At 66.7% G+C, this 223,355-nt stretch carries 195 protein-coding genes and 4 pseudogenes; 96 read left to right on the top strand and 103 right to left on the bottom strand.

Annotated features, from left to right (window positions below):
* Positions 1 to 165: 165 nt before the first annotated feature.
* The 8 genes from J2W36_RS16950 to J2W36_RS16915 form a co-directional block, all read right to left on the bottom strand.
* Positions 166 to 318: a hypothetical protein gene (locus tag J2W36_RS16950; RefSeq protein ID WP_307690932.1), complete on the bottom strand. Its 153-nt coding sequence runs from the start codon at positions 316 to 318 to the stop codon at positions 166 to 168.
* Between the two features lie 11 nt (positions 319 to 329).
* Positions 330 to 1,094: a malonate transporter subunit MadM gene (madM, locus tag J2W36_RS16945; RefSeq protein WP_307690931.1), complete on the bottom strand. Its 765-nt coding sequence runs from the start codon at positions 1,092 to 1,094 to the stop codon at positions 330 to 332.
* Between the two features lie 5 nt (positions 1,095 to 1,099).
* The gene (gene madL, locus J2W36_RS16940; RefSeq protein WP_307690930.1) at positions 1,100 to 1,516 is read right to left on the bottom strand and encodes a malonate transporter subunit MadL; all 417 of its coding nucleotides are present in this window, start codon (positions 1,514 to 1,516) and stop codon (positions 1,100 to 1,102) included.
* 524 nt (positions 1,517 to 2,040) lie between these two features.
* On the bottom strand, positions 2,041 to 3,450 hold the full coding sequence (locus J2W36_RS16935) for a M20 family metallopeptidase (RefSeq protein ID WP_307690929.1): 1,410 nt from the start codon (positions 3,448 to 3,450) through the stop codon (positions 2,041 to 2,043).
* Between the two features lie 21 nt (positions 3,451 to 3,471).
* Positions 3,472 to 4,455 carry a Bug family tripartite tricarboxylate transporter substrate binding protein gene (locus J2W36_RS16930; RefSeq protein ID WP_307690928.1) on the bottom strand — a complete coding sequence of 328 codons (984 nt, stop codon included), beginning with the start codon at positions 4,453 to 4,455 and terminating at the stop codon, positions 3,472 to 3,474.
* Positions 4,456 to 4,671: 216 nt separating this feature from the next.
* Positions 4,672 to 5,559 carry an NAD(P)-dependent oxidoreductase gene (locus J2W36_RS16925; RefSeq protein WP_307690927.1) on the bottom strand — a complete coding sequence of 296 codons (888 nt, stop codon included), beginning with the start codon at positions 5,557 to 5,559 and terminating at the stop codon, positions 4,672 to 4,674.
* A 26-nt stretch (positions 5,560 to 5,585) separates the two neighbouring features.
* Positions 5,586 to 7,076, bottom strand: coding sequence for an aldehyde dehydrogenase family protein (locus tag J2W36_RS16920; RefSeq protein WP_307690926.1), 1,491 nt, complete (start codon positions 7,074 to 7,076; stop codon positions 5,586 to 5,588).
* Positions 7,077 to 7,097: 21 nt separating this feature from the next.
* Positions 7,098 to 7,490: a carboxymuconolactone decarboxylase family protein gene (locus J2W36_RS16915; protein WP_307690925.1), complete on the bottom strand. Its 393-nt coding sequence runs from the start codon at positions 7,488 to 7,490 to the stop codon at positions 7,098 to 7,100.
* A gap of 127 nt (positions 7,491 to 7,617) precedes the next feature.
* Between J2W36_RS16915 and J2W36_RS16910 the strand changes: the two genes are divergently transcribed.
* Positions 7,618 to 8,541, top strand: a complete 924-nt coding sequence (locus J2W36_RS16910) for a LysR substrate-binding domain-containing protein (RefSeq protein WP_307690924.1) — start codon at positions 7,618 to 7,620, stop codon at positions 8,539 to 8,541.
* A gap of 231 nt (positions 8,542 to 8,772) precedes the next feature.
* On the opposite strand, the gene J2W36_RS16905 is transcribed toward J2W36_RS16910, so the two are convergent.
* The gene (locus J2W36_RS16905; RefSeq protein ID WP_307690923.1) at positions 8,773 to 9,705 is read right to left on the bottom strand and encodes a LysR family transcriptional regulator; all 933 of its coding nucleotides are present in this window, start codon (positions 9,703 to 9,705) and stop codon (positions 8,773 to 8,775) included.
* A gap of 106 nt (positions 9,706 to 9,811) precedes the next feature.
* On the opposite strand from J2W36_RS16905, the gene mdlC reads away from it, so the two are divergent.
* The 9 genes from mdlC to J2W36_RS16860 all read left to right on the top strand — a co-directional run bounded on the left by mdlC (position 9,812) and on the right by J2W36_RS16860 (position 19,233).
* Positions 9,812 to 11,434, top strand: coding sequence for a benzoylformate decarboxylase (gene mdlC, locus J2W36_RS16900; protein WP_307690922.1), 1,623 nt, complete (start codon positions 9,812 to 9,814; stop codon positions 11,432 to 11,434).
* A gap of 35 nt (positions 11,435 to 11,469) precedes the next feature.
* Complete coding sequence (locus tag J2W36_RS16895) at positions 11,470 to 12,921, top strand: aldehyde dehydrogenase (RefSeq protein ID WP_307690921.1); 1,452 nt, start codon at positions 11,470 to 11,472, stop codon at positions 12,919 to 12,921.
* A gap of 20 nt (positions 12,922 to 12,941) precedes the next feature.
* On the top strand, positions 12,942 to 13,907 hold the full coding sequence (locus tag J2W36_RS16890; RefSeq protein WP_307690920.1) for a Bug family tripartite tricarboxylate transporter substrate binding protein: 966 nt from the start codon (positions 12,942 to 12,944) through the stop codon (positions 13,905 to 13,907).
* A 77-nt stretch (positions 13,908 to 13,984) separates the two neighbouring features.
* The gene (locus J2W36_RS16885; RefSeq protein WP_307690919.1) at positions 13,985 to 15,682 is read left to right on the top strand and encodes an FAD-dependent oxidoreductase; all 1,698 of its coding nucleotides are present in this window, start codon (positions 13,985 to 13,987) and stop codon (positions 15,680 to 15,682) included.
* On the top strand, positions 15,679 to 16,644 hold the full coding sequence (locus J2W36_RS16880) for a Bug family tripartite tricarboxylate transporter substrate binding protein (protein WP_307690918.1): 966 nt from the start codon (positions 15,679 to 15,681) through the stop codon (positions 16,642 to 16,644). The genes J2W36_RS16885 and J2W36_RS16880 overlap by 4 nt, the downstream gene beginning before the upstream one ends.
* A gap of 16 nt (positions 16,645 to 16,660) precedes the next feature.
* On the top strand, positions 16,661 to 17,536 hold the full coding sequence (locus J2W36_RS16875; RefSeq protein WP_307690917.1) for an intradiol ring-cleavage dioxygenase: 876 nt from the start codon (positions 16,661 to 16,663) through the stop codon (positions 17,534 to 17,536).
* Positions 17,533 to 17,850 carry a Dabb family protein gene (locus J2W36_RS16870; RefSeq protein ID WP_307690916.1) on the top strand — a complete coding sequence of 106 codons (318 nt, stop codon included), beginning with the start codon at positions 17,533 to 17,535 and terminating at the stop codon, positions 17,848 to 17,850. The genes J2W36_RS16875 and J2W36_RS16870 overlap by 4 nt, the downstream gene beginning before the upstream one ends.
* Complete coding sequence (locus J2W36_RS16865; RefSeq protein ID WP_307690915.1) at positions 17,847 to 18,923, top strand: maleylacetate reductase; 1,077 nt, start codon at positions 17,847 to 17,849, stop codon at positions 18,921 to 18,923. The genes J2W36_RS16870 and J2W36_RS16865 overlap by 4 nt, the downstream gene beginning before the upstream one ends.
* A gap of 13 nt (positions 18,924 to 18,936) precedes the next feature.
* Entirely contained in the window at positions 18,937 to 19,233 is a 297-nt protein-coding gene (locus tag J2W36_RS16860; RefSeq protein ID WP_307690914.1) for a hypothetical protein, read from the top strand.
* A gap of 79 nt (positions 19,234 to 19,312) precedes the next feature.
* On the opposite strand, the gene J2W36_RS16855 is transcribed toward J2W36_RS16860, so the two are convergent.
* Positions 19,313 to 20,275: a LysR family transcriptional regulator gene (locus tag J2W36_RS16855; protein ID WP_307690913.1), complete on the bottom strand. Its 963-nt coding sequence runs from the start codon at positions 20,273 to 20,275 to the stop codon at positions 19,313 to 19,315.
* A gap of 306 nt (positions 20,276 to 20,581) precedes the next feature.
* Here J2W36_RS16855 and J2W36_RS16850 point away from each other — a divergent pair, with 306 nt between their 5' ends.
* The 12 genes from J2W36_RS16850 to J2W36_RS16795 all read left to right on the top strand — a co-directional run bounded on the left by J2W36_RS16850 (position 20,582) and on the right by J2W36_RS16795 (position 32,578).
* Positions 20,582 to 21,493: a SphA family protein gene (locus J2W36_RS16850; protein WP_307690912.1), complete on the top strand. Its 912-nt coding sequence runs from the start codon at positions 20,582 to 20,584 to the stop codon at positions 21,491 to 21,493.
* 20 nt (positions 21,494 to 21,513) lie between these two features.
* Complete coding sequence (locus J2W36_RS16845; RefSeq protein ID WP_307690911.1) at positions 21,514 to 22,002, top strand: nuclear transport factor 2-like protein; 489 nt, start codon at positions 21,514 to 21,516, stop codon at positions 22,000 to 22,002.
* 11 nt (positions 22,003 to 22,013) lie between these two features.
* Positions 22,014 to 23,171: an alpha/beta hydrolase family protein gene (locus tag J2W36_RS16840; RefSeq protein ID WP_307690910.1), complete on the top strand. Its 1,158-nt coding sequence runs from the start codon at positions 22,014 to 22,016 to the stop codon at positions 23,169 to 23,171.
* Positions 23,172 to 23,209: 38 nt separating this feature from the next.
* Positions 23,210 to 24,181 carry a VOC family protein gene (locus tag J2W36_RS16835; protein WP_307690935.1) on the top strand — a complete coding sequence of 324 codons (972 nt, stop codon included), beginning with the start codon at positions 23,210 to 23,212 and terminating at the stop codon, positions 24,179 to 24,181.
* Positions 24,159 to 24,509: a Rieske (2Fe-2S) protein gene (locus J2W36_RS16830; RefSeq protein ID WP_307690909.1), complete on the top strand. Its 351-nt coding sequence runs from the start codon at positions 24,159 to 24,161 to the stop codon at positions 24,507 to 24,509. Before J2W36_RS16835 ends, J2W36_RS16830 begins: the two co-directional genes overlap by 23 nt.
* On the top strand, positions 24,506 to 25,636 hold the full coding sequence (locus J2W36_RS16825) for an FAD-dependent oxidoreductase (RefSeq protein WP_307690908.1): 1,131 nt from the start codon (positions 24,506 to 24,508) through the stop codon (positions 25,634 to 25,636). Before J2W36_RS16830 ends, J2W36_RS16825 begins: the two co-directional genes overlap by 4 nt.
* A 12-nt stretch (positions 25,637 to 25,648) precedes the next feature.
* Entirely contained in the window at positions 25,649 to 26,833 is a 1,185-nt protein-coding gene (locus J2W36_RS16820; protein ID WP_307690907.1) for an MFS transporter, read from the top strand.
* 177 nt (positions 26,834 to 27,010) lie between these two features.
* Positions 27,011 to 27,925, top strand: coding sequence for a LysR family transcriptional regulator (locus J2W36_RS16815; RefSeq protein WP_307690906.1), 915 nt, complete (start codon positions 27,011 to 27,013; stop codon positions 27,923 to 27,925).
* 100 nt (positions 27,926 to 28,025) lie between these two features.
* Positions 28,026 to 29,042: an ornithine cyclodeaminase family protein gene (locus tag J2W36_RS16810; protein WP_307690905.1), complete on the top strand. Its 1,017-nt coding sequence runs from the start codon at positions 28,026 to 28,028 to the stop codon at positions 29,040 to 29,042.
* A gap of 20 nt (positions 29,043 to 29,062) precedes the next feature.
* Positions 29,063 to 30,082 carry a dihydrodipicolinate synthase family protein gene (locus J2W36_RS16805; protein ID WP_307690904.1) on the top strand — a complete coding sequence of 340 codons (1,020 nt, stop codon included), beginning with the start codon at positions 29,063 to 29,065 and terminating at the stop codon, positions 30,080 to 30,082.
* 11 nt (positions 30,083 to 30,093) lie between these two features.
* On the top strand, positions 30,094 to 31,566 hold the full coding sequence (locus J2W36_RS16800) for an NAD-dependent succinate-semialdehyde dehydrogenase (RefSeq protein ID WP_307690903.1): 1,473 nt from the start codon (positions 30,094 to 30,096) through the stop codon (positions 31,564 to 31,566).
* A gap of 46 nt (positions 31,567 to 31,612) precedes the next feature.
* Positions 31,613 to 32,578, top strand: coding sequence for a Bug family tripartite tricarboxylate transporter substrate binding protein (locus J2W36_RS16795; RefSeq protein ID WP_307690902.1), 966 nt, complete (start codon positions 31,613 to 31,615; stop codon positions 32,576 to 32,578).
* Between the two features lie 28 nt (positions 32,579 to 32,606).
* Here J2W36_RS16795 and J2W36_RS16790 read toward each other — a convergent pair whose 3' ends face one another.
* The 9 genes from J2W36_RS16790 to J2W36_RS16750 all read right to left on the bottom strand — a co-directional run bounded on the left by J2W36_RS16790 (position 32,607) and on the right by J2W36_RS16750 (position 41,523).
* Positions 32,607 to 33,584, bottom strand: a complete 978-nt coding sequence (locus J2W36_RS16790) for a Bug family tripartite tricarboxylate transporter substrate binding protein (RefSeq protein ID WP_307690901.1) — start codon at positions 33,582 to 33,584, stop codon at positions 32,607 to 32,609.
* A gap of 57 nt (positions 33,585 to 33,641) precedes the next feature.
* Positions 33,642 to 34,628 carry a Bug family tripartite tricarboxylate transporter substrate binding protein gene (locus J2W36_RS16785; protein WP_307690900.1) on the bottom strand — a complete coding sequence of 329 codons (987 nt, stop codon included), beginning with the start codon at positions 34,626 to 34,628 and terminating at the stop codon, positions 33,642 to 33,644.
* Positions 34,625 to 35,812: an alpha/beta hydrolase family protein gene (locus J2W36_RS16780; RefSeq protein WP_307690899.1), complete on the bottom strand. Its 1,188-nt coding sequence runs from the start codon at positions 35,810 to 35,812 to the stop codon at positions 34,625 to 34,627. The genes J2W36_RS16785 and J2W36_RS16780 overlap by 4 nt, the downstream gene beginning before the upstream one ends.
* Positions 35,813 to 35,839: 27 nt before the next feature.
* Positions 35,840 to 36,616 (bottom strand): SDR family NAD(P)-dependent oxidoreductase, encoded by a 777-nt coding sequence (locus J2W36_RS16775; protein WP_307690898.1) that lies wholly within the window; start codon positions 36,614 to 36,616, stop codon positions 35,840 to 35,842.
* Positions 36,617 to 36,620: 4 nt separating this feature from the next.
* Positions 36,621 to 37,619: a Bug family tripartite tricarboxylate transporter substrate binding protein gene (locus J2W36_RS16770; RefSeq protein ID WP_307690897.1), complete on the bottom strand. Its 999-nt coding sequence runs from the start codon at positions 37,617 to 37,619 to the stop codon at positions 36,621 to 36,623.
* A gap of 62 nt (positions 37,620 to 37,681) precedes the next feature.
* Positions 37,682 to 38,677, bottom strand: a complete 996-nt coding sequence (locus J2W36_RS16765; protein ID WP_307690896.1) for an NAD-dependent epimerase/dehydratase family protein — start codon at positions 38,675 to 38,677, stop codon at positions 37,682 to 37,684.
* 5 nt (positions 38,678 to 38,682) lie between these two features.
* On the bottom strand, positions 38,683 to 39,468 hold the full coding sequence (locus J2W36_RS16760) for a cyclase family protein (RefSeq protein ID WP_307690895.1): 786 nt from the start codon (positions 39,466 to 39,468) through the stop codon (positions 38,683 to 38,685).
* Between the two features lies 1 nt (position 39,469).
* Positions 39,470 to 40,480, bottom strand: coding sequence for a fumarylacetoacetate hydrolase family protein (locus J2W36_RS16755; RefSeq protein WP_307690894.1), 1,011 nt, complete (start codon positions 40,478 to 40,480; stop codon positions 39,470 to 39,472).
* Positions 40,477 to 41,523 carry an SMP-30/gluconolactonase/LRE family protein gene (locus J2W36_RS16750; RefSeq protein WP_307690893.1) on the bottom strand — a complete coding sequence of 349 codons (1,047 nt, stop codon included), beginning with the start codon at positions 41,521 to 41,523 and terminating at the stop codon, positions 40,477 to 40,479. Before J2W36_RS16750 ends, J2W36_RS16755 begins: the two co-directional genes overlap by 4 nt.
* Positions 41,524 to 41,673: 150 nt before the next feature.
* Here J2W36_RS16750 and J2W36_RS16745 point away from each other — a divergent pair, with 150 nt between their 5' ends.
* The 3 genes from J2W36_RS16745 to J2W36_RS16735 all read left to right on the top strand — a co-directional run bounded on the left by J2W36_RS16745 (position 41,674) and on the right by J2W36_RS16735 (position 44,615).
* On the top strand, positions 41,674 to 42,609 hold the full coding sequence (locus tag J2W36_RS16745; RefSeq protein WP_307690892.1) for a LysR family transcriptional regulator: 936 nt from the start codon (positions 41,674 to 41,676) through the stop codon (positions 42,607 to 42,609).
* 214 nt (positions 42,610 to 42,823) lie between these two features.
* Positions 42,824 to 43,399, top strand: coding sequence for a TetR/AcrR family transcriptional regulator (locus J2W36_RS16740; protein ID WP_307690891.1), 576 nt, complete (start codon positions 42,824 to 42,826; stop codon positions 43,397 to 43,399).
* Positions 43,400 to 43,481: 82 nt separating this feature from the next.
* The gene (locus tag J2W36_RS16735; protein WP_307690890.1) at positions 43,482 to 44,615 is read left to right on the top strand and encodes a thiolase family protein; all 1,134 of its coding nucleotides are present in this window, start codon (positions 43,482 to 43,484) and stop codon (positions 44,613 to 44,615) included.
* A gap of 532 nt (positions 44,616 to 45,147) precedes the next feature.
* Here the strand turns inward: J2W36_RS16735 and J2W36_RS16730 are convergent.
* Positions 45,148 to 46,854: a methyl-accepting chemotaxis protein gene (locus tag J2W36_RS16730; RefSeq protein WP_307690889.1), complete on the bottom strand. Its 1,707-nt coding sequence runs from the start codon at positions 46,852 to 46,854 to the stop codon at positions 45,148 to 45,150.
* Between the two features lie 229 nt (positions 46,855 to 47,083).
* Positions 47,084 to 48,013: a LysR family transcriptional regulator gene (locus J2W36_RS16725; RefSeq protein WP_307690888.1), complete on the bottom strand. Its 930-nt coding sequence runs from the start codon at positions 48,011 to 48,013 to the stop codon at positions 47,084 to 47,086.
* A gap of 139 nt (positions 48,014 to 48,152) precedes the next feature.
* Here J2W36_RS16725 and J2W36_RS16720 point away from each other — a divergent pair, with 139 nt between their 5' ends.
* From J2W36_RS16720 to J2W36_RS16710, 3 genes are all read left to right on the top strand, one after another.
* A complete protein-coding gene (locus tag J2W36_RS16720; RefSeq protein WP_307690887.1) occupies positions 48,153 to 49,625 on the top strand; it encodes an amidase in 1,473 nt (490 codons plus the stop codon).
* A 76-nt stretch (positions 49,626 to 49,701) separates the two neighbouring features.
* Entirely contained in the window at positions 49,702 to 50,691 is a 990-nt protein-coding gene (locus J2W36_RS16715; protein ID WP_307690886.1) for a Bug family tripartite tricarboxylate transporter substrate binding protein, read from the top strand.
* Between the two features lie 214 nt (positions 50,692 to 50,905).
* On the top strand, positions 50,906 to 52,327 hold the full coding sequence (locus J2W36_RS16710; protein WP_307690885.1) for a serine hydrolase: 1,422 nt from the start codon (positions 50,906 to 50,908) through the stop codon (positions 52,325 to 52,327).
* A 232-nt stretch (positions 52,328 to 52,559) separates the two neighbouring features.
* On the opposite strand, the gene J2W36_RS16705 is transcribed toward J2W36_RS16710, so the two are convergent.
* The gene (locus tag J2W36_RS16705) at positions 52,560 to 53,138 is read right to left on the bottom strand and encodes a hypothetical protein (protein WP_307690884.1); all 579 of its coding nucleotides are present in this window, start codon (positions 53,136 to 53,138) and stop codon (positions 52,560 to 52,562) included.
* Between the two features lie 89 nt (positions 53,139 to 53,227).
* Complete coding sequence (locus J2W36_RS16700) at positions 53,228 to 54,082, bottom strand: hypothetical protein (protein WP_307690883.1); 855 nt, start codon at positions 54,080 to 54,082, stop codon at positions 53,228 to 53,230.
* Between the two features lie 658 nt (positions 54,083 to 54,740).
* Between J2W36_RS16700 and J2W36_RS16695 the strand changes: the two genes are divergently transcribed.
* Complete coding sequence (locus tag J2W36_RS16695; RefSeq protein WP_307690882.1) at positions 54,741 to 55,088, top strand: site-specific integrase; 348 nt, start codon at positions 54,741 to 54,743, stop codon at positions 55,086 to 55,088.
* A 36-nt stretch (positions 55,089 to 55,124) separates the two neighbouring features.
* Here J2W36_RS16695 and J2W36_RS16690 read toward each other — a convergent pair whose 3' ends face one another.
* A complete protein-coding gene (locus J2W36_RS16690) occupies positions 55,125 to 56,174 on the bottom strand; it encodes an asparaginase (RefSeq protein WP_307690881.1) in 1,050 nt (349 codons plus the stop codon).
* A gap of 445 nt (positions 56,175 to 56,619) precedes the next feature.
* On the opposite strand from J2W36_RS16690, the pseudogene J2W36_RS16685 reads away from it, so the two are divergent.
* Together J2W36_RS16685 and J2W36_RS26580 are read left to right on the top strand one after the other, a co-directional pair.
* Positions 56,620 to 56,760 (top strand): annotated as a pseudogene (locus J2W36_RS16685) (IS66 family transposase); the annotation flags it as partial.
* A gap of 5 nt (positions 56,761 to 56,765) precedes the next feature.
* Entirely contained in the window at positions 56,766 to 57,026 is a 261-nt protein-coding gene (locus J2W36_RS26580) for an IS66 family transposase (RefSeq protein WP_370869337.1), read from the top strand.
* A gap of 55 nt (positions 57,027 to 57,081) precedes the next feature.
* Here the strand turns inward: J2W36_RS26580 and J2W36_RS16680 are convergent, their stop codons facing one another.
* Complete coding sequence (locus J2W36_RS16680) at positions 57,082 to 57,573, bottom strand: DoxX family protein (protein ID WP_307690880.1); 492 nt, start codon at positions 57,571 to 57,573, stop codon at positions 57,082 to 57,084.
* A gap of 738 nt (positions 57,574 to 58,311) precedes the next feature.
* On the opposite strand from J2W36_RS16680, the gene J2W36_RS16675 reads away from it, so the two are divergent.
* Positions 58,312 to 58,734: an EamA family transporter gene (locus J2W36_RS16675; RefSeq protein WP_307690879.1), complete on the top strand. Its 423-nt coding sequence runs from the start codon at positions 58,312 to 58,314 to the stop codon at positions 58,732 to 58,734.
* 53 nt (positions 58,735 to 58,787) lie between these two features.
* On the opposite strand, the pseudogene J2W36_RS16670 reads toward J2W36_RS16675, so the two are convergent.
* Together J2W36_RS16670 and J2W36_RS16665 are read right to left on the bottom strand one after the other, a co-directional pair.
* A pseudogene (locus J2W36_RS16670) lies at positions 58,788 to 59,051 on the bottom strand (transposase domain-containing protein); the annotation flags it as partial.
* 53 nt (positions 59,052 to 59,104) lie between these two features.
* Entirely contained in the window at positions 59,105 to 59,458 is a 354-nt protein-coding gene (locus tag J2W36_RS16665; protein WP_307690878.1) for a LysR substrate-binding domain-containing protein, read from the bottom strand.
* A gap of 10 nt (positions 59,459 to 59,468) precedes the next feature.
* Between J2W36_RS16665 and J2W36_RS16660 the strand changes: the two are divergent.
* Positions 59,469 to 60,415 (top strand): annotated as a pseudogene (locus tag J2W36_RS16660) (transposase); the annotation flags it as partial.
* 380 nt (positions 60,416 to 60,795) lie between these two features.
* Here J2W36_RS16660 and J2W36_RS16655 read toward each other — a convergent pair.
* Together J2W36_RS16655 and J2W36_RS16650 are read right to left on the bottom strand one after the other, a co-directional pair.
* Complete coding sequence (locus J2W36_RS16655; protein ID WP_307690877.1) at positions 60,796 to 61,674, bottom strand: intradiol ring-cleavage dioxygenase; 879 nt, start codon at positions 61,672 to 61,674, stop codon at positions 60,796 to 60,798.
* A gap of 43 nt (positions 61,675 to 61,717) precedes the next feature.
* Complete coding sequence (locus J2W36_RS16650; protein WP_307690876.1) at positions 61,718 to 62,383, bottom strand: TetR/AcrR family transcriptional regulator; 666 nt, start codon at positions 62,381 to 62,383, stop codon at positions 61,718 to 61,720.
* Positions 62,384 to 62,502: 119 nt separating this feature from the next.
* On the opposite strand from J2W36_RS16650, the gene J2W36_RS16645 reads away from it, so the two are divergent.
* On the top strand, positions 62,503 to 63,054 hold the full coding sequence (locus tag J2W36_RS16645; RefSeq protein ID WP_307690875.1) for an SCO family protein: 552 nt from the start codon (positions 62,503 to 62,505) through the stop codon (positions 63,052 to 63,054).
* 34 nt (positions 63,055 to 63,088) lie between these two features.
* The gene (locus tag J2W36_RS16640; protein WP_307690874.1) at positions 63,089 to 64,630 is read left to right on the top strand and encodes a linalool dehydratase/isomerase domain-containing protein; all 1,542 of its coding nucleotides are present in this window, start codon (positions 63,089 to 63,091) and stop codon (positions 64,628 to 64,630) included.
* Positions 64,631 to 64,675: 45 nt separating this feature from the next.
* On the opposite strand, the gene J2W36_RS16635 is transcribed toward J2W36_RS16640, so the two are convergent.
* Complete coding sequence (locus J2W36_RS16635) at positions 64,676 to 65,122, bottom strand: DUF2214 family protein (RefSeq protein WP_307690873.1); 447 nt, start codon at positions 65,120 to 65,122, stop codon at positions 64,676 to 64,678.
* Positions 65,119 to 65,643, bottom strand: coding sequence for a DoxX family protein (locus J2W36_RS16630; RefSeq protein ID WP_307690872.1), 525 nt, complete (start codon positions 65,641 to 65,643; stop codon positions 65,119 to 65,121). Before J2W36_RS16630 ends, J2W36_RS16635 begins: the two co-directional genes overlap by 4 nt.
* Between J2W36_RS16630 and J2W36_RS16625 the strand changes: the two genes are divergently transcribed.
* Positions 65,630 to 66,337, top strand: a complete 708-nt coding sequence (locus J2W36_RS16625; protein WP_307690871.1) for a TetR/AcrR family transcriptional regulator — start codon at positions 65,630 to 65,632, stop codon at positions 66,335 to 66,337. The genes J2W36_RS16630 and J2W36_RS16625 overlap by 14 nt on opposite strands.
* An 18-nt stretch (positions 66,338 to 66,355) precedes the next feature.
* Here the strand turns inward: J2W36_RS16625 and J2W36_RS16620 are convergent, their stop codons facing one another.
* On the bottom strand, positions 66,356 to 68,068 hold the full coding sequence (locus tag J2W36_RS16620; protein ID WP_370869339.1) for a methyl-accepting chemotaxis protein: 1,713 nt from the start codon (positions 68,066 to 68,068) through the stop codon (positions 66,356 to 66,358).
* 326 nt (positions 68,069 to 68,394) lie between these two features.
* Between J2W36_RS16620 and J2W36_RS16615 the strand changes: the two genes are divergently transcribed.
* Genes J2W36_RS16615 through J2W36_RS16595 form a run of 5 tightly spaced genes read left to right on the top strand, consistent with a single transcriptional unit; the run spans position 68,395 to position 74,792 of the window.
* Positions 68,395 to 69,519 (top strand): CaiB/BaiF CoA transferase family protein, encoded by a 1,125-nt coding sequence (locus J2W36_RS16615; RefSeq protein WP_307690869.1) that lies wholly within the window; start codon positions 68,395 to 68,397, stop codon positions 69,517 to 69,519.
* Positions 69,516 to 71,078 carry a long-chain-fatty-acid--CoA ligase gene (locus J2W36_RS16610; RefSeq protein WP_307690868.1) on the top strand — a complete coding sequence of 521 codons (1,563 nt, stop codon included), beginning with the start codon at positions 69,516 to 69,518 and terminating at the stop codon, positions 71,076 to 71,078. The genes J2W36_RS16615 and J2W36_RS16610 overlap by 4 nt, the downstream gene beginning before the upstream one ends.
* Before the next feature lie 17 nt (positions 71,079 to 71,095).
* Positions 71,096 to 72,655, top strand: coding sequence for a long-chain-fatty-acid--CoA ligase (locus tag J2W36_RS16605; protein WP_307690867.1), 1,560 nt, complete (start codon positions 71,096 to 71,098; stop codon positions 72,653 to 72,655).
* A 37-nt stretch (positions 72,656 to 72,692) separates the two neighbouring features.
* Positions 72,693 to 73,841, top strand: coding sequence for an acyl-CoA dehydrogenase family protein (locus J2W36_RS16600; RefSeq protein ID WP_307690866.1), 1,149 nt, complete (start codon positions 72,693 to 72,695; stop codon positions 73,839 to 73,841).
* Between the two features lie 60 nt (positions 73,842 to 73,901).
* Positions 73,902 to 74,792, top strand: coding sequence for an SDR family oxidoreductase (locus J2W36_RS16595; RefSeq protein ID WP_307690865.1), 891 nt, complete (start codon positions 73,902 to 73,904; stop codon positions 74,790 to 74,792).
* 32 nt (positions 74,793 to 74,824) lie between these two features.
* Here J2W36_RS16595 and J2W36_RS16590 read toward each other — a convergent pair whose 3' ends face one another.
* On the bottom strand, positions 74,825 to 77,488 hold the full coding sequence (locus J2W36_RS16590) for a winged helix-turn-helix domain-containing protein (protein WP_307690864.1): 2,664 nt from the start codon (positions 77,486 to 77,488) through the stop codon (positions 74,825 to 74,827).
* A gap of 239 nt (positions 77,489 to 77,727) precedes the next feature.
* Between J2W36_RS16590 and J2W36_RS16585 the strand changes: the two genes are divergently transcribed.
* Positions 77,728 to 78,510: an SDR family NAD(P)-dependent oxidoreductase gene (locus tag J2W36_RS16585; protein WP_307690863.1), complete on the top strand. Its 783-nt coding sequence runs from the start codon at positions 77,728 to 77,730 to the stop codon at positions 78,508 to 78,510.
* Positions 78,511 to 78,549: 39 nt separating this feature from the next.
* Here the strand turns inward: J2W36_RS16585 and J2W36_RS16580 are convergent, their stop codons facing one another.
* Positions 78,550 to 79,752 carry an ABC transporter substrate-binding protein gene (locus J2W36_RS16580; protein ID WP_307690862.1) on the bottom strand — a complete coding sequence of 401 codons (1,203 nt, stop codon included), beginning with the start codon at positions 79,750 to 79,752 and terminating at the stop codon, positions 78,550 to 78,552.
* A gap of 232 nt (positions 79,753 to 79,984) precedes the next feature.
* On the opposite strand from J2W36_RS16580, the gene J2W36_RS16575 reads away from it, so the two are divergent.
* Genes J2W36_RS16575 through J2W36_RS16545 form a run of 7 tightly spaced genes read left to right on the top strand, consistent with a single transcriptional unit; the run spans position 79,985 to position 86,521 of the window.
* Positions 79,985 to 81,163, top strand: coding sequence for an acetyl-CoA C-acetyltransferase (locus tag J2W36_RS16575; protein WP_307690861.1), 1,179 nt, complete (start codon positions 79,985 to 79,987; stop codon positions 81,161 to 81,163).
* 14 nt (positions 81,164 to 81,177) lie between these two features.
* The gene (locus J2W36_RS16570; protein ID WP_307690860.1) at positions 81,178 to 81,981 is read left to right on the top strand and encodes an ABC transporter ATP-binding protein; all 804 of its coding nucleotides are present in this window, start codon (positions 81,178 to 81,180) and stop codon (positions 81,979 to 81,981) included.
* Positions 81,978 to 82,694: an ABC transporter ATP-binding protein gene (locus J2W36_RS16565; protein ID WP_307690859.1), complete on the top strand. Its 717-nt coding sequence runs from the start codon at positions 81,978 to 81,980 to the stop codon at positions 82,692 to 82,694. The genes J2W36_RS16570 and J2W36_RS16565 overlap by 4 nt, the downstream gene beginning before the upstream one ends.
* Before the next feature lie 3 nt (positions 82,695 to 82,697).
* Positions 82,698 to 83,570 carry a branched-chain amino acid ABC transporter permease gene (locus J2W36_RS16560; RefSeq protein WP_307690858.1) on the top strand — a complete coding sequence of 291 codons (873 nt, stop codon included), beginning with the start codon at positions 82,698 to 82,700 and terminating at the stop codon, positions 83,568 to 83,570.
* A 17-nt stretch (positions 83,571 to 83,587) separates the two neighbouring features.
* Positions 83,588 to 84,625: a branched-chain amino acid ABC transporter permease gene (locus J2W36_RS16555; protein WP_307690857.1), complete on the top strand. Its 1,038-nt coding sequence runs from the start codon at positions 83,588 to 83,590 to the stop codon at positions 84,623 to 84,625.
* A gap of 51 nt (positions 84,626 to 84,676) precedes the next feature.
* A complete protein-coding gene (locus tag J2W36_RS16550; RefSeq protein ID WP_307690856.1) occupies positions 84,677 to 85,489 on the top strand; it encodes an enoyl-CoA hydratase-related protein in 813 nt (270 codons plus the stop codon).
* Between the two features lie 3 nt (positions 85,490 to 85,492).
* Positions 85,493 to 86,521, top strand: coding sequence for a phosphotransferase family protein (locus J2W36_RS16545; RefSeq protein WP_307690855.1), 1,029 nt, complete (start codon positions 85,493 to 85,495; stop codon positions 86,519 to 86,521).
* Positions 86,522 to 86,614: 93 nt separating this feature from the next.
* Here the strand turns inward: J2W36_RS16545 and J2W36_RS16540 are convergent, their stop codons facing one another.
* On the bottom strand, positions 86,615 to 87,286 hold the full coding sequence (locus J2W36_RS16540) for a nitroreductase (protein ID WP_307690854.1): 672 nt from the start codon (positions 87,284 to 87,286) through the stop codon (positions 86,615 to 86,617).
* Between the two features lie 184 nt (positions 87,287 to 87,470).
* Between J2W36_RS16540 and J2W36_RS16535 the strand changes: the two genes are divergently transcribed.
* A complete protein-coding gene (locus tag J2W36_RS16535) occupies positions 87,471 to 88,697 on the top strand; it encodes an ABC transporter substrate-binding protein (protein ID WP_307690853.1) in 1,227 nt (408 codons plus the stop codon).
* A 28-nt stretch (positions 88,698 to 88,725) separates the two neighbouring features.
* The gene (locus J2W36_RS16530; protein WP_307690852.1) at positions 88,726 to 90,399 is read left to right on the top strand and encodes a long-chain-fatty-acid--CoA ligase; all 1,674 of its coding nucleotides are present in this window, start codon (positions 88,726 to 88,728) and stop codon (positions 90,397 to 90,399) included.
* On the opposite strand, the gene J2W36_RS16525 is transcribed toward J2W36_RS16530, so the two are convergent.
* Genes J2W36_RS16525 through J2W36_RS16515 form a run of 3 tightly spaced genes read right to left on the bottom strand, consistent with a single transcriptional unit; the run spans position 90,335 to position 95,966 of the window.
* Positions 90,335 to 93,406: an efflux RND transporter permease subunit gene (locus J2W36_RS16525; RefSeq protein ID WP_307690851.1), complete on the bottom strand. Its 3,072-nt coding sequence runs from the start codon at positions 93,404 to 93,406 to the stop codon at positions 90,335 to 90,337. The genes J2W36_RS16530 and J2W36_RS16525 overlap by 65 nt on opposite strands.
* Positions 93,403 to 94,509, bottom strand: coding sequence for an efflux RND transporter periplasmic adaptor subunit (locus J2W36_RS16520; protein ID WP_307690850.1), 1,107 nt, complete (start codon positions 94,507 to 94,509; stop codon positions 93,403 to 93,405). Before J2W36_RS16520 ends, J2W36_RS16525 begins: the two co-directional genes overlap by 4 nt.
* An 8-nt stretch (positions 94,510 to 94,517) precedes the next feature.
* The gene (locus J2W36_RS16515) at positions 94,518 to 95,966 is read right to left on the bottom strand and encodes an efflux transporter outer membrane subunit (protein ID WP_307690849.1); all 1,449 of its coding nucleotides are present in this window, start codon (positions 95,964 to 95,966) and stop codon (positions 94,518 to 94,520) included.
* A 124-nt stretch (positions 95,967 to 96,090) separates the two neighbouring features.
* Here J2W36_RS16515 and J2W36_RS16510 point away from each other — a divergent pair, with 124 nt between their 5' ends.
* The 3 genes from J2W36_RS16510 to J2W36_RS16500 all read left to right on the top strand — a co-directional run bounded on the left by J2W36_RS16510 (position 96,091) and on the right by J2W36_RS16500 (position 98,103).
* Positions 96,091 to 96,786, top strand: a complete 696-nt coding sequence (locus tag J2W36_RS16510; RefSeq protein ID WP_307690848.1) for a response regulator transcription factor — start codon at positions 96,091 to 96,093, stop codon at positions 96,784 to 96,786.
* Between the two features lie 5 nt (positions 96,787 to 96,791).
* Complete coding sequence (locus J2W36_RS16505; RefSeq protein WP_307690847.1) at positions 96,792 to 97,844, top strand: HAMP domain-containing sensor histidine kinase; 1,053 nt, start codon at positions 96,792 to 96,794, stop codon at positions 97,842 to 97,844.
* Positions 97,845 to 97,932: 88 nt separating this feature from the next.
* Complete coding sequence (locus J2W36_RS16500; protein ID WP_307690846.1) at positions 97,933 to 98,103, top strand: hypothetical protein; 171 nt, start codon at positions 97,933 to 97,935, stop codon at positions 98,101 to 98,103.
* Between the two features lie 32 nt (positions 98,104 to 98,135).
* Here J2W36_RS16500 and J2W36_RS16495 read toward each other — a convergent pair whose 3' ends face one another.
* The 8 genes from J2W36_RS16495 to J2W36_RS16460 form a co-directional block, all read right to left on the bottom strand.
* Positions 98,136 to 98,777 (bottom strand): Rossmann-fold NAD(P)-binding domain-containing protein, encoded by a 642-nt coding sequence (locus tag J2W36_RS16495; protein WP_307690845.1) that lies wholly within the window; start codon positions 98,775 to 98,777, stop codon positions 98,136 to 98,138.
* A gap of 301 nt (positions 98,778 to 99,078) precedes the next feature.
* Positions 99,079 to 99,216, bottom strand: coding sequence for a hypothetical protein (locus J2W36_RS16490; protein WP_307690844.1), 138 nt, complete (start codon positions 99,214 to 99,216; stop codon positions 99,079 to 99,081).
* Positions 99,216 to 100,307 (bottom strand): MBOAT family O-acyltransferase, encoded by a 1,092-nt coding sequence (locus J2W36_RS16485; RefSeq protein WP_307690843.1) that lies wholly within the window; start codon positions 100,305 to 100,307, stop codon positions 99,216 to 99,218. Before J2W36_RS16485 ends, J2W36_RS16490 begins: the two co-directional genes overlap by 1 nt.
* Before the next feature lie 37 nt (positions 100,308 to 100,344).
* On the bottom strand, positions 100,345 to 101,199 hold the full coding sequence (locus J2W36_RS16480; RefSeq protein WP_307690842.1) for a hypothetical protein: 855 nt from the start codon (positions 101,197 to 101,199) through the stop codon (positions 100,345 to 100,347).
* On the bottom strand, positions 101,196 to 103,049 hold the full coding sequence (locus tag J2W36_RS16475) for an AMP-binding protein (protein ID WP_307690841.1): 1,854 nt from the start codon (positions 103,047 to 103,049) through the stop codon (positions 101,196 to 101,198). Before J2W36_RS16475 ends, J2W36_RS16480 begins: the two co-directional genes overlap by 4 nt.
* A 43-nt stretch (positions 103,050 to 103,092) precedes the next feature.
* Complete coding sequence (locus tag J2W36_RS16470; protein WP_307690840.1) at positions 103,093 to 105,810, bottom strand: AMP-binding protein; 2,718 nt, start codon at positions 105,808 to 105,810, stop codon at positions 103,093 to 103,095.
* Between the two features lie 339 nt (positions 105,811 to 106,149).
* A complete protein-coding gene (locus tag J2W36_RS16465; protein ID WP_370869338.1) occupies positions 106,150 to 107,964 on the bottom strand; it encodes a sensor histidine kinase in 1,815 nt (604 codons plus the stop codon).
* A 91-nt stretch (positions 107,965 to 108,055) separates the two neighbouring features.
* Positions 108,056 to 108,733 (bottom strand): response regulator, encoded by a 678-nt coding sequence (locus tag J2W36_RS16460; protein WP_307690838.1) that lies wholly within the window; start codon positions 108,731 to 108,733, stop codon positions 108,056 to 108,058.
* 184 nt (positions 108,734 to 108,917) lie between these two features.
* Here J2W36_RS16460 and J2W36_RS26575 point away from each other — a divergent pair, with 184 nt between their 5' ends.
* From J2W36_RS26575 to J2W36_RS16325, 28 genes are all read left to right on the top strand, one after another.
* Positions 108,918 to 109,046 (top strand): ESPR-type extended signal peptide-containing protein, encoded by a 129-nt coding sequence (locus J2W36_RS26575; protein ID WP_370869336.1) that lies wholly within the window; start codon positions 108,918 to 108,920, stop codon positions 109,044 to 109,046.
* The gene (gene tssA / locus J2W36_RS16455) at positions 109,039 to 110,067 is read left to right on the top strand and encodes a type VI secretion system protein TssA (protein WP_307690837.1); all 1,029 of its coding nucleotides are present in this window, start codon (positions 109,039 to 109,041) and stop codon (positions 110,065 to 110,067) included. The genes J2W36_RS26575 and tssA overlap by 8 nt, the downstream gene beginning before the upstream one ends.
* Positions 110,068 to 110,132: 65 nt before the next feature.
* On the top strand, positions 110,133 to 110,633 hold the full coding sequence (gene tssB / locus J2W36_RS16450) for a type VI secretion system contractile sheath small subunit (protein ID WP_307690836.1): 501 nt from the start codon (positions 110,133 to 110,135) through the stop codon (positions 110,631 to 110,633).
* An 18-nt stretch (positions 110,634 to 110,651) separates the two neighbouring features.
* Positions 110,652 to 112,145, top strand: coding sequence for a type VI secretion system contractile sheath large subunit (tssC, locus tag J2W36_RS16445; protein WP_307690835.1), 1,494 nt, complete (start codon positions 110,652 to 110,654; stop codon positions 112,143 to 112,145).
* Positions 112,146 to 112,198: 53 nt separating this feature from the next.
* A complete protein-coding gene (locus J2W36_RS16440; protein ID WP_307690834.1) occupies positions 112,199 to 112,774 on the top strand; it encodes an Hcp family type VI secretion system effector in 576 nt (191 codons plus the stop codon).
* A gap of 57 nt (positions 112,775 to 112,831) precedes the next feature.
* Positions 112,832 to 113,365, top strand: a complete 534-nt coding sequence (locus J2W36_RS16435) for a type VI secretion system tube protein Hcp (RefSeq protein WP_307690833.1) — start codon at positions 112,832 to 112,834, stop codon at positions 113,363 to 113,365.
* A 39-nt stretch (positions 113,366 to 113,404) separates the two neighbouring features.
* A complete protein-coding gene (locus tag J2W36_RS16430) occupies positions 113,405 to 113,920 on the top strand; it encodes a type VI secretion system tube protein Hcp (RefSeq protein ID WP_307690832.1) in 516 nt (171 codons plus the stop codon).
* Positions 113,921 to 113,926: 6 nt separating this feature from the next.
* Positions 113,927 to 114,523: a type VI secretion system tube protein Hcp gene (locus tag J2W36_RS16425; RefSeq protein ID WP_307690831.1), complete on the top strand. Its 597-nt coding sequence runs from the start codon at positions 113,927 to 113,929 to the stop codon at positions 114,521 to 114,523.
* Positions 114,524 to 114,567: 44 nt separating this feature from the next.
* Positions 114,568 to 115,389, top strand: coding sequence for a type VI secretion system accessory protein TagJ (locus J2W36_RS16420; RefSeq protein ID WP_307690830.1), 822 nt, complete (start codon positions 114,568 to 114,570; stop codon positions 115,387 to 115,389).
* The gene (tssE, locus tag J2W36_RS16415; RefSeq protein WP_307690829.1) at positions 115,382 to 115,909 is read left to right on the top strand and encodes a type VI secretion system baseplate subunit TssE; all 528 of its coding nucleotides are present in this window, start codon (positions 115,382 to 115,384) and stop codon (positions 115,907 to 115,909) included. The genes J2W36_RS16420 and tssE overlap by 8 nt, the downstream gene beginning before the upstream one ends.
* 16 nt (positions 115,910 to 115,925) lie before the next feature.
* Positions 115,926 to 117,806 carry a type VI secretion system baseplate subunit TssF gene (gene tssF, locus J2W36_RS16410; protein ID WP_307690828.1) on the top strand — a complete coding sequence of 627 codons (1,881 nt, stop codon included), beginning with the start codon at positions 115,926 to 115,928 and terminating at the stop codon, positions 117,804 to 117,806.
* On the top strand, positions 117,803 to 118,873 hold the full coding sequence (gene tssG, locus J2W36_RS16405) for a type VI secretion system baseplate subunit TssG (RefSeq protein WP_307690827.1): 1,071 nt from the start codon (positions 117,803 to 117,805) through the stop codon (positions 118,871 to 118,873). The genes tssF and tssG overlap by 4 nt, the downstream gene beginning before the upstream one ends.
* On the top strand, positions 118,870 to 121,542 hold the full coding sequence (gene tssH / locus J2W36_RS16400; RefSeq protein WP_307690826.1) for a type VI secretion system ATPase TssH: 2,673 nt from the start codon (positions 118,870 to 118,872) through the stop codon (positions 121,540 to 121,542). The genes tssG and tssH overlap by 4 nt, the downstream gene beginning before the upstream one ends.
* A gap of 17 nt (positions 121,543 to 121,559) precedes the next feature.
* On the top strand, positions 121,560 to 123,653 hold the full coding sequence (locus J2W36_RS16395; protein WP_307690825.1) for a type VI secretion system Vgr family protein: 2,094 nt from the start codon (positions 121,560 to 121,562) through the stop codon (positions 123,651 to 123,653).
* Positions 123,650 to 124,225, top strand: coding sequence for a DUF4123 domain-containing protein (locus tag J2W36_RS16390; RefSeq protein ID WP_307690824.1), 576 nt, complete (start codon positions 123,650 to 123,652; stop codon positions 124,223 to 124,225). Before J2W36_RS16395 ends, J2W36_RS16390 begins: the two co-directional genes overlap by 4 nt.
* 16 nt (positions 124,226 to 124,241) lie before the next feature.
* Positions 124,242 to 126,053 (top strand): hypothetical protein, encoded by a 1,812-nt coding sequence (locus tag J2W36_RS16385; protein ID WP_307690823.1) that lies wholly within the window; start codon positions 124,242 to 124,244, stop codon positions 126,051 to 126,053.
* Complete coding sequence (locus J2W36_RS16380) at positions 126,053 to 126,865, top strand: hypothetical protein (protein ID WP_307690822.1); 813 nt, start codon at positions 126,053 to 126,055, stop codon at positions 126,863 to 126,865. Before J2W36_RS16385 ends, J2W36_RS16380 begins: the two co-directional genes overlap by 1 nt.
* Positions 126,866 to 126,901: 36 nt before the next feature.
* Positions 126,902 to 128,599: a type VI secretion system-associated FHA domain protein TagH gene (gene tagH / locus J2W36_RS16375; protein WP_307690821.1), complete on the top strand. Its 1,698-nt coding sequence runs from the start codon at positions 126,902 to 126,904 to the stop codon at positions 128,597 to 128,599.
* Positions 128,596 to 129,381: a PP2C family protein-serine/threonine phosphatase gene (locus J2W36_RS16370; RefSeq protein WP_307690820.1), complete on the top strand. Its 786-nt coding sequence runs from the start codon at positions 128,596 to 128,598 to the stop codon at positions 129,379 to 129,381. The genes tagH and J2W36_RS16370 overlap by 4 nt, the downstream gene beginning before the upstream one ends.
* Before the next feature lie 15 nt (positions 129,382 to 129,396).
* Positions 129,397 to 129,783, top strand: a complete 387-nt coding sequence (locus J2W36_RS16365; RefSeq protein WP_307690819.1) for a DUF4280 domain-containing protein — start codon at positions 129,397 to 129,399, stop codon at positions 129,781 to 129,783.
* An 18-nt stretch (positions 129,784 to 129,801) separates the two neighbouring features.
* Positions 129,802 to 131,139, top strand: a complete 1,338-nt coding sequence (gene tssK / locus J2W36_RS16360) for a type VI secretion system baseplate subunit TssK (protein ID WP_307690818.1) — start codon at positions 129,802 to 129,804, stop codon at positions 131,137 to 131,139.
* 43 nt (positions 131,140 to 131,182) lie between these two features.
* Complete coding sequence (locus J2W36_RS16355; RefSeq protein ID WP_307690817.1) at positions 131,183 to 132,535, top strand: DotU family type VI secretion system protein; 1,353 nt, start codon at positions 131,183 to 131,185, stop codon at positions 132,533 to 132,535.
* 36 nt (positions 132,536 to 132,571) lie between these two features.
* The gene (tssM, locus tag J2W36_RS16350) at positions 132,572 to 136,156 is read left to right on the top strand and encodes a type VI secretion system membrane subunit TssM (protein ID WP_307690816.1); all 3,585 of its coding nucleotides are present in this window, start codon (positions 132,572 to 132,574) and stop codon (positions 136,154 to 136,156) included.
* Positions 136,157 to 136,177: 21 nt separating this feature from the next.
* On the top strand, positions 136,178 to 136,912 hold the full coding sequence (gene tagF / locus J2W36_RS16345; RefSeq protein ID WP_307690815.1) for a type VI secretion system-associated protein TagF: 735 nt from the start codon (positions 136,178 to 136,180) through the stop codon (positions 136,910 to 136,912).
* On the top strand, positions 136,902 to 138,449 hold the full coding sequence (locus J2W36_RS16340) for a type VI secretion system contractile sheath domain-containing protein (RefSeq protein ID WP_307690814.1): 1,548 nt from the start codon (positions 136,902 to 136,904) through the stop codon (positions 138,447 to 138,449). Before tagF ends, J2W36_RS16340 begins: the two co-directional genes overlap by 11 nt.
* Positions 138,449 to 139,333, top strand: coding sequence for a FecR family protein (locus tag J2W36_RS16335; RefSeq protein ID WP_307690813.1), 885 nt, complete (start codon positions 138,449 to 138,451; stop codon positions 139,331 to 139,333). Before J2W36_RS16340 ends, J2W36_RS16335 begins: the two co-directional genes overlap by 1 nt.
* A gap of 22 nt (positions 139,334 to 139,355) precedes the next feature.
* Positions 139,356 to 140,225 (top strand): c-type heme family protein, encoded by an 870-nt coding sequence (locus tag J2W36_RS16330; RefSeq protein ID WP_307690812.1) that lies wholly within the window; start codon positions 139,356 to 139,358, stop codon positions 140,223 to 140,225.
* 28 nt (positions 140,226 to 140,253) lie between these two features.
* On the top strand, positions 140,254 to 141,744 hold the full coding sequence (locus tag J2W36_RS16325) for a serine/threonine-protein kinase (protein ID WP_307690811.1): 1,491 nt from the start codon (positions 140,254 to 140,256) through the stop codon (positions 141,742 to 141,744).
* A 247-nt stretch (positions 141,745 to 141,991) separates the two neighbouring features.
* On the opposite strand, the gene J2W36_RS16320 is transcribed toward J2W36_RS16325, so the two are convergent.
* The 6 genes from J2W36_RS16320 to J2W36_RS16295 all read right to left on the bottom strand — a co-directional run bounded on the left by J2W36_RS16320 (position 141,992) and on the right by J2W36_RS16295 (position 148,709).
* Positions 141,992 to 142,297, bottom strand: a complete 306-nt coding sequence (locus tag J2W36_RS16320; RefSeq protein ID WP_307690810.1) for a hypothetical protein — start codon at positions 142,295 to 142,297, stop codon at positions 141,992 to 141,994.
* A 92-nt stretch (positions 142,298 to 142,389) separates the two neighbouring features.
* Positions 142,390 to 144,615: a 3-hydroxyacyl-CoA dehydrogenase NAD-binding domain-containing protein gene (locus J2W36_RS16315; RefSeq protein ID WP_307690809.1), complete on the bottom strand. Its 2,226-nt coding sequence runs from the start codon at positions 144,613 to 144,615 to the stop codon at positions 142,390 to 142,392.
* A 34-nt stretch (positions 144,616 to 144,649) separates the two neighbouring features.
* The gene (locus J2W36_RS16310) at positions 144,650 to 145,858 is read right to left on the bottom strand and encodes an acetyl-CoA C-acetyltransferase (protein ID WP_307690808.1); all 1,209 of its coding nucleotides are present in this window, start codon (positions 145,856 to 145,858) and stop codon (positions 144,650 to 144,652) included.
* A 138-nt stretch (positions 145,859 to 145,996) separates the two neighbouring features.
* Positions 145,997 to 146,161 (bottom strand): rubredoxin, encoded by a 165-nt coding sequence (locus J2W36_RS16305; protein ID WP_307690807.1) that lies wholly within the window; start codon positions 146,159 to 146,161, stop codon positions 145,997 to 145,999.
* Positions 146,158 to 147,069: a fatty acid desaturase gene (locus tag J2W36_RS16300; protein ID WP_307690806.1), complete on the bottom strand. Its 912-nt coding sequence runs from the start codon at positions 147,067 to 147,069 to the stop codon at positions 146,158 to 146,160. Before J2W36_RS16300 ends, J2W36_RS16305 begins: the two co-directional genes overlap by 4 nt.
* 50 nt (positions 147,070 to 147,119) lie before the next feature.
* A complete protein-coding gene (locus tag J2W36_RS16295) occupies positions 147,120 to 148,709 on the bottom strand; it encodes a GMC family oxidoreductase (protein ID WP_307690805.1) in 1,590 nt (529 codons plus the stop codon).
* A gap of 228 nt (positions 148,710 to 148,937) precedes the next feature.
* Here J2W36_RS16295 and J2W36_RS16290 point away from each other — a divergent pair, with 228 nt between their 5' ends.
* The 4 genes from J2W36_RS16290 to J2W36_RS16275 all read left to right on the top strand — a co-directional run bounded on the left by J2W36_RS16290 (position 148,938) and on the right by J2W36_RS16275 (position 155,475).
* Entirely contained in the window at positions 148,938 to 151,628 is a 2,691-nt protein-coding gene (locus J2W36_RS16290) for a winged helix-turn-helix domain-containing protein (RefSeq protein WP_307690804.1), read from the top strand.
* 148 nt (positions 151,629 to 151,776) lie between these two features.
* Positions 151,777 to 152,439, top strand: coding sequence for an OmpW/AlkL family protein (locus J2W36_RS16285; RefSeq protein ID WP_307690803.1), 663 nt, complete (start codon positions 151,777 to 151,779; stop codon positions 152,437 to 152,439).
* A 5-nt stretch (positions 152,440 to 152,444) separates the two neighbouring features.
* Positions 152,445 to 153,926 carry a coniferyl aldehyde dehydrogenase gene (locus J2W36_RS16280; protein ID WP_307690802.1) on the top strand — a complete coding sequence of 494 codons (1,482 nt, stop codon included), beginning with the start codon at positions 152,445 to 152,447 and terminating at the stop codon, positions 153,924 to 153,926.
* On the top strand, positions 153,913 to 155,475 hold the full coding sequence (locus J2W36_RS16275) for an AMP-binding protein (RefSeq protein WP_307690801.1): 1,563 nt from the start codon (positions 153,913 to 153,915) through the stop codon (positions 155,473 to 155,475). The genes J2W36_RS16280 and J2W36_RS16275 overlap by 14 nt, the downstream gene beginning before the upstream one ends.
* A gap of 3 nt (positions 155,476 to 155,478) precedes the next feature.
* On the opposite strand, the gene J2W36_RS16270 is transcribed toward J2W36_RS16275, so the two are convergent.
* The 13 genes from J2W36_RS16270 to J2W36_RS16210 all read right to left on the bottom strand — a co-directional run bounded on the left by J2W36_RS16270 (position 155,479) and on the right by J2W36_RS16210 (position 169,028).
* Positions 155,479 to 156,288, bottom strand: a complete 810-nt coding sequence (locus J2W36_RS16270) for an enoyl-CoA hydratase-related protein (protein WP_307690800.1) — start codon at positions 156,286 to 156,288, stop codon at positions 155,479 to 155,481.
* Positions 156,289 to 156,329: 41 nt separating this feature from the next.
* A complete protein-coding gene (locus J2W36_RS16265) occupies positions 156,330 to 157,466 on the bottom strand; it encodes an acyl-CoA dehydrogenase family protein (protein WP_307690799.1) in 1,137 nt (378 codons plus the stop codon).
* Positions 157,467 to 157,507: 41 nt separating this feature from the next.
* Entirely contained in the window at positions 157,508 to 158,461 is a 954-nt protein-coding gene (locus tag J2W36_RS16260; protein ID WP_307690798.1) for an NAD(P)H-dependent flavin oxidoreductase, read from the bottom strand.
* Positions 158,462 to 158,483: 22 nt separating this feature from the next.
* Positions 158,484 to 158,858: a DUF6285 domain-containing protein gene (locus J2W36_RS16255; protein ID WP_307690797.1), complete on the bottom strand. Its 375-nt coding sequence runs from the start codon at positions 158,856 to 158,858 to the stop codon at positions 158,484 to 158,486.
* Positions 158,855 to 159,859: a phosphotransferase family protein gene (locus J2W36_RS16250; protein ID WP_307690796.1), complete on the bottom strand. Its 1,005-nt coding sequence runs from the start codon at positions 159,857 to 159,859 to the stop codon at positions 158,855 to 158,857. Before J2W36_RS16250 ends, J2W36_RS16255 begins: the two co-directional genes overlap by 4 nt.
* 4 nt (positions 159,860 to 159,863) lie before the next feature.
* The gene (locus tag J2W36_RS16245; RefSeq protein WP_307690795.1) at positions 159,864 to 160,907 is read right to left on the bottom strand and encodes a DUF7064 domain-containing protein; all 1,044 of its coding nucleotides are present in this window, start codon (positions 160,905 to 160,907) and stop codon (positions 159,864 to 159,866) included.
* Between the two features lie 7 nt (positions 160,908 to 160,914).
* Positions 160,915 to 161,472, bottom strand: coding sequence for a DUF2889 domain-containing protein (locus J2W36_RS16240; RefSeq protein ID WP_307690794.1), 558 nt, complete (start codon positions 161,470 to 161,472; stop codon positions 160,915 to 160,917).
* Between the two features lies 1 nt (position 161,473).
* Complete coding sequence (locus J2W36_RS16235) at positions 161,474 to 162,646, bottom strand: CaiB/BaiF CoA transferase family protein (RefSeq protein ID WP_307690793.1); 1,173 nt, start codon at positions 162,644 to 162,646, stop codon at positions 161,474 to 161,476.
* A 92-nt stretch (positions 162,647 to 162,738) separates the two neighbouring features.
* A complete protein-coding gene (locus J2W36_RS16230; protein ID WP_307690792.1) occupies positions 162,739 to 164,865 on the bottom strand; it encodes a 3-hydroxyacyl-CoA dehydrogenase NAD-binding domain-containing protein in 2,127 nt (708 codons plus the stop codon).
* Positions 164,866 to 164,912: 47 nt separating this feature from the next.
* Complete coding sequence (locus J2W36_RS16225) at positions 164,913 to 166,121, bottom strand: acetyl-CoA C-acetyltransferase (protein ID WP_307690791.1); 1,209 nt, start codon at positions 166,119 to 166,121, stop codon at positions 164,913 to 164,915.
* A 39-nt stretch (positions 166,122 to 166,160) separates the two neighbouring features.
* Positions 166,161 to 166,964 (bottom strand): enoyl-CoA hydratase/isomerase family protein, encoded by an 804-nt coding sequence (locus J2W36_RS16220; RefSeq protein ID WP_307690790.1) that lies wholly within the window; start codon positions 166,962 to 166,964, stop codon positions 166,161 to 166,163.
* Between the two features lie 56 nt (positions 166,965 to 167,020).
* Positions 167,021 to 167,815: an enoyl-CoA hydratase gene (locus tag J2W36_RS16215; protein ID WP_307690789.1), complete on the bottom strand. Its 795-nt coding sequence runs from the start codon at positions 167,813 to 167,815 to the stop codon at positions 167,021 to 167,023.
* 52 nt (positions 167,816 to 167,867) lie between these two features.
* Complete coding sequence (locus tag J2W36_RS16210; RefSeq protein ID WP_307690788.1) at positions 167,868 to 169,028, bottom strand: acyl-CoA dehydrogenase family protein; 1,161 nt, start codon at positions 169,026 to 169,028, stop codon at positions 167,868 to 167,870.
* Between the two features lie 164 nt (positions 169,029 to 169,192).
* Here J2W36_RS16210 and J2W36_RS16205 point away from each other — a divergent pair, with 164 nt between their 5' ends.
* Entirely contained in the window at positions 169,193 to 169,786 is a 594-nt protein-coding gene (locus J2W36_RS16205) for a TetR/AcrR family transcriptional regulator (protein WP_307690787.1), read from the top strand.
* Between the two features lie 25 nt (positions 169,787 to 169,811).
* On the opposite strand, the gene J2W36_RS16200 is transcribed toward J2W36_RS16205, so the two are convergent.
* Positions 169,812 to 171,368 (bottom strand): class I adenylate-forming enzyme family protein, encoded by a 1,557-nt coding sequence (locus J2W36_RS16200; protein WP_307690786.1) that lies wholly within the window; start codon positions 171,366 to 171,368, stop codon positions 169,812 to 169,814.
* 148 nt (positions 171,369 to 171,516) lie between these two features.
* Here J2W36_RS16200 and J2W36_RS16195 point away from each other — a divergent pair, with 148 nt between their 5' ends.
* Entirely contained in the window at positions 171,517 to 171,969 is a 453-nt protein-coding gene (locus J2W36_RS16195; RefSeq protein WP_307690785.1) for an ester cyclase, read from the top strand.
* Between the two features lie 10 nt (positions 171,970 to 171,979).
* On the opposite strand, the gene J2W36_RS16190 is transcribed toward J2W36_RS16195, so the two are convergent.
* The 16 genes from J2W36_RS16190 to J2W36_RS16115 form a co-directional block, all read right to left on the bottom strand.
* On the bottom strand, positions 171,980 to 173,767 hold the full coding sequence (locus J2W36_RS16190) for an acyl-CoA dehydrogenase C-terminal domain-containing protein (RefSeq protein WP_307690784.1): 1,788 nt from the start codon (positions 173,765 to 173,767) through the stop codon (positions 171,980 to 171,982).
* Between the two features lie 141 nt (positions 173,768 to 173,908).
* Positions 173,909 to 176,683 (bottom strand): winged helix-turn-helix domain-containing protein, encoded by a 2,775-nt coding sequence (locus J2W36_RS16185; RefSeq protein WP_307690783.1) that lies wholly within the window; start codon positions 176,681 to 176,683, stop codon positions 173,909 to 173,911.
* Between the two features lie 46 nt (positions 176,684 to 176,729).
* Positions 176,730 to 177,914: a lipid-transfer protein gene (locus J2W36_RS16180; protein WP_307690782.1), complete on the bottom strand. Its 1,185-nt coding sequence runs from the start codon at positions 177,912 to 177,914 to the stop codon at positions 176,730 to 176,732.
* Complete coding sequence (locus tag J2W36_RS16175) at positions 177,911 to 179,089, bottom strand: ABC transporter substrate-binding protein (protein ID WP_307690781.1); 1,179 nt, start codon at positions 179,087 to 179,089, stop codon at positions 177,911 to 177,913. Before J2W36_RS16175 ends, J2W36_RS16180 begins: the two co-directional genes overlap by 4 nt.
* 32 nt (positions 179,090 to 179,121) lie before the next feature.
* Positions 179,122 to 180,978 carry an AMP-dependent synthetase/ligase gene (locus J2W36_RS16170; RefSeq protein WP_307690780.1) on the bottom strand — a complete coding sequence of 619 codons (1,857 nt, stop codon included), beginning with the start codon at positions 180,976 to 180,978 and terminating at the stop codon, positions 179,122 to 179,124.
* A 2-nt stretch (positions 180,979 to 180,980) separates the two neighbouring features.
* Positions 180,981 to 181,754 (bottom strand): ABC transporter ATP-binding protein, encoded by a 774-nt coding sequence (locus J2W36_RS16165; RefSeq protein ID WP_307690779.1) that lies wholly within the window; start codon positions 181,752 to 181,754, stop codon positions 180,981 to 180,983.
* Positions 181,755 to 181,815: 61 nt separating this feature from the next.
* Positions 181,816 to 182,619 carry an ABC transporter ATP-binding protein gene (locus tag J2W36_RS16160; RefSeq protein WP_307690778.1) on the bottom strand — a complete coding sequence of 268 codons (804 nt, stop codon included), beginning with the start codon at positions 182,617 to 182,619 and terminating at the stop codon, positions 181,816 to 181,818.
* Positions 182,620 to 182,731: 112 nt separating this feature from the next.
* Positions 182,732 to 183,808, bottom strand: a complete 1,077-nt coding sequence (locus tag J2W36_RS16155) for a branched-chain amino acid ABC transporter permease (RefSeq protein WP_307690777.1) — start codon at positions 183,806 to 183,808, stop codon at positions 182,732 to 182,734.
* A gap of 1 nt (position 183,809) precedes the next feature.
* On the bottom strand, positions 183,810 to 184,682 hold the full coding sequence (locus tag J2W36_RS16150) for a branched-chain amino acid ABC transporter permease (protein WP_307690776.1): 873 nt from the start codon (positions 184,680 to 184,682) through the stop codon (positions 183,810 to 183,812).
* A gap of 262 nt (positions 184,683 to 184,944) precedes the next feature.
* Positions 184,945 to 186,108 (bottom strand): ABC transporter substrate-binding protein, encoded by a 1,164-nt coding sequence (locus J2W36_RS16145; protein ID WP_307690775.1) that lies wholly within the window; start codon positions 186,106 to 186,108, stop codon positions 184,945 to 184,947.
* Positions 186,109 to 186,144: 36 nt separating this feature from the next.
* Positions 186,145 to 187,191: a branched-chain amino acid ABC transporter permease gene (locus J2W36_RS16140; protein WP_307690774.1), complete on the bottom strand. Its 1,047-nt coding sequence runs from the start codon at positions 187,189 to 187,191 to the stop codon at positions 186,145 to 186,147.
* Positions 187,191 to 188,063: a branched-chain amino acid ABC transporter permease gene (locus J2W36_RS16135; RefSeq protein ID WP_307690773.1), complete on the bottom strand. Its 873-nt coding sequence runs from the start codon at positions 188,061 to 188,063 to the stop codon at positions 187,191 to 187,193. Before J2W36_RS16135 ends, J2W36_RS16140 begins: the two co-directional genes overlap by 1 nt.
* Positions 188,063 to 189,937 carry an AMP-dependent synthetase/ligase gene (locus J2W36_RS16130; RefSeq protein ID WP_307690772.1) on the bottom strand — a complete coding sequence of 625 codons (1,875 nt, stop codon included), beginning with the start codon at positions 189,935 to 189,937 and terminating at the stop codon, positions 188,063 to 188,065. Before J2W36_RS16130 ends, J2W36_RS16135 begins: the two co-directional genes overlap by 1 nt.
* Positions 189,930 to 190,712 (bottom strand): ABC transporter ATP-binding protein, encoded by a 783-nt coding sequence (locus tag J2W36_RS16125; protein ID WP_307690771.1) that lies wholly within the window; start codon positions 190,710 to 190,712, stop codon positions 189,930 to 189,932. The genes J2W36_RS16130 and J2W36_RS16125 overlap by 8 nt, the downstream gene beginning before the upstream one ends.
* Entirely contained in the window at positions 190,709 to 191,578 is an 870-nt protein-coding gene (locus tag J2W36_RS16120; RefSeq protein ID WP_370869335.1) for an ABC transporter ATP-binding protein, read from the bottom strand. The genes J2W36_RS16125 and J2W36_RS16120 overlap by 4 nt, the downstream gene beginning before the upstream one ends.
* A gap of 189 nt (positions 191,579 to 191,767) precedes the next feature.
* Positions 191,768 to 193,024, bottom strand: a complete 1,257-nt coding sequence (locus J2W36_RS16115; protein ID WP_307690770.1) for an NAD(P)/FAD-dependent oxidoreductase — start codon at positions 193,022 to 193,024, stop codon at positions 191,768 to 191,770.
* 163 nt (positions 193,025 to 193,187) lie between these two features.
* On the opposite strand from J2W36_RS16115, the gene J2W36_RS16110 reads away from it, so the two are divergent.
* Complete coding sequence (locus J2W36_RS16110) at positions 193,188 to 193,799, top strand: TetR/AcrR family transcriptional regulator (RefSeq protein WP_307690769.1); 612 nt, start codon at positions 193,188 to 193,190, stop codon at positions 193,797 to 193,799.
* A gap of 21 nt (positions 193,800 to 193,820) precedes the next feature.
* On the opposite strand, the gene J2W36_RS16105 is transcribed toward J2W36_RS16110, so the two are convergent.
* The 9 genes from J2W36_RS16105 to J2W36_RS16065 are packed head-to-tail and all read right to left on the bottom strand — an operon-like array spanning position 193,821 to position 205,558.
* Complete coding sequence (locus J2W36_RS16105) at positions 193,821 to 195,041, bottom strand: CoA transferase (RefSeq protein ID WP_307690768.1); 1,221 nt, start codon at positions 195,039 to 195,041, stop codon at positions 193,821 to 193,823.
* 11 nt (positions 195,042 to 195,052) lie between these two features.
* Positions 195,053 to 196,735 carry an acyl-CoA dehydrogenase family protein gene (locus J2W36_RS16100; protein WP_307690767.1) on the bottom strand — a complete coding sequence of 561 codons (1,683 nt, stop codon included), beginning with the start codon at positions 196,733 to 196,735 and terminating at the stop codon, positions 195,053 to 195,055.
* Between the two features lie 7 nt (positions 196,736 to 196,742).
* Entirely contained in the window at positions 196,743 to 198,077 is a 1,335-nt protein-coding gene (locus tag J2W36_RS16095; protein WP_307690766.1) for a phytoene desaturase family protein, read from the bottom strand.
* 45 nt (positions 198,078 to 198,122) lie between these two features.
* Entirely contained in the window at positions 198,123 to 199,640 is a 1,518-nt protein-coding gene (locus J2W36_RS16090) for a 3-hydroxyacyl-CoA dehydrogenase (protein WP_307690765.1), read from the bottom strand.
* Between the two features lie 22 nt (positions 199,641 to 199,662).
* A complete protein-coding gene (locus tag J2W36_RS16085; RefSeq protein ID WP_307690764.1) occupies positions 199,663 to 200,469 on the bottom strand; it encodes an enoyl-CoA hydratase-related protein in 807 nt (268 codons plus the stop codon).
* Entirely contained in the window at positions 200,466 to 201,275 is an 810-nt protein-coding gene (locus tag J2W36_RS16080) for an enoyl-CoA hydratase/isomerase family protein (RefSeq protein WP_307690763.1), read from the bottom strand. Before J2W36_RS16080 ends, J2W36_RS16085 begins: the two co-directional genes overlap by 4 nt.
* A complete protein-coding gene (locus J2W36_RS16075) occupies positions 201,272 to 202,825 on the bottom strand; it encodes a long-chain-fatty-acid--CoA ligase (RefSeq protein WP_307690933.1) in 1,554 nt (517 codons plus the stop codon). The genes J2W36_RS16080 and J2W36_RS16075 overlap by 4 nt, the downstream gene beginning before the upstream one ends.
* A gap of 43 nt (positions 202,826 to 202,868) precedes the next feature.
* A complete protein-coding gene (locus J2W36_RS16070) occupies positions 202,869 to 204,071 on the bottom strand; it encodes an acetyl-CoA acetyltransferase (RefSeq protein WP_307690762.1) in 1,203 nt (400 codons plus the stop codon).
* Positions 204,072 to 204,073: 2 nt separating this feature from the next.
* Complete coding sequence (locus tag J2W36_RS16065; protein ID WP_307690761.1) at positions 204,074 to 205,558, bottom strand: 3-oxoacyl-[acyl-carrier-protein] synthase III C-terminal domain-containing protein; 1,485 nt, start codon at positions 205,556 to 205,558, stop codon at positions 204,074 to 204,076.
* Positions 205,559 to 205,882: 324 nt separating this feature from the next.
* On the opposite strand from J2W36_RS16065, the gene J2W36_RS16060 reads away from it, so the two are divergent.
* Positions 205,883 to 206,917, top strand: coding sequence for an AraC family transcriptional regulator (locus tag J2W36_RS16060; RefSeq protein WP_307690760.1), 1,035 nt, complete (start codon positions 205,883 to 205,885; stop codon positions 206,915 to 206,917).
* Positions 206,918 to 206,950: 33 nt separating this feature from the next.
* Here the strand turns inward: J2W36_RS16060 and J2W36_RS16055 are convergent, their stop codons facing one another.
* From J2W36_RS16055 to J2W36_RS16035, 5 genes are all read right to left on the bottom strand, one after another.
* Positions 206,951 to 207,874, bottom strand: a complete 924-nt coding sequence (locus tag J2W36_RS16055) for an alpha/beta hydrolase (RefSeq protein ID WP_307690759.1) — start codon at positions 207,872 to 207,874, stop codon at positions 206,951 to 206,953.
* Positions 207,871 to 208,626 carry an SDR family NAD(P)-dependent oxidoreductase gene (locus J2W36_RS16050; protein WP_307690758.1) on the bottom strand — a complete coding sequence of 252 codons (756 nt, stop codon included), beginning with the start codon at positions 208,624 to 208,626 and terminating at the stop codon, positions 207,871 to 207,873. The genes J2W36_RS16055 and J2W36_RS16050 overlap by 4 nt, the downstream gene beginning before the upstream one ends.
* A 15-nt stretch (positions 208,627 to 208,641) precedes the next feature.
* Entirely contained in the window at positions 208,642 to 209,481 is an 840-nt protein-coding gene (locus tag J2W36_RS16045; protein WP_307690757.1) for an enoyl-CoA hydratase/isomerase family protein, read from the bottom strand.
* 71 nt (positions 209,482 to 209,552) lie between these two features.
* On the bottom strand, positions 209,553 to 210,044 hold the full coding sequence (locus J2W36_RS16040) for an aromatic-ring-hydroxylating dioxygenase subunit beta (protein WP_307690756.1): 492 nt from the start codon (positions 210,042 to 210,044) through the stop codon (positions 209,553 to 209,555).
* Complete coding sequence (locus J2W36_RS16035) at positions 210,041 to 211,330, bottom strand: aromatic ring-hydroxylating oxygenase subunit alpha (protein ID WP_307690755.1); 1,290 nt, start codon at positions 211,328 to 211,330, stop codon at positions 210,041 to 210,043. Before J2W36_RS16035 ends, J2W36_RS16040 begins: the two co-directional genes overlap by 4 nt.
* Positions 211,331 to 211,497: 167 nt before the next feature.
* On the opposite strand from J2W36_RS16035, the gene J2W36_RS16030 reads away from it, so the two are divergent.
* Entirely contained in the window at positions 211,498 to 211,818 is a 321-nt protein-coding gene (locus tag J2W36_RS16030) for a 2Fe-2S iron-sulfur cluster-binding protein (RefSeq protein WP_307690754.1), read from the top strand.
* A 12-nt stretch (positions 211,819 to 211,830) separates the two neighbouring features.
* Here the strand turns inward: J2W36_RS16030 and J2W36_RS16025 are convergent, their stop codons facing one another.
* The 5 genes from J2W36_RS16025 to kdgD form a co-directional block, all read right to left on the bottom strand.
* Positions 211,831 to 212,712, bottom strand: a complete 882-nt coding sequence (locus J2W36_RS16025) for an acyl-CoA thioesterase (RefSeq protein ID WP_307690753.1) — start codon at positions 212,710 to 212,712, stop codon at positions 211,831 to 211,833.
* Positions 212,702 to 213,928, bottom strand: a complete 1,227-nt coding sequence (locus J2W36_RS16020; RefSeq protein WP_307690752.1) for an enoyl-CoA hydratase-related protein — start codon at positions 213,926 to 213,928, stop codon at positions 212,702 to 212,704. Before J2W36_RS16020 ends, J2W36_RS16025 begins: the two co-directional genes overlap by 11 nt.
* Before the next feature lie 140 nt (positions 213,929 to 214,068).
* Positions 214,069 to 215,442 carry a glucarate dehydratase gene (gudD, locus tag J2W36_RS16015; protein ID WP_307690751.1) on the bottom strand — a complete coding sequence of 458 codons (1,374 nt, stop codon included), beginning with the start codon at positions 215,440 to 215,442 and terminating at the stop codon, positions 214,069 to 214,071.
* A 45-nt stretch (positions 215,443 to 215,487) separates the two neighbouring features.
* Positions 215,488 to 216,450 carry a Bug family tripartite tricarboxylate transporter substrate binding protein gene (locus tag J2W36_RS16010; protein ID WP_307690750.1) on the bottom strand — a complete coding sequence of 321 codons (963 nt, stop codon included), beginning with the start codon at positions 216,448 to 216,450 and terminating at the stop codon, positions 215,488 to 215,490.
* A 27-nt stretch (positions 216,451 to 216,477) separates the two neighbouring features.
* Positions 216,478 to 217,389, bottom strand: a complete 912-nt coding sequence (gene kdgD, locus J2W36_RS16005) for a 5-dehydro-4-deoxyglucarate dehydratase (RefSeq protein WP_307689694.1) — start codon at positions 217,387 to 217,389, stop codon at positions 216,478 to 216,480.
* 309 nt (positions 217,390 to 217,698) lie between these two features.
* Between kdgD and J2W36_RS16000 the strand changes: the two genes are divergently transcribed.
* From J2W36_RS16000 to J2W36_RS15980, 5 genes are all read left to right on the top strand, one after another.
* A complete protein-coding gene (locus tag J2W36_RS16000; RefSeq protein ID WP_307690749.1) occupies positions 217,699 to 218,016 on the top strand; it encodes a hypothetical protein in 318 nt (105 codons plus the stop codon).
* A gap of 91 nt (positions 218,017 to 218,107) precedes the next feature.
* The gene (locus J2W36_RS15995; RefSeq protein WP_307690748.1) at positions 218,108 to 218,383 is read left to right on the top strand and encodes a DnaJ domain-containing protein; all 276 of its coding nucleotides are present in this window, start codon (positions 218,108 to 218,110) and stop codon (positions 218,381 to 218,383) included.
* Between the two features lie 6 nt (positions 218,384 to 218,389).
* Positions 218,390 to 218,959, top strand: coding sequence for a hypothetical protein (locus J2W36_RS15990; protein WP_307690747.1), 570 nt, complete (start codon positions 218,390 to 218,392; stop codon positions 218,957 to 218,959).
* A 29-nt stretch (positions 218,960 to 218,988) separates the two neighbouring features.
* On the top strand, positions 218,989 to 219,735 hold the full coding sequence (locus J2W36_RS15985) for a hypothetical protein (RefSeq protein ID WP_307690746.1): 747 nt from the start codon (positions 218,989 to 218,991) through the stop codon (positions 219,733 to 219,735).
* A gap of 38 nt (positions 219,736 to 219,773) precedes the next feature.
* Positions 219,774 to 221,027, top strand: coding sequence for a hypothetical protein (locus tag J2W36_RS15980; protein ID WP_307690745.1), 1,254 nt, complete (start codon positions 219,774 to 219,776; stop codon positions 221,025 to 221,027).
* Between the two features lie 130 nt (positions 221,028 to 221,157).
* Here the strand turns inward: J2W36_RS15980 and J2W36_RS15975 are convergent, their stop codons facing one another.
* Together J2W36_RS15975 and J2W36_RS15970 are read right to left on the bottom strand one after the other, a co-directional pair.
* On the bottom strand, positions 221,158 to 222,207 hold the full coding sequence (locus tag J2W36_RS15975) for an ArdC family protein (RefSeq protein WP_307690744.1): 1,050 nt from the start codon (positions 222,205 to 222,207) through the stop codon (positions 221,158 to 221,160).
* 521 nt (positions 222,208 to 222,728) lie between these two features.
* Positions 222,729 to 223,121, bottom strand: a pseudogene (locus tag J2W36_RS15970) (DDE-type integrase/transposase/recombinase); the annotation flags it as partial.
* Between the last annotated feature and the right edge of the window lie 234 nt (positions 223,122 to 223,355).

The following is a 223,355-nucleotide window of genomic DNA, read 5'->3' as shown; positions in this document are numbered from 1 at the left end:
GTCTGCAGGCAGCGGGATGACTAGAAAAGGGGCGAAAGGCAGCCCTTGCGCGGTCCGAATCACCCTGTAAATGCGTCTTCGGGCTCCCCGCTCGAGTTGAGTGCTCGAAATCATGTTCCCAGCAAGGCAGAGATGCGTGTCGGCGCCGAGTATTTCAGCAGCCTGCTAGTCGCCGGATTCGCGCACTGCGTCCAGCAGCGCGCCGATCGCATCAGTGGCCATGAGCTTACCTGTGAGCCGTGCGCCCAGCGCAGTGGCGGCGCGAGACCTTCGCGCTGCACGGTTGTTGGACTTGGTGCTCAAGTTGATTGGGTCCATGGCATGAGGTCTCAATGCACGACGGCTTTGACTGCGAAGAAGAGAATTGATGGGCCCAGCAGGCAACCGAGTCCGGTGTGGAAGGTCGCGACGAGGGCCCCGTAGGGGACCAGCTTGCGGTCCGTGGCGGCGAGCCCTGCAGACACGCCGCTCACCGTTCCGGCCAGGCCACCAAAGACCATGGCGGAGCGCGGCGTCTTCAAGGCAAGGAAGCGAGCGGCGAGCGGCGTGCCGACCATCACGATGATGGCCTTGACCAAGCCCGTGGCGATGCTCAGGGCCATCACGTCGGGCGTCGCGCCGATGGCCGCGCCCGTCACCGGGCCGACGATGTAAGTGACGGCACCCGCGCCGATCGTCGTCATGCTTACCGGATCGGAATAGCCGAAGCACTTGGCGATGGCAGCGCCTACGATGAACGGCAGCACCGTGCCCAGCAGCAGCGCCACAACGCCGATCAGGCCGGCCTTGCGCGCTTCGGTCGCCTGGACTTCGAAGGCGGTGGCGACGATTGCGAAATCACGCAGCATCGCGCCGCCCATGAGACCAATACCGCCGAACAGCGACATGTCAGCCAGGCCTTTGTGCCCGCCGGTCTGCTTGCCGCCCCAGTAAGCCAGCGTCAGTCCAATCAAGATGGCGATGGCGGACCCGTGGACCCGACCGAACGTCAGGCGCTTCGAGATCTGGCCCGATATCAGAATGATGAACCCGACGATGGCGAAGGCGGTGACCAGCCCATTGGCTGCCGCTGCTTTTTCGAGGATTTCGAGCATGGTGATCACTCCGAATCTGCGAGCAGCGGGTTGTCATGATGGTGGGGCACCAGCTCCGCGATGACCTCGGGCTTCTCGGTGCGGTTGATGATGGCGATCACGACTGCGCAAACGCCCACGGCGGCGATGGCCGACAGCAGCGCGACCGGGCCACCCCGCAGCGCCGCGACCATGTCCTGCTGTGCGGCCATGGCCACCACAACAGGGATGTACATCGCGCCCCAGTACTCGACGCCGAGTTCGGTCAGCTTCGGAAGCCGGTCCGTCTTCTGCATGTACAGCCTCACAGCGATAAGCAGCAACATCGCGATACCGACGCCGCCGACGTTGGTCTTGACGCCGAGCGCCTGCCCGAGCAGGTCGCCGATGAAGATGCCTAGCAGGTGGCAGACGGCCAGCAGCGCAGTGCCATAGATGATCATGGGAATTGTCTCCGGGGTGTTGCCACACGAAATGCGCGGTCTTGAAACCCTGGGGTTAAAGGTACCGGCGACGCCCGCCGACATCAATTAAGGGGAGTGAGCGATGCTTACACGCATCGAAACAATCAAGGGTTTACCCGAAATACCTGGCACTTCAGTCCTGTTCGCCATTGACCAGCCGGCACGCCGTCAGCAATGTCGGCACGTTGGGTTGAGCTCGCACGCGCGCAAGAAATTGAGCGCGCTCGACGGATGCATCGAGAACCTTGCATGCAGTGGGGTCAATTGGATGTTCTGCGGCAGCACTCCACACACGCATCCCGGCGGCAGCGTGTAGCCCAAGCCGCCATTCACCAGGTTTCTCGGCGAGAAGATTCGTCGGTCTTCATCACCACGTTTGGCGCGAAGCCGGCAACGCGGAACGCTTCCATGAATCCTTAGTAGGTGACGAACCTTCGCTCAGGCGGATGAAACGCGTCCTCGATCTGCGATTGTCGAATTGAATACTCACGCAGACCGCCATGTCAGGCGCAAGTTTTTTTCTGCTCGAAGAAGGCGCCACCAGGCTCCCCCAAATCCCAAAACAGGCCTGCCATGATCTGAAGGCCTTCCCGCGCAATGGAGCCCAGGATGTGCTCGTTGGGCGCATGCTGGGAGCAGGCAGGATAAGAGTGCGGCACCCAAACGGTCGGCAGCCCAAGCACTTCGGAAAATGCATCATTGGGGATGGTGCCACCCAGATTGGGAAGAATGGCTGGCTTCGTCCCAGTTGTGGTCTGGATGGACCTGGCAGCCTGAATCACCGAAGGATGCTCAGGATCAAGTCGCGTCGCAGCCATGGCAATAGATGCGTTTACCTTCACCCAGGGAAGACCGGCGTTGATGAAATGCTGCTGCAGTTTAGCTTCGATGTCGTCGAGATCGGTTCCGACCACATAGCGCAACTGAAGCACGGCCTTCGCCGTCGGAGGAATGGCACCAATGGCCTTGCGGACGTTGCCGCATTCCATGCCGAGCACCTCCAGGGTGTTCCATGCGAAGACCCGCTCCGCGGCGGATAAGCCAGGCTCACCCCAGTCGGCATCGACAATCGGATCGCCCGGATTGCCTCCGATGGGAAGCGCACTGATGCTCTCGCGGACTGAAGCGGGAATGGAGGATGGTCGCAACAGGGGCGTCTTGATGACGCCTTGTGCGTCCACCAAGGTGGAGATGGCAGACGCAAGCACAGTACCTGGATTTCGCAGGAGCCCACCCCAGTTGCCTGAGTGGTGTGCACCCTCGCGGAGGGTCAAAGTGAGCTCGAAATTCTGAATGCCGCGGGAGCCCAGGAAGAGCGTCGGCGTCTGGGCGTTGAGCCGCGGGCCATCCGACGCAATGAACAGGTCGGCTTTTAGCTCATTCGCATGAACGGCGCAGAACGTGTTCAGGCCTGGAGAGCCACGCTCCTCGGCTGTCTCGACGATGATGCGTGTGTTGAATCCCAGCTTGTTCTGGCGTGCCTCCATGGCAGCCCGAAGGGCGCCCAGGTTCACAGTGAGCTGGCCCTTGTTGTCGGCCGTTCCTCGACCGTAGATCTTGTCGCCCACGACCTTTAGTTCCCAGGGAGACAGGCCGGGCTGCCAAGAGGCGTCCTGCCCCTGAATGACATCGCCATGCCCATAGAGGAGCACCGTGGGGAGCGCCTCGTTCTCGATCCGTTCGGCAATGAGATACGGACCGCAACCCGCCACAGGGTTCGCAAACGCCCGGACCTCGAAGCCCAGGGACGCGAGTTCCGGCCGCAGCTCCTGTTCCAGGAAGTCGCTGAGCACGCCAACGCTGTCCTCCGCTTCGCTCGCGGTTCGGAATGTCACCCTGCGCCCTAGGTCTCGGACGAACCCGCCATTATCGAAATAGGCGCTTGCTGTCTGAATGGCAATGTCTCTTGTCACCGTGGTGTCCTGTGCGCAGCGTCAGTTGGTTGCAGTGATATTGCTTGCCTTCGCAATGGGAGCGAGGATGGCGGTGTCCGCCTTCACCATTTCCGAGTATTTGCTGCTGGCTGACCACTGCGGGTCAAAGCCTACGTCTTGCAGCCGCTTGACCAAGGCCGGATCGGCAATGGCCGCCTGCAGCGCTTTTTCGAGGCGGTCGCGAACGGCGACAGGAAGATTCTTGGGGGCTACGATACCGAACCAGGATGTCATCTTGAAGCCGGGATATCCCGATTCAGCAATCGTCGGTACCGAAGGCAGCAGCGGGGAGCGCTTTTCGCCAGTGACCGCGAGGATTTTAATTCGATTTCCCTTGGCAGCTGACGAGGCTGCGGGGATTGCGTCAAAGGCAAGAGGGATTTGGCCTCCCAACAGATCGGTGATCGCTGGCGCACTTCCTTTATACGGAATATGAACCACGCCGTGGAGCTTTGCGGCAGACCAGAGCATTTCAGCGGCGAAGTGGACCGTAGAACCATTCCCGTGCGAGCCGTACGCAAATGAATCGGGCTTGGCGCGTATTTCCGAGATCAGTTCCTGCACGGTATTCGCTTTGACGTTCGAATTTGCCAGCAGGGCCAACCCGCTGCTCCCGATCACGCCAATGGGCTCGAAGCTCTTTGTGGAGTCGTACGGAATCTTCGGATAAATGATCGGATTAACCACGAAGGTCGTGGATGTCCCGATGAGGAGTGTGTAGCCGTCCGGCGCGGCTTTCTGAACATAGTCGGCCGCAATGATGGTGGCGGCACCAGCACGGTTGTCGATGATGATAGGTTGGCCGAGTTGCTGGCCCAACTTTTCAGAAACCGTCCGCGCGACGATGTCTACCGTGCCTCCTGGAGAGAAAGGCACCACCAGCGTAATGGGTCGGGTGGGAAAATCGCCCTGCGCGAAGGCTCCGCAGGAGGCTCCGGTCAATGCTGCAACGGCAGTAATTTGAAGAAGTGTGCGTCGGTTCATCTTAGCTCCTTTAAAAAATGGATGTTTCCTGTATTGCAGTATTCATGCCTGCAAAATTGGCTAAAACTACTCCATCTTTACTTCAATTCGGTGCATTTTTGCTCCATTGAAGTGCGCAATAATAATGCCGCACAAAATGGTGATCTAGGTTATTCCGGGTGCGTCTATTCCTGTGCAATTAAGCACAATAAGTCAAAAATAATGAATTGGAGATGCCTACGCGGAGGCTTTGACAATTCTCTCGAAATTGACTATGCGGTTGAAATCGTCAGTATCTTTGAGCGATTCCGCGCTGGTATTCCAGACCTCGCCCACCTGCCCGGTTACTGGCAAGGAAAGCCCCAGCGAGCTTTGAAGCGCCATGGCCAGGTTGACGTCTTTGCGCATGAGTTGCACCGTGAATCCCGAGTCGAAGCCGTTGTTCAAGATGCGGCTGGGATAGTTGTAGAGCGTCACGCCGCTGCGCCCCGAGCCGGCGTTGATCGCCTCGATGAGTTGCTCGGTTCGCACTCCGGCCGCATTGGCCATTCGAAATGCTTCGCCAGCCGTCAGCAGATGGGAAGCGACGAGCAGGTTGTTCACGATCTTGGCGATGTCTCCGGCTCCCACATCGCCGATGTGGAAGCGCTTGTCACCCAGTGCGCTCAGCACGGGCTCAGCATCGGACACGTCCACTTGCGAGCCGCCGATGAACATCGTCAAAGTGCCTTTGCGGGCGCCGGTGGCACCACCGCTGACCGGCGCGTCGATGAAACGTGCGCCAGACGCCTGCAGGCGGCCGGCGAGCTCGCGAGTTGCCTGTGGATCGCCCGAAGTGGTATCGATGACCAGGAGACCGGGCTTTGCGCCTGCCATCAATCCATCTTTGCCCTCCAGGACTGCACTCACCACGCTGGTGGTCGGCAGAGACAACACCACCGCGTCGCAGTCGCCGAGCGCCTGGAGGTTCATGCCGACGGGCACGCCTTCAGCAGCAGATGCTTCGCAGGCCTTCTTCGACGCGTCGTAGGCGACCACGTCAAAGCCTGCACGCGCCAACGACAGCGCCATACCCCGACCCATATTTCCCAGGCCGACGACGCCGACCTTTTTGTATTCGCTCATAACTTGCCCTGGTGGATTTGGTAACGTTAGGCGCCGACCTGTGTCGGGACCCACACGCTCTTGGTCTGCGTGTATTCGTAGAGAGATTCGATGCCGCTTGAGCGGCCGTAGCCACTGCTGTCATAGCCGCCGAACGGCGTGGCGACATGCATGTCGCGGTACATGTTGATCCAGAAGATGCCGGCGCGAACCTTCTTCGCCACGCGATGACCCCGTGCGATATCGCGTGTCCACACCGCGCCCGCGAGTCCGAACTCGCTGTCGTTCGCAATAGCGATAGCTTCGTCCTCGGTATCGAATGGGATCGCCACGACGACGGGGCCGAACACTTCCTCCTGCGCGATGCGCATGCGGTTGTGGACGTCGCGAAGCACCGTCGGACGCACGAAAAAGCCGTTCTGCCCACTCGGCGGCTCCTGGCCATAGGCCATCGTCGCCCCTTCGTCGAGGGCCATCTGAACCATATCCCCGATTCGCTTGAACTGGGCGCGGTTGTTGATTGGACCTCCTTCCGTCGATTCATCGAGCGGCATGCCGATGCGGTATTCCGATGCTGCCTTCGCGACCGCGTCGACGAAGCGATCGTAGACGGAGCGATGCACAAGAAGTCGCGAGCCTGCCGCACAGTTCTGGCCCGTATTGGCGAAGCCGGCCACGATGGCTGCCTTTACTGCGGCTGTCAGATCGGCATCCTCGAACACGATATTGGCCGACTTGCCGCCAAGCTCCAGGAGGCAGCCGATCGGACGCTTCGCTGCGGCTGCGTTCACGCGGCGGCCTGTCTGAACGGAGCCGACAAACACGACCTTTTTGGTGATGCAATTGGCGATCGCGAGATCGCCCACAGACTGTCCCAGGCCGTTGATGACGTTCAGCACGCCAGGCGGGAATCCCGCTTCGATCGCCAGTTTGGCAAGCGCGAGAGAAGTCAGCGGTGTGAGTTCCGACGGTTTCAGCAACACCGCATTCCCCATGGCCAAGGCCGGCGCGATGTTCCAGGCGGCAAGATAGACCGGCGAATTCCAGGGCATGATGGCCAGCACAACGCCGAGCGGCTCGCGCAGGGTGTAGTTCAGCTGGCCGCCTGGTACAGGAATGACGTTGCCACCGAACTTGTCTGTCCAACCGGCGTAGTAGCGGAAGATCTCCACTACCGACTGCAGTTGCGCGCGGCTGGCGGTGATGCCTTTGCCGCTGGTAAGGCTTTCCAGTTGTGCAAGCGGCTCCGCGTTTTCGGCAACGAGCGTGCTGAGTGCGTGCAGGGCAATGCCGCGCTTTTGCGCGGATAGCTCTGCCCAGACCTGCTGGCCTGCTTGGCAGGACTCGAGCGCAGATAGAACATGATTGGGCGTGACGTCGTTGAAACGGAGCCATTCCGTATCGGAGGCCGGATCGACGAGCGCGATCGGCGCGCCTCCCCCCGGCGCAAGGCGGCCGTCAAAGAACGAGCCGATTTGGTCCAATGGACCGACCAGGCGCTCGACAAGCGAGTGGAACAGAGCGTTGATTTCGGACATGGATGCGGTGGCGACCAGCGTTTAGGAGAGCTTTTGCTCGGCGTCGATCTCTGCGAATGTCTGCTTTGCCACACGAGTGGCATCGCTGCCCGTCGGCACCCCCGCATAGAGCGCGACTTGCAGGAAGATCTCCGCGATTTCTTCCCGCTTTACGCCGTTGTTTAATGCAGCGCGCACATGAATTTTGAGTTCATTTGGACGGTTCGCTGCGGCAAGGAGCGCCAGATTGACGATGCTGCGCGCGCGTCGATCGAGACCGGGACGGGCCCAGACATCACCCCACAGGTTGCGCACTGCGAAGGTCCGCATCGGCTCACTGAACGCATCCGTGGCGGCAATGGAATTCTTCACATAGGCTTCACCCAGGACCTCACGGCGGATCTGTTCGCCACGTTCGTAGAGTTCGTCAGACATGCATACCTTTCAAGTAGAGATGGTGGAAATAGATTTCCTTAGAGGGCAGTCTAGGGAGCGGGGCGCAATTCGCGAAGATGCGATGCTTGTTATCATGAGAACATCGTCATATCCCCCCTATACCTAGATGACGCTCGAACAGTTGCGAGCCTTCGTGGCAATCGTCGAACACGGAAGCATCCGGGCCGGGGCGCGTGCGCTCGGGATGGCTCAGAGCGGACTCACGCAGCAAGTGCAGCGGCTGGAAGCCGCAGTGGGGGCAACGCTCTTCGCAAGGTCGGCCAGCGGAATTTCGATGACTCCCCACGGCACGGCCCTGCTCGCACGCGCCAGGGTGGTGCTGAGCGAATGTGCGCATGCCGAAGAGGATTTCCGGCATCTGAGCGGGGAGCTCACGGGTAGCGTGCGGGTGGGTATGTCGGTCGAGGCATTCGCCCGGCTTGCGCCGCCTGTCATCGAGCAGTTGCGTGTCGATCATCCCAAGATCACCGTGCACATTGCCAGTGGGCCCGCCTCAACGCTGTTGACGAGCATCCGTGAAGGTCGGCTCGATTTCGCCATCACGCTGGTGTCCCACGGCATCGACATGAGCGATTTTTCGTGGAAGGTGCTGGATCGCTCCGACCCCTGCATTCTGTGTCGCAGAGATCATTCGGCTCTGGGAGTGCGCAGCGTCAAGTCGCTGGCATCCGCAACATGGGTCAACACGCGCCCGCTCGGTGCGGTGGGGACGCCCTCCAACCGTCTGGCCGACTGGTTCTCGATGCATGCGATGGCGCCTCCGAATGTCGTGGCCACGCTGGATTCGCTTTTCGAAACCCTGCACTTGGTGTCGTTGACCGACTATCTCTTCCTGGGCCCGCGCGTGGCCTTGAAAGTCGCGGGGTTCAGCTACTTGCTGGCCGAGGTGCCGGTGGAAGAGGCATTGCCGGGAGCCGATATGTGTCTGGTCCAACCGAAACAGGTGCCGCTCTCGCCGGCGGCCAAGCAGCTCGCCGCGATGCTGACTTCCTATGCGAATATGGTTCGGCGGTCGTCGACAGGGCATTGATAGCAGCAAACTGTTGAATACCCACCGCTTGCCGTATCAATTCTCGCCATCTTGGTGGTCGCGGTTCGCCATCGTTGGTGAAGCGGGGCAAACAGTGTGCCGAACTGCGCCATGTTCTTCGCCAAGCCGCGATCACGCGCTGTCGGGAATCCGACTTGCTGCTTGATTGTTCGCTCGGTCGGATGCCAAGCTTTGGTTTGAAGTTGGCCTTCGTGTGCGCCGCGCACTTGGCTAGGAATCGCGGCTCGATTGTTGACCTAGCCCTTGCAGGTCTGCATTGATGTGCGGGATTGCAAACAGCGTCTTGAAGAGATCGCGCAACCACCGATGCGCCGGGTCTTTTTCGAATCGGCGGCTCCAGTGCAGTGACACGTTGAAGCTGCTGCGCGGCAGCGGCTCGGGCAGGACGGCATAGCGATTCGGGTCCATGAACCCGAGAGCGATTGCCCGCGGCATGACGACCGCCAGATCGGTGCGCGCGATGATGGCCGGTAAAGCGAGAAAGTGCGCGGAACTCAGTACCAGACGATCCTCCAGGCCGAGCTGCTTGAGGATGCGGATGGTCTCGGCGTGCGACCGCACGGCGACGTACTGCAGCTTGCGCAATCGCTCCGTCGTCGCCTTTGCATTCTCGGCGGTGGTCAGGAGCGGATGGCCCGCACGAACCACGACGGCATAGCTGTCGTTCAACAGCTCCATGCGCTCGATCCCGGTCACCGACGGCAGGAAGCCCAGGGCGAAATGGATGGCGCCGGTCTCCAGCGCGTCGGCGATCTCGTGGTGCTGCAGAGGGTGGGTTTGCACGCGCATGCCAGGCGCCTTGTGGTGCAGCGCCTCCATCAACTCGGGCAACAGCCGCGCCTCGCCGATGTCGCTCAAGTGGAGCCGAAGCGTCATGCGGGAGTTGGGCGGGTCGAAGCGGTCGTCTTCCCTGAGCACTTCGTGGATCGCGCCGAGCGCCGGCAGCACCACGGCAGCCAAGCGTTCGGCGCGCAGCGTGGGCCGCATGCGGCCGGCGGCGCGCACGAACAGCGCGTCGTGCAGGGCGAGCCGCAGCCGGGTCAGCCCCTGACTGGCAGCAGGCTGCGAAAGGCCCAGCGCCTCCGCCGCATGGCTGACGCTGCCGAGCCGATACACCGCCTCGAACAGCCGGAGCAGGTTCATGTCGATCTCAGGAGTATTCATTGGGCTTATTTGGATCTAGTATTTTTATTGTATTGATGGATCCGGCTGAGCTCGACACACTTTGGCCCTTCCCTAAGGAGCGTCCATGCAGCAGCAAGTCGTCGATACAAGGAACGACACAGTCACAGAGACCGTCACCGTCCGAGAAGCCGTGTTCCGCTTGCTGCGTGAATTCGGCATGACGTCCGTGTTCGGCAACCCCGGTTCGACCGAGTTACCGATGTTCATGGACTTCCCGGAGGACTTTCGGTACGTCCTCGGGCTTCAGGAGTGCGTCGTCGTCGCAATGGCCGACGGGCATGCGCAAGCCACGCACAACGCCGCGTTCATCAACCTGCATTCGGCTGCCGGTGTGGGCCATGCGATGGGCAACATCTTCACCGCCTATCGCAACCAGACGCCGCTGGTCATCACGGCAGGTCAGCAGGCCCGGTCCATCCTGCCCTTCGAGCCGTTTCTGGGCTCTACCCAGGCCGCGGAGTTACCCAGGCCGTACGTGAAGTGGAGTGTCGAGCCGGCACGCGCCGAAGACGTGCCGCTGGCCATTGCACGCGCTTACTACATCGCGATGACGCCGCCGCGCGGCCCGGTGCTGGTGTCGATCCCGTCGGACGACTGGGCGGTTCGCACGCTGCCCGTCGCCGCCCGGCAGGTCAGCCGCGCACTGCGTCCCGATCCGGAAACGCTGGCCGCCATCGCCAATGCGCTCGACGCAGCGCGTGCGCCCGCCATCGTGGTGGGCGCCGCGGTCGATCGCGACGGTGCGTGGGCCGAAGCGGTCGAACTCGCCGAACGGCACCAGGCTCGCGTCTATGTGGCGCCGATGTCGGGCCGCTGCAGCTTCCCGGAAGATCATCCGCTCTGGGCAGGCTTCCTGCCTGCCATGCGGGAACGCATCGTCGAGCGCCTGGCGGGACACGACCTCGTGTTTGCCTTGGGTGCCCCGGCCTTCACCTACCACGTCGAGGGAAACGGGCCGCACCTGCCCGAGGGCGCGGCATTGGTGCAGATGACCGACGATCCACAGGTTGCGGCCTGGGCGCCCACCGGCACCGCCGCCATCTGCAGCATCCGCCTTGGTCTGGTGGACCTCCTGGCGCAGAGCGCACCACCACAGCGTCCGGCGCCACCGACGCATGTGCGGCCCGGGCGCGTGGCTGAGCCGCCTGCTGGCGAGCGCCTGTCCGTGGACTGGGTGCTACAGACCCTCAGCGATGTGCGCCCACGCGACAGCATCGTCGTCGAGGAGGCGCCGAGCGCGCGTTCGACGATGCACGGCCATCTGCCGATTTTCGCCTCCGAGACCTTCTACACAATGGCCAGTGGTGGCCTCGGCTGGAGCCTGCCCGCCGCGGTCGGCGTGGCGCTCGGCAAGCCCGGAACGCGCGTCATCGCGCTGATCGGCGACGGCTCCGCGATGTATGCGATCCAGGCGCTCTGGAGCGCGGTCCGGCTCGGGCTGCCGATCATGGTCGTGATCCTGAACAACCGGCGTTATGCGGCCCTGCATGAATTCGCACGCATCTTCGGTTACCGGCACGACGATCCGGTGCCCGGGACCGACCTGCCGGACCTCGACTTCGTGGGCCTCGCTGCCGCGCAAGGCATGCGGGGACTGCGCGTCGACAGGGCCGAGGCGTTGCGGCCGGCCTTGATGGAGGGCCTGCAATCGAGCGGTCCCTTGCTGATCGAAGTCGAAGTGCGCTGACTTCCCGAATGACGAACATGAACCAGGAGACAACCATGCAAAAGATATCGATGCTGATCAATGGCGAGGCCCGACAGGCCACGGGCGGTGCCACGTTCGAAAGGCGCAATCCACTGGACGGCACAGTGGCGACGATGGCGCCGGCGGCGACGGCTGCCGACGCGGCTGCGGCGGTCGATGCCGCCGCAGCGGCCTTCGAGACCTGGTCGCGCACCGGCCCCGGCGAGCGGCGGGCACTGCTGCTCAAGGCAGCGCATGCGCTCGAAACGAAGGGGTCGACGCTTATCGCGTCGATGGCTGCTGAGACCGGTGCGGGCGCGTCGTGGGGCGGCTTCAACGTGCACCTGGCCGTCGGGATGCTGCAGGAGGCTGCCGGCCTCACCACGCAGATCAGCGGTGAGGTCATTCCTTCCGACGTGCCCGGCAGTCTGGCGCTGGCCGTGCGGCGCCCGGCCGGCGTGGTGCTCGGCATCGCACCCTGGAATGCACCCGTGATCCTGGGGGTGCGCGCGATCGCGACGCCGCTGGCCTGCGGCAACACCGTCGTGTTCAAGGGTTCCGAATTGAGCCCTGCCACGCACGGGCTGATCGTCGAGTGTTTCAAGGATGCGGGCTTTCCGCCCGGTGTCGTCAACTTCGTCACCAATGCGCCGGCCGATGCCGCAGCCGTGGTCGAAGCCATCATCAGCCACCCGGCACTGCGGCGCGTCAATTTCACCGGCTCGACGCGCGTGGGCCGGCTCATCGCGCAAACCTGTGCGAAATACCTCAAGCCCGCCGTGCTCGAACTCGGCGGCAAGGCGCCGATGGTGGTGCTGGACGATGCAGACCTGGATGCTGCAGTCAACGGTGCGGCCTTCGGTGCCTTCGCCAACAGCGGGCAGATCTGCATGAGCACCGAACGCATTGTCGTGGACAACAAGATCGCCGATGCCTTCGTCGAACGGCTAGCTGCCAAGGCCACGAAGCTGCCGCTGGGTGATCCGCGCAAGGGCCCGGTGGTGCTGGGCTCCGTCGTCGACGCGAGCACCGTCGAGCGCTGCAATGCGCTGATCGACGACGCGCTGGCGAAGGGCGCCAAACTGGTCTGTGGCGGCAAGGCCGAGAACACGCTCATGCCCGCAACGCTGCTCGACCACGTGACGCCCGCAATGCGCATCTACCACGACGAGAGCTTCGGGCCAGTGAAACCCATCGTGCGTGTCGACGGCCTCGAAGAGGCCGTGCGGGTCGCCAACGACAACCCCTATGGACTGTCTGCCGCCGTGTTCGGGCGCGACATCGCGCGTGCATGGCAGGTGGCCAACCGCATCGATTCGGGCATCTGCCACGTCAACGGCCCCACCGTGCACGACGAAGCGCAGATGCCTTTCGGGGGCGTCAAGGACTCGGGCTATGGCCGCTTCGGCGGTCGTGCCGGCATCGATTCGTTCACCGAGCTGCGGTGGATCACGGTGCAGACGACCGACCGGCACTACCCATTCTGACGACACAAGGCACATCCCCAATGAAAACATTGCTGAGTGCCGCCGTGCTGGCGGCGAGCCTGATGTCGGCCACCTTCGCGCAAGCCCAGGACTGGCCGACAAAGCCGGTCCGGATCATCGTCAACTTTGCGCCCGGAGGCGCAGCCGACCAGCTGGCGCGACTCATCGGCCCATCCTTGCACGAGGCGCTCGGCCAGCCGGTGCTGATCGAGAACAAGGGCGGCGCCGGCGGCAACCTTGGCGCCGAGTTCGTGGCCAAGTCGCCGGCCGACGGCTACACGCTGCTGATGGCGTCGGGTGGCACGGTCTCGATCAATCCGCACCTTTACCCGAAAATGACCTTCAACCCGGCCAAGGACCTGGTGCCGGTCGCGTCTGTCGCACGCGTGCCCTTCTACCTGGTGGTGCGCGCCGACAGCCCGGTGAAGGACTTCAAGGGACTGCTCGCCGACCTGAAGGCCCACCCCGGGCAGCTCTCGTTCGGCTCGCCCGGCAACGGCAGCTCGCCACATCTGGCCGCAGAGATGATGAAAAGCGAGACGGGCACCTTCGCCGTGCATGTGCCGTACCGCGGCGCGGCACCAGCGCTGACGGACCTGCTGGGCGGGCAGATCAACTTCCTGTTCGATCCCGGCATCGCGCTGCAGCACGTGAAGAGCGGCAAGCTGCGCATGCTGGCCGTGGCCAGCCCGCACCGCGCGCCGCAGGTGCCCGATGTGCCCACCCTGGACGAACTGGGGCTCAAGGGTTTCGATGCCGATGCCGTCTTCGGCCTCTACGCGCCGGCGGGCACGCCGCAAGCCGTCATTGACCGTGTCAACACCGAAGTCAACCGCATCCTGAACATGCCCACGACGAAGGACCGGATCATCACCATCGGGAACGTCGCATTGCCGATGACGCCGGCGGAGTTCGGCCGCAAGGGCTCGGATGACTTCAAGCGCTTCGGGAAGCTGATCCGCGAACGGGGAATCCAAGGCGAGTGACAGCAGCAGGGGTCGGCGTGTTCGACCGCAGGCGGTCACTGCCGGCCCCGATCGATAGACCAGAAAGACGACACCTGATGCCAACCCAACCTTTCCCCGCCATGCGCGAGACCGATGTTCTGATCGCCGGCGGCGGCCCTTGCGGCCTGATGCTGGCCAACGAGCTGGGCCGCCGAGGCGTGCGCTGCCTCGTCGTGGACGCCAAGGCCGACACGGCGTTCAACCCGCAGGCCAACGCCACCCAGGCCCGCACGATGGAGCACTTCCGCCGCCTGGGCTTTGCCCACGAGATCCGTGCGCTCGGGCTGCCGGCGGACCACCCCACCGACATCGCGTATTTCACCCGTTACACACAGCACGAGCTCTCGCGCATCAGCCTTCCAACTGCGGCCGAAGCGCTCGTCAAGATCAAGTCGATGACGGGGTCGTGGAGCGCGGCAGAACTGCCGCACCGCGTGTCCCAGAAGTTCGTTGAACAGGCCTTGCGTCGCCATGCCCAAGCCTGGCCCTCGGTCGAGGTGCGCTACGGCTGGACGCTGGAGCGCTTCGCCGACGACGGCGGCTCGGTGAGCGCGACGGTCCGTCCCACCGAGGGCGCCGCAGCGCAGAAGGTGAGGGCGCAGTTCCTGGTCGGGGCCGACGGCGCCCGCAGCCTGGTGCGCCGCACGCTGGGAATCGAGTGGGGTGGCGTCACCGGCATCCAGCGCGAATTCATGGGCGGGAAAATGTTCGCCATCTACCTGCGCGCACCGGCCTTTCTTTCGCTGCTGCCGCATGCCAAGGCCTGGATGTATGTCGCGGTGAACCACCAGCGACGTGCCTTCATGGCCTCGGTGGACGGCGTCTCCGAATATGCGTTCCACGCGGCGATCCGTCCCGGTGAGGACGCCGACAGCTGGACCGAAGAAGATGCGCGTCGTGTCTTCGCCGAGGCGGTGGGCGTAGAGATTCCGATCGAGATCCTGTCGATGGGTACCTGGCTCGCCGGCCACGCACTCGTTGCCCAGAAGTTCCAGCGCGGGCGGGTGTTCATCGCTGGAGATGCAGCGCATCTGTTCACCCCGACCGGCGGCCTGGGCTACAACACGGCCGTGGAGGACGCGGTCAACCTCGGCTGGAAACTGGCCAGCGTGATTCAAGGCCGTGCACCCGCCGCACTGCTCGACAGCTACGAAGCCGAGCGCAAGCCGCTGGCCGAACGCAACACAGCCTACGCCCGTCGCTTCGCCGACTCGGTGGGGCTGTTCTCGGCGAAGCCCGAGCTGGAGGACGCCTCGGCACAGGGAGAAGCCGAGCGCGAGCGCGCCGCGCGGCACTTCAACGAACACGCCAGGCTCGAGTTCAACATTCCGGGCGTGACCTTCGGCGGCCGCTACGACGCCTCACCCGTCATCGTCGGCGATGGCGCAACGCTGCCACCCGACGAGCCAAACGCCTACACCCCGACGGCCAGCCCGGGCGGGCGACCGCCGCATGCGTGGCTGGACGATGGGAGCTCGCTCTACGACCACTTTTACAGCGAATGGACCCTGCTCACCCTGGGCCCGGAGGCGTCCGACACGTCGGCTTTTGAAAGCGCGGCGAAGGCGCTCTCGATGGACTTGCGCGTCGTGCGAATGGCGCAGCCATCGCTGCGCGAACTCTACGAAGCTCCGCTGGCGCTGATCCGACCGGACCAGATCGTCGCCTGGCGCGGCGAGCCCGCAGCGGACGCGCAGAGCGTGCTGATGCGCGTCATCGGAAGCATGACCCCACCGACAAGGACAATCCAATGAAAGCCGCAGTTCTTCGATGCATGCAGTGGTCGACCATGGCCCTGGCGCTCACGGCATTGGCGCCGTTGCACGCGCAGACCTGGCCCACCAAGCCGGTTCGGCTGGTGGCGTCCTTTCCACCGGGCACGCCGGGCGATGTGATCGCCAGGCTGATCCAGCCGGCCCTGCAGGCGGCCTGGAAGCAACCGGTCATCGTCGAGAACAAGCCAGGCGCCGGCGGCAATATCGCTGCGGTGGATGTCGCACAGGCCAAGGACGACCACACCCTGCTGGTGGGCCCCGACACGGTGCTCACGATCAACCCGCACCTCTACAAGAAACTCGGCATCGATCTGCGCCAGTCGCTCAAGCCGGTCACCTATTTCGCAAGCTTCAACCAGATGCTGGTCTGCAATCCGGCGTCGGGCGTCACGACGCTCGCGAAGTTCGTGCAGCTTCCCGCGGCGAAGACCTACGCCTCGGGCGGGCCCGGCTCTCCCAGCCACATGGCGATGGAAATGCTGCTCGCGGCCACGGGGTCCAAGCTGACCCACGTGCCTTATCGCGGACCCGGACCGGCCGCGCAGGACATCATCGCGGGCCATGTCGATTGCGGCTTCATCGTCGCGTCCATCGTGCTGCCGCACGTGCAGGCCGGCCGGCTGCAGGCGGTTGCCGTCTCCAGCAAGGCGCGCTCCGTTCTGCTTCCCGCCGTGCCGACGGTGGCCGAGAGCGGCTATGCCGGATTCGACGCCACCTTCTTCGAAACCTTGATGGCACCGGCAAGCCTGCCCGCCTCGGTGGTGGAACAGATCCAGCACGAAGTCCGCGCAGCACTCACCACGTCAGCGATGACGGCGCGGCTTGCGGAAATGGACCTGCGGGTCGAGGCGAACACGCCGCAGGAGGCCGAGCGGCGCGGTCGGGAAGACTTCATCAAATGGGGCGCGGTGGCGCGGCAGACACAGCTTCAGCTCGACTAGACACAGGAAAGCCCACGTGAGAAATCTCGACCAGAACACCATCACCCAGGCCGTACTCGCGCGCCATGCCGAGGCAGCGGACCCGCGCTTCAAGCAGATCATGACCAGTCTGGTGAACCACCTTCACGACTTCGCGCGCGAGGTCAGACTCACCGAGGCCGAATGGGCAAAAGGCATCGAGTTCCTCACGCGTTGCGGGCACATCACCGATGACAAGCGCCAGGAATTCATCCTGCTGTCGGACGTGCTGGGCCTGTCGATGCTGACGGTGGCGATGAACAATGACAAGCCCGAGGGCTGCACAGAAGCCACGGTGTTCGGCCCGTTCCATGTCGAGGGCGCGCCGCACTATGAACTGGGCGCCGATATCGCCAACGGGGCCCAGGGCGTCCCGTGCATCGTCCGTGGCACGGTGCGCGGCGCGAACGGCAAGCCCGTGCCGGGCGCACACATCGATGTCTGGCAGTCCGACGAGGACGGGCTGTACGACGTACAGCATGGTGAGATCGATCATGCGCAGGCGCGCGGCATTCTGACGGCGGACGCCGAAGGCGGCTATCGCTTTCGTTCGATCCTGGCGGTTCCGTATGCGATCCCGCATGACGGGCCGGTGGGCGATCTGCTGAAGACTGCCGCGCGCCATCCCTGGCGGCCGGCCCATCTGCACTTCATGATCAAGGCGAACGGCTACGAGACGCTCATCACGCACGTCTTCCGCAGCGACGATGCTTACCTCGACTCGGACGCGGTCTTCGGCGTGCGTCAGTCGCTGATTGCCGACTGGAACCGGCAATCCGATGGCAGCTACCTCGTCGAATACGACTTCGTCTTGAATCCTCTGGGCGACACACAGTCCACGAGCCTGCGCGGCGATTCCGGGGTCGATCGATGATCCGCCACATCGTGATGTGGGACATCGCAGGGAATACGCCCGAGGACAAGCGAGTCAACATCGACCTCGTGCGCCGCAGCTTTGAGGGCCTGAGCGGTCTCATCCCCGGGCTGCGCCACTTGGAGGTAGGGGTCGACAGCAGTGCTGTCGACTACGCATGCGATGTCGTGCTCTTCAGCGATTTCGAATCGAGAGCCGCATTGGATGCGTACGCCCACCATCCAGAGCATCTGCGCGTCCGGGACGCGCTGGCCGGCATTCGCATCCGGCGGCACCAAGTGGACTACGAGGTGGCGGAAAGAGTACAGGCATGAACGAATTCGTCTACAACGGCCAGGCTAGCCGCGTCGTGTTCGGTGTCGGTTCTCTTGGGTATCTCGAGCGCGAGATCGAACTGTTGAGTGCACGACGGGCGCTGGTGCTTTCGACGCCGGAACAAAAGGCCCAGGCGCAGATGGTCGCGGATCGGTTGGGCAGCAAGGCTGCCGGCGTGTTCCCGAAGGCCGCAATGCATGTGCCGATCGAAACGGCGAGAGAAGCCCGCGATGAAGCCCGACGCCTCGGCGCAGACTGTGCCGTCGCGATCGGCGGTGGATCCACCACCGGGCTGGGCAAGGCCATCGCCATGGAGTCCGGACTGCCCATCCTCGCCATTCCGACGACCTACGCGGGCAGCGAGATGACGCCCATCTACGGCATCACGGAAGATGGCCTCAAGAAGACCGGCAAGGACTTGCGCGTGTTGCCGCGCACCGTGATCTACGACCCGGAGCTGTCGGTGGGGCTGCCTGTGGGGCTGAGCATTACGAGCGGCATGAATGCCATCGCCCATGCGGCCGAAGGTCTGTACGCGCAGGACGGCAACCCGATCATGAGCTTGATGGCCGAAGAGGGCATACGTGCGCTGGCCAGGGCCCTGCCGGCCATCCGCAGACGCAGCGATGACATCGATGCGCGCAGTGACGCCCTTTACGGCGCCTGGCTCTGCGGCACCGTGCTCGGCAACGTGGGGATGGCTCTGCACCATAAACTCTGCCACACGCTGGGAGGGTCGTTCGGTCTCCCGCATGCCGAGGTGCATACGGTGGTTTTGCCGCAGGCGATCCGCTTCAACGCCGATGCAGTGCCTGAGGCCATGGAGCGAATCGAACGCGGACTTGGAACCGAAGGCGGCATCAGTGCTGCAGCTGGCCTTTTCGATCTCGCGCGAATGAACGGTGCGCCGGTCAGCTTGCGCGACATTGGCATGAAAGCGTCAGATCTGGATCGCGCCACCGAGATCGCGGTGAGCAAACCGTATTGGAATCCGCGCGAGGTCGATGTCCGAGCGCGCGCCGCGATCCGGCAGCTTCTTCAAGACGCTTTCGAAGGTACGCGGCCGCCATGAGCAAGCATTCGCAATGGCTCGACTGCCTGATTTGCCCCCTCCCAGCCATACCAGCGAAATGGCGGCGAAGTCCGTCAAGGATCTGTGCCGCAGAGGCGGCTTCAGCGATGCGACCTTCGACGAACGGCGCACCAAGTACGGTGTCGGCCTTGCCGTTGGTCTGCGGCCGATAGGCCCGGGTGAACTTCTGGGTGATGCCCGTTCCGGGCAGGACGCGCTGAACAACGCAGATCGCAAGGCCATACCGTCGCTCGGCACTCGCTGGATAGGCACACGACGACCATGCGTCGACGGTCGAGGCGGCGCATGAATTCCTCAAGACGGTGTCGGTGGCGGCATGGTGGTGGGCGAAGGGACGCTGGAGGACAGCGCAGCGAACCCGCGGAGTTTCACGAGGAAGTAACTGAAGCGACTGCCGGGGATGGGCGAGGACCGGTTCCATCGCCGTTACGATCCATTTCCACGGCGGCTTCTTTCAGAATCGCTCGCAGCCACACGAGGCCGGGATCTGCCGTTCGGTATTGATGCCATTGAACGACCTGTTCCATCTTGGGAATGGGCACGGGCAGATCGCGCACCGTGACAGGCAGGAAGGGCGCCGCCAGCTTCGCCAGTCTGGCATGCATGGTGGCAATGCGATGGGTACCCACCACGAGGTGGGCCTGCGACAGGAAGCTGAAGGTGCTGGTCTCCACCTGGCGCGTGACGCCGGACTGCTGCATGAACCAGTCCGAGAGCGCCATGCCGTCGCTGGGCTGAACCACGACGTGGCCCGCCGCCATATAGCGCTCCCTGGTCATTTCGCCGGAGGCCAAGTGACTTTCGCTCCAAAGGACGCAACAGTAGCGTTCTTCGAACAGCTTTTCCGAAGGGTGGCTGGTCGAACAGAAATCCCTCGGGATGATCAACAGATCCGCTTCGCCGCGCTCCAGCGCGCGCTGCGGCTGGGCAGCCTGGGGTCGCAAGTCGAATTGCACGCCGGGTGCCCTCTTGTACGCGAGCCGCTGTACGTACGGCATCAGCACCATTAGCGTGAAGTCGGAGATGAGCAGCCGAAACAGCCGGGTCGATCGAGCGGGCACGAACTGCGGCTGTGTATCGACGCTGGCCTCGATGCGCACGAGGATGTCGCGCACGGGGTCTTTCAGAGACTCGGCGCGTGAAGTCGGCTCCATCTTTCGCCCGACCTGCACCAGCAATTCGTCTTTGAAGTAGTCGCGCAACCTTGCAAGGGCATTGCTCATCGCCGACTGGCTCAAATGAGTCTTCTCGGCAGCACGGCTGATGCTTTGTTCCGTCAGCAACGCATCGAGTGCGACCAGCAGGTTCAGATCAAGCTTGTTAAAGCGCATTGGCACTGTCTCCGTTGGGGCTTCTCGCCCCGATTGCCTGTGTCCACGCCGGTTGGCGACGGACGATGGAGATCAGGGTTTCTACTTGATCTATTCACATAGTCCATAGGACGAATGGAATCAATCCATTTGATGGATGGACGCTCAAATCTTAGTCTAGGACCCGTTCCAGCACACGTCGTCCCCATGCGGCCGGCTGGACGAGCGTGTTGACGTGCGCTGCCATTTCGGCGGCGTGACGCCCACACGACAAGGTAAAAGAAGCGCCCTCGCAGAGCGGGAGGCGTGATCAACAAGGAGACAAATATGCGTAGAAAATTCCTGTCTGCCGGCCCCGCGGCGAGCTGCATGGCGCTCGCCCTGTGCGGCGCCCAGAGTGCGCACGCCTTCGAAGGCGGCACTTCTCCATTCCCGGTCGGCTCTACCGGAGAGTATGTCGCCGGCATGCCGCCCGTGCCCGGCCTGTTTGCGTTGGAGCAGTTGCAGTACACCTCGTCCAACGGGCTGTATGACAACCAGGGAAACAAGCGGCCGATTCCCTTCAAGTTGGGCGCGTTCTCGGCCACCACGCGCATTCTTGCGGCCTATCCCACCACGGTGCTGGGTGCCAGTCTGTACTCACAGCTGGTGATTCCGGCGGTGTCGCTGCACACTGACATTGCGGGTCACAGCGAGCGGCACAACGGTGTAGCCAACATCACCGTCTCGCCGGTGATCCTGCGCTGGAGTCTGGCGCCCTACACCAACCTGATTGCCGGGCTGGACGTGGCCTTGTCCAACGGTTCGTACAACCCCAACCGATCGAGCGTGTCGACGGGGTACACATCCTTCCAGCCAGTGCTCGGGTTCCGTCACAACGACCCCAACGGACTGGACGTGGGCCTGATCAACCGTCTGTTGATCAACCAGGAGAACGACAGCACCAACTACCGCTCGGGCCGGGGCTATGTCGCAGAGTTCACCGCCGGCTGGAACGCTGGTCCCTGGAAGATGGGTGTGGTCGGCTCTTATCTCAACCAGTTCAGCGACGACCAGCAGAACGGCGCCGTCATACCGGGCAACCGAGCACGCAGCTTTGCCCTCGGACCCTCGCTTAACTACAACGCCGGGCCTTTCAGCGTGAGCCTGAGCTACCAGCGCGGCATCTACGCGGCCAACATGTCCAGGAACAACATCCTGGGCATCGGCTTGGCGATCCCCTTGTGGATCAAATCCTGACCCAACCGACGAGGCTACCCATGAATGCGAAACATCTTCTCGCCCCCGCCCTGTGGGCCGCTTCCGCGCTGGCTGGCGCCGCACAGCCGCCGGGCCCCCGCGCCGTGTTCACACGCTACGTGCAGGCCGTGCATTCGGCGGACATGCCGGCTGTGCGCGCGCTCATCGCCCCGGACGTGGAACGCTCCGACTTCATCGGCTGCTCGCCCGAGATGGACAACCCCACCTGCCTGGCGTTCTACATTGAGCAGACCGTGGTCAAGCCAGGCGCGCGCATCGACATCGTGTCGGTCGACGTGTGGGGCGATGTGCTCGACGCCAGGCTCGAAGTGCACAGCCCGTTCTACCGGCAGGCCGGTGTGGAGCGCGTCATCGGCAACGACGTGCTGCGCATCGTCAACGGGCAGATCCATGCGTTTCGCTTCGTGCCCGACTTCCAGGACGCCCCCACGGCCACCTTCTTCGGCACGCTCGGCATCGGCCCGAAGGCCGGCAACAAGCTTCCCTGACAGCAGGCCCCATGTTCAAGTATTTCCCCACCAACTACGTCTGGAACCTCTCCGTCGATCTGGCCATCGAGATGGGCGCACGCATCGGCGAAATCGAGGAGATGTGCGCGCCCTTGCAGGAGGCCGCCAAGGCACCGGACGCCGCAGGCACCCAGGCGTTTCGTGAAACCTGGGTGCACATGGCCGACAAACTCTGTGCGCTGGCCGAGGACGACCTTGCCCGGGGACGCAAGTTGTCGGCGGGCGAGAAGCTCGGTCGCGCGGCCAGCTACCTCCTCACCGCCGAGCGCCTGCAGGCCCACGGGTCCGCCGGGCGTGCGGCGCTGTACGGGCGCGTGATCGATCTCTTCGCGCAGGGCGTGCATCTGGCGGGTGAGAACTGCGAGCGGGTCGAGATTCCCTACGAGGACACGCACCTGTCTGCCTTGTACGTGCGCGCCGAGGGCGTGCACGGGCCGGCACCCTTGCTGGTGCAGGTCAACGGCCTGGATTCGACCAAGGAAATGAAATACCGCGTGGGCCTGCCCGCGTGGCTGGCCAGGCGCGGCGTGTCGTCGCTGGTCGTGGACCAACCGGGCACCGGCGAGGCCTTGCGCCTGCACGGCCTGACCGCCCGCTACGACAGCGAGCACTGGGCCAGCCGCGTCGTGGACTGGATCGAGACTCGCCCCGACGTGGATGCCAGTCGCATTGGCATGGAAGGGGTTTCGCTGGGTGGCTACTACTGCCCGCGTGCCGTGGCCTTCGAGCCACGCTTCGCCTGCGGCGTGGTCTGGGGCGCCAACCACGACTGGCGCGACGTGCAGAAGCGCCGCCTGGAGAAGGAGGGCAGTTTCCCCGTGCCGCACTACTGGTCGCATGTGCAATGGGTCTGGGGTGCCAAGGACATGGATGAATTCATGCAGATCGCAGAGAAGGTGCATCTCGATGGCGTGGTCGAGAAGATCCGCGTGCCCTTTCTCGTGACCCATGGCGAGAAGGACTCCCAGATCCCGCTGAAGTGGGCGCATCGCACGTACGAGCAATTGGTCAACAGCCCGCAGCGGGAGCTGAAGGTCTTCACCGAGCGCGAGGGCGGCGTGCAGCACAGCAGCTTCGACAACAGCATCAATGCGGGGCACTACATCGCCGATTGGGTGGCCGAGACGTTGGGCGGACGCACCGCATGAACACACAGACAAAACTGGAACAACTCAAGGACATGAAGATGAAAATCATCGGGCTCGATACCCTGGTCTTCGGCGTGGACGACGTCGCGGCCTGTTCGCAATACCTGACGGACTACGGCCTGACGCCTGTGGCCGTGACGGCGCAAGGCGGCCGCTTCGAAGCGCTCGACGGCACGGCGGTGGAAATTCGCGCGAAAGACGATCCCGCCTTGCCGGCCGGGCTCGGCACCGCCAGCATGCTGCGCGAGACGGTGTATGGCGTGGCCGACGAAGCCACGCTCGACGCCATCGAGGCCGAGCTGGCAACCGACCGGACCGTGGTGCGCCAGGGCGGTGTGCTGCGCGCCAGCGACGACCTGGGCTTTGCGCTGGCATTTCAGGTCACGGTACGAAAGCCCCTGGCGCTGCCGGCCGAAGCAGTGAACGCGCCGGGCGCCGAGCCGAACCGGCGCCCCAACGCGCTGGGTCTGCCGCCCGACATGCCGGCCAGCCCACGATCGCTGTCGCACGTCGTTTACTTCGTCCCCGACACAGCCAAGGCCGAAGCGTTCTATCAACGCCTGGGCTTTGTCTGTACCGACCGCTTCATTGGTGTCGGCCCCTTCCTTCGCCCGGCAGGCACTCAGGACCACCACACCCTGTTCATGATCCAGACCCCGCCGTTCATGAAGGGTTGCGAGCACTTCACCTTCCATATGGGCGGCCCCACCGAAGTGCTGCTGGCCGGCACCCGCTTCGTCGAGAAGGGCTACCAGAGCTTCTGGGGCCCGGGGCGCCACAGGTTTGGCAGCAACTGGTTCTGGTACTTCAATTCTCCGCTGGGCTGCCATGTCGAATACGACGCCGACATGGACCTGCACGACGAGACATGGGCTGCGCGCGAGGCACCGATGAGTGCGGACGCATCGCAGCTGTTCCTGTTCCAGCATCGCGAGAAGTGGGCACCTTCGGGTCCGCCGCCGGCAGGCGCTCCATTGAGGCCGGTCCATGAAACTGTGCCATCGACGTGACCTGCCCGACGGCGCCGCCCGCGGCTTCGACCCTGAAGGCCGTGGTCAGGACACGGTGTTCATCGTGCGGCAGGGAGACCGGCTCTATGCCTACGCTGATGCCTGCCCGCACCATGGCACGCCGATGGCATGGCGCAAGGACCACTACCTCAATGCGGCACGAGACCGTATCGTCTGCGCCGCCCACGGTGCCCTGTTCGACATCACGACCGGTCGGTGCACGCTCGGTCCCTGCCTGGGAGATTGCCTGACCAATCTGCCCCTGACCCTGCAAGCGAATGGCGACATCCATCTTGCTGAAGCCCCCCATAAGGAGACACAACAATGAAACTTTCTTCCCAACGCATCCTCATCATCGGCGGCGGCTTTTCCGGCATGGCCGCCGCCATCGAACTGCGCAAGCAGGGCGCCCAAGTGGACCTGGTCGAGATCGACCCCGGCTGGCGCAGCTATGGCGCGGGCATCAGCCTGGGCGCCGCCACGCTCAGGGCATTCGGGCGCCTGGGCATCCTGGACGCCTTCCTCGCGCAGGGCCATGGTGCCGACGGCGTGAACCTGCATCTGCCCACCGGCGAGCTGATCGCCACACTGCCCACGCCCCGCCTGGCCCGTGCCGACGTTCCCGGAGAGGGAGCCATCATGCGTCCCGTCCTGGCACGCATCCTGGCCGATGCCACCCGTGCGGCGGGTGCCCATGTCCGGCTGGGCTGCACCTTCACGGCCATCGAGCAGGAGGCCGATGGCGTGCAGGTCAGCTTCACCGATGGTCAGCGCCTGCGCTACGACCTCGTGGTCGGCGCCGACGGGCTCTATTCCAAGGTGCGTGCGGCGGTCTTCGAAGACGCTCCCAAGCCGCGCTACAGCGGTCAGGCGGTCTGGCGCGCGGTGCTGCCGTGCCCGCCGGAAATCACGCGCGCCACGATGTGGCTGGGGCCACAGATCAAGCCCGGCGTGAATCCAGTCTCCAAGACAGAGATGTACCTCTTCGTCACCGAGCCGCGCGCCACCAACGACTACGTCGATCCGTCGACATTCGCAGACCGGTTGCGTGGCTTGCTGGATGGCTTCTCCGCGCCCACGCTGCGGGGCATCCGCGACCAGATCGGCGCGGACTCGCAGATCGTCTTCCGCCCGCTCGAGGGTCTGCTCATGCCACGCCCTTGGTCGCGTGGCCGTGTGGTGCTGATCGGCGACACGGTCCATGCCACCACGCCCCACCTGGCATCAGGCGCGTGCATCGGCATCGAAGATGCACTGGTGCTGGCGGATGAGCTGGGCCGTGTGGCCGATGTGCCCGCAGCACTGGCGGCGTTCGAAGCCCGCCGCTGGGACCGTTGCCGCATGGTGGTCGAAAACTCCGCCCGCTTGGGCGTGATCGAGATCGACGGCGGCGACAAGGAAGAGCACTCACGGATCATGCGCGAGTCCCTCATGGCATTGGCCCAGCCCATCTGAAGCGAGGTTGCCATGATCACAACCAATTCGCTGCGCGGCCGCATCGCGTTGATGACAGGCCACTGCGCAGGCATGGTGGATCTGGTTGCGTTGCCCGTGTGGGTCGGCACGCTGATGTCGGCCTACCGCTTCGACCCGCAGCAGGCGGGCCTGCTCGCGACCTTGTTTCTGGTGGGCGCCGTGGTCTCCAGCCTCGTGTTGGCGCCCTTCTTTCAGCGTCTGCACGGCCGCACGGTGGCCACCATGGGCTTCAGCTGCGCGGCCGTGGGATTCGCCGCGGCCGCCACCACCACCGACTTCGACATGCTGGCCTTGCTGCACCTGGGATCCGGCCTTGCCGCGGGTGCGGCGTTGAGCGTGACGCACGGCACCATCGCCCGCAGTCCCAACCCGCACCGCCTTTTTGCGTGGGTCGGCATTGCGCTGGGCTTCTTTGCCATCGCCTTCCTCGGCGTGGCCCCGAGCCTGGTGGCAATCCGGGGTGGGCCCGTGCTGTTCCAGGTGTTCGCAGGCGTCATGGCCGTGGGGGCTCTGGCTGCGTTGCTGGCTTTCCCCGTGCCCGACTTGCCAGACAGTGCACGAGCGAAGGGTGCCCCTGCAGCCCCCTTGCCTGTAGCCATCTGGTGGGGGGTTCTCGGAATTGCGGGCATGGGCCTGGTGCAGTCCATGACGTTCAGCTTTCTTGAACGGGTCGGCAGCGACCGCGGCTTCGGCATGGAGGCTGTCATGGGCGTGCTGATCGCGCTCGGCGTGGTCAACCTGTTTCCGGCCGCCTTGGCGGCTGTGTTGGAAAAGCGCTGGCCGGCCCGCAAGGTTCTGGTGGTGGGCCCCGCCGTGCAAGCTCTCTTGGTCGTCGTGATGATGAACTCACCGGTGTTTGCGCCCTACGCGGTGGCGGCTGCGGTCTTCGCGGCAGTGATGATCTTCACCCATACCTTCGCCTTTGGCGTGCTGGCCCGATTGGACCCCAGCGGCCGCGCCTTGGCCGCGACGCCGGCCATGCTCATGTTCGGCGCTGCTATCGGCCCCATCCTCGGGGGCACGCTCGTCAAGGGTTGGGGGTATGGCAGCATTGGTGTTGCTGCACTTGTGATCGATGGCCTCGCTGTCTCAGCGTTTGCCTGCGTCCATCGTGCCCGTCGTGCGCCAAGAGCGGTGGGGGCAGTGCACGGTCCGAGTGCGTCCGATCTGCCCTGACCACGGCGCGGTGGCGGCCCGCCGGCGGTGCTTGCGCATGTGACTCAGGCGTGGGTCGGGGTGGCCATCTCTGGGTTCGAGCCAGAATAGATTCCGCGATGCGACCCGTTGTACGTGAGCCTTGATTCCACCCTTGCATCCACAGGCGTTCGTCACGCACCGTCCAAGAAGATAACTGTGCTCAACATCCTTGACCCCAAGTGGCAGCTGTTCGTGAAAGTCGCGGACGCAGGCAGCGTGACGGCGGCCGCGTTGGCGCTGGACATGCAGCAGTCGGTGGTAAGCCGCCATATCGCACGCCTGGAGGAGGAGTCCGGCACGCGCCTGTTCCGGCGGACCGGCCGCGGCGTCGTGCTGACCGAATTCGGCGAGCAGGTCTACCCGCGCGTCATGGCGCTGATCCGGGACGCCGAGCAGCTCGCGGACGACATGCGCACGAGCAAGGACACGCCCATCGGCGATGTGCGGGTCGGACTCTTGCCGTCGGCCGTCGCGGTTCTGGCAGGCCCCTTGTTCTCCGCGGTGCAGAAGGCCTGGCCGCAGGTCCGGCTCCATCTGACCGAAGGCTCGAGCGCGCAACTCGAGGAACTGCTGCTCCAGGGCCGGCTGGACCTTGCCCTGTTGCTCAGGGAGGAAGACACGGCGACGCCTGACGAGACCGTGCTGACCCGGCTGTCGCTCTACCTCATCGTGCCCGCGAAGGATCCGCTGGCGAAACGCCGGACGATCGACTTCGAGGAGGTGGCGACGCTGCCACTCGTGCTGCCGAGCGAACCGCATCCCCTGCGGGGGCGGCTGGCGCGGCTGGTCCGGCAGAAGGGGCTTGCGCTCACACAGGTGCTGGAGGCCGACTCGATCCGTCTCCAGCACGAGATCGCCGCCATCGGCGGCGGTTATGCCATCACTGCCGGTACGCTGACGGCCGGTGAGTCGCGCCGCCTGGCCGCGGTGCGCATCGTACGGCCTGTGCTGGCGCGGTCGATCGTGCTCGGTGTCACCGCGCACCGGGCGCACACGCGGGCGACACGCGAAGTGATGCGCCTGCTCAAACGCATGGCGCCGGACATTCTGAAACCGACGACTCAGACCTGACCGGATATTCCAAAAAGGGAAAGCTGGTTTGGCGATCCACGGGTCGTCGCAACGAGGTCGGCTGCCTACGATCGTCTCCCTATCAGCAGGAGACATCGCCTTGGGCATTCCGATTTCTGCGGCCACCGCTGGTGTGCCGCCCACCCTTTTCCTCACCGACGCCGACGTCGCGCTGCTGGCCGATTGGCGCGCCGCGTTCGATGCCTTGCGCGCCGCGTATGCCGACACCGTCCCGGCCGCCATGGTTCCACCCCGCACCATGGCGCGGGGGGATGGCATGTGGCTGCGGAGTCTTTCCGCGGTATCGCCCAGCGGCGGCCACATGGGGTGCAAGCTGATCTCGGCGAGCATGAAGCTGCGCCGCGCCAGCTACCTGGTGTCACTCTTCGACCAGGAGAGCATGTCGCTGGCTGCGCTGATCGACGGCAACCGGGTCACCGGCATCCGTACCGCAGCCACCGCCGCCGTGGCGATCGATGCCGCGGCACCGGCCAGGCCGCTGCGGGTCGGTGTCATCGGCTCGGGCTTCGAGGCGCAGGGCCTGCTGTCGGCGCTGGCGGCGGTGCGAGACATCGCGCATGTCCGGGTCTTCAGCCCCACGCCGGCGAGCCGCGAGAAGTTCGTGGTGATCTTCCGCGACGCGCTCAAAGGGCACATCGAGCCCTCCGTGTCGGCGCGCGAGGCGGTCGAGGGGGCGGACGTCGTGCTCTGCGCGGCCCGCAGCCGCGACGAGACCCCGGTGATCCGCGGCGAGTGGCTCGCGCCCGGCATGACCGTCGTGTCGATCGGTTCCACCCTGCCGGAGCAGCGCGAAGTCGACGAAGAGACCATCGCCCGCGCCTCGCTCATCGTGGCGGACATGCCCGAGGAGGTCGCGCACGACACCGGCGACATGCTGGCGGCCACGCGCGCCGGCATCGCCTTCGCCGAGCGACTGGTACCGCTGTCCGAACTCGTGAGCGGCCGCGTGCGGCGCGGACCGGACGACATCGTTCTCTACAAGTCCGTCGGCTCCGCGCTGCAGGACGTGATCACCGCCGAGATGCTGCTGGGCCGTGCGCGCGCCTTGCATGTCGGCACCGAGATGGCCCACAGCATCGTGCCCGTCGCCAAGTAAACCCAACCTCAAGGACCTTCATGCCTCGCTATCAACGCAAAGACGCCCGCGCCTGGGCGCGCGAACACCTCGCCGGCTGCTCCGGTGTCACCATTCCCAGCTACTCGGCCGACCTGACGCGCCTGAACGAAAAGGGCATCCGCCACGACATCGCGCTGCAGAAGGAACTTGGCTACGCCTACACCTTGCTGTGCACCGAGGTGGCGATCACGCCGGAAGAGAACGCGCAGTTCACGGCGTGGGCGCGCGACACCGTTGGTGACGGCCTGGGGCTGTTCTTCCACGCCGCCTTCGGCACGCTGGCCGAGAACATTCAGGCGGTGAAGCTGGCGGAGAAGGCCGGCGCCGACATCGTGCTGCTGTCCTATCCGCCGCAGTTCTGGCCCACCTCGGAGCAGGAGATCTACGACTACACGAAACAGTTCTGCGACGCGACCGATCTCGCTGTGATGCTGTTCCCAATCCCGCTGTGGGGCTTCGAGCGTGTGCATCCGGCAGGCATGTCCGTCGAGCTGGTGCGCCGGTTGCTCAAGGACTGCCCCAACATCGCCGCCATCAAGTCGGAGCAGGGTTTCCCGCTCCCGGCCGGCCTGTGCGAGATGTACCACCACTTTCGCGACGACGTCGTGATCAGCTGCCCGATCGAGGGCGACGCGATTCCGTTGATGAGCGTGATGGACATCCCGTTCTCCGGCACCAGCAACACGCAGTGGATGAGCCATTACTACCCACGTGCCTTCGAACTCGCGCGAAAGGGCGAGTGGGAAGCCGCGATGCAGCTTTACTGGAAGGTCAACCCTGCGCGCAATGCCAACGGCGCTGCAGCCCAGAGCTACGCCGGCGGCACCGGCGTGCTGAACCGGACCCTCTGGAAGTACCAGGACTGGCTTGCCGGCTTCAACGGCGGCCCGCTGCGTGCGCCGGCGATGCGCGCGCCGGACCGCTTCATGAAGATGCTGCGCCAGGGTCTCGTGGCCTCTGGCCTCCCGGTCACGTCGGACCCGGACAGCGCGTACATGGTCGGCCGCCACCCATGCTGAAGGAGCGCACCGTGACTCGTGACTTGCTCAAGGACCCCGGGCTCTTCCGCGCGGCCGCACAGGTCGGCGGCGAATGGATCGCGTCCACGCCCCATGGCTGCTACACGCTGCGCAACCCGGCGGACGATTCGGCGCTGGTCGAACTGCCGCGCTTCAAGGAGGCGGAGACCGACGCCGCCATCGAGGTGGCGCACGCCGCCTTCCTGTCTTGGCGCAAGGTGACGGCCAAGGAACGGTCCGAGGTGCTGCGCCGCTGGTACGAAATGGTGCTCGCGCATCGCGACGACCTGGCCACTCTGATCACGCTGGAAGAAGGCAAGCCGCTGGCCGAGGCGAAGGTCGAGGTCGACTATGCGGCGTCCTTCCTGCAATGGTTCTCGGAGGAGGCCAAGCGCGTGCGCGGCGACGTGATCCCCGCGCCGAAGGACGGGCAGCGCATCGTGGTGCTGAAGGAGCCCATCGGCGTCTGCGCGGCGATCACGCCCTGGAACTTCCCCGCGGCCATGATCACGCGCAAGGCCGGCCCGGCGCTGGCTGCCGGATGCAGCATGGTCGTGAAGCCGGCCAGCCAGACGCCGCTCACCGCCCTGGCGCTGGCCGAGCTGGCCTTGCGCGCGGGCGTGCCGCCTGGTGTGTTCAACGTGGTGACGGGCAACGACACGCGCGCCATCGGCAACCGCTTGACGGGCCATCCGCTGGTGCGCAAGCTCACCTTCACCGGCTCCACCGAGGTCGGCCGCCTGCTGCTCGCCCAGGCGTCGGCAACGATCAAGAAGTGCTCGATGGAACTGGGTGGAAACGCGCCCTTCATCGTCTTCGACGATGCGGACCTCGATGCCGCCGCCGATGGCGTGGTGGCCGCCAAGTTCCGCAACACCGGGCAGGCCTGCATCAGCGCGAACCGCATCCTGGTCCAGTCGGGCGTGCACGACGCCTTCGCAGCCAAGCTGGTGGAGCGCGTCGCGCGGCTGCGCGTGGGCAACGGGCTGGAGCCCGACGTGCAGTTGGGGCCGCTGATCGACGACGCGGCCGTCGCCAAGGTCGAGGAGCACATCGCGAACGCCGTGGTTGCAGGTGCCAGGGTGCTCCATGGCGGTGGACGCCATGTGCTGGGCGGCCGCTTCTTCGAGCCGACCGTGCTTGCCGGCGCCACGTCCGGGATGGCCTTGGCGCGCGAGGAAACCTTTGGCCCCCTGGCGCCGCTGTTCCGGTTCGAGCGCGAGGAGGACGCCATCGCACTGGCCAATGCCACCGAATTCGGTCTGGCGGCCTACCTGTACAGCCGGGACGCCGCCCGCATCTGGCGCGTTGCCGCAGCCCTCGAGACCGGCATGCTCGGCATCAATTCGGGCCTGATCTCCAACGAGGTCGCGCCGTTCGGCGGCGTCAAGCAGAGCGGGCTGGGCCGGGAGGGCTCGCACCATGGGATCGACGAGTTCCTCGAGATCAAGTACCTGTGCTGGGGTGGCCTCTCGGACACCTAGCGCCTCTTCACGACGAAGATCGAAATCAAAACAACGGAGACACATCATGTTCATCGCACGCCGCCGGATCGCTCTCGGCATCGGCTTGCTGGCCCTGGCCTCGATCGCCTCGGCCCAGGTCAACCCAGGCAATGTCGTCAAGGTCATCGTTCCGTTCTCCGCGGGCGGCATTTCCGACTCGATCGCGCGGGGCGTGACCGAGCGGATGTCGCGCGAGCTCGGCCAGACCATGGTGATCGAGAACCGGCCGGGCGCCGGCTCGCGCATCGGCACGGAAGCCGTTGTGCGCGCACCCGGAGATGGCCTGACGATCCTGTTCACCAACACGACCTACAGCATCCTGCCCATCATCGACGCGAGCGCCACCTACGACCCGTTGAAGGCGCTGCGACCCGTGTCGATCGTCGGAACCTACGGGCTGCCGATCGTCGTCGCTGCCAAGCTGCCGGTCGCCACCCTCCCGGAATTCATCGCCTATGCGCGGAAGAATCCCGGCCAGCTCAGCTATGGCAGCGCTGGCATCGGCAGCGGGTCGCACTTTGCGGGGGAGTACTTCAAGGTGCTGACCAACACGCGCATGGAGCACATCCCCTACAAGTCGACGACCGGCGCCACGGCGGACGTGGCGGCCGGGCTGGTCGACCTGAGCTTCGACGCCACGGCCAAGCCTTACGCCGATGCGGGCAAGGTCCGGATCGTGGCCGTGACCGGCGCCACGCGCGACCCACGCATGCCGAACGTGCCCACCGCGGCGGAGGCTGGGCTGAAGGACTTCGTGCTCGACTCCTGGGTCGGCATGCTGGTGCCGTCGGGCACGCCGCCTTCGGTGGTGGAGCGGCTCAGTCGTGCGGCGAATGCCGCGGTGGCGGATCCGGCGCTGCGAAAGCTGATGGCCGACCTGGGCGTCAATCCCGTGAGCGGCTCGCCGGCCGCCATGACCGCGGACATACAGCGTGACATGACGCTCTACAGCCGCATCGCGAAGGAGGCGCACATCAAGGCGCAGCCTTGATGGTTTGGACGGCGTCGTCGCGGCGCGGTCACTCAGCCATGATGCCGTTGTCCTGGACGACCTTGGCCCAGGCGCGTGCGTCCTCATCGAGAAAGCGGCGGAAGTCGTCGGCCCCGCCGCCCACGGGTGTGAGTCCGTAGGCGAGCAAGGCGGCGCGGAAGTCCGCTTCGTCGACGATGCGCTGCGAGTACCCGAGCAGCGTGGCGATCACCGGTGCGGCCGTGCCCTTGGGCGCGAAGATGCCGTGCCACGAATCGCCGACGAAGCCGGGGTAGGACTCCGCGATCGCCGGCACGTCGGGCATCAGGGGGATGCGGCGCGCGCTCGACACGCCGAGCGCGCGCACCTTGCCGCCCTTCACCTGCGGGATCGCGCCGGTGCTGGCGTCGAACGCGACATCGATGCGCTGCGCAATGACGTCGGGCACGAAGGCTTCCTTGTAGGGGACGTGGATCATCGAAACGCCCGCCTGGTTCAGCAGCCTGGCCATCACCACGTGGGTGCCCTGCCCAATGCCTGCGCTGGCATAGGTCATCTCGCCGGGTCGGGCCTTGGCTTCGCGCACCAGGTCGGCCAGCGTGCGGATCCGGGATTCGGCCGAGGTGACCAGCACGTACGGGACCGACAGGATGCGCGTGACAGGCGTGAAGTTCTCGGCCTTGTAGGGCAGCTTGCGGTAGACGAAGGGGTTGATGGAGAACGTGTTGTTCACGGTCCAGAGCAGCGTGTAGCCATCCGCCGGTGCGCTGGCGACGACCTGCGCACCGATGATGGTGCTCGCCCCCGCGCGGTTCTCCACGACCACCGGCTGGCCGGTGAGCCGGGTGAAGCGGTCGCCCCACAGGCGCGCCGTCACGTCGGGCGAGGTGCCCGCCGGGAATGGCACCACGAGCCGCACGGGGCGGGACGGGTAGGCAGGCTGGGCGTGCAAGGCGCTCGCCGTGCCGGCCAGAAGTGCACCGGTGAGGGCCAGCGCGCGGCGGCGCGAGATGTTGCTTGAAGTCATTCGGTCTCCTTTATTTATCTTGTCTCGCTTGCGGTACTACGGCCTTGGCCGTGCGGCTCAGCTCTTGAGGTCCAGCCGCTGCACCAGCGCAGGGAAATCGTCCATGTCCTGCCGGATGGTGGCTTCCAGCGCTTTCGGTCCGCCACCGACGAGCTCCCAACCGTTGACCTGTGCGCGCGCCTTCATCTGCGTCTCGGCCAGGGCGACGTCCAGTGCCTTGCTCAGGCGCTCGATCACCGGTGCGGGTGTGGCGCGCGGCACCGCCAGGCCGATCCAGAAGGACGGGTCGAACCGTGGAAAGCCGCTCTCCGCCAAGGTGGGGACGTCTGCCATCGATGGCAGACGGTGCGAGGCGGAGTGCGCCAGGGCGCGGATGCTGCCGCTCTGGAGGGCCGATTGCGCCGAGGAAAAATCCAGCAGCGCGAGCTGTACCTCGCCGGCCATCAGCCCCGTGATCAGCGGACCCGATCCCTTGTAGGGTACGTGCACCAGGTCGATGCCGGCCAGCGACTTGAGCTGCTCGATGGCGATGTGGTTGGTGGAGCCGATGCCGGCGCTGCCGTAGAAGAGCTTGCCCGGCTGCGCCTTGGCCTGGGCAAGGAAGTCGCGCATGCTGCGCCAGGGTGACTTGCCCGGCGTCGCCATGACGCCGATGGCCCGCAGCGCCAGCCCGACGGGTGCCAGGTCGCGCTGGGGATTCGCCTGCGCGCCTTGCTGCACCAACGGTGCAATGATGTGGTTGGAGCGGGAGGTGACCAGTACCGCGTAACCGTCTGCCGGCGCATTGGCAACGGCGGCCGTGCCGATCAACCCGGATGCGCCTGGTCGGTTGTCGATGATCAGTGGCTGGCCGAGTGGGGTGCGCATCGACTCCGCGAGGAAGCGCGCCACGATGTCCGAGGGGCCGCCCGGCGGGTTGGGCACGACCAGCTTGATCGGACGCTGCGGATAACTCGCTTCCGCCGCTTGCGCGAAACCTGGCAGGAGCCATGGTGCGACAAGGCTGGCGCAGGCGCCGCCTACAACGGTTCTGCGGGTCGTCATCGGGCCGCCTCCGTGCGCGGCAGGGCGGTGTGTCCGCCAAGCGTCTCGGCCACCCAGTCGGCGATCCATGCGCCGGCATTGGCCGAATTGTCGAAACTGGAATGCTGCACGCCGCCCTCGCGGTCGGTGAAGACCTTCAGGTCACGACGAGGGCTGTTGACCAGTTGGTCGTAGGTGCGCTGCGCCCAATGCAGCGGGATCTGCGAGTCCTTCTGGCCGTGCGTGACCAGAAACGGCACCTTGATCTTCTCCACCACGCCGTCGAGGTGCACCTTTGACGCGATGCGCAGGAAGTCGTCCTGGTCCTTCGCGCCCCACACCCAACGCACATGCTCCCAGTAGTGCGGCACCGGCAGGCTGCCTTCGCGCGCGAGCCGCTTGAGCTGGACGTCGCGCCAGTCGTGGTTGGCGCCCCAGACCACACCGCACGCGAAACGCGGCTCGAATGCCACGGCGCGGGGGCAGAAGTAGCCGCCCAGCGAGACGCCTTCCATGCCGATGCGCGCAGGGTCGACGTCCGTGCGCGCCTGCAGCCAGTCCAGCACCGGCGATGCCCATCGTTCGGACTCGACCTGCGCCGTCATCCCGTGCAGGCGCAGTGCCTCGCCGGAACCGGGCTGGTCGATGACGAGGGACGCGACGCCGCGCTGCGCGAGCCAGCGCGGTAGCCCGACGCGGTACTTCATTTCCTTGGTCGAATCCAACCCGTTGACCTGCAGGAGCAGCGGCGCGCGCGCGCCGGCGGGAATGCCCTGCGCACGAACGTAGAGGCCCGCGATATGCGCGTCACCATGAGGAATCTCCACGCGCTCGCAGTTCTCTCCACTGAGTTCCACGCCACGCGCGAAGGTGTCCAGGAAGCGCCGGTACAGCGGCTCGCGACCAGGTGCACCGTGCGCCTGGAGCCGCTCGGCCGTGATGAGATAGGTGGCCGCGCGACCGAGCTTGTCGCCCGCGGAGATCAGGCGGCCGCGCGCCTCGTCCTCTGCCGCAAGCTCGCACAGCTGGTCGGCCATGCTCTCCCAGCTGGCGCGGAACGCGGCCGACGCGGCGGCATCGGGCTGGCGCGCCGCGTCCTGCAGCGGCGCGCACATGGCCTCGATCTCGCCGATGCGCGCTCCCATCTCGATGGCGAGGTCGACCGAAAGATTCCAAACATAGTTCGTTGGAAAGTACTTGAACATAGGTCTCCTTGTTTTCTGGGGATCGGGTCAGCTTCCGTCCGAGATGGTCGTCCCGCCATCGACCACCAGCGTCTGCCCGCTGACGAAGGCGCCTGCCGCAGCGGCCAGCATCACGGCCACGCCTGCGACCTCATGCGGTTCGCCCACGCGGCGTAGCGGTGTCATCGCCAGTCGCCGGGCCATGAAGGCGTCGTCGGCGATCAGTCCGGCGGCCAGCGGCGTGCGAATCAGGCCAGGCGCGATCGCGTTCGCCCGCACGCCCTGCCGACCCCATTCCACCGCGAGGTTGCGCGCGAGTTGCGCGAGTGCTGCCTTGGTCAGGCCATAGAGCCCGATGGCGCGGTTGCCGCGCAGCGCCGCGATGCTGGCCATCAGGATCACGCTGCCCGTGCCGCGCTGCGCCATGCCCGGCACCAGCGCGGCGCACAGGGCGTGTGCGCTTGCCAGGTTCACCTGGAACACCTGGTTCCAGTCCTGCGGCGACGCGTCCAGCAGCGGCCCCGCAGGGCCCTGCATGCCCGCGTTGCACACCAGCGTGTCGATGCGGCCGAAGACGCCGACCGCGCGGGCGCCGAGCGACCGCGCTTCGCTGGCGTCGCCGAGATCGGCCACCAGCGCCTGCGTGCGCACGCCCGCCGCCCGGCAGCGTGCGGCCACGGTGTCGAGCGCGTCGGCGTGACGGTCGGACAGCACCAGATCGGCACCGTGCGCCGCGAAGGCCAGCGCGGTCGACTCGCCCAGGCCGCCTGCTGCGCCCGTGACCAGCGCGACCTGGCCGCGCAAATCGAAGAGTGTGGAAGTCAACGCGTCACTCGAGCCGCACGCCCACGTCGTGGATCACCTGGCCCCAGCGGGCGGTCTCGGTGCGGATCAGCTCGCCGAATGCGGCGCGCGACGTCGGGGCGACGGCTAGGCCGAGGTCGGTGTAGCGCTGGACCACATCGGGCGACTGCACGGCCTTCACCAGTTCGTCGTGCAGCAGGTTCGCGATGGGCTCGGGCGTGCCGCTGCGGACGACCACGCCGGTCCAGCCCGGAATGTTGAGCGACGCCATGCCGAGTTCGCCGATGGTGGGCACCTGCGGAACCTGTGGGAGCCGCTTCTCGGCGCCCACCACCGCCAGCGCGCGGGCCTTGTTCTCGCGCACGAGCGGGATGCTGCTCGGCGTGACGTCGAGCATGGCGTCGATGTGCCCGGCCATCAGGTCCTGCACGGCCGGCGCGCCGCCCTTGTAGGCGACGTGGGTCATGCGGCCCTTGATTTCGCGGTTGAGCATCTCCATCCAGATGTGGGGCTGGCTGCCCATGCCGTACGAGCCGTAGTTCAGCCCTCGGTCCGAGCGCGCGAGTTCCACGAAGTCCTGCCACGACTTCACCCGCCCGTTGGCTGGCACGATCAGCAGGCAGGGCGACATCAGCAGGCGCGTCAGCGGCAGGAAGTCCTTCGGCATGTCGTAGCTCAGCTTCGGATACAGGCCCGCGTTCATCGAGAACGGACCGAGGTCGCCGTAGAACAGCGTGTAGCCATCCGCGGGCTGCTGCTTGACGAAGTTCGCGCCGATCTGGCCGCCCGCGCCAGGCCGGTTGTCCACGATCACGGGCGTCTTCAGGCTGGCCGACAGTTTTTGCGTCAGCATGCGTGAGAGCGCATCCCCGAAGCCGCCCGCCGGGTAGGGCACGACCCAGGTGATGGGGCGCGTGGGGTAGTGGGGCGCGTCCTGCGCCGATGCGAAGCGCCCTAGCGAGGCCAGGGGCAGGGCGGCAGCCGCGCGAAGGACGGATCGGCGGTGGAGTGTCGAAGTGGTCATTTGTTGTTATCGGGCGAAGCCCGTGGAGAGAGGAAAAGTCCGGGGTAGCGAGGCGTTGCCGCTCATCCCCATCCGGCCGCCGCGTCCGGCCCCTGGAACGCGTCATCGAGCGCGCGCCGCACCAGCGCCTCGGGGGTGCCGTCGTCGCGCAGGCCCAGCGCGCGCGAGGCGCGGTCGTCCAGCACGGGATAGCGGCCGAAGATGGCTTCCACGGCCGGCTGCGGGGCGTAGCGCACCAATCGCTCGCCATCGACGCCGAACACGTGCGACAGCGTGCGCACCAACTCGGTCATCGACAGGCGCAGCACCGGCACGGGCCAGGCGCGCTGCGTGTCCCCGCCGGGGTCCATGGCCGCGCCATGCAGCAGGTTCTGCGCGCAGCGCCGCGCCGACATCCACCAGGCGGTCGCCATCGGACCCACGGGGCTTTCGAAGGGCTCACCGGCCGAGAGCGCGTGCAGGGCCTCGCTCATGAAGGCCGACACCAGCCCCGACGGCGCGCGAGGCCGCGCGACGATGCCGGGCAGGCGCAGAGAGCGCCCGTCCAGCAGGCCGCGCCGCGTGAAGTCGGCCAGCAGAATCTCGCAGGCCAGCTTGTGCGCGCCGTACACCATCGGCGGCCGTGTCGGCGTCGACGGCGTCACCGGGTCGGGCAGCGGGCTGCCATAGACCGCGATGGTGCTGGCGTAGACGACGACCGGTGGCTGGGCGCCGCGCGCAACACCCGCACCGGCCAGCGTGTCGAACAGGTCCAGCGTCGCGTCGAGGTTCACGCGCCGGCTCAATGCCGGGTCGGCCTCGGCCGCGCCGCCCGGCACCGCCGCGAGATGGAAGCACACGTCCGGCTTCAGTTGGGCGATGGCGCGTTGCACGTCGGCGTCGCCGAGGTCGCCTTCGATCGTCGCGATGCCGGGGATGCCCGAGACCTCAGGCGGGAACCGCCGGTCCAGCGCCACCAGCGTGTCGATGGCACGGCCGCCGATGGCGCCGTGTGCGTGGAGCAGCCGCATCAGGGCCGCACCGATGAATCCGCCACCGCCGGTGACCAGCACTTTCATGGCCATCAGTCCTGGAAGATCGCCACGGCCCGGGTCCAGCCGGCCGAGGCGCCACGGATCTTGTGCGGGAAGCAGCAGATCGTGAAGCCGTCGCCTGGTAGCGCCTCGAGGTTGTGCAGCTTTTCCAGGTGGCAGTAGCCGATGTCTCGGCCGGCCTTGTGGCCTTCCCAGATCAGCGAGGTGTCACCGGTTTCGGCGATGCGGCGCGCGGTGTAGGCAAACGGAGCGTCCCAGCTCCAAGCGTCGGTGCCCGTCAGGCGCACGCCGCGCTCCAGCAGGTACATGGTGGCCTCGTAGCCCATGCCGCAACCGGCCGAGACGTAGTCGCCATCGCCGTAGCGTTCGCCGGCGCGCGTATTGACCACCACGATGTCCATCGGCGCCAGCGTGTGACCGATGCGCGCGAGCTCGGTCTCGACATCGGCGGCCGTGGCCACGTAGCCGTCCGGGAAGTGCCGGAAGTCGAGCTTGACGCCCGGGCGGAAGCACCAGTCCAGCGGCACTTCGTCGATCGTGATCGAGGGGCGGCTGCCGCCGAGCTTGGCGTCCTGCGTGGAATGGAAGTGCCAGGGCGCGTCCAGGTGCGTGCCGTTGTGCGTGGTCAGCGTCACCCATTCCGCGGCGGCGGCTTCGCCGTCGGGATAGTCCTCGGCTTGGGTGCCTGGGATGAGCTGCATGAACTCGGCCAGCGTGTCCTGGTGCTTCTGGTAAGTGATCTTCGGGGCGAGCGGCGGCGGGTCCGACAGGACGTCGTTCTCGAGGTAGATCGACAGGTCGACGAAGCGCGGCATGTCAGGCCTCGCCTTCGACCGGGAACGGCAGGGGCGGCGGCGACTGCACCACGCGCTGGTCGATGACGCCGAACACGGGGCGGTCCTGCCAGCGGGCTTCCATGCGGACCCGGTCGCCGAAGCGCATGAAGGGCGTGGTGCTGGCGCCCTGGTCGATCAGTTCGATGGCGCGCCGCTCCGCGATGCAGGCCGAGCCCTTGGTGTCGCCGGCATTGGAGACGGTGCCGGAGCCGACGAGGGTGCCGGCCGTCAGCCGGCGCGTGGTGGCCGCGTGGGCAATCAGCTGGTCGAAACCGAAGTTCATCTCGCGCCCGTTGGGGTCGCCGAACCAGCGGCCGTTGTACTCCACGGCCAGATCGAGGTGCACCCGCGCGTTCTGCCAGGCTTCGCCGATCTCGTCGGGCGTGACGGCCACGGGCGCGAAGCTCGACGACGGCTTGGCCTGGAAGAAGCCAAAGCCGGTGCGCATTTCGCGCGGCCCGAAGCCGCGCAGGCTCACGTCGTTGATCTGCACCAGCAGCAGGATGCGATCGCGCGCCATCGAGGGCGGGCAGCCCAGCGGCACGTCGCCCACGATCACGCCGAACTCGCCTTCGAAATCGATGCCGTGTGACTCGTCGGGCAGCGGCAGGTCGTCGTGCGGGCCGAGCAGGTCGTCCGAGCCGCCCTGGTACATCAGGGGAATGCGGTCGCTGTCGGGCGCGGGCGTGATGTCGAAGGCCTTCTCCATCAACCGGGCATGGTTGAGGAAGGCCGAGCCGTCGCACCACTGGGGCGCGCGCGGCAGCGGCGCGGCGGCGGCGGTGGGATCGAAGTCGAAGGCGTGGGATGCGGTGCCGGCGTTCAGCGCGTCGTAGCGCTGCGCCAGCAGCGGTGCTGTCAGCGTCCAGCGCTCGACTGCGTCGAGCATCGAGGGGGCGATGTCGGCCGCGTCGACCGCGCGGCGCAGGTCGCGGGAGACGACGACCAGGCGTCCGTCCTTGTGTCCGTTCTTCAGGGTGGCGAGTTTCATGCGGGGATCTTTTCGTTCCAGTGGATGAGGGGAAGGCCTGCGACCGGCGAGCGGAAGCTCGGCAAGGTGGTGCCACGCAGGCTGCCGATGTACACGGTCTGCAGGTCCGGGCCGCCGAAGGTCAGGCTGGCCATCCAGGGAGCCAGCGTGCCGCAGGCGGCGGCCATGATCTCGGGCGTCAGCGTGCGCGCCTCGTAGTGCGCGTCGAGCGCACGCGTTGCTTCGGGGTTGCCGTCGTCCAGCAGGGTGAGCAGTTCGCCCTCGGGCGTGATCGCCACGAGGCGGTCGCTCATCACCAGGGTGATCCAGAGGTTGCCGAAGGCATCGAAGGCGAAGCCGTCGGGAAAGCCTGGCAGTCGCGTCGGCCCATAGACCTCGCGCTGGCCGAGTGCGCCGTCGTCGCCGATGCGCAGGCGCGAGATGCGGCGGGCATTGCTTTCCACCACGTACAGCCATTCCTCCGCGGCGTCGAGGCGGACTTCATTCGTGCCCTCGAACCCGTCGGCGACGATGCGCACCCCGCGCTCGTCGATCAGCGCGATGTAGCCGTCGCGGGCGCGGGCGTTGATGGAGTCGGTCCACGGCTGCATGCGCGTGGTGACCGTGAGCCAGATGCGCCCGCGGCTGTCCCGCGCGACGAAGTTCGCCTTGCCCAGGGGCTGGCCGTCGATGCGGTCGAACAGCCGGCGCACCTGTCCGCCGCGCGTCATCACCTCGACGCACTCGGTGCCCCAGTTGGCCACCACGATGTCGCCGTCGGGCAGAAAGGCCATGCCGTTGGGCAGCGAGCCCTGGCTCTGGACGTAGCGCCTGTCGAAATCGGCGGCGCTGCCGTCGTCGTCGGGCGCGGCGGTGGCCGAGGGCACGATCAGGCGCTGCTGGCCGTCAGGCGCGATGCGCATCATGCCGCCGCGTGCGTCCGCGGCCCACAGGGTGCCGTCGCGTTGCGCGAGCACGCACTCGGGGCGCTGCAGGTCATGGCCGATGTGGCGGATGGCCGAGCGGTCGACCTGCCAGCCGCGAAGGGGATTGTTCTTGTCCATGCGATCCATTCGATGAGCGCGCAGCTTAGGTTGTGTACCTCCCGGCGCACAAACCGAATCGCCGGATGCCAGGCATCGCGCACGGCGATACCTTGCCCTGCCTGCCGGTACGCTTGCCCTAAGATCGCTCGCCCTGAACGGAGAAAAAGCATGCGCTACCAACGCATCGACCTGAACCTGCTGATCGCGCTGGATGCGCTGCTCGACGAGTGCAACGTGACGCGCGCCGCCGAGCGCATGCACATGACGCAGTCCGCGATGAGCGGCGTGCTGGCGCGCTTGCGCGACTATTTCGACGACCCGCTGCTGGTGCCGGTAGGCCGCAGCATGCAGCTGACGGCGCGCGCGCAGACGCTGATTCAGCCGGTGCGCAACATCATCCTGCAGGTCGACGCGGCTTTGGGCGTGAAGCCGGAGTTCGATCCGACCAGCGCGCGGCGGCACTTCACCTTCATCGCCTCGGATTACGTGTCGCAGGTGCTCTTGGCCGAGGTGCTGCGGCGGGTCGCGCAACTCGCGCCGGGCCTGAGCTTCGATGTCCGGCCGACGCACCCCAGCATGGCGCTGGAGCTCGACCAGGGCCGGACCGACTTTCTCGTCACGCCGGCGCACCTCACGCTCGCCGAGCATCCGCAGGCCGTCCTGTTCGAGGACACGTACCACGTGATCGCCTGCGAGCAGAACCCGTCGACGCGCCAGGGCATCTCCCTGGCGCAGTACGAGGCGCTGGGCCATGTCGTGTACCAGGACACGCAGGGCTCCAACCCGTGGTTCGAGCAGTGGTACGCCAACCAGCACGGCAACGCGCGGCGCGTCGAGGTGGTCGCCCATGGCTTCCTGCTGATGCCGCGTTTCATCGTCGGGACGCAGCGCATCGCCACCATCCAGACCCGGCTCGCCAGGCAGTTCGTGCAGACGATGCCAATCCGGCTGCTGGACCCGCCGTTCGAGCCGCCGCGGCTCACGGAGGTCCTGCAGTGGCATCGTGTGCGCAATGACGATCCAGGGATTCAGTGGATCCGACATCAGATTCTCACGGTTGCCAGCGAGCTGCCAGCTTCGACAGCTACCTTGCCACGAAACTGATGGCAGATTGGATCGACTGCTTCGGCCCCGATGGTCGCAGACGAAGTTGACGAACGCGCTCAATTTCGGGCTGACCAGGCGATGAGACGCGTCCAGCGCCTAGACATCGGTCGCGGGCTGCGTCGACAGGCGACGCTTGGGTTGGGCGGATTCGGCTGGGCACCCGATGCGGCTTCGAGCAAAAACCTTCAGACTACCTTATAGTAGGTAGATTATGTCTGCCACGCAAGCCTCCAGCCCGCCCGACTCCAGCGCCGGCACCCGCGACCGTATCCTCCATGTCGCGCGTGAACTGATCCAGACGCGGTCTTACCTCGGCTTCAGCTTCCAGGACATCGCCGACGCGGTCGGCATCCGCAAAGCCAGCCTCTACCACCACTTTGCGACGAAGGAAGCGCTGGGGGTCGAGGTGATGCACGCGGCGACGCAGTTGTTCAAGGACTGGTCGGGCGCGCTCGGTGGCTCGCCGCAAGATAAGCTCGCCGCCTACTTCCAGATGTACCGCAAGGCGCTGCATGCTGGGCACGGCGTTTGTCCGGCCGGTGCGATGGCCCCTGGGTGGGACTGCATCAACGACGCGCTGCGTCAGGCCGTGCGCGAATTGCGCAACGAGCAGATGCTGTGGCTGGCCGGCGTGATGGGTGCGCTGCGCAGCAAGCAGGCGGCCACCATCTCACCGGCCGTCGTCTTCGCCACCTGCCAGGGCGGATTGCTCGCCGCGCGCATGACGGGGCAGCCGGCCGATTTCGACGAGGCCATCTCGCATCTCAAGGGGCCGCTGCTCGGTTGAGTGGGGCATCGACAGAAAAAGCGCCCATTTTTCAACCAAAAACCTACCGATTGATAGGTAGTCTATTTAGCAGGAGTCAATTGTGAAAGCCGTCATTTCGTCTTATGCCCGTTCACCCTTCCACTTCGCTAAGAAGGGAAGCCTTGCCACCCTTCGCCCCGATACGCTCGGCGCTGCTGTCGTCAAGGGCCTGCTGGCACGCAACGAGCTTGACCCAGCGCTGCTCGAGGACGTGATCCTCGGTTGCGCCTATCCCGAGGCCGCGCAGGGCAACAACCTCGCGCGCATCGTCGGCCTGCTGGCCGGCCTGCCGCACGCCGTACCCGGCATGACCGTGAATCGCTTCTGCGGCTCGTCGATGCAGGCTGTGCACATCGCCGCGGCCCAGATCGAGGCGGGCATGGGCGAGGCATTTCTTTGCGTGGGCATCGAGTCGATGACGATGGTGCCGCAAGGAGGTTTCAACTTCTCGCCCAACCCGACGCTGCGCGATCGCAGCGACGCCTACATCTCGATGGGCGAAACCGCGGAGAACGTCGCGCAGCGCTGGAACGTCAGCCGCGCCGACCAGGAGCAGCTGGCGGTCGACTCGCACCGCAAGGCGGCCGAGGCGCGCGAGCAGGGGCGCCTGCGCGACGAGATCGTTGCGATCACGACCGACGACGGCACGGTGGTCGATGCCGACGGCTGCATCCGCCCCACGACGACCCGCGAGGCGCTCGCCGGGCTGAAGCCCGCGTTCCGCCCGGACGGTGTGGTGACCGCTGGCACGTCGTCGCCGCTGACCGACGGCGCCGCGGCGGTGCTGGTCGTCAGCGACGCGTTCGCGGCGCGCCACCGACTGCCGATGCTCGCGCGGATCAAGTCGTTCGCGTCGGTCGGCGTCGACCCGGCCGTGATGGGCATCGGCCCGATCCCGGCGACGCGCAGGGCGCTCGTGCGCGCGGGGCTGACGGTGACCGATCTCGACGTGGTTGAGATCAACGAGGCCTTCTCGTCGCAGGCGCTCGCCTGCATCCGCGAGCTAGGCCTGAACCCGGCCACCGTGAACCTGGACGGCGGTGGATTGGCGATCGGCCACCCGCTCGGCGCGACCGGCGCGCGCATCACCGGCAAGGCGGCGTCGCTGCTGGTGCGCGAGCAGGGGCGGTACGCGCTCGCGACTCAGTGCATCGGCGGCGGTCAGGGCATCGCCACGGTGCTCGAACGCGCCTGAAGGCGCCACTCTTGACCGACTTGTCGATCAATTCCTCCGACCGAAACGCAGAGATGCCAGGGCGATGGCTGCAGGCACCGTGCGGTTCGACCTCGGCGTGGAGCGCCTACCGGATGGCCGGATGGACGCGAGCTGCGGGTCGCCTGCCATCTGCGAGGTAGTGGGCCCGCAGTCCTTTTGGTGCATGGATGGCAGAGCCGGGCCGCTGAGTTGACTGCATTTGCTTCGGAGATCGCAGCCAGCGGCTTCACCGTGTGGATGCCGGACCTGCCAGCCCATGGCGGTTCCACTGGGACACATGCTGTCCATGCCGTTGGCCGCAAAGGCACTGCTCGCGATCGATCGGGCGGCCTGACCGCTCGCCGCGTGCGTAGCCCATTCCTATGGTGCGACAAGCCGCCAGCGCTCGAAATCCGGCTTGGGCGCTTAGGGGCTGCGTTCACGCGAACAGGAACTGGGCCTTTTTCTGGTGCGTCGAGAGCAGATCGGATTCGGATTCGATCCACACGACTAGAGAGGCGCCGTCAGCCGGTCAGAAGGTCGCCCACTCTTCTTCGGTGGTCTTTTCGGGCTGCGGCGCGGGCTTCTTCACGCGGGTGATCGATGCCACGGGGCCGGCCGCGTTCGGCTTGGTCACCGAGGGCGCCGGGCGTATCTCGGCCATGACAGGTTCGCGCGGTCCCCCGGACAACTTGAACACGGCCACCGCCTGCACGAGCTGTTGCGCCTGGTCGCGCAGGTTCTGTGCGGCCGCCGCGCTTTGCTCGACGAGCGCCGCGTCTTGCTGGGTCGCCTCGTCCATCTGTCCGATCGCCTCGCCGATCTGCGTGACCCCTGTGCTTTGCTCACCGCTCGCACGGCTGATGCCAGCGACGATCTGATTGACCTGCCCGATGGATCGAACGACGTCCTCCATCGTGCGGCCGGCCTCATCGACCAGGCTGCTGCCTTGCGCGACGCGGCCCACGCTGGTCGCGATGAGCGCCTTGATCTCCTTGGCGGCCTCGGCGCTGCGCTGGGCCAGTGTCCGCACCTCGCCGGCGACCACGGCAAAGCCCCGGCCCTGCTCGCCGGCACGTGCCGCTTCCACCGCCGCGTTCAGGGCGAGGATGTTCGTCTGGAATGCGATGCCGTCGATCACGCTGATGATGTCCGAAATGCGCCGACTGCTTTCGTTGATCTCGCGCATCGTTCCCACCACGCGGCTGACGACGGAGCCACCCTGTTCGGCCACCTTGCTGGCCGTTTGAGACAGCTGGTTGGCCTGCTGCGCGTTGTCGGCGTTCTGCTTGACGGTCGTGCTCAGCTGCTCCATGGATGCAGCCGTTTCTTCCAGCGCGCTGGCCTGTTCCTCGGTGCGGCTGGACAGATCCTGGTTGCCCTGGGCGATCTGCGAAGACGCAGCCGCAACGCTTTCGGCGTTGTGCCTAACCGTGTGCACCACCTTCGCCAGGTTCTCCTGCATGACGGCCATGCGTGCCACGGCGCTTTCGCTGTCGCCGGACTTCACGGCGATCGTGCGTGACAGGTCGCCTTCGGCGATGGCGTTCGCGGCGTCTACCACCTGCGACGGCTCACCGCCCAGCGGGCGCGTGATGCTGCGGCTGATGAGCAGCGAGATGATCGTCGACAGGGCCAGCGCGAGCGCGATGAGGGTCCAGATGGCATGGCGGCTGCTGGCTGCAACGTCGCCACCTTCCTGGTTGGCCTTCTTGCCGAGCTCCACATTGAAGTCCACCAGGTCGGAGAGGAGGTCGTCGACTTTCTGAAAAGCCGGGGTGACGGAGCTCGTCATCAGCGCCAGCGCCTCGGCGTCCTTTTCCTCCCGGTCGAGGCGCAACGCCGTCTCTGCCAACTCCCGGTAAGGTGGCCAGGCCTTGTCGAATTGCCCAAGCAGCTCGACCTCACGCGGCGTGAGATAGGTCTTGCGGTACTTGTCGAGCAGGGCGTTCATTTGCACCTCGCTCTTCTTGATGTTCTCGCTGATCTTCGTTGTCGCCGCGGCGTCGGTCGCAGCGATGTGCGCGAAAAGACCGCGATTGTGATAGATCGCCTGCATGTTGGCATTGGCGACATCGGCGACTGGCGTCAGGTTGTTGTCGAACATGCCGGTCAGCAATTCGCCCATGGCCGAGGTACGGTTCAGACCGACCACACCCACGGTCATGGTCAGCAGGGCGCACAGCAATGTGAGTGCCAGCATGCGTGCGCTGATGGTGCTTTTCTTCAGCCAGTTCATCTTCATTCGCTCCTATCGAAGGCCGTTCGTGGGCGCGAAAATTTTGCGCAACAAGATCCGTGTTGATGAAGGTGTTATCGGCAACGAACGCGAAAACTTCAGCGCTACACAGTAAGTCTTCCGCCTGTGCCTGGACGGAAGCCCTTCAAACCATCTTCATGCAGAAGCTTGATCTCCTTGGGCGGACCATGTAGGCGATTCAGCCGCGCCCTGGTTCATTCCGGCATTCTCAGCCCACCGGTAAGTCGCTGACGGGCACTGGTAGTTGCTGTTTGAGGAACTGCAAAAAGCTGTGCGCACTCTCGGGAAGGACGCGGCCGGCGAGCGTTTGCAGTTCGATCACCCGGCTGTCCATGCCGCGCTCGCGGATGGAGATGCCATGCAACTCACCACGGGCGATACGGTGCCGCACAGTGATTTCTCCAGAGATGGACAGCTCACCCGACTGCAGCACATAGTGGGTCAGCGCCTCGAAGCTGGTGCTTGTAAGCACCGGCTCGAATACCAAGCCACGGTGGCTGCAGCCGATGTCGAACAGCTGACGCACGGTGTTGGCGCGGTCGGGCAGTGCGATCGGGTGGGGATGCATCTGTGCCAGCGTTACGCTGCGCAGCTTGGCCAGCGGATGGTCGGGCCGCATGATGGCCAGCACGGGCGCGATCTGGCGATGCGCGACCGCGATTCCCTGCTCTGCAGCTCGGCTGTAAGTCAGGCCGATGTCGGCATCGCCGTGCAGCACGGCGGTGGTCACGCCTGCCGGGCTGGCGACCTGCAGATGGAACTGGATGCCGGGAAACCGCTGCCGGAAATCGCCGATGGCGTGGGGCAGGAATTCGATTGCAAAGCCTGGCGAACTGGCCAGCCTCACCCGTCCTCGGCGCAGACCTTTCAGGCCCTGCATGTCTGCGACCACACGCTCGGCCTCCAGCGCGCCGCGGCGCGCGTGTACGGCCAGCAGCTCGCCCGCTGCGCTGGGCACCATGCCGCGCGAATGGCGGTCGAACAGTACCGTGTCGAGAAGCGCCTCCAATCCCGCGATCTGTCGGCTCACAGCCGAGCCAGATACGCATAACCGGGTCGCCGCCTCACTGATCGAGCCACAGCGCACCACTTCCAAAAAATAGCGCAGGGCAGTGTCCTGGAGCTGAGCAGCTTGCATCGGCGAAATGGAGGTGGAAGAAACGAGGGGCTTGCCGGTGTGCAAAAAATGCAAGGCCGAGGTGAGAAAACTGTGATTGTCGCATGGGAGGGCGCTTCCTATGATGCCTCCAAACCCAGTCAATTGCCGCCGTTCTCCAATGCCGATCACCGCACCACTTGTCTCCTCAACACCGCCCACTGAAATCGTGGGCCTTGACGCTGTCGCGCTTTCGCGCGCCATCCGTCAACGCGAATTGCGCTGCACAGAAGTGTTGGAGGCCTATCTGTCCCAGATCGACCGGCTCAATCCACAGGTCAACGCTATCGTGGCGCAGCAGCCACGCGATGCGCTGTGGGCACTGGCCGCCGAGCGCGATGCCCAGTTGGATGCGGGCCGATGGCTCGGCCCGCTGCACGGTTTCCCGCAGGCGCCCAAGGACATCATGCCGGCTGCCGGCATGGTCACGACGAAAGGTTCGCCACTGTTCGCGGGGCAGATTTCCACCGCCGATGCCGTCGTGTTCGAGCGGATGCGCGCCGGCGGTGCGGTCTTCGTCGGCCGCACCAACACGCCCGAGTTCGGCTTGGGTGGCCACACCTACAACACGGTGTACGGAACCACCAGAAATGCGTTCGACCCGTCGCTGACTGCCGGCGGCAGCAGCGGCGGGGCCGGCTGCGCGGTGGCACTGCACATGCTGCCGGTCGCCGACGGCTCCGACATGATGGGATCGCTGCGCACGCCCGCCGCTTTCAACAACGTGTACGGCCTGCGAACCTCGTTCGGCTGCGTGCCACACGGGCCGACCGAAGAGGTCTTCTTCCAGCAATTCAGTGTTGCGGGGCCGATGGCACGCAACATTCCCGACCTGGCACTGCTGCTCTCCGTACAGGCTGGCTTCGACCCTCGGTTGCCGCTCACGCGGCGTCTCGACGATCCGGCCCACGTCAGCCCGCCGCTGGAACGTGATTTCCGCGGCACTCGCGTCGGCTGGCTGGGCGACTTGGGCGGCCACCTTGCGATGGAGCCGGGCCTGTTGGACGTATGCACGCGCGCACTGGCGCACTTCGAAACCATCGGCTGCAGGGTCGAAGCGGTAACGCCAGCGTTTGACTTCGAGCGGATGTGGCGCGCCTGGATCGACCTGCGCAGCTTCACCGTGGCGGGCAACAACGCAACGCTCTATCGGGACCTGACCCAACGTGCCCTGCTCAAGGCTGAGGCGGTATGGGAGATCGAGCGCGGTCTCGCACTGAGCGGCCCAGACGTTTTCCGCGCAGCGGTCGACCGTTCGGCTTGGTACCAGGTGCTGCGGCAGTTGTTCGAGACATACGACTATCTGGTGCTGCCCGGCGCCCAGGTGTTTCCTTTCGATGCGGCGCTGGACTGGCCACACAGTGTGGATGGTCGCTCGATGGACACCTATCACCGCTGGATGGAGGTCGTGGTGCCTGCCACGCTCGCCGGACTTCCAGCGCTGAGCGCCCCCGCAGGCTTTGGCCCGGCGGGCCAGCCGATGGGCATCCAGATCATGGGTCCCACGCAATCCGACTGGTCGGTGCTGCAGCTAGGGCACGCCTATGACCAAGCCGGTGGCATGGCGCGCGTGAGCAGCCCGCTGCTGGGTTGAGCCAGCCTGCTGCCGCCACACCGTCACTTTCTTCACTTTGCATTTCGCCCCCCATCACTCCAGGAGTTCTCTCTCTATGACCCCCCTACGCCGCTTTCGCTTTCTTTCCTGCGTGCTGACCGTCTGCGCACTCATCGCTGCGGCTGCTCCGGTGGCAGCGCAGCCGGAGGCCTTTCCCCAGCGGCCCATCAAGCTGGTGATTCCATTCGCCGCCGGGGGTGCGACCGATGTGCTGGGTCGGGTGCTGGCCGTAGCGATGGGCCAGAAGCTGGGGCAGCCGGTGGTGGTGGAGAACAAGCCCGGTGCCAGTACCATGCTGGCTGCTGGCTTGGTAGCCAAGGCGCCGCCGGACGGCTACACGCTGTTGCTTGGCTCCAGCACCACGCTCACGCTCAACCCGGCGATCCGCACGCAGCTGTCGTACGACGCGCTGAAGAGCTTTACGCCGCTGGGAATGGTGGCCGACATGCCGCTGGTGTTGGTCGCTGCGCCCACCGGCCCTGGCAGCCTGAAGGAACTGATCGCCCAGGCCAAGGCCGACCCGAGCCGCTTCTCCTACGGCTCGTACGGTGCGGGCTCGTCGGTGCACTTCGGCGCTGAAATGCTCAAGGCGGCTGCAGGCATTCAGATGGTGCACATTCCGTTCAACGGCAGCGCGCCCAGCCTCACTGCACTGATGGGCGGACAGATGGAGCTCGCGGTGGACACGGTTGTTGCATCCACCCCTCTTATCAAGAGCGGCCGGATCAAGCCGCTGGCTGTGCTGTCGGCCCAGCGACTCCCGCTGCTGCCGCAGGTTCCTACTGTGGTCGAAAGCGGCTATCCCGGTTTCGAGATGGGCTCCTGGTTCGCTCTGCTGGCACCGGCCGGCCTGCCGCCGCAGACGCGCATGGCGCTGCAAAAAGCCCTGGCCGATGTCTCCGTTCAGCCCGATTTCCAGCAAAAGATGCTGGATCTGGGCCTGGTATCGGCCTACGGTGACGGCGCAGCCTTGACCGCGAGGATCGAAAAGGAACTGCCGCAGATGCGGGCTGTGGCCGCGCGGGCCGGCATCAAGCCCGATTGACGGCGGCCACCCACTCGGTGGGGTTCAGCTTCGTAGGCGACTATTTGACTCGCAATGGCTTGACGGCGAGTCGCGCGGTTGAAGTGCCTGCAGCGGGTTTCTTCGACTGGAACGCGCATGGTGTCGAAGGCAGAATCTGGCGGAGGCGTTCCGCCTGAGTCACGCAGCGCCCATGAAGGAGAGTCACTTGCGCTTGAGATGGAGTGCGCTTGCGATGTTCGTCGCCCTGTGGGGCGCATCTGCAGCAGCGCGTGTGGCTGCGGTTGAACCTTGCGGCACACCTCTACCGGACCGCGACGGCTGGAGCATCGAACAGGAACCGCGTCTCGCGGGTTTCAGTCCCAACCTTCTTTGTGATGCGGTGCGGACTTTCGTTGAGAGCACGCGCAATCGGCACGCGCTGGTGGTCGAGCGTCACGGCAAGCTGGTGGTCGATGCCTATCGAACAGGAGCGGACCGGTCCACCTACTCGATATGGGCAAGCCGGACGCAGTTCGATAAAGACCAGCTCCATGATGTCCGCTCCATCACGAAGTCAGTCGTGGCCGTACTCTGGGGCATCAACGATGGCAGCCGCGTCGTCCCTCCGCTCGCCACCCCCGTTCTTGACCTGCTGCCTGCCCTGGCCGATCTGCGCAGCGGTGGTCGCGAGCGCATCACGGTGGCCGACATGCTCTGCATGCGCAGCGGTCTGGCTTGGGACGAAAGCGGTGGCTATAGCCGCTGGGCGAATGACGAGAAAGGTCTCTTCTGGCGGGGTGACCGCCCCCGCTATGTGTTTGAAAGGCCGCTCGCGGCGCCCCCTGGTACGCTGTTCAACTACAACGGTGGACTCTCCGCCGTCCTAGGACAAGTCCTGGAGGAGCAAACCGGCTCAAGCTTGCAGGACTACGCCGATCAATGGCTGTTCACGCCGCTCGGCATCCGGGACTGGGAGTGGGAAGGCGACTTGCGTGGCCGCGCACGGGCATTCACTGGTTTGCGGTTGCGTCCGCGTGACCTAGCGCGGCTGGGGCGGCTCATGCTGCAAGGGGGCGAGTGGCAGGGTCGGCAGATTGTTCCGCAGGCCTGGGTGCGCACGCTGCTTTCTCCTTGCGTTGCAGGCGAGGAGTTTGGCTACCACTGGTGGTCCGGAAATGTATTTGTCCGCGGCAGGGAGGTCCGCTGGCATGCCGCCCAGGGCAATGGCGGTCAGCGCCTGTTCATCGTCCCTTCCCTGGACATGGTGGTCGTGATGACCGCCGGGGAGTACGACGATGGAAGCATCGGTCGTGCGCAACGGTACCTCCTGCAGCTGGTGGTTGCCGCAACTCGGGAACACGCGGGCGAACCCGCAGAGTCGGCGGCGACCCCCGTTGCAGTGGCGCAGGAAGTCGCACCGATCGAGACGCGCGCCACGTTTCGCTTCGTGACCGAGGAAGAGGGAGGTGCGCGCGTCTATGTGCACTTGAAGGTCGTGCCTCGGGAAAATTTGCCGTTCACGACGCTGCGCTTCCGTGTTCGCGACAAATCGATTCTGGCTGGGTTGCGCGAGGGCACCCATGTAAAGTTTCGAGCCGAGCGCATCGATGGAGAAAACTTCTTGACTGAGATCCGCGCCGTTCCCCCGTGCGTACGCTTCCAGCATTGCGATTGATTCCACGTCGGGATGCTTGCGACAACGCTCACGGACGCGTTGAGCCGCTTGGGGCACGCAAGAGCCCTTGGTTCTATGGCTCCCAGTGGAACAGTCACTACGAACCGAACTGCTGGTTGTCGCGCGGCCCACTGCTGAGCTGCAAGGCTTCGCGCACCCCAAGGGATGGACGGACCACGCTGAGCTCGGTGCGTTAGAGGAGACCTAGGACGGGTCCTTGTCTCGGCGCTTGCTACAGAGGGGAGCCCTGAGCCTGCAGCGGCTGGCCGGTGCACAGTGCCGCGGCGTCGGCGGCCATGCTGCGCAAGGCTTCGTCGATGCCTAGGTTGAGGACGGCCATGTATTCACCATTGCCGTTGTTCCAGTTGGTACGCGTGCCCATGCCGTGGTACTCGCGTACCACCTCCTCGCCTGCATGATGGTAAGTCACCCTGAGCACCACATGGGACACGAGATTCAGGCCAGCTGACCAACCGTGAGCCAGTCGCAAGCTGACGTCGCCCGAGACCTGCCGCGCAGCATCCGGCGAGGCTGGTGCGCTCTCCAGCGTTCGGAAGCCATAGCGTTGAAGGGATTGCAATGCGCTGCGCGTCCATTGCGCGGCATCACCACTTTGAACGGATTGCACGCCTCGCGGGGTTGCACCAGGCGCCGCCAGCATGAAGATGTAGCTTCCGGCGAATTCCCTGTTGGGTCGCGCGTCTTCCACCTTGGGCAGGTACAGGGTGCATGGTTGCGGGAGGCGGAGCGGCTCGTCAACCGGAGGCCCGTTGGGGCGAGCTGCTGGCTGGGGCGCCTCCTCGTAGCTCATGCTGAGTGGCTCGCTGTCAGTTAAAGCATGAGAGAGGCTTGGAAGGGTGCAAAGGGCGGCGAGAAAGGCCCTTGAAAGCTGTCTGCGACTCATGGTGTCCTTTCGGCCAGGGAATAGAGCACGCCAGCCTGATCACGCAGGATGGTGCGTTCGGGTTTAGCTTCGATCTCGACTCCATCCAGTGGTACCCAGGTTCCATTGAAATTCAAGCGCAAGGGTTTGGCCTTGCTGGTGGCGCCCTTCGCCGGTTCAGGCGGGGAGACGATGTCGAGCACGACCATGCGGAGAGTTTCAGACATCGACGCCTGCATGGTCGAGCGGAGCAGAGCGCCATCCTGTGCTGTCAGTCGCTGCAAAACCTCGGCGCGGGAGCCCGCAACCAGCGGCGCCTGGAAGATTGCTGAGGCACGGTACGACGGCTCGGGATTTCCGTCCTGCCAGAGTGTGGCGGTGGTGCGGGTGGTAAATGCGCCGAGGCCAGGTTCTAGCGCGTAATACACCATCAAGACCATGTAGGCAGAGCCACCTCGCGTTGCCGCAATAGTTGCCTCGTGATCCTTCTTCATTGGCATGCCGGCGAGCACTTGAGCGGAACGAATTTTGAACGGGAAGGCGCCGTTCGAACCAATTCCTTTCAGGGCTTGACCGGCTTCGGCGCGGTAGTCAAAGTCCAACAAGGGGCCGACGGTGGCCTGCACCTCGGCCGACATGGCCTTTTGCCGTGATTGCTGAATCGACGCATCAATCAGCGCGGCGATTAGCCCCCCTCCTGCCGCCGCACTTACGCCAGGCGGCTGTGCCGAGAACATGAAACTCTCTTGTGCAACGACTACGCGGACATCGACTTCTGCAATGCGGGCGCGGCTTTCCGGCGCAAGCGGCAAGTGAAACGGCGCACAGGCGCCTAACAGTAGCGCAGACAGCGCCAGCAACCAACGAATCATGAAGTCTCCTCTCTCGCTTTTGGGGGATGCTGCATTATGTAATAGAGCCGTTACACGTCACGGCTCGCAATTTCTGCATGAAGCTGGAAGTCTGTGCGATGGGACGCGCTGTCGATATCTGAGCAGACCGAACCTGCAGATGTTGCGTGCATCCCGGGTGCGTGGAGCCAGGCGCTTGTCCGGCAGACAGCGGCCAAAAGCGGTCATCGCGCAGACTTGTACAAGCTCAGTGAGCCATTGCCACAGCGGTCCTCTGTGCTTCGCGTGTGACGCCATAGGCCAAAGCCATCATCGCGCCAGTCCCGGCAACGGCACCCGACAGTCCCAGGTTTCCGCGGCCGCGCCCTGCTTCGACGAGCACGCGACTGGCAAGGTGGCCGGCAATCCCGACGGGAGCGTTGATGAAGAACACTCAGCGCCAGCTCAGCACACCTGTAAGCACGCGCCAAGGGGAAATTTGGTGGCGATCAGCGCCAGTCCGTTCGGGGCCACGAGCGCGGCCCCACGCCTTGAAGCGCGCGTGCAGCGATGAGCGACTCGACGCTCCACGCGAAGCCGCCTGCGAGAGATGAGAGGGTGAAGAGGCCCAGGCCCGCGCGGAACGTACTCAGACGCCCGAAGAGTTCGCCGACGCGCCCACCGAGGAGGACACCCCGAATTGACGTTGAATACTGGGCCGAGCGATGTTGGCAATCGAGTCGTCGAGCACCAGCATGAGCTGCGCGGCGGCGATCTCGAGCAACGCGAGCGGCGCGCCGCTGCGCTCTCCGTCGCCAAATACCTGCTGGCCCTTGAAGCGAGAGGCTGGCCGGCTTGGACGCCCTCCCCAGCACAGAACCAGACATTCATCAGCGACTCTCAGTGTGAGTGCCTGCGCAACGGCGGGCAGCTCGAAGTGGCTCAGCAGATGGCGAACCACGAGAGCGCACGCACGACGAGGCTCTATGACGAGCGCCAAGACCAAGTCTTGCTTGATGAAGTAGAGCAGCGCAAGGCTACGCTTTGACACATTAAGATGGCCTAGCCTCCTCGGCGCCGGTCTTCAGCCGTTGAAATAGCTGCGCAGCAGCTGGATGTCTGCGCCCTGGGACAGGGCCAGCATCAACAGGATGCGCGACTTCTGCGCATTGAGCGTGCCCGAGCCGATGCCCTCGATCTTCTTGGTGGAGAAGCCACTGCCGGTACGGCTGGCCCGCACCACGGGATAGCCCTGTTTGGTCAGTTCTTCGATGCGATTCTTGACGATCGTCGGCGTCGAACCATTGCCGTTGCCCACAATCACCACGCCCTTGGCGCCGGCACGGATGGCGGCATCGAGCTGTTCGTTGTCCTGGTCTTCATGCATGTAGACGATGGAGACCTTGGGCAAGCTCGTGATGCCCGACACATCGAACGCCAGCTTGCCGGTGGGCAGTGCGGGCGAGTAGTAGAAAGACGGCTGGGTGCCGATGAACATGCCCAGGTAGCCCTGCTCCACCGAGCGGAAGGTGTCCATCGCTGTGGTGTTGGTCTTGGTGTTGTAGAAGGCCGAACCGATGCGGTCGTTCATCACCACCATGGCTCCGCGGTTCTTGGCCGAGTTGCTGGCGGCCAGCGATACCGCCTGCAGCAGGTTGAACGGGCCATCAGCGCTGATCGCCGTGGCCGGGCGCATGGCGCCCACGATGACTACCGGCTTGCCGCTACCCGAGGTCGTCAGGTCCAGAAAGAACGCGGTTTCTTCCAGGGTGTCGGTACCGTGGGTGACCACCACGCCATTGGTGCCGGGCTGGGCCAACTGGCGGTTGATGGTCTGCGAGAGCTTCAGCAGCAGGGAGGTGGTGATGTCGTTGCTAGGGACGTTGGCAATCTGCTCACCGGTGATGGTGGCCACGCTGCTGAGTTCAGGTACCGCGTCGATGAGGGCCTGCACGCCGATGGAGCCTGCCTTGTAGGTGGTGGTGTCGGTGCTGCTCTTGGAAGCGCCGGCAATTGTGCCGCCAGTGGCGTAGATGCTGACGCCGGGTTTGGCGTCCTGGGCCTGCGCGAGCGCCGGACCGAAGACCGTACCGAGGGAAAGAGACAGACAGAGAAGCGTGCGCTGTAGTTTCATGAGAACGAATAACGCCGTAAAGGCTCATGTGTTGGAAGAGGGCGTCGCAGCCTCTTGCCGAGGCCACGGAGCAGTTAAGCAAGACACGGGCCTGTGTCGATGCAGCCTTGGATCGTCTGCTGCGCGCGGCGGCCGCTCGAGCAGCGCGCCGGGCCAACCGCAAGCCGGGCCGAGCCAGTCAAGCGTGGCAGTGTCCAATCGGCTGGTGATTCTTCGCGGCGTTGCTTCATCGGCTTGCTCACACGAATGGACTCGACCACCTTCGCTCTCTTCTTGCCTTGAAGCCCGAGTTCGACCTCGAACGACAAGGGCAGGCCGACGGCCGGGCGTCCAGTGCCCTGGGGGAAAGATTTGATGTGGACAAAAATTCCCTGCCCGCCTTGAAGCGGCTCGATGAGTATGCGTCCGTAAGGTGATCTGGCCGTGGGGCGGATGTGGCGCAGCGCAGGCGCCGGTTCCCGCCGTGATCATCGACAGGTGCATCTCCATTGCCAGCTTGCTGGCCCCCGTCTTGGTGGCCAAGCACTCCGAGCACCTGCCGCTGTACAGGCAGGAAGCGATCTTCGGACGAGCCGGTACTTCGTTGAGTTGGTGAAGACCAACAAGAGCACCGTCGCTGCTACGGCGGGGGAGTTCATCGGACAGCTGTACGGTATCGAGCGCGAGGCCAAGGGCATGGCAGCCGGGCAACGCCTCCAACTGCGGCAGGAACGTGCACGACCGATTACGCTGGCATTGCACTCCTGGCTCGTCGCGCAACGCCTCCAGGTCGTCGCTGGCGTGCCAGGGCCATCGACTAAGCGCTCAAGCGCAGCGTTGAGCTCGCCCCCCAAACGAGCTCCAAACGTGTGAGCCTGGATCTCTACGATCCCAGCATCGGCTTTGGTCGTGGCTTTTGCGTACTGGGTCAGCCTGCAGGTGCTCTGACAGGCTGGCCGTCGATCGCGGCGCGCGCCTTGAAGGTGCTGTTGCCGTAGACGCGCCGAAATTCCCAGATCGCGACGGCCAGGCAGGTGATTCCCCAGAAAACCGGGTATTCGTACCCGCCCGTGTTCCAGGTCCAGCCGAAGCCCTTAACCATCTGCAGTGCGTAGACCGCGACGGCCAGGGCGCCTGCAGCACCGAGGGCTGCATAGCGCGTGCAGATGCCAAGAACCAGCCCGATGCCCGTGGCGACCTCCATGAACGCGGCCAGCCAGACCCATAGTTCGGGTGGCTGAAACCCGGCCTTGGCGAAGAAGCCCACGGTGCCTGCCGAAAGCGTGCCAAGCGCGGCGAACTTGCTCAGTGCATGCGGGAACATGAAGGCGCCGCAGATGATGCGCAGGATGTTCTCGCTGCGTGTCAGGTCGAAGTTTTCCAGCTTGATTTTGAAGTCGCTGGGATAAAGAAGTTTCATACGCGTTCCTTGAGGGTTTACCCATGCTAGGCGTGGGCCGTTCGCGCAGCCTTGACGGCCATCAAGGCGCTGGACTCGGTCTACGTCGTACACCCGCGCGAGCGGGCCGAGGTGGTGCTGACCTGTCCGTGCGCGCCACGAGAGGGGCGCGCCGGTGCAATAGCCGGAAAAAGGGATTTGGAGCAGTCGATGGCGCCAAAACAAGTTCTAACCGGCAGTTTGATCAGGTTTCGAGCCGAATCTATATGTTTCACCCCTGGCTCCGTCTAAAACCCGCGCGGGCTCACGCTTGTGCCCCGAGAGGCGAATTAGACGCCCCCCTGTTTCCTGCTGCCGGAATGAGCGGACATCGTCCTTCTAACCTCGTCGCCCTCTCGGCGCGGCGCCCTTGCAGGGACGCGGAGCTTTGCGTCTGAGGCCATCTTTTCAGTTTCGGCGGTTCAAGCCGGCGCCACGCACGGCATTTCGCTCCCAGTCGGCCTGCGATTAGTGGTCATGGAGGCGCTCTTTCGAAGAGAAAAGCAGACTGCGGGGCTTGCGTTTTAAGGTATTAACTAGTGATACGAAGAGGACCGCGCTATACCTGCCGCGTCTGATCTGGTCGCCACAGGCGCTGCTCGATGGGCTGCGCCTCTATCGCTTACTGGTGGGCACACCACGTATGATAAAGAGGTCCTTCAGGCTTGCCCTGAGTGGTGATCGGCGCGATTTTATTGGCACGGCATTCAGGAGGTAGCAATGGAAAAGTGGGTCCTCTACGCCATTGTCTCTATGGCCTTCGCCGGCTTCACTTCGGTGATCGCCAAGTTGGGTCTTGCTGGCATTTCTGGTGATCTGGGACTGGCCGTGCGGACATGTTTCGTCTTCGCATTCGTCCTGATGTTTGCTGGTGCCGTCGTTCCTATTGAACAAGTGCGCTCCCTGACGCCGCGCAACATTGGGTGGCTTGCGCTGTCGGGTGTCACGACCGCAGGCTCTTGGATCTTCTATTACAAAGCCATCAAACTCGGCGAGGTGTCCACAGTCGCGCTCATTGACAAAGGTAGCGTTGTGGTCGCGCTTGTGTTGGCTTGGCTTCTGCTGGGCGAGTCGCTGACGGCTGCCAAGCTCATCGGCGGCGCCATGATGCTGGGTGGATTACTTGCTATCGCCAAAGGCTGAAAATAGTTTGACGATCGCCCGAGCTGGGCTCGCCATCCCGCCTCTAATCTACGCTGCCATTGGTGCGGGAGCAACTCGTCGATACGGCTGTTCAGATGTGTCGGCAGCCGTGTGAGCACGTCCTTCTGGTAAGCCCACGGATCGTGACCATGCAACTTGGCCGACTGCACCAGAACCCTCATGACCGCAGCACGTTGACCCGCCAGTTCGCTGCCGGCGAACAACCAGGCTCGCCTGCCCAGAGCGAGGGGCCGGATCGTGTTCTCCAACGGGTTGGAGCCCAACGGTCAAGATCCTTTGTCCAGGAATCGCACGAGCTTGGGGCACTGCCCGTGCAGGTGCGTGAGCAGCAGTCGCTCGATCTCGCGCCTTAGGCGTCGGTGTTGCCGAAATAGGCGCGCACGGACTCGATGCAGCGCACAACTTTCAACGGCTGATCGTCGCGCCGCGCTGCGATGGCATAGCAACCCATACCCGGCAGCGTCCAGCGGGGCAGCAGCGGGATTAAGCGGCCTTCGCGAATGAGCGGGTCGGCGTCGATGCGCAGCAGGCGCACCACGCCGTGGCCTGCCAGAGTCGAAGCTCGGGCGGTGGGCGCCTCGTCGGTCGACAACCGGCCGCGCATCCGTAGGCGCCTCACACCATGGCTCGCATGGCGTAGCTCGATGAAGGCGGGATCACCCAGCGGCGTGAAGTTTGTGAGCTGCATCAGGAAGACGCCCAATGATTAGGGTGTCGAGCAAAGCATCCAGCGCTACCTCGACGCGCTGGAAACTGCAGACCGCGTCCAGCCCGCTGACCTCGAGGCCAAGACCGATTGCCTGCAGGAGAAGATCGGCAAGCTGCGCGAACGGATGCGGCAACTTGACGAGACCAAGGAGCAGCTCAAGAGCGAACCAGGCCAGCAGCGCTCGCTGACGGATCCTGATTCGCGTTCGATGCTTCAATCGGGCAAGAGCACAGGCTTGGTCGGCTACAACGTACAGACGGCAGTCGATGGCAAGCATCGCCTCATCGTCACCCACGAGGTCACGAATATCGGCAACGATCGAACTCAGCTCACCAGAATGGCAGTGGCCGCACGCGAGGCCATGGGCAAGACCAGGTTGCAAGCCTTCGCCGACCGCGGCTACTTCAACAGAGGCTGGAGATCAAGGCTTGCGAGGACGCCGGAATTATTGCCTTCGTTCCCAAGCCAATGACCTCCAACGCGAAGGCGCACGGCCGCTTCGGTAAGGCCGACTTCATCTACATCGCAAAGGACGATGAGTACCAGTGCCCAGCCGGTGAGCGAGCCATCTACCGATTCAGCACGCTGGAGAAGAGCGGGCTCAACGCCCATGTCTACTGGACCAGTGTCTGCCCCACATGCGCGATCAAAGACCAACGCACGACAGGCGAATACCGGCGAATCCGCCGCTGGGAACATGAAGAGGTGCTCGAGCGGGCCCAGCAGCGGCTGGACAAGAAGCCCGATGCCATGACCTTGCGAAGGCGCACTGTGGAGCATGTGTTCGGGACGTTGAAGCACTGGATGGGCTCGACGCACTTCCTGACGAAGACGCTGGCGCATGTGGGCACCGAGATGAGCCTGCATGTGCTGGCCTACAACCTCAAGCGGGTGATCGCCATCCTGGGTATGACTAAAACGATGAAGGCGATGAGGCTGGTGGAGGCGTGAGTCTCTTTGCGGCGCTTCAACGGCATGCAGCGGGATCATATGCGCGTCAAATTCGTCAAAGCCGCGACTGCGAGTACTGGATGACCTGTGAGGCTTGAGGTGGCCCTCCCGACGCGAATGATCGGCATACTGAAGTGCCGAATGCGTTTCCACACAGCCTCGGCCGACTCCTGCCATCGTAGCCGAGGCCGCGCCTCGCCCAAAGCGGCTCCCAGCGAGGGCCTCCGCAGACAGTTGCGGATGAATGAGCTGAGCACAGCTGAAAGATCCAATATGTTCACGCTGTGACAATTTTGGCTCTTATCCACCACCCGCAACGCATTGCTGCGTAAGGTCTTTTTTATGGCTTCTTGACCTCGCTCGAACCAGGGACCTAAGGACTAACCGCCCGCCAAGGGATTGAGGACAAAGTCGTACTGCAGCGCATAGAAGCCGCCTTCAGGACATGTGCCGTCCGGTGCGGGGCCGCTCGCGTGGTGCACCCAGTCGGCGACCAGCGTCGACCGCACGCCGAAGACGGCGTCCGAATCCAGGTAGTCGCTGCCTTCGCGAAAAACGTGGGTGATGAGTGTCTCGTAGCCCGGTGCCTGGATCATGAAGTGCAGGTGTGCAGGCCGCCACGGGTGGCGCCCGAGTGCGTCGAGCATCCGTCCCACGGGGCCGTCATGTGGAATCGGGTAGGGCTCGGCAAGGATCGATTTGAAGTGGTAACCGCCGTCTTCTGCGGTGCGCAGATGGCCGCGTGCACGGTGCTCCGCCTGGCCGTCCGTCGATGGCAGCTGGACGTCGTAGAAGCCTTCTTCGTCGGCCTGCCAAACGTCCATGCGTGCATGTGCGATCGGCTCGCCGCCGAGTCCCCGGACGCTGCCGCTGACGAAGCAGGGCAGGCCCACGGCGCCATTGGCGATGTCGTCGCCATTGCGGTATTCGGGTGCGTTCTCGACGAAGAACGGGCCGAAGACGGTCGCCTCGGTGCAGCCGGCCGGCTTGGCATTGTTCTGCGCCGTGACCAGCGTCGACAGCCCGAGCACGTCCGACAGCAGGATGAATTCCTGCCGTTTGTCGTCGGTGATGTGGCCCACCTCGGTCAGGAAGCCGATGGCCTGGGTCCATTCCGCCTCGGTCAGGTGGACCTCCCGGGCGAACGAATGGAGGTGCTGTACCAGGCTTGTCATGACCGTGCGCAGGCGGTCGTCCTTGCAGCCGGCCAAGGTCGCCAGCACGGCCTGGGTGATCGTGTCTTCGTCAATGTTGCGCATGGCGCTGTCTCCTTTGTGTTGTAAGGGCTCGAATGCTCGCACGTCAAGCCGCCTCACCGGCCTTGCCCCAGTCGGCGACGACCGCGTGGACCAAGTGTTTCACCATGGCACGCGTGTCGGACCAGTCCATGGTTCTTGTCATGCAGGGGAAGACGATCATTCCGTGGACCGCGGCGATGAGGGCATCGGCGGCCAGGCGCGCATTCGCAGGCGGATGCGCGAGCGTCTGGAAGTACCCGTCGACCACGTCGTAATAAAGCTGCAGGCTGTCCTGCGCCGCGTCCGACTGTCCAAACGGAACGCCGGCGCTGCCGACGCCCATCGACCGGTCCGCACCGGGGGCAGGGAAGATCATCAGGAACGCATCCATGTGCGCCAGCCAGTAGTCCGCGGTGCCGATGAACAGCTGGAGCACCCGCTTGACGGGGCTTCGCACCCTGGCGACCTGTTCGCGCAGATGCTCGGTGGAGGCGCGCATGTCGTGCGCGCGGACCTGGAAGAACAGATCCTGCTGGTTGGCGAAGTACTGGTAGATCGAGCCAGGCGCATACCCGGCGGCGGCGGCGATCCGCCGCAGCGAGACCGTGGCGGGATTCTCGTCAGCGAACAGCTGGCGACCTGCGGCGATGAAGGCTTCCTTGACCTTGGCCTTGTCCTCTTGCGTTCGCGCACGGCTGAGCACTTCGGGTCGGGAGGGGCGAAACGACATGGGGCTGTGTGCGGCGTGGATCTGAGTGGCGTTCAATGGGCGGCCTCGAAAAGTATAGGGCTGCGGGAAAACCCCGTGATTTAATTGAACGCGTGTAATTAAAAATGAGCGTCATGGTGATGAATCCCTCCAAGCCCGTGAGTTCCTGCTGCGGCGCAGGTGGCCAGGCCGCACCCGAACGGCCTGCGCCGATCGATGGCCGCTTCGAGCTGATCGATCATTTCGGCCGGCCGGTGAACGAGCGCAGCTTCGGCGACCGCCATCTGCTGGTTTTCTTCGGTTTTTCGCATTGCGCGGTCGTGTGCCCCCGTGAGCTCGCCAAGCTGGGCACCGCCCTGGAGCGCCTGGGGCCGCTGGCGCAGCGCGTGCAGGCGCTCTATGTGACCGTCGATCCGCAGCGCGACGACCCCGCGTCGATGCGCGCGTACGTGGCGCGCTATCCGGGCGGCTTCATCGGGCTCACCGGCACGATCGAGCAGGTCGCCGCTGCCAAGAAGTCCTATCGCGTGTTTGCCGAGCCTGTGCCGGACGCCGATGCGCCCGATGGCTATGTGGTGCCGCACACGGCCTTCGCCTATCTCATGGCGCCTGGTGGGCGCTACGAAACCCACCTGCCGGACGCGCTTGGTGTCGACGCCGTGGTCGAACGGTTGCGTCGGCACCTGGTCTGATGTGGCCGACGCGTCCTTACCTGAAAAGCATTCCATGAACGCACCCGATACGCTCACCGACCGGCAAGTTGGTCATCTGCGCCATTTCGCCAACCTTTCGCGGCAGCTTCCGAATGACTGGTCCCTGATGCAGGGCCGCGGAACCGGCCAGGATGATTTCGGGGGCTACCGCTTTCAGCTCGCCTACATGGCCTATGCGATGGCGCTGGCCCATCGGCATCGGCTACCGGCCGCACCGGGCGTCTTCAAGCCGGTCTTCGAACGCTTGATCGAAAAGATGCTGCTGCCCGAAGTCTGGATGTACTGGGCCCGCGTCAGCCAGGGAGGCAGCGTGTTCAACATGCACCTGTCGGACAAGCTCAAGGAGGAATGGGACCCGGTCGGCCGCGACAACATCATGTACAGCGCCTATGTGCAGTCGATGGCCCTGCTCTACAACTACCTGTTCGACGACGAGCGCTACGCTGCACCCGGTGCGTTGACCTTCAGTTACTGGTCTTTCTTCTGGGGCGGCAAGGAGCGACGCTTCGAACATGACCAGAACAGCCTGAACGACACGGTCTACTGGCAGATGGTGGAGAGCGGCTATCTGGGGGTTGCCTGCGAGCCCAACTGCGTGTTCCAGATCTGCAATCAGCCGGCCATCCTGGGCTTTCGCATGCACGACCTGGTCAACGGGAATGCGGTTGCTGCCGAAGTCACGCAGGCCTACCTCCAGGCCTGGGCCCAGTTCGGACAATTGGGTGCCAATGGGCACTACAACATGATGCTGGCCCAGGACACCCGCGCGGTGCGCGACAACGCAGGCATGGCGCCATGGGTGGACGCCTGGTGCGGCACCCTCATGAACATGTGGAACCGCGACTTCGTCCATGACCACTACCCGGCGCAGATTCGCGATTGGCTGGTCAACGGCCCCGACGGGGCGCTGTCGGTGCGTTCGTCCGAACGGCCTTTGATCATGGGCCAGAAGGTCGTCAACGACGATTCGGATTTCGGCTGGGCCGCGACCTGGGCTTCGGAGATGGGCGACCAGGCCACGCTCGACGGACTCATGTGCCATGCGGACCGCTACATGGCACCGGCCTGGCGCGATGGCGGCGTCTACTTCCCGCGCAACGATACGCCGCACGACGCCGATGGCAACCGCACGCTCATGGAGCCGATGTGCGGCAACGTGCTGATGGGCTATGCAAGCCTGAACGTGCCGGACGGCCTCTGGAAGCTCTACAACGAACCCATCTCGCCGGACGAACGCCGCCAGCCGGCGCTCGTGGAAGTCGGGGCGGGTGTCGACGTGCTGAAGGCACGGTTCGACCCCGAGCGCAACCAGTTGCACTTCACGGTACGCCGCTGCGCGAGCAGTACATCAGGCTTCAACATCATGATCGGGCGGCTGGTGGGAAGCGGGCGCTGGACGCTCTCCATGGATGGCCGCACAGTGGCACAAGGCACAGGCGCCCATGTCGCGGATACGTCGCTGATGGCGCTGCGCGCAGGCCAGGGAGGGCTGCTGCTGGATTGCAGTGGCGCGACAGCCGCGACGGTGTTCTTGCTCGCTTTCCAGGTTGACTGAACGCGCGGCGCAGGGGCGGGGCAGGGCGCACCTGCGACGCCGCCGTCAATAACCGATGCCGTGCGCCATCAAGCTGGCCAGTACGAGCAGCAGCGGCAGCAGCGCCAACTGGAGGCCCATCCAGCGATGGACTGCGCGCACCTCTTCGGCGCTCGGCAGGTGCGTGGCCTTGCGCCATCGCAGAATGCGAAGTGTTGGCACGACCGAAAGCAGCCCGATCACCGCGAAGCAGGCGAGCTTCGCCCAGAACAGCGAATTGCCCGTGTAGAAGGCCCAACCCTTCGCTCCCCAGATGACGCGCGCGGCACCTGCCAGCAGCACGAGCCCTGCCAGTACCCCGTACCCCATGTCCAGCCGGGCAAGCAGTGCCATCCGGGGATGATCGACCGGCCGCGCGGTGATGCACCACTCGGCGAACAGCACTGCAACCAGGGCGAAGGCGCAGAAGAAATGCGCCGCTCCAAGCAGGGCGTCCGGAACGCCCGGTGTCATTTGCGGCTCCCGGAGGTCTGGGGTGGACGCTGCGTCGCGTTCGGCCAGGCGCCCACGCAGTACAGCGCCCAGACGATGAAGATCGGCTGGAACAGCGGACGGATCCAGAAGTACCAGGCGCCGAAATCCAGCCCTTGCACCGTTTGTCCTTTGAGCGCGACGTTGATGTTGGCCGCCACGACACAGACCAGCAAAACCGCCAGCCAGATGCCCGCTTGCTTCTGCAGGTTGGGCAGCCCCAGGCGTCGGTACAGCGTCACCGGAATCAGAAGCCCCAGGCCGCCCGCCAATTCGGCCGCGCCGGTCAGGTAGACCCACGCAAGGGCGTGGGCCGCTGCAACATCAGGAATCATCGGGGCGTAGCGGGTGGCGGCGTTCAGGAAGTGGTCCGTGCCCGTGAAGAGAAAGCCCAGGCCCATGCCCCATCGCATGCACGCTCGCAGGTCCAGTTGCAGCGACCACCAGCGGGACAAGGCCCAGGTCAGCGCTGCGCCCGTGGAGATCAGAATGAAGAAACTCATGCGGCCGTCCGTTGTTTACAATGGAAACATTGTAAAGCCGAATGTTTCCATCGTCAACTTAAGTTTGAAATCCATGACCGCGTCCTACCATCACGGTGACCTCAGAAACGTCCTTCTGGCCTATGCGCGCGAGCAACTCGAACGTGCCAGCCTCGACGGCCTCTCCATGCGGGAAATGGCCAAGGCGATCGGCGTGTCCCACACGGCCGCCTACCGCCACTTTCAGGACCGGCGCGCATTGCTGCAGGCCGTGGCGGTCGATGGCTTCCAGGAGATGCTGGGCGCGACCCGCGCCGCCGCAGGTGCGGACCGGCCCTTTGGTCGTGCACAGCTGAAAGCCAGCGGGCTGGCCTACATCCGCTTTGGCCTGATGCATCCGCGCTTGCTGGCCCACATGTTCAGTGCGGTCGGTGAACCGGACGCGCCGGAAGACCTTGTCCATGCCGGTGCCCAGCTGTTCGAGGTGCTGCTGCAGCTCGTCAGCACGGGTCAGGAGGAGGGCGTCTTCCGGGCCGGCGATGCCCGGCAGCTGTCGCACGCCTGCTGGGCCATGGTCCATGGGCTGACGACGCTGATGGGCGTGGGCGTTTTGCGCGGCGCCGGCGATGCCCAGGACACCGATTTGACCGGTGCATTGCAGGAAGCGGCGCAAGCGCTCGACGTCTTCATTGACGGATTGAGCAAGCCTGTTTGAGCTTCCTCTTTTCGCGCGTTAGAACGTGGCCCAGTCGTCCGTCGATTCGACGGCGGCAGCAGGCGCTTTGGGTTGGTCCAGGACGGGACGCTTCGTGGCCACGGCCACGGCGGCCTTCTTCGCGGGCGCAGGAAGGGAAGGGCGGGCCGAGCGCGTCGCTGCATCGGCGGGCGCACCGGCCAATTTGCCGTCCAGCTTGAAGACGCTGACGGCCTTCACGAGATCCGAGGCCTGCTCCTGCAGCGAGCCCGCCGCAGCCGCGGCTTCTTCCACCAGCGCCGCGTTCTGCTGGGTGACCTGGTCCATCTGCGTGATCGCCTGGTTGATCTGCTCGATGCCTGTCGTCTGCTCCTGGCTCGCCGCGGTGATCTCGCCCATGATGTCGGTCACACGTTTGACGCTGTCGACGATCTGTTCCATCGTGCGGCCGGCCTCGCCCACCAGTTGCGCGCCCTCGCTCACATTGCCCACCGACGCGTCGATCAGGCCCTTGATTTCCTTGGCCGCCGCCGCCGAGCGCTGCGCCAGGTTGCGCACTTCCGCCGCCACCACGGCGAAGCCACGGCCTTGCTCACCTGCGCGTGCGGCTTCGACCGCCGCATTCAGCGCCAGGATGTTGGTCTGGAACGCGATGCCGTCGATCACCGAGATGATGTCCACGATTTTCTTGGAGGACGTCTCGATGGCAGACATCGTGTCCACGACGCGCCCCACCACTTCGCCGCCCTTGACCGCATGGTCGGACGCCGACACCGCCAGTTGGTTGGCCTGGCGGGCGTTCTCCGCGTTCTGCTTGACGGTGGAGGTCAGCTCTTCCATCGACGCGGCGGTCTGTTCCAGCGAGCTGGCCTGTTCTTCGGTGCGCGAGGACAGGTCCTGGTTGCCCGTGGCGATCTGCGCCGTGCCCGTTGCAATGTTGTCGCTGCTGGCGCGCACCTGGGTGACGGCGCGTGCGAGATTTTCTCGCATGACCGTCATGGCAGCGAGCAAGCTCGTATGGTCGTCGGCACGGCTGTCGATCTGAAGGGCCAGATTGCCTTCAGCGATTTCCTTGGCCACATGCGACGCATAGTCGGGTTCGCCGCCGAGTTGCCGGAGGATGGACCGGGTCACCCAAAAACCCAATGCAATGGCCAGCACGACAGCCAGAACCGACCCGCTGACTACCGCGTTGTGATTCAAGGCGCGCAAATCTTCAGCCACGGCAGCACGTTGAACCAGGAGGTCGCGTTCCGCTTTGCTGAATTCGCTCTGCAGCGCCCGGAAGCCGTCCATGGCCGACTTTTCCTTGCCCTGACGGAATTCGCCGACCAGGTCTGCCATCGTCTTGCCACTGTCGTTGACTTCGCGTCGCAAGCCCATCATGGCGTTGGCCAAGGCCACGAACTCTGTGTGCTTGGCCTTGATATCGTCCAGGCGCTTTTGCTGTGCAGGGTTGTCGGCGGTAAGACGCTTGCCCTCCGTCCATGCGCTTTCAAACGCTTTGATGCCGCTGTTCCAGGGCTCCAGATAGCGGGCTTCGCCGGACATCAAATAGCCTCTGTTGCCCGTTTCCATGTTGACCATATTCACGAGCATCGTATCGGCCGTATCGAGCACTTTGTAGGTGTGCGAATTCCAATTGTCGGCTTCCGCCAATCTGCTACCGGTGTACAGCGCAACCGCTGCAACACCAAGGAAGATCACGATCACGCACGCAAATGCCGTGCCCAAGCGTTGCGCAACGGTCATGCCCGATGTTGCCCTTTTCTCTGCATTCATATTTTTTCCAGTTTGAATGTCATCAAAAACCGACAAACGATGCCGGAGTGGCGATTTGGCAATAAAGGAGAAATTCGATCGTGATCAATATGTGAAATGCGGCCCCGGTCTCCAATTCCTGTCACCAGAATCTGGTACACGCCGCTCTTGACAGAGTGGGATGCCACCGAATGACGGTCCCTGCAGCCGCTCTTGGGCATCTTTCGTCGCTTTCGACGATGCGGACGGTGGCGTCGCAGCGCCAAGATGCCTGCCAGCACCAACTGGCCGCCCTGGGCAGCCGAAGGAGACAAAAAATGGCAGGTCCGCTCCAAGGGCTTCGGGTGATCGAGATGGCAGGCATCGGCCCGGGGCCGTTCTGCGCCATGCTGTTCGCGGACATGGGTGCCGAGGTCATTCGCATCACGCGGCCCGGCACCCCGATCGACCCCAACGACATCCTCGCGCGCGGGCGCAGTACCTTGTCCGTCGATCTGCGGGCCGAGGGTTCGACGCAGCAGGTGCTGGACATCGTGGCCAGCGCCGACGTGCTGATCGAGGGCTTTCGCCCCGGGGTGATGGAGCGCCTCGGACTCGGGCCGGCGCCGTGCCAGGCGCGCAACCCCCGCCTGGTCTACGGCCGCATGACGGGGTGGGGGCAGCACGGCCCGCTGGCGCAGGCCGCGGGGCACGACATCAACTACATCGCGATCAGCGGCGCGCTGCATGCCATTGGCCGCGCGAACGAAGGACCGGTTCCGCCGCTGAACTACGTGGGCGACTTCGGCGGGGGTGCGATGCTGCTGGCTTTCGGTGTGCTGAGCGCGCTGTACGAGTCGCAGCGTTCGGGCCGTGGCCAGGTGGTCGATGCCGCCATGACCGACGGTGCTGCCCTGCTGTCGGCCATGCTCTACGGCTTCAAGGCGGCAGGCCAGTGGAGCAATCAACGCGGCGAGAACCTGCTCGATGGCGGCGCCCACTTCTACGATACGTATGCCTGCGCCGACGGCAAGTACGTGGCGGTGGGCGCGCTCGAGCCGCAGTTCTATGCCTTGCTGCGCGAACGCTGCGGCATTGCCGACGACCCGGCCTTCGACGCGCAGATGGACACGGCCCGCTGGCCCTTGCTCAAGCTGCGCATGGCCGACGTCTTTCGCACCCGCACGCGCGACGAATGGTGCGTGCTGCTCGAAGGCAGCGATGCCTGCTTCGCGCCCGTGCTCGACTGGGACGAGGCACCTCTGCATGCGCACAACGTGGCGCGTGGCACCTTCGTCGATGTGGATGGCGTCGTGCATCCGGCACCGGCGCCGCGTTTCAGCCGCACGCCGCCAGCCACGCCGTTGGCCGCGGGTGCGACCGGTCTCGAAGACGGTGCGGCGCTGTTGCGGCGCTGGGCCGAGGCGGGTCGTTCTTGCCCCCCTGAGCGCGCCAACCCATGAACCTCTACCTCACACAAACCCTGCAGCGCGCGGTGCAGCTCAACCCCGACGCCACGGCCACGCTGTTTCGTGGCCGCAGCCGCAGCTATGGCGAACTCGGCCAGCGCGTGGCTCGGCTGGCGGGTGCGTTGCATCGCCTCGGCATGAAGCGGGGCGACCGGGTGGGCATGCTCGCGCTCAACACCGACCGCACGCTCGAGTACTACATGGCCGTGTGGTGGGCCGGCGGCGTGGTCAACCCGGTCAACACGCGCTGGAGCGCGAACGAGATGGTGCATTCGCTCGACGACTGCGGCACCGCGATCCTCTTCGTTGACGACCAGTTCCTGCCGCTGGTCGACACCCTGCGGACCTGTTCGAAGGCGTTGCGCACCTGCATCTACATGGGCGAGGGCCGGGCGCCGGCTGGCATGGCCGACTGGGAGACGCTGCTGCAGGACAGCGAGCCCGTGCCTGATGCGCTGCGCCAAGGCGAGGACCTCGCCGGCGTGTTCTACACCGGTGGCACCACGGGCCGCCCCAAGGGCGTGATGCTGAGCCATTCGGCGCTCGCCCTCAATTCGCAGATCTCACTGCTCAGCGCTTACTTCGACGAGCGCGAGCGGCTGTTGCAGGTGGCGCCGCTGTTCCATCTGGCCGGCCTGTCTTTCTTGCTGCGCGGCGTGGTCATGGGGTGCACGCAGGTCATCGTGCCGGGCTTCACGGTCGATGCGGTGCTCGAGGCGATCGAACGCGACCGCATCACCCATCTGATGGCCATACCGGCGATGCTGCAGGTGCTGGTGGACGACCCACGCACCGCAGCGGCGGACCTGTCGAGCGTGCGGTTCGTCGGCTATGGCGCATCGCCGATCACCGTGCCCTTGCTCGAGCGTGCCTTCGCCATGTTCCCGCAGGCCGAATTCGTGCAGGGCTACGGGATGACCGAGCTCTCCGCGGGTGTGAGCTACCTCACGAGCCGCTATCACACGCCCGAGGGCCGCCAACTCGGCAAGCTTGCCTCGGCGGGCCAGGCGCTCGCTGGTGTCGACATCCGCATCGGCGACGGCGAAGGCCGCGAACTGCCGCGGGGCGAGGTCGGCGAAATCATGGTGCGCAGCCCGTGCGTGATGCAGGGCTACTGGAATCTGTCCGAACAGACAGCCGCGGCGCTGCGCGACGGCTGGATGCACACCGGCGACGCCGGCCGCATGGACGCGCAGGGCTTTGTCTTCATCGTCGACCGGTTCAAGGACATGATCGTGAGTGGCGGCGAGAACGTCTACTGCGCCGAGGTCGAGGGCGCGCTGGCGGGCCACCCCGAGGTGGCGGCGGTCGCCGTCATCGGCGTGCCCAGCGCCAGCTGGGGCGAGAGCGTGCACGCGGTGGTTGTGCGCAGGCCGGGCGCCACCGCGGACGCCGAAGCGCTCATGGCCCACTGCCGAACGCTGATCGCGGGCTACAAGTGCCCGCGCAGCATCGAGTTCATCGAAGCCCTGCCGATCTCGGGCGCCGGCAAGGTCATGAAATACAAGCTGCGCGAGCCGCACTGGGCGGGGCAAGAGCGTCGCGTGGGCTGACGAGGAGACAAACAACCATGATCCTGACCCAACCCCTGCACAAGGGCCGGCGCGAGAGTCCCGATGCAACGGCCGTGGTCTGCGGCGACACGCGCCTGAACTTCGGCCAGTTTGCCGAACGCGCGTCACGGCTGGGCGCCGCGTTGCAAGCGCTCGGCATGGCGCCGGGCCAACGCATTGGCATGTTGAGCCTCAACTCGCACCGCTTTGTCGAGTACTTCTTTGGCGTGTGGTGGGGTGGGGGCGTGGTCAACCCCGTCAACATCCGCTGGAACCCCAAGGAGATCGCCTACTCGCTCGACGATTGCGACACGCGCATCCTGCTGGTCGACGACACCTTCGTCTCGATGGTGGCCGCGCTGCGCACGCTTTCAACCTGCTTGCGCACGGTGATCTATTGCGGCGACGGACCGGTCCCCGATGGCATGCTGGGGTATGAGCTTCTGCTGGCCGGCAGCACGCCTGGCGAGGACGCACCGCACAGCGCCGACGAGCTCGCTGCCATCATGTACACCGGGGGCACCACAGGCCGCCCCAAGGGCGTGATGCTCACGCACGGCAACCTCTACATCGACGCGCTGGGTTCGATCGCGGCGCTGCCGCGCACGGCGCACAAGCCCGCGATCGTGATCACGACGCCGATGTTCCATGTGGCGGGTTGCGGCCTGTCGATCCAGGCCGTGGTGCGGCTGGCTCCGCAGTATGTGCTGCCGATGTTCGACGAGTTGGCGACCCTGCAGGCCATCGAGTCGTCGCGCGCGACCGAGACCTTCCTGGTGCCGACGATGATTCGGCGGCTGATCGAGCACCCGCGCTTTGCCGAGTTCGACCTGTCGAGTCTCGACCTGATGGTCTACGGCGCCGCACCCATCGATGTGCCGCTGCTGGAGAAGGCGATGCAGGCCATCCCGCGCGCCGGCTTCGCGCAGGCCTATGGCATGACCGAACTGGCGCCCACGGTGGCCTTGCTGCCGCCGCGCTGCCATTTGCCCGGACCCGACCGCGAGCGGCTGTTGCGGTCGACCGGCAAGCCCTTGCCGATGGTGGAGATCCGCATCGTCGATGCCGAGGACAACGAGGTGCCCGCGGGCCAGGTCGGCGAGATCGTGGCGCGCGGGCCGATGGTCATGCGCGGCTACTGGAACAAACCCAACGAAACCGAAGACGCGCTGCGCGGCGGCTGGATGCATACGGGGGATGGCGGCTACATCGACGCCCAGGGCTTCCTGTACGTGGTCGACCGCATCAAGGACATGATCGTCAGCGGCGGCGAGAACGTGTATTCGGCGGAGGTCGAGAATGCGATCGCCCAGTTGCCCGAGGTGCTGATGTCGGCCGTGATCGGCGTGCCCGACGACAAGTGGGGCGAGCGGGTGCATGCGGTGGTGGTGCTGCGCCCGGGCGCAGCGCTTGAGGCCGACGCGCTGATTGCCCACTGCCGCAGCCAGATCGCGGGCTACAAGTCGCCGCGCAGCGTGGAATTCCGCGATGCCCTGCCGCTGTCGGCCGCGGGAAAGCTGCAGAAGTTCCAGTTGCGCGAGCCCTACTGGGCTGGCCGCCAGCGGCGTGTCAACTGACGGCTGGCTGCCTCATACAAGACAAGGAGATACCTGCATGCCCATCGATTTCCGACGCTCGTGGAGCGACGAGGACCTCGAGCTGTACCGCGACAACGTGGTTCGTTTCATCGAGGCCGAAATGGTTCCTCATGACGAAGCCGCGCGCCAGCGCGGCAACGTCGGCCATGGCATCTGGCGCAAGGCGGGCGCGCTCGGCCTGCTGTGCGCCGACATCCCCGGGGCCTACGGCGGCGGTGGCGGCGACTTCCGCCATGAGGCCGTCTTCTACGAGGAAATGTCGCGACGCGGTCTGACGGGCATGAGCACCGCCGTGCACACCATCGTGGCGCATTACTTCCTGAACCACGGTACCGAGGCGCAAAAGCAGAAGTACCTGCCGCGCATGGCGCGTGGCGAACTGGTCAGTGCCATCGCCATGACCGAGCCGGGAGCGGGCTCCGACCTGCAAGGCATCCGCACGCGGGCTCAGAAGGACGGCGACGGCTACCTCCTCAACGGCTCGAAGACCTTCATCACCAACGGTTTCCTGGCCGAGGTGGTGCTGGTGGTAGCCAAGACCGACCCCGCACTGGGCGCCAAGGGCACGTCGATCCTCATCGTCGAGACCGAAGGCCGCTCGGGCTTCCGGGTGGGCCGCGTGCTCGACAAGATCGGCATGAAGGCGCAGGACACCTCGGAACTCTTCTTCGACGATGTCCGTGTACCCGCCGACGCCGTGCTCGGCGGTGCCGAGGGGCAGGGCTTCTTCCAGCTGATGGGCGACCTGCCGTACGAGCGCACCATCATCGGGGTGACCGCCCTGGCCACGATGGAGGGCGCCTACCAGGCGACGCTGGACTACGTGCGTGACCGCAAGGCCTTTGGCAAGCCGATCGCCGAATTCCAGAACACCAAGTTCAAGCTTGCGGAGATCGCCACGCAGATCAAGGTGGGCCGTGCCTTCATCGACCGCTGCGTCGAAGACCTGGTGGCTGGCAAGCTGGACACCGCCACGGCGTCCATGGCCAAGCTCTGGGGTTCCGAGACACAGGGCCGTGTGCTCGACGAATGCCTGCAGTTGTTTGGCGGCTATGGCTACATGAACGAGTACCTGGTGGCGCGCATGTACGCCGATGCGCGGATCCAGCGCATCTACGGCGGCACCAGCGAGATCATGAAGGAGGTGATCTCTCGTGCGCTCTGAAGCCCTGACGCAGGAACCGAACGACCTGGGCCGCTGAACGGCCCCAAGGAATCTTCTTTCATGACCCTCGACGATCTGATGTACAAGCCCGGTCTGCTGGCCGGCAAGCGCTACCTGGTGACCGGTGGCGGCAGCGGCCTGGGCCGCGTGATGAGCGAGGCGCTGCTGTTGCTGGGCGCCGAAGTCTACATTTGCGGCCGCCGCGCGCCGGTGCTCGAACAGACCGCGGCCGAACTCACGTCCGCGCACGGCGGCCGCGTGATTCCCAAGGCCTGCGACATCCGCCAAGAGGCGCAGATCGGCACCCTGCTCGACGAGATATGGGCCGACGGCGGCGCGCTCGACGGCCTGGTCAACAACGCCGCGGGCAACTTCGTCAGTCGCACCGAAGACCTGTCGCCGCGCGCCTTCGATGCCATTGCCAGCATCGTGTTTCGCGGCAGCTTCTGCATGACGCTGGACTGTGGCAAGCGCTGGCTGGCCGAGGGCAAGCCGGCTTCGGTGCTGTCGATCCTCACGACCTGGGTCTGGAACGGCTCACCCTTCACTGTGCCCTCGGCCATGTCGAAAGCGGGGCTGCATGCGATGACCCAGTCGCTGGCCGTCGAATGGGCCGGACGTGGCATCCGCTTCAACGCGATTGCGCCGGGCCTGTTCCCGACCGAGGGGATGAGTGCGCGGCTGAACCCGGGCGGCGGCGAACACAAGGCCGACCGAAACCCGATGGACCGCAACGGCCGCATGCCCGAGCTGGCCAATCTCGCAGCTTTCCTGCTGGGGCCGGGCTCCGAATACGTCAACGGCCAGACCATCGCCATCGACGGCGGGCAGTACCAGGCGACCGGCGGGAACTTCTCGCGCATGGCCGAATGGACCGATGCCGACTGGCGCCGCGCACGCGAGAAAATCGCCGAGCGGGACGCCACCGACCGACGCCAGCGGCTGGCCTGAGCCGCGCCGCAGCAGGCCGCAGGAGGAACGCCTCAACGGATCACGCCGAGCTTGCGTGCAATGGCGACTGCCTGCGTGCGGCTCTTCGCGTCGAGCTTCATGTTGATGTTGCGCAGGTGGGTGCGCACGGTGCTGTCGGAGACGAACAGCTTCTCTGCCATCGCGTTGTTCGAGTAGCCCTCGGCCAGCAACTGCAGCACGCGGATCTCCTTGCGCGTGAGCGTTTCGGCGCCGTAGTCGTTCGCTGGGGCCTCCGCGCTCGGCGCCGCCATCGGACCCAGGGCCTGCAGCAGGCGTTGCAGGTATTCGGCAAGGATCGGGTCGTTGCGTGCGTCGGCCGCTGCCTCCAGCGCCGCAGTCGCGTAACGCTGCATCAGCAGGCCGACGGCCGGGCCCTCGTCGAGGATCAATCGCATGAAGCCTTCCTGGCTCGCGGTCTGCAGCACCCCACCGATCTCTGCGATGGCCGCGGCTGCGTCGCCCCCGCGTTGCAGGGCCAGCGCACGCAGCACGCGCAGTTTGAGCGCACGCCGGCTGCGGGCAGCGGCCTGCGCGGCATGCAGTTCGGCGTCCAGCACCGTGAGCGCGGCGCGCGCGTCACCGAAGCGGATGTCCCAGCGGGCGCGTGCCAGTGCGAGGTATTCGAGGTCGTGCGCGGGCAGGCGTTGACGGCGCTCGCGGTCCCAGAGTGCGGGATCGTCGGCGCGTGCCAGCTCATCGCGTGCAGCGGGGCCGTTGCCTTGCAGCAGCAGCACCCGCGAGCGCTCGAGCTTGGCACCGGCCACCACGCGCGGCAACTGGCGGTGGTGTCCGAGGTATTCGAGTTCGGTCAACGCCTGGAAGGCGGCGTCGATGTCGCCCGTGTAGAAGGCAATGCGCGAGCGCATCACATGGCTCAGGATCATGTGGTCGGGCAGGCCCACGTCGCGTGCCAGCGGCAGGTACACGTTGAGCAGGTGGTCGGCCTGCAGCAGCTGGTTGGCCTCGTACACCACGCCTGCATACAGCACGCCGGCCCAGGCATTGCCGTGGCTGTGGTTGTACGACACCGCATGCGTCGAATCGACGGCCATGCGAAAGCGCGCCGTCGCCTGTCGCAGCCGGCCGCCGTGCAGGTCGAGCATGCCCTCCTGCGATTCGGTGTACATGCGGTTGAAGGTGCTGTGGCCCTGGCGGCTGCGCGCCGCGTCGAGCAGCCGCTGCGACTCGTGCTGGTCGCCCACCACCGAGATGATGTTGGCCATGGCGTTGAGCAGCGCGGTATCGGCAAAGGGCAGGCCCGTCGGCAGGTGGGCCAGGCTTTCGCGGCCGGCCTCGTAGGCCTCGTCGTAACGGTCCTGCATGGCCAGCAGCAGCGGGATCAGCGTGCGCGCGCTGGCGCGCACTTCGGGGATGGGGCTGTCGGCGCAGCCCGACTCCTCGAGCTTCTGGATCGCATCCCAGGGGCCGAAGGTGAAGCTGGCGGCCCAGAGTGCGATGAGCTGCAGGAAGGGGTGTTCGCGCAGCTGGTGAGGGGGAATCGCCGAGAACCAGCGCGACAGCATGCGCATGCGGCCCTGCTCGAGAAACGCTTCGGCGTAGCTGTCGAGCAGCGTGAGCGCATAGGGATGGTCGCCGCCCTCGATGGCGTGATCGATCGCCGGCACCGGACGGCCTTGCGACTCGTACCAGCCCGAGGCCGCGAGATGCAGACGCGTGAGTTCGTCGGGCTGCTCGCGCGCGAGCTGTGCGCGCAGGAAGTCGGCGAAAAGGCTGTGGTAGCGCCAGGCCGGCACCTCGCTGGTCACTGGCGTGATGAACAGGTTGGCGGCGGCCAGTTGGTCGAGGATGGCGGCACAGTCGGCGCGTGGGTTCAGCGCCTGGCAGACCGAAGCGTCGAGTTGCCGCAGGATGCTGGTGCGCAGCAGGAAGTCGCGGATCTCCCGCGGTTGGTGCGCGAGGACGTCCTCGGCCAGGTAGTCCGCCACCGATCGGTCGGAGCCGGAAAAGCGCTCGACGAAGCCGGTTTCCAGTCCGTGCCGCTCGAGCGCCATCGAGGCCAGCCAGATCGCCGCGACCCATCCCTCGGTCTTGCGGTGCAATTGCTGGAGCATGTCATGGGGCAGCGCCTGGCCGGCGCGCCGGCCAAAGAAGGCGCTGGTCTCCTCGATGTTGAAGCGCAGGCGATCGGTGTCGAACTCCAGCAGCTGGCCGCGCGCGCGCAGCCGGCCTGCGCCGAGGTCGGGCAGGCTGCGTGTGCCGATCACGAGACGGCCGCGGCGCGGCAGCTGCTCGATGATCTCGCGCACCAGGCCCAGGACCGCAGGCTCCTGCACCACCTCGAAGTCGTCGAGGAAAAGCGTGAACGGCGCGTCATGCGCGGCCAGCGCGGCCACGGCATCCAGGGCGACGTCGGCCGGCGGCCCGTCGACGCCCAGGCGCTGCACGGCTTCACCCAGGCAGAGCAGGAAGCGGGGCACGTCGTTGTCGGCCCGATCGAGGGTGAGCCACGCGGTGGCCACGCCATCGGCTTCCACGCGCTCGCGGCACTGCGCCATGACGGTCGTCTTGCCGAAGCCCGCAGGCGCCCGCACCAGCACCAGCTTGACCACGGCGGCGGCCATCTGTTCGCTGATCGCCGTGCGCAGCACCTGGGTGACGACGGTGGCCGGCGGGCTGAGCTTGGTTTCGAGAATGCGGGCAGACGTCGAGGGCATTGCGGTGGCGCTTGAAAAGCGAAGGGTCGTCGATCAGTGCGACTTCGCCAGGTGATTCTGCCGCCGAAACCGGCGGTTCAAAACCCAGGAAACCCTTGGCGTCCGCCGCCAGGACGCTCGCTGATTCGTCGCTTCGGACGATGCCGGTTCGCAGATCCGGTCCCTAAACTTTTTGTCAGGGCGCGCGCGACGACGTCGTCTGAGCCTGCTCCGTTCTTCTTTTCCTTCAAGGACTTCCGATGCAACTCGATTCCAGCATTGCCGCCGTCATCACCGGCGGTGCCTCCGGCCTCGGCGCGGCCACCGCACGGCGACTGGCCAGCCATGGCGTGAAGGTCGCGCTGTTCGACCTCAACGCGGCGCAGGGCGAGGCCCTGGCGGCCGAACTCGGTGGCGTGTTCTGCCAGGTCGATGTGACCTCCGACGAGCAGGTCGACGCGGCCTTCGCCAAGGCCCGCGCGGCCCATGGCCAGGAGCGGGTGCTGGTCAACTGCGCGGGCACCGGCAATGCCGTCAAGACGGCCAGCCGCGACAAGGCCTCTGGCGAGGTCAAGCATTTTCCGCTGGCCAACTTCGACCGCATCATCCAGATCAACCTGGTGGGATCCTTCCGCTGCATCGCCAAGTCGGCGGCGGGCATGCTCACGCTGGAGCCCGGTGTCGACGGCGAGCGCGGTGCCATCGTCAACACCGCCTCGGTCGCGGCGCAGGACGGGCAGATCGGCCAGGCCGCGTACAGCGCGTCGAAGGCCGGCATCGTGGGCATGACCCTGCCCATCGCACGCGACCTGATGGCCGAAGGCATTCGCGTCAACACCATCCTCCCGGGCATCTTCGATACGCCGCTGCTCCAGGGCGCGCCCGACAACGTGAAGGCCGCGCTCGCGGCCTCGGTGCCGTTTCCGAAGCGGCTGGGCAACCCGGCCGAGTACGCCACGCTGGCCGAACTGATGATCACCAACGGCTACTTCAACGGCGAGAGCGTGCGCCTGGATGGCGCGATCCGCATGTCGCCGCGCTGAACCGTTGCCGGCCGGGGCGCGGGGTGCCCGGCCGGCGGCTCAGGCGCCGTCGCCGATCGGCGTGCCCACCGGCACCCATTTGGCGCCGTCAAAACGCTGCAACTGCATGCGGCGAAAACCCGTGTAGTCGTCGGGCTTGAAGCTCAGCGTCACGCCGGGCACCAGCATCGGCGCGGCGTAGTCGGTCAGCGTGGTCATGCGCTTGAGCACCTCCTCGCGCGTCGGGTTCGGGCCGGCGGCACGCAGCACATGCACCAACGTGTTGTTGGCGACATAGGCGTAGACGTTGCTCATGTTGCTGACGTCGCCCTTGGGGTAGTACTTCTTCATCCAGGCCAGCCATTCGAGGTAGTCGGGGTCCTGGTGCCAGCGCGTGTCGGTCGGGTCCTTGATCACGGTCGCGGTGAGGATGCCGACCGATTTCTCCAGCCCGGCATTTGCGAGCGTGGGCGAGACCGCGGCGGAGATGTAGCTCAGGTAGATCTGCGGCTTCCAGCCGAGGTCATGGATCTTGCGAATCGCCTGGCTGGTCTGCTTGGAGAGAGTGCCCATCACCAGGGTGTCGACACCCGCGGCACGCAGCGCGACGATCTGCGAATCGACGGTCGGATCGGTGACCTCGTAGCTCTGCTCGGCCACCACCAGCCTGGCGGCCTGTGCGCCCAGGCCGGCCTTGACACCGCGCAGGTAGTCCTTGCCGAAGTCGTCGTTCTGGTAGAGCACGCCAACCTTGGCATCGGGCGTGTTGCGCAGGATGTGCGTCGCATAGGTCCGTGACTCGGCGTAGTAGGAGAGCAGGCCCGGCACGGTCCATGGCGTCTTGTCGGGGGTCTGGAACACATGCGAGCCCGACATCACGAACAGCTGCGGCACCTTCTTCGCATTGAGGTACTTCTGCACTGCCGCGTTGGCTGCCGTGCCTTGCGAGCCGAACATCAGGAACACCCCTTCCTGCTCGACCAGCTTGCGCGTCTGCTCGACCGTTTTCGACGGTGTGAAGGCATCGTCGAGCGCCATGAGCCTGAGTTTGCGGCCATGGATGCCGCCTTCGTCGTTGACCTTGGCAAAGTAAGCCTCGATCGCGAAGCCCGCGCTGCCGTAGGCCGAGGCTGGGCCGCTGAAGGGCTGGGTCGAGCCGATCAGGATTTCGGTCGGCGTGATGCCAGGTTCGGCCGCGTGCAGCGACGAACAGGCAAAGGTCGTGCCCACCAGGGCGGCGATGAAGTGGCGTCTGAGCGGCATGGTCTGTCTCCGTCGCTCCTTGGAAAGTGGAGCGTGCGGCAGTGTTCGTGCCGCCGGTATGTGCGCACATCGTCGAAAGCGACGAAATCGCGGAGGCCGGTGATTCGCCGTCGGGGTCCATATCCGCGCGCCCACGCAGGCTGGTTCCAAAATCGTCCGTTCCGACGACGCTGGCTGCAGGCCCCGCGCGAACAATGCCCAGGCTGCCTACTTTCGAAACTGGAGAACCGTCATGTCCGAAGCCTATATCGTCGCCGCCGCCCGCACCGCAGGGGGCCGCCGCAACGGCCGTCTTTCCGGCTGGCATCCTGCCGACCTGGCTGCGCAGGTGCTCAACGCGCTGATCGCGCGCACCGATGCCGATCCGGCGTTGATCGAGGACGTGATCATGGGCTGCGTCGGGCAGGCCGGCGAGCAGTCCAACAACATCGCGCGCAACGCGGTCATGGCCTCGTGCCTGCCCGAGTCGGTGCCCGCGACCTCGGTCGACCGCCAGTGCGGCTCGTCGCAGCAGGCGCTGCACTTTGCGGCCCAGGCCGTGATGTCGGGCGCGATGGACATCGTGATCGCCGCCGGCGTGGAGAGCATGACGCGCGTGCCGATGGGCACTCCCAGCATCCTGCCGTACAGGAACGGGCTTGGCTCCTATGTGAGCCCGGGCATGGCCGCGCGCTACCCTGGCGTGGAGTTCAGCCAGTTCACCGGTGCCGAGCAGATCGCCGTCAAGTACGGCCTGTCGAAGGAACAGCTCGACGCCTACGCGCTGCACAGCCACCAGAACGCGATCGCCGCGACGCGCGGTGGCCGTTTCAACGACGAGATCGTTCCGGTCGCCGTGCGCATGGCCGATGGCAGCGAGACCGGAGAGATGCACGTGGCCGACGAAGGCATCCGCTACGAGGCGACGCTGGAGAGCATCGCGGGCGTCAAGCTGATCGCCGAGGGTGGCCGCTGCACCGCGGCCACGGCAAGCCAGATCTGCGACGGCGCGGCCGGCCTGCTGGTGGTCAACGAGCGTGGCCTCAAGACGCTGGGCGCGAAGCCGCTGGCACGCGTGCACCACATGACCGTGATCGGCCATGATCCGGTGATCATGCTCGAGGCCCCGATCCCCGCCACGCAGCGCGCACTGCAGAAGGCCGGCATGAAGATCGACGACATCGATCTCTACGAAGTCAACGAGGCCTTCGCGCCCGTGCCGCTGGCCTGGTTGCAGACGCTGGGTGCCGATCCGGCCCGCCTCAACGTGCATGGCGGCGCGATCGCACTGGGTCATCCGCTGGGCGGCTCCGGCGCCAAGCTCATGACCACGCTGATTCATGCGCTGGGCCAGCGTGGCAAGCGCTATGGTTTGCAGACGATGTGCGAGGGCGGAGGACTGGCCAACGTCACGATCATCGAGCGGCTCTGACAAGAGAGCGCCCCATGGCCCATGACAGCGATCGCGCGGACCCACCCCTGCTGCACATCGACGGTGTTTCGGTACGCTTTGGTGGTGTCGTGGCGCTCGACGGCGTGTCCTTCGACGTGCAGCGCGGGCAGATCTGCGGCCTGATCGGTCCCAATGGGGCAGGCAAGAGCACGCTGTTCAACTGCCTGTCGCGTCTGTACGAATGCAACGCCGGCCGGATCACCTTCGACGGCCATCCGCTGTCGACGATGCCGCGCCACCGCATGGCGGGCATCGGCATCGGCCGCACCTTCCAGAACCTGGCGCTGTTCCGCACGATGAGCGTGCGCGAGAACGCGTTGGTGGGCTGCCACAGCCAGCACCATGTGGGTTTTCTGCGTAACGCGTTCCGCCTGCCGGGTGCAGCGCGCTCGGAAGCGCAGGCGCAGGAACGCGCCCAGGCATTGATCGATTTTCTCGATCTGGGCGACGTGGCCGAGCGTGTCGTGGCCGACTTGCCTTTCGGCACGCAAAAGCGGGTCGAGCTCGCGCGCGCACTTGCGTCCCGGCCCCAGTTGTTGCTGCTGGACGAGCCGGCTGCCGGACTCAACCACGAGGAACTCGAGAGCCTGGGCGTGCTGATTCGCGACATCCGCGACCGCCTCCAGGTCACCGTGCTGCTGGTCGAGCACCACATGGGTCTGGTGATGGGCATCTCCGACAAGGTGGTGGCGCTCAACTTCGGCAGGAAGATTGCGGAGGGCACACCGGCGCAGGTGCGGGCGCATCCGGAAGTCATCCGTGCATACCTGGGTGCGGACGAGGAGGTGACCGCATGAGTTCCCTGCTCGAAGTGCGCGGCCTGCGCGCAGCCTACGGCGCAACGCGCGTGCTGCAGGGCATCGACCTCGACGTCGCCAGCGGCGAAATCGTGGCGTTGCTGGGCGCCAACGGCGCTGGCAAGACCACCACGCTGCGCGCCCTGTGCCAGGCGATGGTGTCGACCGAAGGCGGCATCCTGCTGGCAGGGCAGCGCATCGATGGCCGGTCGACCGAGCAGATTGCAAAGCTGGGCGTGGGCCATGTGCCCGATGGTCGCGGCACTTTCCTGGGCCTGACCACCGAGGAGAACCTGCGGCTGGGCGCCTATGCACGCACCAGCCGGGTCGGTGCCGACGCCGACATGGAGCGCATCTACGGCTACTTCCCGCGCCTCAAGGAGCGCCGTGTGCAACAGGCCGGCACGCTCTCGGGCGGTGAGCAGCAGATGCTGGCCATCGGCCGCGCACTCATGGGCCGGCCACGGCTGCTGCTGCTCGATGAGCCTTCGTTCGGGCTGGCGCCTCTGATCGTCAAGGACATCTTCTCGATCATGCGGCGCATCAACCAGGAGGAGCGCGTAGCGATCCTCCTGGTCGAGCAGAACGCGCGTCTCGCGCTCGACCTGGCCGAGCGTGCCTACCTGCTGGAGACAGGGCGTGTCGTTCTGTGCGGGCCCTCGAACGACCTCCGCCATGACGACGCCATTCGGCGCGCTTATCTGGGTGAATGACGCATGAACGCTTTCCTGCACCAGCTGCTCGCGGGGCTCGCATCGGGCGGCATCTACGCCAGCGTGGCGCTGGCTCTGGTGATGATTTACCAGGCCACGCACCACATCAATTTCGCCCAGGGCGAGATGGCGATGTTCTCCACCTTTCTCGCCTGGATGCTGATCCAGTCCGGGTGGCCGTACTGGTTGGCGTTCATCGCAACCGTGCTGCTGTCCTTCGTGCTGGCCGCGGCGGTGGAGTTCGTCGTGATCCGGCCGATGCACGACAAGCCCGCGCTGTCGGTGGTCGTCGTGTTCATCGGCCTGCTGGTGATCTTCCAGAGTCTCGCGGGCTGGCTGTTCGGCTACACGATCAAGCAGTTCCCGAGCCCGTTCCCGTCGGACGCTTGGTACGGCAGCGCCATGATGTCGGCGCACGAGGTGGGCGCCATCGCCGTCACACTGGTCGTGGTGAGCTTGCTGTTCTCGTTCTTTCGCTTCACGTCGCTGGGGCTGGCGATGCGGGCTGCGGCGCAGAACGCGGCATCGTCGCGGCTCGTGGGCATCCATGTCGGTCGCATGCTGATGCTGGGCTGGGGCCTGGCCGGCGCGATCGGCGCGGTGGCGGGGATGATGGTCGCGCCGGTCGTCTTCCTGGACCCTCACATGATGACCGGCGTGCTGCTCTACGCCTTTGCCGGTGCGCTGATCGGCGGCATCGACAGCCCCCTCGGGGCGGTGCTCGGCGGCTTTCTCGTCGGCGTGCTGGAGAACCTCATCGGCACCTATGTGGTCGGCACCGAACTCAAGCTGTCGGTCGCGCTGGTGCTCATCGTCGGCGTGCTCATCGTGCGGCCGGCCGGGCTGCTTGGCCGCACCGTCGTCACCCGTGTCTGACCCCAGGACTCCTGCACATGAATTCCGTCGATGCCGCGCCGCGGGCGCCCCTTGCTGCCACCAGCACGCCTGTTTCGAAGTCCGTCATCGCCCGCAGGGGCGGCTTCGCACCCGGCTGGACCGGTGCGCTCGCCGTGCTGGCGCTGCTCGCCGTCGGCATCACCTTCGTGGCCAAGGGCTTCCAGCTGTTCCAGGCCACGATGGTGCTGTCGTACGCGATCGCGCTGCTGGGCCTGAACATCCTGACGGGCTACAACGGCCAGATTTCCCTGGGCCATGGCGCGTTCTATGCCATCGGTGCTTACACGACGGCCATCCTCATGGACCAGGGTGGCGTGGCGTACTGGGCCACGGTGCCGGCCGCGGCGGTCGTCTGCCTGCTGGTGGGCTATGCCTTCGGGCGGCCAGCGCTCAAGCTCGAAGGGCTCTACCTTGCGCTCGCGACCTTCGCGCTCGGCGTCGCCATGCCGCAACTGCTCAAGTACAAGCACCTCGAAGCCTGGACGGGTGGCGTGCAGGGCATCGTGCTGATGAAGCCCGACGCGCCTTTCGGCTTGCCGCTCACGCCGGACCAGTGGCTCTATCTGTTCGCGCTGTTCGTCACCGTGATCATGTTCGCCCTGGCGCACAACCTGCTGCACAGCGGCACGGGCCGCGCAATGCGCGCGATCCGCGACCACGCGATGGCCGCAGAGGCCATGGGTGTGGACAACAAACACTGCAAGGCGATGACCTTCGGCGTATCGGCTGCCTACACCGGCGTCGGCGGGGCGCTGTCGGCCATCGCGGTGCAGTTCGTGGCGCCCGACTCGTTCACGCTGTTCCTGTCGATCTCGCTGCTGGTGGGCATCGTGATCGGCGGCGTCGGCACGCTGTGGGGCGCGCTCTTCGGCGCCATCTTCATCATGTTCGTGCCTTCGCTGGCCGAGCAAGTGTCGAAGGCGGCGCCGTGGGCGATCTACGGCGTCGTGCTGATCGCGATGGCGTTCGCAATGCCCGGCGGCGTGGTCGGCCTGCTGCGCAAGATCCAGGCACGTTGGCACACCTCTGGATGAACACGTGCTCAATCTGTTCGACCCCCTTGTCAACCGCTTTTCCGAGATGCCATGAGCCCAAAAGACACTGATCCTTGCCTCCTGTACGAACGCGATGGCGACGTCGCGATTCTGAGCATGAACGTCCCGACGCGGCTCAATCCGCTCACGCTCGAGCTCCAGCACCACCTGCGCGACCGACTGGCGCGTCTGCGCGACGAGGGCACCGTGCGCGCGCTGGTGCTGACCGGTTCGGGCAAGGCCTTCTGCGTCGGTGCCGACCTGTCGAGCATGGGGCCGGCCGGCACCAGCGGCAGCCTGGGCCAGCGCACGGCCGACACGATGGCCGAACTGTCGAACCGGTTGATCACCGACATTCGCAGCCTGCCGTTCCCGGTGGTCTGCGCGGTCAATGGTCCTGCCGCCGGTGCGGGTGTCGGCCTGGCCCTTGCCGCCGACCTGGTGGTCGCGGCCCGGTCGGCCTATTTCTACCTGCCATTCATGCCACGGCTGGGCATCGTGCCCGACCTGGGCACGACCTGGTTCCTCGAGCGCTCGGTCGGTCGCGCGCGCGCCGTGGCACTTTCGCTGCTGGGTGACCGGCTGGGCGCCGAGCAGGCCGTGCAATGGGGTCTGGTGTGGTCCTGCGTCGACGACACCGTGCTGCGCCAGGAATCGGTGGCCATTGCACAACGCCTGGCGCGCCTGCCCGCGCATGCAGCCACCGAGATCCGCAATGCCTACGAATCGGCCGGCAGCGTCGGGCTGGAAGCCCAGTTGCACTATGAAGCCGAGCGCCAGCGCGAGCTGATCGACCGGCCCGCGTTCGCCGAAGGCGTGAAGGCCTTCGGCGAGAAACGCGAGCCCGTGTTCCGAAGGGGCTGAGCCATGGCGAGTCACAGCACTTCGGACACGGTGCCGGAATTCGATGCCGAACGCCTGGCCATCTACCTGCGCGATCGGATCCCCGGCTTGAGTGGGCCGATGCGGCTGGCGCGCATCGGCGGTGGCCAGTCCAACCCGACCTTCTACGTCGACTTCGAACAGCGCGCGATGGTGCTGCGCAAGCAGCCGCCGGGCGATCTGCTGCCCTCGGCGCATGCCGTCGATCGCGAATACCGCGCGCTGCGCGCCTTGGCCAACACTGAGGTACCCGTGCCGAACACGGTGCTGTACTGCGATGACCGCAGTGTCGTCGGCACGCCGTTCTACGTGATGGACAAGCTCGAAGGGCGGGTCTTTGCGCACTACACGCTGCCGGAGATCGCCCCGGCTGAGCGCCGCGCGTACTACGTCGCCATGGCCGAGACGCTGGCGCGCCTGCATGCCGTCGATTGGGCCGCCGCCGGCCTTGGCGATTTCGGTCGACCTGGCAATTTCTTTCAGCGACAGGTCGCGCGCTGGACGCGGCAATGGGAAGCATCGCGCACGCGCGACGACGCCAACATCGACCGGCTCATCGCCTGGCTGCCTGCCCACATTCCGCAGGGTGATTCGACCACGATCGCCCATGGCGACTTCCGTTTCGGCAACTTGATGTTCCACCCGACCGAGCCGCGCGTGGTCGCGCTGCTCGATTGGGAGTTGTCGACGCTGGGCCATCCGCTGGCCGACGTTGCCTACAGCTGCATGGCTTGGCACACGGGTGTCGATGAGTTCGGTGGCATGCGCGGCCTCGACCTGGTCGCCGAGGGCATCCCGACACAGGAGGAGTACGTGGCGCACTACCTGCGCGCGGGTGGCCACCGCGAGCCGGTGACGAACTTCCATCTGGCCTTCTCGCTGTTTCGCTTCGCCGTCATTCTGGAAGGCATCGCGGCACGTGCCCGCAGTGGCAGTGCAGCCGCCCACGACGCGCAACAGGTGGGCGCCCAGGCCGCAGGCTTCGCACGCCGGGCGGCCGCGCTGATCGATTGACAGGCCGGGCCGATCGGCGCGGCACGGCGAGGCGGAAAAATCGCTGCGCCATGACTCCACGCCGGCAGAGTTCTCGCCGCTGCCGGCAAAGCCCTAGATTCCGATGAACTCCGCCACCTCGGCCAGCGGTGCGCGCTCTGTGCTGAAGCCTGAAAGCGCGTGGTCGGGGTCTGCATAGCCGATCGACATGCCGGTGAAGAGCATGCGTTCGGGGGGCAGCGAGAGAAAGCTGCCGATGGTCTTGGGGTAGATCGCCCAGCACTCCTGCGCGCAGCTGTCCAGGCCCTCTGCGCGCAACAGCAGCATCACGCTCTGCAGCAGCATGCCCAGGTCGGACCACTGCGGCGGACCCATGCGGCGGTCGACGCTGCAGAACAACGCCAGCGGGGCGCCGAAGAACGCGTAGTTGCGCGCAAACCATTGGAGCCGCGCGGCCTTGTTCTCGCGCGGGATGCCCAGACGCGCATACATCGCCTCGCCGACCGCATAGCGGCGCTCCCGGTAGGGGTCTACCAGCTCGCGGGGGTAGATGTCGTACTCGCTGCCTTCGCCGGTTGGCGCCTCCTGCAAGCGCTCGCGCATCAGCGCCTTGAGTTCGGTCAGCCGGTCACCGCCCACGACGTGCAGGTGCCACGGCTGGAGGTTGCCTCCCGAAGGCGCGCGCAGGGCCTGCGCGAGCACACGCCGGATGGTGTCGACCGGCACGGGGCGGTCGATGAAGTGGCGCACCGAGCGGCGGCTGGCGATCGCGTCCTGGACGTTCATGAAGCTCCTTCTGGCCAAGATGGGCCAAGGTTGATGTGCGGCGCGTGCCGGCACGAAGTCCCGATGCTAGGGCCGGTTCGTGCGCCCTCAATCGTCCGTTCCGACGATGCCCGGCGTCAAGGCGGGTGCCTACGATCCGCGGAGACGCCGCCCATGGCGCCACATAAAAACGAAGGAGACAGCCATGCAACTATTCCACGCCCGCCCCTGCAGGGGCATCCTGCGAACGTGCGCAGCGCTGCTGATCGGCGCGGCCGCGATCTTCGCGGCGCATGCGCAAAAGAGCTATGACACCGGTGCCACCGACACCACGATCAAGATCGGTCATCTCGTGCCGTATTCGGGGCCGGTCTCTGCCTACGGCACGATCGGCAAGAGCGCGGGCGCCTGGTTCGACAAGGTCAATGCCGAAGGTGGCATCAACGGTCGCAAGGTCCAGTTCATCTCCCTGGACGATGCCTACACGCCCTCCAAAACCGTGGAGCAGGCGCGCAAGCTGGTCGAGCAGGACGAAGTGCTGTTGCTGTTCGGTACGCTGGGCACGGCCCACAACATGGCGATCCGCCGCTACATGAATGCCAGGAAGGTGCCGCAGCTCTTCGTGGCCAGCGGCGCCACGCGCTTCGGCGACCCCAAGGACTTCCCCTGGACCATGGGCTGGCAGCCGACCTACCAGACCGAAGGGCTGATCTACGCCGAGCACATCCTCAAGACCCGGCCCGACGCGAAGATCGCGATCCTGATGCAGAACGACGACTTCGGAAAGGACTTCCTCAAGGGCTTTCTCGACGGGCTCGGCGACAAGGCCAGGCGCATGGTCGTGGCGCAGTCCACTTACGAGGTGACCGATCCGACCATCGACAGCCAGATGGTCAACCTCAAGGCCTCGGGTGCCGACACGTTCTTCAACATCAGCACGCCCAAGTTCGCGGCGCAGGCGATTCGCAAGGCGGCCGACATCGGGTGGAAGCCGACGCAGTACCTGTCGAGCGTGTCGATGTCGGTCTCGGCGGTGATCAAGCCGGCGGGCTACGAGAATGCGCAGGGCGTGATCTCGGCGACCTACCTGCGCGACCCGGCCGACGAGCGCTGGAAGAACACCAGGGAACTGGAGGACTACAAGGCCTTCATGGCCAGGTATTACCCCGGCGGCGACGTGATGGACTCGAACAACGTGCTGGGCTACTCGTCGGCGCAAACGCTCGAGCACGTGCTGCGCCAGGCCGGCGACAACCTCACGCGCGAGAACATCATGAAGATCGCGGCCAACCTGTCGCTCACGCTGCCCATGCTCTACCCGGGCATTGACGTGAAGACCTCGGCCAACGACTTCTATCCGATCGAGCGCATGCAGCTTTTGCGCTTTGCCGGCACCCGTTTCGAGCCCGTCGGTCCGGTGATGGGCAGATGAACGACATGGCAACGCTGGAGGAAACCCCATGCTCGGACTGATGCAGGACCGCCCGCTGATGATCTCGTCGCTGATCGATCATGCGGCCACTTTTCACCCGGAAACCGAGATCGTCGTGCGCACCGTCGAAGGGCCGGTGCATCGCACCCATTACCGCGAGGTGCAGCGCCGCGCCAAGCGCGTGGCCAACGCGATGCAGTCGCTCGGCGTCACGCCCGGCCAGCGTGTCGGCACGCTGGCCTGGAACACCCACCGGCATCTGGAGCTGTATTACGGCGTCTCGGGGACCGGCGCGGTGCTGCATACGGTCAACCCGCGGCTGTTCCCCGAACAGATCGACTACATCGTCAACCACGCCGAAGACCAGGTGCTGTTCTTCGACATTTCCTTTGCGCCGCTGGTGGCGCAGCTGGCGCCCTCGCTCAGGACGGTCCATACCTACGTGGCGATGACCGACCGGGCCCACATGCCGGTGCTCGACCTGCCAAGGCTGCTCTGCTACGAGGAACTGATCGCTGCAGAGAGTGAAGACTTCACCTGGCCGGTATTCGATGAGCGCACGGCCTCGTCGCTCTGCTACACCTCGGGCACCACTGGCAATCCCAAGGGCGTGCTGTATTCGCACCGGTCCACCGTGCTGCATTCGCTGATGGAGTGCGCGCCCGACACCTTCAACGTCCATTCGGGCATGACGCTGCTGCTGGCGGTGCCGATGTTCCATGCCAATGCCTGGGGCATGCCGTACTCGGCGGCCATGGCGGGCGCCAAGCTGGTGATGCCCGGCCCGAAGCTCGACGGCCACAGCCTCTACGAGCTCATGCGCGACGAAAAAGTAACCTTCTCGCAGGCGGTTCCCACGGTCTGGCTGATGCAGTTCCAGTATTTCGATGCGCATCCGGAAATCGACACGCTGGCATTGGGCTTGCAGCGCATTGGCGTTGGCGGTGCGGCCACGCCGCGCAGCATGATCGAGCGCTTCGAGCGCGACTTCGGCGCCGATTTCGTGCAGGGCTGGGGCATGACCGAGACCAGCCCGATCGGCGTGATCGGCAACCTGTTGCCCAAGCACCGCCACCTGCCGAAAGAGGCGCAGACGACGGTCAAGATGAAGCAGGGCCGCGGAGTCTGGGGCGTCGAGCTCAAGATCGTCGACGAGCAGGGGCTTCGGCTGCCCCACGATGGCACCGCCTTCGGCCACCTGCACGTGCGCGGCCCCTGGATCGCGAACGGCTATTTCAAAGGGGAGGGTGGCACGGTGCTCGACGCCGAGGGCTACTTTCCGACTGGCGATGTGGCAACGGTCGATGCCGACGGCTACGTGCAGCTGGTGGACCGCGCCAAGGACGTGATCAAGTCAGGCGGCGAATGGATCTCGTCGATCGACCTTGAGAATGCGGCCAATGCGCATCCCGCGGTCGCCGAGGCTGCGGTCATCGGCGTGCCGCATCCCCAATGGCAGGAGCGGCCCTTGCTGGTGGTCGTGCGGCGGCCGGGGCTGGAGGTCACGGCGGCCGAACTGCGGCTGTTTCTCTCCGAGCGCGTCGCGAAATGGTGGTTGCCTGACGACGTCGTCTTTGTCGAATCGCTGCCGCACACCGCCACCGGCAAGCTGCTGAAAACCCGGCTCCGGGAGCAGTTCAAGGGTTACGTTCCGATGGCATCAGCCGACGCAGCGACTGCAGCAGGTCGTCCACATAGGTGAACACCACGGGCACGACCAGCAGGCTCAGCACCGTCGAGGTGAGCAGGCCGCCGATGACCACGATCGCCATGGGTTGACGGAAGCTGGGCTCAGCGCCCAGGCCAAGGGCGTTGGGCAGCATGCCGGCGGCCATGGCGATGGTCGTCATGACGATGGGACGCGCCCGCTTGTGGCAGGCGTCGATGACCGCGTCGAGCCGTGTGATCGAGCGGTCCCGTCGCGCCACGATGGCGTATTCGACCAGCAGGATCGAGTTCTTGGTCACGATGCCCATCAGCATCAGCACGCCGATGACCACCGGCATCGAGAAGGATTGGTTGGTGAGCCAGAGTGCGCCGAATGCGCCGCCGAAGGCCAGCGGCAACGCGCAAAGAATGGTAGCCGGCTGCATGAAGTCGTGGAACAGCAGCACCAGCACGGCATAGATGCAGAACACACCGATCGCCATGGCCGTGCCGAAACTCGTGAACAGCTCCGACATGCGCTGCAGTTCGCCCTGCTCCACGATGCGCACGCCCGCTGGCAGCGTCTTGAGCGCCGACAGGGCCATGGCCTCCTTCTGCACCTCGCCGAGCGCACGGCCGTTGAGTTCCACGCTCAAGGTCACGTTGCGGGATCGGTCCAGACGGTCGATCTGCGACGGGCCGCTGCCCATGGTCACATCGGCCACCGAGCCGAGGCTGACCGAGCCGTTGGCGCCCTTGACCCTCAACTGGGAGATCGCATCCATGTCCTGCCGCACGGATTCATCCATCCGCACGCGAATCGCGATCTGGCGTTCGGGCAGGTTGAGCTTGGGCAGCGCCGTCGAATAGTCGCCGTAGGTCGCGAGCCGAACGGCGTCGGCCAGTGCCTCGGACGTGACGCCCAGGGCGGCTGCGCGCGCATAGTCCGGGCGCACCTGGACTTCCGGACGCTGCAGTGCCGCGCTCGATGTCACGTTGCCGACATTGCGCAGCGAGCGAAGCTGTTGCTCGGCCTGGTTCGCCGCCTTGTTCAGCGTGTCGGCATCGTCGCCGGCCAGCGTGATCTCCAGTGTCGAACCGGTGCTGCTGCCTGCGACGCTCACGCGGACGCCGGGAATGGTCCGCAACTGATCGCGGATCTCGGCCTCGACTTTGGACTGCTTGAGCTTGCGGTCGCCACGGTCTACCAGGTCGACCGTGAGCGTGGAACTGGTGACGTCTGTCGTCGCGCTCGAACTCATGCCGCTGCCGGTGCTGGCAGTGCCGGCGGCGATGAAGACGGAATGCACCTCGGGGATCTTGCTGAGCAACTGCTGCGCCTGCTGGCTGACGGCGGTGGTCTGCGCCAGCGTGGCGTCGGGCCCGAGCTTGAGCGTCACCGTGGCCTGGGCCTTGTCCTGTTCTGGCATGAACGCGGTCGGGATCGTCAGCGCGAGCGCAATCGAGAGCACCAGGAAGACCAGCGCGGCGATGACGGTGGCCTTTCGGTGCTCGAGCACGCCGCGCGCCCAGCCCAGGTAGCGCGTCATCACCGGCCCATCGATCGATGCGTTGTGCAGGTGCGCCGCCTTGGGCTTGAGCAGGTAGGCGGCCATCATCGGCGTGAGCAGCCGCGCGACCAGCAGGGACGCAAGCACGGCGATCGAGGCGGTCACACCGAACTGGCGGAAGAACTTGCCCGGAATGCCGCCCATGAAGGCCGTCGGCAGGAAGACGGCCACCAGCGTGAAGGTCGTTGCGATCACCGCCAGGCCGATCTCGTCGGCCGCCTCCATCGCGGCCTGGTAGGGAGTCTTGCCCATCAGCAGATGGCGCTCGATGTTCTCGATCTCCACGATCGCGTCGTCCACCAGCACGCCGATGACCAATGACAGCGACAGCAGCGTGATGGTGTTGAGCGAATAGCCCGCCAGCGCCATGAAGGCGAAGGCCGGCGCGATTGACAACGGCAGCGCGGCCGCAGCGATGAAGGTGGCACGCATGTCGCGCAGGAACCAACCGACCACGAGCACCGCGAGCACCGCGCCTTCGAGCAGGAGCTCCATGGAGCCTTCGTAGTTCTCCTGGATCGGCGTGACGGTGTTGCTGGCCTCGACGATGTTGACTTCGGGATGCGCCGTGGAAAACTTCTGCAGTGACGCGCGGATGTCGTTCGCGACTCCGACGTCCGAGAAGCCCTGGGAGCGCTTGATCTCGAAGCCGATCACCTTCTTGCCGTCTCGGAACGCCATGGTCGTGCGTTCGGCGTTCGTGTCGGTGATGCGTGCGATCTGGTCGAGCCGCACATAGCGGCCATCGCCCAGCGACAGCGTGATCGCCGCGACCTCGGCGGCCGAGCCGACGGTGGCCAGCGTCCGGCTCGACTGCTTCTGGCCGCCCACGTGAATCTCGCCGCCCGATGCCTCTTTTTGCGTCGCCTTGAGTTGCGTGGACACGTCGGAAGGCGTGACGCCAAGGCCGGCCATCAGCACCGGATCGAGGTCGATGTGAACCTCGCGGTCGATACCGCCCACACGCGACACCGAGCCGACGCCCTTGACGGTCAGCAGGTTCTTTGTGACCTGGTTGTCGACGAACCAGGACAGGTCCTTCTCGTCCATCGCTGTCGAATCGATGGTGTAGGTGAGCAGCGCGGTGCTGGCCGTGGTCAGCTTGGAGACCGTCGGCGACGTGATGCTGGCCGGCAGGTCCGACTTGGCACTGTCGACCGCGTTGCGGACTTCGTTGAGCGCGACTTCCGAGTCCTTGTCGATCTCGAAGCTGACGCTGATGCTCACCAGGCCGTCGGTGATGGTCGTGGTGATGTGGTCCAGCCGGCTCAGCGAGGCGAGCTTGTCCTCGATCTTGCGCGCGACCTCGGTCTCGAGCTGCGCGGGCGCAGCGCCTTCAAGCGTTGCCGAAACCTGGATGGTCGGCAGGTCGGTGTCGGGGAAGTCCTGGATCTGGAGGGTCCGGAAACCGATGATTCCCAGGACCGTCAGCAGGATGAAGGTCAGTACGGCTGGAACCGGATTGCGGATCGACCAGGATGAAACATTCATCGTGCGGTCTCCGCTTGCTTGACCGTGACCAATACGCCTTCGGACAGGAACGCTCCGCCGCTGGCGACGACCCGCGCATCGCTGGCGAGTTTGGACAGCAACTCAATCCGGTCGTCCTGGCGGCGACCCGTCGTCACGACCTGCGAGGAGACCTTGTTGCTGGCATCCACAAGGTAGACATAGGCGCGCCCGTCGCGCATCACGATGGCCGTCTGGGGCAGCGTGACCGCAGGCGTGGTGCCCAGCCTGAGGAGGCCGCTGGCGAACATGCCCGCGCGTGCAGTGCTGTCACCGGTCAGGCTGACATACACCGTCGCACGACCTGTGTTCGTCGACAAGGTCGGCGACGCGACGCGCACGGTGCCGGTCACCTGTTCACCGTTGGGCAGCGTCAGCTCTGCCTTCTGGCCGGCCTTCACCGAAGCCAGCTCGCGTGCATCGAATTCGGGCCGCCATTCGAGCCGGCCCTTTCGCACGAGGCGGAAGAGTTCGGTGCCCGCGCTCACGACGTTGCCGACGATGCCGCTCTTCGATGACACCACGCCGTCGTCGGGTGCGAGGACGCGCGTCTGCACGAGCTTGAGCTTCACGCTGTCGAGGTCGGCTTGGGACGACTGCAGCGTCGCGCGCGCCGTCGCTTCGGAAATCCGGTATTCCTCGATCTGTTGCTCGGACAGTGAGCCGCTCGTGCCGACGGCGTTTGCCCGTCGCGCATAGGCGCTGGCCTGTTCAAGGCTGCTTCGTGACTGCGCAACCACCGCCTCCTGCTTGCGCAGGTCGACGCGCAGGCTGTCGTCGGCCAGCCGCGCGAGCACCTGGCCGCGCTTGACCACGTCGCCGACGTCCACCAGCAACTCCGCCACGCGCAAGCCACCGGTCTCGGGACTGACGATCAGCTCTTGCCATGCCGTGACCGGTCCGCTGCCTTGCAGGGTCTGCGACCAGTCGCGGCGGTCGGGCGTGACGACCTCGACAGTCATCGCGCTGGCGGGTGTGCTGGCTGCGGGATCCTTCGCGGGGGGCCGCAGGAAAAAGGCTGCGGCTGCAACCACCAGCAGCAGGATCACGACGATGACGAGGCCGCGGCGGGACTTTGGTTTCAAGGGAGTGCTCATGACTTCTTCGTCTGTTCTTCGGCCGCCGTTTCGGGGGCGGTGACCGGTGTGCCGGGCTGCCATCCGCCGCCGACGGCCTTGTAGAGGGCGATCCAGTACTGGACGCGGTTCTGTTGCAGGGTGATTTCGGTGATCTTGGCCGACAGCGCCGAGCGCCGGGCCTCCTCCAGCGTGAGCAGGCTGGTGCGCCCGGCGCGCCAGTTGCTTTCGCTGGACAGGAAGTAGTTCCGGTACTCGCGCGCTGCCGTTTCTGCCTGCTGCGCGCGGCGGCGGGCGCCATCAAGATTGAGCAGGGCTTCTTCGACGTCTCGGACGACGGTGCGAACACCCTGCCGGTAGCTGGCAATCGCCGACACATAGTTGGCCCGCGCGGTATCGATCGCCGCGCGGCGCTGCCCGCCGTCGAACAGCGGGATGGAGAGCGAGGGGCCGAAGGACCAGAGCGTGGCCGGCGAGGCCAGGCTGCTCGCCGACACGCTGACCGATCCGCTGAGCGACAGGCTCGGATAGAGGTCCGCCTGGGCTGCGCCGATCTCGGCGCCACTGGCGACCACCTCGCGTTCGAGCGAAGCCAGGTCGGGGCGCTGGCGCAGCACCTGCGCCGGCACCGCCTGCACCTCCAGCGCCGCCGGCCGTGGCATGCGGTTCTCGCCACCGTCGATCAGCTGGCGCAGCGCGGGCTCGTCGGTGCCGGTGAGGTACACCAGCGACTTGACGAGGATGCCGCACTGCGTGGTCTGCGACAACAGGCTCGATTGCGCGCTCGCGAGGCTCGCGCGCGCCAGTGTGCCGTCCGACGGTGCGGTGTAGCCGGCCCGCACCGCGTTCGCCGTGGCCTGTTCGGTGGCGGCGGTCGAGGTTGCCTCGCGCTGGTAGGCATCCGCGAGCAGCATGCAGGCGCGGTACTGCACGTAGGTGTCGGCCACCTCTGCCGCGAGCGAAACACGCGCGTCGTGCCAGTCGGCGGTGCGCGCCTCGATGCGCGCCGACGCAGCGTCGCTGTTGCGGCGGACCTTGCCCCACAGGTCGACTTCCCATGACGCGTCGAAGCCGGCGCTGCGCGATTCACCCGTGGTCGTCGACAGGCCCGATTGCACTTGATTGCTTCGCGACGCCGACGCACTGCCCGTCAGGCTGGGTAGCGCGTCGGACCGTGTGCTGCGCAACGTGGCGCGTGCCTTCTCGATGCTGGCCCAGGCCTTGTCGAGCGAAGGACTGTCGCGTTCTGCCATCTCGACCAAGCTGGCGATTCGGGCGTCGTCGAACTGCTGCCACCATTGGCGCAGATCGGCCGAGCTTCCGCCGTGAGGCAGCTCGGCTTGCCAGGACTGTGGCGCTTTCAGCGGTGGCGGCTCCTCGACGTGTCCCGTCGCGCAGGCGGTCAGGCTCAAGGCTGCGCAGAGGGCGAGCAGCGTCGCGAGCGGGGGAAGGGGCGGTGCGTTCATCGGCTTTTCTTTCTCCATCGATGGTAAGAGCGACGGCCGTCGATCGCGGTTAGCCAGAGTTAAGGAGGGTAAAGGTTGGCGGCTCGGGAGGATGTGCCGCACGATCTGCCCCATACTGCGCCCGATGCACAGGATTTTGCTTGTCGACGACGACGTCGATCTCACATCGATGCTGTCGCTGTACCTGTCCCGCGAGGGCCTGGAGGCCCGCGTCGTGCATGACGGCGAAGCGGGTTTGAACGAGGCATTGCGGGGTGGCTACGCGCTTGTCGTGCTGGACATCATGATGCCGCGACTGTCGGGAATGGAGGTGTTGCGCCGGCTGCGCAGCGCCAGCAACGTGCCCATCCTCATGCTGACCGCGCGAGGCGACAACGTCGACAAGATCGTGGGTCTCAACATGGGCGCAGACGACTATGTCCCCAAGCCCTGCACCCCCGGAGAACTGGTCGCACGCATTCACGCCATCCTGCGGCGCACGGAAAGCCGCAATCTGCCCGATGTGGCGAGCGTGTCGCAGACGCTGGAGGCCGGGGCGCTCACGCTGTGGCCCGGGACGCGTCAGGCGCGCTGGAACGGTGTGCCGCTTGAGCTCACGGGCACCGAATTCAGCCTGCTGGAGGTGCTGGTTCGCAATGCGGGACAGCTGACCAGCAAGCAGGACATCTCGCAGGAGGCCTTTGGCAGGTCGCTCACGCGTTTCGACCGGCGCATCGACGTGCATATCAGCAGCATCCGCCAGAAGATGGGCGTGCGCGAGGACGGCCGCTCGTGGATCCAGAGCGTGCGCGGTCTTGGCTACCAATTGCTCAAGGATTGATCGCAGTGGCCCAGCCCAAGCTCCTCTTTCGCAAGCTACTTCTGGTGCTGTCGACCTGCATGATCTCCAGCATCGGGCTCACGGCGCTGTATCTGTGGCTGTTGGGCATCACCCCGCCGCCCGGTGACCCGTTGCTCAAGGTCAGCGGAATTCCCCTCGTGCCGGCGCTGATTGCAGTCCTGGCCAGCCTGGTCTTCGGGGGAGGGCTGGCGTGGTATCTCTCGCGGCCGCTCGAGCACCTGCGCTGGGGCTTGCAACGCATGGCGCAAGGACGGCTCGACACCCGGGTGGAGCCGCTGATGCGAGGGCGGCGCGATGAGATCGCCGATCTGGCGCACGACATCGATGGCATGGCGGTCCAGTTGCAGGGGCTGATTGCCGCGCGCGACCGCCTGCTGCATGACGTCTCGCACGAGTTGCGGTCACCGCTGTCGCGCATCCAGGCGGCGATCGGGCTGCTCAAGCAGGGTTCCTCGCCGGTGGCGGTCATGATCGAGCGCGTCGAGCGCGAAACCCTGCGACTCGACGCGATGATCGACGAGATGCTCACGCTGCACCGGCTCACGGCCGCTGCACCCATCTCCCGCAATGCGGTCGATGTGATCGAGTTGCTTCACGACATCACAGCCGACGCAGATTTCGAGGGGCGCGCCATGAACCGATCGGTGCGCATCGAGAGCCCCGAAAGTTTTGTCGCCCACGTCGACGGCGAGCTGGTCTACCGGGCCTTGGAAAACGTGATTCGCAATGCGGTGAAGCACACCGCCGAGGGAAGCGTCGTGGACGTGCGCGCGCGCCTGCACGCGGAGGGTGACCGGCTGGAAGTCGTGGTCAGCGACCACGGGCCTGGCGTGCCGCCGCACATGCTGGAGGCCATCTTTGAGCCTTTCGTGCGGATCGACCAGGGTGAATCGGGGCGCGGTGTGGGCTTGGGTTTGGCGATCGCGCGGCGTGCCGTCGGCGCCCATGGCGGCACCATCGTGGCATCGCTTGCCACTGGCGGTGGTTTGTCGATCCGGATCGAACTGCCACGTTCTCCCAACTTTTACCCAACTTGACGTTGCCGAACAGCGCATGTGCCGGGAATCCATACGATGGGGCCCAGCGGTTCACGAGAACTCGCCCCTTCGAACCTTGGATGTCACGATGATGATTTTCGACTGGATGGTCAGTTATCCCGGACTTCTGGCATTGGCTGTCGGAGACATCGCGGTGCTTTCAATGTTCGCGAGGTGGGATGCCAGGCACGCCGACAGGCTGTGGCGCGAGATGGGCTTGCATGCGGGCGCTGGCCCGCAGCAACCGTTGCGCTTGTAGGGCGCCCAGCGCAACGGCTCGGCGCAGTTCCTTCAGGTCATTTGCGCCGACTTCACGACATGGACTCCGGCGGTGGGATGAATGGCTGCCTCCAGCAGTTCGCGCGCAATCAGGTGCGCCGGATTGATGCGCCATCTGGCTGGCAACAGAGGGCCGACGATGCCGAGCGCCACGCCCAATGCCCGCTCTGTGAGCCGAAATTCGTCCCGATGCCCACCGATGAGGCCGGGGCGCACGAAGGTCAGCGACTCGAATCCCTCGGCGGTGAGGTCGCGCTCGATCTCGCCCTTGACCCGGTTGTATAAGAAGCGGGAGTCCGCATCGGCGCCGATGGCTGAGTTGAGGACGCAGGTAGGCGTGCCGTGGCCGCGTGCCAGCCGGGCGACCGCCAGTGGATAGTCATGGTCCACGCGCCTGAACGCCGCCGGTGATCCTGCCGTCCGCAGGGTCGTGCCCAATGTGCAGATGACGGCATCGGCACGCCACCACGGCGCCTGCTCAGGCAGTCGTTCGAAATCCACCATCGGCGAGGACATTCTGGAATGGTCCGGCAGGCGTTTGCGCGAGGGCGCCACCACTCGGTGGACCCGCGCATCGGCAAGTGCGAGCGCCAGAACATGGCGTCCCACCAGGCCAGAAGCGCCGACAAGCAGCAAGGTGACAGGTTCCTGCATATCGTCAAGCCTCCTGAAGCAAAGGAAGAAACAGTGCAAATCCCGACCCATAGTAATGTACTAACGCGCTGGCGAGATCCCAGTTTAGCTACTCGCTCTTCAAGGAGACTCCTGCATTTGCCGTTAGTTTAATTTGAAAGATTCAACGGCTACGTCCAATGAAAATGCAATGTTTGTTATGTTAAATATCAGCGCGTCTGCGCCGTGTGACGGAGCCTTGCGTCAGGGGCTCGCCCCCACTACATATTCTGTCCTGCCGCCCCATCGGTGATGGCATGCTTTTGGCCGCCCCTACCCGCAGCTAGCGCATGTACCTAAAAACGGCATCGTCGGTGTTGGCGAGCACCAGCATGAGGACGATCAGTGCCGCATACACCAGGGCTGCCACGGCCAGCGCTAGCCACCTCGGCAACCGCTTGACCAGAAACGCATAGAACATCAGGACGCTCCGAATACCAGCCGGTGGAAATGCCGCAGAAGGTCGGCACTGCTGTTGGCCCGGGCAATGCCGAAACCGAGCATGACAAACTGGAAAGTGACGCAAATCGCCATCACCTGATACCAGGCCTGCTGGCGAACCGCCTGCCACGCAGCCGACCGGTCTGTCCATGCCACCCAACGGTGATGCACCACCAAGCCGGCGCCGTGGTATGCGCCCCAGATCAGGTAACGGGCCGAGAACTCGTGCCACAAACCGATCAGGCCCATGGTCAGGATCAGGGTTGCCGTGTGGTGCCGGGTCACCGCCGCCAGCGGCGCATAGACATAGTGTCGCGCCCAGCCCGACAGGCTCATGTGCCAGCGCCGCCAGAACTCGGCGATGGAACTGCTGGCGAATGGATGGTTGAAGTTTTCGTCGATCCGAAAGCCCAGTAGCGCGGCAAAGGCGATGGCCACGTCCGATGCGCCGGCGAAGGTGAAATACAGGTGCAACCCGTAACGCAGGTCCGCCAGATATTCATACAACCGCGGCCACTCTCCGGCCAGCCCTGCGATGGCAAACGCGAACTTCAGGTTGATCAGCCAGCTTCCGAGCAGCACGATCTTTGCGTAACCCCATAGCAGGCGCTCCAGCGCCAGCGATGTCCGCCCGGTCGAATAGGCCTGCTGCCGCCAGTCGGCGTGGAACTGCCGCAGACCATGGATGGGGCCGATCAGCAGTGTCGGCAGGAAAAGCATGTACGCGCAGAAAACATCAGGCGGTACCGGCGATTCTGTCGGGCTGCGGTAGCGGTCGAGCAGCACGCGCAGGGCCTTCAGCAGATAGAACGCCATGCCGATCAACAGCAGTGGCGAAGCCTGCCACTCGAAAAGCGCCAGGCTCTTGTATGCCAAGAAGACCAGCACCAGCGACACGATGGCAGCCAGGGTCGGCCAGGTGCCCGGCACGCGCCGCACGTGCACGGCGAAAGTCAGCGCCGTCACCGCCAACAGTGCCAGCGCCGAAGGCAAGGAAAACCAGGCCAGCGTCGCCACCGAAATCACACTCAGGCCCGTCAGGCGCCAGCGACGGGGCAGCGCCCAGTACACCAAAGGCAGCACCACTATCACCAGCAAATAGACGCCATCAAGGAGATTCATGCTGCAGCTCCTTGATTTTCTGCTGCAACCAGCGGGTGTGGACTTTGCGTCCGGACGGCCCCATGTGGGAGCCGTCGTAAAAGTCGGCGTCGTTCAACGGAAAGCCGTAGTGCAGCAACGGCACCTGCAATTGCTTGGCGATGACCTGCATGTCGGCCCGCCAGCGTACCAGCGGAGCGCCTATGGCTTTTTCGACCGAGGGCGAGCGGGGAATATCGAGCAGCACGACCTGACTGCCCCGCGTTTGCTGCAGCTTCAGCCACTCGATCATCTGCACCTGTTGCGTCGGGTGCGAGCGGTAGACGTCCGATAACAAACGGCCCCTTTCACTCAAGCCACCCAACGGCTCGGCCGGAAAAACCAGATCGTCGTTCGATTGTGGAGGTGACCATCCCAGCACCCAACGCACGGCGAACATGAACATGGGGCGCAACGAGGTCAGAAAAACCTTCCGGTCGCTCGTGTCTTCTTTCAGGAAAAGGTCGGTCTGAACAATCAACACCTCAGGCTGAACCCGCCACTGCGACTGCAGCATTGCCCTGAAATTCTGAAAATTAGCACCTCCGCGGTTGAAAAGAAGCCACTGCGTCTGGCTGTCGGCCGCCAGGTCCGCACGCACGATACCCGCCTGCAAAAGCGATGAGCCCACGCCCATGACCACGTGATCGCCCGCAGCCGGCTGATACCGAAGCCATTCGGCGTCTGCATTACCCCGACCGCCAAGGTCTGCCACCCAGCCCAGCCGAAAAGCCACGTACAGCGGCACCATCAGCAGCGCCACCAGCACCAGCACCGTCAGCCACATACCGGCGGGTGGCGCATCTTCCCGAGGGCGGTTCACGACTGGCGGCCTGTCACCTTGTCGCGTGCCAGCTCCACGATCAGCCGCATGTTCGCAAGCCGCATCATTTCGACTGCACTGAAATGGATGCCGAACCGACCTTCAACGGCGGTGATGAAGTTCAGGTGGCCGAGTGAATCCCAGCCCAGGGTGTTGTCCGGCGCGCTGTCCAGCGTGATCGAGTCCGGCTTCGCCTGGAAAACCTGCTCGGCCAGACGCAGCACCGAGGACTGCACTTCCGGCGCCGCACTGTCGGCACTTCGCTCCTGGCGTGCCTGCAGCAGGCGCTCGATGCACAGGGCCTTCAATACCTCGCGCTGCACCTTGCCGGACGGTCCGAGGGGCAATTGGGTAAACCGGATGACATGGGCCGGCAACTTGGCAGCGCTCAGGTGGCTGGCGCAATGGGCCAGGATCTCTGCGTCGGACAACGCGGCATCACCCAGCACCACCGCGGCCACCAGCGTCTCGCCAAAACGGGCGTCGGGCAGGCCGAGCACTTGCGCCTGATGGATGCCGGGATGGGCCAGCAGCCGGGCGCCGACCTCTTCCGGGTTGATGTTCTCGCCGCCCTTGATCACGATGTTCTTGATGCGGCCGACGATGGACAACGTTCCGTCCGGTGCTCGGTAGCCCAGGTCACCGGTCTTCATCCAGCCATCCACCAGCACCGCCGCCGTGGCTTCGGGCTGATGGAGGTACCGACTGAAAAGCGCGTTGCTGCGGATGAAGACCTCACCATGGCTGCCGTCCGGCACGGTGGTTCCGTCCGGGGCGCGTACCACGACCTCGACGCCTGTCAGAGGGGTGCCGACCGTGCCGCGCCGGTGGCTGGCGTCATCCGGGCCGCTGATGGTCGCGGCAATGGTGGTCTCGCTCAGGCCATAGACATTGCACAGCCGGATATTCAGGTCCTGCTCGACCCTGGCCCACAGCGTTTCGTCCAAGGGACCGGCAGTGGATACCGCCGTCCGGAAGCCTGGCCACTGGAACAAGCCTTCGAAGGCACTGGCATGTTGGTGGATCAGCCCCATCAGCACTGGTACCGTGACCAGATGGGTGATCTGCCGACGGTACATCTCGCCCACGTATTCCTCGATGTCGGCCATTGAGAACCGGCGCGACCGCACCAGCGTGGCGCCGAAACACAGCACCAGCAGCGGCCCGTGCAGAAGGCCGTCTGCATGGTGCAGCGGCAGGCTGTTGTGAATGCGGCAGTCGGGCCCGTACCCCATGCGCTGGCCGATGGCTTTCAAATTGTTGTGGATGGCCGCAAACGACAGCACCATGCCTTTCGGCAAGCCAGTGGTACCGGAGGAATACAGCACCAGCGCGTCGGCGCCTGCATCCACCGGTACACGTTGCCTGGCCGGGGCCAGGCCCGCTAGCTCCGCGGGATATCCAGTGGCTGGCGCAGCAGGCCGGGCCTTGAGCAGCTTGCCGAGAAAGCCCGCCTTGGCCGGGGCGACGCCGATCGTGATGACTGGGCATGGGCGCCCGATGGCGCCGGCATCGAACAATGACGGGTTACCGGTGAGGATGAAGTCGGGCTCGACATCCCGAACAGCCTGTTGCATCTCGGGTCCGGTCGACTGCGCGTTCACCACCACCACTGTCAACGCCGCCGACCATGCGCCCAGCAGCAGGGCCAGTAATTCCTGGTCGAGGTCTGTCGCCAGCAGCACCCGCTGGCCGGGCCGGGCCCCCAAGGAGTCGAACCAGGCGTGTGTCGCGGCGATCTTGCGCAAGAAATCACCGTAGCCCAACTCTCGGTCGCCGTGGTACCAGAAAGGCTTTTTTTCAGGCTGGGCGGTGGCCGTTTCCAACCAGGTGTCGAGCGGGTTGGTCACAGTGGAAAGCTCTGGTAGCGCCGAGTGGGGTTCATGTCTTGTCTCATTTCGAAATTTGTTGGCGAAGGGCCGAGCGCCGGATTTTTCCGTTCCCGGTGCGGGCGATCTCGGCAACCCGCCGGATGCGCAGCTCGGACAGCACGCCGGCGCCGCAGGCCTGCAATTGCGCGAGCAGGGCCTGCACCGCATCGCCCTGTCGCAGCGTTTCGAATGCGTTCTCGTCGCACTCCAGCACCAGCGTCAGGTACACGCCGTCGTGCAGCAGGGCGAACGGAATGTCGGCCGCGCTGCGCAGGTCGACTTCGAGGGCATTGAGGTTGAAAAGCTCCCCTGAAGCGGTGCTGAATTCGTCCTCCCCCCGGCCCAGCAGAACGAGCCCGCCGTGGGTTTCGCGGCGCACCTGGTCGCCCGTGGGAAACCAGGCGCCGGCTGGCAGCGCATCGATGCCTTGGGACGTGACGTACCCCAGCATCAGCTGATCGGAAAACACCTGCAACTGACCGACACCCTCGCCGACCAGCACGCCACCCGCGGAGTCCACCAGCCTGAACAATGCGCCGACCGGCTCGCCCAAGTCGCCTTCATCGCAGGCCTGGCCCAGCCGCGTGCCGGCGCAGAAACCGCCGGTTTCGGTCAGCCCGTAATAGCTGGCGAACCGGATGCCCAGCGATGCCGACAAACGCGCCAGCAAGGCATGCGACACACTGGCGCCGGTGCACAGCCACGTCTGGATGCTGGCGGTTTGCTGCGGCTCCAGGCGGCCTTGCATCCGGGCCAGCGCATCCACCAGTGCCGGGGCGCTGAACACCACCTGCGGTTGCCACTGGCGCGCGATGGCCAGGAACCGCATCGCCATGTTGTCGCACGCACCATCTGTCAGCAGCAGCGGCTGGCGGTTGAGCAGCGGCAGCACGGCCGCATTGCGCAGGCCGCTCATCGAATGGAAACCACCGGCGCTCAGTACCCGCGTGCCTGGCTCCAGCTGATAGAACTGGGCCAGCCTGACAGAGCCCCGCAACAGATTGGCAAACGAATGGGCAATCGCCTTGGGTCGGCCAGTGGTGCCCGACGACAGCAGGATGGCTGCCGTTTCGTGGTGTGCATGGCGGGGCGATACGTCTGCGGCCGGCGCATCCAGCCAGTCGGAAAACAGCTGCGCGCCGGCTGACGATGTGGCGTCACCGTCGTTCAAGGGGTCGAAGACCACCCAGGGCGCAGCTTCAGCGGGCAGCGCCACGCCGGCATCCGTGAAACACAGCACCGGACGGATCAGGTCGACGATATAGCCCAGGTTGGCCCGCTGCGATTGCGGGCACACCGGCACCACCACCAGGCCGGTCAGCCACGCTGCCCAGATGGTCAGCAGGTAGGCCGGGTGCTGGTCGGCGCACACCAGGATGCGATCACCCGGCTGCAGGCCCAGGCCCAACAGCCGGAGGTGGAGGGTGTCCACCAACGGCTGCACGTCGCCCCATTCATAAGCCACCTCCTGTGCGGTGCTGACGAACAGCGGCTCGGTTGGCGGGTCTTGGGCAAGGCCATGCCAAAGTTGGCGGAACTCGGGTTGTCGCTGCAGCGGAGGCTCGGCGCGCTGCGTACGGTAAAAGCGCTGCAGACGAGCCATCGCAGCGCCCACCGGCAGGCAGGCGCAAATTTCGCTCGACTGCAATGTGGCGAGCCGGCCGGCCATTTCAGCCACCGACAGGTCGAGCATGCCCCGAATGTCGGACAGTGCCATGCTCTGCTCCACGCCGTAAAGCAACTGCCGGTCCAGGTCGTCCAACTGCAGCGGCAACAGCCGGCGCAGCCTTTTCTCGTACACCGGGTGACGCTCCAGCAGATGCGCGCCCTGCCCGGCCATCGCTGTGCGGTCGACCGTTGCTACGCCGCTCACCGCGTCGATGCGCACCAGCGGGTTCAGGATCACCTGGGTGTCATCGTCGATCGGCACCAGGGGTCCGTCGCAAGCGGTCACCCGGCTGTGCTGCACCCCCACTGGCGCCACATACAGCAGCGCGTTGTAGTGGGCCATGTCGTGGTCGTCGACCAGGTCGCCGCAGGCGGTGTTGTCGAACAGCGTGGCCTCGGACAACAGGTAGGCGCGCCGGCCGTGGCTTCGCTCCAGAACATCCATGAAACGGCGGTAGTCCCGACCGTGGTGCTGGGTGCAGCCGCGCTCGAAAAAGGGGACCGGTTCGCTGTTGCTCAGGTGGATGTGCGCGAACACCAGCGGTGCCGTCGGCATACTCACCCTCAGGCACTCGGCGACCAGCGGCGACGGACTGTAGCGGTGCAGGGTGTCCAGGCCGTGTACCAGGCCGAAGAAGCCATCGGCAAATGGCAGCGGTTTTTCCAGATCTGAAAAGACGATGTGCAGGTTGGCGGCCCGGGCACCCTGCCCGAGCCAGTAACGGTAGCCCTTGTAGCCCAGCACATTGCGGTCGCCCTCCCAGACCATGTAGACCGGGTGGTCCGGAAACATCGCGGCAAGACTGGCGCCCGACCACCCAGTGCGGCCCCACAGGTCGAGGATCGGCTGCCCAGGCTGGAGTCCGGCGCGGATTTCCGCGAGCAGGCCGTACCAAGCCCGGGTCGATTCGTTGAAGGGCTCGAAAGCCGCATAACCGTCGTAGTTGGGCCTCAGATACTTTGCCTCGACAAAACGGGCGTAGGCCGGTTCATCGCCGAAAAGCTCATCGCGCAACTGAGCGCCCAAGCCGTCACCGACCTGAGGCGCCAGGGTGGGTCGGTCGAAATACACGGAGCCATCGACAAACGGAAACGCCGTACCGCATCGATCGCACGCCAGGTAACCAGCGTGCGCAACACGCGTCTGTCCCAGCCGTGAACGACAGCCTGGACAGAAAAACTCATGCATCGGCCTCAATTTGCTCCCATATGACATATGTCGCCTGGTAGTCGCCGGACGCTATTGAACTAGAACTACCCATCTCTCTTCCAGCGGGTAGACATGTAGATTGGAACGCGTATTTGTTTACGAATGTTACCAACACGTGAAATACGCCGCGTCACGACTGCGATTGTCTTTCGACTTCAGCCGCCTCGTTGCTCGTGACGACCGGTGGCCGTGCAGCGTTTCCTAGGGAGTGCGAGGGGATTCGCCGTGTTTTTCCGTGATGGGCAGCGTCAGTGTCATGCGGGTGCCATCGCCATCGGCGTGCCATGACACTTCCGCGCCGATCGATGCCGCCCTGCGTAGCTGGTTCTTCAGGCCTTTGCCTGGCGCACGCAATCCTTCTTCGACCGAGAAGCCGCTGCCGTTGTCTTGAATGACCACTCGCACGCAGTCCTGCTCGATCCGGGTGGTCACGCGGATCTCGCTGGCCTGGGCGTGCTTGATGATGTTGCTGAAACTCTCCTGAAAGATGCGCAGAATGTGCAGTGAATTGCGCGGGTCGATCCATTCGAGCGGCGGTACATCCGTGATCTCCCAGCGCAAGGTGATGCCCGCATCTTCCAGTCGCGGCGCCAACCGAAAGCGCAATGTCGCGAGCAGCAGCAGCAAGTCGGCCTGGATCGGTTCCATCGAGTCGATGGTCAGCTTCAGTTCATCGATGCAATCTTCCAGCACCGATGCCACCATGGCCGCATCGGCTTTGCCCTTCTTCACCGCGAGCAATGCCGTCACCAGCGAAGAACCCATGCCGTCGTGCATGTCCTGCATCAGCCGCTGGCGTTCGGCGTCGAGGGTCTGGCGCTGTGCGATCGCACGCAGGCGCTGGTGGGAGTCCTGCAACTCGACTTCCTGTTCGTTCAAGCGCACCTGCAGGCGCCTGTTGAACTGCACGACGCTCTCATTGGCCACGATGTAGCGCAGGTAGATGATGTACATGAACACCAGGAAGGCCCCCACGTTGCTGTACGAACCGAGGTAGATGCTTTCGATGCTCACGTGGTAGTTCTGCAGCAGCCAGTCGTAACAGCCCAGCGGTATCCCCAGCATGGCCCATGCGCTCAGCAACAAGCCGTCGCGCGAACGACCGCGCCAAGACTGGTAGAAACCGTTCGCCGCAACCACCGAGCCGATGCCGATCAGCAGCAAATAGGCCAATGGCGTCAGGCTGTCTATGGCAACCCAGCGTGCCAATGGCGGCGCAGTGAACATGCCAACGAGAACGACGACGCCGATGACGGCCTGATTCAAACGCACCCGCGGACGGTCGTGGAGATGGTTGAGGAAGAAATGCGTCACCATCACCATCCAGAACACCGAGTTGACGGTGATCCAGGTGAACCAGTCGTCCGGGATCGGCAATGTGTATTCGCCGACGTGGTAGTGCAAGGTGCGAAGAAACGCGGAAATCGAGACGGCGAACAGCAGAAGATAGGCGTAGTGATTGGACAGCCTGTACCACACCAGCAATGCAAAGAGACCCACCGCCAGGAAAGCCGCGCTGCTGGCATAAGGCACCTGGACCTGCAGAAGATAGCGCAACCGATAGCGCCAGCCGATGGATTCGTCGGTGCCGAACCAGACCGAAGAAATGCCGCCGCCTCTGTTTCGCGGACGCTCGATGCGGATGTAGATCTCGCGTGGCGAACGCGCTTGTGCTGTGTCGTGCAACGCGATCCAGGCGGGAATGTTCCATCCGTTCCAGATCGGGCTGGCATGGGTCTGGTACAGCAGCTCCCGGTCGGTATACAGCGTGATCTTTCCGGCGGTCTGCAAGCGCGGGATGTAGATGTAGTGCGGGCTCGAATTGACAGAGGCCGGCGAAACCTTGAGCCTGTACCAGACCACCTCCGTGGCAGGCAAGGCCGCATCGCCTCTGGCATTCGGGATCAACCGGCGCGGCAGTGTATGGGGCAGCTGCACGTGGTTCCAAGGCCCGGTCAAGGTGCTCATATCCAGCTCGGCAGGCGCGTTAGAAGCACCGTTTCCCGGGATCACCATCACGTCCGCCTCCGTGATGTGCACAGGCGCTTCGGCACGTGCCTGCAGCACACACAGCGCCATCAAGATCAAGAGAAGCAGCCGCTTCATTCTATGGACGTAGCAAACCCTGCTGAATGGCCTCGTGAATGGCCTCGGCCTTGGAACTGACCGCCAACTTGGTATAGACGCGTCGAACAAAGGTCCTCACGGTATGGCGCGACACCGACATCAACGCCGCGATCTCATCAGCCGTGAAGCCTTTGGTGATGTAGTCGAGCACCTGTCGCTCTCTGGTTGACAACGTGGCCTGGGGCGGCAGGGGCAAATTGGGGACCGGCGGGCTCTTCTGCCGGAAACGCATCAACAGCTGGCGCGCGATGAGCGGGCTGATGGGGCTGCCGCCTTGATGCAGGAGACGGATCTCACTGACGATGTTGTGGGGTGCGCTGTCCTTGAGCAAGTACCCGGTGGCACCGGCTTCCAGGGAATGCATGACGTGCATCTCGCCCCCAAAAGCGGTGCTGACCATGATGTTGCATTGCGGCCATCGCTCGGATGCGGCGCGAATGATGTCGATGCCTGAGCCGTCTGGCAGTCCGAGGTCGACCAGCAGGACATCCGCAGGCGGCTGCGCGAGCATCTCGAGACCTTGGCCCCGCGAACTGGCGACCGACTGCAATTGCATGTCAGGCGTGTCGTGCAGGGCCTCTGCCAGTGCGTTCTGAAAAGCGAGGTCGTCCTCTACCAGGCAGACTTTGATGATGCACCTGCTGGTGGCTTTGGACATGGTCGGAGAAGGGCTGCGTGCTGGCCCACTGATGGTGTTGACTGATGGTGACACAAAGCCAATCGATGCGGTTTCTTTATCGCGTCGGTCTGTCGCCATAAAGGGCGACAGACCGACGCACAGGCGCTGGATACATTGAACAGCGCTGACGGTTGACACCTCTTCTCTCCCACCTCCCCCCTGTATGAACCACGCCTACCGCCTCATCTGGAGCGATGCACTCTGCCACCATGTGCGCGTGCCAGAGGGTGCGTGGGGACAGGGCAAAGAAGGCGGCACTCGCCTTCCAGCCGGAGCGCAGCGGCATGGATAAGGCCCAGATCCAACGGTGGCTCGACCCTCTGGACGAGGACACCACCGGCGCAGACCTCGAGTACGACCCGACCGCGCTCGAACTGAGCCAGGCCGCCAACGGCCGACCCGAAACCCAGTTCGGCGCGGCAGAGCCGCCAGCGTGGACCACCGCCCGCGAGCTCGCCGAATCCCTGTTCGAGCGCAACCGCGACCTGCGCACGGCCATGCTCTGGACCCGCGCGATGGTCCACCTCGAAGGCCTCGAAGGGCTGGCCAGCGGACTCTTCCTGCTGCACGGCCTGCTGGAGCGCTTCTGGGACACCCTGCATCCCCGGCCTGATCCTGACGACGGCGACATCTTCGCCCGCATCAGCACCCTTGGCACGCTGGATTCCCTCGACGGCATGCTCGGCGACATCCGCCAGTCGCCGCTGTTGGCGGACCGACGCCTGGGCGGTCTGCGCATGCGAGACGTCGAGATCGCGCTCGACCGCCTGCCCGCGCGCCAGGACGAGGCCATGTCCACGCCGGGCCAGATCCAAGGCCAGATCGCCGACAACCCCGATCTTGCCGAACGCCTGCGGGTCTGCGTCGCCGAAGCACTCGCCAGCCTGAAGGACCTGCAGTCGCTGATGAACGATCGCTTCGGCATGGACAGCGCGGTCGACATCAAGCAACTGCGCCTGATGCTCACCGGTGTGCAGTCGCTGCTGCCCTCGGACGACGAGGCTGTTGCAGACGAGGTCGGCGGCGACGATGAAGCCGGATCGCCAGACGGTACCGCCCTGTCGGCAGGTCGGCGCGCTGCTGGCGGCGTGCACAGCGTGGAGAGCCGCCAGGATGCGGTCCGCGCGATCCAGCTGGTGTGCGCCTATCTCGAACGCAGCGAGCCGACCAACCCCGCCCAGTTGCTGCTGCGGCGCGCAGAGCGACTCATCGACAAGAACTTCCTCCAGCTGATCAAGGATTTCGCACCCGACTCCATGCGCGATGTCGCGCGGGTCCTGGGCATCGATCCATCAAGCCTGGACAACGAATGATGCGGAGGATGCGATGCAGCCTTGCTTTTCTTTTTTTCCTGTTCCAGTCATAGCGGAGATTCACCATGGGTAGCAGCCAGAAATTCATCGCGCGCAACCGCGCGCCTCGTGTCCAGATCGAATACGACGTCGAGCTCTACGGCGCCGAAAAGAAGATCCAGTTGCCGTTCGTCATGGGCGTCATGGCAGACCTGGCCGGCAAGCCGGAAGATCCGCTGCCGCCGGTGGCCGACCGCAAGTTCCTCGAATTCGACATCGACAACTTCGACACCCGCATGAAAGCGATGAAGCCCCGGGTGGCGTTCACCGTGCCCAACACGCTGACGGGCGAAGGCAGCCTTTCGGTCGACCTGACCTTCGAGAACATGGACGACTTCTCACCGGCGGCCGTGGCCACCAAGGTCGAAGGCCTGAACAAGCTGCTCGAAGCACGCAACCAGCTGTCCAACCTGGTCACCTACATGGACGGCAAGGGCGGTGCGGAAGAACTCATCAATAAGGTGCTCAACGACCCGGCCTTGCTGAAGACCCTGACCGCCTCGGCCAAGCCTGGCGACACCCACTGACCCCACAGGAGCTTCCACATGGCTGAACAAGCAGTACGGGCAGACAGCGCTCTGGCCGGCGTCACTTTCGAAGGCAACGACTTCGCGGCGCTGCTGTCGAAGGAATTCAAGCCCAAATCCGACGAGGCCAAATCGGCGGTCGAATCGGCGGTGCAGGTGCTGGCGCAGCAGGCCTTGGCCGACGTCAAGCTCATCAGCACCGATACCGTCGCCAGCATCGAGGCCATGATCGCCGCGCTCGATCGCAAGCTCTCCGAGCAGGTCAACCTGATCCTGCACCATGCCGATTACCAGAAGCTGGAATCGGCCTGGCGCGGCCTGCACTACATGGTCAGCAACACCGAGACCGACGAGCAGCTGAAGATCCGCGTGATGTCGATCTCCAAGCAGGACCTGGGCAAGACGCTCAAGCGCTACAAGGGCACGGCCTGGGACCAGTCGCCGTTGTTCAAGAAGCTCTACGAAGAAGAGTACGGCCAGTTCGGCGGCGAGCCCTTCGGCGCCATCGTCGGCGACTACCACTTCGACCATTCACCGCCCGACGTCGAACTGCTCGGCGAGATGGCCAAGATCGCCGCATCGGCCCACGCGCCCTTCATCACCGGCGCAGCGCCCACCGTGATGCAGATGGATTCCTGGGGCGAGCTGGCCAATCCGCGCGACCTGACCAAAATCTTCACCACGCCCGAGTACGCGGCCTGGCGCTCGCTGCGCGAGTCGGACGACGCGCGTTACCTGGCGATGTGCATGCCCCGCTTCCTGGGCCGCATTCCCTACGGCGCCAAGACCAGCCCCGTGGATGCCTTCAATTTCGAGGAAGACACGGTCGGTGCCGACCACGACAAGTACAGCTGGTGCAACGCCGCGTACGCGATGGCCACCAACATCAACCGCTCGTTCAAGGTCTACGGATGGTGCTCGCGCATCCGCGGCATCGAATCGGGCGGCGCCGTCGAGAACCTGCCCACCCACACGTTCCCGACCGACGATGGCGGCGTGGACATGAAGTGCCCCACCGAGATCGCGATCTCCGACCGTCGCGAAGCCGAGCTGTCGAAGAACGGCTTCCTGGCGATGATCCATCGCAAGAATTCCGACTTCGCCGCCTTCATCGGTGCGCAGTCGCTGCAGAAGCCGACCGAGTACGACGACCCCGACGCCACGGCCAATGCCGCGCTGGCCGCCCGCCTGCCCTACCTGTTTGCCTGCAATCGCTTTGCCCATTACCTCAAGTGCATGGTCCGCGACAAGGTCGGCTCGTTCAAGTCCCGCGACGAGATGGAGCGCTGGCTCAACAACTGGATCGGCAGCTATGTCGACGGCGACCCGGCCAACTCCAGCGAAGACACCAAGGCACGCCGCCCGCTGGCCGCCGCCGAGGTGGTGGTCGAAGAGGTCGAGGGCGCACCGGGCTACTACCAGTCCAAGTTCTTCCTGAAGCCGCACTACCAGCTCGAAGGCCTGTCGGTGTCTCTGCGCCTGGTCTCCAAGCTGCCATCCGAAAAGTCCTGAGCTCGCGCACCACCCAACGTTCACTTCGCTGAAACACACACTGGAGATCTTCCATGCCTGGAAATGCATTCATCAAATTCGCCTCCGACGGAAAAGTAATCCCCGGAGAGTCGCTGCAGTCGACGCACCTTGCCTCCAAGGGTTGGCTGGAAATCAGCGACTGGGGTTTCGACGTCGAAGCCGGTACCAACTTCTTGAAGGGCACGGGCGCTTCGGTTGGGGTTGCCAAGCCGAGCGTGTTCAGCTTCACGCACAACTTCGACCGTTCCTCGCCGGTCATCATGAAGAACATCGTGCTGGGCACCAGCTTCAACACGATCGTCTTGCACATGCTCAAGTCGACCGGGGCTTCGGACGGCAAGCCCGAGGTTTTCTTCGGCGTGAAGATGACCGATGGCTTCATCACCAAGATAGCCAGCAAGGGCGGCAACGACGGCGCTGTAACGCAGGACGTGGAGTTCGTCTTCAAGGCGATCCAGATCGGCTACAAGCGCCAGCTCAACGCCGAAGCGGGCGGTACCGGCAAGCCCGGCACGCTGGAAGCAAAGATCCGGGAATTTGGCTGGAATGTCGCCGCCAGCACGCTGCAATCCGGCATCACGCTGAACCTCAAGGCGGACTCGGATTGATCGACGCCCGCGTCTGCCGAGTCATTTTTACCCCGATGAATTTCAGAGGAACCCATCATGTCTGGAAATAGCTTTATTCTTTTCGGCGCCGCCGACGTGCCTGAAGGCGAATCCCCGCAGTCCGTGCGTTCCGGCGCCAAGGGCTGGATCGAAATCAGCGACTGGAGTTGGAATATCGAGGCCGATCACAGCAACCTCAGCGGCACCGGCGCTGCCGTGGGCAAACCCAAGCCGGGGGCGCTGACGATCACCCATTCGTGGGACACCTCGTCGGCGGCGATCCTGACCAAGATCGTCCAGGGCAAGTCCTTCGCCAAGGTCTACGTCGACATGCTGAAGATGACCGGTGGTGACAAGGCCGAGCAGTTCTTCCAGATCGCCATGGCCAGCGTCTTCATCACCAAGGTGTCCACCAGGGGCAGCGAAGACGGCAGAGTGATGCAGGACGTCGACATGGTCTTCAAGGAGGTCTCGGTCGGCTACAAGGCGCAGAACAACGATGGCACGCTGGTCTCCGCGGAGCTGAGCTTCCCGTGGAGCATCGCGACGATGCAGACCTCGGTGACCGACGCGGTGGTCAAATTCTCGTGATCCCGGCACCCGGTCCAGGCGCACCACGGACTGACTGCCATGGCCGTTTCGCTGATGTTGCTTGAGATCAAGGGCGCGCCTGGGGAGGCCCAGGTCGCGGGCTATCGTGATCACATCGTCGTGGAGTCTTTTTCCTGGAGCGTCGATGCCAAGACCGAGGAAAAGGCGACCGACGACCCGGTCACCAAGATCGACGCAAAGGCCATGCGCATCAAGAAGGAGTTCGACCGCTCCAGCACCGTGCTGCGCGAGATGATGCGGGAAGACAAACCTTTCACGGCCACCCTGCGTTTCATCGACCCGGCCAGCCGCGGCAGCGTGGACAAGATCGATGCGGTGCTTGAGATTCGCATGCTCGGCTGCCACATCGACCGGATTTCGATGAGCGCCGAAGACAAAGGAAAGTCGGTCTCGCTGTCCGAAGACCTGACGATTTCGTATACGACATCGGCCACCCTCAGCTACCGCAGCTACGACCCGATCAAGAAGGTCCGCGGCCGTGCAACGACAGCCGAGGTTCCCACTTCCGAGAAAGAAGCGGGCAAGACCGCCTGATACGCCATGTCCACTTTCTCTCGCCTGCACATGCAACTCACCGACGCAGATACCAATTTGCCGATGGTGGGCGAGTCCGCAGACCAGACCTACAGCGGCCAGATCCAGCTCGCGCGCATCGCATGGGACATGAGTCGCGCCGCGCCACGAGGCCTGGGCCTGACGCGGGGCAAATCGCAGCCCGAGGCGTTCAGCTTCAGCAAGGTGATGGACCAGGCCAGCACCGCGATGCTCACCAAGATGCGCCACGGCGTGCGGCTGAGAGCCGTCGTGACCCTCGATTCGCCGGAAGACTCGGGCTTCAAGCTGACCCTGACGCTCAACAATGCGCGCATCGCCGAGTACAAGGTCGACATCAATGATGGCGAGAAGTCCGGCGCGATCTCGGAAGACTGGACTTTCACCTACGACGAGATTGCCGTGGAGTACATGCCCACGGCCAAGGAAACGCTGACCACGCGGCACAAACGCGCGCCGGGCGCGGAGAGCGGCAAGGCGTCGCTGGACGCGGTGCTCGAGGCCTTCAAGGCCCTGAACGAAGCCCGGCGCATCGATGTCAGCGCCACGCTCAAGAAGGAATATCCGAAGCTTTTTGCGGACTGAAACCCGCCCATCCCCCTGACCCCGACACCGTCCGCACGCACACCATGACCGATCCACTCGCCACTGCCGAAGCCGCCGTACGCGCCCACAATCCCCAGGCGGCGCTGGTGGCGCTGACCACGGCGGTCAAGGCCAAGCCGGCCGCGCCCAAGCTGCGCATCTTCATGGCCCAGCTGCTGTGCGTGCTGGGCGAGTGGGAGCGCGCCCACACCCAGCTCAATGTGGTGGCCGACATGGATGCCACCACCGCCCCGATGCGCGAGATGGTCGGCCACGCCCTGCGCTGCGAGCTGCTGCGCGCAGCGGTCTTCCGAGGCAGCCGCTCGCCGATGGTCTTCGGTCAGCCCGACGAATGGATGGGCCTGCTGATTGAATCGCTGCTGCAGGCAGGCCAGGGCGAGGCCGACCTGGCCGCCCAGCTCGCCGGGCGCGCCTTCGAGGCCGCGCCCGCCGCCCGCGGGCGCATCGACGGCGTCGCCTTCGAATGGATCGCCGATGCGGATTCCCGACTCGGTCCGGTGCTGGAGGCCATGGTCAACGGCAAGTACTACTGGATTCCCTTCAACCGTTTGAGCCGCATCGCTATCGAGCCACCGGTGGACCTGCGCGACCGGGTCTGGCTGCCGGCCAACCTGTCGTTTTCCAACGGCGGTGAAGCCATCGCGATGATCCCGACCCGCTACCCCGGCTCGCAGGCCAGCGACGATGGCCAGATCCTCATGGCCGCACGCACGGACTGGCAGGACATCGGCCACGAGCGCTTCATCGGCCTGGGCCAGCGCGTGCTGGTGACCGATGGCGGCGAGCACGACATGCTGGGCGTGCGGCTGATCGAACTCGAACCCACGGGCCAGGCAGATGGCTGAGCTGAACTCGCGCGATCGCCTGCAACCCTCGTTGCTGGACCGGCTGATCGATCAGGAACCCGCCCTGCGCACGGAAGCCCTGGATGCGCGCGCGCTGACGCGCCAGCAGCTGCGCGCAGCGGTGCTGCGCGACCTGTCCTGGCTGTTCAACGCCATCCGCCCCGAGCCCGAGCCGAACTCCAGCCGCAGCGAAGAGATTGCGCTGTGGAAGTCCGCGCCGCATGCGCGCGGCTCGGTCCTCAACTACGGCATGCCGGCTTTCGCCGGCGTCACCCTATCGAGCATGAACACCCGGGCGATCGAGCGCGAGGTGGGCGATGCGATCAAGGCCTTCGAGCCGCGGATCGATCCGCAAACGCTCAGTGTGGAAGTCAAGATCGACCACGCCAGCCACCACAACACGCTGCAGCTGGTCATTCGCGGCCAGATGTGGAGCCAGCCGGTGCCGCTCGAACTCCTGCTGGCCGCCGACGTGGACGTCGAGACCGGCAGCACCCGGGTGCGCGAGTTGCGCGGATGAGGCACTGAGGCAGGCCATGGACCCCCGTCTTCTGCGCTACTACAACCAGGAGCTGCGTTACCTGCGCGAGCTCGGGGGCGAGTTCGCCCAGGAATTTCCAAAGATCGCCGCGCGCCTGGGCATGGAAGGCCTGGAGGTCACCGACCCCTACATCGAGCGGCTCCTCGAGGGCTGTGCCTTCCTCGCAGCGCGTGTGCAGCTCAAGCAGGACGCGGAATTCCCGCGCTTCTCGCACCGTCTGCTGGAGCTGATCTACCCGAACTTCCTGGCGCCGGTGCCTGCCATGCTGGTGGCCCAGATCACCCCGGTGCCCGACCCCAACCTGCTCACCGGCCCGGTGCTTGCGCGCGAGACGCCACTGATCGGGCCCGCCAGCGCCGCCTCGAAGAACCGCTGCGAATTCCGCACCGGGCAGCCGGTGCAGCTGTCGCCCTTGACGACCGTCTCGGCCGAGTATTTCCTGAACATGTCGGAGCTCAACATCGCCGGCCTGCACCTGCCGCGGCGGCCGCGCGCCGGCGTGCGCATCCAGCTGCAGTTGCCCGCCGGCATGGCGCTCGCCCAGCTGCAACCCGACACACTGCGCTTCTATCTGGCCGGCCAGACCGAGACGGCCATGCAGTTGCACGAGCTGATCTTCGGTGCAGCGGTGGGCGTGCTGATCGGCCCGCCGGGCCGCGCTGGCGACGGCCGACGGACGCTGTTGCCGGCCTCTGCGCTACAGGCGGTGGGCTACACGGATGAAGAAGCGATGCTGCCACCGACCCTGCGCGGCTTCGCGGGTACCCGGCTGCTTCAGGAATACTTCGCCTTTCCCGAGCGTTTTCTGTTCGTCGACCTGGAGGGCGTGCAACGCGCCATCCAGGCCATCGCCGGCCAGGTCGTCGAGATCACGCTGCTGTTCGCCCAACCCGGCATCGGCCTGGAAGGCGCGGTGTCGGCTGGCAACTTCTGTTTGAACTGCGTGCCGGCCATCAACCTGTTCCCCAAGCGGGCCGACCGCATCCAGGTCACCGAAGGCAACTGCGAATTCCACGTTGTGCCCGAACGCACCGCGCCGCTGGACTACGAGGTCTACGACGTGGTGGGGATGCAGGGCTATACCGCCGACGGCACCGAGCGGCGCTTCCTGCCGCTCTATGCGCCCGACCACCGACGCAGCGCACAGCAGCAGCAGCAGCCGGCCTTCTACACGATCTGGCGCGAGCCGCGACTGCCGAGCGAGGCCGCGCGCCGCGACGGCCCACGCTCGGGCTACACCGGTTGCGAAGTCTTCGTCTCCCTGGTTGACCCCAACGACGCGCCCTATGCCGAAACTCTTCAGCAGGTCGCCGTGCAGACCCGCTGCACCAACCGCGACCTGCCGGTCTTCATGCCCAGCACCGGCGCGCAGGCCGAGTTCAAGCTCGATGCCGGTGTGCCGACGCAATCGGTGCGGGTGATGGCCGGCCCGAGCCGCCCACACACGGCCCTGCGCGAGGGCGGCGTGGCGTGGCGGCTGCTGAACCTGCTGTCGCTCAACTATCTGTCGCTGCTCGACACCGACGGCGGTGAGGCTGCCGCCGCGTTGCGCGACCTGCTGAGCCGCTTTCCGCAGGGGACCGACCCCGCAGTGCGCCGCCAGATCGAGGCGTTGCAGAACGTCAGCACCCGGGCCGTGGTGCGCCGCCACCCGATCGCCGGGCCGATTGCCTTTGGCCGTGGCATCGAGGTCACGCTGACCGTCGACGAACTCGGCTACACCGGTGGCAGCGCCTTCCTGTTCGGCAGCGCGATGCACCACTACCTGTCGCGCCATGCCTCGCTCAACAGCTTCGTGGAGACGGTGCTGGTGTCGCTGACGCGCGGCGAAGTGATGCGCTGGAAGCCGTCGCGCGGGACGAGGGCCGTGCTGTGACGTCAGGCCCGAACCCCGTGGCGCCGCACTACGGCATGTGGCTCAAGCGGCTGTCCGAACAGCCCTACCGCTTCGATTTCTACCAGACGTTGCGCCGCATCGAAAGCAGTCATCCCCACCTGCCACGGCTCGGCGAGGCGCAGCGCCCCAGCGACGAACCGATCCGCGTCAGCCAGCCGGCCGAGCTCTCCTTCGCGCCAGCGCCACTGCACGCACTGCAATGGCGGGCTGACAGGCCGCCGCGGCTGACGCAGCGCATCTTCGGCCTGCTCGGGCCCAACGGGCCGCTGCCGCTGTACATGACCGAGCTCACCCGCGAGCGCTCAGCCCATCACGCCGACCATGGCCTGCAGCGTTTCATCGACCTGCTCAACCACCGTTTCACCCTGCTCTTCTACCGCGCCTGGGCCCAGGCGCAGCCCACGCTGAGCCTGGACCGACCGGACGACCAGCAGTTCACCATGCGCCTGGGTGCGCTGTCGGGCATCGGCACCCAAACCCTGCTGCAGCGCGACGCCGCGGGCGATGCGCCCAAGCTTTACTTCACCGGCCGCCTGTCGCGTCAGACGCGCGATGCCGACGGCCTGCTGGCCTGGTTGCGCAGCGAGTTCGATGTGCCCGTGCGCATCGACTGTTGGTGCGGCCACTGGATGCCCCTGGCGCGCGAGGAGCGCAGCCGCATCCGCTCGCTCGGCCGACCTGGCATCGGCCAGCAGCTCGGCCAGGGCGCAGTGCTGGGCGCCAGCGTCTGGGATGTGCAGAGCAAGTTCCGCATCGTCATTGGCCCGGTGCGCGAAGCCCGCTATCACGCTTTCCTGCCCGGTGGCACAGCGCTGGCACGCCTGCAGGCCCTGGTGCGCCAGTGGGTCGGACTCGAATACGCATGGGATGTGCAGCTCATCCTGGCCCGCCAGGACGTGCCGCGCCTGCGCGTCGGCCGCAACGGCGAGCTCGGGCGCAGTTGCTGGCTCGGCAGCTTCAGAAAAGCCGGCGAAGCCGACGACCTGGTCATCGATGTCGAACGCACCCTCCAGAAATCCAATCGAAAAAGAAAGCCAGTGTCATGAGCCAAATCAGCCGTGTTGCCCTCTTCGGAAAACTCAATCCGATCGCCTACAAAGCCATTGAAAGTGCCACTGTCTTCTGCAAGATGCGCGGCAACCCGTATGTCGAGCTGGTGCACTGGATGGTGCAGTTGGTGCAGAACAACGAGACCGACCTGGACGCCATCCTGCGCCACTATCAGGTCGACGCGTCAACCCTGGCCAAAGACATGACCGCCGCGCTGGACCGGCTGCCGCGCGGCTCGACCGCCATCTCGGATTTTTCGGAGCTCATCGAGAACGCCATCGAGCGTGCCTGGGTCTACGCGACCCTGCAGTTCGGCGAATCGCAGGTGCGCACCGGCACGTTGATCCTGGGCATCATGAACAGCAGCAACCTGCGCAACGCGCTGCTGTCGATCTCCAGGGAATTTGCCAAGGTTCGCGCCGATGACCTGGCCGAGAACTTCGCCAGGATCTGCGGCGGCTCGGCCGAGGCCAAGCTCGGCGCGCAGGATGGCTCCGGCCTGGGCAGCCAGCCCGGTGAATCCGAAGGCGCCATTGCCCCAGCCGCCATGGGCAAGCAGGAGGCGCTCAAGAAGTTCTGCGTGGATATGACCGAGCGTGCCCGCGAAGGCAAGATGGACCCGGTCACCGGCCGCGACGAGGAGATCCGCCAGATCGTCGACATCCTGATGCGACGGCGCCAGAACAATCCCATCCTGACCGGTGAGGCCGGCGTCGGCAAGACGGCGGTGGTCGAGGGCTTCGCCCAGCGCCTGGCGCGCGGCGACGTACCCCCGCAGCTCAAGGACGTCTCGCTGCTGAGCCTGGACCTGGGCCTGCTGCAGGCCGGCGCGAGCATGAAGGGCGAGTTCGAACAGCGCCTGCGCCAGGTCATCGACGAGGTGCAAGCCTCGCCCAAACCCATCATTCTGTTCATCGACGAAGTGCATACCCTGGTGGGCGCGGGCGGTGCCGCCGGCACGGGCGACGCAGCCAACCTGCTCAAGCCCGCGCTGGCGCGCGGCAACCTGCGCACCATCGGCGCTACCACCTGGGCCGAGTACAAGAAATACATCGAGAAGGACCCGGCGCTGACCCGCCGCTTCCAAGTGGTGCAGGTGCCCGAGCCCGACGAAGCCAAGGCCATCCTCATGCTGCGCGGCGTCGCCACCGTGCTGGAGAAGCACCACCGCGCGCAGCTGCTCGACGAGGCCATCGAGGCCGCCGTCAAGCTGAGCCACCGCTACATCCCGGCGCGCCAGTTGCCCGACAAGGCCGTCAGCCTGCTCGACACCGCCTGCGCCCGCGTGGCGGTGAGCCAGCACGCCACGCCGGCCGAGGTGGAAGACAGCATGCGACGCATCGAGTCGCTCGGCATCGAGGAAGGCATCATCGCCCGCGAAGCTGCCGTGGGCGTGCTGGTGGGCGAGCGCGGCAACGAGGTCGCCGCCAAGCTGGTCGCCGAGCGCGAACGACTGGCCACGCTCGAAGCGCGCTGGAAGCAGGAGAAGACCATTGTCGACAAGGTGCTCGCCCTGCGCGCCACCCTGCGCGGCGACGGCCAGCCGGTGGACAACGCGGCCGCCGTGGCACCCGACCGCGACGCGACCCTCAACGAGCTGCACGCCGAGCAGGAAAAGCTCGCCGCGTTGCAGGGCGACACGCCGCTCATCATGCCCTCGGTCGATGCGCAGGCGGTGGCCAGCGTGGTCGCCGACTGGACCGGCATTCCGGTCGGTCGCATGGTCAAGAACGAATTGGAAACCGTGTTGCGGCTGGGCGAGACGCTGGGCCAGCGGGTCATCGGCCAGCAGCACGGCCTGGACATGATCGCCAAGCGCATCCAGACCTCGCGCGCCCGGCTCGACAACCCCAACAAGCCGATCGGCGTGTTCATGCTCTGCGGCACCTCCGGCGTCGGCAAGACCGAGACCGCGCTGGCCCTGGCCGAGGCGCTCTACGGCGGCGAGCAGAACGTCATCACCATCAACATGAGCGAGTTCCAGGAGGCCCACACCGTCTCCACGCTCAAGGGCTCGCCACCGGGCTACATCGGCTACGGCGAGGGCGGCATCCTGACCGAGGCGGTGCGCCGCCGGCCCTACAGCGTGGTGCTGCTCGACGAGGTGGAGAAAGCCCATTCCGACGTGCACGAGCTGTTCTTCCAGGTCTTCGACAAGGGCCGCATGGAAGACGGCGAGGGCCGGATGATCGACTTCAAGAACACCATCATCCTGCTGACCTCCAACGCTGGCTCGGAGCTGGTGATGAACATGTGCAAGGACCCCGAGTTGCTGCCCGACCCCGAGTCGCTGGCCACCGCGCTGCAGGAGCCGCTGATGAAGATCTTCCCGCCCGCGCTGCTGGGCCGGCTGGTCACCATTCCCTATTACCCGCTGTCACCCGAGATGATGGGCAAGATCGTGCGGCTGCAGCTGGGCCGCATCAAGAAGCGCGTCGAGGAAAACCACCGCATCCCCTTCGACTATGGCGACGATGCGGTGGCGCTGATCGTCCAGCGCTGCGACAACCCCGAGGCCGGCGGACGCATCATCGATTCGATCCTGACCAACACGGTGCTGCCCAAGGTGTCGATCGAATACCTCGGACGCATGTCGCGCGGCGAGGAGCTCAAAGGCATCACGCTTGGCGCCGCCGACGGTGACTTCACCTACAGCTTCGCCTGAGGCACCGAGAGCCCACCATGACCGAACTCGAAGCGCAATTCCTGACCTCACTGGACGGTACGGAACCGGCGCTGCTGTTCAGGACGCTGGTCGCGCGCGAGGACCTGGGCCGCCTGCCCCAATATCGGGTGGAGCTGCTGCGCCTGAGCGAGTTCAGTCCGCTGGCAGCCAAAACGATCCTCGGCACCCAGGTCGACATCAAGATCCAGGTCTATAAGGACGACTTTCGCTACATCCACGGCTTCGTCACAGAGTTCGAGCGCGGTGGCGTCAGCGGTCGCTACGACATCTATCGTGTCGTCGTCACGCCCTGGCTGTGGCAACTCACCCAGAGCGCCGACTGCCGGATCTTCCAGGACCAGTCAGCCGTCGACGTGATCGTGGCGGTTTTTGCCAAGTACAGGTCCAAGGGCAGCGTCGACAAGTCCAAGGTCGACGCCGGCTCCGCCAAACGGCCCTACACGGTGCAGTACAACGAGAGCGACTTCGACTTCGTCACCCGGCTGATGGACGAGGAAGGCATCTACTTCTACTTCACCCACGCCAAGGGGCAGCACACTTTGGTGCTGACCGACAATCCCGGCGGCCACACGGCGCTGAACCTCGGCACGCTGGCCTGGGCGGAATCGCGCCTGGGCAATGCACTGCAGGTGGACATCGTGACCGACTGGAGCTGCACCCATGCGGTGGGCTCCACCCAGTTCGTGCACATCGACTTCGCGGCCGACGAGCCGACGCAGCCGCTGAAGACCCAGGCCACCCGCACGCCTCCCTACGACGGGCACCCGAAGACGCTCGAGGTGTTCCGCTATCCCGGCGGCTATGCCGACATCGCGATGGACGCGAAGTCCGACCCGCAAGCGCTCGGCGGGCAGCGCGCCCAGATAGAGGTCGATCGCTTCGAATCCACCCGTGTGGTCGGCGTCGGCATCACGCCTTTCCGCCGTACCGCCGCCGGTGCCACCTTCAGCTTGAAGGGCCACCCCGCCGACGACGGCGACTACCTGATCACCTCGGTGCGCTACGAGATGAGCTTCGCCCAGTACGAGGCCAAGCAGAGCGACATCAAGACCGGTTTCGCCTGCCGCTTCGAGGCGGTGCCCAAGGCCACGCCCTACCATCCGCCGGCCCGCGCGCCGCGCTCGAAGATCTACGGACCGCAGACCGCCACCGTGGTCGGCGCCAGCGGCGACGAAATCATGACCGACAAGTTCGGCAGGGTGAAACTGCAGTTCCACTGGGACCGCGAGGGCCGATGCAACGAAGAAAGCTCCTGCTGGGTGCGCGTGGCCCAGCCCTGGGCGAGCAAGCAGTTCGGCATGGTCGCCCTGCCGCGCGTGGGCGACGAGGTGGTGGTCGAATTCATGGACGGCAACCCCGACCGGCCGCTGATCACCGGCAGCGTCTACAACGGCTACAACCTGCCGCCCTACGACCTGCCGGCACAGGCCACCGTCAGCGGCATCAAGTCGAGGTCGAGCAAGGGCGGCAGCCTGAGCACCTTCAACGAGCTGCGCTTCGACGACAAGAAGGACAGCGAGTACGTCTGGTTCCAGGCTGAGAAGGACTACCACCAGCTGGTCAAGCACGACGGCTTCGAGACGGTCCGCAACGACCTGTGGACCGAAGTCGGCAAGAACGTCGCGCACCGGATCGGCGAGAACCTGACGCTCACTGTCGGCAAGCAGGCCACGATCCGGATCGATGCCGATACCCACGGCGCGATCGGCGGCGACATGATCACCGCCGTCACCGGTGCGCTCGGCCTGTCGGTCAGCGACGCCATCGTCATCAAGGGATCGAGCAGCATCGAGCTGACCTCGGGCGCGGCCATGGACATCGACGTGGGCGCGGCGATGAAGCTGTCGGCCGCGAGCACGCTGCATATCAAGGGACTCGGCGTGGTGATCGACGGCGGCACCCAGCTCACGCTCAAGGCCGGCGGCTCCTTCATCACGCTGGGGCCGGAGGGCGTGACCATCCAGGGTGCGCTGGTCAAGATCAATTCCGGCGGATCGGCCGGGGCCGCCAGCGCGGCCGCCAAGGCCCGTCCGCCGGAGCCCAAGGCGCCCACCGAACCGAAGCAAAACCAGGATCCGCTGGCGAAATGACGACCCTGCGTGTGGACCCTTCTTCCCTTGTCACGCCGCTGGCCACCGTCCAGCACAAGGCGGGGCTGTGGGCGCAGGCTGACCAACAGGTCTTCGCGGTGGTCATGGGCCACCGCGTGCCCGGCCTGCCGACGCGGCTGGCCGCGGCCGACGTGGCGGCTTTCGACTGCCTGCTGCCCGGCGCGCTGGAGCCGCAGACTACCCTCGACGCGCCCTATCTGGTGCAACTGCGGCCGGTCTCCGGCTTCACCGACTGGCTGCTGTTCGAGGCGGCCGCCAGCCTGGGCGAATGGGGCGTGCTGGTGCGCAGCCCCGCCCGTCTCATCGTGCTGCGCAACCACCTGCGCGGCCTGCTGCAGGCCCTGCTGCCCGGCGGCCAGCGCATCCGGCTCGACTGGATGGACCCTGCGGTGATGCGGGCGGTGCTCCCGCTGGCCGGGCCTTCGGATCTGACCGCCTTCTTCGGCCCGGTGCGTTCGCTGGTGGTCCCGGGCGCGCGCGCCTGGCAACACGCTGATCTGCAGATGGGCCGGCTGGTGCAGCGTGACATCCCCGTGCTGCAGACCGAATGAGGCTCGCGTAAGCACCATGCTGCAACTCAATTCCGAACAGGTCGCGGCCCTGCAGGCACTCAAGCGCCAGCGTGACATGGCGCGCGTGTCCGACACCCTGGCCGCCGCCTTTCCCGACATTCCCGGCCGCCTCGGCGAGCGCTATGCAGCCCTGATCGCGCATGGCGCGACACGCGCCGCCACGCACGGCCTGGCGCACACCGTCTGCCTCGGCCGCTACCTGGCCTGCTGGTTCGTGCTGGGTGCGTCGTTCGAGACACGGCCCGAATTCGCCTGGGCGGCCGACCTGCTGGCCGCCACCGACCGTTCGCAGGGCAGCAAGGTGTTCCAGCTGTGCCGGCGCGCGCGCGAAGAGCTCGCCCGGCTGTCGGCCCAGACCACGGGCGGCGCTGCTGGCGCGGCCGGCACCATCGGCGTCACCAGCCCGGCGGCGTTCGACCTGGCGCTCGCCTTGCTCGACCGCGCGCTGATGCCGCGCGGCGTGCTGGGTGACCTGTTGCCTCCCGAGCGCATCGCGCTAGGTGACGCCTGCGATATCGACGCCATCGACCTGCGCCTGCTCGACGCACCCGCAGCCCGCCAGCCACACCGCTACCGCCTGGAGCAAGGCCAGTGGCGGCTGCTGCCGGTGGTGGCCCGACCTGCCGCCATCACCCTGAGCGCCGGCCTGCCGGTCGTAGCGCGGCAGCCGCGCTTGACACTGCCGCCCATGCTGCACCTGCTGAGCCAGCCACCCGGGCGCGAAGGCAGCCGCCTGCGCCTGCGCACCCGCAGCCGCAACTGCTGCGATGCCCAGGTGCATCCGCTGGTCACGCTCAACGGTCCCCTGACCCTGGGGAGCTGGCGTGGGCCACATGCCGGCGATGTGGCGCTCGATCTCTATGCCGAAGCCGCCGCGCCGGCCGTGGACGATGGGCCACAACCGCGCATCGCTATCGAAACCTCGCCCCAGCTCAGCGAGTTGCATGTCTCGAGTTGCGGCCTGCGCGACAGCGGCCAGGCGCTGGGCGAGCTGCAGACACGGCTGGCCGTCTATCCGGCCGAACAGCACTGGATGCTGTGGAAACGCGAGCCGGCAGCCGCGATGGCCTGGCCGGATACCGGCGCGACGACGCCAGCCTCAGCGCCCGCGGTCTACCGGATCGAGCGTGACGGCTTGGCGCTGGACACCTCCCGCTGGTCGGCCGGCCTGGAAGACCTCGACCGCCAACTGGGCGAAGGCCTCACCCAACTGGCCACCGCCTGGGAGCGTGAAAGCGGCGTCAGTCAGGGCCGGGTCATGGCCGAGCCTTCGGTGATGGCAGGCAGCGCCGGCCTCACCTGGGGCTGGGCCGGGCACGGCGCGGACTTGTCCGATCCGCCCTGGTACCGCGTCGCCGGCGAGCTCGACCTGGTGGCCTGCGAACTCCGGCTGCGGCTGGGTGGATCGCTGGCGCTGCACGGCTCGCTGAGCCGGCTGGTCCTGCACTGCAGCGGCCGCGCCAGCCTCCAGGCCCGCTTCGAACGCCAGGCCGAAGACGCCGATCTGCCCGCGCTGCTGGCGCCCGCGGCCACGCAGTTTCGCCATCCCTTCGTGCTGCAACTCGAATCGCTGGCGCAGGCTGACAGCGCCGCGCTGGCAGGCCTCGCCGGCCCGGTCAGCGGCGCGCTGGTGGGCGCCTGCGGGCTGCGGGCCCGCAAGGCAGGTCCTGGCCTGCAGTGGTTCTGCCAGCTGTCGATCGAGCCGGTCTGCGCCACCCTGATGGTGCACGACCCGCTGCTCGGCACCCAGCGCGTCATGCGACCACTGTTGCCCGCGCTGCAACTGCTCGACTGGAGCCTCGGCTGATGGAACGCCTGCTGGTCCTCAAGCTCGATACGCAAGGCTGCGAAGCCGAGGCGCTGATCAACGGCGTCCCGGTGGCGCGGGCCGGCGCGGCAAGCGCCTCGGTCACCGTGCCGGTGCATGAATACACCCTGGCCGGAACCAACCGCCTGGAACTGGTGGTGGGGCCGCCGTCGGCCGCGCTGGCGCCGGACGCCCCGGTGCCGCCGCCCGTCGCTCTGGTGGCCGACGGCCACAGCAGCGCCCATCTGCGCGTCCTGCTGCCGCGCGCAGGCAACCCGACCGACGAAGCCAGTGCCCGCGAACTGGCCGTGCTCGACTGGGTCCCGCCGGCCCGTCAGGCCTACGAGGCGCCGGTGAGCCTGAGCCGCGACGTCGATCTGCCGGTGAATTTCGTCCGCTGGCGCTGGCTGGATGCGCCAGCGGCCACCCCCACGCCAGCCGTGCGCCAAGCGGCGCTGGCGTTGCTCAAGAACCTGGCGCAGGCGCTGTCGGATGGCGACATCGAATTCTTCATCGCCCAGGTGCGCCTGCGCACCGAAGAGCTGGCCGCCGCCTATGCCCAGCCCGCCGACCAGGCCACCGACCGGCTGCGCACCTACCTGAGCGAACTGCATGCGACCGGCCGCTTTCAATGGCTGGCGCTGGAGGCCGACGCACTTTTCCTGCGGCGACTCGCCGGTGGCCGGCTGCTCGAATGCCTGTACGCCACCGGCGCACCTGCACTTCGAACCGCACCCGACGCCCACGGCCGGTCGCAGCAATTTCCGATTCGACTGGCCGTTGTCGAGGGCAAGCTCTATGTGCTGCGCTGACGTCACTGCAGGTCCCTTATTCGAGGATTCGACAACGTGATCAACCTGACCGTGATTTCGCTTCATGGCGCCCCAATCACCAGCGCACCGAGCGCGGGCTTCGACGAACTGGGTGGCACCATCGGCCGCGCTGACACCAACCAGCTGGTGCTGCCCGATCCCGACCGCACCATCTCCCGTGTGCATGCCCAGGTGGTGTATCGCAGCGGCGCCTATGCCATCGTCGACCGAGGCAGCAACCCCATCCTGGTCAACGGCCAGCCGGTGGGCAGCGGCCGCGAGATGCCGATCCGGCCCGGCGACCAGGTGCAGATCGGCGGCTTCGTGCTGGAGGTGCGCGCGCAGGCGGCCACCGCTGCGGCCGTCAGCGACGACCCCTTCGCCGACCTGCTGGGGTCGGCCGGCGGTGCGCGGACCACTGGCGGCCTGGTCGATCCACTGGCATCCCTCGGTTTTGCCGACGTGCGGCCTGCGCCGGCACCGGCGCCTTCAGCGCGCCCTGCGGCCGGCGGCATCCCCGATGACTGGGACCCCTTCGCGCCGGATGCCCCCTCGGCCCGGTCGGGCGTACAGGATTTTGCGCAATCGCTGGGCCGCCAGGGTGGCCACTTCGGCCTGGACGCCAGCGCCGCCGCGCCGGTCGCGCTGATCCCTGACCTGCCCGCTGGCAACGACCACTCGCTGGATGCGCTGTTCGGACTCAAGCCGGGTTCGGGCGGCGACGATCCGCTGGCCAACTCCCGGCTGGCGGCTCCCATGGCTGCGCCCAACATGGCCGCCAACCACGATCCGATGCAGTCGCTCAACAGCGCGCCGCGCGCCAGCGGGCAGGCCCAGGCTGACGCTGTGTCGGAACTGAACCTGCCCTTCCTGCCGCCGCCAGCAACCGAGCACGCACCCGCTCCCCCTGTCCCGGCGGGCGCTGTGCTGTCCTGGGACATCCCGGAAGGCGACGGCCGGACCGTGATCCGCGCGTCCATCGGCGCGATACCAGCGCCCTCGGCCGAAGCGTCGAAATCGCCGGACCCGCTGGCGGCTTTCGATGGTTTCGCCGAACCTGCACCCGCGCCAGCACCGGTGCCAGAAACGCTCGCGACCGTGTGCGTGGCAGCCCCGCCGCCGGTGCCTGCATCGGCACACGGCGACACCCTGCTGGCTGCCTTCCGCGAGGGCCTGGGCGTGCCCGGCCTCCAGGTCGAGCAGATGACACCGGAGCTGATGCACCTCATCGGCGAGTTGCTGCACGAATCCGCCCAGGGGACGGTCGATCTGCTGGTGGCCCGCGCGGCGCTCAAGCGCGAGGTGCGTGCCGAGGCCACCATGATCGTGGCTCAGAAGAACAATCCGCTGAAGTTTTCGCCCAGCGGCGAGGCCGCCCTGCAGCACCTGCTGTCGCCGCCGATGCGCGGCTTCATGGAGCCGGTGCCAGCCATGCGCGATGCCTTCAACGACCTGCGCGCCCACCAGTTCGGCTTCGTCGCGGGCATGCGCGCGGCGCTGGCCGGCGTGCTCGAGCGCTTCAAGCCCAGCGAGCTCGAAGGCCGGCTCCAGCAGCGCTCGGTCCTGCGTTCGCTGCTGCCCGGCAGCCGCAAGGCCGCGATGTGGGAGGTGTTCACCGAACACTACGCCCAGATCAGCACCGAGGCCGAAGACGACTTCCATACCCTGTTCGGCAAGGCCTTCCTCAAAGCCTACGAAGAGCACATTGCCCAGCTGCAGAAGGACCGCGCATGACGGCCGCCGCACCGGCGATCGAGCTGGCCATCCTGTCGCGCCCGGGCGGCCGCGGCTACAACGAGGATGCCTGCGGCCACTGGCATTCCGAACGCCACCTGGTCTGCGTGGTGGCCGACGGTGCCGGCGGCCATGGCGGCGGCGACATCGCCGCGCGCATCGCGGTGCGCCACATCATCGAGCGCTTCGCCGCCGCACCGGTCATGCTGCCGGGCGAGGTCCAGGCCCTGCTGCTCGAGACCAACGCCACCGTCATCCGCCATCGCGCCGATGGCGCAGCGCAGGCGAACATGCACAGCACGGTGGTGAGCCTGTTCATCGACCTGCAGCGCGCCGAGGCCTCGTGGGGCCATGCGGGCGATTCGCGGCTCTACCTGTTTCGCGACGGCCAATTGCTCTCGCACACGCACGACCACAGCGTGGTGCAGGCCATGGTCGATGCCGGCGCGTTGACGCCAGGGCAGATGCGCACCCATCCGCGCCGCTCGGAACTGCTGTCGGCACTGGGCAGCGCGCCCGAACACCTGCACCTGAGCGCCGAGCCCGCCCCTTGCGCCTTGCGGCCGGGCGATGTGTTCCTCCTGTGCACCGACGGGCTCTGGGAATACGTGGACGATGCCGAGATGTGCCAGAGCCTGGCCGCAGCCGAGCATCCCCAGGCCTGGCTGCAGGCGCTGGAGCAGGCGGTGCTGCGCAACGCCGCGGCCCAGCAGAAGCCGGGCCACGACAACTTCAGTGGCATCTCGGTCTGGGTCGGCGCTGCCGCGCCCGAGCCGCATTGAACCCGGAGCCGCACCATGCCCCAACAGGTCTGTACCACCGCGCTGCTGATGTGCAGCTTCGGCATGGCGCCGTCGACCTTCAACGCCACACCGCGCCCCGTGTTCACCAGCAACCAGGTGGCAGGTGTCATCACCGACAACATCCCCATGCTGAACATTCCGCCGTTCGGCATGTGCAGCTCCCTGGCCAACCCGGCGGTGGCCGCGGCCACCGCCGCGGCGCTCGGCGCGCTGACGCCCATGCCCTGCCTGCCGGCGTTCCCTGCACCCTGGATACCCGGTGCACCCACGGTGCTGATCCAGAACGCGCCGGCACTGGACAACACCTGCAAGCTCATGTGCGCCTACGCGGGCGTGGTCACCATCAGCTTCCCCGGACAAGTCACCCATCTGATTCCCTGATCTCTCTGATCGCACCTTATGACTTGGCACAACAAAGTAATCTGGACCGAGGGCATGTTCCTCCAGCCCCAGCATTTCCAGCAACACGACCGCTACCTGCTGGCCCAGGAGCAGCAACGCTCTCAGGCCGGCCGGGCCTATGGCTGGGGTTTCCTGAGCCTGTCGCTCGACAGCGCCGCCTTGCAGCTGGGCAAGATCGCCCTGCGCTCGGCCCAGGGCCTGATGCCCGATGGCGTGGCCTTCGACATCCCCGGCCAGGACGCCGCACCGGCGGCGCTGGACATTGCCGCCGACGTGCGCGACGAGCTGGTGGTGCTGGCGTTGCCACTGCAGCGCCCCGGTGTGGCCGAGTCCGACGCCGAGGGGGATGCCGGCTCGATGCCGCCGCGCTACCAGGCCGCCGAGGTCGAGGTGGGCGACACCAACGTCACCGGCCAGCGCATGGCGCCACTGCAGATCGGCCGGCTCAACCTGCGCGTGATGTTGGCGCGCGATGCGCTCGAGGGCTATGCCACGCTGGGCCTGGCCCGCATCGTCGAGCGCCGGGCCGACAACCAGCTGGTGCTCGACACCCAGTTCATCGCACCGACCCTCCATGCTGGCAGCAATGACATCCTGGCCTCTCACCTGCGCGAGGTGCATGGCCTGCTGCACCAGCGCGGCGAGGCGCTGGCCGCACGGCTGGCCCAGCCCGGACGCGCCGGCGTGGGCGAGATTTCCGACTTTCTCCTGCTGCAGACCATCAACCGCAGCGAGCCGCTGTTCGCGCAGCTGCGCCAGACTTCGGTTCTGCATCCGCGGGAGCTGTATTTCCACGGTGTGGCCTTGGCCGGCGACTTGAGCACCTTCCGCGAAAGACGCCGCCCCGCCCAGCTGCCAGCCTACCTCCACGACGACCCGGTGCGCTGCTTCAAGCCGCTCATGGACGACCTGCGCCAGTCGCTGTCGATGGTGATGGAGCAGACCGCCATCCCCATCGAATTGCAGGACCGCAAGTACGGCATCCAGGTGGCCATCGTGCCCGACGTGGAGCTGCAGCGCACCGCCCAGTTCGTGCTGGCGGTGGCCGCGCAGATGCCGGGCGACGCCCTGCGCGCGCGCTTCCCCACGCAGGTGAAGATCGGCACCGTCGAACGCATCCGCGACCTGGTCAACCTGCAGCTGCCCGGCGTCACCCTGCGCCCGTTGCCGGTGGCGCCTCGGCAGATTCCCTATCACGCCGGCTACAACTATTTCGAACTCGAGACCCGCGGCAGCGACATGTGGAAGCAGCTCGAGAACTCCGGCGGACTGGCGATGCACATCGCCGGCGACTTCCCCGGCCTGGAACTGGAATTCTGGGCGGTGAGAGCATGACCAATCAACACGCCGGCCCATCAGCGCCAGCCAGGGTTCAAAGATGAACGACGACAGCAACCAAGATCCGTTTGCGGCGTTCAACTCGGACCGCACGATCATCAAGCCATCGGCAGGCAGACCGCGCCCGCCCGGTGATGCGCCACCTGCGAGCGTGGGTGCTGGCACAGCCATGCCGGCCGGCCGCGACGCGCCGCTGGCGCTGGATGCCCTCATGACCGCCAGCCTGAACCCGCTGGTGGCCGCCGCCGCGGCGCTGCTGACCGCGGCACCGCACATCCGCACGACCGCCCATCATCCCAATCCGTCTGGACTGAAGGAGGCGCTGGCCGAAGGCATCCGCAAGTTCGAAGCCCAGGCACGCGCCCAAGGCCTGCCCAACGAGCAGGTCATCGCGGCGCGCTACATTCTCTGCACCCTGCTCGACGAGTCGGCCGCCAGCACGCCCTGGGGCGGCTCCGGTACCTGGTCGGCGCAGAGCCTGCTCGTGCAGTTCCACAACGAGACCTGGGGCGGTGAAAAGGTCTTCCAGCTGATGTCCAGGCTGGCTGAGAATGTGGAGGGCAATCGCCACCTGCTCGAGCTGCTCTACGTGGTGCTGGCCTTCGGTTTCGAGGGCCGCTACAAGGTGATCGACAACGGCCGCGCACAGCTCGACAGCGTGCGCCAGCGCCTGGTGCAACTGCTGCGCCAGGGCAAGCCCGCGCCGGACAAGGCCCTGTCGCCGCGCTGGAAGGGCGAGCCGGCCTCCGTCGCCAGCCTGCGCGACGGCATCCCGCTGTGGGTGGTGGCCGCGCTGACAGCGCTGGTGCTGGCCGCAGGGCTGATGGCCCTGCGTCTTTCGCTGGGCGACCGCGCCGATCCGGTGTTCTCGGCGCTCGCCGGCCTGGATGCCAAGACCGCCACGGTGAGCGCCACACCGACGCCGGCGCCGCCACCTCCGCCCGCGGTAACACCGCGCTTGGCAAGCTTCCTGCAGCCCGAGATCGCCGCCGGCCTGGTCCAGGTGCAGGATTTCACCGATCGGTCGGTGGTGACCATCAAGGGCGACGGCTTTTTCGAGGCCGGCAGCGCGGTGATCGCGCCGGCCGTGCGCACCCTGCTGCCGCGCATCGCGCAGGCGCTCTCCGACACGCCCGGCCAGGTGCTGGTGACCGGCCATACCGACAACCGGCCGATCCGCACCCTGCGTTACCCGTCGAACTGGCAGCTCTCGCAAGACCGCGCAGACACCGTCAAGACCGAACTGGTCAAGACGGTCAAGCCCGAGCGGGTGCGCGCCGAAGGCCGGGCCGACAGCGAAGCGGTGGGCGACAACGCGTCACCCGAAGGCCGCGGCAAGAACCGTCGGGTCGAAGTCACCCTGTTCGTACAGCAGCCCGTGGCGGCGCGCTGAACGCCGCGTTACCGCATCCCAGAATTCGAGCACGGCATGAACAACATCCTGAAAATCCTCCTGAACCCGCGCACCCTTACGGCGCTCGGCTTGGGCTCGCTGGCGGGTTTGATCTGGTGGGTCGGCCCGCTGCTGTCCCTGGGCGGGAGCCGTCCCTTGGACGGTGCCTGGACCCGCAGCCTCGTCATCGGCGCCATCGTCCTGGTCGCGGTCGCAGCACTGGTGATGGGCGTGCTGCGCCGCCGACGCGCCAATGCCGCCATGCTGGAAGGCATGACCGGCGTCGCCAGCAAGGCCGACCGCGAGTCCGAGCAGCTCGGTCAACGCTTCGGTGAAGCCTTGAAGGTGCTGGAAGACAGCGCCAGACAGTCGGGCAAACGCGGCTTCTTCCAGCGCGGGCACTACCTCTACGAGCTGCCCTGGTACATCTTCATCGGCGCGCCGGGCTCGGGCAAGACGACCGCCCTGCTCAACGCCGGGCTCACCTTTCCGCTGGCCGGCAAGATGGGCCAGGCCTCGGTCAAGGGCGTGGGCGGGACGCGCAACTGCGACTGGTGGTTCACCGACGAGGCGGTGCTGATCGACACCGCCGGCCGCTACACGCTGCAACAGTCCGACGAAAAGATCGATGCCTCGGCCTGGGAGACATTTCTCGACCTGCTCAGGAAGACCCGGCCGCGACGACCGATCAACGGCGTGCTGCTGACCGTCAACATCCAGGACCTGCTGCAGCAGACGCCGGCCGATCGAAAGGAACACGCCGCACGCCTGCGCACCCGCCTGCAGGAGCTGCACGAGCGCCTGGGCATCAGGCCGCCGGTGTATGTGCTGGTCACCAAATCCGACCTGATCGCCGGTTTCAACGAGACCTTCGGCGAGCTCGGCAAGGAGGAGCGCGAGCAGGTCTGGGGTTTCAGCCTCCCCTACGACCCCAGTGGCCGCGACACGCCGGTGCAGGAATTCGGCAGCGAATTCGCGGCCCTCGAAACACACCTGCGCGACCGCCTGCTCGATCGCATGGAGGCCGAACAGGACCCGATGAAGCGGGCCGCCATCTTCTCCTTTCCTCAGCAGTTTGCCGGCCTCAAAGGCCTGCTGGGCGGCTTTCTCGAATCGGTCTTCGACGGCGGTGGCAACCTGGAGGAGCGCGCTCTGCTGCGCGGCGTGTACTTCACCAGTGGCACCCAGGAAGGCACGCCCATCGACCGGGTGCTGGGCACGCTGGCGCGCACCTTCGGCGTCGACAGCAAGGCGGCCTCCATCGCCTCCTCGCGCGGCAAAAGCTTCTTCCTGTCGCGCCTGCTGCGCGAGGTGGTGTTCGCCGAACAGGGCCTGGTCGGTGAGAACCGTCGGGCGGAGGCGGGCCGGCGTCGCGCGTGGCGGGTCGGCGTGGGCCTGATGGCCCTCGTCAGCCTGCTGCTGATCGCCGGCTGGACGATCAGTTATCTGCACAACCGGGCCTATGTGGCCGAGGTAGACGGCCGCCTGTCGGATGTGAAGGCCGCGGTCGATGCCCTGCCGCCGGCCGGCAGCACCGACGTGTCGGGCTTGCCGCAGGTGCTCGACAAGGTGGCCGGCGCAGCCCTGCAGGCCGGCCACGACATCGACCACCCGCCCCTGCTCGACACCCTGGGCCTGTATCAGGGTGAGTACCTTCAGGCCGGTGCCAACATCGGCTACCGGCACCTGCTCGACAAGGCCTTGCTGCCACGGGTGGCCAAGCGCCTGGAAGAGCGGCTGCGCGCGGTCAACCGCGACAACCTGGAGCTGGCCTACGAAGCGCTCAAGGGCTATCTGATGCTCTACACGCCGGCGCATTTCGACCCCGACGCGCTCAAGGCCTGGGTCACGCTCGACTGGGACACCAACCTTGGCGGCACCCTGACGCCAGAGCAACGTGCCGCGCTGGCGACCCACCTCGACGCCGCGCTGGCCGACGGCGCGCCGCGCGCCCTGGCGCCGATGGACAAGAACCTGGTCGCCAATGTGCGCGAGATGCTGGGCGCCTATCCGTTCGAATACCGCATCTTCAGCCGGCTCAGGCGCGCCCAGGTCGGCAGCGAATTCCCCGAGTTCTCGGTTGCCTCGGCCGGAGGCCCCAATGCGGGCCAGGTGTTCGAGCGGGCCAGCGGCCAACCCATCACCCGCGGCGTGCCAGGGCTGTTCACCCGGGACGGATATTTCAAGGCCTTCAAGGGCGCGGTGGCCAAGGTCGCGCGCCAGCTCGAAGACGAGCAGGAATGGGTGTTGGGCAGCGCCACGCCAGATGCATCGTTGCAGGCGCAGGCCAGCACCGCGCTCGGAGCCATCGCCAGCAACCATGGCGGCGAGGTGGCCGCGCGGGTGCGCCGGCTCTACCTGCAGGAATACATCAAGGTCTGGGATGCCTACCTGGCCGACGTGCGCCTGGTCAAGCTCGGCGGGCTCGACCGCAGCCTGGCCGTGGCCCGGGTGCTGGCCGCGCCCGACTCGCCACTGCCGGCCTATCTGCGCGGCGTCGATCGCGAGACCCAGCTGACGGCGCAGGCGCAGGCCGAAGTCGCAGGGGTAGCCAATCCTCTGGCCAAGCTCGATGAAAAGGCGACCAAGGCCAAGGAGGAAATGGCAGCCTTGTCGGGTGCAGGCCCTGCGACCGGAGCCAAGGTGGCCGGCGCACCGATGGAAGCCATGGTGGATGAGCATTTCGCCTATCTGCACCGTCTGATCGCGGGCACGCCCGCGCCCATTGACGACGTGACGCGGATGTTCAACGAGTTGTTCGTGCAGCTCAACGCGGTGGACGCGGCGCAAAAGAGCAAGAGCGCGCCGCCGCCCGCAGGCGCCGGTGGCGCCGCCTCGGCCAAGGCCGCTGCGGCCCTGCAACCAGAGCCCATCAAGTCGATGCTCCAGCAGCTTGGCGATGCGGGTGCCAGCCAGAGCATGAACGCCGAACGGCAGGGCCTGTCCTCTGACCTCAAGCCGATCACCGACTTCTGCGCCCGCACCATCGCAGGCCGCTACCCGTTCGCGCAGGGCTCCAAGTCCGACGTGCTGCCCGACGACTTTGGCCAGCTCTTCGGGGCGGGCGGCATGTTCGACGACTTCTATCAGCGCCGGCTGGCCAACATGGTCGACATCGGCACCACGCCATGGGTCTACAAACCATTGGCCGACGGCACCAAGCCACCGGGTGGCGCGGCACTGGCCGACTTCCAGCGGGCCGCGAAGATCAAGGAGGCCTTCTTCCGCAACGGCGGCAAGGCGCCGGGCTTCAAGGTGGATCTGCGCATTCTGGAAATGCCCGAAGGCATGAAGGACATCACCATCGATGTGGACGGCCAGGCGCTGAAGTTCGCCACCGGCAACACTGCCGCGCAGACCATCAGCTGGCCCAGCACCCGGGTGGCCTCGCAGATCAAGCTGAGCGCCAACGGCGGCGCCTCCCAGCTCTTCGAAGGCCCGTGGGCACTGATGCGCCTGATCAATGCCTTCGAGGTGCAGGCTTCGCCCCAGCCAGAACGCTTCACCGTGATGCTCAACCTCGACGGCAAGCGGGCCAGGATGGAAGTGATCTCGAGCAGCGCGATCAACCCGCTGCGCATGCGCGAGATGCCGTCCTTCCGCTGCCCGGACGGGCTGTAAGGCGCACGCGCCCGGAGCCGTATGGAACCCTCAATTGCACGCATCGCCATGTTGCCGCTCGAACCCGCACCCGAGTCCAAAGCCGCAGCGGTGGGCTGGTACGGCAAACTGCCGAGCCTGGGCGACTTCGCCTCGCGCCGGCTGGGGCCTGACTTTGTGGAAGCCTGGGACGCCTGGCTGGCCCAAGGCATCGCGTCATGGCGGCACGACGCGCCCGACACCTGGCTGGATGAATACCTGGCCGCGCCGAGCTGGCGCTTCATCCTGATGCCCAGCGTTCTGCCCGGCGCCTGCGGCCAAACGGCCTGGGCCGGCGTGCTCATGCCCTCGGTGGACCGGGTCGGCCGCTACTTCCCCCTCACCCTGGCCCAGCCGCTGAGCCCGCTGCCCGGCGATGGTGGCACCACCGAGTGGATGCTGCGCTGGCTGCAGCGGCTCGACGACATCGCCCTCGATGCGCTGAACGACGACTGGACGATCGATCAACTCGAATCTGCGCTCATCGGCACTGGTACCTGGCCCCCCTCGGAGGATCCCGCCGACGGACCCATCGCCGGCATCGACCTGCACGCCCAGCCACCGGGCATGACGCTCTGGCTCAGGCCCGATGCCGCAGGCCGCACCCAGATCCACACCGAACGCGGCCTGCCCTGCGGCGCCGCTTTCCGTCAACTCGTCAGCGGCACTTCGGCAGCGGCTGCCGCCCCTCTTTTGCCCGTTGCCACCCTCACAAGCACAAGCGCCCATGACCATTGACTGGACACCCAATTTCGGCGGCATCGGCCTGCCCGCAACAACCTGGAACCCCAAGCGCCCGCTGCGCATCGCCATCCTCGGCGACTTCGGCGGCGGCGCTCTGGCCGGCCGGCTGGAGACCGGTGCGGCCCTGGCCCGACGCAAGCCGCAGCAGGTGGAGTTCGACACGCTCGAAGACGCCCTGTCGCGCCTGCAGCTGAAAATGACCTTGCCCCTGGGCCGGAGTGGCGCACCGGTGCAAGTGACGGTGTCGGAAATGGAGTCGTTCCATCCCGACGCGCTGTACCGCGATCTGGAGATTTTTTCGGCGCTGGCCTCGCTGCGCAAACGCCTCGACCACACCGCAACCTTCGCCGCCGCCGCGGCCGAGATGAAGGACTGGGGCCTGGACACCGATGCCGCCGCATCGCCGATCGCTATGCGCAGCCATGCCAAGGGCGGGGCGCTCTCGGCTGGCGCCAACCTGGACGACTTCGCCCGCCTCACCGGACGTGCCCAGCCAGCGGCCCGGAGCGAGGACGTCTTGATCGGCGCCCTGCTGCGCCGCATCGTCAGCCCGTTCGTGGTTGCTGCTGCCGCACCCAACAAGGATGCGCTGATCGCAAGCGTCGATCAAGCCCTGGCCGACGCCATGCGCGCCGTGCTGCACCAGCCCGACTTCCAGAACGTGGAGTCGCTGTGGCGCGGGGTCGATTTCCTGCTGCGCCGCCTGGAGACCAGCCACCAGCTGCAAGTCCACCTGATCGACATCAGCGCCGAGGAGCTGGCCGCCGACCTCAGCGGCGTCGATGACCTGGCTGACTCCGGCCTGTACCGGCAACTGGTCGCCACGCAGGCCGAAGAGGCCGATGGCGGCTATGCGTACATCGCTGCCTGCTACCGCTTTGAAGCCACGCCGTCGCACGCCGAACTGCTGGGCCGCGCGGCCCGGGTGGCCGCACATGCCCAGGCGCCCTTCATCACAGCCATCGCACCGGACGCCTTCACCGACCGCCGCGAGCCACCGCAGCGGCGAGTCCGCGAGGCCTTCACCGCCCTGAAGGACATGCCCGATGCCTCCTTCCTGGCGCTCATGACGCCTCGCTTTCTGCTGCGCCATCCGTACGGCAAGAAGAGCGACCCGATCTCCAGCTTCGCTTTCGAGGAATTCGACGCTGCCGCCGGCCTGCGCGGCATGCTCTGGGGCCATCCGGCGCTGTTGGCCGTGAGTGTGCTGGCCACGCGCGACGTCCCACTGACCATCGGCGACCTGCCCTTCCACTGCTTGATCGACAAGCAAGGTGACACCATCGCCCTGCCCTGCACCGAACGCATGGTGAACACCGACGCCGCAGCGCTGCTTCGCGACTTCGGCATCAACGCCGTGATGGCGCGCAAGGGCGAGCCGCTGGTGCGCCTGTCCGACCTGCAGGCCATCAACGGCGACGACCTGGCGAGCAGCCCAGGCGCGCCGCGAAAGGCCGCCAGCGACAGCCGCGCGAGCATCGGTATGGACCCCGACCTCCAGGCGCTGCTTGCTTCACTGGATGGATCCTGATGCCCCTCATGTTCTTTCTACGCCGTCGCATCCTCCAGCCGCTGGCCATGTCCATGGCGCTGTGGTCGGGCCTGGCAGGTGCCGCGCCGGCAGCGCCATCGTCGGGCCTGCTGACCATCCTGGATGGCAGCGCCTTCCTTCTGCGTGAGACCGGCAAGTTCGCTCTTGCAGAAGGGGTCATGCTGCGGCCCGATGACGTGATCGAGGTGCCGGCTGGGGCGCGCCTGGCGCGCATCGAGCTGCCGGACGGATTGAGCCTCGCGCTCGGCCCCGGCAGTCGGGCCCTGATCTCACCGCGGCTGCCCGGCGAACGCGCCGGCGCCTGCCTCTACCTGCTCAACGGCTGGCTGAAGCTGAGCGCGCCCAAGGGGGTGAAGGCCACGGTGGCGGCATCGCCCCTGGATGTGTCGACCACCGGCGGCACCCTGATACTTTGGGTGCAGCCGGACGGCGCCCGGGTCTTCGCGGAAGCCGGCGAATCGGGTGTGCGGCGCGGCGGCGCTCCGGCGTCCGTCCAGACCCTGGCGTCGGGCGAACTGCTCAGCCTGGGCAACGGCGTCGATGCCAAAGCCGAGCTCAGCAACCGCCCGACGCAGACCTTCGTGTCCGCCCTGCCACGCGCCTTTGTCGACGCCCTGCCCGCGCGCGCGGCAAAGTTCCAGGACCATCCGCTCGAACCGAAACTGCTGGCGCCGCTGGCCTATGCCGACGCCCAGCCCTGGCTCGATGTCGATTCGCCGTCCTTGCGCCGCGCCTATCTGGCGCGCTGGCGTCCGCTGACCAAGGATGCGGAATTCCGCCGTGGACTGGTCGCCGACATGAAAGCGCATCCGGAATGGGAGCCCGTCCTGTTCCCGCCCCGCCCCAAACACACCGCCCCTTAAGAATCCAACGACGACCCACACCATGAAACTGCTCCTCAAGTTCAACCTGATCTTCCTGCTGGTCTTCCTCGTGGGGCTGGCTGGCTCCAGCCTCGTCGCGCGGACCCTGCTGCAGAAGGCTGCGACCGACGAGGTGGCCGATCGCGCACGCCTGCTCATCGAGAAGGCCAACGCGGTGAGCGCCTATACCGCCAACCAGATCAAGCCGCTGCTCGAAACGCAGATGAAATACACCTTCCTGCCGCAGTCGGTGCCGGCCTATTCGGCCGCCGAAGTGCTGGAGACACTGCAGAAGACCTATCCGGAGTACAGCTTCAAGTCGGCCATGCTCAATCCGACCAATCCGCGCGACAAGGCCGTCGCATGGGAAGAGGATGTGGTGAACCAATTCATCAAGACGCCCGACATGAAGGAATTCATCGGCCAGCGCGAGACGCCGACCGGCACCTCTCTCTACATCGCCCGGCCGATCCGCATCACCAACCCGGCCTGCATGTCCTGCCACACCACGCCGGACATGGCGCCCAAGACGCTGGTGGACCGCTACGGGCCTTCCAACGGCTTCGGCTGGAGGCTCAACGAGGTCATGGGCGCGCAGGTGGTCTCGGTTCCGATGACGGTGCCGATGCGCCGCGCCGACCAAGCCTTGCTGGTGGTCGCCGGCGTGCTCGCCACGGTCTTCCTGCTGATCGGCGCGGCGCTCAACTTCATGCTCTGGAAGCTGGTCATCCAGCCGGTGACGCGGCTGTCCGGCATCGCCGACAAGGTGTCGTTGGGTGAAGAAGCACCCGAGTTCGAAGTGAAGTCGAAAGACGAAATCGGCGTGCTGTCCGAGTCCTTCGGGCGCATGCGCAAGAGCCTGGACCAGGCCATGAAAATGCTCGAAGCCTGAGAGCGCACGGACAAGTTGACATCACCCCATGGCAGTTCCAGAGCGCATCGGCAAGTACACGATATCGGAGGTCCTGGGTCGCGGCGCGATGGGGGTCGTCTACAAGGGCTTTGACCCGCACATCCACCGGCCGGTGGCCATCAAGGTCATCCACAAGGAGCTGTTGGGCGACAACGAGGCCCAGGATTCCATCGCCGCGCGGTTCCGCAACGAGGCCCAGGCGGTCGGCCGCATCGCACATCCGGGCGTGGTGGCGATCTATGAGTTCGGCGAGGACGACAGCGCCGCCTACATCGCCATGGAGTTCGTGTTGGGCCGTAACCTCGACGAGGTACTGGCCGGCACGCCCCTCCTCGACGAAGCACAGGTGGTGCGCATCATGGAGCAGTTGCTCGGCGCACTGGCGGTGGCCCACGCGCACGGCGTCTGGCACCGAGACATCAAGCCCGCCAACCTGATCCTCACCGCTTCCGGCCAGGTCAAGCTGACCGATTTCGGCATCGCCCGCATCGAGCATGCCGGGCTGACCCAGGTCTCCTCGATGATCGGCACACCGGGCTACATGGCACCCGAGCAATACATGGGCGAAGGCGTCGACCACCGCGCGGACCTCTTCGCCTGCGGCGTGCTGCTGTATCGCCTGCTCACCGGCCGGCCTGCTTTCAGCGGCAGTGCCGAGGTGATCATGTACAAGATCCTGAACGAGCATCCCCCGGCACCCAGCGTGGTGAGCGAAGGCCGCCGGCCCGCCGCCTACGACGCGATCGTGGCGCGTGCCATGGCCAAGCTGCCAGCACAGCGCTTCACCAGCGCCCAGGAGATGCGCCAGGCCCTGCTCCACATCGCCAGCGGCGCCGGCGCTGCGGTGGCGCCACCGGCGGGCGGCAGCGATGCCACCGTGATCGTGGCACCAGGCCAATGGGCTGGCGCCGTGGACGTGGCGGCAAGGGCAACGCCACCCGCGCGACCACCCAGCGCGGTGACGGCAGCCAGCACCTCGATGCGAACGGCCGCCGTACCGACGGGCTGGGACCCGCAAGAGCTCAGCCGCATCGAACGTGCGCTGGCCAGCCACATCGGCCCCATGGCGCGACTGATGGTGCGACAGGCGGCCGGCAGCTGCAACGATGTGGTGAGCCTGGCCACCGCGGTATCGGTGCACATCCTCGAATCCGGCCGCCGCCAGGCCTTCATGAGCACTGCCACCGCCGGCAGCCAGGCCCAGCCCCTGGGCAGCGCTCTGGGCGCCGCACCCAGCCAGGCCCGGCCGACAGGCGGCGCCACGCAGCTGCCGGGCACGCTGGCACCGACGCCCATGGCCGCTGTGCTGAGCGAAGACTTCAGGGCCCGCGCCCTGCAGGTCATGGTGCGCCACCTGGGGCCCATCGCCAGGGTGGTTGTGAAACGCGCGGGCGACCAGTGCCTGGGCGACCGCAACCGTTTCGTGCAACTGCTGGTGGAAGCCGCAGCCGAAGGTGATCGTGCCGGCTTGCAGCGCGAACTGGCGGCGCTGGCGTGAGGCGGCACGGGCGGCACTTATGCCAATGGACGCCAGCCCCCGCTCGCACTGAGCTTCAAATCATAAATACAACTTTATTTATGTTAATTATTCTCTCTGATCCTCATCAGCGCCATTGGGTTTGCTGACTGCATCGTCGCAGTTGAGAACGGACGATGTCGAGTCAACCAGGTCATCTTGCTTTGGCAAACTACCGTACCCGCGCTGAGCAACTCGCAAATTCTTCAGCGCGGCATCGAACGTCGAACTACTGCTTCGTGCAGAAATAGCCACCACCCGGGAACGGTTTGCCGTTCAAGTCCAGTGCCTTGGAATGGTATCCCGTCGCCACATACTTGGTGTCCGCTTTATTGAGCGTCGCGCAGTCGGCAGCCGCCGTCATCGCGAGCGCGGGGGGAACGGGCCCGAAAGAGCCCACGTTGTCCCACCGAAGTTCATCCCCGTATTTCGATATTTTGGGAGCCACTTCGCCTTCCTTGGCTCCCGGAACTGCCGCGCAGCCCATCAACAGCATTGCGGTTCCGCTCGCCAGGAGCAAAAGGATTTTTTTCATGTTGAATTCCTTCAAAGTTAGACTTTGCGCCAAGCTGGCGCAAAGGAAAAAATACCAAACTGGCTCCTGCGTTGACATTTTGACGCAACTTGTTACAAATGCAGTTTACTCGATGGCGGATGAGCTTTCGCTTGGCTGATTTGCAAGGCGTTCAGGCCGCCACGGCCAGGGGCGGATGAAACAGTTGCCCGCCCTCCGCGCGCGATCAGCCACGGCGACGGCCTGTAGCGCTCGCCGTGCCGCTCGGCCAGTTGCACGCTCTGCGCGACGAAGGCCTGCAGGCCCACGCTCTCGATGTACGACAGCACGCCGCCGGTCCACGCGGGATAACCGATGCCGAAGATCGAGCCGACGTCCGCATCCGCCGGGTCGAGCACCACGCCCTCCTCGACGCAGCGCGCACCTTCCAGCGCCTGGATGGTGAGGAAGCGGCGCTTGAGCTCATCCACCGCGGGCTGCTGCGCCGCCGGTGGCCAATGCGTGGCCAGCTCGGGCCAGAGGAACTTGCGGCCGCCCTCGGGGTACTCGTAGAAGCCGGCGCCTGCGGCCTTGCCCTTGCGGCCGAGCTGTTCGACCATCCGGCGCGTGGCATCGATCGACAGGGCAGGCTCGTAGGGCGGCTGCACGCCGTCGGCCTGCCACTGGGCATAGACCTTGAGCGTGATGTCCAGCGACACCTCGTCGACGACCGCCAGTGGCCCCACCGGCATGCCGGCCTGGCGCGCAGCGTTCTCGATCAGCGCAGGCAGCACGCCCTCCTGCAGCATGGCGATGCCTTCCTTGACGAAGGTGCCGAAGACGCGGCTGGTAAAGAAGCCGCGGCTGTCGTTGACGACGATCGGCGTCTTTTTGAGTTGCGCCACCAGGTCGAGCGCCCGTGCCAGCGTGGCGTCGCTCGTCTGCTCGCCGCGGATCAGTTCGATCAGCGGCATGCGCTCGACCGGGGAGAAGAAATGGACACCGATGAAGTCTGCCGGGCGGTCGAACGCCTGCGCCAAGCCGGTGATCGGCAGCGTCGAGGTATTGCTGCCGAAGACGACCGTGGTCGGCAGCACGGCGGCGGCGCGGCGCGTCACGTCGGTCTTCACCTCACGGCTCTCGTACACGGCCTCGACCACGAAGTCGCAGCCTGCCAGATCGGCGTAGTCCTGCGTAGGCAGGATGCGCGCCAGCACGGCATCGGCCTGTTCGCGCGTGCTCTTCTTGCGCTCGATCGCCTTGTCGAGCTGGCGCGCCGCATGCGCCTTGCCACGCTCGGCCTGGGCCAGCGTGCTGTCGAGCAGCACCACCTCGATGCCGACGCCCGCCGCCACGTGCGCGACACCGGCGCCCATCATGCCGGCGCCCAGCACGCCGAGCTTGCGCACCTTGGACAGGGGCACACCGGCCGGGCGGTTGGCCAGCTTGTCCAGCCGCCCCTTGTTGACGAACATCGTGCGCATCAGGTTGCGCGCCACCGGGTCCGCCAGCAGGCGCCCGAAATACTTGCGCTCCAGGCGCAGCCCCACGTCCAGCGGCAACTGCGTGCCCTCGTAGACACAGGACAGGATGGCCAGCGGCGCGGGGAGGTTGCGCTGGGTCTGGCCTGCCAGCAGCGTGGTACCGGCGGTGAAGCTGCGGCTCGCATGCGGCGCCGTCGGCCCGACGCCGCCCGGCACCCGGAAGCCCTTGGCGTCCCACGGCTGCACCGCGCTCGGCTGCGCCAGCAGCCACCCGCGCGCCGCATCGACGACCTCGCCCGGCGCCGCGAGCGCGTGGACGATGCCCAGCTTGAGCGCCTCGGCGGGGCGCACGTGCCGGCCCGTGAGCAGCAGGCCCAGCGCCTTCTCGATGCCGATCAGGCGCGGCAGGCGCTGGGTGCCGCCGCCCGCGGGCAGCAGGCCCAGTCCGACCTCGGGCAGGCCGACCACCGCCTTGGGAAGGTCGACCAGCACGCGGTGGTGGCAGGCCAGCGCCAGTTCCAGCCCGCCGCCCAGTGCCAGGCCCTCGAGTGCGGCGGCGAACGGCTTGCCGCAGGTCTCGATGCGGCGGGCCAGGCGGCCGAAGGCCTCGCCGACCGCCGCGCCCTGCGCCGGCGCAATCGGACCCGTGTCGAACAGCGCGAGCAAGCCCTTGATGTCGGCGCCCGCCACGAAGCCGCCCGGCTTGCCGGACGTCAGGATGGCCCCGCGAATGTCGGGCGACGACGCCACCTGCTCCACCGCCTGGGCCAGGTCGGCGATCAGTTCCGGCGTCAGCACGTTCATCGGCCGGTCGGTCAGGTTGATCTCGATGAGCGCGACGCCATCGTCGCCGCTGTGCAGTTGAAGTGTGGTCATGGATTCGTTCCGGGCGGATGTCGGTTCGCGCATTTCAGACGCGCTCGATGAGGGTGGCGGTGGCCTGGCCGGCCGCCGCGCACAGGGTGATCAGGCCGGTGCGCAGGTCGCGCCGTTCCAGCTCGTCGAGCACGGTGCCCACCAGCATCGCGCCCGTGGCACCCAATGGATGGCCAAGGGCGATCGCGCCGCCGTTGACGTTGACACGGTCGTGCGGTGCGCCCGTGGCGCGCATGTAGCGCAGCACCACCGCGGCGAAAGCCTCGTTGACTTCGAACAGGTCGATGTCGCCGATGGTCATGCCGGCGCGACGCAGCACCTTTTCCGTCGCCGTGGCCGGGCCGTCGAGCATCAGGGTGGGCTCACTGCCGATGGCGGCACAGGCGCGCACCCGGGCACGCGGTCGCAGGCCGGCCTGGCGGCCGAATTCGGCCGAACCGACCAGCACGGCGGAGGCGCCGTCGACCACGCCGCTGGAGGTGCCGGCCGTGTGCAGATGCCGCACCGCTTCGAGCTGCGGATAGCGTTGCAGCGCCACCGCGTCGAAGCCGCCCTGCTCGCCGACGGCGTCGAAGGCCGGCTTGAGCGCCGCCAGGCTGGCCAGCGTGGCTTCCGCACGCGGGTATTCGTCGCGTGCCAGCACGACCTCGCCGATCACGTCGCGCACCGGCACCAGGGCCCGGTCGAAGCGCCCTTCGGCCACGGCGACCGCGCAGCGGCGCTGGCTCTCCAGGCCATAGGCATCGAGCTGCTCACGCGTGTAGCCGTCGAGCGTGGCCAGCAGGTCGGCCGACACGCCCGTCGGCGTGAAGTACGACTGCCAGATCACCTGCGGATCGCTGATCCAGGCGCCGCCCCCGGAGAGCGGCGCCACGCGCGACATGGACTCCACGCCACCGGCGACGATGGCATCGGCCTGGCCGGCCGCGACCTGCGCTGCGGCGAGGTTCACCGCGTCCAGGCCCGAGCCACAGAAGCGGTCGATCTGGATGCCCGGCACATGCTGCCCGTAGCCGGCCACCAGCGCGGCCAGCCGTGCGATGTCGGCGCCCTGCTCGCTGTAGGCGTTGGTGCAACCCAGGATCACGTCGTCGACCAGCGCGGTGTCGAGTGCATGCCGCTCGCGCAGGGCGGCGAGCACCTGGGCCGCCAGCTGCACCGGCGTGATTTCATGCAGGGCGCCGTCGCCGCGCCCTCTTCCGCGCGGCGTGCGCAGGTGGTCATAGATGTATGCGGTGTCCATGGGTCTGTTGTCCGTTCTTCATGTGGTGAGCCTCCCGAAGAGTCTCGGGATGCGGGATGCCGTGCCTGTCTTTGCTGGCGCCAGTCTGCCCACGCCAGCGGCGCGGGGCATCGGCGTAACCGACGAATCGGACGGGTCCTAGTCGGGGTCTTGCGTGTAGTCGGCCTTGGTGGCGCCGCACTCCGGGCAGCACCAGTCCTCCGGCACGTCGGCCCAGCAGGTGCCGGGCGCCACGCCGGCGTCGGGGTCGCCCAGCGCTTCGTCGTACACGTGGCTGCAGAAGCCGCAGCGCCATCGGCTCATGCCGCGCTCCTGCGGCCCGGCACCACCACCGGCCGGATCGCCAGGCCGTACTGCACGGCCAGGTCGCGCTGGCGCAGCTCCGGCTCGATCAGGGCCCAGATGAGCGGATGGTTGTAGGGCGGCGCCGAGGGATAGAGGTGGTGCAGCAGGTGGTAGTTGTGGAACTGCAGCAGCGGCCCCAGCCAACGCTCGCTGCCCAGGCGCATCGAGGTCGCCAGGGTCAGGTTCTGTTCCGACGAGACATCGTGCTTGACGTGCGGCAGCCAGAAGAACACGCAGCCGAACAGCATCATGGTCACGCGCGCCGGAATCAGCCACAGCAGCAGCACCTGCATGCCGTACCCCATCCACACCAGCACGCCGATGACGGCCAGCAGCATGGCCAGCGCGCCGAAGGTGGTGCGCAGCTGGCGCCTGGCGATGGCATCGCCCTTGCGCGGGATGAAGATCAGGTAGCCCAGGTCAAAGCTCATCCAGCGCAGCGGCAGGGTCCACCAGCGGCCATGGATCCATTCGTCGGGATCTTTCGCGCCATTGGTGTGGCGGTGGTGCTGCATGTGCGCCCAGCGGAACATGCCCAGGGTGCCGTGCGGCGCAATCATCAGCAGCCCGATGCGGCCGATCCAGTCGTTGAGCCGGGCGTTGGAGGAGATGGCGCGGTGCGTCGCATCGTGGATCACGCCGAACAACGGGTACATGAACAGCACGTTGAGGACGCTGGCCACGCCGAGGGGGAGCACGCCGCTCAGCGCCAGGATATCGCTCGTTGCGATGCCGACGACGGCGATCGTCCACATCCAGAGCGTCGGCCATGCGAGCAGCGGCGGAAGCGTCAGGGCGCGCAGACGCGCCGCCTTGTCCGGGGGGACGGCCAGCGGCATGGCGTCGGGGTGAAGGGCAGTGGCCATGGGAAGTCTCCTGATGAGTCGTTGGAAGAGGAAGCGATGGGAAGTCGTTGTCAGCAGCGCATCAGCGCCGCAGCGCGCTCGGCCACCATGACGGTGCAGGCGTGGGTGTTGCCGCCGATCGCATCCGGGATCACCGAAGCGTCCACGACACGCAGGCCTGGCACGCCATGCACGCGCAGTTGCGCATCGACGACGGCCTGGTCGTCGTGGCCCATGCAGCAGGTGCCCACGGGGTGGTAGATGGTGTCGGCGCCGGCCCGGATGGCCGCGCGCACCTCGTCGTCGCTGCGCGGCATGCGCCGGTCCAACGGCCGCAGGCCATGACAGGCCAGCGCTGGCTGCGCGAGGATCCGTTCGACCTCACGGTGGCCCGCCAGCAGGGTCTCGAGGTCGTCCGGATGGTCGAGGAAGCAAGGGTCGATGCGCGGCGCGGCCAGCGGATCGGCGCTGGCCAGCTCGACCGTGCCGCGCGACTTCGGCCGCAGGCAGCAGGTGTGCACCGACAGGCCGTGGCCGAGCCTCAGCTTGCGACCGTGCGCCTCGAGCATCGCCACCACGAAATGCAGCTGCACATCGGGCTCGGGCAGCTCCGGCCGGGTCTTCAGGAAAGCGCCGGCCTCCGCGGCATTGGTCGCGAACATGCCGCGCCGCGCGCCACGCCAGCGGCGCCAGTGGCCCGCCATGCGCCACAGCCCGCGCGCAGAGAACCCCACCAGATCGGGGCTGTCGCAGCGCCGCACGATCACATGGTCGACGTGGTCCTGCAGGTTGCGGCCGACGCCCGGCAGGTGGTGCTGCACGGCGATGCCCCAGCGCCCGAGTGCCTCGCCGTCACCGATGCCCGAGAGCATCAGCAACTGAGGCGACTGGAACACGCCCGCGGCCAGCACCACCTCGCGCCGGGCCCGCACGGTGTGCAGCACGCCATCGCGCCGGTATTCGACGCCGACCGCACGGCCCTGCTCGACGAGCACGCGCGTGGCGTGCGCCTGGGTCCGTACCTCCAGGTTGGCACGCGCGCCGCGGTACGGGTCGAGGAACGCGCGCGCCGCCGAGCAGCGCTCACCGTCGCGCTGGTTGAGCTGGAAGCGGCACACGCCTTCCTGCTCGGCACCGTTGGGGTCGGGGTTGAAGCGGTGACCGGCCTGCTGCGCCGCGTCGATGAAGTGCCGCGTGAACGGGTTGTCGCTGCGCTGCTCCGACACGGCCAGCGGCCCGTCCTGTCCATGGAAGGGCGCGCCGAAGGTCTCGTTGCGCTCGCTCAGCCGGAAGAACGGCAGCACGTCCTCGTAGCTCCAGCCCGCGTTGCCTTGCGCGGCCCAACGGTCGTAGTCGTTGCGATGGCCGCGCACATAGACCATGGCGTTGATGGCCGAAGAGCCGCCGAGGCCGCGACCGCGTGGTGCGTAGCTGCGCCGCCCACCCAGGCCGGGCTGGGGCACGGACTCGAAGCCCCAGTTGTGCGCGTTAGCCCGCGGCACCAGGGCCGAGATACCCAGCGGTATGCGGTGCATCCATGTGTTGCCTTCGCCCCCGGCTTCGAGCAGCAGGACGCGGTGGCGGGCGTCCTCGCTCAGGCGCGACGCCAGGGTCGCGCCGCCCGAGCCGCCGCCGATCACGATGTAGTCGAAGTGTTGCACGCTGTATATCCATCTGCGTTTTGGTAGCTGGTCAGCGTATGCAGCCGCTCGGCCCCGCGCCCAGTACGAAAGTCGGGACAAGGGAAAACACGCAGAGGGGCCGTGCGTCCCTCGGCCACTCCGGGAAAGTCCTCGCCAAACCCATACTTCCGATGGGCCTGCGCGCCTCGTGCGCAGGTAGGCTCTCTGCGGGGTCCGCCCCGAGACAGAACAACAAGGAGACCAGCGATGACTGAGCATTCAGGCCACGCTTTGCCCACCGGCGCCTTGCCGTGGAACAAGTTCCATCCCCCGCTGTGCGAGTTCGAGGCCATCATCCCGCCGGCGGCTGCGGGCCTCGCGCGCGCCGCCACACTCCCCCGGCTGGCCTTGCTCTGCGCGCCGCCGGGCTACGGCAAGACGGTCCTCATGACCGGGCTGTACGAACGCCACCTGCAACGCGGCACACGATGCGCCTGGATCACGCTCGACGACCGCGACCGCGAACTGCACCAACTCGTGCGCCTGATCGATCAAGCCATCGACCAGGCGCTGGGCCCGGGTGCATGCGGCGACGCACCACCCGCCCTCCAGCACGCCGACGGGTTGACCGCCCTGCACCAGCGGCTGCTGGGCCTGCAGGAGCCTCTGGCCCTGTTTATCGATAACCTGCACCATTGCACCGACGAACGCCTGGGCGAATTGCTCGGGCCGCTGGTGTTCGACGGCACCCGGCTGCTGCGCTGCGTTTTCTCCAGCGTGCACGACCTGCCGCTGGACCTGGCACGCGCCAAGATGGAACTCAACGCGGTGCACCTGCAGGTCGAGCATCTGATGTTCGACGGCCAGTGCAGCGCGCAGCTGTTCGAGCAGGCCTCGCTGGAGACCAGCGCAGAACTGATCGCGCGCAGCCAGGAACGCACCGAAGGCTGGCCCGCCGCGCTCCGCCTGCTGGCCGTCCTGTCGCAACAGCAAGGCAGCCTGCGGGGCGCGCTGGCGCAGTTCTCGGGCGAGGACGTCGACATCGCGGACGTCCTTGCGCAACGCGTGCTGACCGGCTTCGAACCCGAGGTGGTGACCTTCCTGCGTGAGATCGCGTTGCTCCGGGAGTTCTCCGCGCCGTTGGCCCGGCAAGCCACCGGGTGCGAGCAGGCGGCGCAATGGATCGAGCTGCTGCGCTCGCGCAACGTGCTGCTCTTTCCGCTCGACCGCAACCGGCGCTGGTGGCGATTGCACACGCTGCTGCGCCAGTACCTGCTCGGCACGGGCGAAGCCTCGATCACCACGGCGCGGCGCCAGGACGTGTTGCAGCACGCCGCGCGCTGGCATGCCGACCATGGCGACATGACGCATGCCATCGACCTGGCGATCGAGGCCGGTGCGATGCCGATGGCACGCGCCTGGCTGGACACGATCGCCCAGCGCGTCGTGGCCGACCAGGGCCTGCTGGTGCAGTTCGTGCGGTGGGTCGAAGTGCTCAGTGCCGCCGGCTTTGCGCCATCGCACGAGGCCCAGGCCTGGCACATCTGGTCGCTGTGCTTCACCCGGCAATCCGAGCGTGCGCTGCGGGCGCTCGATGCGCTGAGCCAGCAAGGCCAGACGGGCGAAACCTGTCCGGTCGACATCGCCATGCAGCAGCGGCTGCGCCTGCAGCGCGCGGTCGCTCTCGCGCACACCGATGCCATGGCGCAGTGCGTGATCGACGCCGACGACTGGCTGGCGCAGGACAACGGCCGCGATGCCTACGGCACCTGCATCGCCCATGGCGCCGTCGGCGTTGTAGAGCTCGCACGCGGCGCACCGGTCGTGGCCTGGCGCCGCATCCTGCTAGCCGAAGGCGCAATCTCGCGCACCGAGAGCCCATATGGCCGCACCTTGGTCGAAACGGTCGCCAGCTGCATCCTGATCGCCCGAGGCGAACCGCTCGACGCCGAACGCCGGCTGACGGCCGCACGCCTCGCCTTCAGCCAGGCGCTGGAAACGGACTCGGACCTGATCCACACGCTCGACCTTGTGCATTCACGCGCCCTGCTGGACCTGGGCCGCACAGAGGAAGCGCGCGCCGCTGCGCTGCGCGGCCTGGTCTCGGCCGGGCGCTATGGCGTGACCGATTGCGTGGCACCGGGCCTGTCGGTCTGCGTGGCCCTGGGCCAGGCGGACGACGCCGAACAAGCAAGCAGACTCGATGCGGTCGCACGGAACTACCCGCCGCGCCTGCAGTGCCTGCTCGATGCCTTTCGCGTGCGTCGCCTGCTGCGGCTGGAACTGCGCGATGCCGCGCGCGAGCTGGCGCGCACCACCGGCCTGCTGGATGCGTCACAGTCCCCGGCCGAACCGGCACCGCCCTGGGACGACGGCCAGTTCCATATGGCACGCATCGAGCTGATGGCCACGAGCGGCCGTTCGGCCCACATGCAGGACGAGATCGCCGTGCAGGTCCGGCAGGCCCGGGCCGCGGGCCGGCTGCGCGATCTGCTGGAGTGGCACCTGCTGTCCGCGAGCCTCCATGTTCGGGCCGGCGAGCAGCCGCGCGCCGTGCGCCAGCTCGCGCTGGCCATCGCGCTCGCGGCGACACGGCGGCTGCTGTGGCCGTTCATCGAACATGCAAACGCCATCGGTGCCATCCTCCAGCGCGCGCGCAACAAGGACTTCGGCTTCACGCAGCCCGACGAGCTGCAGCTGCTCGAGCGGCTGCGCCATTGCGGGCAGGACGCTCCCCCGGCGAATGCCGACGCGCCCGCAGTCGAACACCTGACCACGCGCGAGCTGCAGCTCATCGAGCTGCTGGGCCTCGGGCTGGACAACCAGCAGATCGCGGACCGCGCGGGCCTGTCGGTGCCGACCGTGAAATGGCATCTGTACAACTGCTACGCCAAGCTCGGCGTGAAGACGCGGATCGCCGCGGTCACACGGGCGCGCGCGATCGGCGCCATCGTGTGAGGCCAGGCCGTGCGGTCAGGGCTGCGGCAAGGTCGCGCATCGCGTGGGTTTTCCCTAGCGCACCACCATACTTTCGAAGGGCAGGGGCGCCGCCGGCCCCGCTGAAGATCACTCCGAGATCAACACAAGAGCACAGCTCGGAGACAACATGCACCTCAGCCCTTCACGCGCGGCCCTGCTGCTGGCCCTGTCCAGCGCGGCACTTCCTGCGCTCGCGCAAACCTCGCCCTGGTCGGTCCGCGCCGGTGTCGCCGCCATCCGGTTCGACACGCGCAGCACCGTGGAGCTCCCCACGGGCTCCGTCTTTCCGGGCGGGGATATCCACATCAAGAACAACACGGCGGCTGCGCTCGAGATCGGCTATGCACTGACGCCGGACTGGACCTTGCGAACCGCCCTCGGCACCCCGCCCACCACCACGCTGACGAACGCTGGCACGCTGCCGGCTGCCCCCACCGGCACCCTGGGCAAGATCCGCTATGCCCCTCTGATGCTGACGGCCACCTACGACCTGGGCAACCTGGGGCCGGTGCGTCCCTATGTCGGTGCAGGCATCAGCTATGTCTGGGTCATGAAGACGTATGACGGCGACATCGCGGGACTGAAGGCCGACAACGCCTGGGGCTCGGTGCTGCAGGCCGGCATCGACATTCCGCTGTCGCCGCAGTGGAGCCTGTTCCTCGACGCGCGCAAGGTGTTCGTCAAGACCACGGCACGCGGCACGGTCCCCGCATTCGGCAATGTGCCCGGCACGGCGCGCGTCAAGCTCGACCCGTCCATCTACGTGGTCGGTGTCGGCTATCGCTTCTGAGCACGATGCATGCCCTGGACCACCCCACCGCCGAGCAGCTGCAGCAGCAGCTCGCGCGCATGCGCGCCGCCTTCACCGCGCAGCCCGACCCCACGCTGGCCACACGCCTGGCCCAGCTGCGGGCGCTGCGCGATGGCCTGCGGCGCCATCAGGATCTGCTGTGCGACGCCATGTCGACGGACTTCGGCGGACGCTCGACCACCGAGTCCAAGCTGGCCGACGTGCTCGGACTGGTGCTGGAAATCGACCATGCGGTGCACCGCCTGCGCCGATGGATGAAGCCGCAGCGCCGGCGTACCGAGCTGCTGTTCCGCATCAACAAGGCGTGGGTCGAATACCAGCCCAAGGGCGTGGTCGGCGTGATCGCGCCGTGGAACTTCCCGTGCTACCTCTCCATCGGCCCGCTGATCACGGCCATCGCCGCAGGCAACCGCGCGATGATCAAGATGTCGGAGTTCACGCCCGCCACCACGCAAGCGGTGCGCCGCCTGCTGGCCGAGGTGTTCGACGAAAGCGAGGTGTGTGTCGTCGATGGGCCGGTGCCGGTGGCGCAGGCCTTCTCGGCCCTGCCCTTCGACCACCTGGTCTTCACCGGATCGACCGCGGTCGGCCGCGAGGTGATGCGCGCCGCGGCCGACAACCTGGTGCCCGTCACCCTCGAGCTGGGCGGCAAGTCGCCCGCCATCGTGTCGCGCACGGCCAGCCTGCAGGATGCGGCGGCCAAGCTGGCGCATGGCAAGAGCTTCAACGCCGGCCAGATCTGCATCGCACCCGACTACGCGCTGGTCCCGGCCGAGCAGATGCAGGCCTTCGTCGAGCACGTGCAGCAGGCGTTCGGCGCCATGCACCCCCAGGGCGCGGCCCACGACGAAGACTACACCTGCATCGTGAGCGCGCGCCATGCCGAACGCCTGCATGCGCTGCTGGCCGACGCCGCCGACCAGGGCGCGCAGGTGATCGCCTGCGGCGACCTGCGACCCGGTCGGCGTATCCCTTTGCACATCGTCCTGAACGTCAAGCCGTCCATGCGCATCGCACGCGAAGAGCTGTTCGGGCCCATCCTCCCCGTGCTGCCTTACGAATCGTTCGACGAGGTGCTGGCCCATCTGCATGAAGCGCCACGTCCGCTGGCCATGTACTACTTCGGCCATGACCGTGACGAATCGACACGCCTGCGGCGCCACACGCATGCCGGTGGCATGACGATCAACGACTGGGGCTGGCATGTGTTCCAAAACGACCTGCCGTTCGGCGGCATCGGCCCCTCGGGCATGGGCAGCTACCACGGCCTGGAAGGCTTCCAGGCGCTGTCGCATGCCAAGCCGGTGTTCCAGGAACGGCGCCTGTTCCCCGTGCGGCTTTTCCACCCGCCCTATGGCGGCTGGGTGCAGCGCCTGAGCCTCGCCCTCTACCTGGGGCGCCCGCCGCGCCCCGCCGCCACACCCCTCCACCCTCTTGCCTCTTCGTCCCACCATGACCACGCCTGACTTCCAACCGCTGCACATCGGCCTGCACGCCGCCGCCCGCCCCAACCGCACCGCCGTGGTCATGGCCGACGGCAGCGCCCGCCTGGACTACGCCGCCCTCGACCGGCGATCGCGCCGCCTGGCGGTGCATCTGCGCCGCCAGGGCCTGGGGCGCGGCGACCACATCGCGGTGCTGATGCGCAACAACGTCGACTACTTCAGCGTCTGCTGGGCCGCGCAGCGCTGCGGCCTCTACTTCACGCCTGTGAACTGGCATCTGGCGCCCGACGAGGTCGCCTACATCGTCAAAGACTGCGGTGCCAAGGCCCTGATCGTCTCGCCGACCGAACTCGAAGTCGCCGCCACGTTTGCGCATCGCCTGCCGCAGCTGAGCATCCGCCTGGTCGGCGGCGCGGCGCAGGGTGGCTTCGACAGCCTGGACGCCATCCTCGACGACCCCGCCAGCGACGGCGCCACGCTCGACGAGATCGAAGGCCAGCCCATGTTCTATTCCTCCGGCACGACCGGGCGGCCCAAGGGCATCAAGCGCCCCGCCGCAGCCGCGCCCTGGGGCTCGCCTGGCATGGGTGATCAGCTGGCCGCCCGGCTGCACGGCATCGATGCCGGCGCCGTGCTGCTGTCGCTGGCGCCGCTCTACCATGCCGCGCCGCTGTCCTGGGCCATGGCCGCCTTGCGCTACGGCGGCGAGGTCGTGGTCATGCCCAAGTTCAAGCCCGCGGAGGCGCTGACAGCGATCGCGCAGCACCACGTCACCCATGCGCAGTTCGTTCCCACCATGTTCGTGCGCCTGCTCGAACTGCCCGAGGCCGAACGCCGCCGCCACGACCTGGCGAGCCTGCGCATGGTGGTGCACGCCGCGGCGCCCTGCCCGATCGAGGTGAAGCAGCGCATGCTCGACTGGTTCGGGCCGATCGTCCACGAGTACTACGCTGGCAGCGAGAACAACGGACTGTGCGCCGCGGGACCGCAGGACTGGATGAGCCACCCGGGCACCGTGGGCCGTGCCCTGTTCGGCCAGGTGCGCGTCCTCGACGAAGCGGAGGACGAACTTCCCGCCGGCGAGATCGGCGCGCTCTACTTCAGCGGAACCCCGCGCTTCGAGTACCACAACGATCCGCAGAAGACGCAGCGCGCGTTCAGCAAGCAGGGCTGGAGCACGCTGGGCGATTTCGGCCACATCGATGAGGATGGCTTCGTCTACCTGGCCGACCGGCGCACCGACCTGATCATCTCCGGGGGCGTCAACATCTATCCGCGCGAGACCGAGGAAGCGCTGATGGGCCATCCGGCCGTGCACGACGCGGCGGTGGTGGGTGCGCCGAGCGCCGAGTTCGGCGAGGACGTGCTGGCCGTGGTGGAGCTGCGCGACGGGGTGGCGCCCTCCACGGCGCTGGCGCAGGAACTCATCGACTTCTGCCGCACCCGGATCGCCCACTTCAAGTGCCCGCGGCGCGTCGAGTTCGGCATCCTGCCACGCACCCCGACCGGCAAGCTGCTGCGCCGGGTCGTCAAGGAACAGTGGCGCACCGCGCCGGCGGCGACCGTGTAGACGTCAGGCCCGTGGCGGGAACACGGGCCTGCGCTTGTGCAGGAAGGCCTGCACGCCTTCGGCGAAACAGGGTCCATCGATGAGCTCGCGCTGCCGGTCCCGCTCATAGTCCAGTTGCTGCGCCAGCGTGTGGCCGGCCGAGGCGTCGAACAGCGCGCGCGCCTCCTGGATCGCATGCGCCGGCAACGCGGCCAGTTGGTCCGCCAGCCGGGCAGCCTCGGCGGGCAGTTGGTCGTCGTCGACGCACGCCCAGATCAACCCCCATTGCGCGGCCTGCTCGGCACTGACCCGATCCCCCAGCAAGGCCAGGCCCATGGCGCGGGCACGGCCGGCCGCGCGCGGCAGGAACCAGCTGCTGCCCATGTCCGGCACGATACCGAGCGCGGGAATGAACGGCAGGTAGAAATAGCTCGACCGCGCCGCCACCACAATGTCGCCCGCCAGCGCCAGGCCCGCGCCGCCTCCGACCGCCGCGCCCTGGAGGGCGCAAACGACCGGCACCGGAAGCGCGCGCAACTGCTCGACCAGCCGGTTGCCGCCTTCGGTCATCAGCGCAGCCACCTCGGCACCGAGGGACGGCGCGCCGGCAGGCCGCGGTGCAGCCAGCGCCGGTAGGTCGGCGCCAGCGCTGAAGGCGCGGCCCCGGCCGGTGAGGACGAGGGCCCGGATGCGATGGTCGTCACGCACTTGGCGCAAGGCGTCGAGGCACGCACGCACCAGCGGCTCGCCCAAGGGGTTCATGCGCCCTGGGTCGTTGAGCGTCAGGGTCGCCACCTGTCCGTCGATGTCGAACTGCACCCATGATTCCGTCATGCCTGCTCCCTGTTCAAGGTTCCTCCCGCCCGCGATCCGGTTCACAGCTCGCGCGCGATCAGCTCTTTCATGATCTCGTTGGTGCCGCCATAGATGCGCTGCGCGCGCGCGTCGACGTAGGCCTTGGCGATCGGGTATTCGGCCATGAAGCCGTAGCCGCCGTGGAGCTGAACGCAGGCGTCGACTACCTTGCCCTGCAGGTCGGTGGTCCAGTACTTGGCCATCGACGCCATCTGCGCATCGAGTTCGCCGCGCAGCAGAAGCTGCATGCAACGATCGACGAAGACGCGGCCGATGCGCAGCTCGGTCTTGAGTTCAGCCAGCGTGAAACGCGCGGTCTGGAAGTCGATCACCGCCTGGCCGAAGGCCTTGCGCTCGCGCACGTAGGCCAGCGTCCAACCATAGGCCGCCTCCGCCGCGGCGATGGCCGAGATCGCGATCTGCAGACGCTCCCAGGGCAGCTCGCGCATCAGGTAGGCGAAGCCCTTGTTCTCCTCGCCCAGCAGATTGCCGACCGGCACGCGCACCTGGTCGAAGAACAGCTCGCCGGTGTCCTGCGACTTGAGGCCCATCTTCTTGAGCGGCGCACCCTTGGTCAGCCCCGGCGAGGCTGCATCGACCACCAGCAGGCTCACGCCCTTGGCGCCGGCCTGCGGGTCGGTCTTGGCAACGACGATCACCATGTCGCAGACGCTGGCGTTGGAGATGAAGGTCTTGGAACCCGACACCACGAAATGCTCGCCGTCACGCACCGCGGTCGTGCGCACAGCCTTCACGTCGGAGCCGCCGCTGGGCTCGGTCATGGCCAGGGCGCCGACGATCTCGCCGGCCACCATCTTCGGCAGGTAGGCCTGCTTGAGCGCTTCGCTGCCGTAGTGCAGCACGTAGTTGGTGACGATGTCCGAGTGCATCGCGAACGACAGGCCCATGTTGCTGTAGGGCGCCGCCTCCTCCAGCAGCGCCGCGGTGTAGAGCAGGTCGGCCCCCGGTCCGCCGTAGGCCTCCGGGACGGTCGGGCACAGCAGCCCGGCCGCGCCGGCGCGATCGAACAGGCTGCGTTCGAAGCCGCCTTGCGACTCCCAACGCTCCAGGTTCGGGGCGACTTCGTGTTCCATGAAGCGCGCCACGGTGTCGCGGAACTGCACATGCTCGGGACCAAACAGATCGCGTGGGTACATTGGGTTGTCTCTCGAAGTGGATGAAGTGGTTCGGGCGGGCATCAGGCCGCCTGCGGTGTTCTCAGCGCCGCCGCCAGGGGCAGGGCTGAAGCCGCAAGGTATTCGGTGCGCAGCCGGGCAATCAACGCCGCGGCCGACGGCACGTCGCCGATGGTGGCCACGCCGTGCCCCGCGCTCCACACGTCGCGCCAGGCCTTGGGGCCGTCGGCGCGCCGCTGACCGGCCTCGCGCTGCCAGTCGGCACCATAGGCCTGCTGCAGGCTCTTCAACAGCATGTTGGCGTGCGTGCCGGAGACCAGGTCCGTGTAGACGATGTCGGCTGCCGATGCGTCGAGCACCATCTGCTTGAAGGCGGGCACCGCGCGGCATTCCTGCGTCGCGATGAAGCGGCTGCCGAGGTAGGCCAGGTCGGCGCCCAGCACCTCGGCCGCACGCACGCCCTGCCCGTCGCTGATGGCGCCGCCGAGCACCAGCGGGCCGTCCCAGAAGCTGCGCAGTTCGCGCGCCAGGCTGAACAGGCTCTGGGTGCCCGCGTGGCCGCCAGCGCCGCTGCCCACGGCGATGAGCCCGTCCACGTCCGCATCGATGGCCTTGCGCGCATGCTTGGCGTGGATCGCGTCGCTGAACACCACGCCGCCATAGCCGTGCACGGCCTCGATCACCTGGCCGGGATGGCCCAGGCTGGTGATGACGAAGGGCACGCGATGCGCGACCAGAACCGCGAGGTCCGCGTCCAGCCGGGTGTTGGACGGGTGCAGGATCAGGTTGACGCCGTAGGGCGCGGGCGCTTCCTCGGCCGCGGGTGCCAGCGCCGAGCCGATCTCCGACAGCCAGGCGCCGAACTCCTCGGTCGTGCGCGTGTTCAGCGCCGGGAAGGTGCCGGCAACACCCGCCCGGCAACAGGCGATGACCAGTTCCGGCCCGGAAATCAGGAACATGGGGGCGGCGATGACGGGCACGCTGAAGCGCCCGAGGAAAGAGGATGGGAGAGGCACGGAACGTCCTTGTGAATGAAGACTAGCGTTTGAAGACACGCACGTACGTCGACTGCGCGGGCTGGTCGATCGCCAGCTTGGCGGCGGTCACCGTCCACAGGTGCGCGCTCAGCGCGGGATTGGTGACGTCGATGCCGCCCTCGGCGATCCGCGTGCACAGCAACCGGTTCAGCGTGGCGAGGTCGCACTCCCGGCTCCCCAGCAGCGACTGAAGACGCGCGATTTCTTCCGTCTCGTCGCCTGCCGGACGGGCCAGTTCGCGCCGCACCATCTGCAGCAGGCTGGCTGCGATGCGTGCATCGCGCGCGCTGGCGGCCTCCAGCGGTGGCTTCACCTGCTCGCGCAGGAAGAGCACGACGGCGTCCAGCAATTCGACGGCAGTGGGCGAATCGGTCATGGTCGGTGCCCGGGGTCGAGCAGGTGCAGCAGGTCGATCTCGGCCTCGGAGGCGCGTCGTCCCACGGCCGCGCGTGCCAGGCTGCGATCGGTGCCGCGGATGAAGGCCAGGCCCATGCTGTCGCAGACCACGCCCCACTTGAAGTTGCCGAAGACTTCCCAGAAGTGCACGCGTGCCGGGTCGACCGACAGGCCGCTTTCGGCTTCGTAGCCGGCGAACAGCTCAGCGCGCGAACCGAAGCCGCCGGCGGGCTGGTCGATGTGACCGAAGCGCCAGGCATTCACGCAGAACCAGCCGAGGTCCTCCATCGGATCGCCGCGATGCGCCAGCTCCCAATCGAGCACCGCGCGCACGCCTTCGGGTCCGACGATGAGGTTGCCATTGCGGAAGTCCCCGTGGACCAGCGTGGGCGCGGCCACTTTCTGTGGCAGATGGCCGGCCAGCCATCGCAGCGCCCATTCGAACACCGGCCGCGCCGAGCCGTTGGCCCGATGCCGCGCCGCCCAGGCGCGGCACTCGTCCGCCGCCTGCCCGAAGCGCAGTGGCGGCAGCCGGTCCGATGGCATCCGGTGAATGCGCGCCATCAGGCGGCCGCACGTCGCGGCCAGCGTCGGCCGGACGGTCGCGAAGGCCGGGTCGCGCAGGATCGTGCGGCCGTCCGCCTCGCCCGCGACGCGGTCCATGGCGAAGCCTTCACCCAGGCTGTCCGCCGGCGCCAGCACGCCGCGCACCACCGGGACCGGCACACCGCCGTCGGCCGCCAGGCGCAGCAGCTGCGCCTCGGTCGTCATGTCGACGCTGCCCGCCTGCCCTTCGGCGCTCCATTGCTGGGCGCAGCGCAGCACCAGCGGCATGGCGCCTTCGGGCGTGAGCGCATCGAAGGACCAGATCGCCTGGCTGGCGCCGCCAGCGAGCGCCTTGACGTCGCCCACCCCGGTGGCGCCCGGCACCCAGCGCGCGACGAGGGGCCACAGGCGGGCGGCGACGGAACCGGCATCCATGCGTTCAGTACCCGGCCCGGACGCCTTCGAACACGCCGTCCGCCACATGGTCCATGTACTCCGCCAAGCCGTAGCCGACCTTGCCGTTGCAGGTGTAGCGGGTCATGGATTCCATGATGCGCGTGGTGTCCGTCGCGCCGTCGGCCAGCGAGCGCACATGCCGGCAAGGCACGGCATTGAGCGTTTCGCCTGTGATCGCATAGATGCGCCCGCGCTCGTCGCTGCAGCGCAGACGAAAGCCCGTCGGGTAGTGCTGCGCGTCGTAGTCGGTCTCGAGCGCGATGTCGTGGACGTGCAGCATCTCGCCGTCCTCGTGCACGAAACCGGTCTCGACATGCTCGCCATCCGCCTTGCGAACCATGATCAGGCAGATCGAGAAGCCCTCGTCGAAGGTGCAGGGAAACCAGCGATACCAGGGGATCGACTGCCAGATGCGTGGCCCCCACGAGTGGTCGCGCAGCCCGAACCCGTTGACCGCATGGCAGCGCCCATCGACCGTGATCAACCCGCTGCCACGCAGCGACTGGTCGTAGTGCGCGCGCGCGAAGTAGCGGCCCTCGCCCTCGTCGTACGGGCGACCATCGGCCTCGAGCAGCTCACCCCCGTGCGCGGGTGCGACGGCCGTGAGCTGGAGGGCAATGGTGCAGTTCACGCGCGGATGGGTCTTGAATGCGGCCTTCGGGTCCTCCATCGCGCGCCCATCGGGCATCAGGCACAGCGGGCCCGCATAGCGCACCCGCATGCGCTGGAAGGCCGCATCGATCTGAAAGGACAGTCCCGCCGCCGCCAGGCCGTCGCCGGCCGCCATGGACGGCTTGGCATGCATGAAGCCGACCTGCCCGTCGGGCAGGTAGAGGCACACGGTCATCTCCGCGAAACCCTGGTTCGGGCGGCGGCCGATGCGGAACCATCCACCCACGCCCGCGGCGCCGTCGACCAGGTGGATGTAGCGGCTCTCGTTGAAGAAGGGATGCGCCTCGATCGGATGGTCGCCGTCGTCCGCCGGCACGAGCGCGCGCACGGGTCGATGAATGCCGGAATAGTCCATGCGCTGGCTAGCCTGTGGCGTTGGAAGAAAGAAGGTGCGCAAAGTGCCGCCGCACCACGGCGCCATCGAGCCGCAGCGCATGGCAGCCACCGAGCGGCGAGCTGCGCTGCGGGCTCCCCTGCGCGTCGGCGCCGCCGAACCCGTCGGGCTGCGCCCAGAGGATCTGGAAGGCCGTGGTCGCCATCGGCGGCAGCAGCTCGGTCATGTGCGAGCAGCCGAGCATGCCGCGAAAGCGGCGCTTCACGGCCTGCGTGAAGCCGGGCTCGATGCGCAGGCCGACAAGCTGACGGTAGCTGTCGGCGATGTCGCCGCAGACGCCATAGGGCGCGTGCAGCGTCTGCGCCACGGCCTCGCGGATGACGAAGTCGCGGTCGATGCCCAGGCGCACCTTCATCTGGTGGATCGGCTGGCCGCCGTCGACCGAGCCCTCGGGCAGCGCCAACGCGAAGGGCTTGGTGTCGGTCAGCGTGCCTTCGATGTCGAACAGCCCGTCGTCGCGCGCGAAGCCCTCGCAGACGATGCGGCGCGTGTGCACCGGGCGTCGACCCGATGTAGCGGACGACATCTCAGGCGGCTCCGCCGGGGCCGTAGACGGCGCCAGCGTCGCGCAGCGCCGCGATGTCACCATCCGACAGGCCCAGCGAGCGCAGCAGCGCGACGCTGTCGCGCCCGATCACCGGGGCCGGCGGCGGCAACTCGCTCGGGGTGCGGCCGAAGCGCGGCGCGGGCGCCGGCTGCACCACCCCGCCCGGTGCGACGAAGGTGCCGCGGGCACGGTTGTGCGGATGCTGCGGCGCCTCGCTCATGGCCAGCACTGGCGCGAAGCACACGTCGCTGCCTTCGAGCAGCGCGCACCACGCGTCGCGGCTGCGCGTGCGCAACAGCGCCGCCAGCTTGGCCTTGAGCGCAGGCCATTCGCCGCGCTCCCATTGCTGCAGGAAATGCGGGTCGGAGATCTCGCACTTCTCAAGCAGTTGCCGGTAGAACTGCGGCTCGATCGAGCCGATCGAGACGAAGCGGCCGTCGGCGCATTCGTAGTTGCCATAGAAGTGCGCGGAACCGTCGAGGAAGTTGCTCTCGCGCGCATCGCCCCAGTGGCCCTTGGCCATGAGGCCGTACTGCGCCGCCATCAGCACGGCAGCGCCGTCGGTCATGGCCGCATCGACCAGCTGGCCTTGCCCCGATGTGCGCGCCTCCAGCAGGGCTGCGACCACACCGAGCGCGAGCAGCATGCCGCCGCCGCCGTAGTCGCCGACGAGGTTCAACGGCGGTGCGGGCGGCCGGTCCTGCGGGCCCATCGCATGCAGGGCGCCGGACAGTGCGATGTAGTTCAGGTCGTGGCCGGCTGCGTTCGCGAGCGGGCCGGTCTGGCCCCACCCGGTCATGCGGCCATAGACGAGCCGGGGGTTGCGGGCATGACAGTCATCGGGTCCCAGGCCGAGCTTCTCGGTCACGCCGGGCCGGAAGCCCTCGATCAGGATGTCCGCGCGCTCGACCAGCGCGAGCACCATCTCGATGCCGCGCGGGTCCTTCATGTTCACGGCGATCGATTCACGGCCGCGGTCCACGATGCTGTCGTTGCGCATCAGGCCTTCGAGCGCGCTGCCACCACCCGGCGACGGGATGCGGTCGATGCGGATCACCCGCGCGCCCATGTCGGCCAGCATCATCCCGGCGAAGGGGCCGGGGCCGATGCCGGCCAGTTCGATGACGGTGACGCCTTGAAGGGGGCCGGCCATGTCAGTGGCGCCCGGCCGCCCGAAGGCACTGACGCGCCCCCTCGGGGGGCAGCGGACCGCGCGAAGCGGGGGAGCGTGGGGGCTGTTTCATGTCAGATCGCGTGGTAGCGCTGGTGGGTCGATGCCATCTCGCGCAGCGAAGCCGGCACCGCGAAGCGCTCGCCATGCGCCTGGGCCAGCGCATCGCATTCCGCGACGAAGCGGGCCGCGCCGACCATGTCGATGTAGCTGATCGCACCGCCGAGCACCGCCGGAAAGCCCCAGCCGAGCAGCGAGCCGACGTCGGCGTCCTTGACGCTCACGATGCCCTCCGCCACGCAGCGTGCGGCCTCGAGCGACTGGGAGTACATCAGGCGGTTGCGCACCGTCTCGAGCGTCGGCTGTACCTCGGCCAGCGGGTAGTGTTCGGCCAAGCCAGGCCACAGACGCTTGCGGCCATCCGCCGGATAGTCGTAGAAGCCCTTGCCCGCCTTGCGGCCGATGCGCTGGAAGTCCTCGACCATCGCGTGCATGACCGCGTCCTGCGGCTGCTCGCGGTAGGCGTCGCCCTGGTCCAGCCGCGCCTGCTTGAGCGCCTTGTAGAGCAGCTCGACCGAGACCTCGTCGATCAGTGCCAGTGGCGGCATCGGCATGCCGGCCAGGCGTGCGGCGTTCTCGATCAGGTTCGGCTCGACGCCCTCGCGCAGCATCGTCATCGCCTCGTAGGGCAGCATCGCGAAGGCGCGGTTGGCGTAGAAGGACGGGCAGTCGTTCACCACGATCGGGGTCTTGCGGATGCGCTTGACGAAATCCATCGCCTGGCCAATCGTGGCATCGGAGGTCTTCTGCCCGCGGATCACCTCGACCAGCGGCATCTTCTCGACCGGCGAGAAAAAGTGCAGCCCGACGAAGAGCGCCGGGCGCACCGACACCTCGGCCAGCCCGGTGATGGGCAGCGTGGAGGTGTTCGACGCGAAGATCGCATCGGGGTCCATCGCCGCCTCGGCCCGGCGCGTGACCTCGGCCTTGACCTCGCGGCTCTCGAAGACCGCCTCGATGACGATCTCGCAGCCGGCCAGCGCCGCGTAGTCGGTGGTCGGCGTGACCAGCGCCAGTGCCTGGTCGCGCCGCTCGGCCGGCAGGCGGCCCTTGGCCACCATCGCGTCGAGCAGCTTGGCGCCATAGGCCTTGCCCTTTTCGGCGGCCTCGATCGTGGTGTCGAGCAGCACGACCTGCAGCCCGGCCTGCGCGCTGACATGGGCCAGCCCCGCGCCCATCATGCCGGCGCCCAGCACGCCCACCTTGGTGAACTTGCGCGTCGGTGCACCCTGGGGCCGATCAGCCAACCGGTTCGCATCGCCCATCGAATAGAAGAGCGTGCGGATCATGTTCTTGGTCTGGGCCGAGGTGGCCAGCCGCGCGAACTGGCGCTGCTCGATCTTCAGGCCGGTGTCGATATCGACCTGGCAGCCGTCGTACACGCAGGCCAGGATCGCCTCGGGCGCCGGATAGAGCGCCTGGGTCTTGCCCAGCAGCTGCGCGGAGATGCCGAAGAAGATCTGCGCAGCGCCGACGTCCTGCGACGTGCCACCCGGAAACCGGAAGCCCTTGGCGTCCCACGGCTTGACGACGGCCGCTGCGCCATCGGCCCGCAGCCATGCCTTCGCACGCGCAAGCAGTTGCGCCGCAGGCACCAGTTCGTCGACGATGCCCGCCTCGAGCGCCTGCGCAGGGGCGACCTTGCGGCCCTCCAGCAGGTAGGGCAACGCGGCCTTGATGCCGATCATGCGCGGCAGGCGCTGCGTGCCGCCGGCAGCCGGCAGCAGGCCCAACGACACTTCCGGCACGCCGAGCTGGATCTTCGGATCGTCCACCGCGATGCGGCGATGGCAGGCCAGGCAGATCTCCAGGCCGCCCCCCAGCGCCGTGCCGTTGATGGCCGCCACGAAGGGCTTGCCGGAGGTCTCCAGCAGGCGCAGCGTGCGGCTGAACGGGCCGGAGCTCGCCATCGATTCTTCCGCCGTGCGGATGCCACGGATCAAATCGAGGTCGCCGCCGGCCACGAACTCGGGGCGCGACGAGGCGACGATCACGCCTTTGACCTGCGGGTCGGCGATGGCCTTGCGGACGGCTTCGTCGAACGCGGCGATGGAGGCCAGGTTCAGCACGTTCATGGGACGGTCGGCCACGTTCCACGTGAGCGTGGCGATGCCGTCGGCGTCAATCTGGTAATCAATCATCGAATTTTTCTCCTGCGATTTCTGTGAAGTGCTGCATGCCCCGACGCTCAGACGCGCTCGATGACCATCACCGACCCCATGCCGCCGCCGACGCACATCGTCACCAGGCCAGTGGAGAGGTCGCGGCGTTCGAGCTCGTCGAGCAGGGTCGCCAGCAGCATGCCGCCGCTCGCACCCAGCGGGTGGCCCATGGCGATGGCGCCGCCGTTCACGTTCACCTTGTCGTGCGGCACGCCGAGTGCCTCCATGAAGCGCAGCACCACCGCGGCGAAGGCCTCGTTGCACTCGAACAGGTCGATGTCCTTGGCCGACATGCCGGCGCGCTTGAGCGCCGCCTCGGCCGCAGGTGCCGGGCCGGTCAGCATGATGGTCGGCTCCGAGCCGATGGTGCCGAAGGACAGCACCCGCGCCCGTGGCCGCAGGCCCTGCAGCGCAGCGGCTTCCCTGGTGCCGATCAGCACGGCGGAAGCGCCGTCCACCACGCCCGAGGAATTGCCGGCATGGTGCACGTGCTCGATGCCGCCGAGCTGCGGATAGCGGTGCAGCGCCATCGCGTCGAAGCCCATCTTCTCGCCCTGGACGCCGAAGGACGGTTCGAGCTGCGCGAGCGAGGCCATCGTGGTGTCACCACGCACATGCTCGTCGTGGCCGAGGATCATCAGGCCGTTGACGTCGCGCACCGGCACGACCGACTTCGCGAAATGGCCCTCGGCCCAGGCCGCGGCGGCGCGACGCTGGCTCTCGACCGCATAGCGGTCGACGTCCTCGCGGCTGTAGCCATAGAGCGTGGCGATCAGGTCGGCGGACACCCCCTGCGGCACGATGCGGTTGGCGATGGTGATCTGCGGATCGGTGATCCACGGGCCGCCCGCGGCCGCCATCGGCACCCGCGACATGCTCTCCACACCACCGCCGATCGCCAGCTCCGCCTGCCCGGCCTTGACCAGCGCCGACGCGAAGTTGCAGGCCTCCAGGCCGGAGCCGCAGAAGCGGTTGATCTGGATGCCCGGCACGGCCTCGTCGTAGCCGGCGGCGAACACCGCCGCCTTGCCGATGTCGGCGGCCTGCTCGAGCACCGGCCCGGCGCAGCCGAGGATCACGTCGTTGACCTTGGAGGTGTCGAGCCTGTTGCGGTCGCGCAGCGCCTGCAGCACGCCGGCGGCAAGGCGCACGGGTGCCACTTCGTGCAGGCTGCCGCTCGCGCGGCCACGGCCGCGCGGTGTGCGCACAGCGTCGAGGATGTAGGCTTCTGTCATCGGTGTCAGTCTTCGAAAAAGAGAGGGGAAGGAGCGCGATCAGGCGCCGGTGAAATGGGGCTTGCGGCGCTGCTGGAAGGCGGCGATGCCCTCGTGCAGGTCGGCGGTCGCGAACACCTTGCGAAGCTGGCGGCCTTCGTGCGCAACCATCGACTCGAAGTCGCCGCCCTCCAGCAGGATCTGCTTGGACAGGCGGAACGCCTCGGTCGGCCCGCCAGCGATGTTCTGCGCGAGCGCATGCGCCTCGGCCGCGACGCTGCCCTTGGCGACCGCGCGATTGATGAGCCGCAGGCGCATAGCCTCCTCGCCGCTCACCATGCGGCCGGTATAGATCAGCTCCGACGCCAGGGCGTGGCCCAGGCGGCTCAGGAAGAAGTAGTGGGCGCCGGTGTCCGGCACCATGCCGATGTGACGGAACGGGCTGCCGAACAGCGCGTCTTCTTCGGCCACGCAGAGGTCGCAGCACAGCGCCAGCCCCAGCCCGAAGCCGAGCGCCGGGCCGGCCACCGCCGCGATCGTCGGCACCGGCAGTTCGCGCAGCTTGCGGCAGAAAGGGCCGACCACGCCGGCGATCACGGCCATCGGGTCATCGCCCGCTGGATCGATCGAGCCGATGTCCCAACCGGCCGAGAAGACGGTGCCCGCACCGCGGATCACCAGGCACCGCGCGCCGGACTGCACCGCCTCGTCGAGCAGCGCACTGAGCCGCTCAACGTCGGAGGCACGGAAGCTGTTCTTCGGCTGCGCGAGGTCCAGCAGGAGGGTCGCGACGGCGCCGTCGGCGACGAGCTGGATGACGGCTTTCGCTGCCGGCGGAGCGGTCTGTGGCGTTGTTTCTGTCATGACCGTCACTGTCGCTTCGGCGCCTGCGGCGGGTATCGTCGCATCCGACGAATCGATCAAGCCGCCTGGTCCTTGCCGCGCCGCATCACCGTCGCGCTGCGCGCGCCGAAGCTGCCCGTGTCGAAGCGCGAGAGACAGGCACGCGCCAACTCGCCCTCGAGCACCAGGCCTTCGTCCAGCGTCGCGTGCAGGCCAGCGTTGATCGCGCGCTTGAGGTCGCGCAGGGTCGCCGCGTCGCAGCTCAGCATGTCCTTTGCGATGCGGCGGCACAAGGGCAGCAGCTCGTCGGGCGCGACCACGTCCAGCACCAGGCCCCAGGCCTTGGCGGTGTCGGCGTCCAGGTAGTTGCCGGTGAAGCTCAGGTAGCGCGCACGCACCGGGCCGACCAGCGCGCGCAGGTATTGCGACAGACCCCACGCCGACACCAGGCCGACGCGGGCATGCGTGTCGGCGAACCGGGCGCGGGTCGAGGCCACGAGGATGTCGCAGTTGACCGCCAGCTCGAAGCCGCCGGTGATCGCATAGCCGTTGATCGCGGCGATGGTCGGCTTCGTCAGGGCCGCGAAGGCCTGCATCATCGGCGAGGCGATGCCCATTTCCTCCGGGCCCATGGGCGCGACCTGCAACTCCTTCAGATCGGCGCCGACCGAGAAGGACTTTTCGCCCGCGCCGGTGAGGATGACCACGCCGACCTCGTCGTCGTCCTGCAAGGCCCGCAGCGCGATCCGCAGGTTGTCGCGCAGTTCGCGCGACAGCGCATTGTGCTGGGCGGGCCGGTTCAGCGTGACTGTGCCGATGCCTTCTTCGACATCGACCAGCAGGCTGTCGCCCTGCAACGGATAACGGGCCATGAGCGAAACTCCTGGTGATGCCGGCCGACGCGTCCTGCGGGGCCGGCGCGACTCACATGCGCTTGGCGACTTCCTCGAGCATGACCTCTGTGGCGCCGCCGCCGATGGTCAGGATGCGCGCGTCGCGCACCATGCGCTCGATCGGCGTGCCCGTGATGTAGCCGGTGCCGCCATGCAGCTGCAGGCAGCCATGGAGCACCTCCTGCAGGCTCTCGCAAACGAAGGCCTTGACCATCGACACTTCGCGCACGATGTCCTTGCCCTCGTCGATCATCTGCGCACAGGAATAGACCATGGTGCGGCAGGCAAAGGTCTTCGATGCCAGCCACGCCAGCTTGTTGCGCACCACCGGCTGCTCCCACAGCGACTTGCCGAAGGCCTGCCGCTGCTTGACGTAGTCGAGCGTCAACTCGATGCCCTTGGCCATCTGGCCCACGCTCATCGCACCGGCGACCAGGCGCTCGTTCTGGAAGGTGCTCATGATGTAGTAGAAGCCCTTGCCCTCCTCGCCCAGCAACGCGTCTTCAGGCACTTGTAGTTCGTCGAGGAACAGCTCGGCCGTGTCGGACGCGCGCCAGCCGTGCTTGTCGAACTTGCGCGCCACCTTCAGGCCCGGATTGCCCTTCTCGACGATGAACAGCGAGATGCCGCGGCTGCCCTTGGCGGCCGGGTCGGTGCGGGCGGCGATGATGTAGATGTCGCCATAGACGCCGTTGGTGATGTAGGTCTTGGAACCGTTGATCAGCCAGCCCTCGGCCGTGCGCACCGCGCGCGTCTTGATGCCGGCCACGTCGGAACCCGCATGCGCCTCGGTCACGCAGACCGCGCCGATCTTCTCGCCGGCGCAGGCCGCCGGCAGGTAGCGCTGCTTTTGCTCGTGCGTGCCGCGGTGCGCAATGTGGCCGATCGACATGTCGCTGTGCACGGTGAAGGCGCTGGCCACGCCGCCGAAGGTGCAGCGGGAAAGCTCTTCGCCCAGGATCACCGAGCTCATCGCGCCCAGGCCGCCGCCGCCGTATTCCACCGGGTGGCGCATGCCCAGGAAGCCGAGCTCGCCGAAGTCCCGGAACGCCTTGCGCGGGATCTCGCCGGCCTGCTCCCAGGCGTCGGCCTGCGGCACGATGACCTCCTCCACATAGCGGCGCACCTGCGCTCGCACCATGCGCATGTCGTCGTCGAGCAGCTCGGGTTCGTTGAATTCGAATTCAGTCATCGGTGCATCCTCATGTTCGGTGTTTTATTATAGACCGACGCGTCGGGCTATTTACAAGCATGTCGATGTACAGATCGATGCAACCGCCAGGAATCGCAGCAGTTACCATCGGCCGCCTTGCACCTGCCTGCGGCAGGCCCCGAAGATTCCAGCGAGAGAAGTACATGCCACGCGTTCGCGCCGACGACTACGATGCGAAGACCCAGTCCATCCTCGACAGTGCCGCCAGCCTGTTCGCGAAGGTGGGCTATCCGAATGCCAAGATGCAGGACATCGCCAAGGCCTGCGGTGCATCGAAGTCGATGCTCTACCACTACTTTCCGGCCAAGGACGACCTGCTGTTCGCGATGCTCGAAGAGCATCTGGAAAACCTGATCGCCAACATCGAGGAGATCGCTGCGCAGCCTGGCCCGGCGGCGCAGCGCTTCGGCAACTTCGTGCAGGCGTACGCGCAGAAGTCGGCGCAGTCGCGTCGCCGCCACCTCAGCGCGATGAACGACCTGAAGTTCCTGCCCAAGAACCTGCAGGCGCCGCTGCTGCAGCTCGAAACGCGCGTCACCGGGCTGGTGGCCGACATGCTGCGGGAGCTGAACCCGAAGCTTCCCGATGATGCCTACAAGCCCTACACCATGCTGCTGGTCGGCATGCTCAACTGGACCGACACCTGGTACAAGCCGGGCGGCACGATGAAGCCGCAGGAACTGTGCGAGCGGATCTCGCGCCTGTTCCTCACCGGCTTCCTCGCGGAAAAGGCCTGAAAAGGCCTGCGCGGGTCCGCGTGCGTCAGGCGACCTGGCGCGCCCTGCCTGCCCAGTGGGCCTCGCGCAGCTTGTACTTGAGCAGCTTGCCGGCGCCCGACACCGGCAGTTCCGTGCGGAACTCGATGCTGCGCGGGCACTTGTAGCCGGCGATCAGCCGCTTGCAGTGCGCCATCACCGCCGCCGCGTCGACCGACGCGCGCGGCTGCAGCACCAGCACCGCATGCACCCGCTCGCCCCAAGCCTCGTCCGGCACGCCGAGCACGGCGCACTGCGCGACGCCGGGCAGCGAGAGCACCGCGTTCTCGACCTCCGTCGAATAGACGTTCTCCCCGCCGGTGATGATCATGTCCTTGAGCCGATCGAGGATGTAGAGCAGCCCCTGGGCATCGACACGGCCGCCGTCGCCGGTGCGCATCCAGCCGTCCTGCAGCGCCTGTGCGGTCGCCTCGGGCAGGTTCCAGTAGCCCAGCATCACGCCGGGGCCGCGCAGCCAGACTTCCCCGACCTCCCCCTGTGCGCATTCGCTGCCGTCGGGCCGCGCGATGCGGACCTCCATGCAGGCGGTCGGCAGCCCGGCCGCCAGGTGCCGCCCCTGGGCGCGGCTTTCCTCGCCATGGCACCACGCCGGCAGCGCGACCGCGATGCCGGAGGTCTCGGTCATGCCGTAGAACTGCGTCAGACCGACGCGCGGCAGCCGTGCGATGGTCTGCTCCAGCAGCGTGCCGTCGATCGACGAGCCGCCGTAGTAGAGCCGCTCCAGGCTGTCGAGCGTGCGGCCGGCGAGTGCCGGATGGTCGATCAGGCGGCGGATCATGGTGGGCACCAGGGCCACCTCCGCCACGCGTTCGCGTTCGATCAACTCGATGAAGGCGGCCGGGTCGAAGGCCGGCAGCATGACCTGCGTGTCCTGCGCCACCATGGCCTGCAGCATCATCGCAAGGCCAGCCACATGGAACATCGGCAAGGCGTGCAGGCAGGCGACGCCGGGCGCGCGCTGCCCGATGGAAATCGACGCCAGCGTGGTGGTGTAGAGGCCGCCGTGCGAGAGCAGCACGCCCTTGGACCGGCCGGTGGTGCCGCCCGTGTAGAACAGCACCGCGGCGGCGTCGCCCTGCCGGTGCGCATCGGCCACGGGCGCAGCGCCAGCGATCAAGGCCTCGCCCGACAGCCCACCCTCAGGCGCTGGTGCGTCGCCGACATGGATCACGGTCTCGAGGTCCGGCACGCGCGCCTGCAGCGCCGACACCATGGGCGTGAATGCGTCGTCCACCACCAGCACGCGGGTGCCGCTGTCGATCAGCGAGAACGCGATCTCCTCCACGCTCCAGCGGCAATTGACAGGCGCGATCACCCCGCCGGCCCACCAGGTCGCGTAACAGACCTCGAGACAACGATCGCTGTTGAGGCCCAGCAGGGCCACCCGGTCGCCTGCCTGCACGCCCAGTCCCTGCAGCGCGCCGGCCAGGCGTTCGACACGGTCGGCGAGTTCGGCATAGGAGGTGCGGCGCATCGCGCACACCACGGCGGTGCGGTCGGGGTGTTCACGGCGCGCCTTGTGCAAGGCCTGGGTCAGATGCATGGTTGTCTCTTCGTGTCGATACGAGGCCGCAGTGTCTGTGCACGCCGGCGCTGCCATATCGTCTGATCCGACGAAATCTCGGCGCAGCTGCCTCCGAACAATCGAAGTGTCGAGTTCGACACACATCAACGACATTGGAGACCAGCCCATGCAGACACCCCAAGTAATTCCCTATGGCCAGCCCGGCTTCATGGCCGCGTACGGCGAGGTCTGGAGCAGTGGCGATGCCGCCCTGCTCGCCACCTACTTCAGCGAGGACGGCCGCTACGTCGAGTCGAGCTATCAGCACAGCTACGACGGCCGCCAGGAGATCATGCGCTTCTCGAAGTTCATGCACGCGTTCTCGAGCGAACTCAAGATCGAGTACCTGAGCGAATGCGGCACGGCCGACGGCTTCGCGCTCGAATGGCTGTGGAGCGGCCTGGCCGACGGCCCGATCCGCATCGACGGGGTGGTCTATCCGGTGGCGAACAAGCGCTACGAGATCCCCGGCGTCGCGATCTGCCGCGCCAATGCACGCGGGGAGATCAGCTACCACCGCGACTACTACGACCTGCTCACGCTGATGCGGCAGCTGGGGATCGCGAAGCCGGCCGCCTGAGCGGCCACGTTCAGGCAAACAGCTGCGCTCCGTCGCACTCCATGGAAAGCCCCGCCACCCCCGTGCGCGCCAGTGCCGCGTGGTGATGGGCTTCTGGCAGCAGGCGCGCGAAGTAGAAGCGCGCGGTGGCGCACTTGGCCGCATAGAAGGGGTCGGTGGTGCCGGCATCGATCTGACGCCGCGCCCGCGTCGCCGCCCGCGCGAACAGCTGGCCGCAGACCAGGTGGCCGATCACGCGCAGGTAGTCGCAGCCGATGGCGCCCACCACGTCGGCGTTGCCACTGGCCGCCTCGGCGACAACGGCCGTCAGGCGCTCGACCTCGTCGCACAGGGCATTCAGCGGCGCGGCGAACTCCGGCGCCATGCCGGCGCCGGCCTCCGCGCGCACCGTGGCGACGTACCGGCCCAGCGCACGGCCGCCATCGGGCAGGATCTTCCGCCCGAGCAGGTCGCGCGCCTGGATGGCCGTTGTGCCGTCGTAGATCTGCGCCACGCGCACGTCGCGCACGATCTGCTCGACGCCGTTGTCGCGCACATAGCCATGGCCGCCGTACACCTGGATGGCCAGTTGCGCGACGGTGGTGCCGTTCTCCGCGAGGAAAGCCTTGCACACCGGCGTCAGCAACGCCACGGTGTCGGCGGCTTCGCGGCGGCGCGCGGCGTCGGGATGGGCGGCTTCGCAGTCCAGCTCCAGCGCCATCCAGGACACGAACATCCGGGCCGCCTCCACATGCGCACGCTGCGTGAGCAGCATGCGGCGCACGTCGGCATGCACGGCGATCGGGTCGGCCACCAGGTCGGGCCGGCGCGTGCCGGAGGCCGCACGCATCTGCAGGCGCTCGCGCGCATAGGCCAGGGAACTGTCGAAGGCGGCCTGCCCCATGCCGGCGACCTGCGCACCGATGGCCACGCGCGCGGAGTTGATCATCACGAACATGTTGCGCAGGCCCTCGTTCGGCTGGCCGACAAGCCAGCCTGTCGAGCCCTCGAAGCTCATCGCGCAGGTCGGCGAACCGTTCAGGCCCATCTTGTGCTCGACCGCGGTCGCATGCATGCCGTTGCGCGTCGCGGCCAGGCCGTTGCCTTCCGACAGGAACTTCGGCACCAGGAACAGCGAAATGCCCGCAACGCCGGGCGGTGCGTCGGGCAGGCGTGCGAGCACCAGGTGCACGATGTTGGGCGCCATGTCGTGGTCGCCGCCGGTGATGAAGAGCTTGGCCCCGTGGATGCGGAAGCTGCCATCGGCGGCCGCCTCCGCCCGTGTGCGGATCAGGCTCAGGTCGCTGCCGCAGTGGGGCTCGGTGATGGCCATGGTCGCGGTCCATTCGCCTGAGACGATGCGCGTGAGGTAGTGCGCCTGCTGTTCGGCCGAGCCGTGTGCGAGCAGCAGGCGGTAGGCGCCGCGCACCGCGCCCGGGATCATCGACCAGGCCGGGTTGGCGCCATTGAAGAGTTCGAACATTGCCATCTGCACGATCGACGGCGCGCCCTGGCCGCCCAGGCGCCCCACGCAGCCCAGCGTAGGCCAGCCGGCTTCCACATAGCGCCGGTAGGTGTCGGCGAAACCCGAGGGCAGCCGGACGCCGTCGGCGCTGCAGGCACAGCCCTCGCGGTCGCCCGTCGCGTTCAACGGCAGCAGTTCCTGCACGGCGAAACGGCCCGCGGCCTCCAGCGTCTGGGCAATGGTGGCGCGGTCCCAGGCGTCGCCACCGGGCAATGCGCCGATCAACGCGTCCGCGTCGAGGAGTTCGTGCATCACGAAGGCGATGTCACGCAGCGGAGGATGGAAGGAAAGCATGGGTGTGTCTCCGGCGTCGCGCTGCACCGCGCAGGCGATTCTTCCGGCGCAGTGTCCGCAGCCGGGACGGCGGGAGAATCGGCGCATCCGACGAGATCGCCGCCGCGCGGTAGGCGCGAAGGCGGCCCGTGGGTCAGGCGTTCAGGCCAGCACGCCGCAGCGGCGTGCGACCGCGATCGCTTCCATGCGGTTGCGCACATCGAGCTTGACGTTGATGTTGCGCAGATGGGTGCGCACCGTCGTCTCGGCGACGAACAGGCGTTCGGCCATCTCGTCGTTGGACAGGCCCTCGGCCACGAGCCCGAGCACCTGGACTTCCTTGCGCGTCAGCAGCTCGCTGGCACCGGCCGCCGTCACGGGCTGGCGCGACGGCGCGCTGGCCACCGGCTGCGCACCGGCGGGCGCCGCGTCGCGCAACAACTGGTCGATGAAGGCGGTTGCCGCGTCACCGCCCTCTTCCAGCAGCACCGTGGGCACCGCGCGCAGCTCGCGCAGCATCGCCAGCAGCAGACGCCCTTCGTCGAGGAAGGCGCGCACATAGCCTTCAGCCGCCGCGAAGCGCACCGCCTTGGCCAGCACGCGCATCGCCTTGTTGCGCTGCTCGTCGCGGTAGAGCGCCTGCGCCAGCAGCAGTCGCAGGGTCAGCGCGCGGCGCTCGCGCTGGGCGCGCTCGGCCGCATCGAGTTCGCTGCGCAGGCTGTGCACGACGTCGGCCGCGTGGCCGCTGTGCACCGACCAGCGCGCCAGCGCCAGTTCATGCGTCTCGACCTCGTTGGCGCGCAACGAGAGCTGCGACACCCGGGCCCAGAGGAGCTTGTCGCCGCAGCGGTCGAGTTCGGCCCGTGCGCGCGCGAGCCGGTCCTCGACCACCAGCATGCGCACGCGTTCCAGCCGCGCCGATGCCACCACCCGCGGCAGGCTGTCACGGTGGCCGATGTGCTCGAGCTCGGTCAGCAGCTGCTGCGCGCGGTCGCCGTCGCCACGGCTGTGGGCGATGCGGGCCATCACAACGTGCGCGATGATCAGCTGGTCCGGAATGCCCACGCGCCGGATCAGCGGGATGTACACGGCCAGCAGGCGCTCGGCCTGCGCGCACTGGTCGGCCTCGTACAGCGCCTCCGCCAGCAGCACACCGGCCATCGCATTGCCGTTGGTGGCGCGAGACGCATCGACGGTGCCGGCGCTCACGGCCAGCTTCAGCCGCGCAATGGCCTTGCGCAGGCGCCCCTGCGTCAGGTCCACCGCGCCTTCGACCGCGTCGGACAGCGTGAAATTGAAGCTGCTGGTGTGCTCGGGCCGGTGGCTGCGCACGGCATCGGCGAAGCGCAGCGCCTCGTGGTAGCGCCCGGCGATCATCGCCAGATTGGCCAGGACCACCTGGAGAAAGCCGCGCACGAAAGCCACGCTCTGCGGCAGGCCGTCGAGCAGTGCCGTGGCCAGCGGCATCGCCTCGTCGATGCGGTCGGTCAGCACCATGAACAGCGGGCGCATGGCTTCGCGGTGCGCGCGGACCTCCGCCGACGGGTCGGCACGCGCTTCGAGCCGGTCGAGCAGCGTGGCCGCGGCACGCGGCCCGCGCGCGAAGCACACCGCCCAGGCATGCACCACCTGCAGCACCGGATGGGCATCGAGCGCGCCACCTTCGAGCAATGGATCGAGCCAGCGCGACAGCAGCCGCACCCGGCCCTGGTCGAGCAGCCCCTGCGCGTGCGTGGTCAGCAGCGGCATTGCCAGCGACAGGTCCTGTGCCGCCAGCGCGTGCTCGATCGCGGGAACAGGGCGCCCCTGGTCGAGGAACCATCGCGATGCCGCTCGGTGCAGTTCAGGCACTTCCTGCGGGTGCTGGCGCAGCAACTCGGCCCGCAGGAACTCGGCGAACATCGCGTGGTAGCGGTAGCCGCCGCCATCGGCCTGCACGGGAATGAGGAAGAGGTTGGCCTGGTCCAGCGCGTGCAGCATGGCGGCGCTGTCGGTGCGCGCGCAGATCACGTTGCAGAGCGTGGCGCTCAGATCGCCCAGGATGCTGGTGCGCAGCAGGAAGCCGCGCACGTCGTCGGTCTGGCGCGAAAGCACGTCCTCCACCAGGTAGTCGACCACCGCCGCGTTCGAGCCCGAGAAGCCGGCGATGAAACGGCCGGGCTCCTCGCGGTGCTCGAGCGACACAGAGGCCAGCCACAACGCCGCCGCCCAGCCATCGGTGCTGCGGTGCAGGCGCACCACGTCTTCCTGCGCCAGCGCCAGGCCGCGGCGCTGGCGCAGGAAGCCATCGGCCTCGGCCACCGAGAAGCGCAGCTGCGCGGGCTGCACCTCCAGCAACCGGCCGCGCGCGCGCAACCGGCCCAGGCTCAGCTCGGGCACGCCGCGCGAGCCGACCACCAGTTGCACGCCGCGTGGCAGTTGCTCGATCAGCTCGTTGACGAGCCCCACCACCGCCGGGCTCTGCAGTACCTCGAAGTCGTCGAGGAACAGCGCGAAGGGCACCGGATGCGCGGCCACGCGATCGATCAGCGCGAAGGCCATGTCGTCCGGACCCGCGCCCTCGATGGCCGACGCGGCGCGCGCCAGCCCCGGCACCAGCGCATCGAGCGCCGCGGCCAGCACGCCGAGAAAGCGGCCCACGTCGTTGTCTGCGCGGTCGAGCGTGAGCCAGGCGGTCGGCAGGCCGGTTTCGTCGAAGCGGCGCCGCACCTGCAGCATGACGGTGGTCTTGCCGAAACCGGCGGGCGCGCGCAGCAGCACGAGCTTGGCCGCGCCCGCGTTGAAAATGGCCTCGCAGACCTCGGTGCGGGCAACCTCGAAGGGCGTCGGCTGCGGCGCGGCGAGCTTGGCGGCCAGCGGTGCGGCCAGGCCCGCTTCACGCCGCGGCATCAGCGGCATCAACTGCATGGGGGCGGTCGGGAGACGAGGCTCGAACATGGCACGAGCTTACGCCCGGCCTGCGGAAATCGGCATTGGGGCATCCCTAGGTTCGCGCATACAGCGTCACCACGCAGGCGCCGCCGACACCGAGGTTGTGCTGCAACGCCAGGCGCGCGCCCTCGACCTGCCTGGCACCGGCCTGCCCGCGCAGTTGCCATACCAGTTCGGCACACTGCGCCAGCCCGGTGGCGCCCAGCGGGTGCCCCTTGGAGAGCAGCCCGCCGGAAGGGTTGGTCACGACCTTGCCGCCGTAGGTGTTGTCGCCGTCCGCGATGAACTGCTCGGCCCCGCCTTCGGGTGCGAGGCCCAGCGCCTCGTAGGTGATGAGTTCGTTGGCCGTGAAGCAGTCGTGCAGTTCCACCACCGGGATGTCCTCGGGTCCGATGCCGGCCGCCTCGTACACCTGGCGCGCGGCGTGGCGTGCCATGTCGTAGCCGACCAGCTTGCGCATGTCGCTCTCGTCGAAGCTGCTGTTGCCATCGGTCGTCATGGCCTGCGCCTGGATGACCACGCTCAGGTCGAGCCCGTGCCTTCTCGCGAACTCCTCGGAGCACAGCACGGCTGCGGCACCGCCGCAAGTCGGCGGGCAGCACTGCAGCCGCGTGAGCGGATCGAACACCGGCGGCGACGCCATCACCTCGTCGAGCGTGAGCGGCGCTCGGAAGATGGCGTTCGGGTTGTGCTGCGCATGCCGGCGCGCCTTGACCGCGATGCGCGCGAAGGTCTCGGGCTGCGTGCCGTAGAGCTGCATGTGCATGCGGCCCGCGCCGCCGAAGAGCTGCGCCGCAATCGGCGCCTGCGGGTCGGTGCCCTGGGTCGCCTGCATCGCATCGAGAAAGCGCTGCGAGGGATCGGGCCGGTCGGCATAGTGCACGCCGAGCGCGCCGCGCTGCATCTGCTCGAAGCCCAGCGCGAGCACGCATTCGGCCGCCCCGCTCGCGATCGCCTGGCGCGCCAGGTAGAGCGCGGTGGAGCCGGTGGCGCAGTTGTTGTTGACGTTGATCACCGGCACGCCGGTGAGGCCCAGGTGATAGATCGCCGCCTGGCCGCTGCAGGAATCGCCGTAGACGAAGCCGGCGTAGACCTGCTCGATGCGCTGGTAGTCGACGCGCGCATCGGCCAGCGCCGCCTTCGCCGCCCGTGCGCCGAGCAGCGGGTATGGGTCGCTGGCGCCTGGCTTGGCGAAAGGGATCATGCCGACGCCGGCCACGTGCACGGCGCGGGTCATTTGGCGCTCATCTGTGCGTAGTCCAGGACGACCTTCCAGCGGCCGTCCTGTAGCTGCGACAGGCGCGACTCGCTCGACGCCAGGTGGTTGGTCGCAGACCAGCTCATCTCGGGCATGCCAAAGATGTCGGACGGCACGCGCATCGACTCCATGGCCTTGGCCAGGTTGTCGGTCGTGAGGTTCGGCCCGGTCTTCTGCATGGCACTGACCAGTCGGTCGAGGATCACGTAGCCGTACACCGAGAACACCGAGGGCGCATCGCCGGAGCTCGTGCGGTACTTGTTGGCCCAGAAGCGCAGCGGCGCCGACGCATCGTCCTCATAGGGATGCTGGGCGCTCATGGTGGCGTAGAAGCCGTCCATCGCCTTGCCGCCGAGCTTGGGGATCAGGTCGGTATAGGCCGACACCGAGGCGATCATGGTCGGGTTGTAGCCCAGCTTGCGCGCCTCGGCGATGGTGCCGACCGATTCACGGATGAGCGTGCCCATCACGATGAAGTCGCAGTTCGCGGCCTTCATGCGCGCGACCTGCGAGGAGAAATCGGTGGCGCCCCGCTTGTAGGTGGTACGTTCGGCGAACTCGACGTTGATCGTCTTGAGGCCCTGCTCGGCGCCGCGCATCACCTCCAGGCCGAACTCGTCGTCCTGGTAGATGGTGCAGGCCTTGGTCGCCTTCTTGTCGCGGTAGAGCCTGGGCACGGCCTTCACCATCTGCTCGACATAGGACGAGACGAAGGCGAACTTGAGCTTGTTGACCGGCTCGTACATGTCGCGTGCGAGTGCCATCGGGAAGAAGTTGATGACACCACGCTGCATCAGCACCGGCAGCGCGGCGTTGTTGCTCGCGGTGCCGAGCAAGCCGGCCATGATGAAAACCTTGTCCTGCGTGACCAGCTTCTGCGCGGCCAGCACCGCGCGCTTCGGGTCGTAGCCGTTGTCCTCGATCAGCAACTTGATCTTGCGGCCATTGACGCCGCCCTGCTCGTTGGCCTCGGCGATGCGCAGGTTCATGCCGTTGCGCAGGTCCTTGCCGTAGCCGGCGAGCGGCCCTGACAGGTCCAGGATGGTGCCGACCAGGACTTCGTCCTTGGTCACCCCCTGCTGCTGGGCCATGGCGGCCGGGGCCGTCAGCGCGAGCAGCGCCGCGAGAAGTACCGATGTGCGACTGAGCTTCATGCCGTGTCTCCTTGGTTGATGATGGTGTGGCTTCAGGAATACATCGCCTCGATGTGATCGGCGTACTTGGTCTGCACCAGCTTGCGCTTGAGCTTCATCGTGGGCGTGAGCTCCTCGTCCTCGGCGCCCAGCTGCGTCTGCAGCAGGAAAAACTTCTTGATCTGCTCGACGCGGGCGAATTTCGCGTTGACCTTGTCGATCTCGGCCTGGATCAGGGCCAGCACTTCCGGGGCGCGGGTCAGACTGGCGTAGTTGGAGAAAGGCACGTCGTGGTCCTGCGCGTACTTCTCGACGTTCTCCTGGTCGATCATCACGATCGCCGTCAGGTAGGCGCGCCGGTCGCCGATGACCACGGCATCGGTCACATAGGGCGAAAACTTCAGCTCGTTCTCCCATTCGCTCGGCGTGATGTTCTTGCCGCCCGCGGTGATGATGATGTCCTTCATGCGGTCGGTGATGCGGAAGTAGCCGTCCGCATCGGCCACGCCCACGTCACCGGTGTGCAACCAGCCGTCGGCATCGATCGTCTCGGCTGTCTTCTCGGGCTGGTTCAGGTAGCCCATGAACACGTTGGGCCCGCGCACCAGCAGTTCGCCGGTGGCCTCGTCGATGCGCACCTCGTTGTAGGGGCTGGCGACGCCGATGCTGCCCAGCCGCATGCCGCGCGGCGGCATCGCGGTGGAGATGCCGCAGGACTCGGTCTGGCCCCAGGCCTCGAGCATCGGGATGCCGAGGGCGAGATACCAGCGGATCAGTTCGGGGGCGATCGGTGCCGCACCGGTCGCCAGGAAGCGGCAGCGGTGGATGCCAATGAAGCGCCGCACGTTGTCGAGCGATGCGATGCCGGCAATGCGGTACTTCAGCCGCAGCCACGGGCCGACCCGGTCGCCTCGCAGCACGCGGTCGCTCACCGCATGGCCGACCGACAACGACCAGGCGTACAGTGCCTGCTGCACCGCACCCGCCTCCTTGACCGAGATCGTCACGGCCGAATAGAACTTCTCCCACAGCCGGGGCACGCCGCCGAACACCGTGGGCGCAATCTCGCGCACGTTCTCAGGCACCGTGTCGGGGTTCTCGACGAAGTTCATGCGCGTGCCGGTGTAGAGCGAGGCATACAGCCCAGTCACCCGCTCGGCCACATGGCACAGCGGCAGGAAGCACATGCGCTCGTCGCGCTCGTCCTGCGGCAGCGTGGTGTTCTGCCCGTGTACCGCCGTCAGCAGGCTGCGGTGCGAATGCATCGCGCCCTTGGGCTTGCCGGTGGTGCCGGAGGTGTAGATCAGGATCGCGAGGTCCCCCGCATGGCGGGCCTGGCAGCGCCGCTCGAATTCGCCCGGATGCGCGCGGTCGAAGGCCTGGCCTTCGGCGCGAAGCTGGTCGAGCGTGGTCACCATCGGATCGTCGAACCCACTCAGGCCCTTGGGGTCGATGACGACGATGCCGCGCAGGCGCGGCAGCCGCGCGCGGGCTTCCAGCACCTTGTCGAGCTGCTCCTCGTCCTCGACGACGACCAGCAGGGTCGACGAATCCTCGCAGAGGAACTGCACCTGCGCCGCGGCATCGGTCGGATAGATGCCGTTGGCGACGCCGCCGGCCGACAGCACCGCCAGGTCGCACCAGACCCATTCGATGCGCGTGTTCGACAGGATCGACACGCAGTCGCCCGGCTGAAGGCCGCGCGCAGCCAGACCCATCGCCAGGTCGCGCACCACCGCGCCGACCTGGTTCCAGCTCCAGCTGCGCCAGATGCCGAGATCCTTCTGCCGCATGAGGGTCGTGTCGCCGCGCCGCGCCACCGCGTTCCAGAACATCGCGGGGATCGTGTCGCCCGGCATCACGATGTCGTGACGCGGCTTGAACTGATCGAGATTCCAGAGATTCGCCATGTCTACCGCCAGTTCTTCTTTTTCTTCCAGCGCCGGTCGCCGCGCGCACCGGCTTCCTTCATGCCGAGGTAGAACTCCTTGATGTCGTCCTTCTCACGCAGGCGCTCGCAGGTGTCCTCCATCACGATGCGGCCGTTCTCCAGCACATACCCGTGGTCGGCCACGTTGAGCGCCATGTTGGCGTTCTGCTCGACCAGCAGGATGGTGGTGCCGCGCTCGCGGTTGATGCGCACGACGATCTCGAAGATCTCCTTGGTCAGCCGGGGGCTCAGGCCGAGGCTGGGTTCGTCCAGCAGGATCAGCGCCGGCCCGGCCAGGATGGCGCGGGCGATCGCCAGCATCTGCTGCTGGCCGCCGGAGAGCAGCCCCGCGTCCTGCCGGGCGCGCTCGCGCAGGATCGGGAAGTAGCCGAACACCGTCTCCATGTCCCGCGCCACGCCGTCGCGGTCGCGCCGCGTGTAGGCGCCCATCAGCAGGTTGTCGTGCACCGACAGCAGTGGGAACACTTCGCGGCCCTCGGGCACGTGGCTGAGGCCGCGGCGCACCACCTCGCTCGGCTCGTGCGCGGTGATGTCCTCGCCGCGGAAGCGGATGCTGCCCTTGCGCGGATCGATGATGCCGGAGATGGTCTTGAGGATCGTCGTCTTGCCCGCGCCGTTGGAGCCCAGCACCGTGACGATCCGGCCTTCTGCCACCGTCAGGCTGACGCCGCGGATGGCCTTGACCGGCCCGTACGCGCTCTCGACGTTGGCCAGGGCCAGGATCGCTTCGTTCATTGAGAAAACCTCCGCCCTCGGCGGGCTACGGTGCAAGCGCCTTCGGGCGGCCGGGCGGCGCTCATGCCACCACCTCGCGCCGCAGCGACGCCACGTCGTCCACCGTACCGAGGTAGGCCTCGACCACGGCCGGATCGGCCTGCACCTCGGCCGGGCTGCCGAGCGCGAGCACCTCGCCCTGGTTCATTGCCAGCACGCGATCGGACACCTTGGACACCAGGCCCATGTCGTGCTCCACCATGAGGACGGTCACGCCGAGCTCGCGCCGGATGTCCTGGATCCAGAAAGCCATGTCGCCGGTTTCCTCGACGTTGAGGCCGGACGAAGGTTCGTCCAGCAGGAGCAGCTTCGGCTCGGTCGAGAGCGCCCGTGCCAGCTCCACCACCTTGCGCACGCCGTACGGCAGGCCGGCGACCAGCGCGTCGCGGTAGTGCTGCAGGTCGAGCAGGTCGATGACCTCCTCCACCTTGCGCCGCGTCTCGCGCTCGGACGCACGCACCCGACGCGTGAACAACAGCTCGCTCCAGACGCTGGTCGCGCGATGGATGTGCCGGCCGATCAGCAGGTTCTGCAGCACCGTCGCATGCTCGAACAGTTCGATGTTCTGGAAGGTGCGCGCAATGCCCAGCGCCGCAACGCCGTGCGGCGGGACCTCCGCCAGCGCACGGCCTTCGAACGCGAGGGAGCCGGCAGTCGGCGCGTAGATGCGGCTGATCAGGTTGAACACCGTCGTCTTGCCGGCGCCATTCGGCCCGATCAGCGTGAACACCTCGCCGCGCTGCACGTCGAAGCTGACCTGGTTGACCGCCAGCACGCCACCGAAGCGCACACTCAGGTCGCGGGCAGAAAGCATCACGTCGCTCATTTCAGTTCTCCATAGCGCGGCCCGTACCAGGGCACCCGCGGAACTGGCTTTGCCAGGCCGCTGGGTGCGCCCCCTTGAGGGGGAAGCGCCGCAGGCGCATCGGGGGTGGGTTTCATTTCAGCCGCTCCGATTTCTGGAAGGACTTCTGGCGCTTGAACATGCCGCGCCGGTAGAAGGGGTAGAGCTCCAGCCAGGTGCGCACCTTGAGCCAGCGGCCGTACAGGCCCATGGGCTCGAGCATCACGAAGGCGATCAGCACGACGCCGTAGACCACGCCCTGGAGGCCGGCGGCCTCGCCGATCACGGGCGGCAGCACCCCCTTGCCCAGAGAGATCAGCTGGGGCATCACGATCAGGAAGATGGCCCCCAGGAAGGCGCCGTGCATGGAGCCGAGGCCGCCGATCACGACCATCAGCAGCAGGTCGATCGACTGCACCAGGCTGAACTGGTCGGGCGAGATGAACTGGATCTTGTGCGCATACAGCGCCCCGCCCAGGCCCGCCAGCGCCGCGGAGATGGCGAAGGACATCGACTTGTAGCGCGCCAGCTGGATGCCCATGCTCTGCGCCGAGATCTCAGAATCACGGATGGCCACGAACGCGCGCCCGGTCGGCGAGCGCAGCAGGTTCAGCACCGCCAGCGTGCTGCCCAGCATGCAGACCAGGCACAGGAAGTAGAAGGACGTGGCGTCGTCCAGCGTCCAGCCGAACATCGACGGGCTTGGCACCGTCCGGCCCGCATTGCCACCGGTCACGCTGTCCCAGCGCGCGAGCACTTCCTCGACGATGAAGCCGAAGGACAGCGTGGCGATGCCGAGGTACATGCCCTTGACGCGCAGTGCCGGCAGGCCGACGATCACGCCCACCGCCGCGGACAGGGCCATGGCGCAGGCCAGCGACAGCGGAAACGGCCAGCCCCTGGCGATCAGGTAGGCCTCGGTGTAGGCACCGACCCCCATGAAGGCCGCGTGACCGATCGAGAACTGCCCGGTGAAGCCGGCCAGCAGCATCAGGCCCACGGCGACGATCGCATAGATGAAGATGAACACGAGCTGGGCGAGCCAATAGTCGGGCAGCACCCACGGCGCGGCGAACAGCGCGAGCATGAGCAGCCCGTACCAGAAGCGCTGGCCGCCGTGCCGCGCGAGGTCGATGTCCTGGTCGTAACCGGTCTTGAAGAGGAAGCGCATCTCAGACCTTCTTGCTCGCACGGCCGCCGAACAGGCCCGTTGGCTTGACCGCCAGCATCAGCAGCACCACCACGTACGGCATCACGTCCTTGAAGCCCTCGGGCAGGTAGAAGCCCGACATCGACTCCACGAGCCCGATCACGAGGCCGCCGACGATCGCGCCCGGCAGGCTGCCGAAGCCGCCCACGATGGCCGCGGGAAAGGCCTTCAGGCCGATGAAGCCCATGTTCACGTGCACGAAGGTGATCGGTGCCAGCAGCAGCCCGGCCACCGCGGCCACCGCCGCCGCGAGTCCCCAGACGAGGCCGTTCAGGCGCTGCACGGGAATGCCCATGTAGCAGGCCGCCAGCTGGTTCTGCGAAGACGCCTGCATGGCGATGCCGATGCGGGTGAAGCGAAACAGCAGCCACAGCGCGCCGCACAGCAGGGCGGTGGCGGCGATCACCACCAACTGCTCGCCGGCGAGCACCACGCCGCCTGCGTTGAAGGCAGCACCCCTGTAGGGCGCGGCCAGCGTGTGCGTATCGGTGCCCACGCCCGGCACCATGGTGATCGCACCGCGAGCTACATAGCCGATGCCGAAGGTCAGCATGACGATCGAGAAGGCCGGTTGACCCAGCACCGGCCGGATCACGAGCCGCTCGACCAGCACGCCGAAGACGCCCATCGCGAGCACCGACAGCACGGCCGCCAGCCAGAACGGCAGGTGGAAGACACCCATGCAGGCAAAGCCCGCGAAGGCTCCCAGCATCATCAATTCGCCCTGTGCGAAGTTGACGGTCTCCGTGGCCTTGTAGATCAGCACGAACCCGAGCGCGATGAGCCCGTAGACGCAACCCTGCGCCAGTCCTGCGACGATGATTTGCAGCAGCAAACGAGGTCTCCTTCGATGGGTGCCAGAGGCTTCGGCGAAGCTCTGGCCGTCGTTTTGGGTGCTGCACGACGGGCGCCGTGCAGACCACCCTAAGCTAAGGACCCGGACCGCGCTGGAAATCGTCCGATCCGACGATCCATGGCGCGCCTGCGTGCGCGTATTCCCGTAGCGCCGCCTCACCAGAAAAAACAGCCCGGCGCTTGTCGGCGACGGGCTGCGGGCGAGACGCATCGGCGAGCGCATGCGCGGCACGCGCCCCGCGTCAGTCGACAGGCTTGAAGGACAGCGTGGCGGGGTTCGCCCGGAGCAGCACCAGCTTTTGCAGCGAGAGGTGGTTGGTCGGGCTGAACGAGACCGGCGACGACATTACGCCGGTGTCGAAGTCCTTGAGGCCGTCGAGCTGGGTCACGGTGCAGGCCCAGGTCAGCGCCTTGCCGCAGCGGTTGAAGGCCTCGAACATCGTCTTCGCGCCGGCGTAGCCAGTGAAGGTGAATCGGTTGACCTTGGCGAAGTCGTCCGGGCTGAGCAGCGCCTTCGCCTTCTCCAGGAAGGCCTTGCCCTTGTCGCTCTCCTCGGCCACCACGTAGTCGAGCACGTAGACGTTGTCGCCCGCGCTGCCCATGAGCTTGAGCGCGACCGGCACGCGCGACACGTACGAGATGCCCATCGGAATCTTCAGGCCCAGGCGTTCCAGTTCCTTGGCCATGGCGACGTTCTCGCCGACCACGCCGCCGGCGTACAGGACCTCGGCGCCGGCGTCCTTGGCACGCAGCATCTCGGAGGAGAAGTCGACCTGGCCTTTCTTGTAGACCGCGGTCGACACGACATTGAGCTTCTTCGCCTTCTGCGCGGCCTCGAAGCCCTGGCGCGACAGGTCGCCGTATTCGTCGTCCTGCGTCACCACCGCCCACTTCTTGCCGGGGTAGCGGCTGGCCAGCGCGGCGGTCAGCTGCTCGGCCACCAGCGGATGCTTGGTGCCGAACACGAACACGTTCCTGACCGTTGGCGTGTGCAGGTCGTCGGAGAAGCTGATGGTGCTGATGGCCGGCACGCCCAGCTCCTTGACCAGCGGCAGCGCCGCCTGCCCCTGCCCGCTGCCCGACAGCGAGGTCAGCGCGAACACCTTGTCGACCGTGACCAGCTTGCGCACGCCCTGGATGGTGCGCGAGACCACGTAGCCGTCGTCCTCCGAGATCAGCCGCAGCTTGCGGCCGTTGATGCCGCCGGCGGCGTTGGCTTCGGCCACGGCGAGCTTCACGCCGATGTTGTGCGCCACGCCCAGCAGCGCCGGCGGCCCGGTCAGCGGCAGGATGTCGCCGATCACGATCTCGGTGTCGGTCACGCCCTGCTGCTGCGCCAGTGCAGGTAACGCCCAGCCGGTGCAGGCCAGGCAGAGTGCGGCGATGGCGGTCTTCTTGATTCTCATGGGTGTCTCCGTTGTGGTTCGAAAAAGGCTGCGCCTTCAGTAGCGCAGCGGCCAGTGAATCCAGCGATGCCGCAGGTCGTGCCACATGCCCAACAGCCCGCGCGAGTCGAAGCGCAGGAAGGCGATGATGGCGATGCCATACAACATGCTCTTGACCTCGTGCGCGCTGGTGGTCAGCACCTCGGCATAGCGCCCGCCGAGCAGGCCGAACAGCGTGGCGACCACCTCGGGCAGCGTGACGATGAAGACCGTGCCCAGCACCGTGCCGAGCACCGAGCCCACCCCGCCCACCACGATGATCGCGAGCGCCTCGATGCTCAGCAGGAAGGGGAAGCCCTCCACCGTCACGAAGTTGATGTAGATCGCCATCAACGCGCCGCCGATGCCGGTGATGAAGGCGCTGATGACGAAGGCAACCAGCTTGTAGCGCCACAGGTTGATGCCCATGGCCCGCGCGGCGATGTCGTTGTCGCGGATCGCGACGAAGGCCCGGCCGAGTCGCGTGCGCCGGATGTTGAGCACGACCAGCACGGTGAGCACGGCGATGGCCAGGCACAGGCCGTAGAGCGCCTTGTCGTCGGCCAGGCTCACGCCGAAGAGCGTCGGCCTCGGCACCTGGATGCCACGCGCCGCACCGGTGAACTTGCCGCCCGCGAGGATCACCGCGCTCACGATGAAGGAGAAGGCGAGCGTCGTGATCGCCAGGTACAGCCCCTTGAGGCGCAGCGACGGCACGCCGACCACCAGCCCTGCGATGGCAGGCACCACGCCCGCCATGCCGAAGGCCAGCACCGGATGCCAGCCGAGCCGGCTCACCGCGATCGCGTAGCCGTAGGCGCCGAGCATCAGGAAGGCGACATGGCCCAGCGAGATCAGGCCGGTGAAGCCGGTCAGCACGTTGAGCCCCAGCACCGCGACCAGCGTGAAGAGGATCACCGTCACGTGCGACAGCAGGTAGGCGTTCGCCACCCATGGCAGCACGACCAGACCGACCAGCAGGATGGTCACCCAGGTCTTGACCAGCCGCGAATCCGTCAGCGCGACCAGCTCGCTGAAATCCTGTTTGAAGAAACCGCTGCGCATCAGACCCTCTCGATCTCACGTTCGCCGAACAGCCCGAAGGGCCGAACCATCAGCACCACCAGAATCAGGAGGAAGCCCGCGACCTCCTTGAGCGTCGACGACACGTAGCCCCCCACCAGGTTTTCGGCCACGCCGATCACCAGGCCGCTGATGCCCGAGCCGATCACCGCATCGAGCCCGCCGAGCACCGTGGCCGGGAAGGCCTTGAGACCGAGCGCGAACAGCTCGGGCGACAGGTTGTAGATGACGGCGAAGAACACGCCCGCCAGCCCCGCGAACACCGACGAGGCCGCCCACGCCACGGCCTGGACCTGCGCCGTGGACACGCCCATCAGCCGTGCCGTCTTCTCGTCGGCCGCGACCGCCCGCATCGCGATGCCGAAACGGCTGCGCTGGAAGAAGAGCCACACGCCCAGCACGCACAGCAGCAGCACCGCCACCACGCCCAACTGGCTGCTGCGCATGCCGATACCACCGAAGCGCAGCACCGCATCGGCCGCACCCACGTCGAGCTTCTGCGGCGAGGCACCCCAGACCAGGATGACGAACGAGCGCAGCACCACTGCCAGGCCGATCGTGACCAGCACGGCCGAGAACACCGGTTCGCCCAGCATCGGCCGCATCACGATGCGCTCGATCAGCAGCCCCACCGCGATGCCGCCGACGACGGCCATCGCGACCACGCCGAGCGCGCCGGTGCCGAAGGTCGTGCTGAAGGACCAGGACAGGTAGGCGATCAGCATGCCGACCTCGCCCTGCGCGAAATTGACCAGGCCCGTGGCCTTGTAGATGACCGAGAAGGCCATGGCGATCAACCCGTAGATGGCACCGATCACCAACCCCGAGATCACCAGTTCAGACAAGTAGCCCATCAGGCGGACCCTCCATAGATCTGCGCGAGTTCGCGTGCGAACTTCTGGTTGATGAGGCCACGCCGGACCTTCTGCGTGGCCGTGAGTTCGCCGTCGTCGTGGTCGAGTTCCTTCTCGAAGATCACGAAGCGGCGCACGTTCTCGACCCGCGCGAAACGCGCGTTCACGGCATCGACCACGCCCTGCACGAGTTCGTGCACCTCCGGCAGGCCGGCCAGCGACTTGTAGGTCGTGTACTGCAGCCCGCGCTCGCCGGCCCAGCGGCCCACGGTGTCGAAATCAATCTGGATCAGGCCACCGAGGAACTTCTTGCCCTCGCCGACGACGATCGCCTCGCGCACGAAGGGGCTGTCCTTGAGCGCGTTCTCGATCTCGGAGGGCGCGATGTTCTTGCCCCCGCTGGTGATGATGATGGCCTTCTTGCGGTCGACCACCGCGATCTCGCCGTCGGGCCGGACTTCGACGATGTCGCCGGTGGCGAGCCAGCCTTCGGCGTCCAGCACGTCCTGCGTCCCCTTGTCGTCGAACAGGTAGCCCTTGAACACGCCCGGCGATCGCACGAACACCTCGTTGTCGGGCCCCAGCTTCCATTCGGTTCCGGGCAGCGGCACGCCGCAGCTGCCGGCGACGTTGGGCCGGTCCGGCAGCTGCACAAAGGCGAGTCCGCCGCATTCGGTCAGGCCATAGCCCTGCCCCACCGGCAGGCCGATGATGTCGAAGAAGCGCAGCGTCTCCGGCGACACGGAGGCGCCGCCGCACATGCGCGTGTGGCTGCGGTTCAGCCCCATGTGGCGCTGCATGTTCCGATAGAGCAGCGCGTACCAGAAGCCGAATTCCAGCCGGTCGATCCAGCCGGCATGGCCACCCGCCCACGCGCGGCGGTCGGACAGCACACGGCCGCGCTGCATGCCCTTGCGGAAGATCGCCAGCGGGATGCGCCCGCTGTCCTTCATGCGGAACTCGAAATTCTGCTGGAGCTTTTCCCAGATGCGCGGCACGCCGAGGAAGAAGGAAGGAGCGATCTCGCGGATGTTGGTAGAGACCGTGTCGATCGACTCGGCGAAGTTCACGCAGCCACCGGTCAGCAGGTGCATCACCGTCGAATAGCTGCGCTCGGCCACATGGCACAGCGGCAGGTAGCAGACCGACTCGAAACGCTTGCCCAGCATGCCGCGTGCCGAGGCATAGGCGTGGGCACCGTAGACGAAGTTGCGGTGGGTCAGCATCGCGCCCTTCGGTGGCCCAGTGGTGCCCGAGGTGTAGACCAGGATGTTGACGTCGTCGGGCTGCAGCGAGGCAATGGACGCATCCAGGCGCTGCGCCGCCAGTGGGTCTTCCGCCTCCAGTTGGCGGCCGAGTTCGAGCAGCGTCTCGAAGCTGTGCGGCCGGCCGGGCTCGTAGCGACGCAGACCCTTCATGTCGACGCAGAACACGTGGGCGAGGAAGGGCAGGCCCTCGCCCTCCTTCATTGCATCGAGCACCTTGTCGGTCTGTTCCTGGTCGCCGGTGATCGCGACCTTGGCCTGGCAATGGCGCGCGATGTACTGCACCTCCGGCCAGGGGTTGGTCGGGTAGATGCCCACCACCTGCACCCCGAGCATCTGCGCGCCGAGATCGACGAAGAACCAGGCCGGCACGTCCTCGGCCGCGATGATGACGCGATCGCCGCGCACCAGGCCCAGCTTCATCAGGCCCAGCGCGACATGGCGCGCCGCGGCTTCGTAGCCGGCCCAGGTCGTGCCCTGCCAGACGCCGTGGTTCTTCTCGCGCAGCGCGACCTGGTCGCCGCGCGTGCAGGCATGGGCGCGCAGCAGTTCGGGCAGCGTGGCATCGCCCCGCGCGAGCCGTTCGTTCGAGACGATGTCGTCAGCCATGTGTCGCTTCTCCTCCCAGGTAGGCCGCCAGCACCCGCGGATCGGCCGCGACCTGCTGCGGCGTGCCCTCGGCGATCAGACAGCCGAAGTCGAGCACATAGATACGGTCCGACAGGTCCATCACGACCTGCATGTCGTGTTCGATCATCAGCACCGACACGCCGAATTCGTCGCGGATGTCGAGCGTGAAGCGTGCGATGTCTTCCTTCTCCTCGCGGTTCATGCCCGCCACGATCTCGTCGAGCAACAGCAACGCCGGCTCGCAGGCCAGCGCGCGGCCGAGTTCCACCCGCTTCTGCTGACCGTACGCCAACTGCGACACCGGCTTGTCGCGCAGTTCTTCGATCTCCAGGAACTCGATGATCTGTTCGACCTTGCGGCGCGCGGCGATCTCGGCGTTGCGCGGCCGGCCCCAGAACAGTAGTGACTCCAGCACGCTGTAGTTGAAATGCACGTGGCGCCCGATCAGCAGGTTCTCGACCACGGTGCCGTGACGGAACAGCGCGAGGTTCTGGAAGGTGCGACCGATGCCTGCAGCCGCATAGTCGGACGACTTCAACCGCGCCGTGTCCTCGCCCTTGAAGAGGATCTGCCCTGCCGACAACGGGATCACGCCGCTGATCAGGTTGAAGGTGGTCGTCTTGCCCGCACCGTTGGGGCCGATCAGGCTCACGATCTCGCCCGGCATGACCTGCAGGCTGACGTCGTTGACGGCCTTCACGCCGCCGAAGTACCGCGACACACCGCGCACATCGAGGATGGGTGCGGCGCTCATGACAGCCACCTCTTGCGGCGCTTGTAGTGCTTCACGTCGCGCATGCTGGTGCGCCCCTGCTGCGTGCTCAGGCCAAGGTAGAACTCGCGCACGTCGGCGTTGCGGCCCAGGGCCTCCGGCGTGCCGTCGAGCACCACGCGGCCGTTCTCCATGATGTAGGCGTAGTCGGCAATGGCCAGCGCGCGGCTGGCGTTTTGCTCGACCAGCAGGATCGTCAACCCACTGCGGTCGCGCAGGGTCTGGATGGCCTCGAAGATCTCCGAGACCACCAGGGGTGCCAGGCCCAGAGACGGCTCGTCGAGCGCCAGCAGCCGAGGGCGGCTCATGAGCGCACGGCCGATGGCCACCATCTGCTGCTCGCCACCCGACAGGTAGCCGGCGATCTGGTGGCGCTTGTCCACCAGGCGCGGGAACAGGCCGAACACGTAGTCGCGCGCCTCGGCAAGGTTGCGCCGGTCCTGCAGGTGCGCGCCGACAACCAGGTTCTCCTCGACCGTGAGCGTGGCGAACAGCCGCCGGCCTTCGGGCACCTGCACCAGGCCGAGGCCCACGATGCCGTGCGCCGAGGCCTGCTCGATCGGCCGGCCCTGCAGCAGGATCGAACCCTTCTCGATCTTGCCGTCCTCCGCATCCAGCACGGCCGAGACGGCCTTGAGCACGGTGGACTTGCCCGCACCGTTCGAACCCAGCAGCGCCACGATCCGGCCTGAAGGCACTTCGAGCGAGACGTCGCGTACGGCCTCGATGGCGCCGCCATAGACGACCTGGATGTTGCGGATGGCGAGCATCGGCACAGATGCCGTGTGCGATCCCGCGTTCGAAGGCTGCGACGAAGCCGGGTCCGGCGCAGCGGGATGAAGTGTCATGGGCGTCAAGTCCAATGGCGGTGTGGGGCGATACGCGACGGTGAGCGAATTCCATTCGCTCTTCCTTTGTTAGACCGTCTAGTCGGTCTTTTTATTGCGCCGATTGTGTCGCGGCGTCGAGCGGTCGGTACTAGTGCTTACCCGTGCCGAACCCTGCGCGCTGCGCTCGCGCGCAGACGCTTGCGATTCCTAGGCAGAAACGGCCGTCAGCAAGAGCTGCTTGAGCGGCACCGAGGCATCGGCCAACTGATCCGCATCGATGCGGCACGCCGCCGCAACCAGCCGCTTGGCGACCATGAAATCGGCCGGCCGGTTGACCGCGTCGGCGGCGATCACGCAGCCGTCGCGCAGGTAGAAGGCGATGAAGTTCCGCTCCTGCGGCGCACCCCGCAGCACGCATGCCTCAAAGCCCGCGGACAGCCCGACCATCTGCAGCTTGAGGTCGTACTGATCGGACCAGAACCACGGCACCGCGTGGTTCGGCTTGGGCTTGCCGCACAGGGCCGAGGCCGCCGCACGCGCCTGCTCGAGCGCGTTGGGCACGGACTCCAGCCGCACGCGCCGCGCATACAGCGCATGGTCGTGCACCGTGCAGTCGCCGGCCGCGACGATGTCCGGGTCGGAGGTGACGGAGAGTGCATCCACGACGATGCCGCCGTCCACGGCAAGCCCGGCGGCGGCGGCCAGTTCGGCGTTGGGCAGCATGCCCACGCCCACCACGACGCAGTCCGCCGGCAGCCGCGCGCCATCGCTGCAGATGACCGCGCGGACACGGCCGCGCTCGTCGCATTCGATGCGCTGCACGGCGACACCGGTGCGGATGTCGACGCCCGCCTCGCGGTGGATCGCCGTGTAGAAGGCCGACAGCGCCTCGCCCGTCACGCGGGCCAGCACACGCGGCTGGGCCTCCAGCACCGTGACGCTGGCCCCCAGCTTTCGGGCCGACGCCGCCACTTCGAGCCCCACGTAGCCGCCGCCGATCACCACCAGCTGCGTGCCCTCGGCCAGGCCGTCGCGGATCGCCTGCGCGTCGGCCTGCGTGCGCAGCACATGCAGGTTGCCGGGCGCGGCGTCCGCGGCGAGCCCATCGGCCACCAGCGGACGCGGACGACCGCCCGTGCACAACGCGAGCTTGCCGTAGGCGAGCGTCGAGCCATCGTGCAGGTGCACCCTCTTCGCGGCACGGTCGATCGATGCGACCCGCGCGCCGAGCCGCACGTCGATGTTCGCCTTCTCGTAGGCCTCCTGCGGCCGCATCGTCAGCGAGTCCGATGTGGCCGTGCCGTGCAGAAAGGCCTTGGACAACGGCGGCCGGTGGTACGGCAGGCAGTGCTCCTCGCCGAGCAGCACGATCGGCCCGGGCCAGCCGAGCTGGCGCGCGCTGACGGCGAGTTCCGAACCGGCACTGCCGGCGCCGACGATCAACAAGGTATCGCTGGATTGCATGGTGGTTCCAAGGCTTTCAATCAACATCAGTTATTTATAGTCCGTCTCGTCGGTCTGATAATAGAGTTGGGAACGCATCGGTGCAAGCCGAATGCGCTCATTGCGCCATCGATAAAATGGACGCGCCGATCCCGCGCCCCTCCTCCAACGAACAGGCCCTGTCATGACCCGAGTACGCGCTGACGATTACGGCGACAAGAAGCAGTCCATCCTCGATCGCGCCGCCACGCTCTTCGCCCGCAAGGGTTTCGAGCTCACCACCATGGTGGACGTGGCCACCGCCTGCGGGACGTCGAAGTCCCACCTGTACCACTACTTTCCCGGCAAGGAAGACCTGCTGTTCGAGATCGTGCGCGAGCACATCGCCGGCCAGGCCGTCGAGCTCAGCGAGATCGTGGCGCTGCCGCTGCCGGCAGAGGAGCGTTTCCAGCGCTATGTGAACGCCTTCGTCATGCGGGCCGCCCACTCGCGCGATGAGCACCTGGTGCTGATGAACGACCTCAAGTTCCTGCCCGCGGCGCGGCGCAAGCAGGTGCGCAAGCTCGAGACGCAACTGGTCGACCTGATGATCGGCCTGCTCAAGGAGATCAACCCCGCGCTGATGCTGCCGGACAAGGTGCAGGCGCCCTACGCCATGCTGCTGTTCGGCATGATCATCTGGACCTTCACCTGGTATCAGAAGAGCGGTGCGATCGCCCCGGCCGAACTTGCCGCACGCATCTCCCACCTCTTCGTCCACGGCTTCAAGAACGGCGACTTCCCGGCGGCCGGCTGAAGGGCCAGGCACCGGCTGCGCTCACTGGCAGGTCGCGACGACCCCCCTGTCGTGCAGGCGGCCGAACGCAGCCGCGTCGACCCCCAGCAGTTCGCTCAGCACCTGCTCGGTGTGTGCGCCCAAGCCAGGCGCCGGCCCGGCCGGTTGGCGTGCCACCGCGGAAAAATCCAGTGGAATCCCCGGCGCCAGCGTCCGGCCGACGCCCGGCTGCTCGATGGCTGTGAACATCGGGTTGGCTTCGGAGCAGGACGGGTCGTCCCGCACCAACTGCTCGATGGTCTGGTAGCGGCTCCAGCAGACGCCGTGGCGCTCGAAGGTCGCCGCCACGTCGGCAAAGCGTCGTGCCCTCACCCAGGCATCGACCGCCTCCGCGATCTCCGCGCGGGCCCGAAACCGATTGCCTTCCGCCCGCAGGTCCAGCCCCAGCCGCCGGCCCAGCGCGGCCATGGCCTCATCGAGCGCCATCGCGTCGCACAGCGCGCGCCACTGCTTGCCCGTGAGGCCGACCACCATCACCCGTTCGCCGTCGGCGCAGACGAAGTCGCGGCCGAACGCGCCGAACAGTTCATTGCCGTGGCGCTCGCGCCGCCCACCCGACTCGGCTTCCGCGATGAAGCCGAGGTGCCCCATCACCGCCAGGGCGACGTCTTCCAGGGCGAGCTTCACATGCTGGCCGACACCCGTGCGCCGCCGGTGCCGCTCGGCCGCCAGCAGCCCGACGGCCACCATCTGGCCGGTGATCAGGTCCCAGGCGGGCAGCACGTGGTTGACCACGTCCGGGTGGTCCACCGGGCCGGTGATGTACGGAAGGCCGACGCGCGCATTCACCGTGTAGTCGACCGCCGAGCCGCCATGGCGATCGCCCTGCAGGGTCACCTGAATGAGGTCGCTGCGCTGCAGGCGCAGCTTCTCGAAGTCCAGCCAGCCGCGTGGCGGAAAGTTCGTGATCAGCAGCCCTGCATCGTCGCCCGGCGCACAGATCAGCGCCATCGCGAGCTCCCGGCCTTCGGGCGATGCGATGTCCAGCGCGACCGATCGCTTGGACTTGTTCAGGCCGCTCCAGAACAGGCTGACGCCGTCGGCGGTGACCGGCCAGCGCCGATGGTCCAGGCCGCCACCGATGGCATCGATGCGGATCACGTCCGCGCCCATCTGCGCCAGGGTCATGCCGCCCAGCGGCGCGGCCACGAAGGCCGCGGCCTCGACCACACGCATGCCGCTGAGGATGCCCTCGGATGCCATGGCGTCTTGCCTCATACAGCCGCCGTTTCGAGCGCGCCCTCGAGCAGGCTGCGCGCGATCACTTTCAGCGCCAGCGTTTCCTCCGCGCCTTCGAAGATCGACAGCACGCGCGCATCGACGAACAGCCGGCTGACCGCCGTCTCCTCCGCGTAGCCCATGCCGCCGTGGATCTGCAGCGCCTCGCGCGTCACCAGCTCGGCGGACCGGCAGGCCAGCAGCTTCACCAGACTGGCCTCCATACGACCGCCACCTTGATCGAGGACGCGGCCGACCGCATAAGCCAGCTGCCGGCACGCGGCAAAGCGCGCCGCCATCCGCGCGAGCTTGGCCAGCGTGAGCGGATAGTCGAGCAGCGGCGCACCGAACACCTTGCGGTCGGCCGCGTACGACAGCGCGGCGCGCAAGGCCGCGCGCATCACACCGGCCGCGCGTGCGGCCGTCTGCATGCGCCCGCCCATCATGCCGGCCATCGTGAAGTAGAAGCCCTTGCCCAGGCCGCCCTCTTCGCCGATCACGTTCGCATCGGGCACGAAGAAGTTATCGAAGGACAGGTCGAACGAATGCATGCCGCGGTAGCCGATGGTCGGGATCGCCTTGCCGCTCAGCCGCCCGCCTGTGGGCTGGATGAATTCGAAGGCGTGTCCGTCATGGGACGGCTTCTCGACCATCATCAGGCTCAGCCCGCGATGCCCGGCCGAACGGTCAGGGTCGGTGCGGGTCACCACCATCAGCAGCCCGGCCTTGCCTGCGAAGGTGCACCAGGTCTTGGCGCCGGTGAGCAGCCAGCCGCCTTCGGTGCGCGTGCCCTTGAAGGCCAGGCCCGCCACGTCGGAGCCGAAGTCCGGCTCGGTGATGGCGATCGCGCACAGCGGATCGCCCGCTGCGATCTTCGGCAGCCAGTGCTGCTTCTGGGCCTCGGTGCCGCCGGCGAGCAGTGCCCGGCTCAGGATCTCCGGGCGCGTGATCAGGCTGCCGGCGGCCGCTAGCGAGGCCTCGGACAGCGCCTCGGTCACGACCACCATCATCAGCGTGTCTTCGCGGTCGTTGGGCGCACTGCCGCCGTACTGCTCGGGGATGGACAGGCCGAACACGCCCATCTCGCGCATCGGCTGCAGCAGGCTTTCGGGGACGGTGAGGTCGTGGCGATGAATGGCTTCGGCTTGCGGCGCGACCACGTCGGCCGCAAAGCGGCGAAAGGCGTCCTGCGCCATCGTCAGCGGCTCGTCGAGCACCACGCGGCCGATGTCGCCGTCCGCGCGCGCCAGCGCCCGCCCGGCATTCGCCAGCGCCTCGGCGCCCGCACCGGCGAGACGCAGCGCCGCCCATTCCGGCGCTGCGGCCAGGGCCTGCAGCGGCGCCAGGGGTTGGCCGAGCTCGAGGCTCAGGCTCTCGAGCTTGGGGAGCACCGCGGACACGGCCTCGACCACGAAGATCAGCGCCAGCTGCACGTCGATCTCGCGCGCATCGGGTGCCAGTGCACGCATCGCGTTCTCCGCGGCCAGCAGGTCGGCGCTGGCCCAGGCCAGGTCGAAGCTCGCCACCTGGTGCGCGTCGAGCCGGCCTGCGTCCAGGCGGCCGTCGACCGCACAGGCCACGGCCAGCGCCGCGACGCGCGCATCGAACAGCGGACGCAGACGGCCAAGCAGGTCGCGGGCGCTGTGCACCATGTCTGGCGGAAGGTCGTTCATCTTCATGGTCGTCTCAGGCGGGGACGGCATCGGATGCCAGCAGCGCCACCGCGCGCCGCGCGGCTTCCCGGCCGGTGTACGCGCAGGCCTGCGTGCCACCATCGCCGTAGTCCTTGACGGCGTCGCCCACGTGCCAAAGGTTGGCCAGTGGCGTCTCCTGCGGCATGTCGAAGCCGGCACACGAGCGCTGCGCCGGCCAGGCGTCGCGCATCACGCGGATCGACAGCATCTTGGCCTGCGCAAAACCCGGGAACTCGTCGCGCAGATCCTGCAGCGAAGCCTCGATCTCCGCCTTCTCGTCGAAGTCGCCGAGCGCCGGCTTCGGCACCGCGTAGGCCACGTACATGTGCCAGCCCGGCGGCGCCAGCTCAGGGCAGGTGGCGGTGAGCTCGCCCATGTTGCACAGGCGGCGCGTCTTGCCGAAGGTGACCAGGCCGGGCACGTCGATCAGGCGTGTCTGGGTCGCGAAGTTGATCACGATGTTCGCGGCCGGCTTGGGCATCTGCCGCGCCTGCGCCACATAGGCGCTGCCAAAGGCTTCCGCGCCGGGCAATGCGACGGTGGCCGTCGGGCCGATGTTGCTGATGACGCTGCGCGTGGCGATGCGCTGCGTGACGCCGTCGACCGTCACGTCGAGGGCCGTGGCCCGGCCGTCGGCCACGTGCAGGGCGGTAACCGGAGCGTTCAGCCAGACCTCGCCACCACGCTGGCGGATGCCGTCGGCCAGGTCGTTCCACAGGCCCACCGTCCCGCGTGGGCAGAAGCCGAAGCGCTTGAAGGCGCCCTTGACGGCGAAGTAGGTCAGGAAGGCGCGGGCCGGCAGCTCATCGGAATTGACGGCGAAGATCGCCGCACAGAGGTTGCGGAAGATGGCATGCACCGTCTCGTTCTTGGTGTACTGGGCCAGCCATTCCTGCGTCGTGAGCTTGGCCTCGGGCAGGTCGCCGGCGCGCGCGTCCGCGAACTTCGCGCCGATCTTCGCCGCCTGCTTGGTGAAGCCGCCCAGCAGCATGCCCCAGCCGCCCTTGGCGACATTGATCACCTTGCGGTCGATGTAGAACACGGTGGCGGGGTTGGGCTCGCGCAGGTCGAGCGGCACACCGACCGCCGCGAAGGTTTCCTCGAAGACGCCGCCCAGCTCGATGGCAATGGCGCCGATGTTGACGGTGAAGCCATCGATCTGCTCGCTCGATGCGCGGCCGCCCACGCGGTCGCGACTCTCGACGACCAGCACCTTCTTGCCTGCGGCGACGAGCCGCGCAGCGGCGCACAGGCCACCGGCGCCGGCGCCGATGACGACCGCGTCGTAGGGGGTGTTCGAAACGGATGGGGAAGCGGAACTGTTCATGGTGTCTCCTTGATGCGGTATGGGAATGGATCGGTGGTGTTCTTTTCAGCGTTTCGCCTCGGCCGTGCGCAACGACAGGCCCAGGCTCACCCGGCGCACCAGCCACGCGCTCGGCCGGTAGCGCGGGTCGCCGGTCGCGGCCTGCATGGCGCGCAGGATCTCCAGCACGCGCGCGCCGCCCAGCGCATCGCCCCAGGCCAGCGGACCCTGCGGGTAGCCCAGGCCCAGGCGCACGGCATCCTCGATGTCTGGCACCGACGCAATGCCGCGCTGCGCGATATGGCAGGCGATGTTCACGATGGTCGCGAGCACGCGCTGCACGACGAAGCCAGGGCTGTCGCCGATGACCGTGGCCGCCACGCCGTCATGGGTGAACAGCGCGAGCGCGGCGTCGCGCATGCCACGGGCCGTCGCCACCGTCAGCATCAGTGTGCGGTGCAGGCCCAGACCCGGCGCCGGGTCCACCGCGACGCAGCGGGTGGCGTCGAGCCCCCGGGCCACGGCCGCGGCGGTCGCATCGATGCCCCAGGGCTGAAGGACCAGCAGCGCGTCCGCGCCCGGCTCGTCCACCACCTTCGCGCCGGCCGCCTCGACCAGCGCCATGAGCGACTCCCGCTGCGACGCCGCCGGGTCCACCCACACCGTGAGGCCGGGCGGCAGGGGCGGAACGGCACGCGGCGCATCACGCAGCTTGCGGTCGCCGTCGTACGCGTACCAGCCGGCGCCACTTTTGCGCCCGAACAGCCCGGCCGCCACGCGCGGTGCGACCAGCGACGACGGGCGGAAGCGCGGCTCGTGCTGGAACTGCTCGTAGATCGAGGCCATGACCTTGCTCGACACGTCCAGGCCCGTCAGGTCCAGCAGCTCGAACGGCCCCATGCGAAAGCCCGCGGCCTCGCGCAAGATGTCGTCCACCTCGGCGGGAGACGCAACCTGCTCCTCGACGATGCGCAGGCCTTCCGTGTAGAGCCCGCGCCCAGCATGGTTGACCAGGAAGCCCGGCTGGTCGGCGGTCACGACCGCGCGGTGCCCGGCGCCCTCGACCAATGCACGCAGCGTCTCGGTGGTCGCAGCCGAGGTGCGCACGGCTGCGATGACCTCCGCCACTTTCATCAGCGGCACCGGGTTGAAGAAATGCAGCCCGGCCACCCGCTCGGGCCGGCTGCAGGCGGCAGCGATGTCGGCCACGGTGAGTGACGAGGTGTTGCTCGCCAGGATGGCGGTGGGCGCGACCACGTCTTCGAGCGCGCGGTAGAGCTGCTGCTTGACCGCGAGGTCCTCGACGATGGCCTCGATGACGATGTCGCAGTCAGCAAGCTCCGACATCTGCGTGCTTGCCTGCATGCGGGCGCGCAGGCGCTCGACGTCGTGCCCGGTGAGCCGCCCCTTGGCGACCTGGCGCTGCAGCATGTCGGTGACGAAGTCGATGGCCTTGGCGGCCGCGCCGTCGGCAGCGTCGAAGCAGCAGATGCGGTGCCCGGCCTGCACGAAGAGCTGGACGATGCCGCGGCCCATGGTGCCGGCGCCGACGACGCCGATGGTGTGATGCGTGGAAGAAGACATGGGTCGATCCCTGGTGAGGCGTTCAGCGGCCCGTGAACACGGGCTTGCGCTTGTCGAGGAAGGCGCGCATGCCTTCGTGCTTGTCGGCGGTGTCGAACAGCAGCAGGAACTCGCGGTTCTCCAGCGCAAGCGCGGCATCGAGCGGCAGGTCCGCGCCCTGCAGCAGCACACGGCGGGTGGCGCGCACGGCCTTGGGCGGCATGCGCGTGGCCCGGCGGGCCAGCGCCGTGGCGCGCGCGAGCGTCTCGCCCGGCTCGGCCAGGTCGGCCACCAGGCCCAGCTGGAAGGCGCGCTCGCCAGTCAGCATCTCGCCCGTCAGCAGCAGCATGCTGGCCACCGGCCGGCCCACCGCACGCAGCAGCCGCTGGGTGCCGCCGGCGCCGGGCATGATGCCGACGCCCAACTCGGGCTGGCCGAAGCGCGCACTCGGGTCGGCCACGATGAAGTCGCACATCATGGCCAGCTCGCATCCCGCGCCCAGGGCATGGCCCTGCACCGCCGCGATCACCGGTTTGCCGCATCGCGCGACCGGCGCCCAGTACTGGCCCAGGTCGATGTCGGCCACCGCCTGCGCACCTTGGTCCACCAGCAGATTGAGGTCGGCGCCGGCTGCGAACACGGTGTCGCCGCCGGTGATCACGATAGCGCCGATGTCGTCGTCGCGGTCGAGTTCGGTCACCGCCTGCGCGATGGCACGCCGCATCGCCAGGTCAAGGGCGTTGCGCTTGTCCGGGCGGTTCAGCCGCACGATGCCCACCGCGCCCTCGCGCTGCAGCGCGACGATCGCATCCGGCGCGAGGGCGTCCATGGACTCACGAATCTCACTCATGACCGGGTCCCCGGCAGCCCGATGAAGTCGGCGGCACGCTTGTTCTTGTAGGCGTCGTAGCCCTCGACGAATTCCGTGCCGAGCAGGCAGACCGCCTGGTCCGCTTCCTCGCGTTGCAGCTCTTCGTCCAGCGTGCCCGACACCTGGTTGAGCCGGTCTTTCATGCGGGCGAACGCTCCCAGCGGCAGCCGGGCGAGTTCGGCCGCGCGGTTGACGGCCGTGGGCATCACCTCGGCATCGGCCACGAGCGCGTCGGCCAGGCCGATGCGAAAGGCCTCCGACCCGGTGACGGGTGCACCTGACGTGAGGATGCGCCGCGCCGCGGGCAAGCCCACCCGACGCGGCAGCGTGAGCAACTGGCCCCAGTCGGGCACCAGCCCCAGCTTCAGGAACGGGAACAGGATCTTCGTGCCCTCGCCCACCACGATCTCGTCGCCCAGCAGCGCCAGACCGACGGCCGCGCCGGCGCCGATGCCTTCGACCGCGCTCACCACCGGCAGCCGGGCATCGGCCACCAGCCGGCACAGCACGTGGATGTGCTGCATGCGCGCGCGGGCACCGGCCTCGTCCAGGCCCACCATGCTCGGCACGTCGCCACCGGCAGAGAACACACCGTCGACGCCGCCGATCACCAATGCGCGCGTGTCCGGGTCGGCCAGCGCCACGGCGAGCGCTTCGGTCATCGCCTGCCGCACACCATGGTCGATCGCGTTGCGCTTCTCCGGCCGGTTGATGCGCAGGCGCGCGACATGCGCCGCGGGGCGGTCCAGCAGGACGACCTGCCGGGATGGTTCTGCCTGGTTCATGCCACCCGCCTTCCCTGGTTTTCCCAGTGCGGCTCGCGCAGCTTGTTTTTCAGGATCTTTCCGGCGCCCGACAGCGGCAGTTCGGCACGCGACTCGACGCTGCGCGGGCACTTGTAGCTGGCGATCAGCGTCTTGCAGTGCGCGATCAGTTCGGCCTCAACCACCGCCATACCGGGCTTCGGCACCACCACCGCGTGCACCGACTCGCCCCACTTGGCGCTCGGGATGCCGATGACCGCGCACGAGGCGACCGCCGGGTGCTTGAGGATGGCGTTCTCCACCTCTGCCGAGTAGACGTTCTCGCCGCCGCTGACGATCATGTCCTTGATGCGGTCCACGATGAAGATGAAGCCCTCCTCGTCCATGTAGGCACCATCACCGGAATGCACCCAGCCGTCACGCAGCGTCTTCGCGGTTTCGTCGGGCTTGTTCCAGTAGCCCAGCATGGCCGACATGCCGCGCGCCGCGATCTCGCCGACCTGGCCGCGCGGCAGTTCGATGCCATCGTCGCCCACGATCTTGATCTCCGCCATGGCGGCCGCCCTGCCGGCCGAGCGCAGCTTGCCCAGCCGGCGCCCTTCGGCCGTGTGGTACCGGGGCGGCAGGTAGCTCACGCAACCCGCCAGCTCGGTCATGCCGTAGCCTTGCATCAGCGTCAGGTCGGGAAACGCCGCCGTCGTGCGATCGAGCAGGGTCTCGGTGATCGGTGAGGCGCCATACACCAGGAAGCGCAGGCTGGCGAGCTCGTCGCGGCGGAAGTCCGGGTGGTCCAGCACCATCTGAATCATCGTCGGCACCAGCAGGGTGTCGGTGACGCGCTCGCGCGCCACCGCCTGCATGAAGGCTGCCGCTGAGAAAGAAGGGATCAGCACGTGCGTGCCGCCCGCCATGAACTGCCAGAGCACACCCATCGCCCCCGCCAGGTGGAAGATCGGCGCCGCATGCAGGTAGACCGGCCCGACCGGGTAGCCCAGTGCCAGCCGGTTGAGCACAGCCCCCATGAGGCTCTCATGCGACAGCATCACACCCTTCGGAAAACCGGTGGTGCCTCCCGTGTAGAACACGCTGGCCAGGTCGCTCCCCGACGCTCGGAGGTCTTCCACCGGCTGCGCACCGGCCACCAGCGCTTCGTAGTCGTGCATCGCTGCAGGGCAGATGCCGTCGCCCAGGTAGATCACGTGGCGCAGGGTGTCGGAATCGGCGCGGATCGCGTCCATCAGCGGCAGATGCGCATCGTCGATCAGCAGCAGCGTGGTGCCGCAGTCGTTGAACGAATAGGCCAGCTCGGCCGCGCTCCAGCGGGTGTTGGCCGGATTGATCGCGGCACCCAACCAGAACACCGCGAGATAGACCTCCAGGTAGCGGTCCGAATTGAGCGACAGGATGCCGACGCGGTCGCCCTTGCGGACGCCGAGCGCGCGCAGCGTGCCCGCCAGCCGTGCTACCCGCGCATGCAACTGCCGGTAGCTCTGGCGCCGTTCGCCGAAGACGGTGGCGATGCGCTCGGGGTTTTGCTGCACCGCGCGGTGCAGGCATTGCGTGAGGCTCACTGTCATGGCCGGCACTCCCCTTGTGTCGATAGGCGATGCATCTTCATGCGCCCTCGAGACCGACGATGGACACCGAGCAGACGTTCTGCGACGGCTGCCCGCCCAGGTTGTGCGTCAGTCCGATCGTCGGGTTGCTCAACTGGCGCGGGCCGGCACGGCCCTGCAGCTGCAGGTACATCTCGTAGAGCATGCGGATGCCGCTGGCGCCGATGGGATGGCCGAAGCACTTGAGGCCGCCGTCGATCTGGCAGGGAATCCGGCCGTCGGCATCGAAGACGCCATCGAGCACATCGTGCACGGCACCGCCGACGTCCGACAGGCCCAGATCTTCCATGGTGACCAGTTCGGTAATGGAAAAGCAGTCGTGGACCTCGGTCATGCTGACCTGCTCGCGCGGCTTCGTGATGCCTGCTTCCGCATACGCACGCCGGGCCGCGACGCGCGCCGTGTGGACGTAACTGCCGTCCCACTGGTTCGACTGCAGCTCCCACCCGTTGGAGGTCACGATCTGCAGCGCCTTGAAGGTCACCAGGTCGCGCTTGCCCAGGCGACGCGCGATCTCCGGCGTGGTGACGATGACCGCGGCGGCCCCATCGGAGACGCCTGCGCAATCGAACAGCCCCAATGGCTCGGCGATGATCGGCGCGTGGAGCACCGTCTCCTCGCTGACGGCCTTCTGGAAGTGCGCCTTCGGGTTCTTCGCGCCGTTGGCATGGCTCTTGACCGAGACGTGCGCGATGGCGCGCTTGAGCAGTGCGGCGTCCACGCCATGCTTGCTGCGGTAGGCCGACGCCAGTTGAGCGAAGTTGGCAGGCGCCACCGCGTTGGGGTACCACTGCGGAATGTAGGTGCCGACCGTCGCGACCGGCAGCCCGCCATAGCCGGTGTCCTTGAGCTTCTCGACACCGAGAGCGATGGCGATATCGCAGGCGCCAGCGGCCACCGCGTAGGCCGCCGCGCGGATGGCTTCCGAACCGCCGGCGCAGAAGTTCTCCACGCGGGTCACGCCGATGTCGGGCAGGCGCAGCGCGATGCCCATCGGCGTGCCGCCGCGGCCCGTGCCCACGTCGTCCATGTGCGTTGAGAACCAGGCGGCGTCGAGCTGCTCGGGCACGATGCCGGCGTCGGCCATGGCCTCGTTGTAGGCCTCGACCATCAGGTCTTCCGGGCTCGCGTCCCAGCGCTCGCCGAACTTGCTGCAGCCCATCCCGAGGATGGCGACCTTGTCTCTGATACCTGCGGCCATGATTACTCCGATCCTTCGTTGGGTGCCGATGCCCGCACCGGGGTGGCTTTCCAGAAATAGCGCGTATAGCCGCGCCGGTCGTCGATGTCCTTGATGCGGAAGGTCATCTCGACCGCCGTACCCGCCTCGATGTCGCCCTCCGCCGTGTCGGTGAACTCCATCAGGATGCGGCCGCCGCCGTCGAAGTCCACCTGCCCGTAGCGATGGGGCGGCGCGCGGTGGAATGACAGGTACTCCGCCGACCAGCTCAGCACCGTGGCGCGACGCTCGGCCAGCTTGTGCGACCGTTGCGTGTCCTGCAACGGCTGGCCAGGGTCGTAAGAAATGCGCGAGGGCGGGAAGTGCACGCTGCCGGTGACCTCGCAGCGCCCGGCCACCAGGCCGAGGATGGCCGTGCGGTGGCGGTACGCGGTCGACAGCGCAGTCTTGCGGTCCTGCTCGCCGCGCATGCCGCGTTCGAGCTGCAGCTGGTCCTTGAAGGACAGGAAGCGGGTGTACGCCGTCTCCACCGCACCGCGCCGGATCCACTCGCCGACCCCCTTGGCCGGACGGAAGGTCTTGATCGCATCGGTGACCCGAAAGACCACCGCCTGCGCCCCGCTGCCGAACTGCGCGAGCAGGATGTGCTGCCCCGGCGTTGCGCGCTCGAGCAGATGGGCGAGCAGCAACAGGCCATGGGCGATGCCCGTGTCGCCCACCGAGGCGCCCAGCGCATCGACCACCGCGTCGGGCCGGATGCCGCAGGCCTTGGCAAGCTGCTGGTCCATCTTCTGGAAGGTCGTCGGGAAGATGAAGTGATCGATCTGCCCGGCACTCACCTTCGCCTCTGCCAGCGCCGCGGCGACGGCACGCGGCACCAGCTTGCTGATGCCCTCGTCGCGGACCCAGCGTTCTTCCCAGGCGTAGTCCACGTCCTCGCCCGCGGCACGGAAGTGGTCGACGAAGTCGACCGACACCGTGCCAGCGCCCAGGTACTGCGCCAGCACGTGGTCCTTGCCGATGAGCACCGCCGCAGCGGCGTCGCCGAAATCGAGCTCCTGCGAGCTGGCCGCGCGAGTCTTGCGATTGTCCGCAGCCAGCACCAGGGCGTCGCCACTGCCCGCGCGCACCTGGGCCACGGCCTGCGTCAGCGCGCAGAGCGCCGCGCGCTGCGAACCGGTCGTGTCGGAGGCCTGCACACCTTCACCGAGCGTCAAGGCTTCGCACACCACGCCGGCGTTCAGGCGCTCGGCAAACGGCAGCGTGCCCGACGCCAGGACCACGCTGGCCACGCGGCTGCGGTCGTCGTCCGTGCCGAGGCAGTCGCGGGCGGCGGCCACCGCCATCGTGATGCTGTCTTCATCCCAGTTGGCGAAGGCGCGCGTGCCCTTCGCGCTCTTGGCGAACTGGGGTGCATACCAGGCATTGGCCTGCGCGGCGGCCTGCCGGCTGAGCCTCAGCCGGGGGACGTAGCCGCCATATCCGACGACGCCGACGATCTCTGTCATGTGTATCTCCTGTGAGCTTGCCTCTGTCGGGCACCCGCTGGGTGACCGTCAATCGATTCGCGTGTCTGCACCTTTTTGCAAGTGCTCTGGTTCGGTCTTTCGACCCGCCCCTCAGCGACCCGACAAGGATGCGACGCGAACGTGCACTCGACAATGGCGCGGCACGTCAATGGCTTGGCAGGAACGCTCATACAGGCGCAATGCACGTGGGTCGACGCATGCGGCAAAAGTCCACTGAGCGGGATGACCCTGCCATGACAAGCATCGGTCGCGGTGCAGAATCGGATGCCACCCTTTCGGGTTGGCCGCCATCGCATCGCCCCAATGGATTCCGCACCGACGCGCCACACCATCGAGATCTTCCAGGTCGACCAGACGCTGCGGGGTGCGCGCGCACGCGGATGCGACATTGAAGCCATCCTGCGGCGCTCGCAGATTCCAGCGTCACTGCTGGCGTCGGCCTCGTCGCGCGTCACGTTGGCCCAGTACGCCGCGCTGCTGCTGTCGCTGCGCCGCGCCCTGCGCGATGAGTTCTGGGGCCTGTGCGCGCGGCCGGTGCCGGTTGGCAGCTTTGCTTACTGCTGCAGGACGCTGCTTCGCGCCAGCTCACTGCGCGAGGCCCTGGCCACCGGCTTCGGTTTCTATCGCCTGGTCCTGAGCGACTTCTCGCCGCACCTCAAGGTATCGGGCGACGTGGCGCACGTGCACCTCGCGGCCCATGTGGCTGCCAGCGGCTCGCTGCACTATGCGATGCGCAGCTTCACCTTCCTCAGCTTCGGGTTGATGTCGTGGCTCGTGGGGCGCCGCGTCACGCTGCAGCACGTGCAGTTCCCCGACGGGCCGTCGAACAGCGGCGGGGATGTCCCACGCATGTTCCATGCGCCGCTCCACCACGGTGAGCGCCATGCCGGCTACAGCTTCGATGCGCGCTGGCTCGACCTGCCGGTGGTGCGCGACGCACAGGCACTCAAGGAATTCCTGCGGCAGGCGCCGGCCAACCTGCTCGTGAGCTACCGCGATCCGGCGCGGCTCAACGAGCGCATCCGCGCCCTGCTCAAGCTGCAGCTGGATCGGGAACTGCCACCACTGGAAGTCGTCGGCCAGGCGCTGGCGATGTCGCCGCAGACGCTGCGGCGACATCTGCAGAAGGAGGGCTACACCTTCCAGGGCATCAAGGACGATCTGCGCCGCGATGCGGCCATCGAGTACCTCGCCCGGTCGGAGCTGTCGGTCCTGGAGATCGCCAACCGCCTGGGCTTCTCCGAGGCCAGCACCTTCCATCGCGCGTTCAAAGGATGGACCGGCGTCGCACCGGGCGAGTACCGGCGCGGCGGCCTGCCGGACAGCCTGCCGCGCTGAACGCCGCAGGAGGATGAGGCGGTGCGATCGTGCCTAGGTCCAGCGCCGGCGCAGGAAGCGTCCGATCGCGGCCAGCGCCTCGCGTGCTTCGGACAGTTCCGCCGGAAATTGCTGGAACACGTGGATCATGCCGTCCCAGACTTCAAGTTCCACGTCGACGCCGGCCGCACGGGCCTTCGCCGCGAACGAGGTCGAGTCGTCGAGCACGGTCTCGCGTTCACCCACCTGAATGAGCAAGGGCGGCAACCCAGCCAAGTCGGCCAGGAGCGGCGACACCAGTGGATCGCGCGCGTCGCCATCGGGCCCCAGGTAGTTGCGTGCCATGGCCAGGATCATCGGCCGCTGATGAATCGGGTCGCTCTGCGCGCGTGTGACATAGCTTGCGCCCGAGGCCGTCATGTCCGTCCATGCCGACATCAGCACCGCACCGGCCGGCAGGATGCGCCCGGCCTCGCGCAACCTGAGCAGCGCTGCCAGCGCGAGGTTGCCGCCCGCCGAGTCGCCCGCCACCACGATGTCCGACGGGTCGATGCCCTGAGCGACAAGCCAGTCATAAGCCGTGCAGGCGTCCTCCAATGCGCCTGGATAGCGATGCTCCGGCGCCAGGCGGTACTCGAGCCCCAGCACGCGGCAACCGCCGACCGCTGAAATACCAGCCATCAACTCACGGTGCGAACGCACCGAGCCGACCTGGAAGCCACCACCGTGGAAGTACAGCACCACGCGGCGCGTGTCGGCACCCGGCGCGGTGATCCACTCGCCGGACAGCGCCCCCATCGCCCCGATCACCACCGGCTCCACGGCCGCATCGACCGCCACGTTGCCGAAGAGCGCATCCCAGTCGGCGCGCATCTGGGCCACCGAGATGTCGCGGCCCCAGCGCCGGTAGACGCCGAGCACACGGCGGATGACGGCCTCGATCGGCGCGGCAGGTGTTGTCGTCGTCGCTTCGCTCATTGGCCACACCCCATGCCGCCAGACACGCCCAGGGTTTCGCCGGTGATGAAGGCCGCGCCGTCGGAGGCCAGAAAGGCCACGGCGGCCGCGACTTCCTCGGGCGTTCCCAGTCGGCCCGCCAACGTGGCGCCCTTCATCGCATCGAGCAACTTGTCGCCGCCTGCGGCAACGGCATCGCGCAGCATTGGCGTGTCGATGGGGCCCGGCGCGATCACGTTGGCCGTGATGCCCCTGCGGCCGTTCTCGCGCGCGATGGAGCGCGTGAAGGCGATCACGCCGCCCTTGGCGGCGGCATACACCGCTGCGCCACGCGAGCCCATGCGGCCGGCCTCGGACGCGATGTTGATGATGCGGCCGAAGCCCGCTTCCTGCATGGCAGGGAGCGCCGCATGCGTGGTCGCGAACACCGACTCGAGATTGACGGCGAGCAGCAGGCGCCAGTCGGCGATCTGCGTCTGCGTGAAGTAGGCATGCTGGTCCATGCCGGCGTTGTTCACCAGCACATGGTGCGGCCCCGTCGCCAGCAGCGTGCGTTGCGCCAAGTCGAGGTCGGTCACGTCGAGTTCCACGGCGCTGGCGCCGATCTCTGCCGCGAGCGCCCGCGCGGTGGCGATGTCACGGTCGGCGATGGTGACGCGGGCGCCGTCCGCAGCGAGACGACGTGCGATGGCGGCACCGATGCCTTTGGCGCCGCCGGTGAGGAACACGCTGCGGCCGGCAAGCGGCCCGCTGGGGTGGATGGGTAGGGTCACGCGATGCGCTCCGGATCAATGGCCGGTGAATCGCGGGGCGCGCTTCTCGATCACTGCGGCCAGCCCCTCGAGTGCATCGGTCATGCCGGCGAGCTGGGCCTGGGTCCGGTTCTCCTCCGGCATTGCGGCTTCCGCGCCCAGGCCGAGCCCGTTCCACAGCAGGCGCTTGGTGGCGGCCAGCGCGGCCGGAGCGCCCGCCGCAAGTTGCTGCGCCAGCGCGAGCGCCTGGGCAGGCAGCTCGGCATCGGGCACCACGCGCGAGACCAGGCCGATGCGCAGCGCCTCGGCCGCATCGATCACCGGGTTGAAAAGCAGGATGTCCATGGCCTTGCGAAAGCCCACCAGATGCGTCAGCGTCACCGAGACGCCGGCATCCGGGACCATGGCCACGCGCGTGGCACCGGCCAGGAACTTCGACGACGCGCCGGCCACGACCACGTCGGACGAGCACACCAGCCCCATGCCGCCGCCGCCGGCGGCAAAGCCCTGCACCGCGCAGACGACCGGCGCGTTCAGGCGCATCAGCAGCGCCACGACCAGTTGCAGGTACGACGTGGCCATGCGGATGTAGTCGGGCAGCGCCGCCCCCTTCGAGAGGAAAGTGTGCACATCGCCTCCGGCGCAGAAGTTCTTGCCCTCGCCTGTGAGCAGCACCGCGCGAACGCGACCGTCGCCGTGCACCTGCATCAGCACCTCGTGCAGCGCCTTGAGCAGTTCCATGTTCAGGCCGTTGGACGCGTCCGGCCTGTCCAGGCGCACATGCGCAACACCGTCGGCATGCAATTCGAGCCGCACCGGCCCGTCGGAGATGAGCAGCTCAGGTGGGGTCGCGGGCAATGGTTTGTCTGGGGTCATCGTGTGTCTCCCGCCCTGTCGGCGTGTGTGTGGCAAGCCCCTACCGCGCGCATGGCGGCAGACCTCAGGCACTAGATCAGGAAGGCCATGGAGAAGAGCGCCTTCTCGTTGTTCGTCAGCACGACCTTCTTTCCGGCCATGCGAAGCGAGCCGTCTTCACGGCGAAGCCTGTACTCGTTGCGCGCGCCCCAGAGCGTGTCGCCACGCGCATGGGCCTCGAACACGATGGCGTTCGCCGTGACCAGCAGGTTCGTCCCGTCGTTCTCGAGGATCTCGATGTTCGAGATCACCCGCCGCAGGGGCGAGCGCGGCGACTGGCTGTAGCGCTTGCCGGTGTGGAACTGCCGCACCCGCAGCGCGATGCGCGAGCGGTTGTCGTAGATGATGGACATCTCGTTCTCGGGGTCGCCGGCCTCCCCGTTGGCCGGGATCCAGTAGATGCCGTCGTCCGTCCACAAGGCCTCCCACGCGTCGTACTCGTGGTTGTCCTGGAAGCGCGCTTCGCGATAGATGAACTGCGAGATTTCATGGTGCAGCAGCAGGTCGTCGACGCTCGTTTTCATGCGGCCTCCATCAGCGAGCGGTAGTGGCGCCAGATGCCGCGCGTGGGCGTTTCGTCCGTCGCATCGCCAATGAGGTACCCGTGCTCGTCCTCCCGCTCGCGGTGCCTGCCGCGGCCGAGGTAGAGCCACTCGGGGTTCCGGGACTGCACGCCGAGCTGCGTGCGCTCGTACATCTCCGCGTCGTCGGCCAGCAGGAAGCCGGCCGGCCCGACCGAGCCCATCGTCTGCTGGCGCAGGCGGCGGTTGAGATCGGGCGCACCCTTGAACTGCAGCGCCGTGACGTGCTGCACCGTCTCGTTCACCGACAGCGGTTGAATGACGAAGATCTGGATCTCCGCAATGAAGAGATTCGGGTAGATCATGATGTGCGGGGTGCCGTCGATCATGATCTTGCGGGCCGTCTTCTCACCGTAGGCCGCCTGCATGCGCTGCGTGTAGTCGGGCAGCCGCTCGGCGGTGGTGTTGAACCAGCTCATCGGCACGTCGCGCTTGCGGAATTCAGGGCGCAGGTCGTTCTCGGAATGCCCCTTGCCGAAGTAGCGCGACACGGCGGTCGAGTCGCTGCTGTACAGCGAGCCGATGCCGCTCTGCGCCACCTCGAAGATCGAAGCGTGCACGAACGAGGGGTGGTAGCCATCGGTCTCGTTCTCGACGAGGAACTTCCAGTTCGACTTGACCTTGTGCTTGAGGAAGCCGGCGGTGATCTCGACTTCGCCTTCGGGCGATGTCAGGCACAGCGCATCGAGCGCACCCTTGGCCGCGCCGAGATGGTCGTCGAGCGATGGCCCCTCCTCTGCCATCGAGCCGAAGACGAAGCCCTTGTAGGAGGCCACGCGCGCCACCTTGCCCAGGCCAAGCTTGGAGCGGTCCGCGCCCTCATAGCCGGACGGAAACGGATAGCCGCGCAGTGCGCCATCGTTGGTGAAGGTCCAGCCGTGGTAGGGGCAGGTGAAGGAGCGTGCCGAGCCCTTGTCGGTCATGCAGACGCGGTTGCCCCGATGTGGGCAGCGGTTGTGCAACAGGTGGATGGCGCCTTGCCGGTCGCGCGTCATGAGGATCGGCTCGGGTCCGATCGACTTCATGACGTAGTCGTTGGGTTCGGGCACCTCGCTCTCATGGCCGACATAGACCCAGGTGCGGAACCAGATCTTGCTGAGCTCTTCCTGAAAGATCGCCGGGTCGGTGTAGACGGAGCCGTGCACGTGCTCGGGACGGACCAGGTGGTCCCACTGGGGCGCGGCAACGGGTGCGACAGCAATGGGAATGACGGGACTTGCTTGATTCAAGGCTGTATCTCCAGGCGCCGCTTCTCGTGGCGCGACGGTGGTTGTTCATAAGGGCCAGTTGCGCAATAATAGTCCGTCCGGACGGACTATGTCAAACGTCCGAGATCAAATCATTCGAGTTCTTTTCAAGGCCCCGTGCCGAACGCGTAAACAGGAGACCGCCCCCCATGCCCCTCGTGACCTACATCGAATTCGACGGTACGCCCCACCGGGTCGAAGCGGCCCCCGACCGCACCCTCATGCAACTTGCCATCGACCACGGCGTGCCGGGCATCCTGGGCGATTGCGGCGGGTCCTGCAGTTGCGCCACCTGCCATGGGTACATCGACGCCGAGTGGGGACCGAAACTCCCCGCCATCTCGGAGACGGAGGCGTTCATGCTGGAGGGCGTGCCCGAGCCTCGGCCCACCAGCAGGCTGTGCTGCCAGATCCGGATGACTGCAGCACTCGACGGCATCGTCGTGCATCTGCCGGCCGAACAGGTGTGACCCGGGCGCGCCTCAGGCGTAGGCCATCAGGCATTCCTGCGTGGCCGATGCCACCAGGGTGCCGCTGCGGTCGTGCACGCTGGCGATCGACAGGCCGCGCCCTTCCGCGGCGCACGGGCTGTGGGTGTCGACGTACAGCCAGTCGTCGGGAGCGAACGGACGATGGAACCATATGCAGTGGTTCAGGCTCGCCACGTACAGCCGCCGGTCGTCCTCGAGGCCTTTCACATGCGCGCCGAGGCTGCTGAAATTGAGCCACCAGTCCGACAGGTACGCGAAGGCCGAGGCGTGCATGCCCGGCGTGGCCGGCAACGGGTACCGCGCCTTGAGCCAGTACCTCAGGCGCGTGGTCGCCGCCTCGGGCGCCACCTGCGTCTGGACATCGGGGACGCGGAAGTCGATGCACGCCTTCTCGCGCAGCGAGTAGCCGCCGAGCCGGCGCAGGCCCGATTCCCAGGGCAAGGGCAGGTCCGGCAGCGCGGGCAGATCCTCCGGCCTCGCCCCCTGCGCGTGGGCCTGCGCCTGGTGTTCGGGCGCATCGAGTGGCAGCGCGAAACTGACCTGCGCATCGAACAGCATGCGGCCGCCCTGCGTGCCCCGGACGTGCCGTGACGAGAACCGCTTTCCGTCCTGCAAGGGCGTGACCTCGAAGTCGATGGCACGGTCCGGCATGCTGCCCTGCAGGAACATGAACTGCATCGCGGTCGCCCGCCGGTCGGGCGGTGCGCTCAGCGACGCCGCCATCAAGGCCTGGCCCAGGCTCTGCCCGCCATAGGACCGGCCATTCAGGTTGGCGTCTCCATGTCGGTTGCGGTAGGTCCGTGGTCCCGTCTGCTCCAGCGTCAGCAAGGCCGGCAGATCAGCCTCGTTCCAGGGCTGCAAGCTATCGGCCATGGAACACCGGCTTGCGTTTGGCGACGAAGCTCGCGATGGCACCGGTCGCATCGGTGGTCGCAGCGGTCCGGGACAGGGCCTCCGTTTCCGCGCCGAGCTGTTCCGACAGCGTCGCACCCAGGGCATCGCGGTACAGGCGTCGCACTTCGCCGTAGGCACGCGTCGGCCCCTTGGCAAGGCGCTCCGCGCAAGCCAGCGCATGGGCCGGCAACTCGGCCAGCGGTACGACACGATTGACGAGGCCCCATTCCACCGCCTCGGCCGCGTTGAGCACACGCCCTTCCAGGTACAACTCCGCGGCGCGCCGCAGGCCGACCAACCGCGGAAGAAACCAGGAATTGGAGCCATCCATGGACAGCCCGAGCGCGCCGAACCCCAGCGCGATCTTCGTGTTGTCCGCAGCCACGACGATGTCCGCGCAGTACATGAGCCCCAGGCCGCCACCGGCGGTCGCGCCATGCACGGCCGCGACGATGGGAACGTCCAGGCGGCTGAAAGTGCGCAAGGCCTCGTGGTAGGGGCCCGTCATCGCACGCAGCAGGCCCGGCAGCTCGCCGTCCTTCGCCTGCGAAAGAAATGCAAGGTCACCGCCGACGGTGAAGGACTTGCCATTGCCCAGCAGCAGCACGGCGCGGATCGCGCCGTCGTTGGCGCAGCGTTGGGCCACGCTGCACAGTTCCTCCGCCATCGTCGCGTCGATCGCGTTATGCGCCTCGGGCCGGTTCAGGCGAACGGTCGCGAGGCCGTGGGTCACTTCGAATTCCAGGGTGCGCCACGCCACTGAAGGGGCTGCCTCCGCAGCAGGCTGCGAAGCCTGCACCCAGCGCTCGCTGTCGGTGAGCTGGCTCAGTCCGGTGATCCTCCCCTCGCCGAAGCAAAGGATGTGAATGAACTCGGCGTCGAGCTTGCCACCGCCGTTGCGGGCTTCGCCGACATACCGCCCCTGCACCAGCAGCCGGCCATCGTCGAGCACATGGAAGCTCTCGGGCTGCGCGCGAGCGATGAAGCTCTTGGCGATCCGCCCCCAGAATTCGCGGCGCATCGCGTGGGCGCCCTGGTAGGTTCCCCCCAAAGCGAACGGCAAGCCCTGCGTCGCATGGCCCACGAAATCGGGATGGAGAAGTGCATCAAGGGCTGAACGGTCGCCGCTGGCCAGGGCGTCGTACAGCTGTCGTGCGCGTTCGACGCGGCCCGCGTCATCGATGGTTTGTTGCATGCGTGTTGACTCCAAGCCTGACCAGACGCAGGCCCTTGGGCAGTGAGTATATAGACCGTCGCGTCGGTTTATCAAACTCAAGGCGTGCACGCTGAGATGGTCGCCGGGCCTGTCAGCAAGCCCGGTCCTGCGTTGCGCTCTCAGCGCACCATGCAAGGCCGCTTGTTATCGAACTGCCAACCTGGAATCAGGTACTGCATTGCCTGCGCGTCGTTGCGCGCGCCCAGGCCGTGCTTCAGGTAGAGCTGGTGCGCCTTCTCGACCTCGTCCATGTCCAGCTCCACGCCCAGGCCGCCCTGCGTGGGAACCTGCACGTAGCCGCCCTCGATCTGCAGCGGCTTCTTCGTCAGGCGTTGGCCGTCCTGCCAGATCCAGTGCGTGTCGATGGCCGTGACCTTGCCTGGCGCGGCCGCGGCCACGTGGGTGAACATCGCGAGCGACACGTCGAAGTGGTTGTTCGAATGCGAGCCCCAGGTGAGGCCCCAGGCCTGGCACAGCTGCGCCACGCGTACGGAACCCTGCATCGTCCAGAAATGCGGGTCGGCCAGCGGGATGTCGACCGACTGCAGCGACAGGCTGTGCACCATCTCGCGCCAGTCGGTGGCAACCATGTTGGTGGCGGTCGGCAGGCCGGTGGCGCGGCGGAACTCGGCCATCACCTCGCGGCCGGAGAACACGCCTTCGGCACCGCAGGGGTCTTCGGCATAGGCCATCACGCCATGCAGGTCGCGCGTGATGCGGATCGCGTCCTTCAGCAGCCAACCGCCGTTGGGGTCGAGCGTGACGCGCGCGTCGGGGAAGCGCTCGTGCAGTGCACGGATCGCCTCGACCTCCTCCTCGCCGCGCAGCACGCCACCCTTGAGCTTGAAGTCGGTGAAGCCATAGCGCGCGTGGCTGGCCTCGGCCAGGCGCACGATGGCCTCCGGCGTCATGGCCTCTTCGTGGCGCAGGCGAAACCAGTCGTTGTCGGCCTCGGGTTCGCTGCGGTACGGCAGGTCGGTCTTCGTTCGATCGCCGACGTAGAAGAGGTAGCCGAGCATCTGCACCGCATCGCGCTGCTGCCCTTCGCCGAGCAGTGCGGCGACGGGCACGTTCAGGTGCTGGCCGAGCAGGTCGAGCAGCGCCGCCTCGGCGGCCGTGACCGCGTGGATGGCAATGCGCAGGTCGAAGGTCTGCGTGCCGCGGCCGCCGCTGTCACGGTCGGCGAACTGCGCGCGCATCGCGTTGAGCATCGCGTTGTGCCGGCCGATCGGCTGGCCGACGATGAGGCCGCGCGCGTCTTCCAGCGTCTGGCGTATCTTCTCGCCGCCGGGCACCTCGCCCACGCCGGTGTGGCCGGCGCTGTCCTTGAGGATCAACAGGTTGCGGGTGAAGAACGGCGCATGCGCGCCGCTCAGGTTCATCAGCATGCCGTCGTAGCCTGCGACCGGGACCACGCGCAGTTCGGTGACGATGGGTGTCTGCAACGCAGAAGAAGCCGAAGAAGCCAAGGAGGCAGAAGTGGATGTCGTCATGGTTTCAAAGCAAGAGGAAGGGCCCGCCGTGCAGACCCTTGTTTGTCAGTCTGCGGTGATTTTGCGCGTGTCGATCAGCGTCTTCCAGCGCACCCATTCGCGGGCCTGGAAGGCGGTGAATTCTGCCGGCGTGCTGGCCACGATCTCCAGGCCCTGCTCCAGCATGCGCTTCTTCACTTCCGGGTCGTTGATGGCGGCGATGGCCGCGGCGCTCAGCTTGTCCTTGACGGCCGGCGGGAGACCCTTGGGCGCGGCCAAGCCTTGCCACGAATACACCTCCGCGCCCTTGACGCCGGCCTCGGCCAGCGTGGGCACGTCGGGCAGAACCGGCGAACGCTTGTCGCCGGTCACCGCGATCGCATGCAGCTTGCCGGCCTTGATGTGCGGCAGCACCGCATTCACGTTCTGGAAGGAGAAGTCGACCTGCCCACCCAGCAGGTCGTTGATGGCCGGCGCGCCGCCCTTGTAGGGAATGTGCAGCCCCTCGGTGCCGCTCTGCTGCCAGAACACCTCGGCAGAGAGATGGTCCGACGAGCCATTGCCCGAACTGGCGAAACTCACCTTGCCCGGGTTCGCCTTCAGCGTGGCGATGACCTCGGCCACCGTGCGCTCCTTCTGCTTGGGGCTGGCCACCAGCACGTTGGGCGCCTGCACCGGTACGCTGATGTAGTCGAAGTCCTTGGTGGCGTCGTACGGCACGCTCTTCTGCAAGTGCGGCGTGACGACGAAAGCGCCCAGCGACGACACCAACAGCGTGTAGCCATCGGGCGCCGCCCGCTTCACGAAGCCTGCGCCGATCGTGCCGGTCGCACCCGGCTTGTTATCAACCACGAAGGGCTGGCCGAACTTGGTCTGCATGTGCAGGGCCATGGCACGGGCGACCATGTCGGTGGAGCCGCCCGCGGGGAACGGCACGACGAGGGTCACCGACTTGTCGGGCCAGGTCGTGGTCTGGGCCATGGCACTCAGCGAGAACGCGCACGACAGGGCAATCAGCATTTTTTTCATGATGTCTCCGTTGTTCAATGAGGGGGCTTACTGCGGGCCGAGCTTGTCGATCAGGGCCTTGAGCATTTCCATCTCGTCGGGCTTGAGGTCGGTCAGCGGTGGGCGCACCGGGCCGGCGGTGTGGCCGACGATCGTGGCACCGGCCTTGACGATGCTCACCGCGTAACCCTGCATGCGGTTGCGCAGGTCGAGGTAGGGCATGAAGAAGTCCTTGAGCAGCCGGTGCTGCGTGGCCATGTCGTCGTCGCGCACGGCTGCGTAGAACTGCATCGCGGTCTTCGGGATGAAGTTGAAGACGGCCGACGAGTACACCGGCGTGCCCATCGCCTTGTAGGCGGCGGCGTAGACCTCGGCCGTGGGCAGGCCGCCCAGGTAGGCGAAGCGGTCGCCCATGCGCTGGTAGATCGCGACCATGGTCTCGATGTCGCCGATGCCGTCCTTGAAGCCCACGAGGTTGGGGTTGCGTTCGGCCAGGCGGGCCAGCGTGTCGGGCTTGAAGCGGGTCGTGCCGCGGTTGTAGATGATCACGCCGAAGTCCACGCTCTTGCACACGGCCTCGACGTGGGCGGACAGGCCCTCCTGGCCGGCTTCGGTCAGGTAGTGCGGCAGCAGCAGGATGCCGTGGGCGCCGGCCTTCTCTGCCGCCTGCGCGCACTCGATGGCAAAACGCGTCGGGCCGCCCGCGCCGGCAATGATCGGCACCACGCCACGGCAGGTGTCGACGGCCGTCTGGATGATGCCGGGGTATTCCGCACCGGTCAGCGAGAAGAACTCGCCCGTTCCGCCGGCGGCGAACAGCGCGCTGGCGCCGTACGGTGCGAGCCATTCGAGGCGCTGCTCGTAGCCCTTCTTGTGGAAGTCGCCGTTCGCGTCGAAGTCGGTCAGCGGAAACGACAGCAGGCCGGAGCCCATGATGGTCTTGAGTTCTTGCGGGTTCATGAGAGGTCGACGAAACGGTGGAGCGAAAGGCTCGCGATCCGGATGGAGGACACACGAGCACGGCCGGTGAAAACTGTATTGTTATCGTTAACATACAAAATCGCCTCCGGGTTTACCCGAAAACAGAAATGCCAGTGCGTGCGCGTCGCAGCGGCCTCACTCTTCACTGGAAACTCTCAATGCGACGCCGGGTTTGCCCGCAAAAAAATGGGCTTTGATTGCGCCAGAAATTCAAAAATGTTAACGATAACCAAATCATCGTCGCCTGCCCTGCGGCCCCGCGCACCGATGGACGAAAGGAGACATGCCATGAAGAAATTGACGATGCTTGCAGTCGCCTCGGCTGCGATTGCCGAATGTGGACGCAGCGGGTCGCCCCCTGCAACGCTGCTAACCGACGCACAAACAACAGCGACCGCCGAGTGCGCAGCACTGCCCACTGCGGCCGCGACCTCTGCTCCGGCCGCCCATCCACTGGTGCTGCAGACCATCAAATTCAACGGAGAAGACCGCCAGTACTACGAGTACACGCCGAGCGACGTCACCGTCCTGAGCAAGAAAGATGCTCGCGGCATCGAAGTCGTCATTTGTGCCCAGACGGCGACGTGGCGGTTGAATCGTCTTTGAGCCAGACGACGGGTGGGGTCGGACGCCGGGTCTCCTACAATCGGCTCCTTTTGCGGCTCGCCGTGTCACCCGCAACGCAGAAAGGCACCGCGTGCAAGACCACTATCTCGCCTTGGGTGTCAGCAGCAGCGCGAGTCCGGCGGACATCAAGAAGGCCTACCGCCACCAGGCCGCCCAACACCACCCAGACCGCAACCCTGCGCCCGATGCCGCTGCACGCTTCCGTGCTGTTCAGGAGGCCTACGACATCCTTGGAGACAGAGCCAAGCGGGAGACCTACGACAACAACCGCAAGCGAAATCTGCTCGACGATCCGCTGGAAACGGCGCGCGGCATCTGGGCAGATTATTTTCAACGGCTCCTCTAGGTCTTGATGCACGTATCCCCCTTCTTCCACAACCTGAGCGCCGCGTACCTCGCCGAACTCGACGACATGCGCCACGACTCGGAGGGGCGGTTCGTGCTGGAGCGGCGGCTGGCCGAGCGACGCAGCGAGATCGCGTTTCTGGTCCACATGCTGGAGGTCGCGCCCGAGATGGTGGCGGTGGTGCTGCACAAGGCCTTCCGCTTCACGTCCACGCCGGCCATGGACCGGCTGCTGGCTTGCGAGCCCGAGGACCTGGCCGCCTGGGAGAGCCTGCGGGAAACCATTGACATCGCCCCCTGGGCCAGGGCGACCGTGCATTTGTTGCGTGAGCAGGCCGCCGGTGACCACTTCCTGAGCGTGGCCGCCGCGCTGGAGTACATGACGGGCAGTCCCCGGCACGCACCCGCCCATGCAGGAGACGGGGACGACCGAGAAGAAGACGCGGACAACGTCGACGATGACACCGACGACCGCCAGCCCCTGTCGGCCGACGACCTGGACGACGCCGATGGCCAAATCCGAGAGGAAGCCCGGGCCGACTGGATGGCCGAGCAGGGCTTCGACCGCAAAGACTGAACAGACCGGCACGCAAGCTAACCACAGCAATGAACCACCTCGCCCTGATCACGAAGACCCGCAGCCTGATCGCTGCAGGCGACATTGCTGGCGCCGAGTCCGCCCTCACCGAGTTGGCAGACACCGAGGGCGACAGCGCGCTGAGTGTGGTGCTCGACCAGCTCGAGCCCAAGGACATCCTCGCGGTGATGCGCGAGTACGACCCGTCCCGCGCATCGGTCGTGAGCCTGCTGGTCACCCCTGCGCAGTTCGCGCACGCCATCGTCATCGAGAAGCGCTACAAGGACCTCACACACACGCACCTGCGCGGCATGGTGAACGCCATCGTCTTCCGGGAGGACGCGGACCCGGTGGCGTTCCTCAACGCCTTGGGCGATCTGGAAGGAGGCAGCGAAGCCATGGCCAACTACTTTGCCGACAAATGGGCGCGCATCGAATCCTTCGCCCGCAGCGGGACCTTCGACACCGCGGAGGAAGACGGCGAGATGCTGTCCGAAACCGAGCTGCTGGTGTCGGCCTATGCCAACCCCCGGGTCCCTTTGGACGAGGTGGCCGACCAGGACTGGATGGAGCTGGCCTGGCGCCTGCGCTACGAGTGCCCCGACCTCTTCACCGAGACCTTGCTGGTCTTGCGTGCCCAGGCACGCGCCCATGACTTCGGCATGGGGGACGACGAAGACGCCATTGAAGAAGACACGCGCGTGGAGACCAGCGACACCGATCGCGGCGGCAGCACACCCGCGGCCCGCGACGACGAGGAAGAGTCAGCGATCTGAAGGCTCCATCCACAACGCCTGAATACACGATCCTCTCGATGCCCAGCTCCCCCGACACCCCCCTCCACACGCCCCCCCAGGCCGTCGCGCTGTTCGACGAGCGGCCCTTCTTTGAGAAGGCGCTGCAGCATGGTGTGCGCCACGGCATCATCGGGCCCGCGAAGATGGCTGCCATGTGCCAGGAGGCACCCAAGGGCATGGTGCAGATCGCGCGCTATTTCGGCACCGAGTACCTGCGTCCTGACCTCGAACGCGCCAGGGACAGGCTGATCAACCTGGTGAGCCTGTACCTGGAGTATTCGACTGGGGGCGATCTGGACCAGGCCGCAAAGTCCCTGCGCGACCACAGTTTGCTGTCACGCTCCAAGGGCGGCTCGGACATGCTCAAGGCGCTGATCGCCATGCCCCAGAGCAGCCACTTCGGTATGCAGGCGCATGGCGTTTTTGAGAACAAGCACATCCCATTGCTCGCCAAGTGGTCGCTGCGCAGCCTGCACGAGTACCATGCGGAGCGCACCGCGCGCAGCCACGCGACCACCCTGGTGGAAGCCGCCGTCTGGATGGCCACCCAGTTGGGTCTGGATGCCGATGACCTGGAGGATGCCGGTAGAGACGCGGAAGCCGTGGTACGCACGGCGCTGCTGGTACACGCATGCCGACGCAACAGCATGCCGGACTGGGCCGCGTTCGAGAAGATGGTGATGGGCCTGCGCAAGAAATATGCGCCACGGGCCGATGACCAGGCGGCGCCGGTCCCTATCGGCCTGCCCAGAGACCTACCGGCGCAATACCTGGACGTCGTGCAGTCCGTGCAGGCGTCTGTCGTGCAGGACATGCCCAGGATCCTGGATGCTACGCTCGGGGTGCGCAAGCTTTTTGACCAGACGCTAGCCTTCCTGGGCCGCTATTTCTGGATCGAAGACGCCATGGCCGACTTGGACCATTTCGAGCGCAGCAACAGCGTCGTGTGGGAGAAGGCCACCGAGGGCCACACTGACGACAGCTCGCTGTTGACACTGTTCCTGCGCATCGCCACGCACGGCAAACCCACCACGCTGCTCACCAGGAAGACCGCGGCCAGCCTGGTCAAGAAGATCCGGACTTCGGGCCTGGATGCCGACCTGCCCCGTCAGTTCGTGCTTCAGCACGCCCCGATGCAGGTGCAGGGCGACTACCTGCACCTGTGGAACGCCTTCATCGACGAGGCCGAGCCTGTGCTGCGCAGCGACCGGGTGCAGGCGACGGAGGATGCGCTGGCGCTGCTGCGCCGAGAGTGCAATATCGCCGCGTAGGCAGAACGCAAGGTCGCTGGTTGACGGCCACCCGCATGACGCCGAGCCGCGGCCGCCCCACATATCGCCAGTGCCGGCATGACGCTCCTTGAGCGCCATGGCAACGCGCGTGGCATGCACATCGAAGCCCTCACAGCGCAGTGTCGCGGTTCCACGCGCCCGTGAGGTACTCACACGCCAGCCCGGCATGACGCGCCGCGACGAAGATGGCCGTGCGATCCCTCTTCAACACCGACAACCAGCGCTCAAGACAGCCGGCATGGCCCTCGATCGTGGCGTCGACCATGCCCACATGGGCCATCACGAACGCGGAGCCGAGTTCCGCGATGAGTTCTTCGAAGGCGTAGGCGTCGTGTGCGAACCGTCGGCCGAAGGCCCGAGCGAGCCGAGACGGATGCCCGGTCCAGTGGACGAGTTCGTGCAACGCGGTCGCATAGTAATTCTCCGGCGAATGAAATCGCGCCGGATGAGGCAACACGATCTCATCGCGCGATGGCGCATAGAAGGCCTGGTCGAAACCATGACGAAACCTCGCGCCGCTGCGCTGGAGCAATGATTCGGCCGCTTCGACGGGCGAGAGCGTGGATGCATGCCGGGTCAGCGCCGTCACCGAGACGGCATCGGGCAGGCCGTCGATCTGTGCCACGTTGAATACCCAGAATGCCTTGCAGATCAGGCCACCGGTTGGGCGCCACCCTGCATTATCCTCCTCGGAGCCTAGCACGCCGCCCTTGCCGACCGGCCGCTTTTGCGGGGGTGCATCAGCACACGCAGGCGCCGGTTGAAAGAAAACACACATGACGCCTTTCTCTGCCTTGCGTACCTGCCCGCCCAGGCTGGCCGCCTGCCGACAAGTCAGCCAGACGTTGAAGCTGTAGCCCCGCTCGATCGCCGCGTCCCAGAGCAACAAGACATTGACCCCATGGTAGGGCTCGCCGGTCTTCCCGTTGCAGGGCATCCCGCGACACGCAGCCAGCGACCAGCGGTCGCGAAACACGTTGCTGCCTTTCTCCAGCATCGCCACGATCCGGTCCGTAACCTGCTGTCTCAGGTCCGCGTAAACCTTCCCCTGTGATTTCTCAGCATCTGCTTGGGGTGAGCCCTCGGGGGGTGCGGGGGGAACGCCCGCGGTCTTCGAGAGCTTCGCGCCGCGCGCGATGAAATGGAGTTTTGCTTGCATGGTTGCGCCTTTCTGCGGTGTGCCGCGGTGGGTGATGAAAATCTGCTTTCGGAGCCGCCTCGACGCCAAGGCAGCGAGCGCAAGAGCGCCGCACCAGGGCCCGCCCGCAAGCCGCAGCCGAGCCGCGCGAGGACCGGGTGAGGACGGGGGCGCAGCCTTCACCCTGGCGCGGCACTCGAGCGAGCTACGCGTCGAACAAGAGGCGGACCGACAGCAGATCCACCGCGGTAAACCGCCGAACGGGGCAAGCGCGGCTCAGGCCGCGCAATCCCATCGGCCTTCGCCGATGCATGCCTGTACTTGTCGCGAAAAAATCGGCCGGCCCCGCCGGCCGGCAGTCAGACCCTTGCGAAGCACCTGCCACCCCGCCTACCTTCACGATCCAAACAGCCCAAAAAAGAGGCCGAAACCCCCTATTCCGTTCACAGCAACCCGAGATCGGCAAACGCGCAAGACGGTCGGCTTCCAAACGCCCGCTGAGATGTTCATCGGATGTGTTGCATCGACCGGTCGAATCCGCCTTGGCTGCCCTGGTCCGAGTGATGCAGCAACGCCACCGGCTTGCCCCGGCGCCACACGGCCATCATCAACGCATCGGCCACGAGTTGCGAGGTCATGCTGTCCTGCATCGACCAGCCAACGATGCGACGCGAGTACAGGTCCAGCACCGCAGCGGCATACAGCCAGCCCTCGGCCGTCCAGATGTAGGTGAAGTCGGCCACCCACTTCTGGTTGGGCGCATCGGCCTGGAACTGACGGTCCAACACGTTGTCGGCGATGGCGCTGCGCTGGCCTCGGTCCTGCGGCAAGCCTCGGCGTCGTGGCCTCGCGCGCAGGGCCTGTTCTCGCATGAGCCGTTCAATGCGATGCAATCCGCATCGTTGACCCAGTGCCAGCACGTCATGCCACACGCGGCTCGGCTTCAACTGGCGCATTTAAAGGTGTCATTGACCGCTTGGCTGCTCGTCGTTCGCGCCTCCTAGCAGGCTGCTGAAATACTCGGCGCCGACACGCATCTCTGCCTTGCTGGGAACATGATTTCGAGCACTCAGATCGAGCGGGGAGCCCGAAGACGCATTTACAGGGTGATTCGGACCGCGCAAGGGCTGCCTTTCGCCCCTTTTCTAGTCATCCCGCTGCCTGCAGAC

It is taken from the genome of Variovorax ginsengisoli, from assembly GCF_030811835.1.
GTDB lineage: Bacteria > Pseudomonadota > Gammaproteobacteria > Burkholderiales > Burkholderiaceae_C > Variovorax > Variovorax ginsengisoli_C.
The sequence above is the reverse complement of the archived record's forward strand: the minus strand, read 5'-3'. Positions and strand labels throughout refer to the sequence as shown.

Coding starts and splice junctions, on each gene's coding strand:
- J2W36_RS16950 (WP_307690932.1), bottom strand. CDS start 318: ATGGACCCAATCAACTTGAGCACCAAGTCCAACAACCGTGCAGCGCGA.
- madM (WP_307690931.1), bottom strand. CDS start 1,094: ATGCTCGAAATCCTCGAAAAAGCAGCGGCAGCCAATGGGCTGGTCACC.
- madL (WP_307690930.1), bottom strand. CDS start 1,516: ATGATCATCTATGGCACTGCGCTGCTGGCCGTCTGCCACCTGCTAGGC.
- J2W36_RS16930 (WP_307690928.1), bottom strand. CDS start 4,455: ATGAACCGACGCACACTTCTTCAAATTACTGCCGTTGCAGCATTGACC.
- J2W36_RS16925 (WP_307690927.1), bottom strand. CDS start 5,559: ATGAGCGAATACAAAAAGGTCGGCGTCGTCGGCCTGGGAAATATGGGT.
- J2W36_RS16920 (WP_307690926.1), bottom strand. CDS start 7,076: ATGTCCGAAATCAACGCTCTGTTCCACTCGCTTGTCGAGCGCCTGGTC.
- J2W36_RS16915 (WP_307690925.1), bottom strand. CDS start 7,490: ATGTCTGACGAACTCTACGAACGTGGCGAACAGATCCGCCGTGAGGTC.
- J2W36_RS16910 (WP_307690924.1), top strand. CDS start 7,618: ATGACGCTCGAACAGTTGCGAGCCTTCGTGGCAATCGTCGAACACGGA.
- J2W36_RS16905 (WP_307690923.1), bottom strand. CDS start 9,705: ATGAACCTGCTCCGGCTGTTCGAGGCGGTGTATCGGCTCGGCAGCGTC.
- mdlC (WP_307690922.1), top strand. CDS start 9,812: ATGCAGCAGCAAGTCGTCGATACAAGGAACGACACAGTCACAGAGACC.
- J2W36_RS16895 (WP_307690921.1), top strand. CDS start 11,470: ATGCAAAAGATATCGATGCTGATCAATGGCGAGGCCCGACAGGCCACG.
- J2W36_RS16890 (WP_307690920.1), top strand. CDS start 12,942: ATGAAAACATTGCTGAGTGCCGCCGTGCTGGCGGCGAGCCTGATGTCG.
- J2W36_RS16885 (WP_307690919.1), top strand. CDS start 13,985: ATGCCAACCCAACCTTTCCCCGCCATGCGCGAGACCGATGTTCTGATC.
- J2W36_RS16880 (WP_307690918.1), top strand. CDS start 15,679: ATGAAAGCCGCAGTTCTTCGATGCATGCAGTGGTCGACCATGGCCCTG.
- J2W36_RS16870 (WP_307690916.1), top strand. CDS start 17,533: ATGATCCGCCACATCGTGATGTGGGACATCGCAGGGAATACGCCCGAG.
- J2W36_RS16865 (WP_307690915.1), top strand. CDS start 17,847: ATGAACGAATTCGTCTACAACGGCCAGGCTAGCCGCGTCGTGTTCGGT.
- J2W36_RS16860 (WP_307690914.1), top strand. CDS start 18,937: ATGGCTCGACTGCCTGATTTGCCCCCTCCCAGCCATACCAGCGAAATG.
- J2W36_RS16855 (WP_307690913.1), bottom strand. CDS start 20,275: ATGCGCTTTAACAAGCTTGATCTGAACCTGCTGGTCGCACTCGATGCG.
- J2W36_RS16850 (WP_307690912.1), top strand. CDS start 20,582: ATGCGTAGAAAATTCCTGTCTGCCGGCCCCGCGGCGAGCTGCATGGCG.
- J2W36_RS16845 (WP_307690911.1), top strand. CDS start 21,514: ATGAATGCGAAACATCTTCTCGCCCCCGCCCTGTGGGCCGCTTCCGCG.
- J2W36_RS16840 (WP_307690910.1), top strand. CDS start 22,014: ATGTTCAAGTATTTCCCCACCAACTACGTCTGGAACCTCTCCGTCGAT.
- J2W36_RS16835 (WP_307690935.1), top strand. CDS start 23,210: ATGAAAATCATCGGGCTCGATACCCTGGTCTTCGGCGTGGACGACGTC.
- J2W36_RS16830 (WP_307690909.1), top strand. CDS start 24,159: ATGAAACTGTGCCATCGACGTGACCTGCCCGACGGCGCCGCCCGCGGC.
- J2W36_RS16825 (WP_307690908.1), top strand. CDS start 24,506: ATGAAACTTTCTTCCCAACGCATCCTCATCATCGGCGGCGGCTTTTCC.
- J2W36_RS16820 (WP_307690907.1), top strand. CDS start 25,649: ATGATCACAACCAATTCGCTGCGCGGCCGCATCGCGTTGATGACAGGC.
- J2W36_RS16805 (WP_307690904.1), top strand. CDS start 29,063: ATGCCTCGCTATCAACGCAAAGACGCCCGCGCCTGGGCGCGCGAACAC.
- J2W36_RS16795 (WP_307690902.1), top strand. CDS start 31,613: ATGTTCATCGCACGCCGCCGGATCGCTCTCGGCATCGGCTTGCTGGCC.
- J2W36_RS16790 (WP_307690901.1), bottom strand. CDS start 33,584: ATGACTTCAAGCAACATCTCGCGCCGCCGCGCGCTGGCCCTCACCGGT.
- J2W36_RS16785 (WP_307690900.1), bottom strand. CDS start 34,628: ATGACGACCCGCAGAACCGTTGTAGGCGGCGCCTGCGCCAGCCTTGTC.
- J2W36_RS16780 (WP_307690899.1), bottom strand. CDS start 35,812: ATGTTCAAGTACTTTCCAACGAACTATGTTTGGAATCTTTCGGTCGAC.
- J2W36_RS16770 (WP_307690897.1), bottom strand. CDS start 37,619: ATGACCACTTCGACACTCCACCGCCGATCCGTCCTTCGCGCGGCTGCC.
- J2W36_RS16765 (WP_307690896.1), bottom strand. CDS start 38,677: ATGAAAGTGCTGGTCACCGGCGGTGGCGGATTCATCGGTGCGGCCCTG.
- J2W36_RS16760 (WP_307690895.1), bottom strand. CDS start 39,468: ATGCCGCGCTTCGTCGACCTGTCGATCTACCTCGAGAACGACGTCCTG.
- J2W36_RS16755 (WP_307690894.1), bottom strand. CDS start 40,480: ATGAAACTCGCCACCCTGAAGAACGGACACAAGGACGGACGCCTGGTC.
- J2W36_RS16750 (WP_307690893.1), bottom strand. CDS start 41,523: ATGGACAAGAACAATCCCCTTCGCGGCTGGCAGGTCGACCGCTCGGCC.
- J2W36_RS16745 (WP_307690892.1), top strand. CDS start 41,674: ATGCGCTACCAACGCATCGACCTGAACCTGCTGATCGCGCTGGATGCG.
- J2W36_RS16740 (WP_307690891.1), top strand. CDS start 42,824: ATGTCTGCCACGCAAGCCTCCAGCCCGCCCGACTCCAGCGCCGGCACC.
- J2W36_RS16730 (WP_307690889.1), bottom strand. CDS start 46,854: ATGAACTGGCTGAAGAAAAGCACCATCAGCGCACGCATGCTGGCACTC.
- J2W36_RS16725 (WP_307690888.1), bottom strand. CDS start 48,013: ATGCAAGCTGCTCAGCTCCAGGACACTGCCCTGCGCTATTTTTTGGAA.
- J2W36_RS16720 (WP_307690887.1), top strand. CDS start 48,153: ATGCCGATCACCGCACCACTTGTCTCCTCAACACCGCCCACTGAAATC.
- J2W36_RS16715 (WP_307690886.1), top strand. CDS start 49,702: ATGACCCCCCTACGCCGCTTTCGCTTTCTTTCCTGCGTGCTGACCGTC.
- J2W36_RS16710 (WP_307690885.1), top strand. CDS start 50,906: ATGTTCGTCGCCCTGTGGGGCGCATCTGCAGCAGCGCGTGTGGCTGCG.
- J2W36_RS16705 (WP_307690884.1), bottom strand. CDS start 53,138: ATGAGCTACGAGGAGGCGCCCCAGCCAGCAGCTCGCCCCAACGGGCCT.
- J2W36_RS16700 (WP_307690883.1), bottom strand. CDS start 54,082: ATGATTCGTTGGTTGCTGGCGCTGTCTGCGCTACTGTTAGGCGCCTGT.
- J2W36_RS16690 (WP_307690881.1), bottom strand. CDS start 56,174: ATGAAACTACAGCGCACGCTTCTCTGTCTGTCTCTTTCCCTCGGTACG.
- J2W36_RS16680 (WP_307690880.1), bottom strand. CDS start 57,573: ATGAAACTTCTTTATCCCAGCGACTTCAAAATCAAGCTGGAAAACTTC.
- J2W36_RS16675 (WP_307690879.1), top strand. CDS start 58,312: ATGGAAAAGTGGGTCCTCTACGCCATTGTCTCTATGGCCTTCGCCGGC.
- J2W36_RS16655 (WP_307690877.1), bottom strand. CDS start 61,674: ATGCGCAACATTGACGAAGACACGATCACCCAGGCCGTGCTGGCGACC.
- J2W36_RS16650 (WP_307690876.1), bottom strand. CDS start 62,383: ATGTCGTTTCGCCCCTCCCGACCCGAAGTGCTCAGCCGTGCGCGAACG.
- J2W36_RS16645 (WP_307690875.1), top strand. CDS start 62,503: ATGAATCCCTCCAAGCCCGTGAGTTCCTGCTGCGGCGCAGGTGGCCAG.
- J2W36_RS16640 (WP_307690874.1), top strand. CDS start 63,089: ATGAACGCACCCGATACGCTCACCGACCGGCAAGTTGGTCATCTGCGC.
- J2W36_RS16635 (WP_307690873.1), bottom strand. CDS start 65,122: ATGACACCGGGCGTTCCGGACGCCCTGCTTGGAGCGGCGCATTTCTTC.
- J2W36_RS16625 (WP_307690871.1), top strand. CDS start 65,630: ATGAAGAAACTCATGCGGCCGTCCGTTGTTTACAATGGAAACATTGTA.
- J2W36_RS16630 (WP_307690872.1), bottom strand. CDS start 65,643: ATGAGTTTCTTCATTCTGATCTCCACGGGCGCAGCGCTGACCTGGGCC.
- J2W36_RS16620 (WP_370869339.1), bottom strand. CDS start 68,068: ATGACCGTTGCGCAACGCTTGGGCACGGCATTTGCGTGCGTGATCGTG.
- J2W36_RS16615 (WP_307690869.1), top strand. CDS start 68,395: ATGGCAGGTCCGCTCCAAGGGCTTCGGGTGATCGAGATGGCAGGCATC.
- J2W36_RS16610 (WP_307690868.1), top strand. CDS start 69,516: ATGAACCTCTACCTCACACAAACCCTGCAGCGCGCGGTGCAGCTCAAC.
- J2W36_RS16605 (WP_307690867.1), top strand. CDS start 71,096: ATGATCCTGACCCAACCCCTGCACAAGGGCCGGCGCGAGAGTCCCGAT.
- J2W36_RS16600 (WP_307690866.1), top strand. CDS start 72,693: ATGCCCATCGATTTCCGACGCTCGTGGAGCGACGAGGACCTCGAGCTG.
- J2W36_RS16595 (WP_307690865.1), top strand. CDS start 73,902: ATGACCCTCGACGATCTGATGTACAAGCCCGGTCTGCTGGCCGGCAAG.
- J2W36_RS16590 (WP_307690864.1), bottom strand. CDS start 77,488: ATGCCCTCGACGTCTGCCCGCATTCTCGAAACCAAGCTCAGCCCGCCG.
- J2W36_RS16585 (WP_307690863.1), top strand. CDS start 77,728: ATGCAACTCGATTCCAGCATTGCCGCCGTCATCACCGGCGGTGCCTCC.
- J2W36_RS16580 (WP_307690862.1), bottom strand. CDS start 79,752: ATGCCGCTCAGACGCCACTTCATCGCCGCCCTGGTGGGCACGACCTTT.
- J2W36_RS16575 (WP_307690861.1), top strand. CDS start 79,985: ATGTCCGAAGCCTATATCGTCGCCGCCGCCCGCACCGCAGGGGGCCGC.
- J2W36_RS16570 (WP_307690860.1), top strand. CDS start 81,178: ATGGCCCATGACAGCGATCGCGCGGACCCACCCCTGCTGCACATCGAC.
- J2W36_RS16565 (WP_307690859.1), top strand. CDS start 81,978: ATGAGTTCCCTGCTCGAAGTGCGCGGCCTGCGCGCAGCCTACGGCGCA.
- J2W36_RS16560 (WP_307690858.1), top strand. CDS start 82,698: ATGAACGCTTTCCTGCACCAGCTGCTCGCGGGGCTCGCATCGGGCGGC.
- J2W36_RS16555 (WP_307690857.1), top strand. CDS start 83,588: ATGAATTCCGTCGATGCCGCGCCGCGGGCGCCCCTTGCTGCCACCAGC.
- J2W36_RS16550 (WP_307690856.1), top strand. CDS start 84,677: ATGAGCCCAAAAGACACTGATCCTTGCCTCCTGTACGAACGCGATGGC.
- J2W36_RS16545 (WP_307690855.1), top strand. CDS start 85,493: ATGGCGAGTCACAGCACTTCGGACACGGTGCCGGAATTCGATGCCGAA.
- J2W36_RS16540 (WP_307690854.1), bottom strand. CDS start 87,286: ATGAACGTCCAGGACGCGATCGCCAGCCGCCGCTCGGTGCGCCACTTC.
- J2W36_RS16535 (WP_307690853.1), top strand. CDS start 87,471: ATGCAACTATTCCACGCCCGCCCCTGCAGGGGCATCCTGCGAACGTGC.
- J2W36_RS16530 (WP_307690852.1), top strand. CDS start 88,726: ATGCTCGGACTGATGCAGGACCGCCCGCTGATGATCTCGTCGCTGATC.
- J2W36_RS16525 (WP_307690851.1), bottom strand. CDS start 93,406: ATGAATGTTTCATCCTGGTCGATCCGCAATCCGGTTCCAGCCGTACTG.
- J2W36_RS16515 (WP_307690849.1), bottom strand. CDS start 95,966: ATGAACGCACCGCCCCTTCCCCCGCTCGCGACGCTGCTCGCCCTCTGC.
- J2W36_RS16510 (WP_307690848.1), top strand. CDS start 96,091: ATGCACAGGATTTTGCTTGTCGACGACGACGTCGATCTCACATCGATG.
- J2W36_RS16500 (WP_307690846.1), top strand. CDS start 97,933: ATGATGATTTTCGACTGGATGGTCAGTTATCCCGGACTTCTGGCATTG.
- J2W36_RS16495 (WP_307690845.1), bottom strand. CDS start 98,777: ATGCAGGAACCTGTCACCTTGCTGCTTGTCGGCGCTTCTGGCCTGGTG.
- J2W36_RS16490 (WP_307690844.1), bottom strand. CDS start 99,216: ATGTTCTATGCGTTTCTGGTCAAGCGGTTGCCGAGGTGGCTAGCGCTG.
- J2W36_RS16465 (WP_370869338.1), bottom strand. CDS start 107,964: ATGGTGATCCCGGGAAACGGTGCTTCTAACGCGCCTGCCGAGCTGGAT.
- J2W36_RS16460 (WP_307690838.1), bottom strand. CDS start 108,733: ATGTCCAAAGCCACCAGCAGGTGCATCATCAAAGTCTGCCTGGTAGAG.
- J2W36_RS26575 (WP_370869336.1), top strand. CDS start 108,918: ATGAACCACGCCTACCGCCTCATCTGGAGCGATGCACTCTGCCACCAT.
- tssA (WP_307690837.1), top strand. CDS start 109,039: ATGGATAAGGCCCAGATCCAACGGTGGCTCGACCCTCTGGACGAGGAC.
- tssB (WP_307690836.1), top strand. CDS start 110,133: ATGGGTAGCAGCCAGAAATTCATCGCGCGCAACCGCGCGCCTCGTGTC.
- tssC (WP_307690835.1), top strand. CDS start 110,652: ATGGCTGAACAAGCAGTACGGGCAGACAGCGCTCTGGCCGGCGTCACT.
- J2W36_RS16440 (WP_307690834.1), top strand. CDS start 112,199: ATGCCTGGAAATGCATTCATCAAATTCGCCTCCGACGGAAAAGTAATC.
- J2W36_RS16435 (WP_307690833.1), top strand. CDS start 112,832: ATGTCTGGAAATAGCTTTATTCTTTTCGGCGCCGCCGACGTGCCTGAA.
- J2W36_RS16430 (WP_307690832.1), top strand. CDS start 113,405: ATGGCCGTTTCGCTGATGTTGCTTGAGATCAAGGGCGCGCCTGGGGAG.
- J2W36_RS16425 (WP_307690831.1), top strand. CDS start 113,927: ATGTCCACTTTCTCTCGCCTGCACATGCAACTCACCGACGCAGATACC.
- J2W36_RS16420 (WP_307690830.1), top strand. CDS start 114,568: ATGACCGATCCACTCGCCACTGCCGAAGCCGCCGTACGCGCCCACAAT.
- tssE (WP_307690829.1), top strand. CDS start 115,382: ATGGCTGAGCTGAACTCGCGCGATCGCCTGCAACCCTCGTTGCTGGAC.
- tssF (WP_307690828.1), top strand. CDS start 115,926: ATGGACCCCCGTCTTCTGCGCTACTACAACCAGGAGCTGCGTTACCTG.
- tssH (WP_307690826.1), top strand. CDS start 118,870: ATGAGCCAAATCAGCCGTGTTGCCCTCTTCGGAAAACTCAATCCGATC.
- J2W36_RS16395 (WP_307690825.1), top strand. CDS start 121,560: ATGACCGAACTCGAAGCGCAATTCCTGACCTCACTGGACGGTACGGAA.
- J2W36_RS16390 (WP_307690824.1), top strand. CDS start 123,650: ATGACGACCCTGCGTGTGGACCCTTCTTCCCTTGTCACGCCGCTGGCC.
- J2W36_RS16385 (WP_307690823.1), top strand. CDS start 124,242: ATGCTGCAACTCAATTCCGAACAGGTCGCGGCCCTGCAGGCACTCAAG.
- J2W36_RS16380 (WP_307690822.1), top strand. CDS start 126,053: ATGGAACGCCTGCTGGTCCTCAAGCTCGATACGCAAGGCTGCGAAGCC.
- J2W36_RS16370 (WP_307690820.1), top strand. CDS start 128,596: ATGACGGCCGCCGCACCGGCGATCGAGCTGGCCATCCTGTCGCGCCCG.
- J2W36_RS16365 (WP_307690819.1), top strand. CDS start 129,397: ATGCCCCAACAGGTCTGTACCACCGCGCTGCTGATGTGCAGCTTCGGC.
- tssK (WP_307690818.1), top strand. CDS start 129,802: ATGACTTGGCACAACAAAGTAATCTGGACCGAGGGCATGTTCCTCCAG.
- J2W36_RS16355 (WP_307690817.1), top strand. CDS start 131,183: ATGAACGACGACAGCAACCAAGATCCGTTTGCGGCGTTCAACTCGGAC.
- tssM (WP_307690816.1), top strand. CDS start 132,572: ATGAACAACATCCTGAAAATCCTCCTGAACCCGCGCACCCTTACGGCG.
- tagF (WP_307690815.1), top strand. CDS start 136,178: ATGGAACCCTCAATTGCACGCATCGCCATGTTGCCGCTCGAACCCGCA.
- J2W36_RS16340 (WP_307690814.1), top strand. CDS start 136,902: ATGACCATTGACTGGACACCCAATTTCGGCGGCATCGGCCTGCCCGCA.
- J2W36_RS16335 (WP_307690813.1), top strand. CDS start 138,449: ATGCCCCTCATGTTCTTTCTACGCCGTCGCATCCTCCAGCCGCTGGCC.
- J2W36_RS16330 (WP_307690812.1), top strand. CDS start 139,356: ATGAAACTGCTCCTCAAGTTCAACCTGATCTTCCTGCTGGTCTTCCTC.
- J2W36_RS16325 (WP_307690811.1), top strand. CDS start 140,254: ATGGCAGTTCCAGAGCGCATCGGCAAGTACACGATATCGGAGGTCCTG.
- J2W36_RS16320 (WP_307690810.1), bottom strand. CDS start 142,297: ATGAAAAAAATCCTTTTGCTCCTGGCGAGCGGAACCGCAATGCTGTTG.
- J2W36_RS16315 (WP_307690809.1), bottom strand. CDS start 144,615: ATGACCACACTTCAACTGCACAGCGGCGACGATGGCGTCGCGCTCATC.
- J2W36_RS16310 (WP_307690808.1), bottom strand. CDS start 145,858: ATGGACACCGCATACATCTATGACCACCTGCGCACGCCGCGCGGAAGA.
- J2W36_RS16305 (WP_307690807.1), bottom strand. CDS start 146,161: ATGAGCCGATGGCGCTGCGGCTTCTGCAGCCACGTGTACGACGAAGCG.
- J2W36_RS16300 (WP_307690806.1), bottom strand. CDS start 147,069: ATGGCCACTGCCCTTCACCCCGACGCCATGCCGCTGGCCGTCCCCCCG.
- J2W36_RS16290 (WP_307690804.1), top strand. CDS start 148,938: ATGACTGAGCATTCAGGCCACGCTTTGCCCACCGGCGCCTTGCCGTGG.
- J2W36_RS16285 (WP_307690803.1), top strand. CDS start 151,777: ATGCACCTCAGCCCTTCACGCGCGGCCCTGCTGCTGGCCCTGTCCAGC.
- J2W36_RS16280 (WP_307690802.1), top strand. CDS start 152,445: ATGCATGCCCTGGACCACCCCACCGCCGAGCAGCTGCAGCAGCAGCTC.
- J2W36_RS16275 (WP_307690801.1), top strand. CDS start 153,913: ATGACCACGCCTGACTTCCAACCGCTGCACATCGGCCTGCACGCCGCC.
- J2W36_RS16270 (WP_307690800.1), bottom strand. CDS start 156,288: ATGACGGAATCATGGGTGCAGTTCGACATCGACGGACAGGTGGCGACC.
- J2W36_RS16265 (WP_307690799.1), bottom strand. CDS start 157,466: ATGTACCCACGCGATCTGTTTGGTCCCGAGCATGTGCAGTTCCGCGAC.
- J2W36_RS16255 (WP_307690797.1), bottom strand. CDS start 158,858: ATGACCGATTCGCCCACTGCCGTCGAATTGCTGGACGCCGTCGTGCTC.
- J2W36_RS16250 (WP_307690796.1), bottom strand. CDS start 159,859: ATGGATGCCGGTTCCGTCGCCGCCCGCCTGTGGCCCCTCGTCGCGCGC.
- J2W36_RS16245 (WP_307690795.1), bottom strand. CDS start 160,907: ATGGACTATTCCGGCATTCATCGACCCGTGCGCGCGCTCGTGCCGGCG.
- J2W36_RS16240 (WP_307690794.1), bottom strand. CDS start 161,472: ATGTCGTCCGCTACATCGGGTCGACGCCCGGTGCACACGCGCCGCATC.
- J2W36_RS16235 (WP_307690793.1), bottom strand. CDS start 162,646: ATGGCCGGCCCCCTTCAAGGCGTCACCGTCATCGAACTGGCCGGCATC.
- J2W36_RS16230 (WP_307690792.1), bottom strand. CDS start 164,865: ATGATTGATTACCAGATTGACGCCGACGGCATCGCCACGCTCACGTGG.
- J2W36_RS16225 (WP_307690791.1), bottom strand. CDS start 166,121: ATGACAGAAGCCTACATCCTCGACGCTGTGCGCACACCGCGCGGCCGT.
- J2W36_RS16220 (WP_307690790.1), bottom strand. CDS start 166,964: ATGACAGAAACAACGCCACAGACCGCTCCGCCGGCAGCGAAAGCCGTC.
- J2W36_RS16215 (WP_307690789.1), bottom strand. CDS start 167,815: ATGGCCCGTTATCCGTTGCAGGGCGACAGCCTGCTGGTCGATGTCGAA.
- J2W36_RS16210 (WP_307690788.1), bottom strand. CDS start 169,028: ATGACTGAATTCGAATTCAACGAACCCGAGCTGCTCGACGACGACATG.
- J2W36_RS16205 (WP_307690787.1), top strand. CDS start 169,193: ATGCCACGCGTTCGCGCCGACGACTACGATGCGAAGACCCAGTCCATC.
- J2W36_RS16200 (WP_307690786.1), bottom strand. CDS start 171,368: ATGCATCTGACCCAGGCCTTGCACAAGGCGCGCCGTGAACACCCCGAC.
- J2W36_RS16195 (WP_307690785.1), top strand. CDS start 171,517: ATGCAGACACCCCAAGTAATTCCCTATGGCCAGCCCGGCTTCATGGCC.
- J2W36_RS16190 (WP_307690784.1), bottom strand. CDS start 173,767: ATGCTTTCCTTCCATCCTCCGCTGCGTGACATCGCCTTCGTGATGCAC.
- J2W36_RS16185 (WP_307690783.1), bottom strand. CDS start 176,683: ATGTTCGAGCCTCGTCTCCCGACCGCCCCCATGCAGTTGATGCCGCTG.
- J2W36_RS16180 (WP_307690782.1), bottom strand. CDS start 177,914: ATGACCCGCGCCGTGCACGTGGCCGGCGTCGGCATGATCCCTTTCGCC.
- J2W36_RS16175 (WP_307690781.1), bottom strand. CDS start 179,089: ATGAAGCTCAGTCGCACATCGGTACTTCTCGCGGCGCTGCTCGCGCTG.
- J2W36_RS16170 (WP_307690780.1), bottom strand. CDS start 180,978: ATGGCGAATCTCTGGAATCTCGATCAGTTCAAGCCGCGTCACGACATC.
- J2W36_RS16165 (WP_307690779.1), bottom strand. CDS start 181,754: ATGAACGAAGCGATCCTGGCCCTGGCCAACGTCGAGAGCGCGTACGGG.
- J2W36_RS16160 (WP_307690778.1), bottom strand. CDS start 182,619: ATGAGCGACGTGATGCTTTCTGCCCGCGACCTGAGTGTGCGCTTCGGT.
- J2W36_RS16155 (WP_307690777.1), bottom strand. CDS start 183,808: ATGCGCTTCCTCTTCAAGACCGGTTACGACCAGGACATCGACCTCGCG.
- J2W36_RS16145 (WP_307690775.1), bottom strand. CDS start 186,108: ATGAGAATCAAGAAGACCGCCATCGCCGCACTCTGCCTGGCCTGCACC.
- J2W36_RS16140 (WP_307690774.1), bottom strand. CDS start 187,191: ATGCGCAGCGGTTTCTTCAAACAGGATTTCAGCGAGCTGGTCGCGCTG.
- J2W36_RS16135 (WP_307690773.1), bottom strand. CDS start 188,063: ATGGGCTACTTGTCTGAACTGGTGATCTCGGGGTTGGTGATCGGTGCC.
- J2W36_RS16130 (WP_307690772.1), bottom strand. CDS start 189,937: ATGGCTGACGACATCGTCTCGAACGAACGGCTCGCGCGGGGCGATGCC.
- J2W36_RS16125 (WP_307690771.1), bottom strand. CDS start 190,712: ATGAGCGCCGCACCCATCCTCGATGTGCGCGGTGTGTCGCGGTACTTC.
- J2W36_RS16120 (WP_370869335.1), bottom strand. CDS start 191,578: ATGACACTTCATCCCGCTGCGCCGGACCCGGCTTCGTCGCAGCCTTCG.
- J2W36_RS16115 (WP_307690770.1), bottom strand. CDS start 193,024: ATGCAATCCAGCGATACCTTGTTGATCGTCGGCGCCGGCAGTGCCGGT.
- J2W36_RS16110 (WP_307690769.1), top strand. CDS start 193,188: ATGACCCGAGTACGCGCTGACGATTACGGCGACAAGAAGCAGTCCATC.
- J2W36_RS16105 (WP_307690768.1), bottom strand. CDS start 195,041: ATGGCATCCGAGGGCATCCTCAGCGGCATGCGTGTGGTCGAGGCCGCG.
- J2W36_RS16100 (WP_307690767.1), bottom strand. CDS start 196,735: ATGAAGATGAACGACCTTCCGCCAGACATGGTGCACAGCGCCCGCGAC.
- J2W36_RS16095 (WP_307690766.1), bottom strand. CDS start 198,077: ATGAACAGTTCCGCTTCCCCATCCGTTTCGAACACCCCCTACGACGCG.
- J2W36_RS16090 (WP_307690765.1), bottom strand. CDS start 199,640: ATGTCTTCTTCCACGCATCACACCATCGGCGTCGTCGGCGCCGGCACC.
- J2W36_RS16085 (WP_307690764.1), bottom strand. CDS start 200,469: ATGAGTGAGATTCGTGAGTCCATGGACGCCCTCGCGCCGGATGCGATC.
- J2W36_RS16080 (WP_307690763.1), bottom strand. CDS start 201,275: ATGAACCAGGCAGAACCATCCCGGCAGGTCGTCCTGCTGGACCGCCCC.
- J2W36_RS16070 (WP_307690762.1), bottom strand. CDS start 204,071: ATGGCCGCAGGTATCAGAGACAAGGTCGCCATCCTCGGGATGGGCTGC.
- J2W36_RS16065 (WP_307690761.1), bottom strand. CDS start 205,558: ATGACAGAGATCGTCGGCGTCGTCGGATATGGCGGCTACGTCCCCCGG.
- J2W36_RS16060 (WP_307690760.1), top strand. CDS start 205,883: ATGGATTCCGCACCGACGCGCCACACCATCGAGATCTTCCAGGTCGAC.
- J2W36_RS16055 (WP_307690759.1), bottom strand. CDS start 207,874: ATGAGCGAAGCGACGACGACAACACCTGCCGCGCCGATCGAGGCCGTC.
- J2W36_RS16045 (WP_307690757.1), bottom strand. CDS start 209,481: ATGACCCCAGACAAACCATTGCCCGCGACCCCACCTGAGCTGCTCATC.
- J2W36_RS16040 (WP_307690756.1), bottom strand. CDS start 210,044: ATGAAAACGAGCGTCGACGACCTGCTGCTGCACCATGAAATCTCGCAG.
- J2W36_RS16030 (WP_307690754.1), top strand. CDS start 211,498: ATGCCCCTCGTGACCTACATCGAATTCGACGGTACGCCCCACCGGGTC.
- J2W36_RS16025 (WP_307690753.1), bottom strand. CDS start 212,712: ATGGCCGATAGCTTGCAGCCCTGGAACGAGGCTGATCTGCCGGCCTTG.
- J2W36_RS16020 (WP_307690752.1), bottom strand. CDS start 213,928: ATGCAACAAACCATCGATGACGCGGGCCGCGTCGAACGCGCACGACAG.
- gudD (WP_307690751.1), bottom strand. CDS start 215,442: ATGACGACATCCACTTCTGCCTCCTTGGCTTCTTCGGCTTCTTCTGCG.
- J2W36_RS16010 (WP_307690750.1), bottom strand. CDS start 216,450: ATGAAAAAAATGCTGATTGCCCTGTCGTGCGCGTTCTCGCTGAGTGCC.
- kdgD (WP_307689694.1), bottom strand. CDS start 217,389: ATGAACCCGCAAGAACTCAAGACCATCATGGGCTCCGGCCTGCTGTCG.
- J2W36_RS16000 (WP_307690749.1), top strand. CDS start 217,699: ATGAAGAAATTGACGATGCTTGCAGTCGCCTCGGCTGCGATTGCCGAA.
- J2W36_RS15990 (WP_307690747.1), top strand. CDS start 218,390: ATGCACGTATCCCCCTTCTTCCACAACCTGAGCGCCGCGTACCTCGCC.
- J2W36_RS15985 (WP_307690746.1), top strand. CDS start 218,989: ATGAACCACCTCGCCCTGATCACGAAGACCCGCAGCCTGATCGCTGCA.
- J2W36_RS15980 (WP_307690745.1), top strand. CDS start 219,774: ATGCCCAGCTCCCCCGACACCCCCCTCCACACGCCCCCCCAGGCCGTC.
- J2W36_RS15975 (WP_307690744.1), bottom strand. CDS start 222,207: ATGCAAGCAAAACTCCATTTCATCGCGCGCGGCGCGAAGCTCTCGAAG.